Source organism: Aeribacillus sp. FSL W8-0870 (assembly GCF_037963755.1).
Classification (GTDB): Bacteria; Bacillota; Bacilli; order Bacillales; family Aeribacillaceae; genus Aeribacillus; species Aeribacillus composti.
In genome coordinates this window covers 2,330,660-2,561,345 of sequence record NZ_CP150165.1, presented here as the reverse complement: position 1 = coordinate 2,561,345, position 230,686 = coordinate 2,330,660, and the positions used below count along the sequence as shown (strand labels likewise).

226 protein-coding genes and 1 other annotated feature (2 of these 227 cut by a window edge) are annotated in these 230,686 nt (G+C 40.3%); of the genes, 216 read left to right on the top strand and 10 right to left on the bottom strand.

Annotated features, from left to right (window positions below):
- A protein-coding gene (locus tag NSU02_RS12380) for an IS1182 family transposase (protein ID WP_339192986.1) crosses the window boundary here: on the bottom strand, positions 1-457 show its 5' portion. Its footprint begins 1,364 nt before the window's first position; the window shows 457 of its 1,821 coding nt (coding positions 1-457); the start codon lies at positions 455-457; its stop codon lies beyond the left edge, outside the window.
- 167 nt (positions 458-624) lie between these two features.
- Between NSU02_RS12380 and NSU02_RS12375 the strand changes: the two genes are divergently transcribed.
- From NSU02_RS12375 to NSU02_RS12360, 4 genes are all read left to right on the top strand, one after another.
- A complete protein-coding gene (locus NSU02_RS12375) occupies positions 625-1,770 on the top strand; it encodes a class I SAM-dependent RNA methyltransferase (protein ID WP_066251860.1) in 1,146 nt (381 codons plus the stop codon).
- Between the two features lie 58 nt (positions 1,771-1,828).
- The gene (locus NSU02_RS12370; RefSeq protein WP_157728005.1) at positions 1,829-2,002 is read left to right on the top strand and encodes a hypothetical protein; all 174 of its coding nucleotides are present in this window, start codon (positions 1,829-1,831) and stop codon (positions 2,000-2,002) included.
- Positions 2,003-2,205: 203 nt separating this feature from the next.
- Complete coding sequence (locus tag NSU02_RS12365) at positions 2,206-4,116, top strand: ATP-dependent DNA helicase (RefSeq protein ID WP_339195789.1); 1,911 nt, start codon at positions 2,206-2,208, stop codon at positions 4,114-4,116.
- Between the two features lie 26 nt (positions 4,117-4,142).
- Entirely contained in the window at positions 4,143-5,666 is a 1,524-nt protein-coding gene (locus NSU02_RS12360; RefSeq protein ID WP_339192985.1) for a carboxypeptidase M32, read from the top strand.
- 159 nt (positions 5,667-5,825) lie between these two features.
- Here NSU02_RS12360 and NSU02_RS12355 read toward each other — a convergent pair whose 3' ends face one another.
- Positions 5,826-6,731, bottom strand: coding sequence for a heme A synthase (locus NSU02_RS12355; RefSeq protein WP_063388531.1), 906 nt, complete (start codon positions 6,729-6,731; stop codon positions 5,826-5,828).
- 427 nt (positions 6,732-7,158) lie between these two features.
- On the opposite strand from NSU02_RS12355, the gene cyoE reads away from it, so the two are divergent.
- The 6 genes from cyoE (at position 7,159) to ctaG (ending at position 13,148) form a co-directional block, all read left to right on the top strand.
- A complete protein-coding gene (gene cyoE / locus NSU02_RS12350) occupies positions 7,159-8,031 on the top strand; it encodes a heme o synthase (protein WP_339195788.1) in 873 nt (290 codons plus the stop codon).
- A 106-nt stretch (positions 8,032-8,137) separates the two neighbouring features.
- Entirely contained in the window at positions 8,138-9,220 is a 1,083-nt protein-coding gene (coxB, locus tag NSU02_RS12345) for a cytochrome c oxidase subunit II (RefSeq protein ID WP_339192984.1), read from the top strand.
- A 31-nt stretch (positions 9,221-9,251) separates the two neighbouring features.
- Entirely contained in the window at positions 9,252-11,120 is a 1,869-nt protein-coding gene (gene ctaD, locus NSU02_RS12340) for a cytochrome c oxidase subunit I (RefSeq protein ID WP_327856253.1), read from the top strand.
- Positions 11,120-11,743, top strand: coding sequence for a cytochrome c oxidase subunit III (ctaE, locus tag NSU02_RS12335; protein ID WP_339192983.1), 624 nt, complete (start codon positions 11,120-11,122; stop codon positions 11,741-11,743). Before ctaD ends, ctaE begins: the two co-directional genes overlap by 1 nt.
- A 2-nt stretch (positions 11,744-11,745) precedes the next feature.
- Positions 11,746-12,075, top strand: a complete 330-nt coding sequence (gene ctaF / locus NSU02_RS12330) for a cytochrome c oxidase subunit IVB (RefSeq protein WP_063388526.1) — start codon at positions 11,746-11,748, stop codon at positions 12,073-12,075.
- A 167-nt stretch (positions 12,076-12,242) separates the two neighbouring features.
- Positions 12,243-13,148: a cytochrome c oxidase assembly factor CtaG gene (gene ctaG, locus NSU02_RS12325; protein WP_186439338.1), complete on the top strand. Its 906-nt coding sequence runs from the start codon at positions 12,243-12,245 to the stop codon at positions 13,146-13,148.
- A 31-nt stretch (positions 13,149-13,179) separates the two neighbouring features.
- Here the strand turns inward: ctaG and NSU02_RS12320 are convergent, their stop codons facing one another.
- The gene (locus NSU02_RS12320; RefSeq protein WP_063388524.1) at positions 13,180-13,539 is read right to left on the bottom strand and encodes a YugN family protein; all 360 of its coding nucleotides are present in this window, start codon (positions 13,537-13,539) and stop codon (positions 13,180-13,182) included.
- A gap of 200 nt (positions 13,540-13,739) precedes the next feature.
- On the opposite strand from NSU02_RS12320, the gene NSU02_RS12315 reads away from it, so the two are divergent.
- From NSU02_RS12315 to NSU02_RS12285, 7 genes are all read left to right on the top strand, one after another.
- Positions 13,740-14,096, top strand: coding sequence for a CBS domain-containing protein (locus NSU02_RS12315; RefSeq protein ID WP_339192982.1), 357 nt, complete (start codon positions 13,740-13,742; stop codon positions 14,094-14,096).
- A gap of 136 nt (positions 14,097-14,232) precedes the next feature.
- Positions 14,233-15,264 (top strand): CAP domain-containing protein, encoded by a 1,032-nt coding sequence (locus NSU02_RS12310; RefSeq protein WP_066251847.1) that lies wholly within the window; start codon positions 14,233-14,235, stop codon positions 15,262-15,264.
- An 82-nt stretch (positions 15,265-15,346) separates the two neighbouring features.
- Positions 15,347-15,721 carry a spore coat protein YlbD gene (gene ylbD / locus NSU02_RS12305; RefSeq protein WP_063388521.1) on the top strand — a complete coding sequence of 125 codons (375 nt, stop codon included), beginning with the start codon at positions 15,347-15,349 and terminating at the stop codon, positions 15,719-15,721.
- A 5-nt stretch (positions 15,722-15,726) separates the two neighbouring features.
- Positions 15,727-15,963, top strand: coding sequence for a YlbE-like family protein (locus NSU02_RS12300; RefSeq protein WP_063388520.1), 237 nt, complete (start codon positions 15,727-15,729; stop codon positions 15,961-15,963).
- A 181-nt stretch (positions 15,964-16,144) separates the two neighbouring features.
- On the top strand, positions 16,145-16,582 hold the full coding sequence (locus NSU02_RS12295) for a hypothetical protein (protein WP_339192981.1): 438 nt from the start codon (positions 16,145-16,147) through the stop codon (positions 16,580-16,582).
- Between the two features lie 64 nt (positions 16,583-16,646).
- Positions 16,647-17,087: a YlbF family regulator gene (locus NSU02_RS12290; protein WP_339192980.1), complete on the top strand. Its 441-nt coding sequence runs from the start codon at positions 16,647-16,649 to the stop codon at positions 17,085-17,087.
- Between the two features lie 34 nt (positions 17,088-17,121).
- Complete coding sequence (locus tag NSU02_RS12285) at positions 17,122-17,394, top strand: YlbG family protein (RefSeq protein ID WP_063388517.1); 273 nt, start codon at positions 17,122-17,124, stop codon at positions 17,392-17,394.
- Between the two features lie 30 nt (positions 17,395-17,424).
- Here NSU02_RS12285 and NSU02_RS12280 read toward each other — a convergent pair whose 3' ends face one another.
- Positions 17,425-17,814 (bottom strand): methylthioribose kinase, encoded by a 390-nt coding sequence (locus NSU02_RS12280; RefSeq protein ID WP_130156241.1) that lies wholly within the window; start codon positions 17,812-17,814, stop codon positions 17,425-17,427.
- A gap of 408 nt (positions 17,815-18,222) precedes the next feature.
- Here NSU02_RS12280 and rsmD point away from each other — a divergent pair, with 408 nt between their 5' ends.
- Together rsmD and coaD are read left to right on the top strand one after the other, a co-directional pair.
- Entirely contained in the window at positions 18,223-18,774 is a 552-nt protein-coding gene (rsmD, locus tag NSU02_RS12275) for a 16S rRNA (guanine(966)-N(2))-methyltransferase RsmD (RefSeq protein ID WP_066251986.1), read from the top strand.
- Between the two features lie 21 nt (positions 18,775-18,795).
- Positions 18,796-19,290, top strand: a complete 495-nt coding sequence (gene coaD / locus NSU02_RS12270; RefSeq protein ID WP_063388514.1) for a pantetheine-phosphate adenylyltransferase — start codon at positions 18,796-18,798, stop codon at positions 19,288-19,290.
- Positions 19,291-19,330: 40 nt separating this feature from the next.
- On the opposite strand, the gene ylbJ is transcribed toward coaD, so the two are convergent.
- On the bottom strand, positions 19,331-20,551 hold the full coding sequence (gene ylbJ, locus NSU02_RS12265) for a sporulation integral membrane protein YlbJ (RefSeq protein WP_133309190.1): 1,221 nt from the start codon (positions 20,549-20,551) through the stop codon (positions 19,331-19,333).
- 153 nt (positions 20,552-20,704) lie between these two features.
- Between ylbJ and NSU02_RS12260 the strand changes: the two genes are divergently transcribed.
- Both NSU02_RS12260 and NSU02_RS12255 read left to right on the top strand, forming a co-directional pair.
- Positions 20,705-21,499, top strand: coding sequence for a patatin-like phospholipase family protein (locus tag NSU02_RS12260; RefSeq protein ID WP_063388513.1), 795 nt, complete (start codon positions 20,705-20,707; stop codon positions 21,497-21,499).
- Positions 21,489-22,511 carry a SepM family pheromone-processing serine protease gene (locus NSU02_RS12255; RefSeq protein ID WP_339192979.1) on the top strand — a complete coding sequence of 341 codons (1,023 nt, stop codon included), beginning with the start codon at positions 21,489-21,491 and terminating at the stop codon, positions 22,509-22,511. Before NSU02_RS12260 ends, NSU02_RS12255 begins: the two co-directional genes overlap by 11 nt.
- On the opposite strand, the gene NSU02_RS12250 is transcribed toward NSU02_RS12255, so the two are convergent.
- Positions 22,508-23,734: a nucleotidyltransferase gene (locus tag NSU02_RS12250; protein ID WP_066251837.1), complete on the bottom strand. Its 1,227-nt coding sequence runs from the start codon at positions 23,732-23,734 to the stop codon at positions 22,508-22,510. The genes NSU02_RS12255 and NSU02_RS12250 overlap by 4 nt on opposite strands.
- A 131-nt stretch (positions 23,735-23,865) precedes the next feature.
- Between NSU02_RS12250 and NSU02_RS12245 the strand changes: the two genes are divergently transcribed.
- The 4 genes from NSU02_RS12245 to NSU02_RS12230 all read left to right on the top strand — a co-directional run bounded on the left by NSU02_RS12245 (position 23,866) and on the right by NSU02_RS12230 (position 27,990).
- Entirely contained in the window at positions 23,866-24,390 is a 525-nt protein-coding gene (locus NSU02_RS12245) for a YceD family protein (protein WP_311067354.1), read from the top strand.
- Positions 24,391-24,418: 28 nt separating this feature from the next.
- Entirely contained in the window at positions 24,419-24,592 is a 174-nt protein-coding gene (gene rpmF / locus NSU02_RS12240; protein WP_063388509.1) for a 50S ribosomal protein L32, read from the top strand.
- Positions 24,593-25,372: 780 nt separating this feature from the next.
- Positions 25,373-25,966 (top strand): RsfA family transcriptional regulator, encoded by a 594-nt coding sequence (locus NSU02_RS12235; protein ID WP_327856260.1) that lies wholly within the window; start codon positions 25,373-25,375, stop codon positions 25,964-25,966.
- Positions 25,967-26,178: 212 nt separating this feature from the next.
- Positions 26,179-27,990, top strand: a complete 1,812-nt coding sequence (locus tag NSU02_RS12230) for an IS1182 family transposase (RefSeq protein ID WP_339192978.1) — start codon at positions 26,179-26,181, stop codon at positions 27,988-27,990.
- Here the strand turns inward: NSU02_RS12230 and NSU02_RS12225 are convergent.
- Complete coding sequence (locus NSU02_RS12225; RefSeq protein WP_063388507.1) at positions 27,968-28,447, bottom strand: N-acetyltransferase; 480 nt, start codon at positions 28,445-28,447, stop codon at positions 27,968-27,970. The two genes, NSU02_RS12230 and NSU02_RS12225, sit on opposite strands and share 23 nt — an antisense overlap.
- Positions 28,448-28,635: 188 nt before the next feature.
- On the opposite strand from NSU02_RS12225, the gene NSU02_RS12220 reads away from it, so the two are divergent.
- From NSU02_RS12220 to NSU02_RS11970, 51 genes are all read left to right on the top strand, one after another.
- Entirely contained in the window at positions 28,636-29,520 is an 885-nt protein-coding gene (locus NSU02_RS12220; RefSeq protein WP_339192977.1) for a 2-dehydropantoate 2-reductase, read from the top strand.
- The gene (locus tag NSU02_RS12215; RefSeq protein ID WP_094246096.1) at positions 29,520-29,903 is read left to right on the top strand and encodes a DUF3397 family protein; all 384 of its coding nucleotides are present in this window, start codon (positions 29,520-29,522) and stop codon (positions 29,901-29,903) included. The genes NSU02_RS12220 and NSU02_RS12215 overlap by 1 nt, the downstream gene beginning before the upstream one ends.
- Positions 29,904-29,969: 66 nt before the next feature.
- The gene (gene bshC, locus NSU02_RS12210; protein ID WP_339192976.1) at positions 29,970-31,625 is read left to right on the top strand and encodes a bacillithiol biosynthesis cysteine-adding enzyme BshC; all 1,656 of its coding nucleotides are present in this window, start codon (positions 29,970-29,972) and stop codon (positions 31,623-31,625) included.
- Between the two features lie 123 nt (positions 31,626-31,748).
- The gene (gene mraZ, locus NSU02_RS12205; protein ID WP_063388503.1) at positions 31,749-32,180 is read left to right on the top strand and encodes a division/cell wall cluster transcriptional repressor MraZ; all 432 of its coding nucleotides are present in this window, start codon (positions 31,749-31,751) and stop codon (positions 32,178-32,180) included.
- Positions 32,181-32,234: 54 nt separating this feature from the next.
- A complete protein-coding gene (rsmH, locus tag NSU02_RS12200; RefSeq protein WP_339192975.1) occupies positions 32,235-33,170 on the top strand; it encodes a 16S rRNA (cytosine(1402)-N(4))-methyltransferase RsmH in 936 nt (311 codons plus the stop codon).
- A gap of 10 nt (positions 33,171-33,180) precedes the next feature.
- The gene (gene ftsL, locus NSU02_RS12195) at positions 33,181-33,540 is read left to right on the top strand and encodes a cell division protein FtsL (RefSeq protein WP_130156250.1); all 360 of its coding nucleotides are present in this window, start codon (positions 33,181-33,183) and stop codon (positions 33,538-33,540) included.
- 5 nt (positions 33,541-33,545) lie between these two features.
- Positions 33,546-35,702, top strand: coding sequence for a penicillin-binding protein (locus NSU02_RS12190; protein WP_339192974.1), 2,157 nt, complete (start codon positions 33,546-33,548; stop codon positions 35,700-35,702).
- A gap of 141 nt (positions 35,703-35,843) precedes the next feature.
- Positions 35,844-37,781: a stage V sporulation protein D gene (locus NSU02_RS12185; protein WP_339192973.1), complete on the top strand. Its 1,938-nt coding sequence runs from the start codon at positions 35,844-35,846 to the stop codon at positions 37,779-37,781.
- A 109-nt stretch (positions 37,782-37,890) separates the two neighbouring features.
- Positions 37,891-39,369: a UDP-N-acetylmuramoyl-L-alanyl-D-glutamate--2,6-diaminopimelate ligase gene (locus NSU02_RS12180; RefSeq protein ID WP_339192972.1), complete on the top strand. Its 1,479-nt coding sequence runs from the start codon at positions 37,891-37,893 to the stop codon at positions 39,367-39,369.
- Positions 39,370-39,471: 102 nt separating this feature from the next.
- On the top strand, positions 39,472-40,446 hold the full coding sequence (mraY, locus tag NSU02_RS12175) for a phospho-N-acetylmuramoyl-pentapeptide-transferase (protein ID WP_339192971.1): 975 nt from the start codon (positions 39,472-39,474) through the stop codon (positions 40,444-40,446).
- Positions 40,447-40,461: 15 nt separating this feature from the next.
- Positions 40,462-41,802 carry a UDP-N-acetylmuramoyl-L-alanine--D-glutamate ligase gene (gene murD / locus NSU02_RS12170; protein ID WP_339195783.1) on the top strand — a complete coding sequence of 447 codons (1,341 nt, stop codon included), beginning with the start codon at positions 40,462-40,464 and terminating at the stop codon, positions 41,800-41,802.
- Between the two features lie 41 nt (positions 41,803-41,843).
- A complete protein-coding gene (gene spoVE, locus NSU02_RS12165) occupies positions 41,844-42,944 on the top strand; it encodes a stage V sporulation protein E (protein WP_339192969.1) in 1,101 nt (366 codons plus the stop codon).
- 109 nt (positions 42,945-43,053) lie between these two features.
- On the top strand, positions 43,054-44,160 hold the full coding sequence (murG, locus tag NSU02_RS12160) for an undecaprenyldiphospho-muramoylpentapeptide beta-N-acetylglucosaminyltransferase (protein WP_339192968.1): 1,107 nt from the start codon (positions 43,054-43,056) through the stop codon (positions 44,158-44,160).
- Positions 44,161-44,176: 16 nt separating this feature from the next.
- On the top strand, positions 44,177-45,088 hold the full coding sequence (gene murB / locus NSU02_RS12155; RefSeq protein ID WP_339192967.1) for a UDP-N-acetylmuramate dehydrogenase: 912 nt from the start codon (positions 44,177-44,179) through the stop codon (positions 45,086-45,088).
- 173 nt (positions 45,089-45,261) lie between these two features.
- Entirely contained in the window at positions 45,262-46,053 is a 792-nt protein-coding gene (locus NSU02_RS12150) for a cell division protein FtsQ/DivIB (protein ID WP_063388493.1), read from the top strand.
- Positions 46,040-46,747, top strand: a complete 708-nt coding sequence (locus NSU02_RS12145) for a DUF881 domain-containing protein (RefSeq protein WP_063388492.1) — start codon at positions 46,040-46,042, stop codon at positions 46,745-46,747. Before NSU02_RS12150 ends, NSU02_RS12145 begins: the two co-directional genes overlap by 14 nt.
- A 49-nt stretch (positions 46,748-46,796) precedes the next feature.
- Positions 46,797-47,519 carry a DUF881 domain-containing protein gene (locus tag NSU02_RS12140; protein WP_232515562.1) on the top strand — a complete coding sequence of 241 codons (723 nt, stop codon included), beginning with the start codon at positions 46,797-46,799 and terminating at the stop codon, positions 47,517-47,519.
- A gap of 2 nt (positions 47,520-47,521) precedes the next feature.
- Positions 47,522-47,893, top strand: a complete 372-nt coding sequence (locus tag NSU02_RS12135) for a small basic family protein (protein WP_311066249.1) — start codon at positions 47,522-47,524, stop codon at positions 47,891-47,893.
- A 129-nt stretch (positions 47,894-48,022) separates the two neighbouring features.
- On the top strand, positions 48,023-49,309 hold the full coding sequence (ftsA, locus tag NSU02_RS12130; RefSeq protein WP_327862800.1) for a cell division protein FtsA: 1,287 nt from the start codon (positions 48,023-48,025) through the stop codon (positions 49,307-49,309).
- A 41-nt stretch (positions 49,310-49,350) separates the two neighbouring features.
- Positions 49,351-50,484 (top strand): cell division protein FtsZ, encoded by a 1,134-nt coding sequence (gene ftsZ / locus NSU02_RS12125; RefSeq protein ID WP_063388489.1) that lies wholly within the window; start codon positions 49,351-49,353, stop codon positions 50,482-50,484.
- A 721-nt stretch (positions 50,485-51,205) separates the two neighbouring features.
- Positions 51,206-52,132: a sigma-E processing peptidase SpoIIGA gene (spoIIGA, locus tag NSU02_RS12120; RefSeq protein ID WP_327856266.1), complete on the top strand. Its 927-nt coding sequence runs from the start codon at positions 51,206-51,208 to the stop codon at positions 52,130-52,132.
- Between the two features lie 51 nt (positions 52,133-52,183).
- Positions 52,184-52,903, top strand: coding sequence for an RNA polymerase sporulation sigma factor SigE (sigE, locus tag NSU02_RS12115; protein WP_339192966.1), 720 nt, complete (start codon positions 52,184-52,186; stop codon positions 52,901-52,903).
- Positions 52,904-53,034: 131 nt separating this feature from the next.
- Positions 53,035-53,811 carry an RNA polymerase sporulation sigma factor SigG gene (gene sigG / locus NSU02_RS12110; protein WP_063388486.1) on the top strand — a complete coding sequence of 259 codons (777 nt, stop codon included), beginning with the start codon at positions 53,035-53,037 and terminating at the stop codon, positions 53,809-53,811.
- A 95-nt stretch (positions 53,812-53,906) separates the two neighbouring features.
- The gene (locus NSU02_RS12105; RefSeq protein WP_063388485.1) at positions 53,907-54,158 is read left to right on the top strand and encodes a YlmC/YmxH family sporulation protein; all 252 of its coding nucleotides are present in this window, start codon (positions 53,907-53,909) and stop codon (positions 54,156-54,158) included.
- An 82-nt stretch (positions 54,159-54,240) separates the two neighbouring features.
- Positions 54,241-55,068, top strand: coding sequence for a peptidoglycan editing factor PgeF (pgeF, locus tag NSU02_RS12100; RefSeq protein WP_063388484.1), 828 nt, complete (start codon positions 54,241-54,243; stop codon positions 55,066-55,068).
- Positions 55,069-55,071: 3 nt separating this feature from the next.
- On the top strand, positions 55,072-55,743 hold the full coding sequence (locus NSU02_RS12095; RefSeq protein WP_066246582.1) for a YggS family pyridoxal phosphate-dependent enzyme: 672 nt from the start codon (positions 55,072-55,074) through the stop codon (positions 55,741-55,743).
- Between the two features lie 22 nt (positions 55,744-55,765).
- The gene (locus tag NSU02_RS12090) at positions 55,766-56,227 is read left to right on the top strand and encodes a cell division protein SepF (RefSeq protein ID WP_063388482.1); all 462 of its coding nucleotides are present in this window, start codon (positions 55,766-55,768) and stop codon (positions 56,225-56,227) included.
- 9 nt (positions 56,228-56,236) lie between these two features.
- Positions 56,237-56,500: a YggT family protein gene (locus NSU02_RS12085; protein ID WP_063388481.1), complete on the top strand. Its 264-nt coding sequence runs from the start codon at positions 56,237-56,239 to the stop codon at positions 56,498-56,500.
- A gap of 78 nt (positions 56,501-56,578) precedes the next feature.
- Complete coding sequence (locus NSU02_RS12080; protein ID WP_063388480.1) at positions 56,579-57,355, top strand: RNA-binding protein; 777 nt, start codon at positions 56,579-56,581, stop codon at positions 57,353-57,355.
- Positions 57,356-57,450: 95 nt separating this feature from the next.
- Positions 57,451-57,960 carry a DivIVA domain-containing protein gene (locus NSU02_RS12075; protein ID WP_063388479.1) on the top strand — a complete coding sequence of 170 codons (510 nt, stop codon included), beginning with the start codon at positions 57,451-57,453 and terminating at the stop codon, positions 57,958-57,960.
- Positions 57,961-58,011: 51 nt separating this feature from the next.
- Positions 58,012-58,236: a binding site (T-box leader), on the top strand.
- Positions 58,237-58,288: 52 nt separating this feature from the next.
- A complete protein-coding gene (gene ileS / locus NSU02_RS12070) occupies positions 58,289-61,063 on the top strand; it encodes an isoleucine--tRNA ligase (protein WP_066246579.1) in 2,775 nt (924 codons plus the stop codon).
- Between the two features lie 301 nt (positions 61,064-61,364).
- The gene (locus NSU02_RS12065; RefSeq protein ID WP_130156256.1) at positions 61,365-61,655 is read left to right on the top strand and encodes a molecular chaperone DnaK; all 291 of its coding nucleotides are present in this window, start codon (positions 61,365-61,367) and stop codon (positions 61,653-61,655) included.
- Positions 61,656-61,749: 94 nt separating this feature from the next.
- A complete protein-coding gene (gene lspA / locus NSU02_RS12060) occupies positions 61,750-62,226 on the top strand; it encodes a signal peptidase II (protein ID WP_063388476.1) in 477 nt (158 codons plus the stop codon).
- A gap of 3 nt (positions 62,227-62,229) precedes the next feature.
- A complete protein-coding gene (locus tag NSU02_RS12055) occupies positions 62,230-63,144 on the top strand; it encodes an RluA family pseudouridine synthase (protein ID WP_130156258.1) in 915 nt (304 codons plus the stop codon).
- Between the two features lie 163 nt (positions 63,145-63,307).
- A complete protein-coding gene (gene pyrR / locus NSU02_RS12050) occupies positions 63,308-63,853 on the top strand; it encodes a bifunctional pyr operon transcriptional regulator/uracil phosphoribosyltransferase PyrR (RefSeq protein ID WP_063388474.1) in 546 nt (181 codons plus the stop codon).
- Positions 63,854-63,997: 144 nt separating this feature from the next.
- Positions 63,998-65,293 carry a solute carrier family 23 protein gene (locus NSU02_RS12045; RefSeq protein WP_063388473.1) on the top strand — a complete coding sequence of 432 codons (1,296 nt, stop codon included), beginning with the start codon at positions 63,998-64,000 and terminating at the stop codon, positions 65,291-65,293.
- 154 nt (positions 65,294-65,447) lie between these two features.
- Complete coding sequence (locus tag NSU02_RS12040; protein WP_311066243.1) at positions 65,448-66,362, top strand: aspartate carbamoyltransferase catalytic subunit; 915 nt, start codon at positions 65,448-65,450, stop codon at positions 66,360-66,362.
- A complete protein-coding gene (locus tag NSU02_RS12035; protein WP_063388472.1) occupies positions 66,346-67,623 on the top strand; it encodes a dihydroorotase in 1,278 nt (425 codons plus the stop codon). Before NSU02_RS12040 ends, NSU02_RS12035 begins: the two co-directional genes overlap by 17 nt.
- Before the next feature lies 1 nt (position 67,624).
- On the top strand, positions 67,625-68,716 hold the full coding sequence (locus NSU02_RS12030) for a carbamoyl phosphate synthase small subunit (RefSeq protein ID WP_339192965.1): 1,092 nt from the start codon (positions 67,625-67,627) through the stop codon (positions 68,714-68,716).
- Positions 68,709-71,897: a carbamoyl-phosphate synthase large subunit gene (carB, locus tag NSU02_RS12025; protein WP_066246575.1), complete on the top strand. Its 3,189-nt coding sequence runs from the start codon at positions 68,709-68,711 to the stop codon at positions 71,895-71,897. Before NSU02_RS12030 ends, carB begins: the two co-directional genes overlap by 8 nt.
- 13 nt (positions 71,898-71,910) lie before the next feature.
- Positions 71,911-72,687, top strand: a complete 777-nt coding sequence (locus NSU02_RS12020) for a dihydroorotate dehydrogenase electron transfer subunit (protein ID WP_339192964.1) — start codon at positions 71,911-71,913, stop codon at positions 72,685-72,687.
- The gene (locus NSU02_RS12015; RefSeq protein WP_063388468.1) at positions 72,681-73,616 is read left to right on the top strand and encodes a dihydroorotate dehydrogenase; all 936 of its coding nucleotides are present in this window, start codon (positions 72,681-72,683) and stop codon (positions 73,614-73,616) included. Before NSU02_RS12020 ends, NSU02_RS12015 begins: the two co-directional genes overlap by 7 nt.
- Complete coding sequence (gene pyrF / locus NSU02_RS12010) at positions 73,585-74,301, top strand: orotidine-5'-phosphate decarboxylase (RefSeq protein ID WP_339192963.1); 717 nt, start codon at positions 73,585-73,587, stop codon at positions 74,299-74,301. The genes NSU02_RS12015 and pyrF overlap by 32 nt, the downstream gene beginning before the upstream one ends.
- Positions 74,298-74,933, top strand: a complete 636-nt coding sequence (pyrE, locus tag NSU02_RS12005) for an orotate phosphoribosyltransferase (RefSeq protein WP_339192962.1) — start codon at positions 74,298-74,300, stop codon at positions 74,931-74,933. Before pyrF ends, pyrE begins: the two co-directional genes overlap by 4 nt.
- A 277-nt stretch (positions 74,934-75,210) precedes the next feature.
- A complete protein-coding gene (locus NSU02_RS12000; protein WP_063388465.1) occupies positions 75,211-75,930 on the top strand; it encodes a phosphoadenylyl-sulfate reductase in 720 nt (239 codons plus the stop codon).
- Between the two features lie 476 nt (positions 75,931-76,406).
- Entirely contained in the window at positions 76,407-77,549 is a 1,143-nt protein-coding gene (sat, locus tag NSU02_RS11995) for a sulfate adenylyltransferase (RefSeq protein WP_094246079.1), read from the top strand.
- A 12-nt stretch (positions 77,550-77,561) separates the two neighbouring features.
- Entirely contained in the window at positions 77,562-78,158 is a 597-nt protein-coding gene (cysC, locus tag NSU02_RS11990; protein ID WP_339192961.1) for an adenylyl-sulfate kinase, read from the top strand.
- Between the two features lie 23 nt (positions 78,159-78,181).
- Positions 78,182-79,807 carry a nitrite/sulfite reductase gene (locus NSU02_RS11985; RefSeq protein ID WP_339192960.1) on the top strand — a complete coding sequence of 542 codons (1,626 nt, stop codon included), beginning with the start codon at positions 78,182-78,184 and terminating at the stop codon, positions 79,805-79,807.
- Positions 79,779-80,042: a DUF3906 family protein gene (locus tag NSU02_RS11980; protein WP_335642553.1), complete on the top strand. Its 264-nt coding sequence runs from the start codon at positions 79,779-79,781 to the stop codon at positions 80,040-80,042. Before NSU02_RS11985 ends, NSU02_RS11980 begins: the two co-directional genes overlap by 29 nt.
- 14 nt (positions 80,043-80,056) lie before the next feature.
- Positions 80,057-80,836: a uroporphyrinogen-III C-methyltransferase gene (gene cobA / locus NSU02_RS11975; RefSeq protein ID WP_339192958.1), complete on the top strand. Its 780-nt coding sequence runs from the start codon at positions 80,057-80,059 to the stop codon at positions 80,834-80,836.
- Positions 80,833-81,585, top strand: coding sequence for a sirohydrochlorin chelatase (locus tag NSU02_RS11970; protein ID WP_339192957.1), 753 nt, complete (start codon positions 80,833-80,835; stop codon positions 81,583-81,585). Before cobA ends, NSU02_RS11970 begins: the two co-directional genes overlap by 4 nt.
- A gap of 174 nt (positions 81,586-81,759) precedes the next feature.
- On the opposite strand, the gene NSU02_RS11965 is transcribed toward NSU02_RS11970, so the two are convergent.
- Positions 81,760-83,466 carry an NFACT RNA binding domain-containing protein gene (locus NSU02_RS11965; protein ID WP_327856276.1) on the bottom strand — a complete coding sequence of 569 codons (1,707 nt, stop codon included), beginning with the start codon at positions 83,464-83,466 and terminating at the stop codon, positions 81,760-81,762.
- Between the two features lie 128 nt (positions 83,467-83,594).
- Between NSU02_RS11965 and NSU02_RS11960 the strand changes: the two genes are divergently transcribed.
- The 15 genes from NSU02_RS11960 (at position 83,595) to spoVM (ending at position 100,054) form a co-directional block, all read left to right on the top strand.
- Positions 83,595-86,267, top strand: coding sequence for a calcium-translocating P-type ATPase, SERCA-type (locus NSU02_RS11960; RefSeq protein WP_339195781.1), 2,673 nt, complete (start codon positions 83,595-83,597; stop codon positions 86,265-86,267).
- A gap of 94 nt (positions 86,268-86,361) precedes the next feature.
- Positions 86,362-87,237 carry a YicC/YloC family endoribonuclease gene (locus NSU02_RS11955; protein WP_339192956.1) on the top strand — a complete coding sequence of 292 codons (876 nt, stop codon included), beginning with the start codon at positions 86,362-86,364 and terminating at the stop codon, positions 87,235-87,237.
- A 22-nt stretch (positions 87,238-87,259) separates the two neighbouring features.
- Positions 87,260-87,523 carry a DUF370 domain-containing protein gene (locus NSU02_RS11950; RefSeq protein WP_063388456.1) on the top strand — a complete coding sequence of 88 codons (264 nt, stop codon included), beginning with the start codon at positions 87,260-87,262 and terminating at the stop codon, positions 87,521-87,523.
- A gap of 12 nt (positions 87,524-87,535) precedes the next feature.
- Positions 87,536-88,159, top strand: coding sequence for a guanylate kinase (gene gmk / locus NSU02_RS11945; protein WP_063388455.1), 624 nt, complete (start codon positions 87,536-87,538; stop codon positions 88,157-88,159).
- Positions 88,159-88,359, top strand: coding sequence for a DNA-directed RNA polymerase subunit omega (gene rpoZ, locus NSU02_RS11940; protein ID WP_063388646.1), 201 nt, complete (start codon positions 88,159-88,161; stop codon positions 88,357-88,359). The genes gmk and rpoZ overlap by 1 nt, the downstream gene beginning before the upstream one ends.
- A gap of 73 nt (positions 88,360-88,432) precedes the next feature.
- Entirely contained in the window at positions 88,433-89,644 is a 1,212-nt protein-coding gene (gene coaBC / locus NSU02_RS11935) for a bifunctional phosphopantothenoylcysteine decarboxylase/phosphopantothenate--cysteine ligase CoaBC (protein ID WP_066246562.1), read from the top strand.
- Between the two features lie 3 nt (positions 89,645-89,647).
- Positions 89,648-92,059 carry a primosomal protein N' gene (priA, locus tag NSU02_RS11930; RefSeq protein ID WP_339192955.1) on the top strand — a complete coding sequence of 804 codons (2,412 nt, stop codon included), beginning with the start codon at positions 89,648-89,650 and terminating at the stop codon, positions 92,057-92,059.
- A 77-nt stretch (positions 92,060-92,136) separates the two neighbouring features.
- Positions 92,137-93,072 carry a methionyl-tRNA formyltransferase gene (fmt, locus tag NSU02_RS11925; RefSeq protein WP_063388452.1) on the top strand — a complete coding sequence of 312 codons (936 nt, stop codon included), beginning with the start codon at positions 92,137-92,139 and terminating at the stop codon, positions 93,070-93,072.
- Positions 93,069-94,415, top strand: a complete 1,347-nt coding sequence (gene rsmB, locus NSU02_RS11920) for a 16S rRNA (cytosine(967)-C(5))-methyltransferase RsmB (RefSeq protein ID WP_339192954.1) — start codon at positions 93,069-93,071, stop codon at positions 94,413-94,415. Before fmt ends, rsmB begins: the two co-directional genes overlap by 4 nt.
- Complete coding sequence (rlmN, locus tag NSU02_RS11915) at positions 94,412-95,476, top strand: 23S rRNA (adenine(2503)-C(2))-methyltransferase RlmN (RefSeq protein WP_339192953.1); 1,065 nt, start codon at positions 94,412-94,414, stop codon at positions 95,474-95,476. Before rsmB ends, rlmN begins: the two co-directional genes overlap by 4 nt.
- 4 nt (positions 95,477-95,480) lie before the next feature.
- A complete protein-coding gene (locus NSU02_RS11910) occupies positions 95,481-96,239 on the top strand; it encodes a Stp1/IreP family PP2C-type Ser/Thr phosphatase (RefSeq protein ID WP_063388449.1) in 759 nt (252 codons plus the stop codon).
- Positions 96,233-98,200 carry a Stk1 family PASTA domain-containing Ser/Thr kinase gene (pknB, locus tag NSU02_RS11905; RefSeq protein WP_339192952.1) on the top strand — a complete coding sequence of 656 codons (1,968 nt, stop codon included), beginning with the start codon at positions 96,233-96,235 and terminating at the stop codon, positions 98,198-98,200. Before NSU02_RS11910 ends, pknB begins: the two co-directional genes overlap by 7 nt.
- An 18-nt stretch (positions 98,201-98,218) precedes the next feature.
- Entirely contained in the window at positions 98,219-99,103 is an 885-nt protein-coding gene (rsgA, locus tag NSU02_RS11900; protein WP_339192951.1) for a ribosome small subunit-dependent GTPase A, read from the top strand.
- Positions 99,104-99,105: 2 nt separating this feature from the next.
- On the top strand, positions 99,106-99,753 hold the full coding sequence (gene rpe, locus NSU02_RS11895) for a ribulose-phosphate 3-epimerase (protein ID WP_063388446.1): 648 nt from the start codon (positions 99,106-99,108) through the stop codon (positions 99,751-99,753).
- A 220-nt stretch (positions 99,754-99,973) separates the two neighbouring features.
- Positions 99,974-100,054, top strand: coding sequence for a stage V sporulation protein SpoVM (spoVM, locus tag NSU02_RS11890; protein ID WP_063388445.1), 81 nt, complete (start codon positions 99,974-99,976; stop codon positions 100,052-100,054).
- A 674-nt stretch (positions 100,055-100,728) separates the two neighbouring features.
- Here the strand turns inward: spoVM and rpmB are convergent.
- Positions 100,729-100,917, bottom strand: coding sequence for a 50S ribosomal protein L28 (gene rpmB, locus NSU02_RS11885; RefSeq protein ID WP_063388444.1), 189 nt, complete (start codon positions 100,915-100,917; stop codon positions 100,729-100,731).
- Between the two features lie 238 nt (positions 100,918-101,155).
- Between rpmB and NSU02_RS11880 the strand changes: the two genes are divergently transcribed.
- The 6 genes from NSU02_RS11880 (at position 101,156) to fabD (ending at position 108,016) form a co-directional block, all read left to right on the top strand.
- Positions 101,156-101,518 carry an Asp23/Gls24 family envelope stress response protein gene (locus NSU02_RS11880; protein ID WP_063388443.1) on the top strand — a complete coding sequence of 121 codons (363 nt, stop codon included), beginning with the start codon at positions 101,156-101,158 and terminating at the stop codon, positions 101,516-101,518.
- 17 nt (positions 101,519-101,535) lie between these two features.
- Entirely contained in the window at positions 101,536-103,203 is a 1,668-nt protein-coding gene (locus NSU02_RS11875) for a DAK2 domain-containing protein (RefSeq protein WP_339192950.1), read from the top strand.
- Positions 103,204-103,330: 127 nt separating this feature from the next.
- Entirely contained in the window at positions 103,331-105,376 is a 2,046-nt protein-coding gene (gene recG, locus NSU02_RS11870) for an ATP-dependent DNA helicase RecG (RefSeq protein WP_339192949.1), read from the top strand.
- Positions 105,377-105,469: 93 nt separating this feature from the next.
- Complete coding sequence (gene fapR, locus NSU02_RS11865) at positions 105,470-106,072, top strand: transcription factor FapR (RefSeq protein ID WP_063388440.1); 603 nt, start codon at positions 105,470-105,472, stop codon at positions 106,070-106,072.
- Positions 106,056-107,057, top strand: coding sequence for a phosphate acyltransferase PlsX (gene plsX, locus NSU02_RS11860; protein WP_339192948.1), 1,002 nt, complete (start codon positions 106,056-106,058; stop codon positions 107,055-107,057). The genes fapR and plsX overlap by 17 nt, the downstream gene beginning before the upstream one ends.
- Positions 107,058-107,059: 2 nt before the next feature.
- The gene (gene fabD, locus NSU02_RS11855; protein WP_339192947.1) at positions 107,060-108,016 is read left to right on the top strand and encodes an ACP S-malonyltransferase; all 957 of its coding nucleotides are present in this window, start codon (positions 107,060-107,062) and stop codon (positions 108,014-108,016) included.
- A gap of 127 nt (positions 108,017-108,143) precedes the next feature.
- Here fabD and NSU02_RS11850 read toward each other — a convergent pair whose 3' ends face one another.
- Positions 108,144-109,373 carry an IS110 family transposase gene (locus NSU02_RS11850; protein WP_027725928.1) on the bottom strand — a complete coding sequence of 410 codons (1,230 nt, stop codon included), beginning with the start codon at positions 109,371-109,373 and terminating at the stop codon, positions 108,144-108,146.
- Between the two features lie 432 nt (positions 109,374-109,805).
- Between NSU02_RS11850 and fabG the strand changes: the two genes are divergently transcribed.
- From fabG to hflX, 119 genes are all read left to right on the top strand, one after another.
- A complete protein-coding gene (gene fabG, locus NSU02_RS11845; protein ID WP_063388437.1) occupies positions 109,806-110,549 on the top strand; it encodes a 3-oxoacyl-[acyl-carrier-protein] reductase in 744 nt (247 codons plus the stop codon).
- 62 nt (positions 110,550-110,611) lie between these two features.
- The gene (locus NSU02_RS11840; protein ID WP_063388436.1) at positions 110,612-110,845 is read left to right on the top strand and encodes an acyl carrier protein; all 234 of its coding nucleotides are present in this window, start codon (positions 110,612-110,614) and stop codon (positions 110,843-110,845) included.
- A gap of 113 nt (positions 110,846-110,958) precedes the next feature.
- Complete coding sequence (gene rnc / locus NSU02_RS11835; protein ID WP_063388435.1) at positions 110,959-111,699, top strand: ribonuclease III; 741 nt, start codon at positions 110,959-110,961, stop codon at positions 111,697-111,699.
- Positions 111,700-111,785: 86 nt separating this feature from the next.
- On the top strand, positions 111,786-115,352 hold the full coding sequence (gene smc, locus NSU02_RS11830; protein ID WP_327847728.1) for a chromosome segregation protein SMC: 3,567 nt from the start codon (positions 111,786-111,788) through the stop codon (positions 115,350-115,352).
- A gap of 15 nt (positions 115,353-115,367) precedes the next feature.
- Entirely contained in the window at positions 115,368-116,351 is a 984-nt protein-coding gene (ftsY, locus tag NSU02_RS11825) for a signal recognition particle-docking protein FtsY (RefSeq protein ID WP_339192946.1), read from the top strand.
- A gap of 94 nt (positions 116,352-116,445) precedes the next feature.
- Entirely contained in the window at positions 116,446-116,778 is a 333-nt protein-coding gene (locus NSU02_RS11820) for a putative DNA-binding protein (protein WP_063388432.1), read from the top strand.
- 11 nt (positions 116,779-116,789) lie between these two features.
- Positions 116,790-118,130: a signal recognition particle protein gene (ffh, locus tag NSU02_RS11815; RefSeq protein WP_066246533.1), complete on the top strand. Its 1,341-nt coding sequence runs from the start codon at positions 116,790-116,792 to the stop codon at positions 118,128-118,130.
- Positions 118,131-118,226: 96 nt separating this feature from the next.
- Positions 118,227-118,499 carry a 30S ribosomal protein S16 gene (gene rpsP / locus NSU02_RS11810; protein WP_063388430.1) on the top strand — a complete coding sequence of 91 codons (273 nt, stop codon included), beginning with the start codon at positions 118,227-118,229 and terminating at the stop codon, positions 118,497-118,499.
- A gap of 12 nt (positions 118,500-118,511) precedes the next feature.
- Positions 118,512-118,742 (top strand): KH domain-containing protein, encoded by a 231-nt coding sequence (locus tag NSU02_RS11805; RefSeq protein WP_063388429.1) that lies wholly within the window; start codon positions 118,512-118,514, stop codon positions 118,740-118,742.
- A 184-nt stretch (positions 118,743-118,926) separates the two neighbouring features.
- Positions 118,927-119,307 carry a YlqD family protein gene (locus NSU02_RS11800; protein ID WP_063388427.1) on the top strand — a complete coding sequence of 127 codons (381 nt, stop codon included), beginning with the start codon at positions 118,927-118,929 and terminating at the stop codon, positions 119,305-119,307.
- A 10-nt stretch (positions 119,308-119,317) separates the two neighbouring features.
- Positions 119,318-119,839: a ribosome maturation factor RimM gene (rimM, locus tag NSU02_RS11795; protein WP_066246531.1), complete on the top strand. Its 522-nt coding sequence runs from the start codon at positions 119,318-119,320 to the stop codon at positions 119,837-119,839.
- Positions 119,836-120,570 carry a tRNA (guanosine(37)-N1)-methyltransferase TrmD gene (gene trmD, locus NSU02_RS11790; protein ID WP_339192945.1) on the top strand — a complete coding sequence of 245 codons (735 nt, stop codon included), beginning with the start codon at positions 119,836-119,838 and terminating at the stop codon, positions 120,568-120,570. Before rimM ends, trmD begins: the two co-directional genes overlap by 4 nt.
- Positions 120,571-120,699: 129 nt before the next feature.
- A complete protein-coding gene (rplS, locus tag NSU02_RS11785) occupies positions 120,700-121,041 on the top strand; it encodes a 50S ribosomal protein L19 (RefSeq protein WP_063388424.1) in 342 nt (113 codons plus the stop codon).
- A gap of 211 nt (positions 121,042-121,252) precedes the next feature.
- Positions 121,253-121,804, top strand: coding sequence for a signal peptidase I (gene lepB, locus NSU02_RS11780; protein WP_339192944.1), 552 nt, complete (start codon positions 121,253-121,255; stop codon positions 121,802-121,804).
- 9 nt (positions 121,805-121,813) lie between these two features.
- Positions 121,814-122,668 carry a ribosome biogenesis GTPase YlqF gene (ylqF, locus tag NSU02_RS11775; RefSeq protein ID WP_063388422.1) on the top strand — a complete coding sequence of 285 codons (855 nt, stop codon included), beginning with the start codon at positions 121,814-121,816 and terminating at the stop codon, positions 122,666-122,668.
- A 298-nt stretch (positions 122,669-122,966) separates the two neighbouring features.
- A complete protein-coding gene (locus NSU02_RS11770) occupies positions 122,967-123,728 on the top strand; it encodes a ribonuclease HII (protein ID WP_232515767.1) in 762 nt (253 codons plus the stop codon).
- 5 nt (positions 123,729-123,733) lie between these two features.
- Positions 123,734-125,221 (top strand): hypothetical protein, encoded by a 1,488-nt coding sequence (locus NSU02_RS11765; RefSeq protein ID WP_339192943.1) that lies wholly within the window; start codon positions 123,734-123,736, stop codon positions 125,219-125,221.
- Complete coding sequence (locus NSU02_RS11760; RefSeq protein WP_063388419.1) at positions 125,218-125,487, top strand: EscU/YscU/HrcU family type III secretion system export apparatus switch protein; 270 nt, start codon at positions 125,218-125,220, stop codon at positions 125,485-125,487. The genes NSU02_RS11765 and NSU02_RS11760 overlap by 4 nt, the downstream gene beginning before the upstream one ends.
- Positions 125,488-125,605: 118 nt before the next feature.
- Positions 125,606-126,766 (top strand): ADP-forming succinate--CoA ligase subunit beta, encoded by a 1,161-nt coding sequence (sucC, locus tag NSU02_RS11755; RefSeq protein ID WP_063388418.1) that lies wholly within the window; start codon positions 125,606-125,608, stop codon positions 126,764-126,766.
- 17 nt (positions 126,767-126,783) lie between these two features.
- A complete protein-coding gene (sucD, locus tag NSU02_RS11750; protein WP_066246522.1) occupies positions 126,784-127,686 on the top strand; it encodes a succinate--CoA ligase subunit alpha in 903 nt (300 codons plus the stop codon).
- The gene (dprA, locus tag NSU02_RS11745; RefSeq protein ID WP_339192942.1) at positions 127,664-128,629 is read left to right on the top strand and encodes a DNA-processing protein DprA; all 966 of its coding nucleotides are present in this window, start codon (positions 127,664-127,666) and stop codon (positions 128,627-128,629) included. Before sucD ends, dprA begins: the two co-directional genes overlap by 23 nt.
- A gap of 160 nt (positions 128,630-128,789) precedes the next feature.
- Positions 128,790-130,868, top strand: a complete 2,079-nt coding sequence (gene topA / locus NSU02_RS11740) for a type I DNA topoisomerase (RefSeq protein WP_063388416.1) — start codon at positions 128,790-128,792, stop codon at positions 130,866-130,868.
- 119 nt (positions 130,869-130,987) lie between these two features.
- The gene (trmFO, locus tag NSU02_RS11735; protein ID WP_063388415.1) at positions 130,988-132,295 is read left to right on the top strand and encodes an FADH(2)-oxidizing methylenetetrahydrofolate--tRNA-(uracil(54)-C(5))-methyltransferase TrmFO; all 1,308 of its coding nucleotides are present in this window, start codon (positions 130,988-130,990) and stop codon (positions 132,293-132,295) included.
- 63 nt (positions 132,296-132,358) lie between these two features.
- Positions 132,359-133,270 (top strand): tyrosine recombinase XerC, encoded by a 912-nt coding sequence (xerC, locus tag NSU02_RS11730; protein WP_063388414.1) that lies wholly within the window; start codon positions 132,359-132,361, stop codon positions 133,268-133,270.
- A 14-nt stretch (positions 133,271-133,284) separates the two neighbouring features.
- Positions 133,285-133,827, top strand: a complete 543-nt coding sequence (hslV, locus tag NSU02_RS11725; protein WP_082829323.1) for an ATP-dependent protease subunit HslV — start codon at positions 133,285-133,287, stop codon at positions 133,825-133,827.
- A gap of 15 nt (positions 133,828-133,842) precedes the next feature.
- Positions 133,843-135,246: an HslU--HslV peptidase ATPase subunit gene (gene hslU / locus NSU02_RS11720; protein ID WP_063388413.1), complete on the top strand. Its 1,404-nt coding sequence runs from the start codon at positions 133,843-133,845 to the stop codon at positions 135,244-135,246.
- Between the two features lie 32 nt (positions 135,247-135,278).
- Positions 135,279-136,058 (top strand): GTP-sensing pleiotropic transcriptional regulator CodY, encoded by a 780-nt coding sequence (gene codY, locus NSU02_RS11715; protein WP_066246516.1) that lies wholly within the window; start codon positions 135,279-135,281, stop codon positions 136,056-136,058.
- A gap of 348 nt (positions 136,059-136,406) precedes the next feature.
- Complete coding sequence (gene flgB, locus NSU02_RS11710; protein WP_063386658.1) at positions 136,407-136,796, top strand: flagellar basal body rod protein FlgB; 390 nt, start codon at positions 136,407-136,409, stop codon at positions 136,794-136,796.
- A complete protein-coding gene (flgC, locus tag NSU02_RS11705; RefSeq protein ID WP_066246514.1) occupies positions 136,796-137,239 on the top strand; it encodes a flagellar basal body rod protein FlgC in 444 nt (147 codons plus the stop codon). Before flgB ends, flgC begins: the two co-directional genes overlap by 1 nt.
- A 16-nt stretch (positions 137,240-137,255) precedes the next feature.
- Positions 137,256-137,552 (top strand): flagellar hook-basal body complex protein FliE, encoded by a 297-nt coding sequence (gene fliE, locus NSU02_RS11700; protein WP_063386660.1) that lies wholly within the window; start codon positions 137,256-137,258, stop codon positions 137,550-137,552.
- 46 nt (positions 137,553-137,598) lie between these two features.
- On the top strand, positions 137,599-139,203 hold the full coding sequence (fliF, locus tag NSU02_RS11695; protein WP_311066233.1) for a flagellar basal-body MS-ring/collar protein FliF: 1,605 nt from the start codon (positions 137,599-137,601) through the stop codon (positions 139,201-139,203).
- 13 nt (positions 139,204-139,216) lie between these two features.
- Positions 139,217-140,218, top strand: a complete 1,002-nt coding sequence (gene fliG / locus NSU02_RS11690) for a flagellar motor switch protein FliG (RefSeq protein WP_063386662.1) — start codon at positions 139,217-139,219, stop codon at positions 140,216-140,218.
- Entirely contained in the window at positions 140,211-140,963 is a 753-nt protein-coding gene (fliH, locus tag NSU02_RS11685) for a flagellar assembly protein FliH (RefSeq protein WP_311066232.1), read from the top strand. Before fliG ends, fliH begins: the two co-directional genes overlap by 8 nt.
- A 5-nt stretch (positions 140,964-140,968) precedes the next feature.
- Entirely contained in the window at positions 140,969-142,285 is a 1,317-nt protein-coding gene (fliI, locus tag NSU02_RS11680) for a flagellar protein export ATPase FliI (protein WP_311066231.1), read from the top strand.
- Positions 142,282-142,725: a flagellar export protein FliJ gene (gene fliJ, locus NSU02_RS11675; protein WP_063386665.1), complete on the top strand. Its 444-nt coding sequence runs from the start codon at positions 142,282-142,284 to the stop codon at positions 142,723-142,725. The genes fliI and fliJ overlap by 4 nt, the downstream gene beginning before the upstream one ends.
- Before the next feature lie 6 nt (positions 142,726-142,731).
- Complete coding sequence (locus NSU02_RS11670) at positions 142,732-143,358, top strand: hypothetical protein (RefSeq protein WP_339192941.1); 627 nt, start codon at positions 142,732-142,734, stop codon at positions 143,356-143,358.
- A gap of 43 nt (positions 143,359-143,401) precedes the next feature.
- Entirely contained in the window at positions 143,402-144,673 is a 1,272-nt protein-coding gene (locus tag NSU02_RS11665) for a flagellar hook-length control protein FliK (protein WP_311066229.1), read from the top strand.
- 9 nt (positions 144,674-144,682) lie between these two features.
- Complete coding sequence (flgD, locus tag NSU02_RS11660; RefSeq protein WP_063386668.1) at positions 144,683-145,126, top strand: flagellar hook assembly protein FlgD; 444 nt, start codon at positions 144,683-144,685, stop codon at positions 145,124-145,126.
- A 35-nt stretch (positions 145,127-145,161) separates the two neighbouring features.
- A complete protein-coding gene (locus NSU02_RS11655; protein ID WP_094246041.1) occupies positions 145,162-146,691 on the top strand; it encodes a flagellar hook-basal body complex protein in 1,530 nt (509 codons plus the stop codon).
- 25 nt (positions 146,692-146,716) lie between these two features.
- Entirely contained in the window at positions 146,717-146,935 is a 219-nt protein-coding gene (locus NSU02_RS11650; RefSeq protein ID WP_063386670.1) for a flagellar FlbD family protein, read from the top strand.
- Positions 146,928-147,356 (top strand): flagellar basal body-associated protein FliL, encoded by a 429-nt coding sequence (fliL, locus tag NSU02_RS11645; RefSeq protein WP_066246495.1) that lies wholly within the window; start codon positions 146,928-146,930, stop codon positions 147,354-147,356. Before NSU02_RS11650 ends, fliL begins: the two co-directional genes overlap by 8 nt.
- Before the next feature lie 33 nt (positions 147,357-147,389).
- Positions 147,390-148,388, top strand: coding sequence for a flagellar motor switch protein FliM (gene fliM / locus NSU02_RS11640; protein ID WP_063386672.1), 999 nt, complete (start codon positions 147,390-147,392; stop codon positions 148,386-148,388).
- Complete coding sequence (gene fliY / locus NSU02_RS11635; protein WP_339192939.1) at positions 148,381-149,460, top strand: flagellar motor switch phosphatase FliY; 1,080 nt, start codon at positions 148,381-148,383, stop codon at positions 149,458-149,460. Before fliM ends, fliY begins: the two co-directional genes overlap by 8 nt.
- A 21-nt stretch (positions 149,461-149,481) precedes the next feature.
- The gene (locus tag NSU02_RS11630) at positions 149,482-149,844 is read left to right on the top strand and encodes a response regulator (protein WP_063386674.1); all 363 of its coding nucleotides are present in this window, start codon (positions 149,482-149,484) and stop codon (positions 149,842-149,844) included.
- 12 nt (positions 149,845-149,856) lie between these two features.
- Entirely contained in the window at positions 149,857-150,498 is a 642-nt protein-coding gene (locus tag NSU02_RS11625) for a flagellar biosynthetic protein FliO (protein ID WP_339192938.1), read from the top strand.
- Entirely contained in the window at positions 150,495-151,160 is a 666-nt protein-coding gene (fliP, locus tag NSU02_RS11620; protein ID WP_063386676.1) for a flagellar type III secretion system pore protein FliP, read from the top strand. Before NSU02_RS11625 ends, fliP begins: the two co-directional genes overlap by 4 nt.
- A gap of 17 nt (positions 151,161-151,177) precedes the next feature.
- Positions 151,178-151,447, top strand: coding sequence for a flagellar biosynthesis protein FliQ (gene fliQ, locus NSU02_RS11615; RefSeq protein ID WP_063386677.1), 270 nt, complete (start codon positions 151,178-151,180; stop codon positions 151,445-151,447).
- 5 nt (positions 151,448-151,452) lie between these two features.
- On the top strand, positions 151,453-152,229 hold the full coding sequence (gene fliR, locus NSU02_RS11610; RefSeq protein WP_066246491.1) for a flagellar biosynthetic protein FliR: 777 nt from the start codon (positions 151,453-151,455) through the stop codon (positions 152,227-152,229).
- Positions 152,226-153,308 (top strand): flagellar biosynthesis protein FlhB, encoded by a 1,083-nt coding sequence (gene flhB / locus NSU02_RS11605; protein WP_063386679.1) that lies wholly within the window; start codon positions 152,226-152,228, stop codon positions 153,306-153,308. Before fliR ends, flhB begins: the two co-directional genes overlap by 4 nt.
- Positions 153,309-153,331: 23 nt before the next feature.
- Positions 153,332-155,365 (top strand): flagellar biosynthesis protein FlhA, encoded by a 2,034-nt coding sequence (gene flhA, locus NSU02_RS11600; RefSeq protein WP_339192937.1) that lies wholly within the window; start codon positions 153,332-153,334, stop codon positions 155,363-155,365.
- The gene (flhF, locus tag NSU02_RS11595; RefSeq protein WP_339192936.1) at positions 155,365-156,453 is read left to right on the top strand and encodes a flagellar biosynthesis protein FlhF; all 1,089 of its coding nucleotides are present in this window, start codon (positions 155,365-155,367) and stop codon (positions 156,451-156,453) included. Before flhA ends, flhF begins: the two co-directional genes overlap by 1 nt.
- Positions 156,454-156,459: 6 nt before the next feature.
- The gene (locus NSU02_RS11590; RefSeq protein WP_063386682.1) at positions 156,460-157,335 is read left to right on the top strand and encodes a MinD/ParA family protein; all 876 of its coding nucleotides are present in this window, start codon (positions 156,460-156,462) and stop codon (positions 157,333-157,335) included.
- 5 nt (positions 157,336-157,340) lie between these two features.
- A complete protein-coding gene (locus tag NSU02_RS11585) occupies positions 157,341-158,393 on the top strand; it encodes a chemotaxis response regulator protein-glutamate methylesterase (RefSeq protein WP_063386683.1) in 1,053 nt (350 codons plus the stop codon).
- 19 nt (positions 158,394-158,412) lie between these two features.
- Positions 158,413-160,473 carry a chemotaxis protein CheA gene (locus NSU02_RS11580; protein ID WP_130156284.1) on the top strand — a complete coding sequence of 687 codons (2,061 nt, stop codon included), beginning with the start codon at positions 158,413-158,415 and terminating at the stop codon, positions 160,471-160,473.
- A 25-nt stretch (positions 160,474-160,498) separates the two neighbouring features.
- Positions 160,499-160,972 carry a chemotaxis protein CheW gene (locus tag NSU02_RS11575; protein ID WP_063386685.1) on the top strand — a complete coding sequence of 158 codons (474 nt, stop codon included), beginning with the start codon at positions 160,499-160,501 and terminating at the stop codon, positions 160,970-160,972.
- The gene (locus NSU02_RS11570) at positions 160,956-161,582 is read left to right on the top strand and encodes a chemotaxis protein CheC (RefSeq protein ID WP_066246481.1); all 627 of its coding nucleotides are present in this window, start codon (positions 160,956-160,958) and stop codon (positions 161,580-161,582) included. The genes NSU02_RS11575 and NSU02_RS11570 overlap by 17 nt, the downstream gene beginning before the upstream one ends.
- Before the next feature lie 4 nt (positions 161,583-161,586).
- Positions 161,587-162,084: a chemotaxis protein CheD gene (locus NSU02_RS11565; RefSeq protein WP_063386687.1), complete on the top strand. Its 498-nt coding sequence runs from the start codon at positions 161,587-161,589 to the stop codon at positions 162,082-162,084.
- Between the two features lie 35 nt (positions 162,085-162,119).
- A complete protein-coding gene (locus NSU02_RS11560) occupies positions 162,120-162,890 on the top strand; it encodes a FliA/WhiG family RNA polymerase sigma factor (RefSeq protein ID WP_063386688.1) in 771 nt (256 codons plus the stop codon).
- A 28-nt stretch (positions 162,891-162,918) separates the two neighbouring features.
- Positions 162,919-163,398: a hypothetical protein gene (locus NSU02_RS11555; protein WP_327856300.1), complete on the top strand. Its 480-nt coding sequence runs from the start codon at positions 162,919-162,921 to the stop codon at positions 163,396-163,398.
- 149 nt (positions 163,399-163,547) lie between these two features.
- Positions 163,548-164,249: a 30S ribosomal protein S2 gene (gene rpsB, locus NSU02_RS11550; protein WP_063386690.1), complete on the top strand. Its 702-nt coding sequence runs from the start codon at positions 163,548-163,550 to the stop codon at positions 164,247-164,249.
- Positions 164,250-164,325: 76 nt separating this feature from the next.
- Positions 164,326-165,207: a translation elongation factor Ts gene (gene tsf / locus NSU02_RS11545; protein WP_063386691.1), complete on the top strand. Its 882-nt coding sequence runs from the start codon at positions 164,326-164,328 to the stop codon at positions 165,205-165,207.
- 109 nt (positions 165,208-165,316) lie between these two features.
- Positions 165,317-166,039, top strand: coding sequence for a UMP kinase (gene pyrH, locus NSU02_RS11540; protein WP_063386692.1), 723 nt, complete (start codon positions 165,317-165,319; stop codon positions 166,037-166,039).
- Positions 166,040-166,041: 2 nt separating this feature from the next.
- A complete protein-coding gene (gene frr / locus NSU02_RS11535; RefSeq protein WP_063386693.1) occupies positions 166,042-166,599 on the top strand; it encodes a ribosome recycling factor in 558 nt (185 codons plus the stop codon).
- A gap of 118 nt (positions 166,600-166,717) precedes the next feature.
- Positions 166,718-167,491, top strand: coding sequence for an isoprenyl transferase (locus NSU02_RS11530; protein WP_066246477.1), 774 nt, complete (start codon positions 166,718-166,720; stop codon positions 167,489-167,491).
- Between the two features lie 15 nt (positions 167,492-167,506).
- Complete coding sequence (locus NSU02_RS11525; protein WP_063386695.1) at positions 167,507-168,319, top strand: phosphatidate cytidylyltransferase; 813 nt, start codon at positions 167,507-167,509, stop codon at positions 168,317-168,319.
- Positions 168,316-169,464: a 1-deoxy-D-xylulose-5-phosphate reductoisomerase gene (gene dxr, locus NSU02_RS11520; protein WP_063386696.1), complete on the top strand. Its 1,149-nt coding sequence runs from the start codon at positions 168,316-168,318 to the stop codon at positions 169,462-169,464. Before NSU02_RS11525 ends, dxr begins: the two co-directional genes overlap by 4 nt.
- 14 nt (positions 169,465-169,478) lie before the next feature.
- Positions 169,479-170,738, top strand: a complete 1,260-nt coding sequence (rseP, locus tag NSU02_RS11515; RefSeq protein WP_063386697.1) for an RIP metalloprotease RseP — start codon at positions 169,479-169,481, stop codon at positions 170,736-170,738.
- A 35-nt stretch (positions 170,739-170,773) separates the two neighbouring features.
- Complete coding sequence (locus NSU02_RS11510; RefSeq protein ID WP_339192934.1) at positions 170,774-172,474, top strand: proline--tRNA ligase; 1,701 nt, start codon at positions 170,774-170,776, stop codon at positions 172,472-172,474.
- Positions 172,475-172,592: 118 nt separating this feature from the next.
- A complete protein-coding gene (locus NSU02_RS11505; RefSeq protein ID WP_339192933.1) occupies positions 172,593-176,918 on the top strand; it encodes a PolC-type DNA polymerase III in 4,326 nt (1,441 codons plus the stop codon).
- Positions 176,919-177,091: 173 nt separating this feature from the next.
- Entirely contained in the window at positions 177,092-177,568 is a 477-nt protein-coding gene (gene rimP / locus NSU02_RS11500) for a ribosome maturation factor RimP (RefSeq protein ID WP_063386700.1), read from the top strand.
- A gap of 23 nt (positions 177,569-177,591) precedes the next feature.
- Positions 177,592-178,713 carry a transcription termination factor NusA gene (gene nusA, locus NSU02_RS11495; protein ID WP_339192932.1) on the top strand — a complete coding sequence of 374 codons (1,122 nt, stop codon included), beginning with the start codon at positions 177,592-177,594 and terminating at the stop codon, positions 178,711-178,713.
- Between the two features lie 12 nt (positions 178,714-178,725).
- Positions 178,726-179,010 (top strand): YlxR family protein, encoded by a 285-nt coding sequence (locus NSU02_RS11490; RefSeq protein WP_063386702.1) that lies wholly within the window; start codon positions 178,726-178,728, stop codon positions 179,008-179,010.
- Entirely contained in the window at positions 179,007-179,306 is a 300-nt protein-coding gene (locus tag NSU02_RS11485; protein ID WP_063386703.1) for a YlxQ family RNA-binding protein, read from the top strand. The genes NSU02_RS11490 and NSU02_RS11485 overlap by 4 nt, the downstream gene beginning before the upstream one ends.
- 19 nt (positions 179,307-179,325) lie before the next feature.
- On the top strand, positions 179,326-181,488 hold the full coding sequence (gene infB / locus NSU02_RS11480) for a translation initiation factor IF-2 (protein ID WP_130156276.1): 2,163 nt from the start codon (positions 179,326-179,328) through the stop codon (positions 181,486-181,488).
- Positions 181,488-181,766, top strand: a complete 279-nt coding sequence (locus NSU02_RS11475) for a DUF503 family protein (RefSeq protein WP_063386705.1) — start codon at positions 181,488-181,490, stop codon at positions 181,764-181,766. The genes infB and NSU02_RS11475 overlap by 1 nt, the downstream gene beginning before the upstream one ends.
- 16 nt (positions 181,767-181,782) lie before the next feature.
- Complete coding sequence (rbfA, locus tag NSU02_RS11470) at positions 181,783-182,142, top strand: 30S ribosome-binding factor RbfA (RefSeq protein ID WP_063386706.1); 360 nt, start codon at positions 181,783-181,785, stop codon at positions 182,140-182,142.
- Positions 182,143-182,249: 107 nt separating this feature from the next.
- Positions 182,250-183,131 carry a tRNA pseudouridine(55) synthase TruB gene (truB, locus tag NSU02_RS11465; protein ID WP_339195779.1) on the top strand — a complete coding sequence of 294 codons (882 nt, stop codon included), beginning with the start codon at positions 182,250-182,252 and terminating at the stop codon, positions 183,129-183,131.
- A 21-nt stretch (positions 183,132-183,152) separates the two neighbouring features.
- Positions 183,153-184,133, top strand: a complete 981-nt coding sequence (ribF, locus tag NSU02_RS11460) for a bifunctional riboflavin kinase/FAD synthetase (protein ID WP_130156272.1) — start codon at positions 183,153-183,155, stop codon at positions 184,131-184,133.
- Between the two features lie 128 nt (positions 184,134-184,261).
- Positions 184,262-184,531, top strand: coding sequence for a 30S ribosomal protein S15 (rpsO, locus tag NSU02_RS11455; RefSeq protein ID WP_063386709.1), 270 nt, complete (start codon positions 184,262-184,264; stop codon positions 184,529-184,531).
- A gap of 163 nt (positions 184,532-184,694) precedes the next feature.
- Complete coding sequence (gene pnp / locus NSU02_RS11450; RefSeq protein ID WP_063386710.1) at positions 184,695-186,806, top strand: polyribonucleotide nucleotidyltransferase; 2,112 nt, start codon at positions 184,695-184,697, stop codon at positions 186,804-186,806.
- A gap of 102 nt (positions 186,807-186,908) precedes the next feature.
- Positions 186,909-187,865, top strand: a complete 957-nt coding sequence (locus NSU02_RS11445; protein WP_144597755.1) for a polysaccharide deacetylase family protein — start codon at positions 186,909-186,911, stop codon at positions 187,863-187,865.
- A 23-nt stretch (positions 187,866-187,888) separates the two neighbouring features.
- Positions 187,889-189,145: a pitrilysin family protein gene (locus NSU02_RS11440; RefSeq protein WP_066246458.1), complete on the top strand. Its 1,257-nt coding sequence runs from the start codon at positions 187,889-187,891 to the stop codon at positions 189,143-189,145.
- Positions 189,146-189,274: 129 nt separating this feature from the next.
- Entirely contained in the window at positions 189,275-189,535 is a 261-nt protein-coding gene (locus NSU02_RS11435) for a YlmC/YmxH family sporulation protein (protein ID WP_063386713.1), read from the top strand.
- A gap of 160 nt (positions 189,536-189,695) precedes the next feature.
- Positions 189,696-190,610, top strand: coding sequence for a dipicolinic acid synthetase subunit A (gene dpaA, locus NSU02_RS11430; RefSeq protein WP_063386714.1), 915 nt, complete (start codon positions 189,696-189,698; stop codon positions 190,608-190,610).
- A complete protein-coding gene (locus NSU02_RS11425; RefSeq protein WP_063386715.1) occupies positions 190,594-191,184 on the top strand; it encodes a dipicolinate synthase subunit B in 591 nt (196 codons plus the stop codon). The genes dpaA and NSU02_RS11425 overlap by 17 nt, the downstream gene beginning before the upstream one ends.
- Positions 191,185-191,311: 127 nt before the next feature.
- Positions 191,312-192,355, top strand: a complete 1,044-nt coding sequence (gene asd, locus NSU02_RS11420; protein ID WP_063386716.1) for an aspartate-semialdehyde dehydrogenase — start codon at positions 191,312-191,314, stop codon at positions 192,353-192,355.
- A gap of 66 nt (positions 192,356-192,421) precedes the next feature.
- On the top strand, positions 192,422-193,636 hold the full coding sequence (dapG, locus tag NSU02_RS11415; RefSeq protein WP_339192931.1) for an aspartate kinase: 1,215 nt from the start codon (positions 192,422-192,424) through the stop codon (positions 193,634-193,636).
- A gap of 22 nt (positions 193,637-193,658) precedes the next feature.
- Positions 193,659-194,534, top strand: coding sequence for a 4-hydroxy-tetrahydrodipicolinate synthase (gene dapA / locus NSU02_RS11410; RefSeq protein ID WP_094246018.1), 876 nt, complete (start codon positions 193,659-193,661; stop codon positions 194,532-194,534).
- A 187-nt stretch (positions 194,535-194,721) separates the two neighbouring features.
- Complete coding sequence (locus NSU02_RS11405; protein ID WP_063386718.1) at positions 194,722-196,377, top strand: ribonuclease J; 1,656 nt, start codon at positions 194,722-194,724, stop codon at positions 196,375-196,377.
- A 120-nt stretch (positions 196,378-196,497) separates the two neighbouring features.
- Positions 196,498-197,232: a ClpP family protease gene (locus tag NSU02_RS11400; RefSeq protein ID WP_066246454.1), complete on the top strand. Its 735-nt coding sequence runs from the start codon at positions 196,498-196,500 to the stop codon at positions 197,230-197,232.
- Positions 197,229-197,447 (top strand): YlzJ-like family protein, encoded by a 219-nt coding sequence (locus NSU02_RS11395; RefSeq protein WP_339192930.1) that lies wholly within the window; start codon positions 197,229-197,231, stop codon positions 197,445-197,447. The genes NSU02_RS11400 and NSU02_RS11395 overlap by 4 nt, the downstream gene beginning before the upstream one ends.
- A gap of 135 nt (positions 197,448-197,582) precedes the next feature.
- On the top strand, positions 197,583-199,895 hold the full coding sequence (locus NSU02_RS11390; protein ID WP_144597757.1) for a DNA translocase FtsK: 2,313 nt from the start codon (positions 197,583-197,585) through the stop codon (positions 199,893-199,895).
- A gap of 82 nt (positions 199,896-199,977) precedes the next feature.
- Positions 199,978-200,106 (top strand): YfhE family protein, encoded by a 129-nt coding sequence (locus tag NSU02_RS11385; protein WP_311066216.1) that lies wholly within the window; start codon positions 199,978-199,980, stop codon positions 200,104-200,106.
- 103 nt (positions 200,107-200,209) lie between these two features.
- Positions 200,210-200,392 (top strand): YfhD family protein, encoded by a 183-nt coding sequence (locus tag NSU02_RS11380; protein ID WP_063386722.1) that lies wholly within the window; start codon positions 200,210-200,212, stop codon positions 200,390-200,392.
- 428 nt (positions 200,393-200,820) lie between these two features.
- Entirely contained in the window at positions 200,821-202,098 is a 1,278-nt protein-coding gene (locus NSU02_RS11375) for a pitrilysin family protein (protein WP_339192928.1), read from the top strand.
- On the top strand, positions 202,095-203,384 hold the full coding sequence (locus NSU02_RS11370; protein WP_339192927.1) for a pitrilysin family protein: 1,290 nt from the start codon (positions 202,095-202,097) through the stop codon (positions 203,382-203,384). Before NSU02_RS11375 ends, NSU02_RS11370 begins: the two co-directional genes overlap by 4 nt.
- Before the next feature lie 18 nt (positions 203,385-203,402).
- Positions 203,403-204,113 (top strand): SDR family oxidoreductase, encoded by a 711-nt coding sequence (locus NSU02_RS11365; RefSeq protein ID WP_063386725.1) that lies wholly within the window; start codon positions 203,403-203,405, stop codon positions 204,111-204,113.
- 73 nt (positions 204,114-204,186) lie between these two features.
- Complete coding sequence (locus NSU02_RS11360; RefSeq protein ID WP_063386726.1) at positions 204,187-204,444, top strand: DUF3243 domain-containing protein; 258 nt, start codon at positions 204,187-204,189, stop codon at positions 204,442-204,444.
- A gap of 146 nt (positions 204,445-204,590) precedes the next feature.
- Positions 204,591-205,385, top strand: a complete 795-nt coding sequence (locus NSU02_RS11355) for a YmfK family protein (protein ID WP_066246441.1) — start codon at positions 204,591-204,593, stop codon at positions 205,383-205,385.
- Positions 205,386-205,400: 15 nt separating this feature from the next.
- On the top strand, positions 205,401-206,288 hold the full coding sequence (locus tag NSU02_RS11350) for a RodZ domain-containing protein (RefSeq protein WP_094246010.1): 888 nt from the start codon (positions 205,401-205,403) through the stop codon (positions 206,286-206,288).
- A 54-nt stretch (positions 206,289-206,342) separates the two neighbouring features.
- A complete protein-coding gene (pgsA, locus tag NSU02_RS11345) occupies positions 206,343-206,921 on the top strand; it encodes a CDP-diacylglycerol--glycerol-3-phosphate 3-phosphatidyltransferase (protein ID WP_327862729.1) in 579 nt (192 codons plus the stop codon).
- A gap of 18 nt (positions 206,922-206,939) precedes the next feature.
- On the top strand, positions 206,940-208,199 hold the full coding sequence (locus tag NSU02_RS11340) for a competence/damage-inducible protein A (RefSeq protein ID WP_339192926.1): 1,260 nt from the start codon (positions 206,940-206,942) through the stop codon (positions 208,197-208,199).
- A gap of 166 nt (positions 208,200-208,365) precedes the next feature.
- The gene (recA, locus tag NSU02_RS11335) at positions 208,366-209,376 is read left to right on the top strand and encodes a recombinase RecA (protein ID WP_063386751.1); all 1,011 of its coding nucleotides are present in this window, start codon (positions 208,366-208,368) and stop codon (positions 209,374-209,376) included.
- A 248-nt stretch (positions 209,377-209,624) separates the two neighbouring features.
- Entirely contained in the window at positions 209,625-211,184 is a 1,560-nt protein-coding gene (gene rny / locus NSU02_RS11330; RefSeq protein WP_063386730.1) for a ribonuclease Y, read from the top strand.
- A gap of 82 nt (positions 211,185-211,266) precedes the next feature.
- Positions 211,267-212,061: a TIGR00282 family metallophosphoesterase gene (locus tag NSU02_RS11325; RefSeq protein ID WP_063386731.1), complete on the top strand. Its 795-nt coding sequence runs from the start codon at positions 211,267-211,269 to the stop codon at positions 212,059-212,061.
- Positions 212,062-212,187: 126 nt separating this feature from the next.
- Positions 212,188-213,297, top strand: coding sequence for an IS4 family transposase (locus NSU02_RS11320; RefSeq protein ID WP_339192925.1), 1,110 nt, complete (start codon positions 212,188-212,190; stop codon positions 213,295-213,297).
- Between the two features lie 353 nt (positions 213,298-213,650).
- Positions 213,651-213,911, top strand: coding sequence for a stage V sporulation protein SpoVS (gene spoVS, locus NSU02_RS11315; RefSeq protein WP_003181955.1), 261 nt, complete (start codon positions 213,651-213,653; stop codon positions 213,909-213,911).
- 1,009 nt (positions 213,912-214,920) lie between these two features.
- Positions 214,921-216,678: a 2-oxoacid:acceptor oxidoreductase subunit alpha gene (locus tag NSU02_RS11310; protein WP_063386732.1), complete on the top strand. Its 1,758-nt coding sequence runs from the start codon at positions 214,921-214,923 to the stop codon at positions 216,676-216,678.
- Positions 216,679-217,545, top strand: coding sequence for a 2-oxoacid:ferredoxin oxidoreductase subunit beta (locus tag NSU02_RS11305; RefSeq protein WP_063386733.1), 867 nt, complete (start codon positions 216,679-216,681; stop codon positions 217,543-217,545).
- A gap of 203 nt (positions 217,546-217,748) precedes the next feature.
- Positions 217,749-219,281, top strand: coding sequence for a tRNA (N6-isopentenyl adenosine(37)-C2)-methylthiotransferase MiaB (gene miaB / locus NSU02_RS11300; protein ID WP_094246007.1), 1,533 nt, complete (start codon positions 217,749-217,751; stop codon positions 219,279-219,281).
- The gene (locus NSU02_RS11295; protein WP_063386735.1) at positions 219,281-219,706 is read left to right on the top strand and encodes a RicAFT regulatory complex protein RicA family protein; all 426 of its coding nucleotides are present in this window, start codon (positions 219,281-219,283) and stop codon (positions 219,704-219,706) included. The genes miaB and NSU02_RS11295 overlap by 1 nt, the downstream gene beginning before the upstream one ends.
- A 243-nt stretch (positions 219,707-219,949) precedes the next feature.
- Positions 219,950-220,504, top strand: a complete 555-nt coding sequence (gene cotE / locus NSU02_RS11290; protein ID WP_063386736.1) for an outer spore coat protein CotE — start codon at positions 219,950-219,952, stop codon at positions 220,502-220,504.
- 561 nt (positions 220,505-221,065) lie between these two features.
- Positions 221,066-223,684 (top strand): DNA mismatch repair protein MutS, encoded by a 2,619-nt coding sequence (mutS, locus tag NSU02_RS11285; RefSeq protein WP_339192924.1) that lies wholly within the window; start codon positions 221,066-221,068, stop codon positions 223,682-223,684.
- 9 nt (positions 223,685-223,693) lie between these two features.
- Positions 223,694-225,592 (top strand): DNA mismatch repair endonuclease MutL, encoded by a 1,899-nt coding sequence (gene mutL / locus NSU02_RS11280; protein WP_339192923.1) that lies wholly within the window; start codon positions 223,694-223,696, stop codon positions 225,590-225,592.
- A 226-nt stretch (positions 225,593-225,818) separates the two neighbouring features.
- Complete coding sequence (miaA, locus tag NSU02_RS11275; RefSeq protein ID WP_339192922.1) at positions 225,819-226,775, top strand: tRNA (adenosine(37)-N6)-dimethylallyltransferase MiaA; 957 nt, start codon at positions 225,819-225,821, stop codon at positions 226,773-226,775.
- Between the two features lie 30 nt (positions 226,776-226,805).
- Entirely contained in the window at positions 226,806-227,033 is a 228-nt protein-coding gene (hfq, locus tag NSU02_RS11270; RefSeq protein WP_066246428.1) for an RNA chaperone Hfq, read from the top strand.
- A 404-nt stretch (positions 227,034-227,437) separates the two neighbouring features.
- A complete protein-coding gene (locus tag NSU02_RS11265; protein WP_327848482.1) occupies positions 227,438-228,316 on the top strand; it encodes an IS982 family transposase in 879 nt (292 codons plus the stop codon).
- Between the two features lie 144 nt (positions 228,317-228,460).
- Positions 228,461-229,375, top strand: coding sequence for a stage V sporulation protein K (gene spoVK, locus NSU02_RS11260; protein WP_261308695.1), 915 nt, complete (start codon positions 228,461-228,463; stop codon positions 229,373-229,375).
- Between the two features lie 910 nt (positions 229,376-230,285).
- On the top strand, positions 230,286-230,686 hold the 5' portion of the coding sequence (hflX, locus tag NSU02_RS11255; protein ID WP_063386752.1) for a GTPase HflX. The gene runs 805 nt beyond the window's last position; the window shows 401 of its 1,206 coding nt (coding positions 1-401); it begins with the start codon at positions 230,286-230,288; the stop codon falls past the right edge of the window.

Sequence of the window (230,686 nt, the reverse complement as noted above, 5' to 3'; positions counted from 1 at the left end):
TGACTTCAAAGAGCTCATCCATGAAAGCTTTCATCCGTTCCCCTCGGAACTCATTAATGGTGCGAAAATCTGGTTGTTGCATCGCTGAAAGCCACATGGCAGGAATATTTTCTTTAACGAGTTTTTCGATTCCTCGGCAGGAATAAACCTTTTGAGAATAAGCATACAGAATGATTTTCAGCATCATTTTGGGATGATAGGAACTTCTGCCGCCGCCTTTATAATGAGAAAACAATTGTTTATCTGGTATCGCCTCCACCATTTCGTCCACGACACGTGCCACGTGATGTTCGGGTATAAGAGATTCAATATCATAAATCATTTGAACTTGACGGTTGTCATATGGTTTGAAAGTAGGGGCTAAATTTCTTTTGGCAGGAGTTTTTTCTTCTTTTCCATCTAGAGGAAGTGTCATTTGTGTGTTATAATTTTCACGAGTAATCATTTGATTGCTCATAAAAAATCGTCCTTTCTGTAATGTTGTGTGGTAACTTCATTTTACTAGAAAGGACGATTTTTTTGTGCATTTTTTTTAAAAAGTGAAAAAATGAGGGGCTCCAAAAAGTCAGTTACCCTGACTTTTTGGACAGCCCCTTTTATTTTCTGAAAAAGACAGGTGAAAAAATGAGCAAACGGTTTACATTGATTGCAACAGCTGCAATGGGAATTGAAGCGATTGTTGCATCAGAAGTGCGCAATCTAGGATATACATGCAAAGTGGAAAACGGAAAAGTAACGTTTGAAGGCGATGAACTGGCGATTTGCCGAGCGAATTTATGGCTTAGAACGGCTGATCGAGTGAAATTAAAAGTGGCTGAATTTTCGGCGACGACATTTGAAGAACTGTTTGAAAAAACGAAAGCCATTGATTGGGCGGATTTTTTGCCTGAAAACGCTCAATTTCCTGTCATCGGAAAATCGGTGAAATCAAAACTGGCAAGTGTTTCTGACTGCCAGAAAATTGTAAAAAAAGCAATAGTTGAAAAATTGAAGCAGCAGTACCGAAAAACGACCGATTGGTTAGAAGAGACAGGGGCGGTTTACAAGATTGAGATCTCTTTACATAAAGACATTGCTACACTGACCATTGATACGAGCGGAGACGGCCTCCATAAACGAGGATATCGCGCTCGAAAAGGAAATGCCCCTTTAAAAGAAACGCTCGCTGCTGCACTTATTTTGCTAACGAATTGGACTCCTGACAGACCTTTCTTTGATCCATTTTGTGGTTCAGGTACGATTCCGATTGAAGCGGCGTTAATTGGGCAAAATATCGCGCCCGGCTTCAATAGAGATTTTATTTCAGAGCAATGGGACTGGATCGGCAAGGATGTATGGAGAAGGGCAAGAGAAGAAGCAGAGGATTTAGCTAAATATGATATTCGCCTCGACTGCATCGGGACGGACATTGATCATAAAATGATTGAGATTTCAAAAGAAAATGCCATGGAGGCCGGGCTTTCGGATGTCATTACTTTTAAACAAATGCAAGTTAAAGATTTACGTACAGTGAAGGAATTTGGGGTAATAGTCGGGAATCCACCGTATGGTGAGCGACTCGGAGAACGAGAAGAAGTGGAGCAATTATATAAGGAAATGGGGAAAACATTCTCGCTGTTAGATACTTGGTCGATTTACATTTTGACAAGCAATAAAAGCTTTGAACAGTTTTACGGAAAAAAGGCGACAAAAAAACGGAAACTTTTTAACGGGTTTATCGAAACGCACTATTATCAGTATTGGGGACCTAAACCGCCCAAAAAAGCATAAATAATACCAGCTCTGCATAAATTAAAATGGATAAAATTTATACGGGGTTGGTTGATTTATGACAAAGGAAGAATATGCGATTATTTCTCGCGCATTAAAAAATACGTATACTGCATTGGTAGAAAGAGGTTCAACAGAAAAAGCGCTCAGTCAAATCTTTGAAGCGGAAGGGCAATTGAAAAAGGCTATTTTTCACGGATCTCTTTCCGTTCGAGAGAAACGGCTTCCCTGAAAATGGGAAGTTTTTTCTGTTTTTAAATGATTTCGTTTCAACCGAGTCAATCGCTTATGCTTCAAACCTTACCGCTCGCTTCCTGCAAAAGCGAGGTTGACATGATTCTAATTGAATCGCGCGCTGCCAGAAAAGATATTGACGTTATGCGTAATAAGTGAAATAATTTTACTCTATGAATAATCACGGAGGTTGGAGTCATGATGTTTCAAGGTTTACCTTTCCCGCTGACAAAAAATGAAAGTTTTTATGAAGCGTTAAACAAATGGATCGGTGATGTTCTGTATGATATTTTGCCTGAAAAAGGCTTTGAATTGCGCGACGAACAAATTTTTATGGCTTTCCAGCTTGACAGAGCTTTTAAAGAAAAGAAAGTGATGTTTGCGGAAGCGGGAGTAGGGACAGGAAAAACGATTGTTTATTTGCTTTATGCGATTGCATATGCGCGATATACCGGAAGACCTGCCGTCATTGCCTGTGCGGACGAAGCTCTAATTGAACAGCTTGTCAAAAAACAAGGGGATATAAAAAAGCTTGAAGAAGCTCTAGGTCTAAAAGTGGATGTGCGATTGGCAAAATCGATGAACCAATATTTATGTTTGGACAAGCTTGAGGATTTGCTTGGAATGGACGATGATGAGGACTTTTTTGATCTTTATGAATCTCTCCCTGAATTCGTGCATGATCAGAGCGGATTGCAATCTTACTATCATTATGGAGACCGGAAGCAATACCCGTTTTTTTTCGATGAAAAATGGGAAAAAATCAGCTGGGATCCTTTTAAAAACTGTTTGTCATGCAGCAAAAGACATCGGTGCGGCTTAATTCTTTCCCGCGATTATTATCGGAAGGCGAAGGATTTAATCGTTTGCTCCCATGATTTTTATATGGAGCATATTTGGACGAAAGAATCCCGGAAACGTGAAGGACAGCTCCCGCTTCTCCCAGAGCACAGTTGCGTCGTGTTTGATGAAGGCCATTTATTAGAATTTGCGGCTCAAAAGGCACTTACGTATCAAGTGAAAAAAGAAACACTAGCAGCATATTTAGAAAAAATTTTAAAGAACAACATTCGTGAACAACTTGCAGAAATGGTCGAAGAAGCGCTTTTAGCGAACGATCATTTTTTTCATATGCTGTTTAAAAGTGCACATCAAAAGGAAGGCTCCAATCGGTTGACAATCACGAGAACAGACGATTTGTTAGAAGCGGCCGGAAATTTGTATGAACGATTGAATCAGCTGTCTGAAGCTTTAGTTTTTGAAAGTGAACTATATACCATTGATGAATATAGCTTAAAGATTGTGGAAGAATACCTTGATCAAATGGAATTTTCTTTTCGCTTGTTTTTACAATTTGACAACACAATTACCTGGCTTGAACAAAACGGCGCGTCATCTTCTTTTGTGATCATGCCGCAAAGGATAGAAGATATTTTAAAAGAAAAAGTGTTTTCTCATAAAATACCTTATATCTTTTCATCAGCCACTTTATCGGATCAAAACGGATCGTTTGCTTATTTAGCGAATAGCCTTGGTATAAAAGATTATCTATCATTCTCCGTTTCCTCTCCTTTTGACTATGAAAAAAATATGAAAGTGTTTGTAAAAAAAGGTACGAGCGAGGAAAAATTGAACTGGACGGAATCTGTCATAAAATCAAACAAAGGGCGCACGTTAATTTTATGCAGAACGAAAGAGGAGCTGCTTTTCTTAAAAAAACATTTACCAAGCTTTTGGCATTCATGTTTATTTGAAGGAGATTATGAAATCAGCGAATTAGTGGCATGTTTTGAAAGAGATCCGGAAACCGTTTTGTGCGCTGTGCATTTATGGGAGGGGCTTGACGTTCCAGGACCGTCGCTTGAACATGTGATCATTTGGTCGCTGCCATTCCCGCCGGATGATCCTGTATTTGATGCGAAACGAAAATCCGCAACAGATCCTTTTTATGAAGTGGATCTTCCGTATATGATACTGCGGCTGAAGCAAGGGGTTGGACGCCTCCTTCGCACGAAAGATGACCATGGTACTGTAACGATTTTTATCAGCAAAGATGAGGGAGAAAATATTGTTTCGGAGGTCGTAAAAGCGTTGCCTGTCAAACCGAGCTGAAATATATTTTCAATTGGAAGAAGGGGATGATCAAAATGGGCTTAAAAGAAAAAGAACAAAAATTTTTCGATTACTTAAAGAAAATGGAAAGCTATGAAGAAGCATTAAATTTAATGTATTGGGATTTACGGACGGGTGCGCCGAAAAATGGATTGGAGCGGCGAGCTGAAACAATCGGCATTCTTTCTGAAGAGTGGTTCCAGATGTCCGTTTCAGATACTATGAAAGAGTTTCTTGATGAATTAACAGAAAAACATGTTTATGACAATCTCTCTTCGGTGACAAAGAAAGCTCTTCAGGAATGCAGAGAGGAGTATGAAAAAAACATTAAGATTCCGAAAGAGGAATATAAAGAATATGTCATTCTCCAATCAAAAAGCGAATCAGTTTGGGAAGAAGCGAAAGCAAATGCAGATTTCAATCAGTTTGCTCCTTATTTAGAAAAATTAATAGAATTCAATAAAAAGTTTATTTCCTATTGGGGCTATAAGGGACATAAATATAATACGCTCCTTCATTTGTATGAACCAGGAATAACTGTGGAGACGCTTGACAAGGTTTTTGCAGAGCTTAAAAAACATATCGTCCCATTAGTACAACAAATTGAACAATCATCAAAAAAAATCGACGTTTCGTTTTTGCACAAACCGTTTCCGAAAGAAAAACAGCGAAAGTTTTCCGAATATATTTTAAAGGAAATAGGCTACAATTTTGATGCCGGCCGCCTTGATGAAACCGTCCATCCTTTTGAAATTCGAATGAACCGGGGCGATGTTCGAATTACAACAAAGTATGATGAAACAGATTTTCGAACGGCCGTTTTCGGAACCATTCATGAAGCCGGACATGCGATTTATGAGCAAAACATAAATGAAGAACTGGAAGGAACTCCTCTTGCTGACGGCGCTTCAATGGGGATTCATGAATCTCAATCATTATTTTATGAAAATTTAATTGGGCGAAACTATCATTTCTGGAAGCGATATTACAACCAACTTAAAACGTATGCTCCAAACCAATTTACTGGGGTTTCTTTAAATGATTTTTACAGAGCGATCAATGAAGTTAAACCATCGCTGATCCGTATTGAAGCAGATGAATTGACATATTGTCTTCATATCATTGTACGCTATGAAATAGAAAAATTGCTGTTTGAAGGAAATTTGGATGTGTCTGATCTTCCAAAAGTTTGGAATGATAAATATAGCGAATATTTAGGTATTGCTCCAGATCATGATGGAAACGGGGTGCTTCAAGATGTTCATTGGGCGGGAGGAAGCTTTGGCTATTTCCCTTCATATGCTTTAGGATATATGTATGCAACGCAATTGATGCAAAAAATGGAGCAGGATCTTTCGAATGTTGAAGAACTTATTGAAAACGGAGAATTTCAGCAAATTCAAAGCTGGCTGACAAAACATGTTCATCTATATGGCAAAATGAAAAAACCGCTGGAAATATTAAAGGATGCGACTGGCGAATCGTTGAATCCGGCATATTTTATTCAGTATTTAGAAAAGAAATATAAAGACATTTACAGTCTTGATTAAAAGATTCGTTTGGAAAACTTTCCATCGTCAATCAGGGAAAAATTGTTTCGATTTTTAAAATGACATCCCACATTCTTAAAAAAAAATAAAAGATGGCGGATATCAGCTCTTTCGCCGATTTCCGCCATCATCAATTCTAAAGGCTTTAGACAGAGCCTTTTAATCATTCGAAGCTTTTGCCCGGCCTGCAAGAAGAACAAAATAGCACAACAGCCCGAACAAGCAGGAAATAAATAAAGCATGTGCCAAGGCAAGATAAAGATTTAAATCAGACAAGATCACGGATATGCCGGATAATGCTTGGAGAAGAATGAGAATGAAAGCTATAATCCAACCCCAATACATCACTTTTTGATCTTTATAATGTTTTATCGCATGAATAGTGGCAACCGCAATCCAAATAAACAGCAAGCCTGCTGCAAAGCGGTGGCCCATTTGCACCCATTCATGGACGGTTTGCGGGAACAAGCGATTTTCGCTGCAAAAAGGAATGCTTGGACAAGCTAGACTTGCGCCTTTATGCCGAACATATGCACCTGTGTAAATGACAATATAACTGTAAGTAATAATGCCATAAATATGAAATCGCATTTTTTTCCCAATGACAGCATTATCTGCGTCAAATTTTTTATCAACTTCAAAAATCAGCAGAGTAAGCAGCAAAACAGCTGCAAATGAAATGAGGGAAATTCCAAAATGAAGTGCAAGAACGGCATCGGATTGCCCCCATACGACAGCTGCAGCACCGATTAGCGCCTGCAAAACAATAAAAAAGATGGCCAGAAAACAAAGCAGCTTTGTTTCTTTTTTATGCCCGATCGCTTTCCAAGCCCAAATAACAAGACATAAAACAAGGATTCCTGCAATTCCGCTCACAAGTCGGTGTGAAAGTTCAATGATTGTTTCTAATGTCAAAGGGTCTGGAAGAACTTTTCCGTGGCAAAGCGGCCAAGACCGGCCGCATCCTTGAGATGATCCTGTTTTTGTTACGAGTGCTCCACCAATTAAAACGAATAGCATGACGATTGTTGTCACGACGCCAAGCCACTTTAATAAATAGTGCATGTCTCATTCACCTTCTAATATCTTTAATAAGTTTAAAAAGCCGAAAGAAACTCCATAATGGGTATAGAAACATCAAACTTCGAAACAAATAGTTTCTTGTAGAATCAGAAAAAGCTTGAATATTCAAAAGGAGTTTGCTAGAAATATTATGGGGAAGGCATTTTGCCGAAACGTTCGACCAACTATTATTATAATCGGAAAATATTTTATTTTTAACCGCTTCACAATTTCGACAAACTTTATTCGCGAAATGTACACAAAAAATTGACGAATTATGGTTTAATACTATATGAATGCTTTTTTGTCTCGTGTTTTTTTTATATGATAGAGGCAAACGCTAAATGGTCTCAGATAGGAGGCCGTCCCAGAGGAGGTCATTCAATTGGGTAATACAAGGGGCGAAGTTGTTTTAAACGATCGGCAAGAAATAGAAGTGGCAACTTCCGCTTGGAAAGATTTTTTATCATTAATTAAAATCGGAATCGTCAACTCCAATTTAATCACCACTTTTACCGGAATATGGTTGGCATTATATTTCAGCGGTAAAAGTTTTCTTGAAAATATAGATATTGTTGTGTTTACATTGCTTGGAACAGCAGCTATTATTGCTGGATCTTGCGCAATCAACAATTTTTATGACAGAGATATTGACCATGTAATGGAAAGAACAAGATTACGCCCAACCGTAACGGGCCGTATAAGCTCGTTTCAAGTATTGCTGCTGGGGACCGGCTTCATTTCCATTGGAACGATTTTGCTTCTAATGGTTTCTGTTTCCGCAGCCGTCATTGGTTTGTTAGGCGTGTTTTCCTACATAGTGCTATACACGATGTGGACAAAACGCCAATATACGATCAATACGGTAGTCGGCAGCATCGCTGGAGCTGTTCCGCCGCTGATTGGATGGGCTGCAGTTGATGATTTAAATATCATTGCATGGATTTTATTTCTAATCATGTTTATTTGGCAGCCGCCTCATTTCTTGGCACTTGCGATGAAGCGTTCGGAAGAATACCGTAAAGCTGGAATTCCGATGCTTCCAGTTGTTCATGGCTTTGAGGTGACGAAAAGACAAATCATTGTTTGGGTTGCCTGCTTGCTGCCCCTTCCTTTTTATTTGTTTAGCCTAGGTATTGGCTTCATCGTTTTGGCTACTGTATTGAACATTATTTGGTTGATTTTGTCATTAATTGGACTGAAAATGAAAAATGATTTAAAATGGTCTAAGTGGATGTTTATCTATTCAATTAACTATTTAACCATTTTGTTTGTGGCTATGGTTGCCTTTTCAATAATTTAACGTTCGGTAGTAATTCTTTCTAGATAAGAATTTATTCATAGAAGGAATTCTTCATTTTTTTCCTTATGAACAGGATTTAACAAAGAAAGAGGGGTTTGATTTAGCGATGAAAAAGCTGAAATGGCGTCTTTTGTTACTACTTTCAGTCATGACGCTCGTATTGTCAGGCTGCGGCGAACCGTTTATTTCCACGCTGATTCCAGCTGGAGAAGTTGCCGATGAACAATTTTCGCTCATGATGTTGAGTACGGCAATCATGGTGATTGTTGTTGCAGTCGTAACGATTATTTTTATTTATGTCTTAATGAAATTCCGCCGGAAAGGAAGCGATAAAATTCCGGTACAAGTGGAAGGAAGCCATAAGCTTGAAATCATTTGGACTGTTATTCCTATATTATTGCTGATTGTATTGGCAGTTCCGGTAGTTGCTTCCACCTTTCATTTGGCGGATACCGACCCAATGAAAAAAGCGTTGGCAGACGATAAAAATGGAGGAAAAGATCCTCTTGTTGTCAATGTAAGAGCAAGTTTGTATTGGTGGGAATTTGAATATCCTGGCTATGGAGTCATTACAAGCCAAGATTTAGTCTTGCCGACTGATGAAAAAGTTTATTTTAACTTAAAAGCATCAGATGTGAAGCACTCATTCTGGATTCCTCCAGTTGGTGGTAAAATCGATACAAACACAGATAATGAGAACCAGTTCTGGTTAAAAATTGATTCAAAACGTGCGAAGGAAGCTGGAGACATTTTTTACGGGAAATGTGCTGAACTATGCGGACCATCTCACGCGTTGATGGACTTTAAAGTGAAGGCGGTTTCCCGAGATGAATTTAATTCTTGGATTAATAAAATGAAAAATTTCAAAGCTGAAACTGTTGCTCAAACAGCGTCTGCAAAACAGGGAGAACAAGTGTTCAAAGATAAAGGCTGTATCGGCTGCCATGCAGTATCACCAGCTGATAACCGACCTGAACAAGCACGCACGGCACCTAACTTAGCTAACTTTGCTGATCGTGAACGAGTAGCCGGCATCTTGGAGCACAATGAAGAAAATATTAAAAACTGGTTGAAAGATCCTGAAAAATATAAACCTGGCAACACAATGACAGGCACATACGGTAAGTTGACTGAAGAGGAACTTCAAGCATTAACAGATTATTTACAAAGCCTATCAGTTGAAAAGTAATGCTCACTAATTATAAAAGGGAGGTTACATCGTGAGTACGTTAGCTCGGAAAAAAGGGTTCTGGCCAACGGTTTGGGACTATTTGACAACTGTTGACCATAAAAAGATTGCCATCCTTTATTTAATCGCTGGAGGACTCTTTTTTGTAATTGGTGGAATTGAAGCGCTTTTAATGCGTATTCAATTGGCCATTCCAGAAAATGACTTTGTCAGTGCAGGTACGTTTAACGAATTGATGACAATGCACGGTACAACAATGATATTTTTAGCAGCTACGCCGTTATTGTTTGCATATATGAACGCAGTTGTTCCACTCCAAATTGGGGCTCGTGACGTTGCGTTTCCGTTTTTGAATTCTTTAGGCTTTTGGTTGTTTTTCTTTGGCGGTGTTTTCTTAAATTTAAGCTGGTTTTTAGGCGGGGCACCTGATGCTGGCTGGACGGCATACGCATCAGTGGCCTTGAATTCTCCTGGACATGGAGTAGACTTTTATATACTGGGCTTGCAAATTTCCGGTATAGGAACATTGATCGCCGGGATCAACTTTATTGTTACGATTATTAATATGCGTGCTCCCGGAATGACATACATGCGGATGCCATTGTTTACATGGACTACATTTGTGTCGTCATCGCTCATTTTGTTTGCGTTTCCTCCGCTAACTGTTGGAATTGCGCTTTTAATGTTTGACCGTTTATTTGGCGGGAACTTTTTCAATCCGGCTTTAGGCGGGAATACGATCATTTATGAACATATTTTCTGGATTTTTGGGCACCCTGAAGTTTACATTTTAGTTTTGCCGGCATTCGGAATTTTTTCGGAAATTATTCCAACTTTTGCTCGGAAAAGATTGTTTGGGTATACATCAATGGTGTTTGCAACAGTATTGATCGGATTTTTAGGATTCATGGTGTGGGCGCACCACATGTTTACAACAGGTCTTGGTCCGATTGCCAATGCGATTTTTGCGGTTGCAACTATGACAATTGGTGTGCCGACAGGAATTAAAGTGTTTAACTGGCTCTTTACGATGTGGGGCGGAAGCATCCGCTTTACGACACCAATGCTTTATGCAGTCGGCTTTATTCCTTCGTTTGTTATGGGTGGTGTGACTGGAGTCATGCTCGCTGCTGCTCCAGCCGATTATCAATACCATGATACTTACTTTGTTGTTGCACACTTCCACTACGTAATCGTTGGTGGTATCGTATTTGCTATTTTGGCTGCTGCCCATTATTGGTGGCCAAAAATGTTTGGAAAAATGTTAAATGAGACGCTTGGTAAAATAACATTTGTATTATTTTTCATCGGTTTCCATTTAACGTTCTTTATCCAGCATTTCCTTGGTTTAATGGGAATGCCGCGCCGTGTGTTCACATTCTTATCAGGCCAAGGCTTTGACACTGGAAACTTGATCAGTACAATAGGTGCGGTTCTGATGGGGGTAGCAGTAGTCGTTCTCTTGATCAATGTTGTGGTTACTTCTGTGAAGGGAGAAAAAGTAGGTGCAGATCCTTGGGAAGATGGACGTTCACTAGAGTGGGCAGTTGCATCACCTCCACCTGAATACAACTTTAAACAAACTCCGCTTGTTCGCGGATTAGATCCTTTATGGATTGAAAAAATGGAGGGCAAAAAAGGCTTAACACCTGCTGAACCGCTAAGTGATATTCATATGCCGAACTCTTCAATCTTGCCGTTTTTTATTTCATTAGGCTTATTCATTGCCGCTTTCGGCCTCATGTACCACAATGACTATTCGTGGGGTGTGCCGGTTGCGATTATCGGCTTTATCATTACGTTCGGTACGATGTTTTTACGCTCGGTTATTGATGACCACGGATACCATATTCATAAAGAGGATCTTTTAAAAGATGATAATGGGGGGGTTCGGGCATAATGCAAGTAGAAGAAAAATTAACGGCTGAAACGTTTCCTGAGCAGCCAGAAAAGGCCACCCTCGAAGGGAAAAATAAGTTTATAGGTTTTTGGGTTTTCTTAGGCGGCGAAACTGTGTTGTTTGCCACGTTGTTTGCTACGTTTCTTGCGTTGAGAAATTCCACCGCTGGTGGAGCCTCAACGCAGGAGCTCTTTGATATCAAATTAGTATTTGTAGCGACAATGCTCTTATTAACAAGCAGTTTGACAAGTGTCTATGCAATTTATCATATGAAAAACTTTCAATTTGGTAAAATGCAGTTCTGGTTTGGTGTCACCGTTTTATTAGGTCTTGCATTCTTAATTTTGGAAATTTATGAATTTAACCATTATATGCATGAATATGAATTTAAGTTGACAAGCAGTGCGCTTGGTTCAGCCTTTTACACATTGGTAGGAACGCACGGTGCGCACGTTGCCTTCGGGCTTCTCTGGATCACAACGCTGATGATTCGAAATGCAAAACGCGGATTAAACTTATACAACGCTTCTAAATATTACGTCGCAAGCCTTTATTGGCACTTTATCGACGTTGTTTGGGTATTTATATTCACAGTTGTATACTTAATGGGAATGGTGGGATAACGATGGTGAGTGAAAATTCTCGTAACCCAAAAGTTGATTTAGCGTTTCGCCGCAAAAAAAATGCGGAAGAAATGAAGCACCAAGTCGTTTCATTTGCGTTAATGATCTTTTTAACGATTGTAGCTTTTATTACAGTAGGATATGATGGAATCGACGAATGGTTGAAAGTTCCATTTATTGTACTGCTTGCATGCATTCAAGTCATTTTCCAGCTGTATTATTTCATGCATATGAATCATAAAGGACATGAAGGACCACAATTTTTCATATGGTCAGGTATTTTTGTCACATTTTTGACGGTTCTTGCCTTTATGACAATTGTCTGGTGGTAAAATACTCTTTATGGAAGCAATCAGTTTTAACTGGTTGCTTCTTTTTTTAAGGCAATATAAATCTGCTTGCTGAAAGAAATGCAAATTCATAGAACGTTCATTGGAAAAAGAAAAGGAAAGCATGTATAATGAAATGGAATCGACTAGATCGATGATTGAAAGGATTGATTCAGTTGAGTTTAGATATATTTGGCTTTCGCGCTATGTGGAGTCCGCTGTTTTTTATATTTTGTGTTATTTTAATTGTACTTTACTTATTATTAACCGATTCGCTTCGTCACTATTTTAAAAATTCTGAACCGGTCAGCTTAAAGCAAAAATTAGTGTTTATATTGGCAATCGTTCTCCTTTATGTCAGCAAAGGAAGCCCGCTTGATTTGCTCGGGCACATTACATTTACAGGGCATATGGCTTCAATGGCGATTTTGTTTTTAATTGTAGCACCGCTTTTGATTATCGGAGTTCCTGAATGGTTATGGAAGGCTGTTATGGAAAAGCCGGTCATAAAACCTGTTGTAAAATTTTTCACTAAACCGATATTGGCTATGATTTTGTTTAATTTATTTTTTTCCTTGTATCACGTGCCGTTTATTTTCGATACATTAAAATCAAATTATATTTATCATGAGGCTGCTACTACTTTTATTTTCGTTTTTGCCTTTTTTATGTATTGGCCATTGATTGGAAAAAGTCCAAATTGGCATCCAATTGGGGGTCTGAAAAAAATTGCCTACATTTTAGGGAACAGCGTTTTAATCACACCAGCCTGCGGTTTAATCATTTTTGCAGGTGCGCCGCTGTTTGAAACATATTCGAATCCGGAGGCGTGGGTAAAGACTTTAAGCTTATGTGTTCCTTCTGATACGTTGGCTGGGTTGTCTTTGTCAGGCCCGCAAATGTTTAGCGGAATGCCGCTGCTTGAGGATCAGCAGCTTGGCGGCATTATTATGAAAGTGATCCAAGAGCTTGTGTACGGAACATTTTTAGCTCATGTATTTTTTGAATGGGCGAAAAAAGAAAGAGAAAAAGACGACATCGATGTGCAAAATTTGTCTCCTGAACCAAATAAATAAAAAAAACTGCAGGTTATTTGCCTGCAGTTTTTCAAACAGTTAAGCTTTCAATCGCTTCTTTTGCCCGCTTTAACAGTTTTTCGCTTGACTCAACGATGACGGCTGGAAAATGTTCATCCTCTCCATATTCGACACCATGAGGATAATAATGTTTCCCTAATATTGGAGTTAGCAATTTAATAAGTGCGTAGCGGCCTCCCACATCGCCTTCAATACAATATCCTTGTACTCTTAAATAAAAAACATCGCCTTTATGCTCAAATTTCTTGTCAAACGTCACACGGTCATAATCCCATTGGCCGGCAAGGATAAAACCTAATTCTGACAACGCATCCTTAAGGTGAGACAATTCCACCGTCAGCCCTTCCAGGCCGATTTGTTCAAATTTCATATGTATTTCCCTCCTAAGCGCTTCGAACAAAAAATTGATTTCTCTCTACTGTTTAATAATAGTATGAATAATTAAAACATGCAATGTTATATATATAGCATTTACACAATGTTCAAATAAAATTCGGTATTCAAATGGAGAGCGAATAAAGAAAATCGAAATTTCCCATAATAGATCAAAAAGCATAAGAGGTGTCCTCATTGAAAAAGGTAAAGGAAATTATGTCAACAAATTGTATTTTTTGCACACCGTTAGATAATGTGTTTGAAGCGGCTGTGAAAATGAAAGAGTCAAATGCTGATGTCGTTTTAATCGTTGAAAATGATCAATTAGCAGGAATCATAACCGATCGTGATCTTGTGACAAAAGGAATTGCAGAAAAACGTCCTGGTTCTACGAAAATTACGGATGTAATGAACGACGATGTTGTTACGATCACTCCTGATGCATCAGCAGAAGACGCAGCTGAGATGCTTGCAGCTCATCATATTCATCATTTGCCGGTTGTTGAGGATGGAAAGGTTGTTGGCATTATAACAGAACGTTGTTTTACATGATGAGAAGACAAAAACTACACCATTAAAAATGAGAGAAGTGAATTTTTCATGAAATGTTTGCAAAATTTCCCCATTTTTGATTAAAATGACTTAAAACAGAATATATAAGAAACAAAGAAAGAAGAGGGGAATTGAACTGAAAAGAGTTACAAGAATTATATTGATATTTGTAATTATTACATTAACATATATCGTATATGTCACCTTTCAAAAGGAACCAGTACTGCCTCCGGAACAGCAAAATTTTCAAGAGAAAACGGACAAAGAAATAAAAGTGGGGGAAGGAGTTATCTCATTTGTCGGAAGATCTTCCAAAGAAGTACTAAAAACTTTTGGCAAACCTGATCGGATTGATCCATCAAGATATGATTATGAATGGTGGATATACCGAGATGATTTGCAGCAATACAAGCAATTCGGTGTTTTAAACGGAAAGGTCGTTACAGTTTTTGCTATTGGAAAAGAAGTAAATGTAGATCCGTTTCAAATTGGCCAGCCGTCTACCCAAGTATTTCATATTGTCGCTCCCAATTCATTTGTCACAGCAGATATTGGTTTAAACTCATACCGGTTCGAGCTGTCGGAGGATGATCTGAATGTCAGGCCGACAGTCCGTTTGAATGATGATCTTTATGTTCAGTTGTATATGGATAAATTCACTGGAACGTTATCGAGCATTAGAGCTTTTGATGTTCAAACATTAGTAAAACAGCGTCCATATGAAGTAGTATATAGAGGCGAGCTTTTAGAGGCAGAGCCTATAACAGAGGAAGAGCAGCGGAAAATTGAATACGGGGAAGAACAACAAATTGTTGACATAACAAATGTAATTCGAACAATAAATGGTTTAAGTCCTCTTAAGCAGGAAGAAAGCACAGCGAAAGTCGCTTATTCTCACAGCAAGGAAATGAGTGAAAAAGGATATTTTTCTCATGTGTCGCCTGAGAGAGGCTCTCTTTCCGATCGTTTGACATCGGCTGGGGTTCATTTTGAAATGGCTGGTGAAAATATTGCGCATGGATATATGGATGGAATTGACGTGGTCGAAGGCTGGCTGAATAGTGAAGGACACCGAAAAACGCTTCTTGATGAACGGTTCACACATATAGGGGTAGGAGTGTATGAAAAATTTTATACGCAAAATTTTATTGCAAAGCGGGCCAAATGAAGAGGCTCGCTTTTTCATTTTATCACCAATTTTTCCGTTATCGATATATTAAATATAAGAAAAACGTTTATGAGGTGATCGTATGAAAACAAAATCGTTATCAAAACTCGAACTGTTTAAACAATTTATTAAAAAACATCCAAAATTAATAGAAGAAGTCCGCAAAGAAAAGAAAACATGGAAGGAGATTTATGAAGATTGGCAGCTTTTAGGTGAGGAAGATCCTTTGTGGAATAAATACCGATCAAACAGTATGAAAAGCCGTAAACATCAACAAGGTGATTTTCTGAAAAATATTTTACAAACTTTTCAGCATTTAGATGTGGAGACGGTAAACGAACATTTATATAAAATGAATGATGCGATTTCAACTATTCAAAATCTTTTAAAAGAGATCGAGAGCAGCCGCAAATCAGATCCGAATCATTCGCATCCTTTATCGTTTAGAAAGGATTAATAACGATGAGAAAGGACTTGTATTTATATATTCAACAAAATCCCCTTTTAAAGCAATACATTCGCGAAAAGCCATATTGGTACCGCACCTTGACTAGACATCCTGAATTTCTTGAGAAAATGGAAATTAGCATGGCAAATGACTATTATCTAACTCTGCCGCATAAAATAGAAAAATTTTCGAATTCTATTCAAATGATGTCGATGATGCTGGCGATGCTGCAAGCATTTCGCGAAAATTAACGGTTCAAATGTGTTTGTAAGAAAATAATCATTTTTCCTAATGGAATGAAAAAAACGGGTTTTTGTTTGTATTCCACACTCAGCAGCTTCCGAATTTGTGAATGACGCGTCAGCGTCTTTTTTATTTTTAAGCACATGTTTTTACATAAAGTGTTGAAAATATATGAAAAAGGAGGCATCAATGATTATGCAAATGAAATGGCTCGCAATGCTGACGCTTCTCACGATTATGGCGGCTTGTTCCCCAGAAAAACCGGTACCGGAAGGAAATAAAAAAGACAGCATCGTTCCGACAGAAATTCATGAATCCGACAGAAATGCCATTGAAACGATGAACAGCCAAATAAGAAAATTTCAAGTTCGTCATCATGTAGAAGGAAACAACGTTTATGTAGAATGCTATGTACCTGATTTTACATTTAACGGTGAACGGAACACGAAAAAAGAAGGAGAAGGTCATATCGTATTATATATTGATGGAAAGAAAAAAAGTGATATTTATTCTGCTGCATTTATTATAAAAGGATTGTCTAAAGGGCGGCACACAATCAACCTGGAATTAGTATATAATGATTCAACCAGCTATCAATTGAAAAAAGAATGGATTGTAAATATATGAGAAACGCAGGCGTTGTAAATAAGATGATGTTCGTGCTACAATCAATATTGGAGGTGTGATCTTAATGGTTACGTCAATGGAAAGCGTTCTGCTTTTAGATGAAGCGGAAGCTTTAGCAAAAATGATAACAGAATCAGAACTTGCGATCGAATATCGGCGTTCATTATATAATTTGCAAAATGATCAAGAAGCTCAAACAATCATTCAAAAATTTGTCAAAATAAAAGAGCAATACGAGGATGTCATGAGATTTGGCAAATATCATCCTGATTATAATCGAATTAAAAGCGAAATGAGGGAAATTAAAAGAGAACTTGATTTAAATGATAAAGTCGCTGCATTTAAAAAAGCGGAAAAAGAAATTCAAAAACTTCTCGATGAAATCAGCGTGTATATCGGACGAGCTGTTTCAACAGCCATTAAAGTTCCGACTGGAAACCCTTATTTTGAAATGATGCCTAGCTGTGGATGCGCATCAGGCGGAGCATGCGGCTGTTCAGCTTAAACGGGTTTAGAAGCAAAGGAAAAGGAGAATCGGGATGTTTGAAAAAAGACAGGGAATTATTGTTTGGCTGCATTCTTTAAAATATGTAAAAAGTTTGCGGAAATTTGGAAACATTCATTATGTTTCAAAAAAAATGAAATATGTAGTTCTTTATTGTGATAGAGAACAAATAGACGAAATAATGGACACCATTGCATCATTTTCTTTCGTAAAAAGGGTCGAACCTTCTTACAGGCCGCTTTTAAAAATTGAATTTGAATCAAAAGTGGATAAAGCGAAAGAATATGATTATAAAATTGGATTATAAATAGGACAGCCGAGAATTTAGGCTGTCCTACTATTGTAAAGAAGGTATGTATCGGTTCATCCGCAATATGCCGATTAAATGCTGGTAATACAATTCAACATCAGAAAATTGGTCTGAAGGCTTTACAACAAGCTCGATCAGCTCATGACCATATGTTTCGGCAGCCTGTTGAAAAAGTTCAAATCGTTTGTTCGTTTTTTTCTGCGGATTTGGGATCCCTTCCCGGCAAATATAAAGAGGCTGGAAATCACCTATCTCCGTCGGTTTTAACACAATGACGAACGAACAAACCTCTTTTCCATTTTTTACTGTATAAAGGACTAGAAAGTGCGAAATCCGGTCTTGATTTCTTTTTGCGATTTCCAATAATTCGTATATATCTGAATATCCTTCTCCTAGTTCAATAAATCGCTGGATCATTTTTATCCTTCCTCCAATGGGTATTTGGTTGCTAAATTCATAAGCTAAATGTATTGCGCTTTCGTCCGTAAATAAATGTATCATGAAAATGGAAGAATTGAAAGAATAAAAAAAAGCCTGCAGATTGGATCTGCAGGATCCTTCCTAGCTTTGAAGCCAAATCTTCAAAGCAGAAGGGAAAGGGAGAGGAGAAACCGGAGGAAGAACTTATGGGGAAACGTAAGTCTTCTCCGCGGTTGGCAACAACACCATCACAACTGATGTTGTCACTTTCATTATGGTCAATTGGCAAAAAATTATACTCGCTTCTGCAAAAAAACAGCTGTCAAATTTAATTGATGATCTTACATTTTCTATGTTAATATTATTCCGAGCCAAAAGGAATTTTGTCAAGTTGTGGTGAATGATATGAGAGTGGTTTCCGGTGCATTAAAAGGACGAGCATTAAAATCGGTTCCTGGAAAGACGACAAGACCGACGACAGATAAAGTAAAAGAAGCAATATTTAACATGATCGGACCATATTTTGAAGGGGGACTTGCTTTAGATTTGTTTGCCGGCAGCGGCAGTCTTGGAATAGAAGCTTTATCAAGAGGGATAGAATGCTCTATTTTTATTGATAAAGATATGAAAGCGATTCAAACGATTCGAGAGAATTTAGAAAATTTAAAGTTAAACGACTGTTCTGAAGTATATCGCACCAGCGCTGATCAAGCGTTAAAAGCTGTCAGCAAACGCGGGCTGAAGTTTCGGATCATATTTCTGGATCCGCCTTATAAAAAACAAAAATTAGAATCTATTCTAAAGGTAATTCATGAGCAGTCTTTATTGTCAACGGATGGTGTCGTTGTGTGCGAGCATAGCTATGAAGTAACATTGCCAGACCAAGTTTTATCACTTGCAAAAACGAAGTCTGAGAGATATGGTATAACAAGTGTATCTTTGTATCAAAATGTTTGAAGTCGGATGGGGGTATTTATTTTGGCAAGCATTGCAGTCTGTCCGGGAAGCTTTGATCCCGTTACATATGGACATTTAGACATCATAAAGCGGGGGGCAAATGTATTTGAAAAAGTGTATGTTTGCGTTTTAAACAATTCTTCAAAAAAGCCGCTATTTACTGTAGAAGAAAGATGTGAGCTGCTGAGAAAGGTAACGGGCAACTTACCAAACGTATACATTGAATCCTTTCAAGGGCTGCTCGTTGATTATGCGAGAAGCAAAAATGCGAACGCTATATTGAGAGGCCTTCGGGCTGTTTCTGATTTTGAATATGAAATGCAAATCACTTCAGTGAACAGAGTGCTGGATGAAAATATAGAAACTTTTTTTATGATGACAAACAATCAGTATTCGTTTTTAAGTTCAAGTATTGTTAAAGAAGTCGCTAAATACGGCGGAAAAGTTTCTGAGCTTGTACCGTATGAAGTGGAAGAAGCATTAAAGAAAAAATATGAGCATATGTATAAAAAATAATTTTTTGAGGTTCGGAAAATTTTGGTTTCCGAACCTTTTCTTATGTTCCACTTTTATTTCTTAAACGAAAGTAGTAAATCAAAATATACACAATGAGCGTGCAAATCGTGATAACGGGGCCGACTTTGGAAAGGAGCAGCCAATACTCCGTGAGAAAGCTTGGAGTTTTTTCAAATATAAATGCCGGTGCATAACCTTCATTCTTTGACAATAGATCGATATATAAAGGCTTGAATAAGATCAAAGCAGAGAGGCTTGAAAAAATCCCTTGCATAATGCGGGCGAAGAAAAAAGGCTTAAAGCGGATGTCTGTTTCTGCTAAAATGCTTGCCACTTGTGCTTGAACGGAGAAGCCGCTGAATGCCAATATAAAGCTTGTGATGATCACCTTATCCAGCATGGCGGCTTGTGCCTGGCTTGTAAGCTGGCTGCCTAATGTTATTTCAAACAGTCCGGAAAAAAACGGAACGGAAAGCTCAGTCGGTATATGAACAAGAATAAACAAAGACGATATGAAAGTTGCTGCTATGTCCGCCACATGAACGATGCTTAAAATTTGATTTAATACCGAAAACAAAATGATAAAGCCCCCGATGACGAGCAGCGTTTGGACAGAATTGAGAACGGCATCCCCGAGCATTTTTCCAAGAGGTTTTTCATTTTGCATTCTCATTTCGTGCATAAGCTGAAACGCTTTTTTAAATGATGGCTTCGAATGTACTGTTTCCTTTTGCGGCTTTTTTTCATCTTTTCCCCAAAATCTCATCGTTAGCCCGACGAAAACATTTCCTAAATAATGCGAAACGGCCAGCAGCAATCCGAGATTTTTATCTTGAAAAAAACCTATTGACACAGCTCCGAAAATAAATAGCGGATTTGAAGAGTTGGAAAAAGACACAAGCCTTTCCGCTTCATGTCTTGAGATCTGGTTTTCTTGTCTTAATCTTGCAGTTAATTTTGCCCCGGCGGGGAATCCGGAAGCCATCCCCATTGCCCAAACGAATCCCCCTGCTCCTGGAACTTTAAAAACGGGCCGCATAAGCGGTTCTAAAAACACGCCGATAAAACGGACCACACCGATTGATATAAGAATTTCCGAGACAATAAAAAAAGGCAGCAAGGAAGGAAAAACAATGTTCCACCACATATGTAATCCCCGCTTTGATGCCTCAAGTGAGGCGTCAGGAAAAAAAATAATCGCGCAGGTGATAAAGAAAATAACGGTTGCGTATAAAGCAGTTTTAATTTTTGCCTCTTTCAATTGTTATGCCCCCTATTGAAAACTGCACACGTATAAGCTGACATGATAGAATGAATAAGAGGTTTTCGTACAACCTATAATTCAATATACGTGAATAGGGTGGCATTTTAGACCATATGATGAATAACAAATTCATGAAAGGGGGCTCCGTTTATGCCGAAACATCCAACAATTGGTGTGGCGTTAGGTTCCGGGGGAGCTAGAGGGTTTGCTCATCTGGGTGTTTTGAAAGTGTTGAAGCAGCATGAAATACCGATTGATATGATTTCCGGTTCGAGCATGGGGGCCCTTGTAGGAAGCTTTTATGCCTCAGGCTTAACTGTTGAACAAATGTATAAATTGGCGGCAGCATTTAAACGAAAATATTTTATCGATGTGACCGTTCCAAAAATGGGGTTTATTCAAGGAGACCGCATTAAACAGTTAATTCGAATTTTTACCCGAAATCAAAATATAGAAGATTTGCCGATTCCTTTAGCGGTCGTTGCAACCGATTTAAATGAAGGGAAAAAAGTTGTTTTTCGAAAAGGTCCTGTTGCGGATGCCGTTCGGGCAAGCATTTCGATTCCGGGAATTTTTGTTCCTTTTTCTTATAACGGCTCGTTATTAGTTGACGGAGGAGTGATTGAACGGGTTCCCGTTTCAGCGGTGAAAGAAATGGGGGCTGATATCGTAATAGCGGTCGATGTATCACATGTCAAAAAAGAAGCTCGCATTCAGTCCATTTTTGATGTCATTATGCGGAGTTTAGACATTATGCAAAATGAGTTAGCGCAGCATCGAATAACATCAGATGTAGTGATCTGCCCGCGTGTTGAACATTTTCACAGCGGAGCGTTTACGAAAATTGATGAAATTATTAAACTCGGTGAAGAGGAAGCAACGAAACATATTGATGAGATCAAGAATAAGATCAACCAATGGAAGGAGACCAATCATGAAAAGTAAACGCATTATTATTTCTCTTATCATCAGCATCATTGTCGCACTCTCCGGTTCCTTCATCAAGCTCCCTTATTATATTACAAAACCGGGATTGGTCAATGATTTATCCAATATGATTCATGTTGAAAACGGATATAAGGAAGAGGGCAGCTTTTCGTTAACAACAGTCCGTTTCGGGAGAGCAACATTATTTACGTATTTATGGGCGAAAATGCAGAATGATTATGAGATTATGCCGATTCAACATGTCCGCCAAGAAGATGAATCTGATGAGGAATATATAAAACGTCAAATACATATAATGGAAGCTTCACAAAAAGCTGCGATTACCATCGCCTATAAAGAAGCCGGCAAAAAAATTACTATTCAAAATAATGGCGTTACAGTATTGGAGGTTATGAAAGAAGTACCGGCAAGGGAAAAATTAAAAGTTGGCGACCGAATCGTCGAAGCCGATGGAATGAATATAAAAACTTCAGAGCAATTCACTGATTATTTAAAAGGGAAGAAAAAAGGCGATCATATATCACTAAAAATAAACAGAGATGGAAAAATAATTGAAACATCAGTAGAACTTGTCCAAATTCCTGGTTATCCTAATAAAACGGGTCTCGGTGTTGGCGTCGTGACGGATAAAAAATTGACGACTTCACCAGGTATTACTATCAATACAAAAGATATCGGCGGTCCTTCAGCAGGTCTGATGATGGCTCTTGAAATTTACGATCAGCTGACGGAAACGGATTTAACAAAAGGATTAGAAATTGCTGGAACAGGAACGATTAATGAAAAAGGGGAGATAGGTCCGATCGGCGGCATTTCACAAAAAGTGATAGCAGCAGACCGTGCTGGGATTGATATATTTTTTGCCCCTAACGAAAACGGCAAGAGAGGCTCCGATTATGAAGAAGCGCTGAAGACACGAGACTCCATTCATTCTGATATGAAAATCATACCGGTGGATACATTTGATGATGCCGTCCATTATTTAGAAACAAGAAGGACTTCCGGTTAAGGAAGCCCGTAACGTATAGGAGGCATTGTATACTCGAGCTTCATAAACTCGGTTGCGGCAGGTTCGTTGAGGATGAGCGCATAAACATTTGTCGCTCTGAGATCCATTTCCAATACATCTGAAGAATAGGACGAAACTTTAGAAATAAGCGGCAGCTCCAACTGTTTTTTAACAGCTTGCAAATAGCTTTGCCCCCGCCCTGACATTCCGAGCAAACGAATATACGGGGCTTTTTTCGTTTTTAATATGCTCGCCATTTCTTCTTTTTTCGTATTGGTCAAAAGATAGGTGCATAATCTTTGCAATCTTGTCCATGTGTATCTCTTCGTTTTCAAGAGAGATAGAAACTGGTGGAATGATGCGGCCCTTTTAATATGGTGAACAACGCGGTGTTCCAAGCCTTCGTCCATTTCATATATTTCTTTTAATTCTGTTAAAGTTTTGGACAATATAGAATATTTTAAAAATGGAAAGTAAAGCTCCCAATCGTGAAAGGCTGAATAAGTTTGTTTATAATTCAGTAAAATGCGAAACGAACTTTCCGGAACATAATGTTTCATGGAAGACAAGTTTTGTTCATGAACAATGTTTTTTCGGATGCTTGTTGCGCTGGCAATGCTAGGGTGATGGTATGATTCATCATGGTAGCCGGCGCCAATTCTCTCGATTGTAAGAGGCTTCATCGAGCTTTTTTGTTGAACAATGGCTTTGACATATTGAAATCCTAATATATTGTTCGGTTTGCTTAAATCTAATAGCGTTTTTTCTCCGGAAGCAATTTTTTGAAAAGCAATGGAAACGGCCTTTGGATAACTGTTGCCTTTCGAAAGCGCTGTTTTCAAAAGATGAACGAAATCATCGCTTCTTTTTTCCAGCAGTTCATATGTTTCAAGAAAAGCGTCAATTTTTCCGACCTCGCTTCCGAAACATAGTGAATCACAGCCAAGTGCATCTAAAATCGACACGGCGCCGCTGGCGAAAATTTCTGCGCTTTGCGTTGAAAAGGCAAACGGAAGTTCAAAAACTAAATCTGCGCCGCCTGCTAGAGCCATTTCTGTTCTCGCCCATTTTGAGACGAGTGCCGGCTCTCCCCTTTGCAAGAAATGACCGCTCATCACTGCAATGACAATATCAGCATTTGCTTTCTTCTTTGATTCGGCTAGATGGTGTAAGTGACCATTATGAAATGGGTTATATTCTACTACAATTCCGACCGCCTTCAACTCCATCACCTTCTTTTTCAATTCATCAATATATTTGTGCAATAATGCCTATATTATAGTGTAAAGGAAAAATATTGACAAATACTTATTTGAAAGCTATAATAACCTTTGTTGTCTTGAGGTGATATATGTTGAAATGGTCTGTTCATCAATTATATAAACTGCAGAAAAAAGGCTTACAAATCAATGAAGATGTCGATCTATATGATCTTGTCCAAAATCATCCTGATTTGCGGGAGATAACTCCTGTTCATGTTCAAGGACATGCAGATATAAGCTCTATGAAAGTCATCTTTCATTTAACAATTACTGGCGAAATGACGCTTCCTTGCGCAAGAACACTTGTTGATGTTAAATATCCATTTGAAATCCGCACATCGGAAACGTTTTTGTTTAGCTCCGACGAGTATGAAACGAGTGAGCAAACACATGTTGTTCAAGGAGAAGTCATTGATTTAATGCCAATCATTCATGAGCTTGTCCTTTTAGAAATTCCGCTTCAAGTGTTTAGTGATGAAGAGGAAAACAAGCAGGAAGCAGCACCTCAAGAAGGAAAGTTTTGGAAGTTAATAAATGAGGAAGAACAACAAAACAAAATTGACCCAAGATTAGCTAGCTTAGCTAAGTTATTGGATAAGAAAGAAAATGATTCTTAAAGCATTGCTCTGTAAGGAGGTGGGAAAAATGGCAGTACCTTTTAGAAGAACATCCAAAACGAAAAAAAGATTGCGCCGTACACATTTTAAATTACAAGTTCCAGGTATGGTAGAATGTCCAAACTGCGGAGAAATGAAGCTGGCGCACCGCGTATGCAAATCTTGCGGAACATACAAAGGCAGAGAAGTAGTAAACAAATAATGAAAAGTGACCATTCCCGTGTCAAGTAGACAATTTAGCTGCGGCCTTTTCTCGATATTCAGTCGGGGAAAGGCCGTTACATTTTGTGAAAGCAAATGCGGCTTAAGATCTGCTTGAACGGCTTGATCGTTTTTGGAGCTTTCTGTATTAAAGCGCGAGAAAAAGCTTTTCAATACATACATATTTTTTCTCCTGGCACAAAGGCTTCCTTGAATCTTTGAAAATTTCTTAATCCATTCTGCAATCTGTGCATCTCTTTATTCCTAAGGCCCCATGAAGCTGCCGAGAAAACGATCCTTCCTCTAATGTTAAGCGAACGACTTCACGAATATGAGTAGAAGATTTGTCCTTTTAGCATAAATCTCCTCCAAGCTAGACTCTAAAAAATATCCTCTTTTTTGACAGCCTGCCTGCTGGCGGAATGGGAAAAGATGTGAAGAAAATGTCGAATGCCGAATTAGAACAACCGCTTCTTCCAAATTTACTAATGCATCTCTCAATTCTCCCTCGATTTTCAAAAAAAAACTTTTTAGGAAGCAGAAGAAATGTCAATGAAAGAAGCACATTCTTTTTCCTTTCAACTAAAACTGTGCTTCTATCGTTTCTATTACAGGCATATATATTATTAAAAATTGCATGAAATAGTTGAGATGAGGCAAAAAGCTCGCATCACAAAATTTAGAAAAGAGAATGGAAGCAACAATTGATTTGTTACATCTCATTCTATTTTTAAAAAATCATTTTTTAAAAAAAGTCAAATCAAAACGGAGGGATGAACAAATGGCGGTGACACGGCAAGATGCATGGACAGAGGATGAAGATCTGCTCTTGAAAGAAATTGTTTTGCAGCATATTCGCGAAGGCGGAACACAACTAAAGGCTTTTGAGATCGTTGCGGAGAAACTTTCAAGAACGGCTGCTGCATGCGGTTTTCGCTGGAATTCATATTTGCGAAAAAAATATGAAACAGACATTGAACTTGCGAAACAGGAACGTAAAAAATTTAGACAGCAAAAAGAAAAGAAAATTTCCGAAAAAAAGCTGCTTCATTATGAGGAAGCAGGTGGAAGATCGGAAATCACTATCGATGATGTGATTGCTTTTTTAAAGTCTACACAGCACCAACCGGTGAACAATCGGTTGGAAGAAGAAAATAAAAGCTTGCGTGAAAAAATCTCTTTTCTAGAACAAAAAGTAGAAGAATTTAAAAACGAAAATGAACAATTACATGAACAATTGAAGAAGATTGAAAATGAATTTTACGCTTTTATTAAAATGATGGAAAAAGTGAGGGAACGAGCAGGATTGAAAGAAGAGGCGGAGGAAGAAAAAATGAAACATAAAAAAAGACCGTTTCAGTTCGGTCAGGAATGAAAAAAGGGAGATTCTAAAAATAGATGAAACCGACAAAGCGTGTCGGTTTCATCAACTATCGACTTCTGACTTTGAAAAGGGGCTGTCCAAAAAGTCAGGGTAACTGACTTTTTGGAGCCCCTCATTTTTCACTTTTAAAAAAATGCACAAAAAAATCGTCCTTTCTAGTAAAATGAAGTTACCACACAACATTACAGAAAGGACGATTTTTTATGAGCAATCAAATGATTACTCGTGAAAATTATAACACACAAATGACACTTCCTCTAGATGGAAAAGAAGAAAAAACTCCTGCCAAAAGAAATTTAGCCCCTACTTTCAAACCATATGACAACCGTCAAGTTCAAATGATTTATGATATTGAATCTCTTATACCCGAACATCACGTGGCACGTGTCGTGGACGAAATGGTGGAGGCGATACCAGATAAACAATTGTTTTCTCATTATAAAGGCGGCGGCAGAAGTTCCTATCATCCCAAAATGATGCTGAAAATCATTCTGTATGCTTATTCTCAAAAGGTTTATTCCTGCCGAGGAATCGAAAAACTCGTTAAAGAAAATATTCCTGCCATGTGGCTTTCAGCGATGCAACAACCAGATTTTCGCACCATTAATGAGTTCCGAGGGGAACGGATGAAAGCTTTCATGGATGAGCTCTTTGAAGTCATGATTCTCAAATTGATAAAAGAACATTACATCACGATGGAAAACTACTTTTTGGATGGCACTAAGATCGAAGCCAATGCCAATAAGTATTCTTTTGTGTGGAAAAAATCCACTTTGAAATTCGAAGAGAAATTAAAAGAAAAAATCCAAGAAACACTAAAGCACATTCATGAATTAACCCAATTAGAAGCCGGAACAGGGCAAAAGGAAAGCGATCAACATACAGAGATCACCGAACAAAACCTGGAGGAAACCGCAAAAGAAATAGAAGAAAAAGTTGAAACGCTAACGGAAGAAATCGAAAAGGAGACCGATACATCCATTCGGAAAGAGAAGCGAAAAAAACGCAGTCAATTAAAGAAATCGGTGAAACAAATTCGGGAAGATTTCCTGCCCCGAATGGCAAGATACAAGGAACAAAAGGAAATGTTCGGTGACCGTAACAGCTACTCGAAAACAGACAAAGACGCAACCTTCATGCGCATGAAAGAAGACCATATGAAAAACGGTCAGCTCAAGCCCGGATACAACGTGCAAATGGGGACAGAGAATCAGTTTATCTTGTTTTATACCATTCATCAACGACCGACCGATACACGTTGCTTTATCCCACATATGGAGAAGCTAGCCTCCAGTTCATTACCGATGCCCAAAACGGTCATTGCGGATGCAGGCTATGGTAGTGAAGAAAACTATGTATATGCAGTTGGTGATGAGAAAGAGCCCCGTTTTGAGTTTCTAATTCCTTATGGGAGCTATGTAAAAGAACAAACACGTACATACAAAAAAGACATTAAAAATGCCAAAAACTGGACCTATTGTGAAGAGGATGATTGTTTTATTTGCCCGAATGGAAGGAGAGTAACGTTTAAAAAATACCAAAACAAAAAGAATCCATCTGGCTATGAACAAAGCTTCAAAATATACGAATGTGAAGATTGTACCGATTGCCCATTGAAAGCGAAATGCACAAAAGCGAAGGGAAATCGTCAAGTTCACTGGAATCCCATCTTCGAAGAAATGAAAGCAAAGGCCAAAACAGCCCTTGAATGTGAAGAGAAAGCCGCCATCTACGCTCGACGCAAAGTCGAGGCAGAAAGTGTGTTCGGTCACATCAAGGGCAATCGGTCGTTCCGCAGATTTTCTTTGCGGGGCCTCGACAAGGTACATGTTGAGTTTGGGATTGTGGCATTAGCCCACAACATACTGAAAGTAGCCGGTATCCGCCAGCTACTTTCAGATAAAAATCGAAAAAATATAAAAGCAAGTGGAGAGAAACGAATTGTTTTTCTCCACTTGCTTCATTTTAGGGACTTATCGGACAGCCCCTTTTTTAATGAGCGCCCTTTTCTTTGACAGTGACACCGTTAGGATACCAAACGAGAGGATTTTCTCCACGATCTCGTTTCATATCATACTTTACAGGGACAAAGCCCATCTTTTCCCAAAAGCCAGCCGATTTCATACGCGGATTTGTTTTTATAGGCAAGCCGAACGATTTGGCAAAATCAACTAGCGCTTTTCCATACCCTTTTCTTTGGTATTCAGGAAGCACTTCCAATTTCCATAACTCAAGATAGTCCTGTTTTGGCTCAAAATATTGATCATATTTTTTATCCACCCGATATAAACTCATCCGGGCAATTAATTTGTCTCCGTAGTAAATCCCGTAAAAGGGCGAATCGCTGTTATTTTCGATAATATTTGCTTCTAAATCCTCCAGCATGGATAATTCTTGTAAACCGTATTCTTTAAATTTTTTAAATTCCTCTAAAGTTTTATAATTGACTAATAATTTTTCCACTTTTACCATGGCGAATCTCCCCCAATTGCCGCTATAATGATAGACGCCTTTTCACTCACATTATACTAAACATAAAGAGAAAATAACATTGAAAAAATAATAAAAAAGCAAATATAATCAAATTTTTAATTATATTCAGGAAAAAGAAGAATTTTTAGTTTTTGTTTGTTATGATACATATGAGAGAGGTGGAGAACTTGAAGATCGGTGTAATTGGCGGAGGAGCTGTAGGCTTGTTAATATCGGCATACCTTAGCCGAAAACATGACATTACCCTTTATACAAAGGCGGAAGAGCAGGCAATTTCGGTAAGGACAGAAGGGATACATGTCATAGGCCCGAGCCCTTGGACTGCATATGTAAAATCACGTGCAGATGTATTATATAATGAAGAATTATTAATTATTGCTGTCAAGCAATATAGTCTGCCGTCATTATTTGGAAATCTAAAGCAATTGCCGCCGAAAAAGATTGTATTTGTTCAAAACGGCATAACTCATATCGGCAGAATGAAAGAGCTTGCCCAACATGAATTGTATATAGGTGTTGTAGAGCACGGCGCCTTAAAAAAATCCCCCAATACCGTTCACCATACTGGTATTGGGAAAATTCGCATCAGCCCGTATGACGGCGGTGGGGCTCGGGAATTTATTGATCAGTTAAATACGTCTGATCCTTTATTTTTGATACAATATGAAGAGGATTGGGAGCCGGTTGTATTGAAAAAATTGGCCGCCAATGCAGTTATTAATCCATTAACTGCCTTATTCCGAATGCCGAATGGCCACATCGTCAGCAATCCTTATGTTGCAAAGCTTGCCAAAAAGCTATTTCACGAAGTATGTGATGTTCTTGAAATAAATGATAAGGATGATTTATGGGAATATATTGAAAGTATTGCAATAAAGACAAAAAACAATCGTTCATCAATGCTGTCGGATATTGAACATCATAAAAAAACAGAAATTGATTCAATATTAGGGGATCTCATTCAAAAAGGGGAAGAAAAGGGTGCTCATACTTGTACAATGGAATTTTTGTACAATGCGATTAAAGGGTTGGAAAACCGGGAGGAACGTTGATGGGAATTGTTATAGGAATCATCGCTTTTTTTGTGACGTTTCCATTGGCCGCGTGGCTGCTGTTTTTGGTTCTTTTTCGTGTTTTATTAAAGAGTAAGAAAAAATCTTTCCTTTTGAGCGTTGATGTGGCTACTGTATTTTTTGCCGTTTCATTTTGGATCAAGCTTTCTGTTATTTGGCATCATCAATCGTTTTTATGGCTGCTTTGTTTATATTTGCTGCTTTTTTTGGCGACAGCTGGACTTCAATTCGTATTCACTGACGAGATCAAATGGATGAAAGCATTGAAAATGATGTGGAGAAGCTCTTTTTTAATATTTTTTCTGCTGTCTGAGAGCATGGCGATCATCGGGGTGTTTGTGTACATAATGAATCAAATGTGAATAAAAAAAAGCAAATTTTTTTTGTTTGAAAATATTACATGCTATACTCTTGTCGGGGTAATGATAATGAACGAAGAAAGGAAGTTAATAGATATGGAGGCGTTTGAACTCTTCCTTCCTCAATCCAATCCTTTTGTGAACAATTATATAAATCGGCGATTAGAGGTTGAAAAATATTTTGATTATGATCCATTTCAAGAAGATGTATTTCAAAAAAGATATGACGATATTTTATCAAGGACTTATAAGAGGGATGAGCTGGCGGATGTTTTAATCCAATATCATAAGCGGCTGAACGCAACAGAACAGATAATGGAGAATATTTTAAAATTAAAAAATCCGAATAGTGTCGTCGTTGTGGGCGGTCAGCAAGCTGGACTCTTAACAGGACCTTTATATACAATACATAAAATCATTTCCATATTGGCATTGGCGAAAGAGCAAGAGAAAAAGCTGAACATACCTGTTGTTCCCGTTTTTTGGATCGCGGGGGAGGATCATGACTTTGACGAAATTAATCATCTCTATGTGGCAGACAGAGGGCGTTTGAAAAAGAAAACGATCATGCAAACACAGCGAAAAAAAACAATGATATCGGAGTTATCAATTGATAAAAACGCTTGTCGCATTTGGCTGGAAGAAGTTTTTGCGGCATTTGGCGAAACGAAATATACGAAACATTTGCTTGCTTCTTTGTATCATGAGCTTGACCAATCTGCCACTTATGTTGAATTTTTTGAACGATTACTCATCTCCATGTTCGGAGATGAAGGAATTGTACTCATCAACTCTGGATCAAAAGAATTGCGGGAATTGGAAAAATCTTATTTCGAACAAATGCTCATGGCAACTGACAGCATTTATCATCAAGTCGTCAAGCAGCAGCAAATTTTAAAAGAAGAAGGATATCCATATCAAGCAATTACAATGAGAGAAAACTGCGCCAATCTGTTTTATCAAATAGAAGATGAGCGCTATTTGCTCATAGAAAAAGAGAAGAATCTGTTTTCGATCCCTGAAATCAATTGGACGTCTTCGTTGTCTGATCTTTTAGAAGAAGTCAGAATAAATCCATGGAAGTTCAGCAATAATGTAGTGACAAGACCGGTCATGCAGGAATATTTGCTTCCGACTTTGGCTTTTATCGCCGGACCAGGAGAAATTGCGTATTGGGCAGAATTAAAAGGGGTATTTCATTTATTCTCGATGAATGTGCCGCCAGTTATTCCGAGAATTCATTTGACGATTTTAGAAAGAAACATAGAGTCGGACTTGCTAGAATTGGACCTGCCGTTGGAAGAGGTTCTTACGCAGGGGGTTGAACCGTTAAAACATAGGTGGTTTAAACAAAAGGAGCCGTTTGATGTCAGCACATATGTGTCGAAAGCAAAAGTAGAGATTGAGGACATTCATCGGTCATTGCGAGAAAAAATAGAGGATTTCGACCAAAGCTTAGCGCCCGTATTGCGGAAAAACGCACAATTTATCGAACAGCAGATAGATTTTGTGGAAAGGATCGTTCAAAAAAAGATACATGCAAAATATGAAGCAGAGCTGCAAAAGTTCAGGCGTATTGAGTATTCACTGAAACCGAATAATCAATGGCAAGAAAGAGTATGGAATATTTATTACTATTTAAACAAATATGGGCCGAATTTTGTAAAAGATTTGCAGCAGTTGACATATACTTTCAATGGAAAACATAAAATTGTCAAATTATAAAACTATTTTTTGAAAAATCCTGTGTCATACAGGGTTTTTTTTTATGTCCATTAATAGTACAATAAATTTGTGGTGAAAAGTGGGGGGAAGTGGTGGAAAAGAAATGAAAGTGGGGCCAACGTGATGTTTATGGGAGAATACCAACATACGATCGATTCAAAAGGAAGATTGATCGTACCCGCAAAATTCAGGGAAGGCCTTGGCGAGAAGTTTGTTCTCACGAGAGGTCTTGATCAATGCTTGTTTGGATATCCCCTCAGCGAATGGAAAGTGATTGAAGAGAAACTGAAAGCTCTCCCATTAACAAAAAAAGATGCCCGAGCTTTTACACGATTTTTCTTTTCCGGCGCTATTGAATGTGAAATGGACAAGCAAGGACGGATTAACATTGCGGCTCCACTTCTTGCTTACGCGAAATTGGAAAAAGAATGCGTCGTCATCGGCGTTTCCAGTCGGATAGAAATTTGGAGCAAACAAAATTGGGAGCAATACGTGGCTGAACAAGAAGAATCATTTGAAGAAATTGCAGAAAACATGATTGATTTTGATATTTGATGTTCATCCTATCCATGATCAAAACTTCTTCCGTTGGAAACGAGGTGCTGGATATTGTTTGTACATAAGACAGTTTTGCTGGATGAAGCGATTGAAGGTTTACGAATAAAAGAGGACGGAATTTATGTTGATTGCACATTAGGAGGGGCAGGCCATAGCGAACAAATTGCTAAAAGGCTGACAACTGGACATTTATACGCCTTTGACCAAGATGAAGCTGCAATTGCTTTTGCGAAGGAAAAACTCAAGCCCTTCCAAGATAAAGTAACCATCATCAAAAGCAATTTTAAACATTTAAAAGAAGAGCTTTTCTCTAGGGATATTCATAAAGTAGACGGGATTTTGTTTGATTTGGGAGTATCTTCGCCTCAGCTGGACACACCGGAACGAGGCTTCAGCTATCAATATGACGCTCCTCTTGATATGAGAATGGATCAAAACCAAGAGCTTTCCGCTTTTACCATTGTCAACACCTGGCCCTATGAAAAGCTTGTAAAAATTTTTTTTCAATACGGAGAAGAAAAATTTTCAAAGCAAATTGCTCGAAAAATTGAACTTGCCCGCAAAAAAAAGACCATTCAAACAACTGGCGAGCTGACGGAAATTATAAAAGAGGCCATTCCTTCCGCCGCTAGAAGAAAAGGCGGGCATCCTGCCAAACGCATCTTTCAAGCAATTAGAATTGCCGTCAATGACGAGCTTTCCGCTTTTGAAAGCGCGGTTAGTCAGGCAATTGAACTGTTAGCTCCAGAAGGGCGGATATGTGTCATTACGTTCCATTCTTTAGAAGATCGAATTTGCAAACTGGCGTTTAGAAAAGCTGCCAGCCAAGCAGAAATTCCGCGCAACATACCGATAATTCCCAACGAAATGCTGCCAGAAATCAAAATTATAACAAAAAAACCGATCGTGCCGTCGGAAAAAGAAATTGAAGAAAATCGAAGGGCGAGATCCGCTAAACTTCGTATAGCAGAAAAGATTAAAAAATAGGAGGTTTTCTATGAGCAATTTAGCTGTCAAAATTCAAGAAAGGCGACAAGAAGAAAAGAAGCATGCAAAACAACCCCTCGTTGTTAAACGAAAAAGATCCTCCATTACATTAGGCGAGAAACTGTTATTTGTTGTTTTTTTATTTTTGATGCTGGTATGCTCCATTTGGATTATCTCAAATAGTGTGAAATTGTATCAAGCAAATATAGAAATGCAGAAAATCGAAGCTAAAATTGAAAATCAGGAAAAAATCAACAGTGATTTAAACCTTCAGGTCGATGAATTGAAAAGACCTGAAAGAATTTATAAAATTGCTAAAGACTTAGGCTTCACATTAGATCCAAGCAAAGTAAAAGGCATACAGGACTGATTGGGATGAAGAAAAGCAAAAATATGAATCGGGGAGCAGCAATATTATCCGTAATATTTGTTCTGCTCTTTTTTATCTTATTTGGGAGGTTTTTCTACATTCAAGCGACAGGAACTGTCGATGGTCAAGTGCTAGCTGTTAAGGCAAAAGAAAAATATGAAAAAAAGCGCATGCTTGAAGCCCGCCGCGGCCAAATATTGGATCAAAAAGGAAACGTGCTCGCTGAAGATACTGTTACCTATACATTAGTAGCTGTATTGGATGAAAAAATGACAACGGATCCCGACCATCCGAATCATGTTGTCGATCCTGAAGAAACGGCAGAAAAATTAGCTCCCATTCTTGGAATGAAACAGAAAGAAATAGAAGCTATTTTGAAAAAAGACAAATTTCAGGTCGAATTCGGAGAAAAAGGAAGGAACATCAGCTTTGCGAAAAAACAGCAAATTGAAAAGCTTAAATTGCCCGGCATCGGTTTTATTCGCGATACAAAACGTTTTTATCCAAACGGAAAATTTGCATCATATGTGATTGGCTACGCCAAGCAAGATGAAAAGACAGGAAAAACAACCGGGCAGCTGGGGATAGAAAAAAGCTTAGATAAATATTTGCAGGAAACAGACGGATATGTGATATATGAAAGCGACCGAAGCGGCTACAAGCTGCCGGGCAGCAAAGACAAAATTGTTACGCCGAATAACGGAGCCGACGTTTATTTAACAATTGACCAAAAAATTCAAACGTTTTTGGAAGATGCGTTAAATGAAGCTGAAAAACAATATCAGCCGACGAAAATGATCGGAATTGTCGCAGACCCAAAAACGGGGAAAATTTTAGCGATGTCTCAGCGGCCAAGCTTTGATCCAAACGAGCGTGATATTCAAAATTTTTACAATGACGCTGTTTCTTACCGTTTTGAGCCTGGTTCGACAATGAAAATTTTTACATTAGCTGCTGCGGTCAATGAAGGGGTTTATAACGGCAACGAAAAATATAAGTCCGGGATGTATAAAGTAAAAGGCGCAAGTCCTATATACGATCATAACAATGTCGGATGGGGCACCATTACGTTTGATGAAGCTGTTCAGCGGTCATCCAATGTCGGTTTCGCCATATTAGCGCATAAAAAGATTGGGCTTGAGCGGTTTTATCAATATTTAAATCGTTTTGGGTTTTTAGAGAAAACGGGTATTGATTTGCCGAACGAAGAGAACAGCAAGTTGAACTATAAATGGGAGAGAGATAAAATTTCGACTGCATTTGGACAAGCGTCAGCTTTCACACCAATCCAGCTCGTACAAGCTGCAACAGCTATTGCCAACGATGGGAAGATGATGAAGCCTTATGTCATCGATAAAATTGTAGACCCTGACACAAATCGAGTGCTAAAGAAGACGGAACCATCGGTAGAAGGCGAACCAATCACAAAAGAAACTGCTGCGAAAACGCTTGATATTTTAGAAACTGTTGTGACATCTGAACATGGAACAGGGAAACCTTTTCAAATACCGGGGTATCACATCGCCGGGAAGACTGGGACAGCTCAAATAGCCGGAGAAGGAGGGCGTTATTTAACGGGCCGGGAAAATTATGTATTTTCCTTTTTAGGGATGGCTCCAAAAGAAAATCCAGAGCTCATTGTTTACATTGCTGTTCAGCAGCCGAAGTTGAAGCCGACAGAAACAGGTGCAGCTCCTGTTTCCATGATTTTTAAATCAGTGATGAAAAATAGTCTTGAATATTTAAAAATTGAACCGACGACTGCTGCTGCGAAGGAAGAAAAAAATGTTAAAAATGAAAAAGAAGTCGGAGTTTTACTGCCTGAATATAAAGGCCAGCCGGTTCAACAAGCCGTTCAACAGCTCGAAAAACAGCAAATTCAACCAATCGTACTAGGCGGCGGGGGCACAGTCACCTCCCAATATCCAAGCTCGACCTCACAGGTGATCGATAGAGAAAAAGTTTTTCTTTTAACAGATGGTACTGTGAAAATGCCGAACATTACTGGATGGTCTTTGCGAGATGTGATGAAGCTGTGTTCCATCATGGATCTTGAGCTGAAATATGAAGGAAGCGGATATGTTAACGCACAAAATATTAAACCAGGCACTGAAATTCGAAAAGGAGATCAATTGATTATTAAGCTGAAAAAACCTAAGTAGAGGAACACCCGCTTTTGAAAAAAAAAGATCTGCGAGCTTTTCGGCAAGCGGGCGCCTGCTTCCGCTTGAAGCTTGTTCTATATTAAATGGACGAGGCATATATTTTGATAGCGAACCTACATGAGGGGAGTTATCAGATATATGCGCGTTTCAAATGTAACAGTCAGAAAACGGCTCGTTTTCGTCCTATTGGCAGGTTTTTTAATTTTTGCCGTGATTGAAGTAAGACTAGGATATGTACAATTTGTGTTAGGAGGGCAATTAACCTCTCTTGCCAAAGATTTATGGAGCCGAAATATCCCTTTTGAACCAAAGCGGGGAGAAATCGTGGACAGGAATGGGGAGAAGCTTGCGACAAATGTCAGTGCTCCGAGCGTTTTTATCATTCCCCGGCAGGTCGAAAATCCAGCAGAAACGGCACAAAAGCTTGCTTCTGTCTTAAATATGCCGACGGAAAAAGCTTATCAATATGTAACGAAAAAAGAAATGATTGTCCGTGTTCATCCAGAAGGACGGAAAATATCTGACGAAAAAGCGCAAGAAATACGCAGTTTAAATTTAAAAGGCGTTTACATTGCGGAGGATTCCAAAAGGTATTATCCGTATAAAAGACTTTTAGCGCACGTTTTAGGCTTTACAGGGATCGACAACCAAGGGCTAAGCGGGCTTGAATTATATTATGATCGGCAATTGAAAGGGCAAAAAGGATATGTTAAATTTTATTCTGATGCCAAAGGAAAAAGAATGCCAAATGAAGTGGAGGAATATATGCCTCCTGTGGACGGCTTGAATTTAAAGCTGACGATTGATGCAAAAATTCAATCGATCATTGAAAGGGAATTGGACATTGCCGAATTGAAATACAATCCGGACGGAATGATTGCCATTGCTATGAATCCGAACAACGGGGAAATTTTAGGCATGGCATCAAGACCGACATTTGATCCGACAAAATATCAACATGTCGATCCGAAAGTATATAACCGAAATTTGCCGATCTGGAGCACGTATGAACCTGGATCGACATTTAAAATTATCACGTTAGCTGCCGCTCTTGAAGAAAATAAAGTTGATCTTTATAGAGAGCATTTTCACGACCCAGGTTATGTAAAAGTTGCCGGTGCGACATTAAGATGTTGGAAAAAAGGCGGCCACGGAGATCAAACGTTTCTTGAAGTTGTTCAAAATTCATGCAACCCGGGATTTGTTGAACTTGGACAAAGGCTGGGAACATCGACTTTGTTTGAATATATTAAAAAATTTGGCTTCGGTGAAAAAACGGGGATTGATTTATCGGGTGAAGGAAGCGGCATCCTGTTTCGTCAAAGTCAAGTTGGACCTGTTGAGCTTGCAACCACAGCGTTCGGCCAAGGGGTCTCTGTAACGCCGATCCAGCAAGTGGCCGCTGTTTCAGCCGCAATCAACGGCGGTATTTTATATACGCCGAATATCGCAAAAGAATGGATCGACCCGGATACAGGAGATGTTGTATCAAGAAAGACTCCTGAGGCAAAAAGACGCGTTATTTCCGAGGAAACATCCAAACAAATTCGTGCTGCTCTTGAAAGTGTCGTTGCAAAAGGAACTGGAAGAGGAGCGTTTGTTGAGGGGTACCGGGTCGGAGGAAAAACGGGGACTGCGCAAAAAGCTGCACCCGGCGGAGGATATTTGACAAACAATCATATTGTATCGTTTATTGGATTTGCACCTGCAGACAACCCTCATATAGTTGTTTATGTCGCAGTTGACAATCCGAAGGGAACGGTGCAATTTGGCGGTGTTGTCGCCGCACCCATTGTAGGAACAGTCATAAAAGACAGTCTCCGAGAGCTCGGTGTGAAGCCTAGAACGAAGCAAATGGAAAAAAAGGAAACTTGGCTGGATGAAAAGTTCGTTACAGTGCCGGACGTTTTAGGACTCTCAAAACAGGAGCTGGCCCAGCAGCTTATAAATTTAAAACTTGATGTAAACGGCGACGGCAAGGTAGTCGTTGAACAATCGCCAAAAGCAGGCGTAAAGGTAAAAGAAGGATCTACTGTACGAATTTTATTAGGGGACGAGGCGGCAACAGACGAATAATTTTCTAAAAAAGGGCTTTTTGAAACAACTGCTTTTGAAAAGCCCTTGTCGCACATTTTAAGCTAAGATAAAATAATGGAGAATGTTTTTTTGAGAAAGGATTATCGTTATGAAATTAGATGCAATTCTCACCGCTCTACAACATTATAAACGGTATGGGAATGGAAATCCTGAGATTACTTCATTGGAAATGGATTCGCGCGCTGTGAAGGAAGGCAGCTTATTTATTTGCATCAAAGGCTTTACGGTAGACGGTCATGAGTTTGCTTTAGAAGCAGTAAAAAAAGGCGCAGCCGCTCTGTTATCAGAAAAACCGCTAAACCATCTGCCGGATAATATCCCGGTAATTGTCGTAAAGGACACGAAACGGGCAATGGCTGTTCTGGCTGATTATTTTTATGACCAGCCAACACATAAGCTTCACCTCATCGGTGTTACGGGCACGAACGGAAAAACGACTACGACCCATCTAATTGATCATATTTTTCGCAATGCCGGCTATAAAACCGGTTTAATCGGAACAATGTATACAAAAATAAATGATCAACAATACGAAGTAAAAAATACAACGCCTGACAGCTTAACCCTGCAAAAAACATTTAAAAAGATGATCGAGGAGAACGTGACCCACGCCAGTATGGAGGTTTCCTCACATGCGCTCCATATGGGACGAGTCCACGGCTGTGATTTTGATGTTGCGGTATTTACGAATCTCACCCAAGACCATTTAGACTATCACCAAACAATGGAAGAATATCGAAATGCAAAAGGATTATTGTTTGCTCAGCTCGGAAATAAATACGACCATGAACATCCAAAATTTTCTATTTTAAATGGTGATGATCCAGCCTCTGACTATTACAGACATATGACTTCTTCCCATATCGTTACATATGGAATTGAAAACGAATGTGAGATTATGGCGAAAGATTTGAAAATGAATGCAAGCGGGACTTCTTTTCTCCTCGTTACTCCTGAAGGTACATTTCCTGTACAAATGAAATTAGTCGGGAAATTCAGCGTTTATAATGTTCTTGCTGCTATTGCGGCCTCTTTAGTTTCAGGTGTTGAGATCGAAAAGATCATCGAAGCGGTCGAATCGATGGAAGGTGTGCGCGGCCGATTTGAGTTAGTAGATTGCGGACAAAATTTTTCCGTCATTATTGACTATGCTCACACACCAGACAGCTTGGACAATTTATTGAAAACGGTGAAGGAGTTTGCCAAAAAGAGAGTCATTTTAGTCGTTGGCTGCGGAGGAGACCGCGATCGAACGAAGCGTCCGCTTATGGCGAAAATTGCTGTTCAGTGGGCGGACATTCCAATTTTTACTTCCGACAACCCTAGAAATGAAGATCCGCATCAAATATTAAAAGATATGACAGCTGGTGTCGACGGGGAACCTTTTCATTCAATTGTCGATCGAGAGGAAGCCATCCAATTTGCAATCAGCAATGCAGAAGAAGGAGATGTCGTCGTCATTGCAGGAAAAGGCCATGAAACATACCAACAAATCGGGGACAAAAAATTTGACTTCGATGATCGAAAAGTGGCTATTCGCGCTATTCAATTGAAAGAGAATAAATAATCAAGCAGGAAGAGGATTTGTTATGAAATTGGAATGGTTTAACATCAATAATCATATGGATATAAAGGCAAATGTTGGTTTTGGTGGGAGGAGGAAGTATCAATGCTAGAACAAGTCGTGCTTTTTACCATCTTAATGGGCTTTTTAATCAGTGTATTACTTTCTCCCATTTTTATTCCATTTTTAAGAAGGCTGAAATTTGGCCAAAGTATTCGGGATGAAGGACCAAAATCCCACCAAAAAAAATCCGGAACTCCGACGATGGGCGGAGTCATGATTATTTTATCCATCATCATCACCACTATTGTCATGACCAATAAATTTTCGGAACCGGGGATCGAAACGTTTTTGCTGTTGTTTGTAACGATCGGTTACGGACTCCTCGGATTTTTAGACGATATGATTAAAGTGGTGTTAAAAAGAAATCTCGGGCTGACTTCAAAACAAAAATTAATCGGTCAAATCATTGTTGCGGTTATTTTTTATTTTGTTTTAAATCAATTTGAGTTCTCTACAGAAATTCGATTGCCGGGGACGGAACTTTCTTTTGATCTTGGCTGGCTCTACCCCGTTCTTATTTTGTTTATGCTTGTAGGCGGCTCAAATGCCGTCAATTTGACCGACGGTCTCGATGGATTGTTGTCCGGCTGCGCTGCAATTGCTTTCGGAGCATTTGCTGTATTGGCATGGAACAATAGTCAATATGATATCGCCATCTTTAGTGTTGCAGTGGTCGGTTCCGTATTAGGCTTTTTAGTGTTCAACGCTCACCCTGCAAAAGTGTTCATGGGAGATACTGGCTCATTGGCTTTAGGAGGAGCGATTGTCGCTGTAGCCATTTTGACAAAATTAGAAATTTTGCTTATAGTGATTGGCGGCGTGTTTGTTATTGAAACATTATCAGTCATTATTCAAGTAATTTCCTTTAAAATGACTGGAAAAAGAGTGTTTAAAATGAGCCCGCTCCATCATCACTATGAATTAAACGGATGGTCGGAATGGAAAGTCGTCGTGACATTCTGGGCGATGGGTTTGCTTTTTGCAATACTAGGAATTATCATCGAGGTGTGGTTATAATTGAAAAATGTACAAATGTATGTCGATCAAAACGTTCTCGTATTAGGTTTGGCGAAAAGCGGCTTGAGAGCCGCTAAATTATTGCATAAACTAGGTGCTCGTGTTACCGTAAACGACATGAAACCATACGAAGCAAATGATGATGTAAAAGAACTTGAAAGTTTAGGGATCAAACTTATTTTAGGAGAACATCCGGAACAATTGCTCGAGGAGCATAATATTGATATTGTTGTAAAAAATCCAGGCATTCCATACACAAACCCAATCGTACAAAAAGCAGCGAGCCAAAATATTCCCGTTATAACCGAAGTCGAGCTTGCGTATCAAATTTCTGAAGCGGAAATTATTGCGATAACTGGATCGAATGGAAAAACGACGACGACAACTTTAATATACGAAATGCTGAAGGCGGATGGAAAACAGCCGCTGCTGGCAGGAAATATCGGAAATGTAGCCTGTGAAGTTGTGCAGGAAGCGACAAAGGAACATATTGTAGTTATGGAGGTATCCTCGTTTCAGCTTTTAGGGACCATTCATTTTAAACCTTCAGTCGCAGTCTTGTTAAATATTTTTGATGCCCATCTAGACTATCATGGAACTCGCGAAAACTACATGCAAGCGAAAGGGAAAATTTTTTCAAACCAAGATGACCAATCGGTTGCGGTTATCAATTCGGATGATCAAGATGTTGTGCGTCTGTCTGAACTGTCAAACGGAAAGAAAATTTATTTTTCAACCAATAAGGAAGTATCAAATGGTGCTTATATCCAAAATGAATCCATTTGGTATGATGGTGAAAAAATTATTGATATAAAAGATATCGCTCTTGTCGGCAAGCATAACTTAGAAAATATTTTGGCCGCTATTTGTGCAGTAAAGGCGAAAAATGTTGGAAACAAAGCGATTCAAAAGGTGCTGGCATCGTTTTCAGGTGTAAAGCATCGCCTGCAATATGTCGGCGAAGTTTCAGGAAGAAAATTTTATAACGATTCGAAAGCCACGAATATTTTGGCAACAACAAAAGCGCTGGAAGCTTTTTCATCCCCTGTTGTTCTGTTGGCCGGAGGTCTTGACCGGGGAAATGAATTTTATGAATTAATCCCGTATTTCAAACATGTGAAAGCAGTCATCACCTTTGGACAAACTGCCCCAAAAATAAAGAAGGCTGCAAAGAAGGCTGGAATAGAACTGATAGAACATGTCGATAATGTGGAACAAGCAGTCTTTGCGGCGTTTCGCATATCGGACATAGGTGATGTCATTTTGCTCTCTCCGGCCTGTGCTAGCTGGGATCAATATAAAACATTCGAAGAGAGAGGAGACATTTTCATAAACGCCGTGCATAAGCTAAAATAAGGGCTCGTACCCTTAAGCTTAAAAAAGATGGGGTGTTCGGCGTGTCGACAAAAAGCAAATCTCCAGATTTCGTTTTAATTTTGATCACTATTTTGCTGCTTTCGATCGGGTTAATCATGGTATATAGCGCAAGCGCCATATGGGCAACGTATAAATTTGACGATGCATTCTTTTTTGCAAAGCGGCAGCTGCTGTTTGCCGCCTTGGGCATTGTTGCCATGTTCTTTTTTATGAATATAGACTATTGGACATGGAGAACGTGGGCAAAGGTGCTTTTAATCGTATGCTTCGTTTTGCTGATTGCCGTGTTGATTCCTGGAATTGGCGTTGTACGAAATGGCTCCAGAAGCTGGATCGGTGTCGGGGCATTTTCCATTCAGCCTTCTGAGTTTATGAAGCTAGCGATGATCGCCTTTCTGGCTAAATTTTTGTCCGAAAATCAAAAATTTGTAACAACCATTAAAAAAGGGCTTTTCCCGTCCTTAGGATTAGTCTTTTTAGCATTTGGGATCATTATGCTTCAGCCGGATTTAGGAACAGCAACGGTGATGATGGGAGCATGTGTCGTCATGATCTTTGCAGCAGGAGCGAAAATTAGCCATTTTATCGGACTGGGATTGATAGGTGCACTCGGTTTTACCGCTCTTGTGTTATCAGCTCCTTATCGTATGAAAAGGATCACTTCGTTCCTCAATCCATGGGAGGATCCGCTTGGGAGCGGGTTTCAAATTATTCAATCGCTTTATGCAATTGGCCCTGGAGGCCTTTTCGGATTAGGATTGGGTCAAAGCAGACAAAAGTTTTTTTATTTGCCCGAGCCACAAACAGATTTTATTTTTGCGATCGTTGCGGAAGAATTGGGGTTTATAGGCGGTTCTCTTGTGCTTTTATTATTCTCTCTTTTGCTTTGGCGGGGAATTTTAATCGCGTTGAACGCGCCTGATTTATTCGGCAGCTTGCTAGCTGTCGGCATTGTTGCAATGGTTGCGATTCAAGTGATGATCAATATCGGGGTTGTCACAGGATTAATGCCTGTAACGGGCATCACCCTTCCGTTTTTAAGCTATGGAGGATCGTCACTGACGTTAATGCTGATGGCAATCGGGGTGCTTTTAAATATTAGCCGATATGCAAAATATTAAGCTTTCCAATCCGGATAAATATGGAAAAAAAGGGGCTTTTCGGCTTGTTTGCTCAGCCTCTTTTAACTGTTTTATAAAAAGTTTCTAACATTTCAGGGGGGCTTTTTGAATGAACATTGTCGTAAGTGGAGGAGGAACCGGCGGTCATATTTATCCTGCGCTTGCTTTCATAAAAGAAGTGAAAAAATATGACCCTCATGCCAATTTTTTATATATTGGGACGGAAAATGGACTGGAAAAAGAGATTGTGGCACGGGAAGGGATCCCGTTTAAAGCGATTAAAATTAGCGGTTTTAAACGAAAGCTGTCGTTTGATAATGTTAAAACAGTTTATCGATTTTTCAACAGCTTCGCCATCTGCAAAAAGCTGCTAAAAGAGTTTCAGGCGGATGTTGTAATTGGGACTGGAGGATATGTTTCGGGACCAGTCGTTTATGCGGCCAACAGACTCGGAATACCGACAATCATCCACGAACAAAACAGCGTGCCTGGTTTGACTAATAAATTTTTAGCAAAATATGTTGATAAAGTCGCCATTTCTTTTGAAAGCTCCAAAAAATTTTTTCCGGAAGAAAAAGTTGTTCTAACAGGAAATCCTCGCGCGCAGGAAGTGATTGGCGGCGATCGGGCAAAAGGTAAATCATCTTTAAATTTAACAGAGAATGTAAAATCCGTGCTCATCTTTGGAGGAAGCCGCGGGGCAAGACCGATTAATGAATCTGTCCTCAGCATCCTTGACGAATTATCGAAAAAGCCGTATCAAATTGTTTATGTCACCGGTGAGGTTCATTACAAGCAAATAATGGAACAAATAGGTGATTGCGGCCGGCTGAAAAATATTATTATCAAACCGTTTATCCACCAAATGCCGGATGTGCTGGCAGCAGTTGATTTAATCGTATCAAGAGCAGGTGCTACGACTTTAGCGGAAATAACAGCGCTTGGTCTTCCAAGCATATTAATTCCAAGCCCGTATGTTACAGCCAATCATCAAGAAGCAAATGCCCGAACACTCAGTGAAAGAAACGCTGCCGTTTTATTGCTTGAACAAAATTTAACAGGGCATCGTTTGTTAACGTTGATCGATCAAATTTTACTGAATCCGGAAACGTTGAAGAGCATGAGCGAAGCTTCTTTTGAACTGGGAGTTCGTGATGCAGCCAAAAGGCTTTATCAAGTCATGAACGAACTTGCCGCTGCTAATAACAAGATTTGAAAATGGGGGGATACATGTGAAGCAGCTGTTGGAAGAGTTAATTCGAGCTGATATAGGAAAAGTGCTTGAGAATGAGCCGTTAAAAAAACATACAACGATGAAAGTCGGCGGACCGGCAGATGTGTTTGTCGAGCCAAAAAGCATTGAAGGCTTAATGAAAACAATGGAAATCATCAAAAAGCATCATGCAGATTGGCGCGTAATAGGGAGAGGATCCAATTTACTTGTTTTAGATGAAGGAATTGCCGGGGTCGTAATTAAATTAGGGAACGGCATCAGCCATTTAACCATTCAAGATGAGGAGATCACAGTGGGGGGAGGCTATTCATTAGTCAGCCTGTCAACATTGATCAGCCGAAAAGGATTGTCTGGTTTAGAATTTGCCAGCGGCATTCCCGGATCTGTAGGCGGTGCGGTCTATATGAATGCGGGTGCGCACGGCTCGGATATTTCAAATGTTCTCAAAAAGGCGCATATTTTGTTTGCAGATGGGACATTAGAATGGCTTTCCAATGAAGAAATGGAATTTTCATACCGCAGCTCCATCTTGCAAAAAAAGCGCCCGGGAATATGTTTAGAAGCGGTATTTCAATTAAAAAAAGGAGATAGAGACAGCATCGTATCGACGATGCAAAAAAATAAAGAATATCGCCGTGAAACACAACCTTGGAACCACCCTTGCGCAGGAAGCATTTTCCGAAACCCCCTTCCTCATTATGCTGGTCAGCTCATTGAAAAAGCCGGCTTAAAAGGCTACAAAATCGGAGGCGCAAAAATATCAGAGATGCACGGGAATTTTATTGTCAATGAAGACAATGCAACAGCTTCAGATGTTCTGGCCCTCATCGATTTTGTAAAAAATACGATTTACGAGCAATTCCAAATCAAAATGGAAACGGAAGTTGAAATTGTTGGAAGGAATAAATAGGAAAAAATCTTTCTCCCTTTCAGCTTGTACATTGTGTTATAATATTTCAACAAGATTTTTTTAAAACGGCATACTATTGCCGTTTTTTCACCTTTAAACATTTTTTGCTCCTTTTGGACAAGCTTATATATTAAACCTGGATTCAATGAATCTAGGATGGGGTGAACATAGACTTGGAAAAAGAAAAAATCGTTTCAATCGAGGATCGGATACCGAAGCTCAAGCAGCAGCGCAAACAAAAGGCAAATAGGAGATTTATACTATTTATTCTCACCTTCTCCTTGCTTATTTTATTAATTATTTATTTAGAAACGCCGTTAAGCAAAGTGAAAAACGTAGAAGTGAGCGGAAATGTCAATGTTCCCAGCGATGAAATCATTTCGCTTTCCGGTATCGATCAACAGACGAATTTTTGGAGTGTTAATAAAGAAAAAACGATCAAAGCCTTGAAAAAACATAAAGAAGTGAAAGGTGCGAACATAGTCAAAATTTTCCCTCACACCATTCGGATTGAAATTGAAGAAATGAAACGAGTAGCCTACGTGTCCAATGGATCATCCTTTTACCCGGTTTTGGAAAACGGGGAAACTTTAGATGGACAAAAAAGCGTAAAAGTGCCTGATGCTCCGATCTTATTCGGTTTTGACGATGCTGAATTTGCTCATCTCATGACTGAACAATTGACAAACCTTCCGCATTCCATTTCCAATTCCATTTCTGAGGTTCACTATACGCCGGAAAAAATGGATCCGTACATAATTACATTATTTATGAACAACGGCTATGAAGTGAGAGCTTCTATGAAAACTTTTGCTGAAAAAATGCGTTCATATCCAATGATTGTAAAAGAACTCAACCCGAAAGTAAAAGGGATTATCCACTTAGAAGTCGGTTCTTATTTTGAGCCTTACAGCAAGAAAGGATCACAGAAGAATAAAGGGGACAAAGCCGATGAGGAAAGCTAATGCCAGCCATGTCATGTTATTTTTTATTATGCTCGTCGTCGGTTTCTTAATTTCATATTCTTTTCAATGGACAAAAGAAAGAAAAGATTTGAATGTATCACCAGAACAGTGGGAAAAAGAATATGAAACAAGAAAGCTGCTGATCAATCAAGAAGAAACAAACCGGAAGCTCCAGGAGGAGCTTTTTCAAAAACAAAAAAAAGTTACAGAAATTGAAGAGCAATTGAAAAAAGAGAAAGAGCTTTATTATAACTTAGTTGAAGATGTTGAAAAATTGAGGATGTTTGTAGGAGAGGTAGGGGTTGTCGGCGAAGGGATTGAAGTGACGCTCGAAGACTCTTCTTATGTTCCAGAAGGGGAAAATGTGAACAATTATATTGTTCATGAAAGCCACATCTTTAAAGTTGTGAATGAATTGCTCATTTCAGGTGCGACCGCTGTAGCGATCAACGGACAAAGAATATTCCATCATTCTTATATCATCTGTAACGGCCCCGTCGTAACGGTAGATGGAAACCAATTTCCCGCTCCATTTGTTATTTCTGCCATCGGAGATGCTGAGGTATTGACGCAGGCGCTAAACATTGCAGGAGGCGTTTTGGATCAGCTTGCCTATGAAAATATTGTTGTAAAGGTGGAAAAGAAAAAAGAAATTAAAATGGGGCCCTATTTGTCAAATGAACTGGATGATTAGCGGAAACCCTAGCTAACCTAGCTCTAGAAAAAAGAAAGGTGATGGACGATTGATTAAACCAAAATGGAAATTTGCCTTTACATTTTCCATCATTACAACAATTTTTGGGTTTATGCTTGGCGTGCAATATCGATCCATAGAAGAACCGGACGAGCGTGATACGAGGGATATGTGGGAGCTCCGTGAAGATTTAAAAAGAGAACAGAAGCTTCAAGTGGAATTGTTAGAAGAAATCCGCAAATATGACCAAATGCAAAGGGAAATGGAAAAAAACGAAAGTCCTGAAAAAGCGTTGAAAGATACTTTAGAAGAGCTGAAGGCGAAAGCGGGTTTAACCGAAGTAAAAGGTGAGGGTGTCGTTCTCACAGTTGAGCCTTTGTTTGACAGCAACCTGCTCGGAAAACCTATTCAGCCGATTTCGCCAGAGCTTTTAAAGCGTCTGATCAATGAAGTGAACTCTTATGAAGCAAAAGAAATTTCAATAAACGGATACAGAGTTGTCAACACAACCGTTATCCGCGATATTAACGGAATAACGAAAATTGACGGAAACAGTCTGAACACTTACCCGATTGAAATCAAAATTTTATCAAACGACGCTGAAAAACTTTACAGTAAAATAAATGGATCTGCATTGAAAGACGATTTTGCGATTGATAATTTGAAATTGACCGTATCTGCACCGCAGAAACAGCTAATTATACCGCCTTATGAAAAATCGATCCGCATTCAAAATATGGCGCCTCTTAAAGATGAAAAGGAAGGGAATTAGTTATGTGGCTCCCGGTTATCGGAATTCTTTTAGGTATCGTCTTAGGTCTGTACAGCAACATTCAAATTCCAGATGAATATTCCAACTATTTATCAATAGCCATACTTGCTGCGCTTGATACTCTGTTCGGGGGATTCCGGGCATACTTGCAAAACTCTTATGATGAGCTTGTGTTTGTTTCCGGATTCTTTTTTAATATACTTTTAGCTGCAAGTTTAGCTTTTCTCGGCGTTCATCTTGGTGTAGACTTGTATTTAGTAGCAATGTTTGCTTTTGGAGTTCGGCTTTTCCAAAATATAGCGGTTATTCGCAGAATTTTAATCGCAAAATGGAACAGCGGCAGAAATACGAACAAAAAAAAATCCAACTTTTAAAAGGGAAAATAGATCAAGTGTTGAATTTACACATATACAAATTGAAACAAATATGTAACGTTCGTTTCATTGTATTGTTCTATTGGACGTAATAGAATAGTAGTATTGGATAAGGAGGTGCCAAAAGCATTGAACAGCAATGAAATATTTGTCAGTCTTGACATCGGTACATCCAATGTAAAAGTAATCATTGGCGAAATGATGGATGAATCGTTAAACGTTATTGGTGTTGGTAATGTGAAATCAAAAGGCTTAAAAAAAGGATCAATTGTTGATATAGATGAAACCGTTCATTCTATTAAAAAGGCTGTGGAACAAGCGGAAAGAATGATCGGCATGCCCCTCCATAAAGTTGTTGTCGGTGTGAGCGGCTCTCATGTAAAACTTCAAGATTGTCAAGGAGTAGTGGCAGTTTCAAGTGAAAACCGAGAAATTCAAAATGAAGATGTAAGGCGTGTCATTGAAGCTGCACAAGTTTTATCCATTCCCCCAGATCGGGAAATTATAGATTGCATTCCGAAGCAGTTTATTGTAGACGGTCTTGACGGGATACATGATCCAAGGGGAATGTTGGGAGTTAGGCTGGAAATGGAAGGACTGCTCATCACCGGATCAAAAACTATTCTACATAATTTACTGCGCTGCGTTGAACGTGCAGGCCTTGAAATTACGGATATTGCACTTCAGCCTCTCGCATGTGGTTCAGTTGCTTTATCCAAAGACGAAAAAAATTTAGGCGTAGCTCTTATCGATATTGGCGGGGGATCCACTACCATTGCAGTTTTTGAAAACGGAGAGTTAAAAACAACTTCCGTTCTACCGGTTGGGGGAGAACACATTACCAACGATTTATCAATTGGTCTTAGAACTTCCACAGAAAATGCTGAAAAAATTAAAATTAAACATGGACATGCCTTTTATGATCATGCATCTGAAGACGAGGTGTTTGATGTTCCGATTATAGGCAGCGATAAAATGCAAAAATTCAATCAGCTTCAAATAGCTGATATTATTGAGGCTAGAATGGAGGAAATTTTTCTTCTTGTAGCTCAAGAAATTGCAAAACTGGGCTTCAGGGAATTGCCCGGAGGTTTCGTGTTAACTGGCGGAAGTGCAAACATTCCTGGTGTGCTTGAACTTGCTCAAACTGTACTCGCCCACAATGTTCGGATTGCTAGCCCCGACTACATAGGTGTTAGAAATCCTCAATACATGACAGGTGTCGGTCTCATCCAGTTTGCCTACAAAAATGCAAAAATTCAAGGGAGACGGATTGGATCGAAGGTGGAGATGGAACAGATTAAGCAAACTGTTCCGAGTGAAGCGAATGAAGTGACTTTAAAGCAAAAAACGAAGCGTCAAAATGAAGAAAAAATGAGCAGAGTGAAGAAATTTTTTGGGTACTTTTTCGAATAAATTTCGTCAATAGAGCATTGATGGATTAGGGAGGATTTTGCATGTTGGAGTTCGATACGAATATTGACGGCTTTGCAACAATTAAAGTTATTGGAGTAGGAGGCGGCGGAAATAATGCCGTCAACCGGATGATTGAACATGGTGTGCAAGGTGTAGAGTTCATTGCTGTCAACACTGATGCACAAGCATTAAACCTTTCAAAAGCAGAAACAAAAATGCAAATTGGCGCAAAATTGACAAGGGGCCTTGGTGCAGGAGCAAATCCAGAGGTCGGAAAAAAAGCTGCTGAAGAAAACAAGGAACAAATTGAAGAAGCTGTAAAAGGTGCAGACATGGTGTTTGTAACGGCTGGAATGGGAGGAGGCACCGGAACTGGTGCAGCACCTGTCATTGCGCAAATTGCCAAAGATTTAGGAGCACTGACGGTCGGCGTTGTCACAAGGCCGTTCACGTTTGAAGGAAGAAAACGCGCTATGCAGGCGGCTGGTGGAATTGCAGCCATGAAAGAAGCCGTTGACACTCTTATTGTGATTCCGAATGACAGACTTCTTGAAATTGTTGATAAAAATACGCCGATGCTTGAAGCTTTCCGTGAAGCGGATAACGTTCTTCGTCAAGGAGTGCAAGGTATTTCTGATTTAATTGCTGTGCCGGGACTCATCAATCTAGACTTTGCGGACGTGAAAACGATTATGTCGAACAAAGGTTCTGCATTGATGGGAATCGGAGTAGCAACGGGAGAGAACAGAGCGGCTGAAGCTGCCAAAAAAGCAATCTCAAGTCCGCTTCTTGAAACTTCAATCGATGGGGCGCAAGGAGTATTGATGAACATTACCGGCGGAACAAATTTAAGCCTATATGAGGTTCAAGAAGCAGCCGATATTGTTGCATCAGCCTCGGACCAAGATGTCAACATGATCTTTGGATCTGTTATTAATGAAGATTTGAAGGATGAAATTGTTGTAACAGTGATTGCAACTGGATTTAGAGAAACTGAAATAAATCCTAGCAAGCAAGAAGCGAGACCATTTGCTCCTAATAAGAAGCCAAATGTTGCAACTAAGCGTGAAGTGAAAAAGGAAGAGCCGACTCACGACATTACGAGCCGTGCATTGCAGCAGGCAGAAGATACGCTTGACATCCCGACATTTTTAAGAAACAGAAAGCGCCGCTAAAAAAAGCATGGGTGACAATAGACGTCATCCATGCTTTTTTCTTAAAGCTCATCAAGCGGGCAAAATGGAAGGTTTTTAATATTTGCATGCGTAAAACAGTTTAAATATTGGACTGGAACATAAATATTTGCAGGATTCAGAGATTCCTTTTAGGCATGATTTGTTCAAAAATCGCATTACGGCGGAAAGAATCAAAAAATTATGTAAAAATAGATAAACAGATTTGAACGCGTTCCCGAAAATAGCAAAACGAATGAATCAAAACTTTATGAAAAAATACGACATGCCTTTTGAAAAAAATGCGGATCCTTGCTGAAAATTTAATGCCATGTATATGGTAAGTTCTAATATTTTTTGTGGAATATAAATTGCAGATATATACGCGAAAGGACCTGGCTTTTTAGCCAGGCTTTTTCCTCGTTCTGAAAAAGTATAAACATTTACACAGCTTTTTTAAGAAAAGATCTCCTGTAATTTCCCCATCGTCGCTTAACGAAAGTGTTTACAACTTCAGCAATTTAGCTTTCTTCCTCTAAAAGGCTTGTACCGTTTTTTTTTTCTTTAACCATTTTTCCATTCGACGAAAACATTAGGAATCCGTCAAAAATTGTATGCTGTACTCGCCACTATTTGACACAATTTGGAATGAATAGCGTTTATACTACCTATTAATAGCAAGTCAGAAGCCTAGAAAATTGAATGGTGGGAGAGGAAGAGGCGGTTGACCATTTATTTGGATGCTATTTGGCTGATGAATTTTTGCTTTGATATCATGCTCCTTTTTCTTACAGCAATCATCTTAAAGAGAAACATTGTATGGAAAAAAATAATGATTGCTTCGCTCATCGGCTCCGCTATTGTGATATTGCTTTTTTCGCCTTTCGCACAGCTGGCGAGCCGTCCGGAATCAAAACTAATCCTCTCATGTGTGATGGTTCTTTATGCTTTTGGCTTTAAGAAGTTTCGCTACTTTATAGAAAATTTATTGACTTTCTATTTTGTCACTTTTGCAGTTGGGGGAGGTATGCTTGGCACTTATTATTTTTTTCAAGTAGGCTTTTCATTTCAAAATAACATGATTTTAACAAATGGAAATGGCTTCGGAAATCCTGTCAGCTGGTTATTTATCGTGGTCGGCTTTCCGATTATTTGGTATTTTTCCCGCTTGCGGCTTGAACAGGTTGAAGCAAAAAAAATCCACTATGATCAAATTGTCGATGTTTCGATCACGATGATGGAGAAAAAAGTAATAGTAAAAGGATTGATTGACAGCGGCAATCAATTGTATGATCCCATCACTAAGAAGCCAGTCATGATTGCCGAAGCGGAAAAATTAATGACCGTGTTTCCTGAAAGTATGCACCAAGTCATTTCAAATCGAAATCCTATGGAGGCTGTGACAGCAATAGAACAGAAAGAATGGATCGGCAGGCTGAAAATTATTCCGTACCGCTCAGTTGGCCAGGATCTTCAGTTGTTATTAGCCGTAATAGCAGACGAAGTGGTGATTCATACAAAAGAAGAATCATTAATGCTGTCCCGCCCGCTTATTGGACTAAATCATTCGCGGCTTTCAAGCGAAGACGATTATCAATGCATTATTCATCCAAAAATGATCCAGACGGGTAAACAAAAAGATGCTTCTTAGCCTTTATTCATAGCATACTCATAAACCAATTTGTTTAGAAGGGGGAACAACATGAAAAAAATTAAGCTTTATCTCACGTATATATGGTACAAGTTTTTAACAAAATTAGGGATCAAAACAGATGAAATTTATTATATCGGCGGAAGCGAAGCGCTGCCGCCTCCGCTTTCGAAGGAAGAGGAAGAAATACTGTTAAAAAAACTTCCGAGCGGCGATAAGGCTGCCCGTTCGATTTTGATTGAACGAAATTTGCGCCTTGTCGTGTATATTGCCCGAAAATTTGAAAACACCGGCATCAATATTGAAGATTTGATCAGCATTGGGACGATCGGGCTAATTAAAGCAGTCAACACCTTTAATCCCGAAAAAAAGATCAAGCTTGCGACATATGCATCTAGATGTATAGAAAATGAAATATTAATGTATTTGCGCAGAAATAATAAAACAAGATCTGAAGTTTCTTTTGATGAACCGTTGAACATTGATTGGGATGGAAACGAACTGCTTCTTTCGGATGTTCTCGGAACAGAAGACGATATTATTACAAAGGATTTGGAGGCTAATGTTGATCGAAAGCTATTAATGCGGGCGCTGCAGCAATTAAATGAACGAGAAAAACAAATAATGGAGCTTAGGTTTGGATTGCATGGCGGAGAAGAAAAAACGCAAAAAGATGTGGCTGACATGCTCGGGATTTCTCAATCTTACATATCAAGATTGGAAAAAAGAATTCTTAAGCGTCTTCGAAAAGAATTTAATAAAATGGTGTAATTTTTGCTTGCTAGTCGCATGTATAGCGAAAAATCAACAGCGTGTCCACTCTGAAAAGCTTGTGCATATTTTTCCCCTTCAGGGAGATACTTAACTTAAGACAGCAAGAACTCCTGTAAGGGGGAAACGAAATGACAAGAAATAAAGTTGAAATTTGCGGTGTTGATACTTCGAAGCTTCCTGTTTTAAAAAATGAAGAAATGCGAGAATTATTTAAACAAATGCAAAGCGGTGATTTATCAGCCAGAGAAAAGCTTGTCAACGGAAATTTGCGACTCGTTTTAAGCGTCATCCAAAGATTTAATAACAGAGGCGAGTTTGTCGATGATCTTTTTCAAGTAGGATGTATTGGGTTGATGAAATCTATAGATAATTTTGATCTGAGCCAAAACGTAAAATTTTCTACTTATGCTGTACCGATGATCATCGGTGAAATTCGTCGATATTTGCGAGACAACAATCCGATACGTGTTTCAAGATCATTGCGTGATATTGCCTATAAAGCTTTGCAGGTGCGTGAAAAACTCATGAGCGAAACGTCACGTGAGCCGAAGGCAGAAGAAATTGCTAAAGAGCTGAATGTGCCGCATGAAGAAATCGTTTTTGCTTTAGACGCCATTCAAGATCCAGTTTCATTATTTGAACCGATTTATAACGACGGCGGTGATCCGATCTTTGTCATGGATCAGTTAAGCGACGAGCGAAACCGCGATTCCAAGTGGATTGAAGAAATTGTTCTAAAAGAGGGGATCAGACGATTGAATGATCGGGAGAAGCTGATATTGAAAAAAAGGTTTTTTCAAGGCAAAACACAAATGGAGGTAGCAGAAGAAATCGGCATTTCCCAAGCTCAAGTTTCTCGGCTTGAAAAAGCTGCCATTAAACAAATGACCAAAAATATTCAATAATCATTGGGCCACATTCTTTTGAATGTGGCCCTTTATCATCATTCAAAAAAAAACTCATATACTGATTGTAAAAATACTTGAGGGGAGAAGCCGGCATGATCCATATTTCCGATTTGCAAATAAAAGATGTTGTGAATGTCCATGACGGAAAAAAATTAGGAAGCATTGAAGACGTTGACATCGACTTAAAAACTGGTAAAATTCAAGCGATCATGATCACTAGTCAAGGGAAGGTTTTAGGTTTTTTTGGAAAAGGGGAAGAAATTGTCATTCCTTGGAGGAACATCGTAAAAATCGGAAAAGATGTTATTTTAGTAAGAGTTTCGAAAAATGTTGAAACAGAATAAGAATCGCACGAATTTTGGTTAAATGTTGGCTTAAAGATATGTTAAAATAAAAATAAGAGAATTGTCGAAGAGGAATGGTACAATGAAACATGAACCGTTTCAATTAACAGATGAATCTTTTTTCTCCATACCTGCTTGGGCGAAGCTTCATTCTCAGATTACAGCAGGTTTTACGACGAGAAAAGGAGGATTTTCCAAGAATGGTTTTGCTTCATTAAATTTAGGTCTTCATGTGAATGATGAAAAGGAAACGGTGATCAAAAATCGAAAAATCATTGGGGACAAAATTCGTTTTGATCTACCAAACTGGGTATGTGCCGATCAAGTCCATGACAAACAAATTGTCAAGGTAGTAAATAAACATAAAGGATCAGGGGTTTTTACATATCGTCAATGCATCACTCAAACGGACGGCCTATACACATCGGAAAAAAATATATTACTTTCCCTTTTTTTTGCTGATTGTGTTCCGATTTTCTTTTTTTCTCCAAAAGACTCACTGATTGGCATCGCACATGCGGGCTGGAGAGGGACTGCGAAAAATATAGCAGGTGAAATGATCGACAGTTGGGTTTTGCACGAAGGTGTGCAAGCTCAAAATATATTTGCAGCCATAGGTCCTTCAATCGGCGAATGCTGTTATGTCGTCAATGACGATGTGATCGATGCGATCAAACCTCTTTTTGACAATGAGACGACATTTTATAAACAGCTTGAGAACGGCCTTTATTCTATTCATCTTGCAGAAATCAACAAAAGATTGTTAATGAAAAAAGGAGTGCCGGAACATCAAATCCTATTGACCTCATATTGTACAAGCTGCGATCAAGATTTGTTTTTTTCCCATCGAAGAGATCAAGGGAAAACAGGACGAATGATGGGATTTATCGGTTTGAAGGAGGGATACTAAGCCTTGTCAGTGAAAGAAAATTTAGCACGAATCCAACAGGAAATCGAACAAGCATGCAAAAAATCAAATCGAAAAATAGATGATATCCAAATTATTGCAGTGACGAAATATGTAACGGTAGAACGGGCTATAGAGGCGATAAATTCAGGCATTTTACACTTAGGCGAAAACAGGGATGACGGTTTTTTATCGAAATATAACAGCATTGGGTCAAAAGCTGTCTGGCATTTCATCGGCACACTTCAAACTCGAAAAGTGAAAAATATTATAGACAAGGTCGATTATATTCATTCGTTGGATAGAATATCGCTAGCAAACGAAATTGAAAAAAGAGCAGATCGAACGATCAAATGCTTTGTGCAAGTAAATACATCTGGCGAACAGTCAAAGCATGGCGTGGCTCCTGAACAATGCATTGATTTTATTCAACAGTTGAAGGAGTATCGCCATATCGAAGTTGTCGGATTAATGACAATGGCTCCATTTACAGAAGATGAAGATGAAATCAGAAGATGCTTCCGAAGTTTAAAGCAACTGCAGGAACAAGTGAAAGCACTAAATATAGCGAATGCACCATGTACAGAGCTATCAATGGGGATGTCCAACGACTACAAAATCGCGGTTGAAGAAGGGGCTACTTATCTTCGCATCGGCTCCTCGCTAGTAGGTACATAAAACGAAACTGGAGGTAAATCAGATGAGCTTAAAGAATAAATTTAAAAGCTTTTTTGCTCTCGATGATGAAGATTATGAGATTGAAGATATGGAAGCTCCGGAAGAGAAACACCAACATGAACCGATTATGTTCAATCACAACAGCAGCGTTGAAAAAAATGCCGCTTTCGGAAAACAAAATGTTGTAAGTTTGCAAAGCGCCCAAAAATCCACTAAAGTAATATTATGTGAGCCAAGAACGTATTCAGAGGCGCAAGAAATTGCTGATCATCTGAAAAACCGCCGTTCATGCATTGTCAATTTGCAGCGGATCGGGCATGATCAGGCAAAAAGAATTGTTGATTTTTTAAGCGGCACTGTTTATGCGATTGGCGGAGACATCCAGCGTGTTGGAACAAACATATTTTTATGTACCCCAGATAACGTAGATGTCGCCGGCTCCATTTCCGATTTCATGGCAGATGATGAAAATAAAAGGTGGTAGAAATGATTGATGGGGACAATATATAACATATTAAGTTTTTTGCTCGATATTTATTCCTATGCGATTATCATTTATATTTTGATGTCTTGGTTTCCGAATGCAAGGGAAACGTCCATTGGACAATTTTTAGCGGCTATATGTGAGCCTTATTTAGAACCGTTTAGAAGAATCATTCCTCCATTAGGGATGATTGATGTATCTCCTATTGTTGCATTGATTGCCCTGCATTTTGCAGATTATGGGCTGTATGCTCTTTTTAGTATGATTTCATAAAATTCATTCGCCGATTGACATTCGAATTGTTTTGTATGCCAATCGGCTCTTTTCATATCATAATTGGAGTTGTCTCTTATGGAGAGTGTTTATCAGCATTTTCGCAAAGAAGAAAGGGAGTTCATTGACAAAGTCTTTGGATGGAAACAAATTGTGACTGAGCAATATCGGCCAAAATTGACCGATTTTTTAGATCCGCGGGAACAGAAAATCATTAAGACATTGATCGGTGAAAATCCGGATGTTCACGTGCAATTTTTCGGAGGCTATAAAAATGCTGAAAGAAAGCGTGCTTTTTTTTACCCTGACTATATTCAACCGACATTAGATGATTTTTCAATGTTCGCATTTGAAATCATGTTCCCGAAAAAATTCGTAACATTATCACATCGCGAAGTGCTTGGATCGCTTATGTCGCTCGGCTTAAAACGGAGCAAGTTCGGCGACATTATCATTCATGATGAAACGGTGCAAGTCATGGTTGCGCAAGAAATTGCCAATTTTCTGCAGCTGAACTGGAATAAAATTGGAAAGATTTCCGTTCGTTTGAAACAGATTCCATTCGAAGATGTGTTTTCTCATGAAGAAGAAATGGATATTTCTTTGATCACCGTTTCTTCGCTTCGGCTCGATGCTGTTCTAGCAAATGTTTATCACCAATCTCGGCAAAAAATAAAATCGCTTATTGAAAATAGTCTTGTCAAAGTCAATTGGAAAATTGTTGAGGATGCTCATTTTGAAATTGCGGAAGATGATGTGTTATCTGTCCGAGGATTCGGAAGAAGCAAAGTTTTGGCAATTGAAGGGAAAACAAGAAAAGATAAGTGGCGCATTAAGATCGGAATACAAAAATAATATTACAAATGGAAAGATTTTTGCCCATTCTGTCGAAAAATCGTTTATAATTGGATTAGTGTTTTGCGAAAAACATACATATGGAGGTGGAATTTGTGCCTTTAACCCCGCTGGATATTCATAACAAGGAATTTACAAAAGGCTTTCGCGGCTATGATGAAGATGAAGTAAATGAGTTTTTAGATCAAGTGATTAAAGATTATGAAATGGTCATCCGCGAAAAGAAAGAATTGGAATTAAAGGTGAAGGAATTAACCGAGAAGCTGAATCACTTTACAAATATAGAAGAAACGTTAAATAAATCGATTTTAGTTGCGCAGGAAGCTGCGGAAGATGTGAAAAGAAACGCTCAAAAGGAAGCGAAGCTGATCATTAAAGAAGCGGAAAAAAATGCTGACAGAATCATCAATGAAGCACTTGCTAAATCGCATAAAATTGCAATGGAAATCGAAGAGATGAAAAAGCAGTCAAAAGTATTCCGCACCCGTTTTCAAATGCTCATCGAAGCACAGCTTGATCTGCTAAAAAATGATGATTGGGATCACTTAATGGAATACAATGTCGAGCCAATCTTAGGAGAAGAAGCGGAAGAACCGAAAGTATAACTTGACTTTTTTGTTCGTGATTTCATATAATACGAAAATAAAACGGAATATGACAAAACAATGAGAGGGACAGTAGTCCTTTCAAGCCCTTTATGACAGCGAACCGGGGACGGTGGAAGCCCGGGTAAAGGCGAAAGGATGAACATCACCCTTGAGTCCATAGCTGAAACATGCTAGTAGGCTGTGGCGGCCAAGTCCGTTATGTTTATGAGTGGATGTGCATGATTTGTGCGCATCTAAAAGGGTGGTACCGCGAGATTCCTCCTCGTCCCTTAGGGATGAGGAGTTTTTTTATTTTAGTGAACAAATATTATGTGGAGGAATGGGAATGGATTATAAAGAGACGTTACGAATGCCGAAAACAGACTTTCCAATGAGAGGAAACCTTCCGAAAAAAGAACCTGAGATCCAGAAAAAATGGGAAGAGATGGATATTTATGAAAAAGTGCAGGAGCGCACGAAAGGACGGCCTCTTTTCATATTACATGATGGTCCGCCGTTCGCAAACGGGGATATTCATATGGGGCATGCCTTAAACAAAATTTTAAAAGACATTATTGTCCGTTATAAATCCATGAGCGGATATTGCGCACCGTATGTTCCAGGATGGGATACACACGGTCTGCCAATTGAAACAGCACTTTTGAAGAAACAAAAAATCAATCGAAAAGAGATGGATGTCGCGCAGTTTCGAAAACATTGCGAGCAATATGCATGGGAGCAAATTGAGCGGCAGCGCGTGCAATTTAAACGCCTTGGAATTCGAGGCGACTGGAAAAATCCATATGTCACCTTGAAACCAGAATATGAAGCTCAGCAAATTCGCGTCTTTGGAGAAATGGCGAAAAAGGGATATATTTATAAAGGCTTGAAGCCGGTTTATTGGTCTCCATCGAGCGAATCTGCCTTGGCAGAGGCGGAAATTGAATATTATGACAAACGCTCGCCTTCTATTTATGTTGCATTTGAAATAAAGGACGGAAAAAATGTATTAACAGATGGAGAAAAAATCGTCATTTGGACGACTACTCCGTGGACTATCCCTGCAAACTTAGGAATTGCTGTTCATCCTGATTTGGAATATTCTGTAGTGAAGGTTGGAGCTGACAAGTTTGTGATCGCATCTGCCCTGCTCGAAGAAGTGGCAAAAGAGCTGGACTGGACAGAATATGAAGTAGTGAAATCGTTTAAAGGCAAAGAGCTGGAATATGTGGTTGCGAAACACCCGTTCTATGACCGCGATTCATTAGTGATCCTTGGCGAACATGTAACGACCGACGCTGGTACAGGATGCGTCCATACAGCGCCAGGCCATGGGGAAGACGATTTTGTCGTCGGACAAAAATATAACCTAGGCGTATTATGTCCTGTCGACGAAAGAGGGTACATGACAGAAGAAGCTCCAGGGTTCGAAGGATTGTTTTATGATGACGCAAATAAAAAAATAACGGAAAAATTAGAAGAAGTAGGGGCATTGCTAAAGCTTTCATTTATTACGCACTCCTATCCACATGACTGGCGGACAAAGAAACCAACGATTTTCAGAGCAACAGCGCAATGGTTTGCGTCCATTAAAGATTTTCGAGATGAATTGCTGCAAGCAATTAAAGAAACGAAATGGATCCCTAATTGGGGAGAAATTCGCATTCATAACATGATCCGCGATCGAAGCGATTGGTGTATTTCCCGTCAGCGGGCATGGGGCGTGCCAATTCCAGTGTTTTATGGTGAAAATGGGGAGCCGATCATAACAGATGAAACGATTGAACATGTGGCAAAACTGTTCCGCGAGCACGGCTCGAACGTTTGGTTTGAACGCGAAGCAAAAGACCTGCTTCCAGAAGGATTTACACACCCTTCAAGCCCGAACGGCATTTTTACAAAAGAAACAGACATTATGGACGTTTGGTTCGATTCAGGCTCTTCTCATCAAGCAGTTTTAGTTGAACGGGAAGATTTGCAGCGTCCTGCTGATCTTTATTTAGAAGGCTCTGACCAATATCGCGGCTGGTTTAATTCATCGCTGTCTACAGCAGTTGCTGTCACCGGAAAAGCTCCATATAAAGGCGTTTTAAGCCATGGATTTGCGCTGGACGGCGAAGGACGGAAAATGAGCAAATCGTTAGGAAATGTTGTTGTTCCTGCCAAAGTGACGGAACAGTTTGGAGCAGATATTCTTCGTCTATGGGTAGCATCAGTTGATTATCAATCGGACGTTCGCGTCTCTGATGCAATCTTAAAACAAGTATCTGAAGTATATCGGAAAATTCGCAACACGTACCGTTTCTTGTTAGGAAATTTGTTTGATTTTGATCCAAATCAGCATCGTGTTTCTGTAGAAAAATTAAGAGAAGTGGATCGCTATATTCTCATTAAACTGAATAAACTAATTGCCAAAGTGCGAAAAGCATATGAAGAATATGATTTTGCATCCATCTATCATGACGTTCACAATTTCTGTACGATTGAGCTAAGCTCATTTTATCTTGATTTTGCAAAAGACATTCTGTATATTGAGGCTGCTGACAGCCATAATCGACGTTCTATCCAAACGGTTTTATATGAAGCGCTTCTTGCTCTTGTAAAGCTGATGACACCGATTTTGCCGCATACAACAGAAGAAGTATGGGGACATATTGAATCAGTCGAAGAAAAGAGCGTACAGCTTGTCGATATGCCGGAAGCTGTAGAGATTGAAGGCAGCAAAGAGATTGAAGCGAAATGGGATCAGTTTATGTCAGTTCGCGATGATGTATTAAAGGCCCTGGAAATTGCCCGAAATGAAAAAGTGATCGGCAAATCGTTAAATGCTGCTCTCATCCTTTATCCGAACGAAGAAATAAAAGAATTGTTCAATTCAATACAAGAGGACTTAAAACAGCTGTTTATTGTTTCCCAGTTAGAAATTGCCGGTGATTACAAAGATGCTCCAGAAGAAGCGCAAACATTTGATAGCATCAAAATAATTGTGAAGCAAGCGGATGGTGAGACTTGTGAAAGATGTTGGGTTGTTTCAACAGATATAGGCACTGATCAAGACCATCCGACATTGTGCAAAAGATGTGCAAGCATTGTGAAAGATCACTACAGCCATCTAGCATAGTTTTATCAGCTCCCTGTGCAAACAGGGAGTTTTTTCATTTAGCAATGCTTCCTCATAAAGAAGTGTCATAAAAAGAACGATCTTTCATTGAAATCCGTCATAGTCAATTGGAAAAGTTTTCTCGGATGCTTTTTCAAAAATGAATACTTTGCTCAAAATTGAAAGAAGAATTCAGCTTTTTAGCTTTTAAAGTGTGAATCATTTCCAAGCCGCTATTTACGTGTGTGGAAAAACTTGAATGTGATAGGAGGCAGTACGGCGGTTACAATATAAATACAAAACAGACGAGGGGGTTTTAATAATGAATCCGCTCGATCAAATCAAAGACGAATTAACGTTAATGAAGAACGAACTTAATGCGCGGCTCGCCAAAAGTCAATTGGATGACCCGATTTTTATCCGGGATGTAAAAAATGAGCTCAACGATGTTGAGCTTGCATTGGAAAAAATGGAATATGGACTTTATGGCATATGTGAAGAAACATTGCAAAAATTGCCGCTCGAACAATTGGCACAAATTCCGACAGCCAGAACGATTCATGATTTTCTCAATATGAAATCATATTTAAAAAAAACACTAGAATATCATTAAGAAGTGAAGTGAACAAGCTTCACTTTTTTGCTTGTTCCCCTTCTTTACTGTTTGTCAAAAAATGTGCTAAAATTTGATGGAAACTTGCCAGTGAGTGGAGGAACGCAGTGTGCTTAAATATTTGATTGCATTATTTGTCATCGCTCTCGACCAATGGACAAAATGGCTGATCGTAAAAAATATGGAAATTGGCGAAAGCATTGAAATTATCAACGGATTTTTATACATAACGTCTCACCGCAATAAAGGAGCGGCTTGGGGAATATTGCAAAACCAGATGGTGTTCTTTTATGTGATTACCATTATTGTTGTCGTAGCGATTATTTATTATATGCAAAAATATGCGAAACAAAATGCAATGCTGGGGGTTGCTCTCAGCTTAATGCTCGGCGGAGCGATTGGGAATTTTATTGACCGCCTTTTCCGCAAAGAGGTGGTGGACTTTATCCATACATATATTTTCGGTTATAATTTTCCAATTTTTAATATTGCCGATTCATCTTTAACAATCGGTGTTATTTTACTTTTCATATATTTTCTGTTTTTTGAAGAAAAGAAGCAAAAGGAGTAGAAAATGGAGCAATTTACTTTTGTTGTGACGGAAAAAGAGGAACATGAACGAATAGATAAATTTTTGGCCAATAAAGATGAGAATTGGTCAAGAACGTTGGTCCAAAATTGGATCAAGGACGGGGTTGTTTCAGTAAATGAAAAATCGGTGAAGGCCAATTACAAGTGCCAAATTGGTGATGTCATCACTGTATCTGTTCCAGAACCGGAAGAGCTGGATGTCAAGCCTGAGCCGATGGAGCTTGATATATACTATGAGGATGAAGATGTCATCGTTGTCAATAAACCGCGTGGGATGGTCGTCCATCCAGCGCCGGGACACACTTCAGGAACACTTGTGAACGGTCTTTTATATCATTGTAAAGATTTGTCCGGAATTAACGGAGTCCTTCGTCCGGGAATTGTTCACCGGATTGATAAAGATACTTCAGGTTTATTAATGGTTGCCAAAAATGATTACGCTCATGAATCATTAGCAAATCAATTAATGGAAAAGAGGGTTGAAAGGAGATATAAGGCGATTGTACACGGGGTAATTCCGCACGATCATGCCACAATTGATGCTCCGATCGGCAGGGATCCAAAGGATCGGCAAAAAATGACGGTAACAAAAATAAACAGTAAAGAAGCTGTCACCCATTTTCATGTGCTGGAACGATTTTCGGATTATACATATATTGAATGTCGGCTGGAAACCGGAAGAACGCATCAAATCCGCGTGCATATGAAATATATCGGTTTTCCGCTAGCCGGCGATCCAAAATATGGACCGAAAAAAACACTTCCGATTCATGGACAGGCTCTTCATGCAGGCGTACTTGGTTTTGAGCATCCAAGAACAAAAGAGTTTTTGAAGTTTGAAGCATCGCTCCCGGAAGAATTCGAAAAGATTTTGCAAATGTTAAGAAATGATCGTTGACATTTACGAGCTGCTCTGTCATAATACGTTTAGACAATACAGCATCCTTTAACTGCAGTCCCGTGAGGCTGAGAAGGAATCGTATGGCAATAGGTGAGCTATGCACAAAACCTCTCATCCTCAGGATGAGAGGTTTTTTTAACCGAAATTTGAGGTGATGAGCATGCCGGAAAAAGCGGTTGTTTTAGATGAGCAGGCGATCAGAAGGGCGCTAACTAGAATAGCCCACGAAATTATCGAACACAATAAAGGTATAGACAATTGTGTTTTGGTCGGAATCAAGACAAGGGGAATTTATCTTGCCAAACGTCTTGCAAAAAGAATAGAGGACATTGAAGGAAAAGAGATACCTGTCGGCAACCTTGACATTACTTTTTACCGGGATGATTTAACACAAAAAACAGAAAGCGGCGAACCGCTCGTTAAAGGTTCAGATATCCCGATCGATATTAACAATCGAAAAGTCATTTTAGTAGACGATGTCCTTTACACGGGAAGAACGGTACGGGCAGCGATGGATGCCATTGTTGACTACGGCAGGCCAGCGCAAATCCAGCTAGCTGTACTTGTTGACCGCGGCCATCGCGAACTGCCGATCCGAGCGGATTATGTCGGGAAAAACATACCTACTTCAAAATCAGAAAAAATTGTTGTACAGCTTTTGGAAGTAGATGAAAAAGAAAAAGTATCCATTTATGAAAATGAATAGATGTCCCTTTTAATAGCAGTCCCGTGAGGCTGCAAAGGGGTTCGAAAGGTGTATACGCTATTTGTATGCACTTTGGCAAAAACCTCTTTGTGCCTCATCGGCCAAAGAGGTTTTTTTGTGCAAATTCCATAAGGAGGAAAAAACATGAAAAGAAATATTATACTAGATGTTCATGATAAACCTGATTTTATCACATGGCTCGCCTTAAGCTTCCAACATTTATTTGCCATGTTTGGAGCAACGATTCTCGTACCGTTTTTAGTCAAAATTGATCCTTCTGTTGCTTTGATTTCCAGCGGTCTCGGCACACTCGCATTTATTTTGATAACAAAAGGAAAAGTGCCGGCATATGTCGGCTCCTCCTTTGCCTTCATCACACCGTTAATTGCGGCTAAAGCTGCCGGCGGTGTAGGAGCGGCGATGATCGGCAGCTTTTTGGCAGGCCTAGTTTACGGGGTTGTCGCGCTTATCATCAAACAGACAGGATATAAATGGATTATGAAATTACTTCCAACTGTTGTCGTCGGTCCAGTAATTATGGTAATCGGACTTGGCCTTGCATCAACAGCTGTGAGTATGGCCATGAACGATCCTAAAGGACATTACAGCTTGCTTCACTTTTCAGCAGGCCTTGTTACGCTTCTGATCACTATTATAACAATGGCATTTTTTAAAGGATTTTTTAACCTAATCCCTGTATTAATCGGAATTTTCGGCGGATATGTATACTCGCTTATAATCGGTATTGTCGACTTTCAAAAAGTGGCGGAAGCCAAATGGTTTCAGCTCCCGAACTTTATCATTCCATTTGTTGATTATACACCTCACATTACATCTGAAATCATTCTGCTGATGGTTCCAGTCGCAGTGGTGACATTATCCGAGCATATCGGTCACCAAATGCTGCTAAGCCAAGTAATCGGAAAAGATTTAATCAAAGACCCTGGACTTGCCCGTTCCATTCTCGGCGATGGAGCGGCAACCATGATTGCATCTTTTATCGGTGGACCGCCGAACACGACATATGGCGAAAATATCGGCGTATTGGCGATTACAAGGATTTACAGCGTTTATGTCATTGCCGGTGCAGCTCTATTTGCAATCTTGTTTGGCTTTATTGGAAAAATTTCCGCCTTGATCAGTTCGATTCCAACTCCAGTAATGGGAGGCGTTTCAATACTGCTCTTCGGGATCATCGCATCTTCAGGATTAAGAATGATGATTGAGCATAAAGTTGATCTGAACGAAAAAAGAAACTTAATCATCACTTCCGTCATTTTAGTAATAGGAATTGGCGAAGCGATGATTAAGTTCGGGGAAAGCTTTGAGTTACACGGAATGGCATTAGCTGCAATCATTGGCGTCATTTTAAACTTTGTGCTCCCAGGTAAAAAAGAAGAACATATTTTTGACACAAATGAAGAAGATTCAGTAGCGTAGCAATCACCTTTTAAAAAAGTCCAGAGAGGCTTTCAAGGGTGTGTGGGACAAATCATGCTTCGTCATTTGCTTACACCCTGTCATGCCTTGGCAGGGTGTTTTTTTAAAATTCAAACGTCAATCGCTTTTATTTAAAGGAAAGGGGAAGAAAGCGATGAAACATTTAGTGACAATGAGCACGCTGTCAACTGAAGAGATTATTGCCATTTTGGATGAAGCGGAACGCTTTAAAATGGGAAAACGATGGAAAGTCAGAGAACAAACATTTATCGCCAACTTGTTTTTTGAGCCGAGTACGAGGACGAGGTTTAGTTTTGAAGCTGCTGAAAAAAAACTTGGACTTGACATTTTAAATGTGGATGGAGCTTCTTCAAGCATTCAAAAAGGAGAATCGTTGTACGATACTGTAAAAACTTTAGAATCGATCGGTGTCGAGGCGGTCGTCATCCGACATCCCGAGGACCGGTATTTTGACGAGCTTATCGGCCGTGTCCAAGTATCCATATTAAATGCTGGCGATGGGTGCGGACACCATCCAACGCAATGTTTGCTCGATTTGATGACAATTCGTGAAGAGTTTGGGCGTTTTAACGGATTGACGGTTTCCATCATCGGTGACATTCGCCACAGCCGTGTAGCAAGATCTGATGCAGAAGTGCTGACAAGGCTCGGGGCAACCGTATTGTTCTCTGGACCTGAAAAATTTCGGGACGACACCAATCCATACGGTACATACGTATCGATCAATGAAGCAATCGAAATGTCAGATGTTGTGATGCTCTTAAGAATCCAGCATGAACGCCACAGCGAAAAATGGACAGCTGATCAATATTTGGAGCAGTACGGATTGACAAAGGAACGGGAAAAAATGATGAAGGACCATGCGATTATTATGCACCCTGCACCGGTCAACAGAGGAGTTGAAATCGACGGAGATTTAGTAGAGTGCAGCCGATCGCGAATTTTTAAACAGATGGAAAACGGTGTATTTGTCCGCATGGCAGTTATAAAACAGGCGATTGAAAGTAAAGCACAAGGGGGAGAGAAGAAACATGTCCATTCTATTTAAAAATGCGCAATTGTTAACAGAGGAAGGCGAATTGACAAAACGGGATGTTCTTGTGGAAAACGGAATAGTCAAACAAATATCGGAAGAGATAGCTGATGGAGCGGGAGACGTGATCGATTGCAACGGAAAGCTTCTTTCCCATGGATTCATCGATCTTCACGTTCATCTGCGTGAACCGGGTGGAGAAGCGAAAGAGACGATTGCCACCGGCACGCTGGCTGCAGCGAAGGGCGGCTTTACAACCGTTGCCTCCATGCCTAATACGAAGCCGCCTATTGATACGAAAGAAAAAATGATCAATTTACAAAAGCGAATTAAAGAAACAGCAAAGGTTCGCGTTCTTCCTTATGCAGCGATCACACTTGGGCAAAGCGGAAGCGAATTAACGGATTTTGATGCATTAAAAGAGGAAGGTGCTTTTGCCTTTACGGACGATGGCGTAGGTGTCCAGTCGGCCGGCATGATGTTTCAGGCAATGAAAAAAGCGGCGGAGAAAGGATATTCAATTGTCGCGCATTGTGAAGACAATACCCTTATCAACGGCGGATCCTTCCATGATGGAGTTTTTGCAAAAAATCACGGTATATCCGGCATTCCATCTGTATGTGAATCCGTTCAAATTGCAAGAGATGTTCTGCTGGCAGAAGCTAGCGGCTGCCATTACCACGTGTGCCATATTAGTTCAAAAGAATCCGTCAGAGCCGTCAGAGACGCCAAAAAAGCAGGCATCCGCGTGACATGCGAAGTGACCCCGCATCATCTTCTTTTATGTGATGAAGATATTCCGGAGCTTAATCCGAACTTTAAAATGAATCCGCCGCTTAGAGGCAGAGAAGACAAGAAAGCATTAATCGAAGGGCTGTTGGATGGAACAATCGATTTTATTGCTACGGATCATGCGCCTCATACGATGGAGGAGAAATCTTTAGAGGTCGATAAGGCGCCGTTTGGGATTGTCGGGTTGGAAACTGCCTTTCCTCTTTTGTACACATATTTTGTCGAACGGGGCATTTTTACATTGAAACAGCTTGTTGATTGGTTGACGGTAAAGCCTGCTAGAGCTTTTAACTTGGATATGGGGGAATTAAAAGAAGGCATTTCTGCAGATTTGACGCTCATTGATTTACAGGAAGAAAAAAGGATAGATGCCTCAACATTTGCATCAAAAGGAAAAAATACGCCGTTTAACGGCTGGCTTGCAAAAGGCTGGCCTGTTTTAACAATGGTGGACGGCAAAATCGTTTGGAAAAGGGGAGAGTAATATGAAACGGCAATTAGTGCTTGAAAACGGCGATGTTTTCATCGGCGATGGCTTTGGAAGCGATCGTGACATCATCGGAGAGGTTGTGTTCACAACCGGAATGACAGGCTATCAAGAAACACTTTCAGATCCTTCATATTGCGGACAAATCGTAACGTTTACTTATCCATTGATCGGCAATTACGGCATCAACCTCGACGATTTTGAGACGATCCGCCCGTTCGTGAACGGGATGATTGTGAAGGAAGCCTGTGAAGCACCCTCCAACTGGAGAAGTTTATATTCAATCAATGATTTTCTCATAGAAAACGATATTCCTGGCATCAGTGGAATCGATACAAGAAGGCTGACTAGAATTATCCGCAACTACGGAACGTTAAAAGGTGCAATCTGTTCAGCTGAGGCGGATCCAAAGCAAGTGGCTGAGAAATTAAGAGAAACGGAGCTGCCGCGCAATCAGGTGGAAATTGTATCGACGAAAAGACCATATCAAAGTCCAGGAAGAGGAAAAAGAGTGGTTGTTGTAGATTTTGGCATGAAGCATGGAATCTTAAGAGAATTAAACAGCCGAAATTGCGACTCGATCGTCGTTCCATATGATACATCTGCGGAGGAAATATTGCGATTGAAGCCTGACGGCGTTTTGCTTACAAACGGACCTGGAGATCCGCAAAACGTTCCAGAAGCAATTGAAATGCTGCGCGATCTTATCGGGAAAACCCCTATCTTTGGAATATGTTTAGGGCATCAGCTGCTCGCTTTAGCATGCGGTGCGAAAACAGAAAAATTAAAATTCGGCCACCGCGGCTCAAACCATCCAGTGAAGGATTTAAAAACTGGGAAAGTGTATATGACTTCCCAAAATCACGGCTATGCTGTAAGCATCGAATCCATTAGGAATACAGAGCTTGAAGTAACACATGTTGCACTGAACGACGGAACAGTTGAAGGATTGAGACATCGCGTGCATCCTGCTTTCGCTGTTCAATACCATCCGGAAGCATCGCCGGGACCTGAGGATGCCAATCCATTGTTTAATCAATTTATCGAGCTGATGGAAAAGACTGCTCAAAGGGGGAATCTCAATGCCTAAGCGGAAAGATATTCAGAAAATTTTAGTTATCGGATCAGGACCGATTATTATCGGACAAGCGGCGGAGTTTGACTATTCGGGAACACAGGCGTGCTTAGCATTGAAAGAGGAAGGATATGAGGTTGTTCTTGTCAACTCGAACCCAGCGACAATTATGACGGATACGGAAATTGCCGACAAAGTGTATATGGAGCCGCTCACTCCGAGCTTTGTTGCCAAAATCATCCGCAAGGAAAGGCCGGATGCGATCCTGCCGACTCTCGGCGGACAGACTGGACTAAACTTGGCGGTCGAGCTTCATAAAATGGGTGTTTTAGAAGAGTGCGGCGTTGAAATTTTAGGAACTAAGCTTTCAGCCATTCAAAAAGCTGAAGACCGTGAACTGTTCCGCGAGCTTATGAAGGAGCTGAATGAACCGGTGCCGGAAAGCGCCATAATTCATGAGCTTGAAGAAGCGTTTCATTTTGTGGAGCAAGTCGGCTATCCGGTGATCGTCCGGCCTGCATATACACTTGGCGGGACCGGAGGCGGCATTTGTCACGATGAGGAAGAACTGATTGAAATTGTCACAAACGGTTTAAAGCTCAGCCCTGTTCATCAATGTCTGCTCGAAAAAAGCATTGCCGGCTACAAAGAAATCGAATATGAAGTGATGCGGGACTCAAAAGACAATAAAATCGTTGTCTGCAACATGGAAAATATTGACCCCGTCGGCATTCATACAGGCGATTCGATCGTTGTGGCGCCCAGCCAAACGATTTCAGACAGAGAATACCAGCTGCTCAGAAACGTGTCATTAAAAATTATCGGAGCTCTTGGCATTGAAGGCGGATGCAATGTTCAGCTTGCTCTTGATCCGGATAGTTTTCAATATTACGTTATCGAAGTGAACCCGCGGGTTAGCCGCTCATCCGCCCTTGCATCAAAAGCGACAGGATATCCGATTGCGAAACTCGCAGCGAAAATTGCCGTCGGTTTGACGTTAGATGAAATCATCAATCCAGTGACAGGGAAAACATTTGCTTGCTTTGAACCGGCGCTTGATTATGTTGTCACGAAAATACCGCGATGGCCGTTTGATAAATTTGAATCAGCCAACCGTGTGCTTGGCACTCAAATGAAAGCAACCGGTGAAGTCATGGCGATCGGCCGCACGTTTGAAGAATCGTTGTTAAAAGCTGTTCGTTCTCTCGAAGCAAGCGTCTACCATTTAACATTGAAAGAAAACGATGTCTCAGATGAAATGATTGAAAAGCGAATCAAGAAAGCAGGGGATGAACGAATCTTTTACATCGGCGAAGCGCTGAGAAGGGGTTTTTCCGTTGAGCAAATTCATCAATGGAGCAAAATCGACCGCTTTTTCTTGAATAAGATAAACAACATTATCGAATATGAACGAGAACTGAAAAAATCTCCATTTGATGTAAATGTGTTGAGAAAAGCAAAGCAACTCGGATTTTCTGATCACTTTATCGCTTCGTTATGGAATACAGATGAATCGGAAGTTTATGAGTTTCGGAAAAAACAAGGAATTGTTCCAGTTTACAAAATGGTTGATACGTGCGCAAGCGAGTTTGAATCCGAGACGCCTTACTTTTACGGCACATATGAAGAAGAAAATGAATCGATTGTGACTGAACGAAAAAGTGTTGTCGTGTTAGGTTCAGGGCCGATTCGAATCGGGCAGGGTATTGAGTTCGATTATGCAACAGTTCACTCTGTTTGGGCGATTCGCGAAGCAGGATATGAAGCAATCATTATCAATAACAATCCAGAAACGGTGTCAACGGATTTCAGCATTTCCGACAAGCTGTATTTTGAACCGCTGACGATCGAAGATGTCATGCATATTATCGACTTGGAGAAACCGATTGGCGTTGTCGTCCAATTCGGCGGGCAAACGGCAATCAATTTGGCAGGCAAGCTGGCAAAACGAGGTGTCAAAATATTAGGAACAAGCCTGGAAAATTTAGATCGGGCGGAAGACCGCGACAAGTTCGAACAAGTGCTTGAAGCTTTGGAAATACCACAGCCTGTAGGGAAAACGGCTCTATCCGTCGCTGAAGCGGTGGAAATTGCGGAAGAAATCGGCTATCCGGTGCTTGTCCGTCCTTCCTATGTGCTTGGCGGCCGGGCGATGGAAATTGTCTACCATAAAGAAGAATTGCTCCATTATATGGAACATGCAGTAAAAATTAATCCGGAACATCCCGTTTTAATTGATCAATATTTAACCGGAATAGAAGTGGAAGTTGATGCGATTTCAGACGGTAAACATGTGCTCATTCCGGGCATTATGGAGCATATTGAGCGGGCAGGCGTGCACTCAGGGGACTCGATAGCGGTTTACCCGCCGCAAACGTTATCTGATCAGTTGAAAACAGAACTTGTTGATTATACGATTCGTTTGGCAAAAGGGCTGAATATTGTCGGACTGCTAAACATTCAATTTGTAATTGCTGACGGGCGGGTATACGTATTGGAAGTGAACCCAAGATCAAGCAGAACAGTTCCGTTTCTAAGTAAAATTACCGGAATTCCGATGGCTAAGCTTGCGACAAAGGTGATACTCGGTGCTAGCTTGCCGGAACTCGGTGTGAAAACAGGGCTTGCAAAAGAGCCGAAAGGTGTATTTGTGAAGGTGCCGGTATTTTCATTTGCGAAGTTGCGCCGTGTAGACATTACGCTTGGACCAGAAATGAAATCAACTGGGGAAGTAATCGGAAAGGATGCCACCTTTGAAAAGGCTCTTTATAAAGGCTTTGTTGCAGCCGGTACGAATATTTACGAGCACGGATCAGTGCTGCTTACGATTGCTGATAAGGACAAAAACGAGGCTTTAGAAATTGCGGGCAGATTTCGCAATATCGGCTATCAACTGCTGGCGACGGAAGGAACCGCAAAGTTTCTAGAAGAGAACGGCATAAAAGCAAAGGTTGTCAGCAAAATCGGATCACGCGGCGACAACATTTTGGATGTGATACGCAATGGAAAAGCGCAATTTGTCATCAACACGCTGACGAAAGGAAAGCAGCCTGAGCGCGACGGCTTCAGAATCAGAAGGGAATCGGTTGAAAACGGTGTGCCGTGCCTCACTTCTTTAGACACTGCAAGGGCAATTTTACGCGTGCTTGAATCGATGGCTTTTACGGTTGAAAATCTCTCCGAACATAATAGGTAAAGAAGGTGATCCAATGATCAAAGCTTGGATGGAAATCATCAGCAACAGGCCAATTGCGAAAAACATTTATAAAATGGAATTAAAAGGAGAGCTCGTTCAACGCATTACTCGTCCGGGACAATTTGTTCAAATAAAAGTGGATGACAGTTTTGATCTGTTATTAAGAAGACCGATCAGCATTGCCGAATACAATGCCGAAAAAAACACGATGACATTAATTTATCGGGCAGAAGGCGCCGGAACGAAAAGATTGTCCAGAAAAAAAGCAAGTGAGCTTGTCGATGTTTTCGGACCGCTCGGAAACGGTTTTCCGGTTGAAGAAACGAAGGAAAAAGCATTGCTTGTCGGTGGCGGCATTGGCGTTCCCCCTCTTTATGAATTGTCGAAGCAGCTTGTTCAAAATGGAGTGGAAGTTGTCCATGTATTAGGATTTTCAACAAAAGCGGCGGTGTTTTACGAACATGAGTTTAAAGAGCTGGGCGAAACGTTTGTGGCGACAGTTGACGGCACATTCGGCGCAAAAGGAACCGTTATGGATATCATCAATGAACAACGCTTCACATTTGAAACGCTCTATACATGCGGACCAACTCCAATGTTAAAAGCGATAGAAGAAGCATTTCCGCATAAAAAAGTGTTTTTGTCCCTGGAAGAAAGAATGGGCTGCGGAATCGGCGCTTGCTTTGCCTGTGTCCGCCGTACGAAAACCGATGCAAATGATTCGGGCTATAAGAAAATCTGTACCGACGGGCCTGTTTTTCGAATCGGGGAGGTGATGTTGGAATGTTAACTGTTAAGCTTCCTGGTCTTGAGTTAAAAAATCCGATCATGCCCGCATCAGGATGCTTCGGCTTTGGCCGCGAATTTGCCAAGCTGTACGATTTATCCAAGCTTGGAGCGATCATGATCAAAGCAACAACGCTTGAGCCTAGATTCGGAAATCCAACACCAAGGGTGGCGGAAACGCCGTCGGGAATGCTCAATGCCATCGGGTTGCAAAATCCCGGATTAAAAAAAGTGATGGAGGAAGAGCTTCCTTGGCTTTCTCAATTTGATGTTCCGATCATTGCGAACATTGCCGGCTCGACTGTTGAAGAATATGTGGAAGTGGCAAAAGAAATCAGTAAAGCGCCTAACGTAAAAGCACTTGAACTGAACATTTCTTGTCCGAATGTTAAACAAGGGGGGATCATGTTCGGAACAGTTCCTGAAGTAGCCGGACATTTAACAGAAGCTGTGAAAAACGTTTCTTCAGTACCGGTTTATGTCAAGCTTTCTCCAAATGTAACTGACATTGTCGCCATGGCAAAAGCGGTGGAAAAAGCGGGAGCAGACGGAATTACGATGATCAACACGCTCCTCGGCATGCGGATCGATGTGAAAACAGGCCGGTCGATTATTGCTAATGGAACAGGCGGGCTTTCTGGACCTGCTGTCAAGCCGATTGCCGTTCGTATGATCTATCAGGTTTCCCAAAGTGTAGAAATCCCGGTCATCGGCATGGGAGGAATTATGAATGTCGATGATTGCATAGAATTTTTGCAGGCAGGTGCAAAGGCAGTCGCAATTGGTACAGCGAATTTTGTCAATCCTTACGTCTGTGTTGAACTTATTGATGCGTTGCCGAATCGGCTGAAAGAATTAGGCTTTGATCATGTGAATGAATGTGTCGGAAGGAGCTGGAAAGATGAAAAATCGTCCTCTAATTCTTGCCCTTGATTTTGATACGAGAGAAAAAGCATTGCAGTTTGTGCAAATATTTGAGCAGCCTTTATTTGTTAAAGTGGGGATGGAACTTTTTTATCAAGAAGGCCCTTCTATCATCGAAGAATTACAGCGAAGCGGTCATCAAATATTTCTTGATTTGAAGCTGCATGATATACCAAATACCGTGAAACAAACGATGAAAGGACTTGCCAAGCTCGGAGTCGATTTGATCACTATTCACGCTGCGGGAGGTAGAGACATGATGGAAGCAGCGATAGAAGGGCTGGAGGCGGGAGCTCAGAGCGGAAATAAGCGTCCAGATGTTGTCGCTGTCACCCAGCTGACAAGCACTTCCAGCGAGATGCTAAAACATGAACTTCTCATTGAAAAGCCGTTGCTTGAGACGGTTTTACATTATGCGGAAAATGCAAAAAAAAGCGGGATGAGCGGTGTTGTTTGTTCTGTCCATGAAGTAAGCGAAATAAGAAAAACGTGCGGTCCATCTTTTCTGACTGTTACGCCTGGAATTCGTTTAGCAAAAGATAGAGCACAGGATCAAGTCCGCATTGCGACGCCAAAATTTGCAAAGGAACAAGGCGCATCAGCCATTGTTGTCGGCAGGACAATTACAAAGGCAGAGGATCCTGTTGCAGCCTACAATGAAGTAAAAAAAGAATGGGAGGGTAAGGTGGAATGAAAAAGGAAATCGCCAAACATTTGCTAGAAATTGAAGCAGTTACTCTCAGACCAAATGAACCGTTTACGTGGGCAAGCGGAATAAAATCGCCCATTTATTGCGACAATCGTTTGACTCTATCGTATCCGAAGCTCCGCAAAATCATTTACAAAGGACTAGTTCAACTAATCAGTGAGCATTTTTCCGATGCTGAATTAATTGCTGGAACTGCGACAGCCGGTATTCCCCATGCGGCATTAGTTGCTGAAGAGTTGGGATTGCCGATGTGTTATGTGCGCAGCACACCGAAAAAGCATGGGAAGGGAAACCAAATAGAAGGAAAAGTGAGGGAAGGACAAAAAGCGGTTGTAATCGAAGACTTGATTTCAACAGGGGCAAGCTCCTTAAAAGCTGTTGAAGCACTAAGAAATGCTGGCTGTCAAGTACTAGGTGTCGCCGCCATTTTCACCTACGGTCTTCCTCAAGGAAAGCAAAATTTTGCCAATGCTGGCATTCCTGCGATCGCATTAAGCGATTATGACACTTTAATCCAAGTGGCTTTGGAAGTGCAAATGATTTCAAAAGAGGATCTCGACCGCTTGTCATTATGGCGAAAAAATCCTGAAAACGACAGTTGGCTCGAAAAAGTTTAACCGCCTTTTCATATAATATTTAATTCCAATCAAAAAACTCGGGTTGACTTTTAGGAAAATTATGATAAAATTTGATAGCATATAGCACGTTCTTGAAAGGAACACTGTGAATCTTCTAACCTAATTTTTAAGTACAAAATGTCATTTGTACAAATGAAAGAAAAGAAGGATTATATAAAAAGCTGTCTCAATAAACCGCTGACTAGACGACTAGAGGCGGTTTTCAATCCTTTTATTGAACGCGCTCTATTCCTTTTCTAATAAGGGGGAAAGGCGAATGCTTACGTACGAAACCTGGGCGGAACCTGATCTCGTGTTTGATGAGACATCGGACACAAAAGGTGCCCTAGAGGTGTTGGAATGGGCATATTCAACATATAAAGATGATATTGTGTATTCGTGCAGCTTTGGAATTGAAGGGATTGTACTCATTGATTTAATATCGAAGGTCAATCCGACCGCACGGATTGTCTTTTTGGACACAGGGCTGCATTTTAAAGAAACCTATGATTGCATAGAAAAAGTAAAAAATCGATATCCAGATTTAAATATAGAATTAAAAAAACCAGAGATCACATTAGAAGAGCAAAAAGAGCAATATGGAGATAAGCTTTGGGAGAAAGATCCGAATCTTTGCTGTCACATCCGGAAAGTGGTTCCATTAAGGGAGACGCTTGAACCAGTAAAAGCATGGATTTCAGGATTAAGAAGAGAACAATCGCCGACAAGAAAACATGTAAACTATATTAATAAAGATGAGAAATTCCAAAAGGTGAAAATTTGCCCTCTCATCCACTGGACCTGGAAGGAAGTTTGGCGATATGTTTATAAACATGATTTGCCTTATATCGTCTTACATGATCAAGGTTATCCTTCCATTGGCTGCCAGCCTTGTACTCAGCCAGCCATTAACATGGATGATCTGCGTTCTGGAAGATGGGTCGGCCATCAAAAGCTTGAATGCGGATTACATGAGAGTACAAGTGTGACAAAATAATGGAAGCCTATAACCATTAGAGGAAGCGGTGCGGCGGCAGCGGGTGCTGCCTGTCGTACAGGAGCGGTAAAAACATATCGCTTTTTCCTCCATTCGGACTGCTGGAAATGTTCTCTGTTCAATGGTCGGTGGAGGTGAAGGTGCCTAAACCGTCTGCTTCGGCTTCATCGATAGTTGATTCAATCATTTTATCTTTGGTGTTTGTTCAATCAAAATATGAATATCACTTACAAGTGAAGTGACAGTTTGATCTACAGCAGGCCTTTTTCCGCAGATAATGCTTTATAAAAACTCGTCATAAAAAAATAAAGTTTTGAAGACTCGTTTCATGAAATGATTCTTTTTACTCGTTTTTGATGATGGCGTATCGCAACGATTTAGATTTATTTAGCGGCTAAGGCTAAAAATTTTTTCAATAAAAGCCTAGTAAATAAATATGAATATAGGAATATATGGCGTAGCAAGGAGGAGATCAAATGGGGATTGCACCGCACGGAGGAACATTAATCAATCGCTATAATCCAGAATACAATTATTCTCATATTCAAGAAGCAATTGAATTGGATAATATCGGGCTCTCTGACTTAGAGTTAATCGGTATTGGAGCATTTAGTCCATTAACGGGTTTTTTAACTAAAAAAGATTATGATAGTGTTGTCGAAAACATGCGTCTTGCCAATGGTATAGTTTGGAGCATTCCAATTACACTTCCTGTTGAAGAAGAACAAGCTGATCGCATCGACATTGGAGATGAAGTTAAGCTGACATTTAACGGAGAAGTATACGGTGTGATCAAAGTGGAAGATAAATATAAGCCGGATAAACAAAAAGAAGCGGAATATGTTTATCGGACAAAAGATGAAGAGCACCCAGGAGTTGCTAAATTGTATGAGCGTCCACCTGTCTATCTTGGCGGGGATGTCGTGTTAGTAAAGAAAACGGAAAAGCCGTTTCCAAACGAAACATTTGAACCAGCGGAATCTCGAGCCGCTTTTGAACGTTTCGGCTGGAATACAGTCGTAGGGTTTCAAACGAGAAATCCTGTTCACCGGGCGCATGAATACATTCAAAAAACAGCTCTTGAAACCGTAGACGGATTATTTCTGCAGCCGCTTGTCGGCGAAACAAAAAAGGATGATATTCCTGCGGATATTCGCATGGAAAGCTATCGAGTTCTGTTGGAAAATTACTATCCAAAAGATCGTGTTCTGTTAGGAATTTTTCCAGCCGCCATGCGCTATGCCGGACCAAGGGAAGCGATATTCCATGCTATCGTTCGAAAAAATTATGGGTGTACGCATTTCATCGTTGGAAGAGACCATGCAGGGGTTGGAAATTATTATGGAACATATGATGCGCAGAAAATCTTTTTCAACTTTACAAAAGAGGAATTAGACATTACGCCGCTGTTTTTTGAACACAGCTTTTATTGTAAAAAATGCGACGGCATGGCTTCCCATAAAACATGCCCGCATTCTGATGACGACCGTGTCATTTTATCAGGTACAAAAGTAAGGGAAAAACTTCGAAACGGTGAGCCGCTGCCAAACACTTTCAGCCGTCCGGAAGTTGTGGAAGTGCTTGTAAAAGGTCTGCGCCAAGAAGCATTGCAAAAATGAGGTGGAATTAACGTGACAAGCAAAAATATTGTATGGCATCATCATTCCGTCACAAAAGAAGAGCGGAGGAAAAAGTCGGGGCATCACAGCTTTGTTCTATGGTTTACCGGATTGTCCGGTTCCGGCAAATCAACGTTAGCCAATGCATTAAACCAAAAGCTGTTCAATGAAAATATTTCGTCTTACGTACTAGATGGAGACAACGTTCGCCATGGGTTGAACAAAGATTTAGGATTTTCGGAACAGGACCGAAAAGAAAACATTCGGCGCATTGGAGAAGTTGCAAAATTATTTGTAGACAGCGGTCAAGTTGTTTTGACAGCCTTTATTTCTCCATATAAAGAAGATCGGGAGTTAGTAAGAAATTTGCTCGATCATGATGAGTTCATTGAAATATATGTTAAATGCTCATTATCAGAATGTGAAAAACGAGATCCGAAAGGGCTGTACAAAAAAGCGAGAAACGGTGAAATAAAACATTTTACAGGTATCGACGATCCATATGAAGAGCCTGAAAATCCTGAAATCATTGTTCATTCTGAGGAATGGTCAGTAGAAGAAAGTGTTGAACATATTTTTCAATATTTAAAAAATCGAAAGTTCCTATAATTTTAAACATTGGGGGAGTTGCAATGGCACATGAAAAAGTATGGGCTAACAATGAAAATTTAAATAAGTTTGAATTAAAAAAGCTTGAAAAAGACGGATTGGATATTTTGGAAGAAATCGACACCTTTGCGAAAAACGGCTTTGCTTCCATTCCGGAAGAAGATTGGGATTTGCTCAAATGGGCGGGGCTGTATCTTCAACGGCCCAAAAAAGACGGTTATTTTATGATGCGGATCAAAGTACCGACGGGAATATTAAACTATGAACAAGTCGTTGCACTCGCAGGGATCTGCAGAGATTTTGGCCGGGATCTATTTGATATTACAACTCGTCAAGCCATCCAATTCCATTGGCTGGAAATCGAGAACATTCCGGAAATATTTAGACGCTTGGATGAAGTCGGTTTAACAACGGTAGGCGCCTGTGGCGACATCGCCCGCAACGTGATTGGAAATCCTCTTGCGGGCATTGACCCGGAGGAGCTTTTGGACACAGAGCCGATTGTGCGAGAAATTCATCAATTTTTCCATAAAAATAGAGATTTTTCCAATTTGCCAAGAAAATATAAAATTTCGATTAGTGCAAGCTACTACAATTCCGGACATGCCGAAATCAATGATTTAGCTTTCATACCAGCTACAAAAGAGATTGACGGAAAGCTTGTGAAAGGCTTTCATGTAAAGGTCGGTGGCGGACTATCATCAAAACCGCATTTGGCCCAACCATTGAACATTTTCGTAACCCCGGATAAAGTGAAGGATGTTGCCATTGCGGTCACAACCATCTTCCGTGATTACGGCTATCGTGAGAAAAGACACCGCGCCCGTCTAAAATTTTTAGTTGCTGATTGGGGTGTAGAAAAATTCCAAGAAAAACTGCTTGAACTGACAGGTCCGCTTCCGGAGAGAGGAAACGATGAAACAAAAGGCTGGAATGCAGGATATTTTTACGGCGTTCATCCGCAAAAGCAAAAAGGCTTGAATTACATCGGCTTTAATGTTCCGCTCGGAAGACTTTATTCCGAGGAAGTGCTGGAGATCGCCAGAATTTCCAAAAAATACGGAAATGGACAAATCCGAACTTGCAATACACAAAATATTGTGATTCCAAACGTTCCGGATGATCAAGTTGAAGCTTTGCTGGCAGAAGAAATTTTTCAAAAGGGCAGAATTACCATCAAGCCGAAATCATTCATTGGTTATGCCGTTTCCTGCACTGGAACGGAATTTTGCAACCTTGCGCTTGTTGAAACGAAACAGCGGATGAAAACAATTGTCGAATATTTGGATCAACAATTAGAATTGGATGTACCTGTTCGGATGCACATCACAGGCTGCCCGAATTCATGCGGTCAGCGGCAAATCGCGGACATCGGTCTGCAAGGCGTTTTGATGAGAACAAAAGATAAAAAAATGGTCGATGCCTACGAAATTCATGTTGGCGGAACGCTTCTTGATGGCGGTCGATTTAATGAAAAATTGAAAGGAAAAATTGAGGCAGAGAAGCTTCATTTAGTGTTGAAAGATTTTCTGCAATATTTCAAAGAAACGAAGCTGGCCGGCGAAACCTTTTTAGAATATTATGATCGCGTCGGCATTGAACCTTTGCAGGCGAAGCTCGATGAGATTTTGGAACCTCTCGGAGCTTAAATGGGGTGTCAGCATGTATTTGTATCGCTTTCTTGTAAAAACGAAGGAGAAGGAAATTCCAGTAATCATCGCGGCCGAAAATGATTTGAAAGCATTCGAGCAAGTAGATGTTGAGCTTGAAAAATTTTATTTAAAGGTTCTTGATATTGAAGATGTTACGTTGTACGAAAAGAAAAAAATACGAAAAAGTGCAGGGTTTGTGATTGATGAAAGCGACGTGACGCTCTGTACGTAGTGGGGGAGATCAGCGTGGGAAAAGTGTATATTGTCGGAGCAGGCCCAGGAGATCCAGAATTAATCACAATAAAAGCGATGAAGGCGATTCAGAAGGCGGATGTGATTTTATATGACAGGCTTGTCAACAAAGAGCTCCTTGCTTATGCAAAAAAAGAAGCGGATCTCATTTATTGCGGCAAATTGCCAAATTACCATACGATGCGCCAAGAGACGATCAATAAGTTTTTAGTGAAGTATGCCCAGGCAGGCAAAATCGTAACGCGGTTAAAAGGAGGCGACCCCTATCTGTTTGGCAGAGGGGGGGAGGAAGCGGAAGTATTGGTGCAAAAACGAATTCCTTTTGAAGTGATCCCCGGGGTTACGGCTGCTTCCGCCGCTTCCGCCTATGCTGGCATCCCGCTTACGCATCGCAACATCAGCGCTTCGTGTGCATTTATTACCGGACAAAGAGCAGGGGATTTGACAATTAAAGAGGAAACGATTCGTTTAATGAAAGCAGCGGACACCGTTGCCGTCTATATGGGTGTGAAAAATATTGCGGAAATCCAAGATATGATTATACGAAGCGGGAAGGATCAAAATACGCCTGTTGCCTTTATTGAATGGGCGACTACGGAAGAACAACGCACAGTAACGACAACCGTGAAGGAAATGGCGAAATCGGCAGAAGAAAATTGTATTTCCAATCCATGCATGATTATTATCGGCGAAGTCGTTCGTTTTCATGACCAGTTGAACTGGTTTGAGAAGCAGATGAGCAACATCGATTTTACAACAGGGGTTTCGTTATGAAAAAAGGGGTTCTGTATATCTTTCACGGCAGTCGGTTGCGAGATTCTAGAGAAGAGGCGATTCATTTTTTCAATGAAGTGAAGGCGAGCCTGCCATACGAGATTCAAGAAATCTCTTTCCTTGAGCTTGCAAAGCCTACCATTGAGGAAGGATTTGCATCCTGTTTCGCAAAAGGAGCTGCTCATATTGCGGTAATTCCAGTGCTGTTATTAGCTGCCGGTCATGCCAAACAAGATATACCAGCTATTCTTTCGACATTGCAGACAAATTATCCGGAAGCAATGATCTCCTATGGCATGCCTTTTGGCGTTGATGAATTGATGCTAGAGGCAGTGGAAGACAGAATTAAACGCGTTTTGAATAGACCGAAAAAGTCTAGAATGATTTTGATCGGTCGAGGAAGCCGGGATGTAGAAATGCAGCAAGATTTTTTAACGATTGGCCGCATGCTTGAAGAGCGATTGGAAGTACCGGTGACGTGCTGCTATTTAACCGCAGCTTCTCCTCTTTTTCAAGATGTTGTTCAATCCGTTCCAAAAATGACGGAAGAAGAAATAATTTTTGTGCCTTATTTATTGTTTACAGGTCTATTGTTAAAAGGAGTTCAAAAGGAAATCGAGCAATTGCAAAGAGTAACAAATAAAAAGATTATGTTAACTGATCATATCGGAAACCATTCAGCTGTTAAAGAGCTGCTTCGCGTCAGAGTTGAAGAGGCTTTGCAGCAAGAGCAGAGGATAAATATTTGAAAAAGGAAACCGTGTTATGAATGGTTTCCTTTTTCTCTGTACTGAAATGAGGCGTACATAATTTTTCATGATTAGAGCTAGTGAAGGCGACATTCCAGATGATCAACGTTGTTAATGGAGTAAGAGTTTCATAAAAGAAGCTTATAAAAGCAGAAGGAGAAGAAGAAAAAACGTCTATTGTTTTTTCAACTTCAGCACGAGCTCTTCATCAGGCGTCACATAGACCGTTTGCTGATTTTCATATATGACAAACCCAGGCTTGGCGCCATTCGGTTTTTTTACATAGCGCACTTTTGTATAATCGACAGGTACGGAGCTTGATTGGCGCGCTTTGCTGAAATAAGCTGCCAGATTCGCTGCCTCTAAAATGGTCTGTTCAGACGGATCTTTTTTCCGGATGACAACATGGGAGCCCGGTATGTCCTTTGTATGAAGCCAAATATCGTCTCTAGCAGCAACCCGGTTCGTCAAGTATTCGTTTTGCTTGTTGTTTTTGCCGACTAATATTTCAGCTCCGTCGCTGGACAGATAAGCTTCTAAAACAGGTTTAGCATTTTTTTTCTTCTGGATGTTCGCTCTTTTTTTCAAATATCCCCCTTCAATCAATTCTTCTCGAATTTCCTCTAAGTCTTTAGGAGAAGCTGTTTCAAGCTGCTGGAGAAGCCGGTCAAAATATTCGATTTCTTGTTCTGCTTTTTCGATTTGCGATTTGACAACTAAAACGGAATTTTTGGCTTTTTGATATTTTTGAAAATAACTTTGGGCGTTTTCAGAAGGAGTTTTCAAAGGATCAAGCGGAATTTTGATCTTTTGCCCATCCTCGTCATAATAGTTGATAACTTCGACTTCTTTATCCCCTTTTTTCACTGCATGCATGTTCGCTGTCAATAGTTCGCCGTAAAGCTGTAGCGTATTTGCTTTTTCAGCCTCTTTGAGCGTGTGTTTTAGCTTTTGGATTTTCGTTTCATTCTTTTTTCGTTCGTTGATGATGAAGCGTTCTAAATCCTGCCCTTGCTGCTTCACTCGATCGCGTTCCGCTTTTGAGTAAAAATATCGGTCTAGCAATTCGCTTATGGTAGAAAATGTTTTCCTTTCTCCTTTTACGTGCTCTAAAGGCAAAATATAAAAATATTCTTTATTTAAAGTTTTTGTCATTTGCGGAACAATGCTTCCACTTTTTATTTGATTTAAAACGGACATAAGCGTTCTGGCAACAGATTCCTTATTGGCGATTCCAGAGCGGTAGACGATTTCTTTTGCCAACAGAGGCGAGATGCCAGCAAATTGGTCGACAATTTGTTTTTCAAATTTTCCTGAAAACAGATCAATTTTTTTCAAAACCGTTTCTTCTGAAGCATGAAAAGGATTCAATTTGCCTTGGTCTGGAGGAAAAACATATGCGTGTCCGGGCAAAACAGAGCGATGGCGATTGACTGCAGCTGATACATGTTTGATGCTGTCAATGATCATCTTCTTTTCTTGATCGACTAAGATGATGTTGCTATGTTTTCCCATGATCTCGACAAATAATTGTTTCCTGGTGATATCCCCTAATTCATTGCGGGATCTCATTTGCAGCATGACGATTCGATCAAGTCCGACCTGGCTGATTTCCTCAATGATGCTTCCTTCCAAATGCTTTCTTAAAACCATACAGAACATCGGCGGTTCTTGCGGATTATCATAGTGAGAGGCTGTAAGATGAATGCGCGCAAAATTGGGATGATTGGATATAAGCAGACGATAATTTTTACCTTTCTGACGAATTTGCAAGATAAGATCGTGCTTAGAAGGCTGATGAATTTTTGTGATTTTTCCGCCTTCAAGCTCTTGTTTCAATTCTCTTTGAACACAATATGTAAAAATGCCGTCAAAAGACATATTTGCTCACCCTTTTTCCATGAAGTCCAAGAAAAAACTTACTAAATTATAACATGTTTTAGGACAAGGCTGAATATGTTGTTCTTAGAGCGTGTATCAAAAGGTGAAAAGGGGTGAAACAGAAATTCATGAAATGGCATGAATTGACAGAACAAGAAGTAATTCAATCATTGAATGTCGATATAAAAAAAGGATTATCAGCAAAAGAAGCAGAAAACCGCAGAAAAAAATTAGGATACAATGAGCTTGCAGAAGGAAAACGGCAATCAAATCTTTTGTTATTTTTCGGCCAGTTTAAAGATTTCATGGTTCTTGTTTTAATTGCGGCAACCGTCATTTCCGGCCTTTTAGGAGAGTATATTGATGCAGTTGCCATTATTGCGATTGTGATTTTGAACGGAGTTCTTGGATTTATTCAAGAGAAAAAGGCAGAGAAGTCTCTTGCTGCATTAAAAGAACTGTCAAGCCCGCAGACTACTGTATTGCGCAGCGGGAAGTGGGCGAAGATCCCTTCGAGAGAAATTGTCGTAGGGGACTGCATTAAATTTAAAAGCGGCGATCGAATCGGAGCTGATGTGCGTCTCATTCAGGTATCAAGCCTTGAAGTCGAGGAGTCGGCACTAACTGGCGAATCCGTCCCTGTTGGAAAACATACACGCCCATTAAAAGGGAATCAAGGATCCGTTGGCGATATGCAAAATATGGCCTTTATGGGCACGCTTGTAACAAGAGGAAGTGGAGTCGGCGTTGTCGTGGCTACAGGCATGAAAACGGCAATGGGGCAAATTGCAGATTTGCTGCAAACCCAGGAGCAGCAATTGACACCGATGCAGAGAAAATTAGAAGAGCTGGGCAAAGTTTTAATTGTTGTAGCTCTTCTCTTGACGGTATTAGTAGCAGGAATCGGAGTCATGCAAGGACATGCTGTTTATGAAATGTTTTTGGCGGGGGTCTCGCTGGCAGTGGCGGCGATTCCTGAAGGCTTGCCGGCGATTGTTACGGTTGCATTGGCATTGGGCGTCCAGCGGATGATCAAGAAAAATTCAATTGTCCGAAAGCTTCCAGCTGTTGAAACACTCGGATGTGCAACCGTCATTTGTTCAGATAAAACAGGAACAATGACTCAAAACCAAATGACTGTGACAGACATTTGGATAAGCAATAAATCATGGAAGGTAACAGGTGCAGGCTATCAGCCTGCTGGGGAGTTTTTTGAAAACGGAAAAAAAATTGATCCGGCTGCTCATAAACCGTTGAAGCAAATGTTAATGTTTGGAATGCTTGCTTCAACATCTGATATTATTGAAACAAATGGAGAATATTCCCTTGATGGCGACCCGACGGAAGGCGCGTTGATCGTGGCTGGCATGAAAGCGGGGCTATCAAAATCAAAATTATTGAAGCAATTTCATATTATGCGAGAATTTCCTTTTGACTCCGACCGAAAAATGATGTCCGTCATTGTTCAAGACAAAGACGGAAAATGCTTTGCAGTTGCAAAAGGAGCTCCAGATGTTATATTAGAACGTTCGACACATGTTCTTTGGCACGATAGAAAAGAACGTTTAACGGAGCAGCGAAAAAATGACATTCAAAAGGCGATTTTTCATCAGGCAAACGAAGCATTAAGAACGATAGCAGTTGCATACAAACCGCTTCATACAGGATCTCTACCCCAAGCTGAAGCGGAATCTTCTCTTATTTTCATTGGCATACAAGGAATGATTGACCCGCCAAGACCAGAAGTGAAACAAGCGGTGAAGGAATGCGGTGAAGCAGGCATTAAAACTGTCATGATAACAGGCGATCATGTTATTACCGCACAAGCTATCGCAAAAGAACTAGAAATATTGCCGCCTAACGGTAAAGTAATGGACGGATCATCTTTGTCCAAGCTCACGATTGAAGAATTGGAAGAAGTAGTTGATGATATTTACGTATTTGCCAGAGTTTCTCCGGAGCATAAATTGAAAATTGTGAAAGCATTGCAAAACAAAGGACATATCGTTGCAATGACTGGAGACGGCGTAAATGATGCCCCGGCAATCAAAGCGGCAGACATAGGCATTTCGATGGGAATGAGCGGCACCGATGTGGCAAAAGAAGCTTCCTCTCTTATTCTCGTTGATGATAACTTTGCCACCATTAAAGCAGCGATTCAAGAAGGGCGCAATATTTATGACAATATCAGGAAATTTATTCGCTATTTATTAGCATCAAATGTAGGAGAGATACTAGTTATGTTATTTGCCATGATTTTAGCATTGCCACTGCCGCTTGTTCCGATTCAAATTTTGTGGGTGAACCTTGTAACAGATGGCCTGCCGGCTATGGCGCTTGGCCTTGATCCCGCAGAAGAAGATGTGTTAAAAAGAAAGCCTCGCGATCCGAAAGAAGGGATTTTTTCGAGAGGGCTTGGCTGGAAAATTTTATCTCGCGGTTTTTTAATCGGGCTGTCCACACTACTTGTCTTTTACTTCATTTATGAACGGAATACAGAACAGCTTGCCTACGCGCAAACAGCTGCTTTTGCAACACTTGTTTTGTCGCAATTGATTTTAGTGTTTGATTCAAGAACGGAAAGAACGATTTTTGACCGGAATCCTTTTAACAACATTTATTTGCTGCTGGCAGTCTTTTCATCCATAATCTTAATGCTTGTTGTCATTTATTATGAGCCGCTTCAACCGATTTTCCATACAACGCCTATCATGGCTCGAGATTGGCTGTTTATTTTCGTCATGTCCGCTCTGCCGACATTTTTGCTGGCAGGATCAATTTTAACAAGAAAAAAACGATAAGTTATGTTATAATTTTTTCAGGTGATAGATGCTATTCTATGACCTTTCTTTTTTTCTTTTGTTTTGAAGGCGACGAAAGAACGGATGTGGTACAATGGTATTAAGCATGACGGGATTTGGCCGCTCGGTAAAAACGGTGCAGCAGATGCAAATAACAGTTGAGATGAGATCGGTCAATCACCGGTTTTGTGAAATCAGCGTGCGGATGCCTAAAAATTTTTTTTCGCTTGAAGAAAAAATAAAGAAAGCCGTACAATCTTATATAAATCGAGGACGTGTGGAATTGTACATCACGGTCAGCGGAGAGGGTCTTTTTTCCAGAACCCTAAACGTTGACTGGTCCCTTGCCGCTCAATACATAGACGCTTTGAACGAAATGAAACGCCGTTTTCATATAGATGATTCCATTCGTTTCATGCACCTTTTGCATGATGAACATATTTTTGAAATTCAAGAGGTTGCGAATGAAAATGAAGAGCTTGAATGTATGATGTTAGAAGCTGTTCATGAAGCGGCCAATCAACTTCTGGAAATGCGGGCTGCAGAAGGAAGCAAGCTAAAAGAAGACTTGCTTGAGCATTTGGAAGCGTTAGAGCAAATCATAGAACATATTCAATCAAGAGCCAGTATTGTCGCAAGCAACTACAGAGATAAATTGCAAAAGCGTTTATCCGAGTTTATAACAGGGAATATTGATGAGAATAGAATATTGTTGGAAGTGGCAATTTTCGCTGACAAATCGGATATTACGGAAGAATTGACAAGATTAGAAAGCCATTTGAGCCAGTTTCGAAAAACGATCGAAAAAGATGAACCGATAGGGCGGAAGCTTGATTTTATCGTACAAGAGATGAGCCGGGAAGCCAATACGATCGGAGCTAAAGGGAATGATTCGGCCATTTCTGCTTTCGTTGTGGAATTGAAAACTGTTATTGAAAAATTAAAAGAGCAAGTTCAAAATATTGAATAAAGGCTTTTTAGGGGGAAAAATCATGGGAATTAAATTAATTAATATTGGCTTTGGCAACATCGTTTCAGCAAGCCGCATCATTTCCATTGTAAGCCCCGAATCGGCTCCGATAAAGCGGATGATTCAAGATGCAAGAGAACGAGGAATGCTTATTGATGCGACATATGGAAGAAGGACGAGAGCAGTTGTTATAATGGATTCTGACCATATTATATTGTCTGCCGTCCAACCGGAAACAGTTGCTCAAAGGCTTTCCAATAAAGATGAGCTGTCTGATGAAGGGTAGGGTAAAATTGAAATGCAATTAAAGAAAAAAGGTTTGTTAATTGTTTTGTCTGGACCGTCCGGAGTGGGAAAAGGCACTGTTCGCAAAGCGTTGTTTGCACAAAAAGACGTCAATTTTCAATATTCGATCTCAGTGACGACGAGAACCCCACGGGAGGGTGAGAAGGACGGTGTAGATTATTTTTTTAAAACACGCGAACAATTTGAACAGATGATTAAGGAAAACAAACTGCTTGAATGGGCAGAATATGTTGGGAATTATTACGGTACACCCGTTGAATATGTAGAGAAAACACTTGCAGAAGGAAAAGATGTTTTTCTAGAAATTGAAGTTCAAGGGGCTCTTCAAGTTAAAAAGGCATTTCCTGACGGGTTGTTTATATTTTTACTCCCGCCTAGCCTGGAAGAACTGAAAAATCGAATTGTCACGAGAGGAACAGAGTCAGCTGACTTGATCAATAATCGGATGAAAAAAGCAAAAGAAGAAATTGACATGATGGATTATTATGACTATGTTGTTGTTAATGATGAAGTGAATCTTGCCTGTGAAAAAATTAAAGCGATTGTGACTGCTGAACATTGCAGAAGGGAAAGAGTTGCACAAATGTACAAAAAATTTTTGGAGGTTGAGTCTTGATGCTTTATCCATCAATTGATTCCCTATTAAACCGTATCAATTCAAAATATACACTAGTAACTGTAGCAGCAAAAAGAGCGCGGCAAATGCAGCAAAACAATGACCAGCAATTGGAAAACACGGTATCTGTAAAATATGTCGGAAAAGCGCTGGAAGAAATTGATGCAGGGCTGCTTAATTATGAAAAGATTGAGAAATAATAGCTGCTGTCATAACAACCTACTTGATAGGTTGTTATTTTTTTAAAAAGCTGAGAAATAGGAGGAGAACAAAGTGGCACGTCCGAGACGTATTTTATTGTGTGTAACGGGAGGAATAGCGGTTTTCAAGGCTGCAGCTTTGACGAGCAAGCTGACACAGGCGGGTTTTGATGTGAAAGTGATCATGACAGAATCTGCTACGAAATTCGTCACCCCTTTGACGTTTCAAGTACTATCAAGAAATGAAGTGTTTTTAGATACTTTTGATGAAAAAGATGCGAAAGTGATTGCACATATCGATTTAGCCGACTGGGCTGATTTAGTGCTCGTAGCTCCAGCAACTGCCAATATCATTGGGAAACTTGCCTCAGGGATTGCCGATGATATGGTGACAACGACACTGCTGGCGACAACTGCACCGGTTTGGATTGCTCCTGCAATGAATGTACATATGTATGACCATCCGGCTGTAAAACGCAACATTGAAACGCTTTATCGGGACGGCTATCAGTTTATTGAACCGCAAGAAGGACATCTTGCATGCGGTTACGTTGGCAAAGGCCGCCTGGAAGAGCCGGACAAAATCGTTGAACTCATTCAAAATCATTTTTCCGATCAAACGAAGGTACCTTCCGTCTTGAATCAGAAAACAATTATCATTACTGCGGGGCCGACAAGGGAAAAAATAGATCCTGTCCGGTTTTTCTCCAACCATTCAAGCGGAAAAATGGGCTATGCGATCGCCGAGCAGGCGAAGGAGCTTGGAGCGAGCGTAATTTTAATTTCCGGTCCGACTTCTCTTGCGCCGCCGGCCGGGGTGACATTTGTGCCAGTTGAAAGTGCTGAAGAGATGTATCATGAAGTGATGAACCATTTTGACAAAGCCGACATTGTGATTAAATCTGCCGCAGTTTCTGATTATCGGCCGAAACAAACATTTGATCAAAAAATGAAAAAAAAGGACGGCTCATTAGTCATTGAATTGGAACGTACGGAAGACATTTTAAAAAGACTCGGCGAGAAGAAAGGAACAAAATTGCTGGTAGGATTTGCGGCGGAAACGGAAAATGTTGAACAATATGCGCTGCATAAGCTGAATGAAAAGAACTTGGATTTAATTGTCGCCAACAATGTAAATGAACCAGGAGCAGGATTTCAAAAGGATACAAATATAGTGACGATTTTTCATAGAAACGGAGAAAAGAAGGCGTATCCGCTTATGTCTAAAAAAGAAGTGGCAAATGCAATTTTAAGAGAAATTGAAAAGCTTTTGAAAGGTGAATAGATAATGCGGTATGCAAGCGTTGTTGTGGATGTCCCGGCAAAAGGCACGGACAAGCTATTTGACTACGAAATTCCAAATAAATTCGCTGGCGTAATCCAGCCTGGCATGAGGGTCATCGTTCCTTTCGGCTCCCGCAAGCTTACTGGATTTGTCGTTCAGTTAAAAAATGAAACAGATATTGACAGTGTGAAACTGATCCATTCGCTTTTTGATCCGGAACCGGTATTAAATCATGAACTGTTAGAGCTTGGCGCATGGCTTAGTGAAACGACTCTTTGCTATAAAATCACCGCTTTTCAGGCAATGCTTCCGGCTGCGATGAAAACGAGGTACATAAAAGAAATCAAGCCATCGAGCTCCGCTCAATTGGAGGATTTGCCTGAAGAGATCAGGACTGCTTTCGAAAAAGGAGGGCCGCTTTCATGGGAGGATTTACCTTCATCGCTTGTCGCCGTCGTTCAAAAGGAAATTCGTAATGGGAATTTGCAAATCGATTATCGTGTCGAACAAAAGCAAAAAAAACGGCTTGTGAAATATGTAAAGCCTCTTTTGCCGGTTCGTGAGCTTGAAGAACAGCTTCAGCATTTGCCAGCTCGCGCCCATAAACAGAAAGAGGTTATTCAATTTTTTATTGATCATCCTAATCCGATTTTATTAACGGAGTTGACGAACAGCATACAAGGAGCTTCAATTGCCGTCAAAGCGTTAATTAAAAAAGGTATTTTGACAGAGGAGCAAGTAGAAATTTACAGAGATCCTTATGAGCATAAACAGTTTCCGAGAACGAAGCCTTTACCGTTAACTGACGAACAAAAACGTGCAATGGAGCCGATTTTAGACAAGCTGAATCGACACGAGCACGAAGTATTTTTAATGTATGGGGTCACGGGAAGCGGCAAAACGGAAATTTATTTGCAAGCGATCGAGAAGGTATTGAATGAAGGAAAAGAAGCGATCGTGCTAGTACCTGAAATATCGTTGACTCCTCAAATGGTTCAGCGGTTTAAAAGCAGATTTGGCAGCCAGGTTGCTGTTCTTCATAGCGGGTTGTCCAGCGGGGAAAAGTTCGATGAATGGCGGAAAATTTACCGGAAAGAAGCGAAGCTTGTCGTCGGGGCGAGATCAGCAATTTTTGCCCCGTTTCAAAATATCGGCATCATTATTATTGATGAAGAGCATGAAACTAGCTATAAACAGGAGGAAAGTCCTCGGTATCATGCAAGGGACGTTGCCATTTACAGAGGGAAATATCATCAATGTCCAGTCATTTTAGGAAGCGCCACTCCGACGCTTGAATCATTTGCGAGAGCACAAAAAGGCGTTTATACGTTGTTAACTTTAAAAGAACGCGTCAACCGCCGTCCTCTGCCGGAAGTCCATATTGTCGACATGCGGGAGGAGCTGAGAAACGGCAACCGATCGATGTTTTCAAGAACGTTGTTTGAAAAGCTGACAGATCGCTTGAAGAAAGGAGAGCAATCTGTACTTTTATTAAACAAGCGCGGCTATTCTTCCTTCGTCATGTGCAGAAATTGCGGACATGTCATAGGATGTCCTCATTGCGATATTTCCCTTACTTATCATCGGCATGGGGAAAAGCTAAAATGCCACTATTGCCAATTCGAAACAGCCATGCCGTCTCGATGCCCAGAATGTGGAAGCGAGCATATTCGCTTTTTCGGAACAGGAACTCAGCGTATCGAGGAAGAGCTCAACAGGCTTATCCCGGAAGCGCGTGTCATACGGATGGATGTCGACACGACCAGCCGTAAAGGAATGCATGAAAAGCTTTTAAACGCATTCGGCGAAAAAAAAGCAGACATCCTGCTTGGAACACAAATGATTGCAAAAGGATTGGACTTCCCTGATGTCACATTGGTCGGAGTGCTTTCGGCTGACACGATGCTCCATCTTCCTGATTTCCGGTCTGGAGAAAAAACGTTTCAATTATTAACGCAAGTAAGCGGAAGAGCAGGCCGGCATGAGCTTCCGGGGGAAGTGGTGATTCAAACTTATACGCCTGAGCATTACTCCATTCAATTGGCAAGCTTGCATGATTTTGAAACATTTTATCGACAGGAAATGAAAATGAGAAAATCTTTTGCCTATCCGCCCTATTATTTTCTCATTCTCATTACCGTTTCCCATCCAAATGCGATAAAAGCAGCTGAAGTAACGGAGAAAATTGGACAATATTTAAAGCTTCATTTATCAAATGAGGCGCAGATCCTCGGTCCTGTCAGTTCGCCAATACCGAAGATGAAAGATAGATATCGATTTCAATGCATGATAAAATACAAACGGGAAAAAAACTTGTATAAAACACTGAAATTATTGTTCGAGCATTATGAAGAGGACATGTCGCAAACGGATTTAAAATTGATGATTGATCTAAATCCGTATACCATTCTATAAATTGGTTATGTAAATTGTTAGCATCATATCTAGTTTTTAGATGTCGATGAGTTGGAAACAATAGAAGGGAGATATGTATGGCGAAAATTATATTTATGGGCACGCCTGACTTTGCTGTACCAGTGCTAAATCGAATCGTAAAAGACGGTCATGACGTTTGTGCAGTTGTCACACAGCCAGACCGCCCGAAAGGAAGAAAAAAACAATTGACGCCTCCGCCTGTAAAAGTGGCTGCAGAACAACATAACATTCCAGTGTTTCAACCTGAAAAAATCCGTCACAAAGAAGAAATAGAAAAAATTTTGGCGTTAAAACCCGACTTAATTGTAACGGCTGCTTTTGGTCAAATTTTGCCAAAAGAGATTTTGGACGCACCGAAATATGGCTGTATAAATGTACATGCTTCTCTTTTGCCTGAGCTGCGAGGCGGAGCACCCATTCATTATGCCATCATGCAAGGCAAAAAGAAGACGGGAGTTACGATCATGTATATGGTGGAAAAACTGGATGCCGGAGATATTTTAACACAAGTCGAAGTTCCAATTGATGAAAGGGATACGGTTGCTACATTGCACGACAAATTGAGCGAAGCAGGCGCCAATCTTTTGTCACAAACGATACCGAAAATTTTAGAAAACAGTATAACTCCAATTCCGCAAGATGAAACGAAAGCCACATTTGCCTGGAATATTCAAAGGGAACAGGAAAAAATCGATTGGACGAAAAGCGGTGAAGAGGTGTACAACCACATTCGCGGGTTAAATCCTTGGCCAGTTGCCTACACGGTTTTGAACGGAAAGACGATTAAAATTTGGTGGGGAGAAAAAGTGAAGAAAGAACACCAAGCAGAGCCTGGAACAATTGTTTCCGTCGACAAGGACGGTTTCGTTGTTGCAACAGGAAATGACGTTTCCATTAAAATTATTGAGCTTCAGCCGTCCGGAAAGAAAAAAATGAGCTGCGAGCAATTTTTAAGAGGAACGCAAATTGAAATAGGGATGACATTCGAATGAAAAAACGAAATGCAAGAGAACTAGCAATGGATTTACTAGTGGCCATCGAAGAAAAACAAGCATACAGCAACCTGCTGCTAAATACATGGATTGATAAATATAAATTGGAGCAAAAAGATGCTGCTTTATTGACAGAGCTTGTCTACGGAACCATCCAGCGGAAGCTGACTCTTGATTACTATTTATCGCATTTTCTAGAGAAAAAGAAAAAAATTAGCAATTGGGTGATCCAGCTTTTAAGAATATCGCTTTATCAAATGGTGTATTTAGATCGGATTCCTGACCGCGCGGTTCTTTATGAGGCAGTGGAAATCGCCAAAAAGAGAGGACATAAAGGGATTGCGGCTCTAGTAAACGGTGTTTTGCGAAATATACAACGAAAAGGCCTCCCTACCATTAAAGACATACAAGATCCGATTGAGCGTACAGCGGTAAAGACAAGCGCTCCGAAATGGCTTGTCGAACGGCTTGCGAGTCAATACGGGTTTGAGACTGCGGAAAATATATTATCATCGCAGCTTTTGCATGCTAAACAGACAGCTAGAGTGAACAAGCTGAAAACGACAGTTCCTCAGGCGATCGCTGCTTTGGAAAAAGAAGGAATAAAGGCGGTGAAGGGAAAGCTGGTTGATGAGGCCATCGAAGCTGTAAAAGGAAATTTAGCGAATACGAGCCTCTATCAAAAAGGTTGGTTCACCATTCAAGATGAAAGCTCGATGCTCGTCTCGCTAGCTTTACATGTAAAAGAAGGAGAGCAAATTTTGGATGCATGTGCAGCTCCGGGAGGGAAGTCAACTCATATTGCAGAGCTTTTGAATAATACGGGTAAAGTCGTCTCCCTAGATTTGCACGAGCATAAAATCCAGCTCATCGAAAAACAAGCATCAAGGCTTGGGCTCTTGAATGTAAACGCAAAAGTGCTGGACAGCCGCAACGCCTCGGAGCATTTTCCGCCAAACAGCTTCGACAAAATTTTAGTGGATGCACCGTGCAGCGGATTCGGTGTCATAAGAAAAAAACCGGAAATAAAATATACGAAAACAGAAGAAGATATTCTTTCTTTAACATCAGTGCAAAAAAAGATATTAGCTTCCGTAGCTGATTTGGTGAAGCCTGGAGGTTTGCTTGTTTATAGCACTTGCACAATAGATAAACAAGAAAATGAGGAGATGATAAAATATTTTTTAAAGGAGCATGATGACTTTCAATTGGATAAGACGTTAAAAGATCGAATGCCGGAAAAAGTTCGACAATACGTCGAAAACGGCTTTGTGCAAATTTTGCCGCAATATTTCAATACCGACGGATTTTTTATCGCGGCTTTGAGAAGGAAGGTACAATGATGGACAAGATGCAAGTAAAACCATCTATTTATTCGTTAAAATATTCCGATTTAAAAGAATGGCTTGAACAACAAGGAGAAAAAGGCTTTCGAGCAGCACAAATTTTTGATTGGCTGTATAAAAAACGCGCTGCCTCTTTCGATAAAATGACCAATTTGCCAAAGTCATTGAAGGAAGCATTGGCGGAGCATTTCGATTTGACAACATTGAAAACAATTGTTAAGCAAACGTCAAAAGACGGCACGATGAAATTTTTGTTTGAGCTCCATGACGGCTATTCCATTGAAACGGTGTTAATGAGGCATAATTACGGAAACTCAGTATGTGTGACAACACAAGTTGGCTGCCGAATCGGGTGCACCTTTTGCGCTTCCACATTAGGTGGATTAAAACGAAATTTATCTGCGGGGGAAATTGTAGCTCAAGTCATAAAAGTGCAGCAAATTTTAGATGAAATCGGCGAACGAGTCAGCCATGTCGTCATAATGGGGATTGGAGAGCCTTTTGACAACTATGAAGAAATGATGTCATTTTTAAAAATCATCAACGACGAAAAAGGATTGAACATTGGCGCCCGCCACATTACTGTTTCAACTAGCGGAATTACCCCTAAAATTTATCAATTTGCTGACGAAAATTTACAAATCAATTTAGCTATTTCCCTCCATGCACCGAATACAGAACTGCGCACAAAGCTAATGCCGATCAATAAAGCTTTTAAGCTTCCTGATTTAATGAAGGCAGTCAAATACTATATTGACAAAACAGGGCGGCGAATTTCATTTGAATACGGACTGTTTGGAGGCGTAAATGATCAAGTGGAGCACGCACTCGAGCTTGCTGAGCTAATAAAAGATTTAAAATGCCACGTGAATTTAATTCCAGTCAACTATGTTCCGGAGCGGAATTATGTTCGCACGAGCAAAAATCAAATTTTTCGATTTGAACGGACATTAAAGGAACAAGGGATTAATGTCACGATCCGAAGAGAACATGGACACGATATTGATGCAGCTTGCGGACAGTTAAGGGCAAAAGAGCGAAAAATAGAGACGAGGTGAATAAATGAAAACCGCTGTTTTTACTGACAAAGGGAAGGTCAGAACCCATAATGAAGACGCCGCAAGTGCCATTCTTAACCGACACGGGCAAATTTTAGCTGTCGTAGCTGACGGAATGGGTGGCCACCTCGCAGGCGATGTCGCAAGCAGAATGACGATCGAGCATTTTGAAAAAAGCTGGAACGAAGCGGAAAAAATGGAACATCCCGAGCAGGCGGAGCGCTGGATAAACGATCATATTGCCGAAGTCAACGAAGAACTTTTGACATATGCGAATGAACATAAGGAATGTAAAGGAATGGGCACGACGTTTGTCGGCGCCATCTGTACTGAAAGCTTTGCTACAATCGCCCACATTGGCGACAGCCGATGCTATTTGTTAAATAAAGCCGGTTTTGCTCAAATTACCGATGATCATTCATTAGTGAATGAGCTTGTGAAATCGGGACAAATTTCAAAAGAGGATGCGAAAGAGCATCCGCGAAAAAACATTTTATTGAAGGCTCTCGGCACAGAACAATCTGTCGATGCAGATATTAAAACAGTCGGCCTAGAAGTAAACGATTATTTGCTTCTTTGTTCTGACGGTTTATCGAATAAAGTGCAGGAACATGAAATGGAATCAATTTTATCATCCGACCAATCACTGGAAGAAAAAGCGAAGGAATTAATACGGCTAGCAAATGAAAACGGCGGCGATGACAATATTTCTGTCATTATTTATAAACATGTCATCGGCCACGAGAGTGATGGAACATGCTGATCGGCAAGCGGATTAGCGGCCGTTACAAAATTTTGAAAGTGATTGGCGGAGGAGGAATGGCAAACGTTTATTTAGCAAGAGACATTATTTTAGAACGCGACGTTGCCATTAAAATTTTACGATTAGATTTTTCAGATGATGATGAGTTTATACGAAGATTTAGGAGAGAGGCACAATCGGCAACAAGCCTTGCCCATCCGAATATCGTCAGCATTTACGATGTCGGCGAAGAAGATAACATTTACTACATCGTGATGGAGTATGTGGAAGGCAAGACGTTAAAGCAGTACATCCAGCAAAATGCACCTTTGCATCCTAGAGAAGCATTAAATTTAATGGAGCAAATCGTATCAGCCATTGCTCACGCACACGAAAATCAAATTGTCCATAGAGATATAAAGCCGCACAATATACTTATTGACAACCTCGGGAACATTAAAGTGACCGATTTTGGGATTGCTATGGCTCTGACATCAACAACCATTACCCACACTAATTCCGTGCTGGGCTCTGTACATTATTTGTCGCCTGAACAAGCGAGAGGTCAGATTGCAACAAAAAAATCTGACATTTATTCGCTCGGCATCGTCCTGTATGAAATGCTGACAGGCAGGCTCCCTTTTGACGGGGAATCGGCCGTATCAATCGCTTTAAAGCATTTGCAATCAGAAGCTCCGTCTCCAAAGAGATGGAACCCTGAGATCCCCCAAAGCGTCGAAAATATTATTTTAAAGGCGATGGCGAAAGACCCTCTTCACCGTTATTCCTCTGCGGAAGAAATGGGAGAAGATATTCGCACTGCCTTTAATACAGACAGATTAGATGAAAAGAAATTTGAAATACCTGATAACGACGAAAAAACGATCACCCATCCGATTGTTTTACATGATATACCTGAAACTGGGGAACAAACAATCATTCATCATGCAAAGGATCGGCAGCCGTCGGGATTAGAAAAGGAACAAAAGCATGAAAATATTGTAAGCCCTAAGAAAAAAAGAAAATGGCTGAAAATGTTATGGATGGCGACAGCTGTAGTCATCATAGCCATCATTTTAGCACTTCTCGTTCTTCCTAAACTAATCCTTCCAAAAGATGTAGAAGTGCCTGATGTGAGAGGGAAAACATATGAGGAAGCTGTCAACCAATTGCTGAAGGAAGGATTTGATGTCAAAGACACGATTTTGTTGGAAAACGATGAAATTGAAGAAGGATATGTCATAAGGACAGAACCAGAAGCAGGAGAAATGGTAGAAGAAGGTTCTTCTATTATCATTTATGAAAGTGCAGGCAAGAAAAAGGTAACGCTTGATAATTATATCGGGAAGGATATCGAGAGGGTAAGGCAGCTCCTTGAAGTAAAAGGATTTTCCAACATTACAGTATTGGAAGAATATAGCGGTGAAGAGGAAGGAACTGTCATTGACCAATCTCCGAGTGAGGGAGCAGAGCTCATTCCTGATGAAGATGAAATTACATTAACCGTGAGCAAAGGACCGAGAAAAATCACGCTTGCAGATTTAACGGGATACACAGAAGAAGCTGTTAAGGACTATGTGGAAAAAGAAGGTTTATCTTTTTCAAAGAAAGAAGAACATTCCGATGAAGTTCCTGCCGGTCAAGTGATTTCCCAATCACCGAGCGTAGGAAAAAAAGTGCTTCCGGGTGAAAAAATAGAAGTGGTTATTTCCTTAGGTCCGGAAGAAAAGCCGGACAAAAAAGTCGTCCGTGAAGTAGAGATCCCGTTTGATCCCGAAATTCACGGCGAAGAAGCGGAAGTGGGTATTTATATCAATGATGCTGAGCATTCTATCGGTGAACCTTATGAAACATTTAAAATATCAAAGCCTACCAAAAAGAAAATTGAGCTGACGATTCAACCTGGTCAATCCGCTTATTATCAAGTTTTGCTGAATAATGAAGTGGTGAAAACTGAAACAGTTCCTTATCCTGAAAATTAATGAAAAAGGAGGTCATGTATGCCAAAAGGCAAAATTGTTAAAGCGTTAAGCGGATTTTATTACGTATTGGCTGAAAATAAGCTTTATCAATGCAGGGGAAGAGGGGTGTTTCGAAAAAATAAAATTTCCCCTCTAGTAGGAGATGAAGTTATTTTTCAGGCGGAAAATGAAAAAGAAGGCTACATTCTAGAAATTTTGCATAGAAAGAATGAATTGATCCGTCCGCCCATTTCAAACATTGATCAAGGGATCTTAGTTTTTTCCGCTGTAAGTCCAGATTTTAGTGCCAAGCTGCTGGATCGCTTTTTGGTGTTAATGGAAGCCAAAAACATTCGCCCGATCATTTGTATTACAAAAATGGACTTAATTGCAGATCATGTAATAGATGAAAAGATTCGTCAGTTTGCCAAAGATTATGAAAAAATTGTCTATCCTGTCTTTTTGATGACTACAAAAGAGCCTGAAACAGTTAAACAGGTCATTCCTTATTTAAAAGACAGCATTTCAGTGATTGCCGGGCAATCTGGAGTTGGCAAATCCTCCATGTTGAACTGCCTGGATCACCGTTTGCAATTGAAGACAGGAGAAATTTCCGATCATTTGGGGAGAGGAAAGCATACAACGAGACATGTAGAGCTCATTTCATTGGGAGGGGGACTAGTCGCCGATACGCCCGGATTTAGTTCGCTGGAGTTTACGGGTATAGAAGCTGATGACTTGCCGAATTGCTTTCCAGAGATAAAAGAATTTAGCATTCAATGTAAATTTCGAGGCTGTCTTCATCAGAAGGAGCCAAAATGCGCCGTTAAAGAAGCGGTTGAAAATGGCGATATTTCCTCCTACAGGTACGAACATTATCTTCAGTTTTTAGAAGAGATAAAAGAAAGAAAGCCGAGGTATTGAACATGGTTAAAATTGCACCTTCGATTTTATCCGCAGATTTTTCTAGGTTGGCAGAAGAAATTATTGATGTGGAAAAAGGAGGAGCGGATTACATTCATGTTGACGTGATGGACGGCCACTTTGTGCCGAATATTACGATTGGTCCACTCATTGTGCAAGCGATCCGCCCAGTGACCAAGCTGCCGCTTGATGTTCATTTAATGATTGAACAGCCTGATCGTTATATTCCTGCTTTTGTTGAAGCAGGAGCCGACTTGTTGTCCGTTCATGCGGAAGCCTGCCCGCATCTTCATCGAACGATCCATTTAATCAAATCGAATGGAGTGAAAGCAGGTGTTGTTTTAAATCCACATACTCCTGTATCGATGATCGAGCATGTAATAGAAGATGTTGATCTCGTGCTTTTGATGACGGTTAACCCTGGATTTGGCGGACAAGCGTTTATTCCATCAGTCATCAAAAAAATTCAGCAAGTTTCCAGCATCTTGAAAGAAAGAAATTTGCAAGTTGAGATCGAAGTGGACGGCGGCATCAACGCTGAAACAGCCAAATTGTGTGTGGAAGCTGGAGCAAATGTGCTTGTGGCAGGATCAGCCATTTATAATGAAAAAGATCGCAAACAAGCGATCAAATCTATAAGAGGAATGTGAAAGAACCGTTTATATGCGGTTCTTTTCACATTTAAAGGAAAAAATTTTTCATTTTTATGTTGATTCATCAATAGATGTCATGTACTTTTTTATTTTTTTCATGCATAAAGATATTGTAAGAAAAGTTGATGAAGACGTTCTAATTAGTATCTAAAATACGGATGATGAATATGCTACTTATAGACGTTTTTTAGATTTCTCATGGGGAGGGTAAATATAAATGAGATTTTATACAATTAAGCTTCCGAGGTTTTTAGGAGGAATTATACGGGCAATGCTCGGTTCATTTAAGAAAGATTAAAGAAGCACCTATCAAGGTGCTTTCTGCTTGTAGACAAAGCCGAATGGTGTGAACTCTACAAGCTTTTTTTATACCAAATTATATTGTGGGGATTTACCATCTGTTAGAATGTTCGGCTTCAACTGGAAAAAATAATAGAGGACCCCGATTAAGTGCATGTTGCCTTCGTTTTTAGCAAACTGTCAACAAATACAGTAAATGGCAGGGATTTTTGTCTTCAATATTAAAAAGCTGCCTCATTTTTCTTCCATCTTTTTTGTGTAAAAAAGAATTTTTTTAAATTTAAAGTAGACTTTATGCGGTTGATTTTGTGTATGCCGAAAGGAACACGGATCGCGCTGAAGAAAGGCAAACTGTTTAAGAAAGTGGAATGTATTCCGATCGTTAATATGTAGTAAATACCTATGTAGTTTTTTTAGCAGTTTGAAAAAATTTCATGTTAAAGTGGATTTTAAAGTTGCAGGATTCGCCTAAAAAGAAGAATGTGCTTGAAGAAATGTGACATTGGGAGTGCTTCAAAAGGTGAATAAAGAGTATTGAAACAAAACGGGCAGAAGTTTGTTAAAGCGCCGATTTTTTAAACGCTTATTTTCGAAATACTTTTGATCAGAAGATATCGGGATTCGCCGATTTCTTCTGATCATAATCCAACCTCTTGTCGTCTAACTTTTGTTTTATACACGCTCAACTTTTCCAGATTTAAGAGCACGTGCAGAAACGTATACACGTTTTGGCTTTCCATTCACAAGAATTCGCACTTTTTGAAGGTTCGCTCCCCATTTGCGTCTTGAAGCGTTCATAGCGTGAGAGCGCGTATTGCCAAAGCTTGTTTTTTTGCCAGTAATCACACATTTACGAGCCATTTCTATACCTCCTAACTTGCAAGGAAATTGCTATTTTGACAATGTTTCAAGATACTATAATAATGTAACATACACCCTTGATCATTGCAATATAAATTCACCTCACTTTCAAGAATTTACGCTTGACATCATCATGTATTAATGCTCTTATTATGTAGGGAGCCATGACATTTCTTTAAATCCAAATCATCATATAGTAAAATGTTTGTAATGAACGTATGCTAAAGGAGGAACTCGAATGTCCATCGAATTAAAAACGAAATATGGCCAGATCGAAATTTCGAATGATGTAGTCGCACAAGTTGCCGGCGGTGCAGCTGTTGATTGTTACGGAATTGTCGGAATGGCTTCCAAAAATCAAATTAAAGACGGACTCTCAGAAATTTTACGGCGAGAAAATTTCAGCCGTGGAGTGATCGTCCGCCAAGAACAAGAGAGCGTTCATATTGATATGTATATTATTGTCAGCTATGGAACAAAAATATCAGAAGTTGCTCATAATGTTCAAACAAAAGTGAAATATACATTAAATCAAATTCTTGGATTATCTGTCGATTCCATTAACATATATGTGCAAGGGGTTCGTGTTACGAATCCGTAGAGAAGGAGGAAACATTTGTGGCCAATACTTTGCTTGATGGGAAGCGCTTTGCGGAAATGGTGATTCAAGGAGCGAATCATCTATCTAATAATGCGAAAGTGGTGGATGCGTTAAACGTTTTTCCTGTTCCGGATGGGGATACGGGAACAAACATGAATTTATCCATCACAGCTGGAGCGAAAGAAGTACAAAAACATGTTTCATCAAATATCGGTTCTGTAGCTGGAGCATTTGCAAAAGGTCTGTTAATGGGCGCGCGTGGAAATTCTGGGGTTATTTTATCCCAGCTTTTTCGTGGGTTTGCAAAAGCGGTTGAAGGAAAAGAATCGATCAATGCGGATGAATTTGCTAAAGCTTTTCAAGCAGGTGTTGATACTGCCTATAAAGCTGTTATGAAGCCTGTTGAAGGGACCATTTTAACGGTTGCAAAAGATGCTGCGAAAAAAGCTGTTAAAACAGCTAAATCAACCGATGATCTGACAATTGTTATGGAAGAAGTGGTAAAAGAAGCAAAGGAGTCATTAAAGAGAACGCCTGAGCTTCTGCCTGTCCTAAAAGAAGTGGGCGTTGTGGACAGCGGTGGACAAGGACTTGTATTTATTTACGAGGGATTTTTGGCAGAATTAAAGGGAGAGAAAATTTCCGAATCCCCTAAGCTTCCTTCGATGGACAAACTGGTAAGTGCAGAGCATCATAAAAATGCACAAAGTCATATTAATACAGAAGATATTAAATATGGATATTGTACAGAATTTATGGTTCGGTTTGAAAAAGAAAAAGAGCCGTTTTCTGAAAAGAAATTTCGCGAAGATTTATCCCGGTTCGGAGATTCGCTTTTAGTAATTGCCGATGATGAACTTGTCAAAGTACATATCCATTCTGAACAACCTGGCGAGGTATTGACATACGGGCAGCGCTACGGCAGCTTATTGAATATGAAAATTGAAAACATGCGCGAGCAGCATAGTACAATTGTCAATAATCAAACGGAAAATGTATTATCTACTGAACCGGCGGCACCCAAAAATGAAAAGTACGGAATTATCGCGGTTGCCATGGGCTCGGGAATTTCCGATCTTTTTACATCAATTGGTGCAACAAAAATTATTGAAGGCGGCCAGACGATGAATCCAAGTACTGAAGATTTTGTAAAGGCTGTCGAACAGTTGAACGCAGAGAATATTATTATTTTGCCGAACAATTCCAATATCATTATGGCAGCCAATCAAGCAGCACAAATAACTGATAAAAATATAAGAGTCATTGAAACGAAAAGCGTTCCTCAAGGATTATCCGCCCTGCTGGCTTTCAATCCTGAACTCGGTTTAGAGGAAAACGTAAAGGCGATGGAGGAAGCAAGCAGGAATGTGAAAACAGGACAAGTCACATATGCTGTAAGGGATACAAGTATTGAAGGACTTGCGATAGAAAAAGGAGACTTCATGGGGATTTACGAGAAAACCATCGTCGCAAAAGATAAAAGCAAGCTTGAAGCTGCCAAAAAGTTGTTGGATCAAATGATCGATGAAGAGGATGAAATATTGACGATTCTCCAAGGAGAAGATGCATCCGAAAACGAAGTAGACCAATTAGTCCAACATGTTGAAAATCATTATAAACATATCGAAATTGAGGTTCATAATGGAAATCAGCCATTATATTCTTATATTTTTTCAGTTGAGTAGAGCAGGAGGGCTTCGGCCTTCCTCTTTTTATTTCACGGTTTAAGTATTTTTGGTAAACTAAATATCGATATTTCAAACGGTTTTAAAGGAGGTTTCCCGCGGCTAAGTTCAAAGCTGCAAACAGAACATGAACCAATTGCTACAACCGGTCACAGCGGTTAAAGGGGTAGGAGAACAAACAGAACGTTTGCTGCATGATATGGGAATACATACTGTTTCTGATTTGCTTTATTATTTTCCTAATCGCTATGAAGACAACCGTTTAAAGGATCTTGCTGAAGTGAAGCATAAAGAAAGAGTGACAGTCGAAGGAAAGGTTTACAGCGAGCCATTGCTGACCTATTACGGAAAGAAGCGGTCACGTCTTTCCTTTCGCATGCTTGTCGGCCGTTATGTTGTCACTGCAGTATGTTTTAATAGACCATATTACAAACAGAAGCTTGCCATCAATCAGGTTGTTACCGTCTCTGGCATTTGGGACCGCAATCGGCAAACTGTCAATGTTCAACAGATTCATTTTGGGCCTCATAAGCAAAATCAAGAAGTAGAACCCGTTTATTCAGTCCGCGGAAAGCTGACTGTTTCAGAGCTAAAACGGATTATCAGGACCGCCATCCAGTCGTATTCCAGTTTTATTCCAGAAAATTTGCCGGAAATGCTCAGGAAGCGATATAAATTGCCGATGAAAGAAGAAGCGGTAAGAGCCATGCACCTTCCCAAAAATGCTGATGAACTGAAACAAGCAAGAAGAAGATTTGTTTATGAAGAATTTTTATTATTTCAATTGAAAATGCAGGCGATTAAACATTTTCGCAGGTCTTCCTCAAGAGGAATTTCTCATCATTTTGATCGAAAAGAATTGCAATCCTTTATCGACACGCTTCCTTTTTCATTAACAAACGCACAAAAGCGTGTCGTTTCGGAAATTTTATCCGATATGTCTTCACCCTACAGGATGAACCGCCTTCTTCAAGGAGATGTTGGATCAGGGAAAACCGCAGTTGCTGCCATTGTGATGTATGCCGCTGTGTTAAGCGGCTATCAAGCGGCATTGATGGTTCCAACGGAAATTTTAGCTGAGCAGCATGCGAAATCATTGTCAAATCTTTTTTCGCATACGTCTGTCCGCATCGCTTTATTAACAAGCTCAATCAAAGGGAAAAAACGAAAAGAACTGCTTCTTCAGTTGAAATCTGGGGACATTAACATGATCATAGGGACGCATTCCCTTATTCAGGAGGAAGTGAATTTTTGCCGTTTAGGGCTTGTGATTACGGATGAACAGCATCGGTTCGGCGTCAATCAGCGAAGAATATTGCGGGAAAAAGGAGAATTCCCAGATGTGTTATTTATGACGGCAACTCCTATTCCAAGAACTCTTGCTATAACTGCATTTGGCGAAATGGATGTTTCCATCATTGATGAAATGCCTTCCGGAAGAAAGAAGGTAAAAACATATTGGGTTCGGCCGGAAATGTTAACCCGAATTCTAATATTTATTGAAAAAGAAGTGAAAAAGGGCCATCAAGCGTATGTGATTTGTCCGTTAATTGAAGAATCGGAAAATTTGGATGTTGAAAATGCTGTGACAGTGCACAGTCAATTAACTCAATTTTATCAGGGCAGAATTCAAATCGGCCTTTTGCATGGGCGCATGTCACAAGAAGAGAAAAATCAGGTGATGATGGATTTTAGCGAAAATAAAGTGCAAGTTCTTGTCTCCACGACAGTAGTGGAAGTGGGCGTAAACGTACCGAATGCCACGGTCATGTTAGTTTACGATGCGGAGCGGTTTGGTCTTGCCCAGCTCCATCAGCTGAGAGGAAGAGTTGGCCGGGGAAACTTGCAATCCTATTGCATACTGCTTTCAGATCCGAAATCAGAAATAGGAAAAGAAAGAATGAGAATTATGACGGAAACAGATGACGGCTTCCGTTTAGCTGAAAAAGATTTGGAGCTTAGAGGTCCAGGAGATTTTTTCGGCAAAAAACAAAGCGGCATACCAGAGTTTAAAATCGCCGACATGGTCCATGATTACAGAGCGCTTGAAACTGCGAGATCTGACGCTGCCCAACTGATTCAGTCTGATGCTTTTTGGAAGGATGAACAATTTGCGCCGCTCCGCGATGATTTAGAGGCTTCCGGAGTGTTGAGCGGAGGGAAGCTGGATTAGCCAAAAAAAAGAATTCATTGTTGCAAACTTATTTCTTTGATTATATACTTGTTATTAGTACCTAGTCTTAATACTAGTCGGACGGTGTAAAAAATGAGACGCAGTAAAAAGGAAAGACAGCGTTTATTGTTGGAAACAATTCAAGAAACGCCTTTTATTACAGATGAAGAATTAGCTGAAAAATTTGGTGTCAGCGTCCAAACCATCCGTTTGGACAGACTAGAACTGTCGATCCCGGAATTAAGAGAACGAATCAAGCATGTCGCTGAACGAAAACTTGAAGATGAAGTCAAATCCCTTCCGATTGATGAAGTGATCGGTGAAATTATTGATCTTGAGCTCGATAAATCAGCTATTTCGATTTTTGATGTTAAAAAAGAGCATGTTTTTAGCCGAAATCAAATTGCACGCGGCCATCATCTATTTGCACAAGCGAACTCTCTTGCCGTCGCTTGCATTGATGATGAATTGGCATTAACGGCTAAAGCGACAATCCGTTTCACACGGCAAGTAAAAGAAAATGAGCGCGTTGTCGCAAAAGCAAAAGTCACTCGCATTGACCGAGATAAAGGCCGCACGTTTGTTGAAGTAAACAGCTATGTCGGCAACGAACTCGTTTTTTCAGGTGAATTTGAAATGTTCAGATCTGCGAATCAATCTAAAAAGGAAGGGGCAAAACATGAAGATAGCCATTGATGCAATGGGGGGAGACAACGCGCCTCAAGCGGTTGTAAAAGGAGCATTAAGAGCGCTTGATGAATTTTCTGATTTGGAAATTGAATTAATCGGAAATGAGTCGCTGATCACTCCATTGTTAGAAGGTAGACATACAAACATTTCTATTTTTCATACAGAAGAAAAAATTGAAAATGACGACGAACCTGTTCGGGCTGTGCGCAGAAAAAAAAATGCGTCGATGGTCATTATGGCTGAAAGAGTTCGCGACAAAAAGGCGGATGCCTGCATTTCAGCTGGGAATACAGGCGCGCTTATGACTGCCGGTCTGTTTATTATCGGCCGTATAAACGGCATCGACCGGCCGGCGCTGGCACCAACACTGCCGACCCTTGATGGAAAAGGCTTTGTGATGCTCGATGTCGGCGCTAATGCAGATGCGAAAATGGAACATCTGCAGCAGTATGCAATCATGGGCTCCGTTTATGCAGAAAAGGTGAGAGGGATCAAATCTCCGAGAGTTGGCTTGCTCAACATTGGAACGGAGGAAAAAAAGGGGAACGAATTAGCTAAACAGGCTTTTCAACTTCTGTCTCAATCGCCGATCAACTTTGTCGGCAATGTAGAAGCGCGCGACCTGCTGAAAGGAGCGGCTGATGTTGTAGTAACGGACGGTTTTTCAGGAAACATTGCTTTGAAAGCCATTGAAGGCACAGCACTTTCGGTATTTGCCATGATGAAAGAGGCGTTGACAAGCTCTTTTACAGCGAAAATTGCTGCAGCTGTTTTGAAGCCGAAATTAAAAGGACTAAAGAAAAAAATGGATTATTCAGAGCATGGCGGGGCTTGCTTATTCGGGCTGAAAGCACCGGTGATCAAAGCCCACGGTTCATCCGATGAGCTGGCTATTTTTCATGCTATTCGCCAGGCTCGGGAAATAGTGGCGAACTCCGTATCTTCAACGATAGAAGAAACGATTCAGAACATGCAATTGAAAGGGGATTGACAATGGGGAAAACTGCTCTTCTGTTTCCGGGACAAGGCTCTCAGCAAGTCGGTATGGGAAAAGATTTTTTTGATCAAGTTCCCATTTCCAAGGAAATTTTTCAAAAAGCAAATGAACGTTTAGACTTTGATTTAACTTCTATTATTTTCAACGGTCCGCAAGAAGAATTGACGTTAACATACAATGCACAGCCTGCACTGCTGACGACAAGCGCTGCGATTTTTGAAGCATTGAAACAGTATGAAGTCGTTTTTGATTATGTTGCCGGACACAGCCTGGGTGAATATACAGCATTAGTGGCGGCAAACGTCATGACAGTTGAAGATGCTGTCTATGTTGTAAGAAAGCGCGGTGAACTGATGGAAAAAGCGGTTCCTGCAGGAGAAGGATCCATGGCTGCCGTTTTAGGTATGGTGCAGGAAGAACTTGAAAACATAACAAAACAAATCTCGAATGAAGGCACACTAGTACAACTGGCAAATTTAAATTGTCCCGGGCAAATCGTTATTTCTGGAACAAAAGAAGGAATACAAAGAGCTGGGGAGCTTGCTAAAGAAAAGGGCGCCAAGCGGGTAATCCCGCTGGAAGTAAGCGGTCCATTTCATTCTGAATTGATGAAGCCGGCTGCCAGCGAGCTGTCCAAAGTGCTTGATGAAGTGACCATTCAAGATGCATCCGTTCCTGTCATCGCAAACGTGACTGCTGCTCCTGTTCAAAATAAAGATGAAATCAAGAGCCTTTTGATTGAACAGCTTTATTCTCCTGTTCGATGGGAAGAAAGTGTACGGTCGATGATTCAAGCAGGGGTGACAACGTTTATTGAAATCGGTGCTGGAAAAGTTCTGACAGGTCTTGTCAAAAAGGTGGATCGCAGCGTTAAAACATACAATATTTTTGATTTGTCATCATTAGAAGCAGTTGTTCATGACATAAAGTCCTGCGGTAATATGTCAAGGTGAAAAATCATAGAAATTGGAAATTCCCTTGTCCGATGATCCGAAAAAAGGCAATACTGAAGAAACCCAGTATTGGTACATGTAATAAACTGGGTCTAAAGGTTGATATTGGTATACCAGATCGATCCTCTTATCGATCTTCCCCCTTTCTTGGCGTGTAGATTTGACCGTTGCGTAGCAGCGCATCGATCACACGCACGAGTTTTCTAGCGGTGAGGACGAGGGCTCGTTTATGTTGGTGTTTGGGCACTTCCTCATACTTCTTCCGGTAGTACGCACGAAACGTCGCATCATGCCGTTGCACCGAGTTGGCAGCCTCCACTAGGTAGTAACGGAGATAGCGATTGCCGGAACGAATGAGGGAGGTGTCCTCGGCTTGAAAACGGCCCGATTGGTGCTTGGACCATGTCAAGCCGGCATATTTTGCCAAGGCGGCCTGGTTGTGAAACCGCTCGATTTGCCCGATTTCGGCCAGGATGCCTGCGGTATAAACCGGTCCGATGCCTGGGATGGTTTGCAGTGTGTTCGGAATGCCTTCAAGATGGCGGGTAATGGCTTTATCGAGCTCTTTGAGCTGCGATTGCAGGCTGCGGATTGATTGAATCGACAGCCCTAACAGCAAGTCGATGGAATCCTCGACACACTTGGACAACCGATACGACGAACGGGCCGCCTTTTGAATCGACTTGGCGATGCATTCCGGATCGGCAAAGCGATTGCGCCCTTTTTGGCGCAGGAAGTCGGCCAACTGCTTGACATCCATTTGGCAGATGTCATCGAGGCTCCACGACTCAAGCAGCAGTTCGAGAATGGCATGTCCGAAGATCGAACTGTCCACCTCTTGGGTAAAGGAACTGCATTTGTAAAACAAGTGCTGGAGAAAATACTGTTTCTCACGGGTTAACTGGTGGACGAGATGATATCGCATGCGTGTCAGTCGCTGAAGCGCGAGAAACTGCTCCTTGAGGACAGCCGTCATCTTCAGACGGCCGAAGCGAAGCCGATCCGCAATGATCCAAGCATCGATGTCATCCGTTTTCTCCAAGTCGACATAGGCTTCTTTAAACTTGCGAATGAGCTTTGGATTGATCGTAAACACCTTGACGTTCCAAGCCTGCAAGGCCTCCTGCTGGTGGAAAAACATAGCTGGATGCCAACTGTAGACCGAGGTGGCTTCCATCCCGATCAGAATTTCGGTTGGCTTTCGCTTGTTAGCCCACAGGAGGATTTGATCCCGAAGGAAGGTGGCGCCCAGAAGATGATTATCCACTTTGAAGCGTGCGCACGTATTTCCTTCATGATCCATAATGCAGGTGGCTAAGTCGCGTGAGCTCACGTCGATCCCGACGTAGAGTTTCATGAGATCACCTCCTATTGTTGTAGGATCGAGGGGTAGGACTCTTCGGGATGCCCCCGGATCGCGCCTGTTGACCAGTCACCCTCGCATATGAGAACTCACGTTGGACCATGGGCTGCCCTGGAAGCTGCTCCTTCCAGCATGGGGAAAACCAACGGGAACAGCCTGCGGGTTAGACGTCCAAACAGGGGCCGAGGAGACAGACTTTACAAGTAGTCAAAGCTACAGGAGTGAGAAGAGTATCCCCGATGATCCTAAGACCATTATCCAGGAACATTGCGAAAAGTCCAACCCCGGTACGCTGAACCCTTTGTGGGAGGGGCGCGCCCCTCCCACAAAGGCAACCACCCAAGATATGCGATTGTCAAGGAGCGTATCGGACTGGAAATTCGATAAAAAAACTTTCTGAAACTTAGTATACGAGGAGGTATGATTATGCTTTCAGGGAAAACGGCTCTTGTAACGGGAGGAAGCCGCGGAATCGGCCGAGCGATTGCTATTGATCTTGCCAAAAATGGCGCGGATGTTGCTGTAAATTATTCTGGTAATGAGGAAAAAGCCAATGAAGTGGTTAAAGAAATTGAATCCTTAGGACGGAAAGCTTTTGCCATTCGCGCTAATGTTGCAAATGCTGATGAAGTAAACAGCATGGTCAATGAAGTAATCGAACGATTCGGCCGTCTCGACATTCTTGTAAATAATGCCGGAATCACGAAAGATAATTTGCTTATGCGAATGAAAGAATCAGAATGGGACGACGTGATCAACATAAATTTAAAAGGCGTTTTCAATTGTACAAAAGCGGTCACAAGACAAATGATGAAGCAGCGTTCCGGCAGGATCATCAACATCGCATCGATCGTCGGTATAGCTGGTAATGCTGGCCAGGCAAACTATGTAGCGGCTAAAGCCGGGATTATCGGACTGACGAAGACGACTGCGAAGGAGCTGGCGGGCCGAAATATTACAGTAAATGCTGTAGCGCCAGGTTTTATTTCAACCGATATGACGGATCAGCTCCCTGAACAAATAAGAAATGAAATGCTCAAACAAATTCCGCTCGGACGTTTCGGCGAGCCGAATGATATTGCCAATATGGTAACATTCATTGCTTCTGATAAAAGCTCCTATATGACAGGGCAAACACTTTGTCTCGACGGCGGAATGGTCATGTATTAATTTTGAATTCGTTGTAGTAATATGAAGACAAATCTTCTATAATACTGGAGGGAGGTGAAAGTATGGCAGATGTATTGGAGCGTGTTACGAAGATCATCGTCGACCGTCTCGGAGTTGATGAATCTGAAGTAAAGCTTGAATCCTCTTTTAAAGACGATCTCGGCGCTGATTCCCTAGACGTTGTTGAACTTGTTATGGAATTAGAAGATGAGTTCGGCATGGAAATTTCCGACGAAGAAGCGGAACAAATTGTGACTGTAGGGGATGCAGTTAATTACATACAGAGCAAACTATAATTGCATGTTTTTAAAAAGTCCCGTATCTTTGCGGGGCTTTCTCCCTTTTCATCCCTTTTTTTGTTAACATAAAGTAGAGGTTGTTTCATTTGTTTAGAAAATGGAGGTAACGTATGCCTAACAAAACAAATTTAAAAAAAAATTTTTTTAAAAAAATAGAAAAGTTTCGTGATTTCCAAGCAAAAATCGGCATTACGTTCACGAATGAAAAGCTCTTATTTCAGGCTTTTACACATTCATCCTATGTGAATGAGCATCGCAAAAAACCGTATGAAGACAATGAACGGCTGGAATATTTAGGTGATGCAGTATTGGAGCTGACGGTTTCGGAGTACTTGTATAAAAAATATCCGACAATGTCTGAAGGCAATTTAACAAAGCTGAGAGCTGCCATTGTTTGCGAGCCATCGCTTGTTACTTTTGCCAACGAGCTTTCTTTTGGCGAACTCGTTTTGCTCGGAAAAGGAGAGGAAATGACTGGGGGGCGCGGTCGTCCAGCTCTTTTAGCTGATGTCTTTGAGGCATTTATCGGCGCTTTGTATTTGGATCAAGGTCTTGAGTCAGTCACTTCTTTTTTAAATAAGGTCGTTTTCCCGAAAATCGACGAAGGTGCTTTTTCTCATGTGATGGATTTTAAAAGCAGATTGCAAGAGCTTATTCAACGTGACGGAAAAGGTGTTTTGGATTATAAAATTTTGGAAGAAAAAGGCCCCGCTCATAATAAAGAATTTGTTGCAACCGTATCTTTAAACGGAGAGGTGATCGGTTCAGGAGTGGGCCGTTCCAAAAAAGAAGCAGAACAGCATGCAGCTGAACAAGGATTGCAAAAATTAGGCGAATTCCCCCAAAAATAAACGGGGGATTTTTTATTGATATTGCTCCGATCATTTTTTGTTATGGTAAAATAGGAAAGACTTATTTGGAATGAAAGGGGATCACCATGTTCCTCAAACGTTTAGATATCGTAGGATTTAAATCTTTTGCAGATCGGATCAGCGTTGATTTTGCTGGCGGTGTTACCGCTGTTGTCGGCCCAAATGGGAGCGGAAAATCGAATATAACAGAAGCTATTCGATGGGTTCTTGGGGAGCAATCAGCAAAATCATTAAGAGGATCCAAAATGGAGGATATTATTTTTGCTGGAAGCGATACTCGCAAACGTTTAAATATGGCGGAAGTCACTTTAACTCTTGATAACGGCGATCAGTTTTTGCCGATCGATTATCATGAGGTAAGTGTGACAAGAAGAGTTTACCGCTCTGGAGAAAGTGAATTTTTTATAAACAAGCAATCTTGCCGCTTGAAAGATATTATCGACCTATTCATGGATTCCGGGCTCGGAAAAGAAGCGTTTTCAATTATCAGCCAAGGAAAGGTTGAAGAAATTTTAAGCGCGAAACCGGAAGATCGGCGGACAATTTTTGAAGAAGCGGCTGGTGTGCTAAAATATAAAACCCGAAAAAAGAAAGCTGAAATAAAACTTGCTGAAACTGAAGAAAATTTAAATAGAGTTCAAGACATTTTATATGAACTGAATGCGCAAATTGAGCCCCTTAAAATGCAGGCATCAATTGCAAAGGATTATTTGGATAAAAAGGAAGAACTGAAGCAGCATGAGGTCGCTCTTCTCGCGCATGAAATCGAAGAGCTTCATGATAGATGGGAAGCATTGAAACGTTCGGTCGAAGAAAATCGCGATCGCGAACTAGAGCTGACATCGCAAATACAAAAAAAAGAAGCGAATCTGGAAGAAATGCGGGATCAAATCAGTGCATTAGATGAATCAATCAATGATTTGCAGCAAGTTCTTCTTTTGGCAAGCGAAGAACTGGAGAAGCTTGAAGGGAAAAAAGAAGTTTTAAAAGAAAGAAAAAAACATGCGGCGCAAAACGAACAGCAGTTGAAAGAGCAAATCGCTGAGCTGACTGAACAAATAAATCAATTATTAAAAGAAAAAGAAGAGCAAAAAAGCGTCTATGAAACATGCGAAAAAGAAGTAAAAGAACTAAAATCCTTCCTGCAAAAAAAAGAAAACGAGCTGCTAAGCCTGGATGGAAACATCGAGGAAAAGCTTGAGCAGCTAAAAAGTGACTATTTTGAAAAATTAAATGAACTGGCAAGCGCTCGAAATGAAATCAATTATATTGAGGAGCAGCTAAGCTTGCGAAAAGTCAAAGCAGACCGCTTAGACGAGGCAAACGAAAAATATATTTCCGAAAGAAAAGAGCTGAAAAAAGAGAAAGGGAAAATAGAAGCACAGCTTTCTAAAATCGGAAAAACATTGCAAAATCAGCTTTCCTCTTATCATACAGGCTTAAAAACGTTGGAAAGCCTAAAACAACAATATGAAAAGAAGGAATCGCTGCTTTATCAAGCATATCAATATTTACAAAAAGCAAAATCAAAAAAAGAAATGCTAGAGGCGATGCAGGAGGATTATACCGGTTTCTTCCAGGGTGTCCGCGAAGTTTTAAAAGCAAAAAACAAGCTAAAAGGCATACATGGTGCTGCTATCGAGCTGTTGACAACGAAACATGAATATGAAACAGCCATTGAAATTGCTCTTGGCGCGGCAAGCCAGCATATAGTCGTTGACGATGAAGAATCGGCAAGACAGGCGATTGCGTTTTTGAAGAAAAATGCATTCGGCAGAGCGACGTTCCTTCCTTTATCTGTCATCAAAGGCCGCTCAATCCCGAAATATCAGCTTTCGATTGCAGAAAGCCATCCTGATTTTATCGGGATAGCGTCTCAACTCGTGGAATATGAATCAGCATATAAGCCGATCATAGAAAATCTGTTAGGAAACGTTATTATTGCAAAAACGTTGGAAGGGGCAAATGCGATTGCCAAACAAATTCAGTACTCGCACCGAATTGTTACGCTTGAAGGCGATGTAGTCAATCCAGGCGGATCGATGACAGGAGGAGCGGTGAAGCAGAAATCACCTTCTTTCCTTACCAAAAACCGAGAGCTTGAGTCGATTCGCGACAAAATTGCGGAAATGGAAGAAAAGACAGCTTCGCTCGAAAAAGAAGTAAAAAATCTGAAGCAATCGATTGCCAAAAAAGAGAAAGAGCTTGATGATCTGCGGGAAGAAGGATCTTCTTTGCGAATGGAAGAGCAAGCTTTGAAGGGCAGCTTGAGGGAAATTGAATTAAAAGAGCGAAATATTAATGATCATTTGAAGCTTTACGATGCTGAAAAAATCGCCTATGTAGAAGAACAGGAGAAGTTAGATGAAAGAAAAACAAAATTGCTGTCCTCCATCGAACAAATGGAAGGACAAATACAACAGCTAGATTCAGAGATTCGTCAGCTGGCCGAGAAGAAGGAGAAACAGCAAAAATCAAAGGAAGAATGGATGCAGGAAATAACAGAGCTCAAAATTATTCTTGCAGGAAAAGAGGAATCCTTTAAAAATAGTAAGGAACAATTAGCACGCCTTGAAAAAGAATATCATCTGGCGATTCAAAAAAAGAAAGAGGCGGAAAAAGATTTACAACTATTATTGGATGAAATCGACCGCGATCACTCCGGTGAAATCCAATTGGAAGAAATAAAAAAGGAGAAGCTTGAGGACAAAAATAAAACAATTGAATTGATCGCATCCCGCAGACGCCAGCGAATGAGCATGCAAGAAGAGCTGGAACGAGAAGAAAAAGAATGGAAAGAGCTGAAGCGCGCTCATAAACAACTGACGGACGTTCTAAAAGATGAAGAAGTGAAATTAAACAGGCTGGATGTGGAGCTTGATCAGCTCTTGAATTATTTGCAAAATGAGTATAAGCTAACTTTTGAAGCAGCAAAGGCCCGCTTTCCTTTACAGATGGAGAAAGAAGAGGCGAAGAAAAAAGTAAAGCTGATTAAACTGGCATTAGAAGAGCTTGGAACCGTAAACTTAGGGGCAATTGATGAGTACGAGCGGGTGCGTGAACGGCATGAGTTTTTAACAGAACAGAGGGACGATTTATTGAATGCAAAAGAAACTCTTTTTAAAGTCATCGCCGAAATGGATGAAGAAATGAAAAAGCAGTTTTCCCAAATGTTTGCCAAAATACGTTCTCAATTCGATATCGTTTTTAAAGAACTGTTCGGAGGCGGAAAAGCGGATTTAATTTTGACAAATCCCGACGATCTGTTAAACACCGGAGTGGACATTATTGCTCAGCCTCCAGGGAAAAAACTGCAATATTTAAGCCTGCTGTCCGGAGGCGAACGCGCTTTGACTGCAATTGCCCTTCTATTTTCCATATTAAAGGTACGTCCTGTTCCGTTTTGTGTTCTCGATGAAGTAGAGGCGGCATTGGATGAAGCAAACGTTCAAAGATTTTCTAAATTTTTGAAGCGTTTCAGTGAGAATACTCAATTTATTGTCATCACCCACCGGAAAGGGACGATGGAAGAAGCGGATGCTTTATATGGTGTGACAATGCAAGAATCGGGAGTGTCAAAAGTTGTATCCGTCCGCTTGGAAGATACAGTTAGATATGTGAAATCGTCGTGAAAGGAAGAAAAATAAATGAGTTTTTTTAAGAAATTAAAAGAAAAAATTTCAAAGCAGAAGGATTCAGTAACGGCAAAATTTAAAGAAGGGCTTGAAAAAACGAGAAGCTCTTTTACAGAAAGCTTAAATGAACTTGTTTCGCGCTATCGAAAGGTTGATGAAGAATTTTTCGAGGAATTAGAGGAAATTTTGATTACTGCCGATGTCGGCGTTCAAACGGTCATGGACTTGATCGATGAATTGAAAATGGAAGTGAAAAGGCGAAACATTCAAGAACCGAAGGAAGTGCGCGCTGCCATTTCCGAAAAGCTTGTTGAATTTTACCAAGGAGAAGACGGCGCTCCTACCGATTTAAACATTGAAGACGGCCGGTTAAACATCGTATTGTTTGTTGGCGTCAATGGTGTTGGAAAAACGACGACGATCGGAAAGCTTGCACATCGATTAAAAGAAGAAGGAAAATCTGTCCTTCTTGCTGCCGGCGACACGTTCCGAGCAGGCGCCATCGAACAGCTGGAAGTTTGGGGGGATCGGGTTGGCGTAGATGTGATTAAACAATCGGCAGGCTCTGATCCTGCTGCCGTCGTGTATGACGCCATTCAGGCCGCTCGCTCTCGAAAAGTAGACGTCTTATTATGTGATACTGCTGGACGGCTTCAAAATAAGATGAATTTAATGAAAGAGCTTGAGAAAGTAAAGCGGGTTATCGAACGGGAAATTCCAGGTGCTCCGCATGAAGTGCTGCTTGTCCTTGATGCGACAACCGGACAAAATGCAATGAGCCAGGCAAGACAGTTTTCGGAGGCGACAAATGTCACTGGAATTGCCTTGACAAAATTGGATGGCACTGCGAAGGGAGGAATTGTTCTAGCCATTCGAAATGAGCTGAACATTCCTGTAAAACTGGTGGGGCTTGGCGAAAAAATGGACGATCTTGAGAAATTTGATGCAGAGAAATATGTTTATGGGCTGTTTGCCGATTTAGTAGATGAAGCGTAACGTAATTGTGTTAAGAAAAAAACTTGACATCTACAGTTAGAATCGATACACTAAAAACATGTAAAGGCAATTCACTTAACAACAGGGGGTGTTGATGTTGCTTGAAAAAACAACGAGGATGAATTATTTATTTGATTTTTATCAGTCGTTGTTGACGCCAAAGCAAAAAAGCTACATGTCTCTGTACTACTTGGATGATTACTCCCTAGGTGAAATTGCTGAAGAATACAACGTCAGCCGCCAGGCAGTGTACGACAACATAAAACGGACGGAAATGATGCTGGAGGAATACGAGCAGAAGCTTCAGCTGTTCAAGAAATTTCAAGAGCGTAAAAAAATAATTGAAAAGCTGAAAGGTCTGCCTTTCCAATCGGAAATGAAGGAAGAATTTGACCGACTACTTCATCTTTTGGAAAAACTGGATTAGGAGGAGCCGCCATGGCTTTTGAGGGATTAGCCAACCGACTGCAAAACACGATGGCTAAAATCCGCGGCAAAGGAAAGGTTTCTGAAGCGGATGTCAAAGAAATGATGAGGGAAGTTCGTCTTGCTCTTTTGGAAGCGGACGTCAACTATAAAGTCGTCAAAGACTTTATTAAGAAAGTCAGCGAAAGGGCTGTTGGCCAGGAAGTCATGAAAAGCTTGACACCAGGCCAGCAAGTTATCAAAGTAGTGAAAGAAGAGCTGACCGAGCTGATGGGCGGCGAGCAGAGCAAAATTGCCGTAAGCAAACGGCCGCCGACGGTGATTTTGATGGCGGGCCTTCAAGGTGCAGGGAAAACGACTACGACTGGAAAGCTTGCCAACTACTTGCGAAAAAAACATAACCGAAACCCGCTTCTTGTTGCAGCTGATATTTATCGTCCTGCAGCCATTAAACAATTAGAAACATTAGGAAAGCAGCTTGGCATGCCTGTATTTTCACTCGGCGACAAGGTAAGCCCTGTTGAAATAGCCAAACAGGCGCTGGAATATGCCAAAAATGAGCATCATGATTATGTTCTCATTGATACAGCCGGACGCTTGCATATCGATGAAAATCTGATGGATGAATTAAAGCAGGTGAAGGAAGCTGCAAATCCTGATGAGATTTTTCTCGTTGTCGATGCCATGACTGGACAAGATGCCGTCAATGTGGCAAAAAGCTTTCATGATGAGCTTGGCATTACCGGTGTTATTTTGACAAAGCTTGATGGGGATACACGTGGCGGTGCTGCGCTTTCCATTCGTGCGGCAACAGGTGCTCCGATTAAATTTGCCGGGATGGGCGAAAAGCTGGATGCGCTCGAACCGTTTCATCCCGAACGAATGGCATCGCGTATATTAGGAATGGGAGATGTCTTGACCCTGATCGAAAAGGCTCAAGAGAACGTCGATCAGGAGAAAGCGAAGCAGCTGGAAGAAAAAATGAGGACGATGTCTTTTACTTTCGATGATTTTTTAGAGCAGCTTGAACAAGTAAGAAACATGGGTCCTCTTGATGAGTTGATTTCCATGCTGCCTGGTGCAGGGAAAATGAAAGGCTTGAAAAACATTCAAGTTGATGAAAAGCAGCTAAGCCACGTTGAAGCGATCATCCGCTCCATGACAAAAGAAGAAAAAGAGAAGCCGGAAATTATTAATGCAAGCAGAAGAAAACGGATTGCTAAAGGGAGCGGTACTTCTGTCCAGGAAGTAAACAGGCTTTTAAAGCAGTTTGAAGAAATGAAAAAAATGATGAAGCAAATGACTTCAATGACAAAAGGCAAGCGAAAAGGATTTAAATTTCCTTTTATGTAATAAAAATTTATTCTGTTAAGAAAAAACACTTTACAAACTTTTTGATCATTGATAATATTCTATTTTGTTGAAAATATTTCGGAGGTGTAAAAAAATATGGCAGTTAAAATTCGTTTAAAACGCATGGGTGCAAAAAAATCTCCATTTTATCGCATTGTTGTAGCTGATTCCCGTTCTCCTAGAGATGGACGTTTCATTGAAACGATCGGTACGTACAATCCAGTAAAGGATCCTGCTGAAGTGAAAATTGACGAAGAATTGGCTCTTAAGTGGCTTCAAAACGGTGCAAAACCGTCTGACACTGTTCGTAACCTGTTTTCGAAACAAGGGATTATGGAAAAATTCCACAATGCGAAATATAGTAAATAATGTGTGATTATTATGGAACAGTTAATAACAACAATTGCCAAAGCTATTGTTGATCATCCGGATGAAGTCAAGGTGAACAGAGAGGAGAAAAAAGGTGAAATTGTATATACTCTTTCTGTTCACCAAGACGATATTGGCAAAGTGATTGGAAAACAAGGCCGTATTGCAAAAGCGATCAGGACGGTCGTTTATGCAGCGGCTAGCGGCAAATCAATGAGAGTAACGCTTAAAATTAATGATTAAAAGGTGAGGGGATTGCTCCTCGCCTTTTTTACAAAAGAAGAAAAGCTGATTTCGCAGGATCAAAAAATCACATTTGAAATTGCGACGATTCCAGACCTCCCTCTTCTGGCCAGAAGGGAAAAGCCGGGAGGGATCTTCCATGAATATACTCCTCGGAGCAATTTTATGACTGGAGGAGAGAGGAATGAAAATCATTTATCCGATCACAGTAAAGCAAATATTGACGGAAAACAGCAAGGAAAAACTGATTCATAAATGGCAGGCAAAAAAAGAAGAAATGAAACGGGAATGCGATCAATTATATTTTCAGCTGAAAAAAGCTGAAAAAACAACAAAAAACCAGTCCATCATTTCCCAGTACCATCAGGAAATCAACAAAAGAAAGGAAAAAATGAAGTTGATGGAATTTAAGCTTCAGCAAATCGATATGCTCCCTCTAGGCAGCGAATTAAAAGAACGGGAAGTGAACGCAGTAATCGAAGTAAAAGAAGGCGACAACTGGGATCAATTGCTGAATGAAAAAACGATTGTGATCGAAGATGGAGTAGTAAAAGAGATTCGCTAGAGGTGATCATATGGCCGAAAAATGGTTTCAAGTCGGAAAAATTGTCAATACGCACGGAATTCGCGGCGAAGTGCGCGTCGTTTCCGTAACTGATTTTCCTGATGAGCGATATAAACGCGGAAACCGTTTATACATTTTTCAAAAAGACAAAGAGCCTGTTGAAGTTATTGTCAAATCTCATCGAATTCATAAGAATTTTGATTTATTGTCTTTTGAAGGGTATGATTCGATCAATGAGGTTGAGCCGTTTAAAGGCTCAGACATAAAGGTTCCAGAAAGCCAGCTTGGCAGCCTGGATGAAGGAGAATATTATTTTCATGAAATCATCGGATGCTCCGTGTATACCGAAGACGGCGATGAACTGGGGATCATAAATGAAATTTTAACGCCCGGTGCCAACGATGTGTGGGTTGTCAAACGAAAAGGCAAAAAAGATTTGTTGATTCCATATATCGAGGATGTTGTGAAACATATTGATGTGAAAGAGAAGCGAGTCATCATTTTTCCTATGGAAGGGTTATTGGACAAATGATTATCGATGTACTGACTTTATTTCCTGATATGTTCGCTGGAGTTTTTAACCAATCGATTTTAAAAAAAGCTCAGGAGAAGGATGCTGTTTCGATTAACGTTATTAATTTTCGAGACTATTCAACAGACAAGCATCAGTCGGTCGATGATTATCCGTACGGTGGCGGTGCCGGCATGGTATTAAAGCCGGAGCCGATCTTTCATTCTGTTGAGGCTGTAAAAGAAAAGAGAAACGCACAGCATTCGAAAGTCATACTTGTTTGTCCGCAAGGAGAACGCTTTACCCAAAAAAAAGCAGAGCAGCTGGCTCAAGCAGATCATCTAATATTTATTTGCGGCCATTATGAAGGCTACGACGAAAGAATCCGTTTTCTTGTGACAGACGAAATTTCAATTGGAGACTTTGTCCTGACAGGCGGCGAGCTTGCCGCGATGGTCATCATTGACTGTGTTGTGCGTCTTCTACCAGGTGTTCTCGGAAATGAAGAATCGCACCAAAATGATTCTTTTTCAACGGGACTGCTTGAACATCCGCATTACACCCGCCCTGCTGAATTCAGGGGGATGAAGGTGCCTGATGTGTTATTGTCAGGCCATCACGAAAAAATAGCCGAATGGCGGGAAAAAGAATCGCTCCGAAGAACGTGGGAGCGCAGACCTGACTTATTGGACGGCTATTCTTTAACGGAAAAGCAAAAAAAATGGCTGGAAGAAATAAAAAAGGCGAAATGAATGCTTGCAAATGGTTTGTTTCCTATGATAAGATACGTTTTGTGACATAGACAGCCGGTCTTGTCTTTTTAAAACGATGTTCCGCTGCAAGCATCTTGTATGAGCATCTGTTGGAAGGAGATGATTGCGATGCAAAAATTAATTGAAGAAATTACGAAAGAACAACTTCGCACAGATTTGCCTGAATTTAGACCTGGGGATACCGTCCGTGTTCACGTGAAGGTTGTTGAAGGCTCCCGTGAACGGATTCAGGTTTTTGAAGGAGTTGTAATTAAACGCCGCGGCGGCGGTATTAGCGAAACATTTACTGTTCGTAAAGTTTCTTACGGCGTAGGTGTTGAACGTACATTCCCGCTGCACACTCCAAGAATTGCGAAAATCGAAGTTGTTCGCCGAGGCAAAGTGCGTCGTGCAAAACTTTACTATTTGCGCAATCTACATGGTAAAGCAGCTCGCATTAAAGAAAGATAAACATTCGAACATAAAAAGGGCTTGTATTCAATACAGGCCCTTTTGTCATGTGAGCAGTCATTCACTTATGAATTCATTTAATATTTTTGGAAAAAATTATTTAGCGAAAGCATAATCTGTTTAAAAATAGGTGGACATGTTCTTTTGTTAAGCCAATAATTGTATTAAAATAAATAAAAAACCATTTTAAAAACATAAAGGTGTGAAAGAAATGTCACGTAAAAAAAATGAATTTTTTGAGTGGATGAAAGCTCTAGGTGTCGCCGTCTTGTTGGCGGTCGTCATTCGGACGTTTTTCTTTGCTCCGATTGTCGTTGATGGAGTTTCCATGAGGCCGACATTACAAGACCAGGACCGAATGATCGTGAATAAAATCGGAACGAAGCTTGGTGAAATAAAACGCTTTGACATTGTCGTCTTTCATGCAACGGAAGAGAAAGACTACATTAAGCGTGTCATCGGTTTGCCTGGCGATCATATAGAATATAAAGATGACACCCTCTACATTAACGGCAAGAAGTATGAAGAGCCATACTTGGAAAAATATAAACAAAACGGCGTGGATGGCCCTTTAACAGAACCATTTAAACTTGAAGACATTATTGGAAGATCAACTGTGCCTGAAGGCGAATTGTTTGTTATGGGTGATAATAGAAGATACAGCAAAGACTCGCGGCATATAGGGACCATTCCGATTGAATCAGTTATGGGGAAAACTAATTTTGTTTATTGGCCGCTTTCTGAATTTGGAGTTGTAAAGTAGGTGAAGTAGATGACGATTCAATGGTTTCCAGGGCATATGGCAAAAGCGAGACGGCAAGTTGTTGAAAAATTGAAACTGATAGATATTGTCTATGAGCTTGTCGATGCCCGAATCCCTCAGTCATCGAGAAATCCGATGATTGATGACATTATTGCCAATAAAAAAAGAATTTTAATTTTAAATAAAAAGGATATGGCAGACGAAAGCATTACGAAAGAATGGATTCAGTACTACAAAGAACAGGGCATTGCATCAATAGCCATCGACTCGCAAACAGGATCAGGACTAAAACAAATCGTGCAGCTTTCAAAAGAACTGCTCGAAAAAGAACGTGAAAAAATGAAAGCAAAAGGGGTAAAACCAAGGGCGATCCGCGCATTAATTGTTGGAATTCCGAATGTCGGCAAATCAACGCTGATCAATCGCCTTGCAGGAAGAAACATTGCCAAAACCGGCGATCGTCCAGGCATAACGAAACAGCAAAGCTGGATCAAGACAGGAAAAGAATTGGAGCTGCTCGATACCCCAGGCATTCTTTGGCCGAAATTTGAAGATGAAGAAGTCGGGCTGAAGCTGGCTGCGACAGGCGCCATTAAGGATGAGATTTTAAATTTGCAGGATGTAGCAGCTTATGCGATGCGATACTTGATCAAGCATTATCCAGATCGTTTAATGGATCGCTATCAAATCGACAATCTATCAAATGAAAATGAAATCGTCGACTTATTTGATCATATTGGAAAAAAAAGAGGCTGTTTATCAGCTGGCGGCCTGATAGACTATGACAAGACGGCGGAAGTGTTCATAAGGGATGTTCGGACATTGAAGCTGGGGAAAATAAGTTTTGACCGGCCAAATGAATAAAGGCACGCATTCCGCGTGTCTATATTTTATTTTTAACAAAACTCGTTCACTTGAGAGAAGCGGTGCAATCGGCGCTTAACCGGTTAATCGGTTTTCCTTTCTTGACGGGTAAAGAGCTTCCAAAGAAGCTTTCGAGAAATAGTAAAAAAGTCTTGAAAGTCATTTGAGCATGTGAAAAATAGACGCTTAATCAAATTGCAGCCGAGGAAGCCGTTCATGTACAAACTATTCGAACGAAATTTACAAATGCAAATATTAAGGGAGAGGTTGAAGAAAGTTGAATTTAACGGCGAAGGAAATTGAAGAAAAGCTCAGTGCCATCCATGATATAAACGACCCTTTTTTTCTTGCCTGCCAAAAAGATGAGCGGAAAACCGTCCAAAAATTAGTAAAAAAATGGCTGAAGCAATATGAAAAAGAGCAGCAATTGAGACAGCAGTTTCAAAACATGTGCAAATACGAAAGAGAATTGAAAGAAAAGGGATTTCGAATGCTGGCAGGCATTGATGAAGTGGGAAGAGGGTGTCTTGCAGGTCCGGTCGTTGCTGCTTGCGTGATTTTGCCTGATGAATTTTATTTGCCGGGGCTGACGGACTCGAAAAAAATTTCGAAGCAAAAACGGGAAGAGTTTTTTCAATACATAATGGATCTGGCAGTAGATGTCGGGATTGGGTTTGTGTCGGCAAAAGAAATTGATGAACTAAACATTTACAATGCGACAAAAAAAGCAATGCTTTTAGCCATTGATCAATTAAAGCAGGGAAAGCCGGATCATTTATTGATTGATGCTCTTGAATTACCAATTAATATTCCGCAGCTTTCCATCATTAAGGGTGATGAAAAAAGCATTACGATTGCAGCAAGCTCCTGCGTCGCAAAAGTTGTGAGAGACAGGTACATGGAAGAGCTGGGAAAGCAATTTCCGGAATACGGCTTTGAACGTCATGTGGGCTACGGTACAAAGCAGCATTTGGAAGCGATCGAGAAGCACGGTGTGACGGAGCATCATCGGAAAAGCTTTGCTCCGGTACAAGATGCGTTAAACTTTTTTAACGGGTGATAAGAATGAATGAAATATCTGCTCTTCTTAGGAAGATAAGTCTTCAATCTCTTTTTGATCCCGCGGCCAAAACATTTCAAGATCAAGAGATTGTGAAAGGAAAAGTGTTGAAAATTTATCCTAATTCTCATGCATTGCTTGCAATTGGAAAAATGAAATTAACCGCTGCTGTTGAGGCGGATATTCAAGCAATGAAAACTTATTGGTTTCAGACTGAAGTAACGGAAAGCGGAATCAGACTGAAGCTTTTGTTTCCGGAAAAAGATGAAGGTCATACAGGCCGAGCTATTCTTGAACATTTCCGCCTGCCTGCTGACAATATGGCCTCGCAGCTTATTGATTTGCTGCTGGAAAATGAAATTCCTTTTTCCAAAAAAGACTTGGCTCTTGCCATCAACATTTTGCAGTCCTTTAAGGGAAAAGCTCCTCGTGAAAGTTTATTTCAGGCGCTTCTCATCGCTTTTGAAAAAAAACTGCCAATTGCGGAGCATGTCATCCGTCCTTTGCTGGCTGTTCAAGATGAGAAGAAGCTGTCTCAGCTCCTTTTTCAATTAGACGAAATGTTAAACAATAGCGGAAGAGCCGAGGACATGAAAGATCTAAACCGAAACCTGTTTCAGCTTACAAACCTTCGTTTTCTATATAAAGCCGAAGAAGTGAACCAAATATTGCGAGAAAGAAATGACACCTTTTCCAAGCAATTGTTGAATAAGCTTGAATTTTGGATGAAAGAAAATCCGCTAGCCATTAAGCAGCTTATACTGAATGAAAACAGTGAGCAAGCATCGCTTCAACCATTCACAAAAGACAAGGCGGACGGAAGTAGAATTGGACAAATGCTGAACGCGGAAGAAAAAAATACGCTGAAAGCAATGTTTCAGCAAAGCATCCACAACGTTTCCGCTCAAGAAGTGAAACAATTGTTAAAAACAGCGATAGCCAAAATCGGCTTATTTGAACATGCTGAAAGCAGTAGCGGTCAGAGTGAATGGCCATTAAAGACGCTGCTTATAAAATATTTGCAAAATATGGAACATTCAAGTTTAAGAGGGGCGATGGAGCGCGCTTTAGATTACATAAACGGACAGCATTTTATGCGGGAACAAAAAGGACCTGTTGAACAATTTTTTATTCATGTCCCCATTCAGTTAGGAGAGCAATGGACGGATATTACAATCCAAATCAACGGAAAAAAAGACGAAACAGAAAAAATAAATCCTAATTTTTGCCGAATCGTTTTTTCATTGTATTTAAAAGAAATAAAAGAAACAGTAGTGGACGTATTCATTCAAAATCGCGCTGTAAAAGTTACGATTTACAACGACATTCTTGAAGAAAGCGATATTGTTCAGCATTTGGGAAGCCTTCAGGAAAATTTAAAACAAATCAATTATGTTTTAACAGGAGTTTCTATCCAAAAGGGAAAAACGGATGAACAAACTCAAAAGGTCATTTCCGGACAACCTTACCAGAAGGTGGACATCAAAATATGAAAAAAGAAACAAAAGATTTAAAAGCTGTTGCCCTCAGCTATAACGATGAAAAGGACGCCGCGCCAAAAGTATCGGCAAAAGGTAAAGGGTATGTCGCTGAAAAAATCATTGAAAAAGCTAGAGAAAACAATGTTCCGATTCAAGAAGATCCCTCGCTTATTGAACTTTTGTCAGAAGTGGAAATAAATGAGCAAATTCCCGAGGAGCTTTATGAAGTGGTAGCTGAGCTTTTAAGCTTTATATACCGCTTAGACCAGCAAAGATGAAATAAACGACGTCTTTTTATAAAGAATGGTAGACAATGATGAAACATTTTTATACAATGAAAGCGCAGTCTAAAATTGCCTCGAAAAGGCTAAGATACATAAGTTAGGAGGATGGGATATGAATATCCATGAGTACCAGGGGAAAGAAATCCTCAGAAAATACGGCGTCACGGTACCGAACGGCAAAGTTGCGTTTTCCGTTGAGGAAGCGGTTGAAGCGGCAAAAGAGCTGGGTACTGACGTAGTGGTAGTCAAAGCGCAAATTCATGCTGGCGGCCGCGGGAAAGCTGGCGGAGTAAAAGTAGCGAAAAGTTTAGAAGAGGTTCGCGAGTATGCTAGTGAATTGTTAGGAAAAACGCTCGTTACACATCAAACAGGACCAGAAGGAAAAGAAGTCAAACGTCTTTTAATTGAAGAAGGCTGTGACATTAAAAAAGAATATTATGTTGGTTTTGTTGTTGATCGCGCAACCTCCCGCGTTGTTTTGATGGCGTCTGAAGAAGGCGGCACCGAAATTGAAGAAGTGGCAGCGAAAACACCGGAAAAAATCTTCAAAGAATATATTGATCCGGCAGTAGGACTTCAACCTTTCCAAGCTCGCCGAATCGCATTTAACATTAACATTCCGAAAGAATTAGTCGGACAAGCTGTTAAATTTATGTTGGGACTTTATCAAGTATTTGTCGAAAAGGATTGCTCCATTGCGGAAATTAACCCGCTTGTCGTTACAGGCGACGGAAAGGTTATGGCTTTGGATGCCAAACTAAACTTTGACTCCAATGCATTATACCGTCAAAAAGATGTGTTGGAATATCGTGATTTAGATGAGGAAAATCCGAAAGAAATTGAAGCTTCAAAATATGATTTAAGCTACATAGCTCTTGATGGCAATATCGGGTGCATGGTAAACGGAGCAGGTCTTGCCATGGCAACGATGGATATTATTAAATATTACGGCGGTGAACCAGCAAACTTCCTAGATGTCGGCGGCGGCGCAACGGCAGAAAAGGTTACGGAAGCGTTTAAAATTATTTTGTCGGATGAAAACGTAAAAGGGATTTTCGTCAATATCTTTGGAGGCATTATGAAATGCGATGTCATCGCACAAGGTGTCGTTGAGGCGACAAAACAAGTTGGCTTGACGATCCCGCTAGTCGTTCGTCTTGAGGGAACGAATGTTGAGCTTGGTAAAAAAATACTAGAAGAGTCAGGCCTAAATATTACATCTGCAGAGTCTATGGCAGACGGGGCGCAAAAAATCGTTTCATTAGTGAAATAGGAAAGCGAGGGAGAAGAATGAGCGTATTTATTAATAAAGATACAAAAGTAATCGTTCAGGGGATTACTGGATCTACTGCATTATTCCATACGAAACAAATGCTTGAATACGGAACGAAGATTGTCGGCGGGACATCCCCAGGCAAAGGCGGTCAGGAAGTCGAAGGAGTTCCGGTTTTCAACACGGTTGAAGAAGCGGTGAAACAAACCGGTGCCAATGCTTCCGTTATTTATGTCCCAGCTCCTTTTGCAGCGGATGCCATTATGGAAGCGGTTGATGCGGAGCTTGACCTAGTCATCTGTATTACAGAACATATCCCGGTTTTAGACATGGTCAAAGTAAAAAGATACATGGAAGGAAAGAAAACTCGATTAATCGGACCGAACTGCCCGGGAGTCATCACACCTGGCGAATGTAAAATCGGCATTATGCCAGGATATATCCACACTAAGGGACATGTCGGAGTCGTTTCCCGTTCAGGTACTTTGACATATGAAGCGGTTCATCAGCTTTCGCAAGCAGGCATTGGTCAGTCAACGGCTGTTGGAATTGGCGGGGACCCTGTAAACGGCACAAACTTCATTGATGTGCTAAAAGCATTTAACGAAGATCCGGAAACATATGCCGTCATTATGATTGGTGAAATAGGGGGTACAGCGGAAGAAGAAGCAGCTGAATGGATTAAAGCAAACATGACAAAACCAGTCGTAGGATTTATCGGCGGACAAACAGCACCTCCAGGAAAACGCATGGGACATGCGGGCGCAATTATTTCCGGAGGTAAAGGAACAGCAGCGGAAAAAATTAAGAAAATGAATGAATGTGGTATTAAAGTCGCAGATACTCCTTCCGTCATTGGTGAGACGTTAATCTCAGTTTTAAAAGAAAAAGGTTTATATGAAAAATGTAAAACTCATTAAAACAAAAGGAGTAGCCTCAAGGCTATTCCTTCTTTATAGAATTGAGGTGAGGGCTATTAATCCTAGAAATTTATTAATAAAACTCGCTCATTGCAAAGGTGCGGCAAAGAGAAGAATCGTTCAGCTTTTTGAACAGGAAGGCATGTATGAAGAAGCTCTGCATCTAACGCCTCAAACATTAGCCACCCGTCTGTTTATTCCTCCTAAAAACTATTCAACGTTTATAGAAGATTACCAATCCATTTCAACGGAGAGCCTGCTAAACTATTATAAAAACAGGAATATCCACCTGATTACAATCATTGATTCCCATTATCCAACGTATTTAAAGCATATTTTTGATCCGCCTCCCGTTTTATTTTGCCAAGGGGATATTAGTCTATTAAAAAATATCCGAAATTTAAGCGTTGTCGGAACCCGTCATGCAACGAAATATGGCTGCGACCTTGTTCAATATTTTGTTACGCATTTGGCGAAGCAAAAATTTACGATAATCAGCGGGCTTGCCCTCGGTATTGATGCGAAAGCCCATTGGACGGCCATTGAGGAGAATTCGAAAACAATTGCCGTAATCGCTGGTGGATTTGATCATATTTATCCGAAGGAAAACATGGAGCTGGCTAAAATCATCCAAAAGGAGCATCTTCTCCTCTCTGAGCATCCTCCATATAAAAGACCGGAAAAATGGATGTTTCCAATGCGAAATAGAATTATTAGCGGATTAAGCTTAGGAACCTTTGTTGCTCAAGCTTCCAAACGAAGCGGTTCTCTTATCACTGCCCAGCATGCTTTGGAACAAGGGAGAATCGTTTTTTCACCCCCGGTGCCATTATTTGATCCATTATTTCAAGGGAATATACAATTGTTAAAGGAAGGGGCAGCGCTTGCCCTGTCACCTGATGAGATTATAGAAGAATTAAAGCCGATGTATGAAGAAAAATAATTTTTTTGCGTCTAAAGGCGGAAGCTGATGAATACTGTTTGACAAAATGCATTGGAATATTTAATAATAGTGAAGATTATTTTAACAGTTGAATGATCAACAATCATTTTCATAAACTGATGCATAAAAAGAGAGAAAACCTCTTAAGGAGGAAAAATGAATGTCGGACTACTTAGTCATTGTGGAGTCGCCAGCAAAGGCGAAAACAATTGAAAAGTATTTAGGAAAAAAATATACCGTGAAGGCTTCAATGGGCCATGTTCGGGACTTGCCTAAAAGTCAAATGGGAGTTGACATAGAGCACAATTTTCAACCAAAATACATCACGATAAGAGGGAAAGGGCCGGTTCTGAAAGAGCTCAAGAACGCTGCTAAAAAGGCGAAAAAAGTTTTTCTTGCAGCCGACCCGGACAGAGAGGGAGAGGCGATTGCGTGGCATTTAGCGCAAAGCTTAGATATTGATATCCAATCCGATTGCCGCGTTGTGTTCAATGAAATTACAAAAGATGCGATCAAAGATTCTTTTAAATCGCCAAGAGCTATTAACATGGATTTAGTTGATGCCCAGCAGGCAAGAAGGGTATTAGACAGGCTGGTCGGCTACAATATCAGCCCGATCCTTTGGAAAAAGGTAAAGAAGGGTTTAAGTGCCGGGAGAGTTCAATCTGTTGCAGTCCGTCTAATTATCGATCGTGAAAATGAAATTAAACATTTCAAGCCTGAGGAATATTGGACGATTAACGGAGACTTTCTTAAAGGAACGGAGTCGTTTGAAGCTGCTTTTTGGGGTGTTGAAGGCAAAAAAAAGGATTTGAAAACAGAAGAAGATGTAAAACAGGTGCTCCAAAAAGTTATTGGAAATGAGTTTACTGTAACGAAAGTAACAAAAAAAGAACGGAGAAGAAATCCTGCACCTCCATTTACTACTTCCTCTTTACAGCAGGAAGCTGCAAGGAAACTCAATTTCCGTGCGAAGAAAACGATGATGGTAGCACAACAGCTGTATGAAGGAATAGACCTCGGCAAGGAAGGCACTGTCGGATTGATTACTTATATGCGTACCGATTCCACGCGAATTTCAGACACAGCGAAATCGGAGGCAATCAGTTATATTGAAAAGATGTTTGGCAGTGAATATGCGCAAGCCAAAACGAGAGGAAGTCAGAAATCAGGCAATGTTCAGGATGCTCACGAAGCGATACGGCCGACCAGCGCTTTTCGAAATCCGGATGGAATAAAAGACTTTTTAACAAAAGACCAATATAAATTATACAAACTGATTTGGGAACGATTTATCGCGAGCCAAATGTCGCCGGCTGTCATGGATACGATGAGCGTTGATTTGGAGAACAATGGTGTTATGTTCCGTGCAAACGGTTCAAAAATCAAATTCCATGGTTTTATGAAAGTATATGTAGAAGGGACGGACGATCAAGAAGAAGATAAAAGCAATCGTCTTTTGCCTGATCTTCAGGAAGGGGATAAAATCTTTTCAAAAGATTTAAAACCGGAGCAGCACTTTACACAGCCGCCTCCAAGGTATACGGAAGCGAGGCTTGTCAAAACGCTGGAGGAATTAGGCATAGGACGTCCTTCTACATATGCACCGACGCTCGATACCATTCAAAGAAGAGGGTATGTTGCGCTTGAAAACAAACGATTTGTCCCAACAGAACTTGGCCAAATTGTCCACGAGCTGATGATGGAATTTTTCCCTGAAATTTTGGATGTGGAATTTACTGCGAAAATGGAGCATGATTTAGATGATATTGAAGAAGGAAAAGTAAATTGGGTAAAAATTATTGATGAATTTTATCATGATTTTTCAAAGAATGTTAAAAAAGCCGAAAATGAAATGGAAAAGGTAGAAATAAAAGATGAATATGCCGGTGTAAAGTGTGAAAAATGCGGAAGCGAAATGGTTTACAAAATGGGAAGGTACGGAAAATTTTTGGCTTGCTCCAATTTTCCAGACTGCCGCAATACAAAACCGATTTTAAAAGAAATCGGTTTGAAATGTCCGAAATGCCATGAGGGAAATATTGTGGAGAGAAAGTCGAAGAGACGCCGCGTATTTTATGGATGTGACCGTTACCCAGAGTGCGATTTTATTTCTTGGGAAAAGCCGGTTGAAAGAAAATGTCCGAAATGTGGAGAAATTTTGGTAGAAAAACGTTTGAAAAAAGGTGTTCAAGTGCAATGTTCTTCTTGCGACTATAAAGAAGAACCGCAGCGTTAACAAATATCTTCTCTTTGGTGAGCAATGTAAAGCTCACCTTCTTCATGGAGATATTTCGGCAGCTTTTTCACGAAAACACAACAAGAAGAGAGCTTTTATAAAGACGGAGGAGTGCTAAAATGAACAATCAAGTTGTCAACGTTATCGGTGCTGGGCTAGCTGGAAGCGAAGCGGCATGGCAAATTGCCAAAAGAGGAATTCAAGTTCGCTTGTACGAAATGCGTCCAAAAAAGCAAACTCCAGCCCATCATACGGATAAATTTGCTGAACTGGTCTGCTCTAATTCGTTGAGAGCCAATTCTTTGACAAATGCAGTCGGAGTATTGAAAGAAGAAATGAGAATGTGTGACTCCGTAATTATTTCGGCTGCTGATCAATGTTCCGTTCCGGCTGGGGGTGCACTTGCCGTTGATCGCCACGAATTTGCGGATATCGTCACTAAACGGGTGAAAGAACATCCCAATATTACCGTCTTTCACGAAGAAGTGACGGACATTCCAGAAGGGCCGACGGTAATAGCGACAGGACCTTTAACTTCAGAAGCATTATCGGAAGCATTAAAAAAGCTTACTGGCGAGGAATATTTATATTTTTACGACGCAGCCGCACCGATAATTGAAAAAGACAGCATTGATATGGAAAAAGTATATTTGAAATCAAGATACGACAAAGGGGAGGCTGCATATTTAAACTGTCCGATGACAGAGGAAGAGTTCGAGCGCTTTTATGAGGCATTAATCAGCGCGGAAACTGTTCCTCTAAAAGAATTTGAGAAAGAAATCTTTTTTGAAGGATGCATGCCGATTGAAGTCATGGCAAAGAGAGGAAAGAAAACGCTTCTTTTCGGACCGATGAAGCCTGTCGGCTTGGAGCATCCCGAAACAGGAAAGCGTCCTTTTGCCGTCGTCCAGCTGCGGCAGGATAATGCGGCAGGGACTTTGTATAATATCGTCGGCTTCCAAACTCATCTAAAATGGGGTCCGCAAAAGGAAATCATTCAGATGATTCCGGGGCTTGAAAAGGCGGAAATTGTCAGATATGGAGTGATGCATCGAAATACGTTTATCAATTCCCCGAAACTGCTTAGACCAACTTATCAATATAAAGGGCGCGAGGATTTGTTTTTCGCCGGACAAATGACTGGCGTAGAAGGCTATGTTGAGTCAGCTGCTTCCGGATTAATAGCAGGCATTAATGCGGCATGCCTCGTTTTGGGAAAGGAATTGATTGAATTTCCTGATGAAACAGCAATGGGAAGCATGGCAAAGTATATTACAACGGCAGATCCGAATAATTTTCAGCCGATGAATGCGAATTTTGGTCTTTTTAAACCGCTTGACACCCACATTAAAGTGAAAAAAGAAAGAAATGAACAATTGGCAAAAAGAGCACTTCAAACTATTCAAAAAATTTCGAAAAAATTATAAAATGGATTGAAAGGGCTACTGCAAATGTGATACGATTTAGTAGCCCTTTGTGAGGTGCTAAGAGTGGAAAATGTTAAGAATTATTTAAATTTATTCATTGAATATTTACAAATTGAAAAAAATTATTCACAATATACAATTGTGAATTATCTGCATGACTTGAATGATTTTTTTTCTTTTATGGAAAAAGAAGGGTTAGAAAGGTTGGATGACGTTCAATATTCAGATATACGTATTTTTTTGACGGATTTAAGCAAAAAGTATTCCAAAACATCCATTTCCCGTAAAATTTCAAGCATTAGAACTTTTTATCATTTTCTTTTGCGGGAAAAATATGTAACGGACAATCCTTTTTCTTTAGTGTCACTTCCGAAGCAAAAAAAAGCGATCCCTAGATTTTTATTTGATGAGGAGCTGGAAATGCTGTTTTCCATTTCCGACCTGAATGATCCGCTCGGGCAGCGGAATCAATTGATTTTGGAATTTTTATATGGAACAGGAATCCGTGTAAGCGAATTATGCCAAATTCGCCTTGAAGACCTGGATTTTTCCATTGAGACCATTTTAGTAAATGGAAAAGGAAACAAACAGCGCTATGTGCCTTTCGGAAGCTATGCACGTCAGGCAGCGGAACGATATATCCATGATGGCAGAAGCAAGCTGATGAAAAATCAGTCCGGACAGGATCATCGCTTTTTGTTTGTAAACCATCGGGGAAAGCCTTTAACAGCAAGGGGAGTTCGGTATATATTAAAACAGCTGATAGATGCTTCAGCAAAAAATCTGCATCTTCATCCGCATATGTTTAGGCATACTTTTGCGACTCACCTCTTAAATGCTGGAGCTGACTTAAGAAGTGTTCAAGAACTTTTGGGCCATGTTCATTTATCATCAACGCAAATTTATACCCATGTGTCAAAAGACCATTTGAAAAATGTTTATATGGCCTACCATCCACGGGCAAAAGATTCTTAAAGGGAGGCTTGCAATTGTCAACATTTCATGCGACAACGATTTTTGCCATTCGCCATAAAGGACAATGCGCGATGGCAGGTGATGGACAAGTAACACTTGGCAATCAAGTTGTGATGAAGCATACAGCACGAAAGGTCCGAAAAATTTATAATGGAAAAGTGCTTGCTGGATTTGCGGGATCTGTTGCTGATGCGTTTACGCTGTTTGAAAAGTTTGAAGGCAGCCTGGAAGAGTATAACGGCAATTTGGCAAGAGCGGCTGTGGAAATGGCAAAAGAGTGGCGAAGCGACAAAGTATTAAGACAATTAGAAGCAATGTTAATTGTGATGGATGCCCAAAAGCTTCTGCTCCTTTCTGGGACGGGTGAAGTAATCGAACCGGATGATGGCATTTTAGCTATCGGCTCAGGGGGAAATTATGCCCTTGCTGCAGGACGTGCATTGAAACAATATGCCGGTGAACAAATGTCTGCCAAAGAAATCGCTAAATCCGCTCTAGAAATAGCAGCAAATATTTGCGTTTTTACGAACAATAACATTATCGTTGAGGAACTTTAGAAAGGAGGGAGGCGAATGAAAAAAATGCAATTATCTCCGAAACAAATTGTTGAACGATTAGACCAATACATAGTCGGTCAGGAAGAAGCGAAAAAAGCGGTTGCTGTTGCGTTAAGAAATCGATACCGGAGAAGCTTATTGGATGAAAAAATTCGCGATGAAGTGGTTCCGAAAAACATTTTAATGATTGGTCCGACTGGGGTTGGAAAAACTGAAATTGCTAGGAGAATTGCAAAGCTCGTCGGCGCGCCCTTTGTAAAGGTTGAGGCAACAAAATTTACAGAAGTAGGGTATGTCGGGCGAGATGTGGAATCGATGGTCCGCGATTTAGTGGAAACTTCCGTCCGGCTTGTGAAGGAAGAAAAAATGCAGGAAGTAAGAGCACAAGCGGAAGAAAACGCCAATCGCAGGCTGATCGAGCTCCTCGTTCCGAGTAAGAAAAAACAGGCTGCTTACAAAAATCCTTTAGAAATGCTTTTCGGAGGAAATCAACAAACAAATTCGTTCGAAACGCAGGGAGAAAATGAACAGGATCTAAAGGAGAAGCGGAGAGAAATCGCCCGCAAATTAGCAGCAGGCGAACTGGAAGACCATTTTGTTACGGTTGAAATTGAGGAACAGCAGCCCTCTATGTTCGATCTCCTGCAAGGGACAGGGATGGAGCAGATGGGCTTTAATATGCAGGATGCTTTGAACAGTCTTCTTCCAAAAAGGAAGAAAAAAAGAAAGCTTACTGTGAAAAACGCCCGAAAGGTTTTGACGAATGAAGAAGCAGCAAAACTGATTGATATGGACGAAGTGACACAGCTTGCCATTGAACGCGCGGAACAATCAGGCATCATTTTTATCGATGAAATCGACAAAATCGCCAAAAACGGCCACAACAGTTCTGGTGCTGATGTTTCCCGCGAAGGTGTGCAAAGAGATATACTTCCAATCGTGGAAGGATCTGCAGTTGTAACAAAATATGGCACCGTAAAAACCGACCATATACTCTTTATTGCAGCTGGTGCTTTTCACATGGCGAAGCCATCGGATTTAATCCCTGAATTGCAAGGGCGTTTTCCGATTCGCGTGGAATTGAAAAAGCTAACGGCAGATGATTTTGTCCGAATTTTAATTGAACCGGATAATGCTTTATTAAAACAATATGAAGCATTATTGGAGACGGAAGGTATAAAATTAGAATTTTCTGACGAAGCTATTCGTAAAATTGCTGAAATTGCTTACCAAGTGAACCAAGATACAGATAATATTGGGGCAAGAAGGCTTCATACCATTTTAGAAAAACTGCTGGAAGACTTGTTGTTTGAAGCGCCGGATATAAATTTAGAAAAGGTTGTGATTACACCGAACTATGTGGAAGAAAAATTAAATAAAATTGTTCAAAACAAAGATTTAAGTCAATTTATTTTATAAAAAGATGAAATTTTTTAGGAGGATTTGAGATCATGGAGTTATTAGAAAAAACAAGAAAAATTAATGCGATGCTGCAAAAGGCGGCAGGAAAACCTGTTAATTTTAAAGAAATGGCGGAAACATTAAGTGAAGTCATTGAGGCAAATATTTTTGTGCTCAGCCGCCGAGGAAAAGTATTAGGCTTCGGCTTGAACAAGCAAATAGATAATGACCGCATGAAAAAAATGCTGGAGGAAAGAAAATTTCCTGAAGAGTATACGAAAAGTTTATTTAATATTACCGAAACGTCACCAAATTTAGATGTATATAGCGAATATACTGCATTTCCTGTTGAGAACCGCGAGCTCTTTAAAAACGGATATACGACCATTGTACCGATCATCGGAGGCGGAGACCGCTTAGGAACCCTTATATTATCTAGACTGGGAACCCAATTTAATGATGATGACCTAATATTGGCTGAATACGGGGCAACTGTTGTTGGAATGGAGATTTTAAGAGAAAAAGCCGAGGAAATTGAAGAGGAAGCGAGAAGCAAAGCGGTTGTCCAAATGGCAATCAGCTCTTTATCATACAGCGAACTCGAAGCGATCGAACACATTTTTGAAGAATTAAGCGGCACAGAGGGATTGCTAGTTGCAAGCAAAATTGCTGACCGCGTCGGCATTACCAGATCTGTGATCGTCAATGCGCTTCGCAAGTTAGAAAGCGCTGGAGTCATTGAATCTCGTTCTCTTGGTATGAAAGGCACATATATTAAAGTGTTAAACAACAAATTTTTAGTTGAACTAGAAAAATTAAAAAACCATTAAAAGAAAGCTGCTCTAAAGGTTTGTTTATCAAACCTTTTGAAGCAGCTTTTTATAAATGTTTTCTACAAATTTCTTCTTGAAAATCGGCTGATTTGTCTAATTTCAAAAAGTTCTAACCTCCTACTCATCCCTCTGAAAAAGCTGCAGAATCAAATTCCAATGTTAAAAAAGTGATAGTCATTTAGAACTAGAAAAAAAATAATCGCAATGTACGACGATTTTTTACAAATTATACATAGACTTTAAGCTGTTTCTTTTTTAAAATAATATTTATAAATTAGCAAAATTCGACATTTTTACTTCTTATTTCTTTTGCAATACAAGATCATCATACTTTTGGAGGGAGCAATGAAAATATTTTCTAATTCAATAGCCAATTTGGAGCAGGCAATTCGAATTTCTTCCTTAAACGGAAAAGTTATAGCCAATAATATTGCAAATGTGGACACTCCAGGGTATAAAGCGAAAACAGTTAATTTTAAAAACGTTTTGGATCAACAAATAAAACTGGATGCATATCGGACCAATCCGCGTCATCTTCCATTTGTGGGCAGCGAAAGCACATCGATTGTGGAAACGAGGACAAACAGTGCTTATCAGCATAATGGGAATAATGTCGACATTGATCAAGAAATGGCAAAGCTTGCGGAAAATCAAATTTTCTACAATGCATTGATTGACAGATTGAATGGCAAATTTAATTCATTAAAAACAGTAATAAAAGGTGGTCGTACATAATGGGGATTTTTCAGTCTTTAAACATTTCCGCATCAGCTTTAACAGCTCAGCGGCTGAGAATGGATGTCATTTCATCGAATATGGCAAACATGGAGACGACTAGAGCTGAATATGTGGACGGGCAATGGCAGCCTTACCGCCGGAAAATGGTTGTAACAGCAGAGGATACAAAACCTTTCTCAGCTTTTCTGAATCAAGAGCTGAACGGCGTTGGAAACGGCGTGAGAGTTCAAGCCATTGTTGAGGACGAGACGCCTTTTAAAATCGTTTATGATCCCGACCATCCTGATGCAGACGAAAATGGCTATGTTTCTTTGCCAAATGTAGATCCTTTAAAAGAAATGGTCGACTTGATCAGCAGCACGCGCTCATATGAAGCAAATGTTACAAGCTTTAATGCATCGAAAAACATGCTGCTGAAAGCATTGGAAATAGGGAAATAGAATAGGAGTGATGTAAATGATTGAGCAAATTTCTTTTCCGACTCAATCGATTCAGCTTGAAAACCGAGCACAAAGTACGGAAAATTCTGGGAAATCATCCTTTTCAGATATGTTGAAAAAATCGCTGGAAGCTGTCAATGAAGCTCAATTAAATTCCGATCGGCTGACAAATGCTCTTGCAGCAGGACAAAATGTAGAGCTTCATGATGTCATGATCGCAGCACAAAAAGCGAGCATTTTACTTGAAGCAACTGTTGAATTCAGGAATAAAGTCATTGAAGCTTATCAAGAAGTGATGAGAATGCAAATATAATTAGTCTATTTAGAAATGGAATGTCATTATCGGGGGATCAGAAAGAATGAATCAAAAACTACTGCAAATAAAGGATACAATTTTGTCATTTTGGAGGCAAAGGACAAAATGGCAAAAAGCCCTCATCATCGGAGGCGCATCGCTCATCATCATTGCCATTATCGTTTCGTCAATAGTTTTGTCAAAACCGAAAATGATACCGCTATATACGAATTTATCATTGGAAGAAGCTGGCCGAATCAAAGAAACCCTCGATAACAAAGGGATTCAATCGGAAATAGCCGATAACGGAACAACTATTAAAGTGCCAGAAAGCGAAGCAAATGCACTGAAAGTGGAACTTGCTGCTGAAGGTATTCCTGAAAGCGGAAATATCGATTATTCGTATTTTGGACAAAATATCGGTTTTGGCATGACAGATAATGAATTTGATGTATTAAAATTAAAAGCTACACAAACAGAACTGGCCAATTTAATTAAAGAAATCGAAGGCGTAAAAAACGCTAAAGTGATGGTCAATTTACCTAAAGAAACGGTATTCGTCGGCGAGGACGCAGGAGAAGCATCAGCTTCCATTGTTTTAAATTTGGAGCCGGGTTACAAGCTTGATCAATCGCAAGTGAACGCACTCTATCACCTTGTTTCCAAGAGCGTGCCGAATTTACCGGTTGAAAACATTGTTATAATGGACCAAAATTTTGATTATTATGATTTGAAACAAGAGGATACACCTGGCACTAATTTTGCTTCCCAGCTTGAAATCAAATCGGAAATTGAAAAAAATATTCAACGGCAAGTTCAAAGAATGCTGGGTACGATGATGGGCCAAGACAAAGTGGTTGTCAACGTATCAGCTGATATTGATTTTACCCAGGAAAAGCGGGAAGAAAACTTAGTGGAGCCAGTTGATGAAGAGAACAATGAAGGAATTGCCATCAGTGCAGAACGGATTACGGAAACATACACAGGTACTGGGGCGCAAGCTGCCGGCGTTGCTGGAACAGGTCAAACAGATGTCCCGAATACATATCAACAGGCTGCCGGTGCAAACGGAGAAGGAGAATATGAAAAAATTGAAGACCGAATCAATTATGAGGTAAACCGGATCAAACGGGAAATTGTTGAAAGTCCATATAAAATTAGAGATCTGGGCATTCAAGTCATGGTTGAGCCCCCGAATCCGGAAAATCCAAATTCGTTGCCGCAGCAGAGTGTAGATGATATTGAACAAATTTTATCAACAATTGTTCGGACAAGCATCTATGAAGATCCGGAGGCCGAGCCGTTAACGGATCAAGACATTGAAGATAAAATTGTAGTTTCTGTTCAGCCGTTTTCAGGCAAAATAAATGCGGATGATTTGGAGGAGCCATCATCATTCCCAATTTGGGGCTATGTGTTAATTGGAGCAGGCATTCTGCTTCTTGGATTGTTATTCCTATGGTGGTGGAAAAGACGGAGAGACGAAGAAGATGAATATGAAGATGATGAATTTGACGAAATAGAAGAAGTGGTACCGCAGCCTGTGCAAGAAGAAGAATCTGTCGAGCAAACGAAAGCAAATGAGCAGCGTAGGAAGCTTGAGGAGCTTGCCAAAGAGAAGCCTGACGAATTCGCTAAACTATTGCGCACTTGGCTCTATGAAGACTAGGGGGAAATGACATATGAAAAAGTTAAACGGTAGGCAAAAGGCTGCTATTTTATTGATCTCCTTAGGTCCGGAAGCTTCTGCTTCCGTTTATAAACACCTCACGGAAGAAGAAATTGAAAAGCTTACATTAGAAATATCGAGTGTACGGAAAGTGGATTCGCAAAAAAAAGAAGAAGTGATCGAAGAGTTTCATCAAATCGCCCTTGCGCAAGATTATATTGCCCAAGGGGGGATCCAATATGCGAAAGAGGTGCTTGAGAAAGCATTAGGAGGGGAAAAGGCAAGTGAAATAATCAGAAGGCTGACATCTTCTCTTCAAGTACGGCCGTTTGATTTTGTTAGAAAAGCAGATCCGGCTCAAATTTTAAACTTTATACAAAACGAGCATCCGCAAACGATCGCTTTAGTTTTGTCTTATCTGGATGCCAAGCAGTCGGGACAAATTTTATCGAGCTTGCCTCAGGAAGTTCAAGCGGATATTGCAAGAAGAATCGCCATTATGGACCGCACATCCCCTGAAGTAATTAATGAAGTTGAACAAGTTTTAGAGAAGAAACTTTCTTCTACTGTAACGGAAGATTTCACAGAAACGGGTGGAATCGAAACAGTAGTGGAAGTGTTAAACGGTGTCGACCGCTCGACAGAACGAACGATACTGGAAGCACTAGAAGTGCAGGACCCCGAGCTTGCCGAAGAAATCAAAAAGCGGATGTTTGTATTTGAAGATATTGTTACCTTGGATAACCGCGCCATTCAGCGCGTCATTCGCGAAGTGGATAATAATGATCTCATGTTGGCGTTAAAGGTTGCGTCGGATGAAGTGAAAGAAATTGTCTTTAAAAATATGTCAACTAGAATGGCGGAAACATTCAAGGAGGAAATGAATTACATGGGTCCTGTTCGGCTTCGTGATGTAGAAGAAGCGCAATCAAGAATTGTTGAAGTGATAAGAAGATTAGAGGATGCTGGCGAAATTGTGATCGCTCGAGGACAAGGAGATGAAATCATTGTCTAGAGTCATAAAATCCGGCCATGCTTGGTCATTGCACAAGCCGCACAAATTGACGATCAGAACGATCCAAATTCAGGAAGAGTTCGCCGCTTCCGATCAAAAAGAGAACACACAGCGCTCACAGTTCCTTGAGGCAGCCCATTTGGAAGCAGAGAAAATTTTAGAAAAAGCTGAAGAAGAAAAAACGCGATTGCTTAAGGAGATCGAAAAAGAAAGGGAAGCTTGGCAGGAAGAAAAGGCGCGCCTAATAGAAGAAGCAAGAAAAGAAGGGTATCAAGACGGTTTTGAAAAAGGGAAAAAAGATGGACTTCAAGAGTATGAAAATGTGATTGAATCTGCCAGACAGGTAGTCCAGCTTTCCAAAAAAGATTATGAGAAAAAAATAGAAGCTTCCGAGGAAACCATTATTGAAATTGCTGTAAAAGTAGCGGAAAAAATTATTGCAGCCAACCTAAAGCGAGAGCCTGAACTGTTTACTGGATTGGTTCGCGAAGTGATTTGTGAAGTAAAGGAATATCCAGAAGTCAAAATATACGTTCACCCTGACAAATATGAATTTATGCTTGAACAAAAAGAAGAATTAATGGAACTATTTACAACCAAAACAGAGCTCTATATTTTTCCAGATGTAAATTTGCCCGAAAACGGAATTTGTGTGGAATCGCCATTTGGAAAAATTGATGCGAGCATTGATACACAGCTGGAGCAATTAAAAAGCAAGCTGTTAAATCTTGTCAGGGAGGATTGAAGCGATTGAAACTAGCTCAATTGATCGACCATATAGATCGGCTGGACTCTTATAAGAGATATGGAAAAGTGAAAAAAGTAGTCGGACTCATGATTGAATCACGCGGACCTGAATGCTCCATCGGTGATGTTTGCTATGTACATGTAGGGAAAAATGAAAAAACGCTGGCAGAAGTTGTCGGATTCAAAGAAGAAAATATTCTATTAATGCCGTTTACAAAGGTCAACCAAATTGCACCTGGCTGTGTCGTGGAAGCAACAGGCTCGCCCCTGAAAATAAAGTCGGGAATCAGCCTGATCGGAAAAGTATTAGATGCATTTGGCCATCCTATGGATGGATCCAATCTTCCAAAAGGTTTAACGACTATTCTGTCTGAAAATGAGCCGCCGAACCCGTTAACCCGGCCGCCGATCATCCAAAAAATTGAAGTGGGTGTGAAAGCAATTGACGGTTTTTTAACGATTGGGAAAGGTCAGCGGGTAGGTATTTTTGCAGGAAGCGGCGTTGGAAAAAGTACTTTGCTCGGAATGATCGCAAGAAGCTCAGGAGCAGATATAAATGTGATTGCCTTAATAGGTGAAAGGGGAAGAGAAGTTCGAGAATTTATTGAGAGAGATTTAGGCGAAGAAGGGCTAAAGCGGACGATTATTGTGGCGGCAACCTCCGATCAGCCGGCTTTAATGAGAATTAAAGCTGCCTATTCTGCAACGGCGATTGCAGAATATTTTCGAGATAAAGGATATAATGTCATGTTTATGATGGATTCAGTCACGAGAGTAGCGATTGCGCAAAGGGAAATTGGACTGGCTGTTGGGGAACCGCCGACGACAAAAGGATACACCCCTTCAGTGTTCGCCATGCTTCCTCGACTTTTAGAAAGAACAGGAAATAATGAAAAGGGTTCGATCACAGCCATTTATACTGTCTTAGTTGATGGCGATGATATGAACGAACCGATAGCGGATACTGTGAGAGGAATTTTGGACGGGCACATTGTGCTCGATCGCGAGTTGGCGAATAGAGGACATTTTCCTGCAATTAATATTTTAAAAAGCGTCAGCCGCCTTATGAACCATATTGTCGAACCGGCGCATCTGGAAGCTGCGAACAAACTGAAAGCATTGTACTCTACATATACCGAGTCAGAAGATTTAATTAAGATCGGCGCATATAAAAGAGGCTCTTCAAAAGAAATGGATCAAGCAATGGATTATTATCCGAAAATAAACGGATTTCTTCAGCAGCATATGAATGAAAAAATAACATTTGAGGAAAGCGTACAGCAATTAATTTCGCTACTTGAAGAAGGTGACAAGACATGACATACCATTTCCGCTATCAAAAAATATTGGATGTAAAGGAAAATGAGAAACGAAAATCATCAAAAGAATATGAAGATTCCGTTGAAAATTTTAAAAAAGTTGCAACAAAGCTGTACACATTTTTAAAGCAAAAAGAGGAGTTCGTAAAGCTTCAAGAAGAAAAATTGAACAAAGGGATGTCCGTTCAAGAAATTAAGCAGTATCAACAGTTTGTTCAAAATTTGGAAAAAACAATTGAGCATTACCAGCAGCTTGTCATTTATTCTCGTAATGCGATGAATGAAAAACAGTCGATTTTGATGCAAAAACATATAGAAGTAAAGCAATATGAAAAAATAAAAGAAAAAGATTACAAGAAATTTATGGAGCTAAGGAAACGAGAAGAAGGAAAAATGATGGATGAAATATCAATCATTACATATTCGTTTCATAGAAATTAGGTGGAAATGATGGCGAAAAAAGAAAAGAAACGAGGCGGTTTAAAAACTTTCTTGACCATATTTTTATCACTTTTTAGTCTTGGGCTTGTCGCCGTAATCGTCATGTTTTTTCTCGGCATTCTGCCGGCCCAAAATATTCCGATTATTTCGGACTTAGCGCAAGGAGGTCAGAAGCAAGAAAATCTTGAAAGGCTGAACGAGCAGCTGGAAAAAGAGCAAGAAGAGCTCAAGCAAAAGATTGAAGAGCAGGAAAGCACAATCAATCAGCTGCAAGAACAGCTGAAAAGCAAGGATGAAGAAATACAAGAGCTGACACAGCAAATCAACTCATTGGAAAACGCAGCTCAAACCAATCCGCAAAAAAATCAACAACAAGCCGTTGATATTGCGAAAGTATATGGAGAAATGTCAAGTAAAAAAGCAGCTGCCATCATTACAGAGCTTTCTGATGATGAAGCAATCAGCATACTATCATCTTTAAAAAAAGCCGTGCTTGCTAGAATTTTAGAAAAAATGACTCCCCAAGACGCTGCCAAATATACGAAGTTGTTATCCGAGCAATCAGCAGCTCAATCTGAACAACCAGCAGCCGAATCTGTACCATCAGCAACTGAAGAGGCAGCTGCTCAATAAATAACTTACATGACATTCTGATCATATTACAGGAGGTGAACAAATGGATGCCATTAAATTGCAGTTTTTCCAATTGAACACGCGAAACATACAATCAACAAACGGAGAAGAAAAAAAGGAAGAGTCAACTTTTCAAACGTTTTTTGATCAGCTTGTGAACATGAAGCCAGCCGATCAGGTGAAAGGAAATGAACCGCAAAAATTTGAAATCGAAACAACTATCTTAGAAGAGTTGAAAAATGCGATCAAAAATTGGCTCTCTCTTGACATTTTGTACGATCAGGAAACAGACGCTCAAGACAAACAGGAGAGAGAAGACAGCAGTTTATCTTCTGTCAGCCAACCTTCTTCTGAAAAGTTGGAATTGACATTTGCGAGCAATATGGAACTGAATGTTGATCATACGGAGCAAAGTCCGGAAAAAACTGTACTTTTTCAGCAAATCACTGCTATTTTAGCTTATTTACAACGAAATGAGCCGAGCGAGTTTATTCGAATGCTCGAAGTTTTTGAAACCATTACTAGAAAGTATGGCGATCTAGGCAGCACGATGCTTCAAAATATTTTAACAGCTGTTCGGATTGGACAATATGAGAATCACAGTGCTACCATAGCTGACATATTGCCTAATGATCTAGAAACATCAGAGCCGCTTCATTTTATACAACAAATGGACACGAATAAGAAACCATTTGTGCAGCGTGAGGAAATATTGGCAAGAACACATCCTCTAATGGAGTTTGTTCAACAAGAGAGCCGTGCTGAACAAAAAAGTGTTGGAAATTTCCTAACGGGCCAAACGAAGGATACGTTTGAGTTGACTCTTACATCATACATAAACAAATTTGGCTCAGAAAATCCGGCTTCGCAAATTGATTCTGAACTGAGTATAGACGTCCAAGAGGAATTTTTTCAAAAGTTAAAAGACGTAATAAAAACAAGTCGATTTGGCCAGCTTCCCAATGGCGCACAAAAATTGACGATACGACTCACTCCGGAGCATTTAGGGACCATTACCATTCAATTAATAAAAGATGGCGACCAAATGAGCGCCAAAATTAAGACATCGACTCAATCAGCGAAAGAATTGTTAGAGCATAGTATTCAGCAGTTAAAGCATTCGCTGCCGAATGTAACATTGCAAATTGACCGCTTTGATATTTTTGACGAAGAGCATTATTTCTTTCAAGAAAAAAGAGGACGTGGCAATTCGCAGCAACATAACGGGGAAGATCAAGAAAAGCATCAAAATGAACAGCAGAACGACCAAACTTTTATGGAAAAATTAAAAGAGTATGTAAATGCCATTATATAGGAGGTTCTTATGAGCGGAATTTCCATCGACAGCTATTTGTTATCGACCTATACAGAAAACAAAGCAAGGGAAGCTAAGTCAACTCTTGGAAAAGATGATTTTTTGAAGTTATTGATTACCCAATTGCAATATCAGGATCCGCTAAATCCAATGGAAGATAAAGAGTTTATTGCCCAAATGGCGAATTTCTCAACATTGGAACAAATAACAAACATGAATAAATCGCTTGAAGCCTTTTTAAAATCGGATGCACTCATCAAATATTCGCAGCTCATCGGCAAATCGGTAGAATACTCAAAAGAAGGTGAGCAAAAGCAGAGCATTGTCAAAAGCGTGCGGATGAATGGAGATACAGTCATCATTGCGCTTGCCAACGGCGATGAAGTGGAAAGCTCAAGTATTACGAAAGTATCCGAAGCTGGAGAAAACGATTCATCTGATCAGGAAGGATAATAATATTAACATTTTAAAGAAAGGGAGAGGTTCATATGTTGCGTTCCATGTATTCTGGTATTAGCGGAATGAAAAATTTCCAATTAAAATTGGATGTCATTGGCAACAATATCGCGAATGTCAACACGTACGGCTTCAAAAAAGGACGTGTCACTTTTAAAGAATTAGTCAACCAGCAAATTTCAGGCGCTAGCGCCGCTGTAAATGGACGAGGAGGTATAAATCCAGCACAGGTAGGATTGGGTGCGGCAATCGGAACAATCGACACTGTTCATACATCTGGACCAACTCAATCAACGGGAAGACTTCTTGATGTAGCGATCAGCGGAGACGGTTTTTTTCCTGTCGGAGTGATTACCGATTTAACGAGAGTCAACATTGATTACGCAGGGCAATTTGGAGACAATAAAATTTTGGGTGCCATTGATAGAGCAATTGATTTAGCATACACCCGCGCTGGAAACTTTTATTTGGATGCAAACGGATATTTAGTAACTGGCGAAGGGCTTTACTTAATTGGCGAAACAGGTGAAAAAATTCCTCCGACAGATCAAGGAATTCAAAAAGCAAATGCAGCGCTTCAGCAAATCACGTCTTTCAATACACCTTATAAAAATATGTATGAATCGTTGAGAGACATTTCAAAAAGAGCGAATGCATTGATGGAAGCTTATGAAGCATATAATGATGCGGTGGAAATATGGGAAAAAGACGGACGACAAAACCCATCACCTTTATACACCTCTATGCAAAATGCACGTAATGCTTTAATTGATATATGGACAGAGTTTAATGCAGCCATTACAAACCCAACGTCAGGGTTTGGGAATATTCGAAACCAGTTTGAAACGGCAATCGGACAATTAAATAATTCTATTAATAATTTTAACAATACACCGCCATATACTGACGTCATTACAACAATCACGAATCCGATTCTGCCGATTACAGCGGGGGATTATCCGCAAAATCCGTCAACAGCTATCCCGTTAGGTTCAAGTGCTGACACGAATACGCTTGATTTAATGACGAAGTTGATCGGGACAATTGAGAATTATAAAGTTGCCCTTAACAATGTTGGGCAAGCAGTCATTAAATACGAAGATATTGCCGAAAGTTTAAAAGAGGCGCAATGGACGGATTCGTTGAGCGGAGAAGCCGGTCTCATCCAAATTCCGCTTTCGGCTAAAAGCTTTAGCATCGGGCCTGATGGAAAGGTTACGTTTATTGATCGAAACGGTCAGTTAAAAGTCGCTGGACAAATCCGGCTTGCGAACTTTCCAAATCCAGAAGGATTAGAAAAAATCGGAAGCAATCTTTTTAGAGAAACGCCTAACTCTGGTTCTATCGACAAAAATGGCAATGGGCTGCAGCTTAACGAACTTTCCGTTCCAGGAGAGGATGGAGCAGGCTCATTGATTAATAGTTCACTAGAAATGTCCAATGTGGACTTGGCGGAAGAATTTACGGAAATGATTGTGGCACAAAGAGGTTTTCAATCAAATACGAAAATCATCACAACTTCTGACGAAATTTTGCAGGAGCTCCTTGGCTTAAAACGTTAATAGGAAGAACGGGGGAGCTTGAAACGTGATCAAATTAACAAAACTGAATGGCGAAGCTTTTTATCTGAATGTGTTGTTAATCGAACGGATTGAATCGTTTCCTGATACGACTATTACGTTAATATCCGGCAAAAAATATATAGTAAAAGATTCACAGACGGAAGTAGTAACAAAAATCAATGAGCTTTATAAACAATTTGGTTTTGGGAAAGCTTTCTATTTCGGGGGACAAGAAAATGAGTAAAAAATTTATAACTGCATTATTAATCGTCATTTCAACCGTTGGAATTGCTGCACTGACTACGTTTGTCGTCATGGAATTTTTTACGAAGGATCCGGTAGAAGCGAAAAACCGCTCCATCGACGAGGTGGTGGAATCGTCATTTGATGTTCCTGAAATTACGACAAACTTAAAAAGTAAAAATATTGTAAGACTTTCTTTCAAAATTGAAGCATCTGACAAAAAAGCGAGAGAAGAATTAGAAAAGAGAGAATTTCAAATAAAAGATATTATTATAACCGAACTGGCAAATATGGAAGCAAAAGATTTGGAAGGGCAAGCTGGAATGGACCGCTTTAAAGATACGATTAAAAAGAAGGTCGATGCGCTTTTACAAGAAGGAGAAGTGAAACAAGTGTACACGACTTCCTTTATCCTTCAATAGACAAAAAAGGGATAAGGAGGTGATGTTCTCATTATGTCAAATGAAATTTTATCGCAAAGTGAAATTGATGCGCTATTATCTGCATTAACGACCGGTGAAATGAATGTTGATGAATTAAAGAAAGAAGAAGAAGCAAAGAAAATAAAAGTTTACGATTTTAAACGTGCTCTTCGTTTTTCAAAAGATCAAATTCGCAGCATTACTCGAGTGCATGAAAATTTCGCAAGGCTTTTAACGACGTATTTTGCTGCGCAATTGCGGACATATGTCCAAATAACCGTCACGTCTGTAGACCAGCTGCCCTATGAAGAGTTTGTCCGTTCCATTCCGAAAATGACGGTTTTAAATGTTTTTGAACTTGGGACACTTGATGGAAGAATTATTATGGAAGTGAACCCAAATATTGCGTACGCAATGATGGATCGGTTAATGGGCGGTTTCGGGGCTTCCATGAATAAGATTGAACAATTAACAGAAATTGAAATGAAAATTATTGCATCCATTTTCGAAAAAACTTTGGAGCACTACCGTGAAGCTTGGAGTACCATTTTGGACATTGAGCCTTGCATGCAGGAATTTGAGGTAAATCCGCAATTTTTGCAAATGGTATCTCCAAATGACACAGTTGTTGTTATTTCCCTTAATACACAAGTGGGAGAAGCGAGCGGAATGATAAACCTTTGTATTCCCCATGTTGTGTTGGAACCAATTATTCCAAAGCTTTCCGTCCATTATTGGATGCAATCAGAAAGGAAAGCCCAAAACTCTGTGGAAACGGAAGTAATCAAAAACCGGATAAAGCTTGCAGAAGTTCCGGTGGTTGCGGAATTAGGGACGTCCGTTGTGACAGTTCAAGAGTTTCTTGAAATGCGAGTGGGGGATATGATCCGTCTTGATCAATCGACCAGCGACCCGTTGGTGATTAAAGTAGGTGACGTCCCTAAATTTTTTGGACAGCCTGGCAAAAAGAACAAGAAGCTGGCCGTTCAAATATTAGGCCACATAGAGAGAGGTGACGAAGCTGATGACTGATAACATGTTGTCACAAGAGGAAATCGATTCTCTATTAAAAGGGGGAAATCAAGAATCAACTGAAACTGACAATCTATTGAATGATATTGAAAAAGATACGATTGGGGAGATAGGAAATATTTCTTTTGGCAGTTCTGCTACCGCTTTATCATCCTTGCTTAATCAAAAAGTAGAAATCACTACTCCGAGCGTGTCAATTATTAATAAGCAAGAACTGGCAAAGGAGTTTCCACATCCATACGTAGCAATAGAAGTAGTTTTTACAGAAGGGCTGTCCGGCAGCAATCTGCTTGTAATTAAACAAAGCGATGCTGCTGTCATTGCTGATTTAATGATTGGCGGGGATGGTTCCAACCCGGATGAATTGGGGGAAATTCAATTAAGTGCTGTCCAGGAAGCGATGAATCAAATGATGGGATCTGCTTCCACATCAATGTCAACCGTTTTAAATAAAAAAATAGATATTTCACCGCCTCGCCTCGAATTATTGAATGTTAAAGAAGGGGAAGGAACCGATGCTATTCCTGATGACGAACTGCTTGTGAAGGTATCCTTCCGATTAACTGTCGGCAATTTAATTGATTCGAATATTATGCAGCTCTTACCCCTTGATTTTGCTAAACAGCTCGTTGTTGAATTAATGAATAAAGCGGGCAAAGAGGCATCAAATAACGTGCAAACAGAACCTGAAGAAGTGCGAGAAAATCAACAGCTGCATATAGAAAAAAGCGAGAAGGAAAAAGCTCAGCCTGTTGAAGTTAAACCTGTTGAATTTGCGACGTTTGATGAACAAACGAATCAATCTGTAGACACGCACAATTTGGAGCTGCTGCTCGACATTCCTTTAAATGTAACGGTTGAGCTTGGAAGAACAAAAAGATCCATCAAACAAATTTTGGAATTGTCTAAAGGATCCATTATCGAGCTTGATAAGCTGGCCGGGGAGCCAGTCGACATATTCATAAACAGCAAAAAGGTAGCAAAAGGTGAAGTAGTTGTCATCGACGAAAATTTCGGTGTTCGCGTAACGGATATCATGAGTCAAGCAGATCGGATAATGAATCTAAAATAGTTGATAGGAGTGAGGAGCAAAATGTCAAAAAGGATTTTAGTCGTTGATGATGCAGCATTTATGAGAATGATGATCAAAGATATATTGACAAAAAATGGATATGAAGTAGTAGGAGAGGCTGCAGATGGTGCGCAGGCAGTCGAAAAATTTAAAGAATTGCAGCCTGATTTAGTCACGATGGATATTACAATGCCTGAAATGGATGGCATCACTGCTTTAAAGGAAATCCGCAAAATCAATCCAAATGCAAAAGTTGTCATGTGTTCAGCGATGGGACAGCAGGCAATGGTAATCGATGCTATTCAAGCTGGTGCCAAAGATTTTATTGTGAAACCTTTTCAGGCCGATCGTGTACTGGAAGCTATTCAAAAGACATTGGGATAAGGAGCATTTGCATTGAAACGACGTATTACATATTTGTGCTGTTTATGGCTGTTGTTTTTTTATGTTCCAACAAACGCCGATTTCGTGCATGCAGCCGCGAAAAATCCCACCGTTGAGGAATATTTAAAACAGCAGACATCCGATCAACAGGATGAAAAAAAAGAAGAGAAAGCGACGAACGAATTGGTTGAAGATGGTGGCAACAGCACCTCCTTATCAGTTTTCGATGTTTTGAAAATGATTTTTACACTTATTTTTGTTTTAGGTCTCTTAATCTTTTTATTAAAATTTTTAAACAAAAAAATAAAGCTTCCGCAAGAAACTAAATACTTACAAAATCTCGGCGGCATTTCCTTAGGACAAAACAAGTCCATCCAGCTGGTGAAAGTGGGGAATCGCATTCTAATCGTTGGCGTCGGGGATACGATTGAACTATTACAAGAAATTAATGATGAAGAGGAATATAAGAAAATTATCGACATGCAGAAAGAGCCCGGCAACAATGCTTTTGAACAAAATATGATGCGCTTCATTCTAAATAATCATAAACAAAAGGGTAGCGAGAAGACTTCCTTCAAAAAAGAGCTGGAATCACTATTAAAAGAAAGACGTGAACAGATGCAGCGTCTTCGGCAGAAAGGATCAAAAAAATGAGTGAGTTCTTTAGCTATTTTAATCAAAATGATCCGGAAAATGTTGCGACGACTGTGAAGCTTTTGCTTCTGCTCACCGTTTTGTCAATTGCACCAGGGATATTGATTTTAATGACTTGCTTTACGCGCATCGTCATCGTGTTATCGTTTGTGCGAACTTCGCTTGCTACCCAGCAAATGCCGCCCAACCAAGTGCTCATCGGCCTTGCACTTTTTTTAACCTTTTTTATAATGGGACCGACTTTTCAAGAAATACATGAAAAAGCTTTGAATCCTTTGTTCAACAATGAAATAACCATTGAGGAAGCGTATGAACAGGCGGAAAAGCCGATAAAGGAATTTATGAGCAAACATACGAGACAAAAAGATTTAGCTTTGTTTTTGAATTACGCCAATATTGAAAATCCTGAGACGATTGACGATATTCCGCTCGTGGCTTTAGTGCCTGCATTTGCCATCAGCGAATTAAAAACAGCGTTTCAAATAGGTTTTATGATCTTTATTCCTTTTTTAATCATTGACATGGTTGTATCTAGTGTCCTCATGTCAATGGGAATGATGATGCTTCCTCCTGTCATGATATCATTGCCTTTTAAAATATTGCTGTTTGTGCTCGTGGACGGCTGGTACTTAGTTGTCAAATCATTGCTGCAAAGTTTTTAAAATAAGTAGGTGAGCCAATGAGTACCGAAATGATCCTTTCCATAGCAGAAAAAGCGGTTTATACAACTTTAATGATCAGTGGGCCACTTCTTTTAATATCGCTTGTTGTCGGCTTAATTGTCAGCATCTTTCAAGCAACGACACAAATACAGGAACAGACATTGGCGTTCATACCAAAAATTGTGGCTGTTTTGGTCGGATTGATTATTTTTGGCCCATGGATGCTATCTGTCATTTTGTCGTATACACATAATATTTTCAGCAATCTCAATCAATTTGTTGGATGAGTTGAATGATGATGCTGGAGTATTATCCGCTTTTTTTGCTTGTGTTTACAAGAATAACAGCTTTTATTGCAACACTTCCATTATTTTCATATCGGAATATTCCGATGCGGTTTAAAATTGGCATGTCTTTTTTCCTTTCCCTTATCATCGTCATGACGATCGATGAGGGAAAGGTTGACTTAGATGCGAATTTCTACCCGCTGATAATAAAAGAAGTTTTAATCGGACTATTCATTGGTCTGATCGCATATATCATCATGTCAGCTGTCCACATTGCAGGAAGCTTAATCGATTTTCAAATGGGGTTTATCATCGCGAATATTATTGATCCGCAGACAGGAGTTCAAACGCCGTTAATTGGACAATTTCTTTATTCTTTTGCCCTATTGCTCATGCTGAGCCTAAACGGGCACCATATGCTGATTAACGGGATTGTATACAGTTTTCAAGTAATCCCTCCGGATCAATATTTTATTCCGATTTCTGATGGAGCTGTTGCCGAACAAGTTTTGAAGGCGTTCAGCAAAATGTTTCTCGTAGCATTTCAAATGGCGCTTCCGATAGTCGCTTCGCTCTTTTTAGTTGACCTTGCTCTAGGGATTGTTGCCCGGACAGTTCCGCAAATGAATGTATTTGTCATTGGGTTTGCCATTAAAATTGGCGTCAGCTTTCTGATGATGGTGCTCGTTTTAGGCATTATATTTATGCTGATTCAGGGGCTTTTCCAATACATGTTCGATGTGATGAGAACCTTAATGAATTTATTAGGTGATGGCGCATGAATTATTTACCGTTAGATTTGCAATATTTTGCCGGAGAAAAAACGGAAAAAGCGACTCCGAGAAAGCGGCAGGATGTCAGGAAAAAAGGGCAGGTTGCCAAGAGTCCCGATTTGAACACAGCCATCACCATGTTTTTAGTTTTTCTGTCATTGCTGTTTTTCGGGAAAACGGTGATTGATAATATTTTAAACATGTTCCATTCTACTTTTGAAGATTATTTGTTGACGGATATCACAGAAGAAAATGTGCATTCAATCTTTAATAAATATGTATTGGAAGGCGCTCAAATTACCGCTCCATTCATGATAGCAGCCTTCGTTGCTGGAGTTTTCAGTAATTATATTCAAGTTGGATTTCTTTTTACAACTGAACCGTTGAAAATGAAATTAAATAAACTGAATCCGATTGAAGGATTTAAACGCATATATTCCATTCGGGCAATTGTCGAGCTTTTGAAATCGATCTTAAAAGTTTTCTTTATCGGCGGGGTAACCTTTGCGTATATTTATTTCAATTGGCAGGAGATTTTGCGACTTCCGCAAATGCCGCTTGAACGAGCTTTTGCTTCAATTTCAAAGCTGGCGGTGCAGATAGGACTATATGCTTCAGGTGCGCTTTTGTTCATCGCATTGCTAGATTACTTGTATCAAAGATGGGATTTCGAAAAAAACATTCGCATGTCTAAGCAGGAAGTAAAAGATGAGTACAAAAAAATGGAAGGCGACCCGTTAATTAGATCGAGAATTAAACAGAAACAAAGGGAAATGGCGATGAGAAGGATGATGCAGGAAATTCCGAAAGCTGATGTCGTCATTACGAACCCTACTCATTATGCAGTTGCCTTAAAGTATGATGAAAAGGAACACGATGCACCTGTCGTAGTTGCAAAAGGAACAGATTTTGTCGCGCAAAAGATCAAGCAAATTGCCAAAGCCCATGAAATCATAACAGTCGAAAACAGGCAGCTCGCTCGTTCCTTGTATGACCAAGTGGAAATTGGCGAGATGATTCCTGAACAATTTTTTAAGGCTGTGGCTGAAATTTTAGCTTATGTTTATCGTCAAAAACAAAAAGTGTAACAATTTTGCTAGGAGGAAGTATCATGTCAGCAAGAGATTTATCGGTTATAGTAGCTGTCATTTTAATTGTTGCCATGCTTATCATCCCGCTGCCTTCATGGCTGCTGAGCATATTGATTATCATTAATATATCTCTTGCCTTGCTCGTCCTCCTTACATCCATGAACATTGAAAAGCCTTTACAATTTTCAATCTTTCCTTCTCTTTTGCTTTTGTTAACGTTATATCGACTCGGCTTAAACGTTTCCACAACGCGTTCGATTTTAGCTAATGGAGAAGCGGGAACAGTCGTGGAAACGTTTGGAACTTTTGTTGTCGGTGGAAATATCCTTGTTGGTTTTGTCGTATTTATCATTTTAGTTATTATTCAATTTGTTGTCATTACAAAAGGATCTGAACGGGTAGCAGAAGTGGCAGCCCGCTTTACGCTTGATGCCATGCCCGGTAAGCAGATGAGTATTGATGCAGACTTGAATGCGGGAATCATCTCGGAAGACGAGGCAAAAAAACGGAGAGAAACGATTGCAAGAGAAGCAGATTTTTATGGCGCAATGGACGGAGCAAGCAAATTTGTCAAAGGAGATGCGATTGCTGGTGTCATAATTGTGCTGATCAATATTATTTTCGGAATTATCATCGGCATGATCCAGCAGGGGCTTTCTTTTCAAGAAGCTGTTTCAAAATTCACGCTTCTTACAGTTGGAGATGGATTAGTCAGCCAAATTCCAGCTTTATTAATCTCAACGGCAACAGGGATTGTTGTCACGAGAGCTGCTTCTGACGGAAATTTAGGACAAGACATTACGAACCAGCTTTTAGCATTTCCAAAGCTGCTGTATGTTACCGCAGGAATCATCTTTATTTTAGGTATTGTTACTCCGATTGGTCCGATCATAACAACTCCGATCGCTCTCATGTTTGCTTTCTTAGCATTTGCGATGAATCGTACGAAGAAACAAATTGAAAAAGACGAAGAGATTGTTGAAGAAGAAGTGGAAATGAACGAAGCGAAAAGTCCGGAGCAAGTGATGAATCTTTTATCGATGGATCCAATTGAATTTGAATTCGGATATGGTTTAATTCCTCTTGCTGATAGCGGACAAGGGGGAGACCTGTTGGATCGGATCGTAATGATCAGAAGGCAGCTTGCCGTAGAATTGGGCCTTGTCATTCCTGTCGTCCGAATACGGGATAATATCCAATTAAAGCCGAATGAATACAGATTAAAAATTAAAGGAAACGAAGCGGCGAAAGGTGAAATTATGCTCGATCATTATTTGGCGATGGCGCCAGGAATGGATAATGATTCGATTGAAGGGATTGACACAATTGAGCCTTCGTTTGGACTTCCTGCAAAATGGATCAGCGAACATTTAAAAGAACAAGCTGAATTAGCAGGATATACGGTCGTCGATCCTCCTAGCGTTGTTTCTACTCACATTACGGAAACGATCCGGAGGCATGCTCATGAATTGCTTGGACGACACGAAACAAAACAGCTTGTCGATCATTTAAAAGAAACATACCCGATATTAGTGGAAGAAGTTACGCCGAATCCACTTTCTATAGGAGATATTCAAAAAGTTTTGGCGAAACTGCTTAAAGAAAAAATTTCTATTCGAAATTTGCCGGTTATTTTTGAAACATTAGCTGACTATGCCAAATTTACAACAGATCCGGAAATTTTAGCTGAATATGTAAGACAGTCGCTGGCAAAACAAATTACAAGCCAGTATGCAAAAGAAGGGGAGACATTGAAAGTCATTACTCTCTCAGCTCAAGTAGAAAAAGCCATTGCCGATGGCGTGCAGCAAACGGAACGAGGAACCTTTTTGTCATTGGAGCCGCATGTATCACAAAGGATTGTCGAAGCCATTGCAAAAAATGTGGAACAGCTGGCAATGGAAGAGCAAACGCCAATCTTGCTCTGCTCGCCTTCTGTTAGAATGTATGCACGGCAGCTGATCGAGCGATATTTGCCTGATGTACCCGTATTGTCATACAACGAACTTGAATCAAACATTGAAGTACAAAGTGTCGGAGTGGTGAATATTTAATGAAGATTAAAAAATTCAAAGCCCATACTATGCAAGAGGCGATGAAGACGATTCGCAGCCAACTCGGTCAAAATGCTGTCATCCTCAATTCGAAAGTCGTCTATACTGGTGGATTTCTAGGAATGTTTAAGAAAAAAATGATTGAAGTGGTGGCGGGCATTGACGAAGAAGATGAAATGATCAGCGGGTTCCAAAAAGAAAAAATAGAACATCAAACGGGCCAGCAATTAGAGATGGCTCCTGTACTGAATGAAATAAAAAAACTGAAGGATCTCGTTCAATCCATGTCCGTAAACAGTACTGTTATTCATCCTGACCTAAAAGAGATCGAACAAAAAATTGATTCGTTAGGTTTGCTGCAGCCGATTAAACAAGATGTGATCGCATCTATACTGGAAACGTATTTGATCCATCAAAAAAAGCTGACAAACGAACAGCTGGAATTTCAATTGAAGAAAGAGTTAAAAAAGAGGATTTCGGACATTCCTTTTCACGGCATTACTTTTTCAAAAAAATTTGTGAATGTTGTAGGACCAACCGGTGTTGGAAAAACGACGACATTGGCAAAGCTTGCCGCAATCTGCAAAATAAATTACAAGAAAAAAATCGGATTTCTTACGACGGACACTTATCGAATTGCTGCGATCGATCAATTAAAAACATATGCCGAAATTTTAAATGCCCCGCTTGAAGTTTGTTATAACTCATTTGATTTTCAGGAGGGGAAAAAGAAGCTGAATGACTGCGACATCGTTTTTATTGACACGGCGGGCCGGAACTTCCTTGAACAGCAATATGTGCAAGATTTAAGCGAAACCATTGACTTTCAGGATGAAATGGAAACATTTTTAGTATTTTCTTTAACTTCAAAATTTGAAGATATGGAAAAAGTTTATAACCAATTTTCTCATTTGCCGATTCATCAATTTATTTTTACTAAACATGACGAAACCTCCTCTTATGGAGCTATGTATAACATCGTCTACAAAACAAAGATTGGTGCCGGATATATGACTGACGGTCAAGATGTTCCAGACGACATTCATAAGCTGGATCATGAAACTTTTATTCAATATTTAATGGGGTAGCAGGATATGGATCAAGCAGAACAACTCAGAAGGATTATTCAGCAAAACAAATATGCGGTGATAAAAGACTCTCCGCCTAACCGTCATGCAAAAACAGTGGCTGTGATTAGCGGAAAAGGGGGAGTCGGCAAATCGAATTTCGTTTTAAATTTCGCTTTAAACTTGATCAAAAAACGAAACGACCGTGTACTGCTGGTAGATTGCGATATTGGGATGGCAAACATCGATCTTTTGCTTGGACAGCAGTATCAAGAAAGATCAATTGTCGATTTGCTGAAAAACCGCATTGGAATTGAACAAATTATCAAAAAAGGTCCTTTAAATTTGCAGTATTTGTCAGGAGGAATGAGCCTTTCCAATATTGTCACAATCGATGAAGCAGAGTTTCAATTTTTTCTTTACGAGCTTGAAAGAATAATAGAGAAATACGACACCATCTTATTTGATATGGGGGCAGGAATTTCGAAAGACAGCTTGAAATTTTTGCTTGCAGTGGACGAAATTATCGTCATTACGACGCCTGAACCGACATCGATTATGGACGCCTACAGTGCGATAAAGCTCATTCACCAGTTCGATCAAGAAAAGGTGATGAAAGTAGTTGTCAATCGATTCAAGAAAAACATTGAAGCGAAAGAAACATGGGAAAAAATTAGAACCACTGCAGAGCGTTTTTTACATAAAACAATTGATTTGCTCGGCAGTTTGCCGGAGGATGATCATGTGCAGAAATCAGTCATGGAACAAATTCCGTTTATTTTGCGTTTTCCGAATGCTCCTATATCGAAAGCACTAGAAAATATAACAGAGATGTACTTAAATGGTAAAATAAAAAGAAAAGGATTTATTCATTCTCTTAGATCTTTGTTTTCAAGTAGGTGATGTTTTTGAGTCGTGTAAAGGTTTTGGTTATTGATGATTCGGCATTTATGAGAAAGTTGATTTCCGATTTGCTTTTAGAGAGTCCTTCCATTGATGTGATTGGCACAGCTAAAAATGGAAAAGAAGGAATTGAAAAGATCGCAGAGCTTGATCCTGATGTTGTGACGTTAGATATTGAAATGCCGGTTTTAAACGGGCTTGATACTTTGCAGATTATCATGGACAAGTTTCCAAGGCCAGTCATTATGCTTTCAAGTTCGACGAAAGAAGGAGCCGAAAACACGATAAAATCTTTAGCTTTCGGGGCGTTTGATTTTATCCCGAAACCTTCCGGCTCCATATCTCTTGACATATTTAAAGTGAAAGAAGAATTAATTGCAAAAGTTCTAGCAGCAAAACGGGCAAAAGAAAAAGTTCAGATGTTAAAAAAAGAGATCGACACATTTCCTCGAAAGGAGATGATGAAAGAAAAGAGCCATCGACAGCGAAAAAAATCTTTAATTGCCATTGGAACTTCTACTGGCGGACCGAGCACCCTTCAAAAAATCGTTCCATGCTTCCCGAAAAACCTGAATTCGCCGATTTTCATCGTACAGCATATGCCGCCAGGATTTACAAAATCGTTGGCTGAACGATTAAATGAAATGTCAAACATCGAAGTAAAAGAAGGCGAGCATCAAGAAATCGTCAGAAATGGGGTAGCATACATAGCGCCTGGAGGCAGCCATATGAAAGTAATAGAAAAACAAGGGAATTTATTCATTGAACTGGATCAATCGGAAAAAAAGAGAGGGCACAGACCTTCAGTAGATGTACTGTTTGAATCTTTATCGAATTTAAAATATTATCAAACGATTGCTTGTATTTTAACGGGAATGGGTTCTGACGGGACAAAAGGCTTGAAAGCATTAAAAGAAAGGACAGATGCGACAGGGATCGCACAGTCCGAAAAAACCTCCATTATATTTGGGATGCCAAAATCCGCCATCCAAGCGAATGTGGTTGATTACGTGGAAGATTTAATGGAAATTCCGTATTTAATTCAAAAGCTGATCTAAATCCAAGGAGTGTGCTGCCATGGAAATGAATCAATATTTGGACATTTTTATTGAAGAAAGTAAAGAACATTTGCAGTCGTGCAACGAAAAGCTTTTGGAGCTTGAACAAAATCCGGATGATTTAGGAATTGTGAACGAAATTTTTCGCTCCGCCCATACATTAAAAGGAATGGGCGCAACGATGGGGTTTGAAGATTTAGCCGATTTAACACATAAAATAGAAAATGTGTTTGACGCCATTCGCAATCAAAAATTAGAAGTAACGCCTGAAATTATGGATGTCCTTTTTGAAGCATTAGAGAATTTGGAGGAAATTGTTTTATCGATTGCGGATGGAGGAGACGGCAAAAAAGATGTTTCGGCCATTGTGAAAAAACTGCAAGCGATTGAAAGCGGAGAACAAATTGAAGATGAGACAGATGAAAATGAAACATCAAGAGAACAAGTGCAGGATGTGAAAAAACTGAAGTTTGATGAATATGACAGGACGGTCATTCTTCAATCAATTGAACAAGGATTTCAAGTATACGAAATCAACATTCGGCTTCGAGAAGACTGCATCTTAAAAGCAGCGAGAGCATTTATGGTTTTTGAATTGCTTGAGAAGCACGGGGAAGTGGTCAAATCATCGCCTTCTGTTGATTTACTCGAAGAAGAAAAGTTTGACAACAATTTTTCGGTTGCCTACATTACGAAGGAAGATAAGGACTTTATCCGGAACAGCCTATTGAAAATTTCAGAGGTTGAAGAAGTACTAGTTGAAAAAGTGAATGTAGAAAAGCCAAGTACTGAAAGAGTACAGCAGTCTGTTTCCAGCATACAATCTAATGCCAGCCAACAAACTGCTGCTAGCAAACAAACTACTGTTTCCAGCAAGCAAAGCCGTCAGCAGAAGGACAGCTCGAAAGACACTAGCCAAAAACAGAAGAAAAACCAGCAAAAGACGATCCGCGTCAACATTGAGCGCCTCGATATTTTAATGAACTTGTTTGAAGAATTAGTCATCGACAAAGGGCGTTTAGAGCAAATATCAAAAGAATTAAATCACTCGGAGCTGAAAGAAACGGTTGAGAAAATGTCCAGAGTTTCAGCTGATTTGCAAAACATTATTTTAAATATGCGCATGATTCCAATCGAAACCGTTTTTAACCGCTTCCCGAGAATGGTGAGAAATCTCGCCCGCGATTTAAATAAAAAAATCAATTTAGTTGTCACTGGCGCTGAAACCGAATTGGATCGGACCGTCATTGATGAAATTGGCGATCCGCTTGTGCATCTAATCCGAAATGCGATCGACCATGGGATTGAAACGCCTGAAACCCGTCTGAAATATGGCAAAAAAGAAGAAGGAACGCTGCGGCTCAGCGCATATCACAGCGGAAATCATGTCTTTATCGAAATCGAAGACGACGGTGCAGGAATCAATCAGAAAAAGGTATTGCAAAAAGCTATTGAGCGGGGAATCGTTACAAAAGAGGCAAGCGAAACATTAACGGAAAAACAAATTCATGAACTCATTTTCGCATCAGGCTTTTCAACGGCTGAAAAAATTTCAGATGTCTCTGGACGGGGTGTAGGGCTTGATGTAGTGAAAAATACAATCGAATCGCTCGGAGGAAGCATCACCATCGAGTCGGAAGAAGGAAAAGGATCTTTATTCTCGATCCAGCTCCCGCTGACATTAACGATTATTTCCGCCATGCTCATTGAAGTTGGAAATGAAAAATACGGTATTCCGATTTCGTCTATCATTGAATCCCTTGTTATTAAAAAAGAAGATATTTTACAGACACATCAAAACAAGGTGATTGATTATCGCGGAAAAATTGTACCTCTAGTGTTTTTAAAAGAAATTTTTGAAGTGGACGCCGAGGATGACCAAGATTATGTTTCAATCGTCGTTGTCAAAAAAGGAGATAAAATGGCTGGTTTAGTTGTCGATTCCTTCATCGGTCAGCAAGAGATTGTTTTGAAATCGTTAGGACAATATTTGACAAATGTATTCGCCATCTCAGGTGCCACAATTTTAGGAGACGGTCAAGTTGCATTGATCGTTGATTGTAATGCATTAATCCAGTAATGCTTGATGGAAGGGGAAGATGAGAATGGCAAATAGTGTATTTAATGAACAGAAGGTCATAGTTTTTCAGCTGCAAGACAAAGAATACGGGGTTTTTGTACAAAATGTGAAATCGATTGAAAAAGTTGACCATATCACCCGCGTTCCGAAAACAGCTGACTATATAAAAGGAGTCATCAATTTGCGCGGTGTTGTCACTCCGATCATAGATTTAAGAAAAAGATTGAATATGCCGGAAAAAGAAATAACGGATCAGACGAGAGTGATTATAGCTGTTCAAAATGAAATGGAAGTTGGATTGATTGTTGATTCTGCCAATGATGTCGTCGATATATCTGAAGACAGTATTGAACCTGCTCCAAGCGTCATCGAACAAGTAGAAACCGAGTTTATAAAAGGAATTACAAAATTGGATAAACGGCTGATTATGCTCCTTGACCTTGAAAAAGTGCTGAGCAAAGAAAATCAGAGGGTAATAGAGCATGAGCAAGTTGTTTGATTTATCAAACAAAAGGATCGATATATTAAAGGAAATTGCCAATATCGGAGCGGGAAATGCCGCAACGAGTCTGTCCCAGCTTCTTAATAAAAAAATTGAAATGAAAGTTCCGAACGTTTATGTCGCCTCTTTTAACGATGTGATGGATTTAGCAGGCGGTGCGGAAACAGAGGTTACGGCTGTATACATCCGCATTCAAGAGGATATAACTGGATCGATGTTTTTCATTTTGCCGATCCCGCAGGCTAAAAAATATGCAAAAGCATTAATGAATGATTATGTTCTTCAGGATGCTTCAACTATGAAAGAAATGGAATGCTCTGTTTTGCAGGAGCTCGGCAACATCCTGATTGGATCCTATTTATCTGTTTTATCGAACATGACCAATTTGATGGTTAATCCGTCCGTTCCTGCCATCCAATGTGATATGTTCGGCGCGATTATCAGTCATGCTCTGATCGAGCTTTCGCTTGAAAGTGATGAAGCACTTGTCATCGATGCTGTTATAAAAGAAGAAGGGCATCAAGATTCCGAATTAATAAGAGGGCATATTTTCTTTCTGCCCGACTCACAGTCATATAAAAAAATTTTTGACATATTAGAGGTTTAGTGAAATGGGGCATTTTGAAAATGTTGTAAAAGTCGGTATTTCGGAAATGAATGTTGTGAAAGCTCCGTGGAAAATTCGAACAACTGGATTAGGATCTTGCGTCGGACTCGTCATCTATGATGATGTAAATAAATTGGCAGGACTTGCTCATATAATGCTGCCTGATTCTTCGCTTTCAAACAAGGAGCCTTTAAATTGTGCAAAATATGCGGATACGGCTGTAACAGAATTAATTCGTCTTTTAAAAAACTATGGAGGAAACATCATGTTTTTTAAAGCGAAAATAGCTGGAGGAGCTGAAATGTTTCCGCATCGGCCATCTTCCAAAATCATGCGAATAGGTCCGAGAAATGTTGAAGCGGTCAAACAGCATTTGTTGAGCAGTAATATCCCTATCGTTAGCGAAGATGTTGGCGGTAAAAATGGAAGAACCATTGAATTTGATACGAATTCATTCATTTTGACGATTCGCACCGTCAATCTTGGAGTGAAGCAAATATAGCCGGAGATTGACATTTTAGAAGGAGGAAAAAGGCAATGGTCCAATCGATGACACTGAATGATGAAAGGGTGTACTGGGACAAGTGGTTTCGTCACCGTGATCAAGATGCGGGCAACATGCTCGTCAAAAAATATATGCCGCTTGTCCGCTATCATGTCAGTCGTATTTCAGTGGGTCTTCCAAAAAATGTCGATAAAGATGATTTAATAAGTTTTGGATTGATGGGATTATATGATGCACTGGAAAAATTTGACCCTACACGGGATTTAAAATTCGATACGTATGCATCCTTCCGCATACGCGGAGCCATTCTTGACGGGCTAAGGAAAGAAGATTGGCTTCCAAGAAGTTTTCGGGAAAAAGCAAAAAAAGTGGAAGCAGCCATTGAGCGGTTGGAGCAAAAATATCATCGCAATGTGACGCCTAATGAAGTTGCAGAAGAGTTGGGTATGACACCCGAAGAAGTCGTTCATGTCGTCAATGAAAACTTTTTTGCCAATGTCTTGTCAATTGATGAACAATTGCATGACCAAGAAGAAGGGGAACAGATGAACATTGTCCTTAAGGATGATAAAACATTAACTCCGGAAGAGCATCTGTTAAAAGAGGAATTATTTGAGCATTTAACAAAATTGATCTCACAATTAAACGATAAGGAGCAGCTCGTATTAAGCTTGTTTTATAAAGAAGAGCTGACATTAACAGAGATAGGAAACGTGCTGAATTTGTCCACTTCGAGAATTTCGCAAATTCATTCGAAAGCATTATATAAATTAAAAGGAACGCTCGTTAAGCTTTTATCTTAAAAAGAATACAATTAAATGAGGTTGAAACATGGCGGTATTTCTTTTACTGAGCTTTGTTTTGCACATCGTTTCGTTTTACTTTATCATTCTCCTTTATACACGCTATCAAAATGTAAAAAAAATAGAAGAAAAGCAGGAACAATTATTAAAAGAAGCAGAAGATTCGCTCGCAATGTTTTTATTGGAATTAAAAGAAGAAAACAAACAATTTCTTGAACAGCTCGAGCAAAACAGCGCCAAGCCCGGTTCTTTTGATCTCGAAAAATTAGTTACGCAGCTGGAAGACAAGGTGGAAGTGAGCACAATCCAGAAAGACACGAGCGCGGATGCAGAGCCTATCGACAAGGATGCAGAGCTTATAGAAGAGCCTAAAGATAAAAGAAAAAATTTGCATAAACAAGTATTCCAATTATTAGAGAAAGGATATACTATAGACGAAATCGCACAAACATTACATGTCGGCAAAACAGAAATTGAACTCGTCATGAAATTTCAACAAAACGATTGAATTCTTTCTTGATTGCCAAACTTCCATATGTTATATTTGTTTTTGGTGCTAATACACACGTCTGTTGATTTAAGCATCGGTGCTGTTTTGTGCAGTCATGCTTAAAAATGAAGCGGGCGGAGGATGAAAAACCATTAGGAGGAATGAAAATGTCAGTTATTTCAATGAAACAATTATTAGAAGCTGGTGTTCATTTCGGTCATCAAACACGCCGTTGGAATCCGAAAATGAAACGCTATATTTTCACTGAACGGAACGGAATTTACATCATTGACCTTCAAAAAACAGTAAAAAAAGTTGAGGAAGCGTATCAATTTGCAAGAGAGTTAGCTGCAAATGGAGGCAACATTTTATTCGTTGGTACGAAGAAGCAGGCGCAGGAATCTGTTAAAGAAGAAGCAGAACGCGCAGGAATGTTTTACGTCAATCAGCGCTGGCTGGGAGGAACATTAACGAACTTTGCTACAATTCAAAAACGAATTGCTCGTTTAAAAGAAATTGAAAAAATGCAAGAAGACGGCACATTTGATGTATTGCCGAAAAAAGAAGTAGTTCGTTTGAAAAAAGAATTGGAACGCCTTGAGAAATTTTTAGGCGGCATTAAGGAAATGAAACAGCTGCCTGATGCTGTTTATATTATCGATCCTCGCAAAGAGCGCATCGCTGTATCGGAAGCTCGCAAATTAAATATTCCGATTATCGGCATCGTTGACACAAACTGCGATCCGGATGAGATCGATTATGTAATCCCTGCAAATGATGATGCAATCCGCGCCGTCAAATTGTTAACTTCCAAAATAGCAGATGCTGTTTTAGAAGGCAAACAAGGCGAAGAAACTACAACTGCCTAAATGACAAAAGGTGATAAGAGGGGATTTTAGCCTTTTATCACCTTTTTTAAGCATACGAATTGAAGGAGGAACTTTTATGGCAATTACTGCTCAAATGGTAAAAGAGCTTCGGGAAAAAACCGGTGCAGGCATGATGGACTGCAAAAAGGCATTGACTGAAACAAATGGTGATATGGACAAAGCAATAGATTATCTTCGTGAAAAAGGCATAGCGAAAGCTGCGAAAAAAGCTGACCGAATCGCTGCAGAAGGCTTGACATTAATCAAAACTGACGGCAATACAGCTGTTATTTTGGAAGTGAATTCCGAAACAGACTTCGTTGCAAAAAATGATTCTTTTAAACAATTAATTGAAGATTTGGCTAAACACTTGCTGGCAAGCAAACCAGCTGATTTAAAAGACGCATTGGCTTCCAAAATGGAAAACGGTTCAACAGTGGAAGAATACATCCATGCTGCTATTGCTAAAATTGGCGAAAACATTACATTACGCCGTTTTGAAGTTGTCGAGAAAAATGATCAAGATGTCTTCGGCGCTTACTTGCACATGGGCGGACGCATTGCAGTATTAACGGTGCTTGAAGGCACAAATGATGAATCTGCTGCAAAAGATGTAGCAATGCATATCGCAGCGGTTAATCCGCGTTATATTTCTCGTGAAGATGTTCCTCAGGCTGAAGTGGAGCACGAACGCGAAGTTCTTAAAAAACAAGCTCTTCAAGAAGGAAAACCTGCAAACATTGTAGAAAAAATGGTTGAAGGCCGCCTCGGCAAATTTTTTGAGGAAATTTGCCTTTTAGAGCAAAATTTTGTAAAAAATCCTGATCAAAAAGTACGCGATTTCGTCAAAGCACAAAACGCAAACGTAAAAGCGTTTGTTCGCTATGAAGTTGGAGAAGGAATTGAAAAGCGTCAAGAAAATTTTGCTGAAGAAGTTATGAATCAAATTAAGAAATAAAAGTCATGAAAATGTTAAGAAGGGAACACAAGCGAGTGTTCCCTCTTTTTGAAAACCCTTTGTTTCAACTTTTCTATATATAGCGTCAAGAAATAGCTTGGAGGTTAATATGAGTACGCCAAAATATCATCGTATCGTGCTGAAATTAAGTGGAGAGGCGCTTGCTGGAGCTCAAGGCTTTGGAATTAATCCTTCCGTCATACAGTCAATTGCCAGACAAGTAAAGGAAATTGCTGAAATGGGTGTAGAAGTCGCAGTAGTTGTTGGCGGCGGAAACATTTGGAGAGGCAAAATCGGCAGCGAGATGGGGATGGATCGGGCAACAGCAGACTATATGGGAATGCTGGCGACTGTTATGAATTCTTTAGCTTTACAAGATAGTTTGGAAGGACTCGGCATTCCTACCCGAGTGCAAACTTCAATTGAAATGCGACAAGTCGCAGAACCGTACATAAGAAGAAAAGCCATTCGCCATTTGGAGAAGAAAAGAGTAGTCATTTTCGCAGCAGGAACAGGAAATCCTTATTTCTCAACAGACACAACGGCTGCGTTAAGAGCCGCTGAAATCGAAGCAGATGTCATTTTAATGGCGAAAAATAATGTAGATGGTGTATATAGCGCAGATCCAAAAAAAGACGCCTCAGCGGTAAAATATGATGAGTTATCTTATTTAGATTTATTAAAAGACGGGTTGGCTGTCATGGATTCAACAGCTTCTTCATTATGCATGGACAATAATATTCCTTTAATTGTTTTCTCGATTATGGAAGAAGGCAACATTAAACGTGCTGTTTTAGGAGAAAATATTGGAACAATTGTAAGGGGGAAATAAACATGTCTAAACAAGTTCTTTCACAAGCGAAAGAAAAAATGGAAAAAGCTTTATCAGCTTTCAAACGTGAATTAGCAGGTGTTCGTGCAGGCCGGGCAAACGCGTCTTTGCTTGATAAAATTCAGGTCGACTATTACGGAGTTCCAACTCCTGTAAATCAATTGGCATCGATTTCCACGCCAGAAGCACGTTTGCTTGTTGTTCAGCCTTATGACAAATCGACAATCGGTGAGGTTGAAAAAGCGATTTTAAAATCTGATCTTGGATTAACGCCGACATCGGACGGATCCGTCATCCGCATTGCCATTCCTCCATTGACGGAAGAGCGAAGAAAAGAACTGACAAAAGTAGTTCGTAAATATTCAGAGGATGCAAAAGTCGCTGTTCGAAACATTCGCAGAGATGCAAATGATGAATTAAAAAAATTAGAAAAAGCGGGCGACATTACAGAAGATGAACTGCGCGGTTTTCAAGATGATGTACAAAAACTGACGGACGAATACATCAAAAAAATTGATTCCGCAACAAAAGAAAAAGAAAAAGAAATCATGGAAGTTTAAATAAAATGAATGTACAATAGAAATGTGCTAAAAACCCTCTTTTCTCACAGGGGGTTTTTTTGTTCAAGAGGATTTGCTACATTTGTTAATGTCATATTATTCTCGGTGGAGGATTCTTATGTTTAATTTTCCTTATAAAAAAAAGAGCAGCAAAGGTTCCAAAAATTTGGTGGCGAAAGAAAGCATTTTAGTAAATGAAATACCGGAACACGTGGCCATCATCATGGACGGAAACGGAAGATGGGCGAAAAAAAGATCGCTGCCTAGGATGGCCGGCCATCGGGAAGGAATGAAAGTAGTTAAAAAAATTACGAAATTAGCGAGCGATATCGGCATCAAAGTTTTGACCTTATATGCGTTTTCAACAGAAAATTGGAAAAGGCCAAAAGATGAGGTTAATTATTTAATGCGCCTTCCGGTCGAATTTTTATCGACTTTTTTGCCGGAATTAATACAGGAAAACGTGCAAGTTCGGGTTATCGGCGATCAATCTATGCTCCCCGATTATACGGTAAATGCTGTGAAGAAAGCTGTGAATGAAACGAAGCAAAACACCGGGCTGATTTTAAATTTTGCGTTGAACTATGGCAGCAGAACAGAAATTGTTGAAGCAGTAAAAAAAATATTAAGAGACCGCGAAGATGGAAAACTACATATAGATGACATAGATGAACAATTGTTTTCCAACTATTTAATGACGAAAAAGCTCAAAGATCCTGACCTGTTAATTCGGACAAGCGGAGAAATTCGGCTAAGCAACTTTATGCTCTGGCAGCTGGCTTATACTGAATTTTGGTTTACGGATGTGCTCTGGCCGGATTTTAATGAACACCATTTTTTGGAGGCAATCCGCGAATATCAGCAGAGAATCCGCAGATTCGGCGGCGTATAGAAGGAGCTAAAAAAAATGAAAACACGAATCATTACAGCAATTTGTGCTTTAGCCTTATTTGTACCAATTGTCATTATTGGCGGACTTCCGCTGACAATAGCTATTTATGTGCTCGCATCAGTTGGATTGTTTGAATTATTTAGAATGAAACGATTTCATTTATTTTCATTTCCAGTTTTGTTCAGCTTTATCCTTTTATGGATTTTAATTTTCCCAAACCGTTATATTGATTTGCTTCATCAAATACATATAAGTAAAACTGGCTTTCTTTTTTTTGGCGCGATCCTGTTATTGATCTATACAGTGTTTTCAAAAAACCAATTTTCTTTTGATGACGTTGGATTTGCGCTCATTGCGATCATATATGTGGGAGTCGGATTTTATTTTTTTATTGAAATGAGAGTGTTAGGTCTAGACAAGCTTTTGTTTGCTCTGCTAACGATTTGGGCGACTGATTCAGGCGCTTACTTTATCGGCCGAGCCTTCGGAAAGAAAAAACTATCAGCTGAAATCAGCCCTAATAAAACAGTCGAAGGATTTTTCGGAGGGATTTTCTCGGCAATTTTGGTTGGATTAATTTTCCACTATTTTGCAAATTTTTTACCGACATATGTTCAAACCGTTTTTGTGTCCGTCATTGTTTCTATTGTTGGACAAATGGGGGATTTAGTACAGTCCGCTTTTAAACGCCATTACGGCACAAAGGATTCCGGAACGATTTTTCCAGGCCACGGGGGAGTTCTTGACCGTTTTGACAGCTTGATTTTTATTATGCCGATTTTATATTTCTTCATCCAATTGATCAGTAGACAAGGGGTGACAATGTGAAAAAAATTATTTTGCTGGGTGCGACAGGATCTATTGGGCAGCAAACTCTCGATGTGATTCGAGCAAATCCGGATTCATTCAGGCTAGTTGCGATGTCATTTGGAGAAAATATCGAACTTGGATTGAAGGCTGTTCATGAATTTAAACCAGAGCTTGTTGCTGTCAAAAATCGTGAAATTTATGATCAAATTCGTTTGAACATCCCTTCTAACTGTCAGCTTACATACGGACATGACGGGCTGTGTGAAACGGCTGCTTATCATAAAGGCGAGATAGTAGTGAATGCGGTCATTGGGAGCGTCGGGCTTATTCCAACATTAAAAGCGATCGAAGCGAAAAAAACGGTCGCTTTAGCGAATAAGGAAACACTTGTTACAGCTGGACAAATTGTGACCGACTATGCTCGAAAACACAATGTGCAAATTCTTCCTGTGGACAGTGAACATTCCGCAATTTTTCAATGCTTGAACGGGGAAAAAAAGGAAAGCGTCGAACGGCTTATTTTAACGGCTTCAGGAGGAAGCTTTCGGGATAAATCGCGAAATGAATTAAAGCATGTTACAGTTAAGGAAGCGTTAAACCATCCGAACTGGTCAATGGGCGCAAAAATAACGATCGATTCTGCGACGATGATGAACAAAGGGCTTGAAGTCATTGAAGCACATTGGCTGTTTTCTGTTTCATACGACCAAATTGATGTGCTGCTGCATAAAGAAAGCGTCATTCACTCGATGGTCGAATTTCATGATGGCAGCATCATAGCGCAGCTTGGAACTCCTGATATGAAAATACCGATTCAATATGCGCTTACATATCCAAATAGAATTCCTTCTTATGAAAGCGAAAGATTGGATTTAACAAAATATGGACAGCTTCATTTTGAAAAAATTGATTTTGATCGATACCGTTGCTTAAAATTTGCTTTTGATTCGGGTAAAATAGGAGGTACAATGCCTGCTGTTTTAAACGCAGCGAACGAAGTGGCAGTCAATGCTTTTTTGGAAGATAAAATTCCGTTTTTAAAGATAGAAGAACTTGTGGAAAGGGCATTAGAAGAACATGCTCCGCTTTTCAATCCGACCTTGGAGGATATACAAGAAGCGGATGGAAGGACAAGACAGTTTGTTCAATCTTTAATTAATTAGAGGTGGTAAAATAAGTGAACACGGTGATCGCATTTGTCGTTATTTTTGGCGTATTGGTGTTTTTCCACGAATTAGGGCACTTAGTTATGGCGAAAAGGGCAGGCATTTTATGCCGTGAATTTGCAATCGGCTTCGGGCCGAAAATTTTGTCGTTTAAACGAAAAGAAACGGTCTATACGATCAGGCTTTTGCCTATCGGCGGCTTCGTGCGCATGGCGGGGGAAGACCCGGAGATGATTGAGGTCAAACCTGGCTATCAGGTTGGACTATTGTTTAATCAGAAAGGACAAGTTGAAAAAATTATTTTAAACAGAAAAGAAAAGTATCCTAATGCAAAAGTGATTGAAGTTGAACAAGCAGATTTGGAACATGGAATGTTTATCACAGGCTATGAAGATGGAGAAGACAGCGGTCTAAAAAGGTTTGAAGTAAGCGAAACATCCTTTTATGTAGTTGACGGTGAAGAAATTCAAATTGCACCTTATAACAGGCAATTTGCTTCAAAAACGCTCGTTCAAAGAACGCTCGCCATTGCTGCCGGACCTTTTATGAATTTTCTATTAGGGTTTTTAGTTTTGTTTTACCTCGGCTTAAGCCAAGGAGTGCCCGTGAATGAACCGGTTTTAGGAGAAATCGTCCCTGACAGCGCGGCTGAACAAGCAGGATTACGGGAAGGCGATGTTGTAAAAGAAATAGAAGGAACGCCGATGAATTCGTGGAAAGATGTCGTTGAAATGATCAGAGCAAATCCGGAGAATGAGCTTCTTTTTTCAATTGAACGTTCCGGAGAAGAATTGGAAATGACGGTAACGCCGGATTCTGTGAAATCCGAAAACAAAACGATCGGCCAAATAGGAGTTTATTCCCCGGTTGAAAAAACATTTTTCGGTTCTTTGAAATATGGCTTAGTTGAGACCTATACATGGTCGAAAGAAATAATATTTGCGGTTGGGAAGCTGATAACCGGACAATTTTCAATTGATATGCTCTCTGGACCTGTCGGCATATATGATATGACAGGAAAAGTTGCAGAAACAGGCTTGACAAGCCTATTGAGCTGGACGGCTCTCTTAAGCATTAACCTTGGCATTATGAACTTGCTTCCAATTCCAGCTCTAGATGGAGGACGCTTATTGTTTTTTGCCATTGAAGCGGTCCGGGGAAAACCGATTGATCGACAAAAAGAAGGGATCGTCCACTTTATCGGATTTGCACTTCTAATGCTGTTAATGCTCGTTGTGACATGGAATGACATCCAAAAGTTTTTCCTTTAAAAAATAATATAGAAATCAAATTCGAGGTGCTTTAAATGAAACAGAGTCAGTCATTTATACCCACAATGAGAGAAAATCCAGCAGATGCGGAAGTTAAAAGCCACCAGCTGCTGTTGCGTGCCGGATACATTCGGCAGACAGCTAGCGGTGTTTATTCGTATCTGCCTCTTGCTCATAGAGTGTTAACCAAAATTGAAAATATTATCAGAGAGGAAATGAACCGGATCGGAGCGGTGGAGCTGCTAATGCCGGCTTTGCAGCAAGCAGAACTTTGGCAGGAGTCTGGCCGCTGGTATTCATACGGATCAGAATTAATGAGATTGAAAGACCGTCATGAGCGTGATTTTGCTTTAGGTCCGACTCATGAAGAAGTTATAACAAGTTTGGTAAAAGATGAGATCAAATCTTATAAACGTCTGCCGCTCACCCTTTATCAAATTCAAACGAAGTTCCGGGATGAAAAGCGTCCGCGGTTCGGTCTTTTGCGGGGACGAGAGTTCATTATGAAAGATGCTTACTCTTTTCATGCTACACAGGAAAGCTTAGATGAAGTGTACGAACAGGTACGAGAAGCATACAGCCGCATCTTTACTCGATGTGGGTTGAACTTTCGCGCAGTCATCGCTGATTCGGGAGCAATGGGCGGTAAAGATACTCATGAATTTATGGTGCTTTCGGAAATCGGAGAAGATACGATCGCATATTCTGATTCGTCCGATTATGCAGCAAATATTGAAATGGCTCCGGTAGTTGCATCTTATGAAAAGGTTGACGAACCGCTCATAGAGCTTGAAAAAAAAGAAACGCCAAACAAAAAATCCATTGAAGAAGTGGCGCAGTTTTTCCAAGTTCCGAAGGAAAAATTAATAAAATCCGTTTTATTTAAAGTAGATGAAAAGTTCGTTCTTGTTCTTGTCCGCGGTGATCATGAGGTCAATGACGTGAAACTGAAAAACCTTTATCAGGCATCAGTTGTTGAACTTGCTTCAGCTGAAGAAACAGAGCAGGTAATGGGAGTTTCACCCGGATTTTTAGGACCGATCGGCGCATCCGACAAAGTGGAAATTGTCGCAGATTATGCAGTTCAAGCAGTCGTAAATGGAATATGCGGGGCAAATGAAAACGATTTGCACTATATCGGAGTAAACCCTGATCGGGATTTTACCGTTACCAAGTATGAAGATATAAGATTTATTCAGGAAGGGGACCCTTCGCCGGACGGAAAGGGACGGATCAAGTTCGCGAAAGGCATTGAAGTCGGCCACGTCTTTAAGCTTGGCACAAGATACAGTGAAGCGATGAAGGCAGAATTTTTAGATGAAAAGGGAAAAACAAACCCTATCATCATGGGATGCTATGGTATCGGTGTTTCACGCTTACTGTCTGCGGTGGTCGAGCAATTTCATGATGAAAATGGAATTATTTGGCCTAATAAATTAGCTCCGTTTGAAGTCCACCTTATTCCGGTTAATATGAAAAACGAAGAACAAGTCAAGGTTGCAGAGGAAATTTATCACGATTTGCAGGCGAAAGGATACGAAGTCCTTTATGATGATCGTGCTGAACGGGCGGGTGTGAAATTTGCTGACAGTGATTTAATTGGCATTCCTGTCAGAATAACGGTCGGAAAAAGAGCTGGTGAAGGGATTGTAGAAGTGAAAGAAAGAAAAAGCGGAAATAGTATAGAAGTTTCTGTTGATCAGCTAAAAGAGCAGCTTGCCAAACTTCTCCGCTAATGAAGCTGGATGCCGCAGATGAAGCTGGCATAGGTAAAGAGTAGGGGGTCTTGCCTTTATGATAATTTGTCAAACGGGTCAAGCCCCCTATTAACTTTTTGGGAAAGAGGGGAAACCAATGGATGATAAAGACTTGCAGCAGCAAAAAGAACGGTTTCAGATTTTGCTGAAACAGCTTGAAATGACGGATGATCAAATCTACCCTTATTTCCAAAACGGAGCGATCTTAAAATTAACAGTTCATAAAAAATCTAAATTATGGGATTTCTCTTTTCGGCTTGAAAACATTCTTCCATTTCGTATCCTGCAATTGTTTGATAGAAGATTGAACAAAACATTTTCTCATTTAGCCAATGTTGCGTTTCACATTACAACTGTGAAACAAGAATATGATGAACAGCTCGTTCAAGACTACTGGGAGTTTTGCCTCCAAGAAATGGAGGGGGTTTCTCCGCCGATATTATCACTGTTAAAAGAACAAATGCCGAAGCTGGAAAAGCAAAAATTAATGATTCGCACGAGAAATGAGACGGAAAATGAAACGATCAAGAAAAAATACGGCCCCATCATCCAGCAGGCGTACGAGAAGTACGGCTTTCCAAAGCTGACTATCGACACGGTGATCGATGCATCTAACGAAGAATGGGAAAAATTTTTGGAGCAGAAGCAAAAAGAAGACGAAGAGCGGATTTTACAAGCAATGATGGAAATGAAGCAAAATGGAAAGGAAAATCAAACACAGGAGCCTAAAAAGCAGGAAGGTCCTCTTATTATCGGATACAAAATAAAAGATGACGAAGAAATTCGCACTCTTGATAACATTTTTGATGAAGAGCGGAGAGTCGTCATTCAAGGATATGTTTTTGAGGCGGAAACAAAGGAATTAAAAAGCGGAAGAACGTTATGCACGTTTAAAATTACCGATTATACCAATTCCATTTTAGTCAAAATGTTCGGCCGCGATAAAGAAGATAATGCATTGCTTGCATCGATCAAAAAAGGAATGTGGTTGAAAGTTCGCGGAAGCATTCAAAACGATACATTTGTTCGTGATCTTGTCATGATTGCCAATGACATTAATGAAATCAACCCGAAAAAACGGCTCGATACCGCACCTGAAGGAGAGAAAAGGGTGGAATTGCACCTTCATTCGCAGATGAGCCAAATGGATGCCGTCACATCGATCACAGATCTTGTTGAACAAGCTAAAATGTGGGGCCATGAAGCGATTGCATTGACAGATCACGCAGTTGTCCAATCTTTTCCAGAGGCATATGCTGCAAGCAAAAAGTTTGGCGTTAAAATGATTTACGGTCTTGAAGCCAATATTGTTGATGACGGTGTACCGATTGCTTATAACGAATCGCACAGACTTTTAAGCGAAGATACCTTTGTTGTGTTTGACGTTGAAACAACAGGGCTTTCGGCTGTATACGACACGATCATTGAACTTGCAGCGGTGAAAATAAAAAACGGGGAAATTATCGACCGATTTGAATCGTTTGCTAACCCTCACCATCCGCTTTCAGCAACAACGATAGAACTGACGGGAATTACCGATGATATGGTTCAAAATGCTCCCGACGTCGATGAAGTATTGTACAAATTTAAAGAATGGGCTGCCGACAGCATTTTAGTTGCCCACAATGCAAGCTTTGACATGGGCTTTATTAATGCAGGCTACAAAAAATATTTGCAGGTTAAAAAGGCGGACAACCCTGTCATTGATACTCTTGAACTTGCAAGATATTTATATCCTAATTTAAAAAACCACCGCCTGAATACATTGTGCAAAAAGTTTGATATAGAGCTTGTACAGCATCATAGAGCCATTTATGATGCGGAAGCAACCGGCTATTTGCTTGTAAAATTGCTGCAAGAGGTAAATGAACGAGGAATTCTTTATCATGATGAGCTGAATGAGCGGACTGGGGATTCAAAAGCGTATGAGCGGGCAAGACCGTTTCATGCGACGCTTCTTGTGCAAAATGAAACAGGGCTGAAAAATTTATTTAAGCTTGTATCTCTTTCCCATGTTCAATATTTTTATCGCGTTCCGCGCATTCCCCGTTCTGTATTGTTAAAGCATAGGGAAGGCATTTTAATTGGTTCAGGCTGCGACAAGGGAGAAATTTTCGAAGCAATGATGCAAAAAGGTCCGGAAGAAGTTGAAGAGATGGCTTCATTTTATGATTTTCTCGAAGTGCATCCGCCGGAAGTATATTACCCTCTAATTGAGACGGAGCAGGTTCGACATGAACAAGCGATCAAAGAAATCATTGCAAACATAGTCAAACTAGGGGAAAAGCTGTCGATTCCGGTTGTGGCAACAGGCAATGTCCATTATTTAAACAAGGAAGATAAAATTTACCGGAAAATCTTAATTTCTTCGCAAGGGGGAGCGAATCCTTTAAACCGCCATACATTGCCTGATGTGCATTTCCGTACAACAAATGAAATGCTGGATGCTTTTCGTTTTTTAGGCGATGAAAAAGCGAAAGAAATTGTTGTGACAAACAGCCAGTACATCGCCTCTCTCATAGGTGATGTAAAACCGATTAAAGATGATCTGTATACACCGAAAATAGACGGTGCCGAAGAAGAAATTCGGGAAATGAGCTACAATCGTGCCAAAGAAATTTACGGAGACCCATTGCCGGAAATCGTTCAAGCAAGGCTTGAAAAAGAGTTGAAAAGCATTATCGGCCACGGATTTGCCGTCATTTATTTGATATCTCACAAACTAGTAAAAAAATCTTTGGATGACGGGTACTTGGTCGGTTCAAGGGGATCAGTCGGCTCATCCTTTGTTGCCACGATGACGGAAATTACTGAGGTGAACCCTCTTCCGCCTCATTACGTTTGTCCAAAATGCAAGCATTCCGAATTTTTCAATGACGGCTCTGTAGGATCCGGATACGATCTTCCTGATAAAAATTGTCCTCAATGCGGAGCACCATATAAAAAGGACGGGCATGACATACCGTTTGAAACGTTTCTAGGATTTAAAGGAGACAAGGTGCCTGATATTGATTTGAATTTTTCAGGTGAATATCAGCCGAGAGCACACAATTATACGAAAGTGCTGTTTGGTGAAGATAAAGTGTACCGTGCAGGAACAATTGGCACCGTTGCCGAAAAGACAGCTTTCGGATTTGTCCGCGGCTACATGAACGATCATAATCTGCATTTCCGCAGTGCAGAAGTCGATCGGCTTGTGAAAGGATGTACGGGGGTCAAGCGGACGACAGGACAGCATCCCGGAGGAATCATCGTTGTTCCCGATTATATGGATATATATGATTTTACTCCAATTCAATATCCGGCAGATGATACAAGCGCTGATTGGAAAACGACACATTTTGATTTCCACTCCATTCACGATAACTTATTAAAGCTTGATATACTAGGGCACGATGATCCGACGGTCATCAGAATGCTTCAAGATTTAAGCGGAATCGATCCGAAGACCATTCCAACAGATGATCCGGAAGTAATGAAAATCTTTTCCTCAACCGAATCACTTGGCGTGACAGAGGAGCAGATTGGCTGTAAAACGGGCACTCTAGGGATTCCAGAGTTCGGCACGCGATTTGTCCGCCAAATGTTGGAGGAAACAAGACCGACGACATTTTCAGAGCTTGTCCAAATATCAGGATTGTCCCATGGGACAGATGTTTGGCTAGGAAACGCACAAGAACTGATTCAAAGCGGCACATGTACATTAAGTGAGGTCATTGGCTGCCGCGACGATATTATGGTTTATTTAATCTATCAAGGATTGGAGCCGTCGTTAGCCTTTAAAATTATGGAGTCGGTTCGGAAAGGAAAAGGCTTGATTCCCGAATGGGAAGAAGAGATGAAAAAGAACGACGTTCCAGACTGGTATATTGAATCTTGCAAAAAAATCAAATATATGTTTCCAAAAGCTCACGCGACAGCTTATGTATTAATGGCTGTGCGGATTGCATATTTTAAAGTGCATTTTCCTCTGCTATTCTATGCAACTTATTTTACAGTCAGAGCGGACGATTTTGACATCGAAACGATGATCAAAGGAAGCACCGCAATCAGAGCGAAAATTGAAGAGATCAGTGCAAAAGGGCTCGATGCTTCTCCAAAAGAGAAGAGCTTGCTGACCGTATTGGAGATGGCACTTGAAATGACGGAGCGTGGATTTTCATTCCAAAAAGTAGATTTATACCGCTCTCAAGCCAAAGAATTCATTATTGACGGCGACAGCCTGATACCACCGTTTAATTCGATACCAGGGCTTGGTACGAACGCGGCCATCAATATTGTCAAAGCGAGAGAAGAAGGAGAATTTTTATCCAAAGAGGATCTGCAGGAGCGGACAAAAATTTCAAAAACGATTATGGAATATCTTGAAAATCATGGCTGTTTGGCATCGCTGCCTGAGCAAAATCAGCTCTCCCTTTTCTGATTTGCGATTCAATTTGCAAACCTGATTAGGTTATGTTATATTCATTTATGGAAATGCTAAAAAAAGCCTAACGAAAGAGTGGGGAAAAAACCCACTCTTTCCTATTGGAACTAGTTTTTTATGACGATTAAATAGATGTCCCTTTCTGAAACGCTGAAATTAAGGAGGAAAATATGAGCCAATCTATAACAGATCTCGTCAAAGAACTAGCATCGCCAATTCTTGAAAATTTACAACTGGAACTAGTAGATATTGAATATGTAAAAGAGGGAAAAAATTGGTATTTACGGCTTTTTATTGATTCTGAAGATGGTGTCGATATTGAAGAGTGCGGTATGGTAAGCGAACGTCTGAGCGAAAAGCTGGATGAAATCGATCCGATTCCTCACAACTATTTCTTGGAGGTATCTTCTCCAGGCGCTGAACGCCCTTTAAAAACAAAGGCCGATTTTGAAAAGGCTGTCGGGAAAAATGTCGCACTTAAAACTTACGAGCCGATCAACGGGGAAAAACATTTTGAAGGGGTTTTAACGGATTTTGACGGCGAGATTGCCACACTCGAAATAAGAGTGAAAACAAAAACTAAACAAGTGGAAATTCCTTGGGGAAAAATTGCAAAAGCTAGACTTGCCGTTTCATTTAATATTTAAGTGATGAGGAGGAACATCATTTTATGAACAGCCAACTTTTAGATGCCTTGACAGTATTAGAAAAAGAAAAAGGCATTAGTAAAGATGTTATTATAGATGCGATTGAAGCTGCCCTCATTTCTGCATACAAACGCAACTTTAACCAAGCGCAAAACGTGCGTGTCGATATTAATCGCGAAACAGGTACGATGCAGGTGTTTGCGAGAAAAGAAGTGGTGGAAGAAGTAATGGATCCCCGTTTGGAAATTTCCATCCATGATGCGATGAACATCAATCCCCAATATGAAATCGGCGATGTCGTTGAAATTGAAGTGACACCGAAAGAATTTGGACGAATAGCTGCACAAACTGCGAAACAAGTCGTTACGCAGCGAGTTCGTGAAGCCGAAAGAGGAGTCATTTATTCGGAATTTATTGATCGTGAAGAAGATATCATGACCGGAATCGTCCAAAGAACTGATCCCAAATATATATACGTAAGTCTAGGGAAAATAGAGGCTCTCCTCCCACAATCGGAACAGATGCCGAATGAAAAATACGAACCTCATGACCGAATTAAAGTATTCATTACAAAAGTAGAAAAAACAACAAAAGGACCACAAATTTTTGTTTCCAGAACACACCCGGGGCTGTTGAAGCGTTTATTCGAATTGGAGGTTCCGGAAATATATGACGGGACAGTGGAAATTAAATCAGTCGCCCGGGAGGCAGGTGACAGATCAAAGATTTCGGTTCATTCCGACAATCCGGAAGTTGACCCGGTCGGATCATGCGTTGGACCAAAAGGCCAGCGTGTTCAAGCAATTGTAAACGAGTTGAATGGCGAAAAAATTGATATCGTTCGCTGGTCTAAAAATCCTGTTGAATTTGTTGCAAATGCTTTAAGTCCTTCAAAAGTTTTGGACGTTATTGTCGATGAAGAGGAAAAAGCTACAACCGTCATCGTTCCTGATTATCAATTATCCCTTGCGATTGGCAAAAGAGGGCAAAACGCTCGCCTCGCTGCCAAATTAACCGGATGGAAAATTGATATTAAAAGCGAATCGGAAGCGAGAGAGCTGAACATCTATCCTCGCGAAGAGCATGATAGTTTATTCCAATTTGACAATACGGATGATGAACACGGAGAAGAACAAGACGAATAGAGGTGGTTACCAGTGGCAAAGCAAAAGAAAATTCCGATGAGAAAATGTGTGGCGACTGGCGAAATGAGACCCAAAAAGGAGCTTGTTCGAATCGTTCGTTCGAAAGAAGGAGAAGTTTCGGTTGATTTAACAGGAAAGAAAAATGGACGCGGTGCTTATATCACTCTTGATAAAGACTGCATTTTAAAGGCGAAAAAGAAAAATGTGCTATCCGTCCATTTAGATGCGCCTGTTCCGGAATCTATATATGATGAATTAATTCAGCTAGCTGAGAAGGAGAAACCTTCATTGCCATGAATGGACAATGGAAATCTTTATTAGGCCTTGCCTATCGGGCAAGAAAAGTGATTTCAGGAGAAGAACTTGTTTTGAAAGAGGTTCGAAATAAGCGTGCAAAACTCGTTTTATTGGCAGACGATGCTTCTTCTAACACGAAGAAAAAAATTACGGATAAATGTTCGTTTTATAAAGTTCCACTCGTGATTGCCCCAAACCGATACGAACTTGGGCAATCGATCGGAAAGGAAGAAAGAGTAGTTGTTGCCGTGACGGAAGAAGGTTTTGCCAAGAAGTTGAAGCTTCTACTTGAATAACTACTTTGGGGGTGAACGTATGGGTAAAATGCGAGTATATGAATATGCAAAACAACAAAATATAACGAGCAAAGAAGTAATCCATACATTAAAAGAAATGAATATAAATGTTGCAAACCACATGTCAATGATCGACAGCAATACAATTGAAAAACTCAATGGACGATATCAAAAGGAACAACCTAAGAAAAACGTTCAAAAAGATCATCAACCAAAACAAAAGGCAGAAAAGCATGCAGCATATGATGACATTCCATTTGATGACGATGAGGATATCGTATTGAACAAGAAAAAATCAGGCAAAAAACCTTCTCCAAAACGCGAGGAACGTAAACAAAACGTTCCGATTCAACAAACGAAACATAAAAACAAAAAAAATGGAAAGAAAAACAAAAAAGCGGTTCAAAATGAAGCTCCAAGCAAAAAAGAATTGCCGTCCAAAATTACGTATCAAGGCTCTTTAACAGTCGCTGAGCTTGCCAACAAACTCCATAAAGAACCGTCAGAGATCATTAAGAAGCTCATGATGCTCGGCGTCATGGCAACAATCAACCAAGAGCTGGAGAAGGACATTATCGAACTGATCGCTTCTGAATACGGCGTTGAAGTGGAAGAAGAAATTGTTTTCGATGAAACAGAATTTGAAAAGTATGAAATCGAAGACAAGGAAGAAGATCTTGTCAGCCGTCCTCCTGTTGTGACAATTATGGGGCACGTTGACCATGGGAAAACGACTCTTTTAGATTCCATTCGAAAAACAAAAGTGGCTGAAGGCGAAGCTGGAGGCATTACGCAGCATATCGGCGCTTACCAGGTTGAAGTGGAAGGGAAAAAGATCACATTTTTAGATACACCTGGCCATGCAGCGTTTACAACAATGAGAGCCCGCGGTGCTCAATTAACAGATATTACTGTTTTAGTCGTTGCTGCAGATGATGGTGTTATGCCGCAGACAGTTGAGGCAATTAACCATGCAAAAGCTGCGAATGTGCCGATTATTGTAGCGGTCAACAAAATGGATAAGCCGACGGCAAATCCTGACCGTGTGATGCAGGAATTAACGGAACATGGCCTTGTACCGGAAGATTGGGGCGGCGACACGATATTTGTGCCAATTTCGGCATTAAAAGGTGACGGAATTCCTGAACTATTGGAAATGATCTTGCTCGTTGCGGAAATGGAAGAGTTAAAAGCGAATCCGAATCGTCTTGCAACCGGTACGGTTGTTGAAGCAAAGCTTGATAAAGGCAGAGGTTCAGTTGCAACATTGCTTGTTCAAAACGGAACGCTTCGTGTCGGTGATCCAATTGTTGTCGGAAACACATATGGACGGGTGCGTGCGATGGTGAATGATGTCGGAAAACGTGTAAAAGAAGCTTTACCGTCCACTCCGGTTGAAATCACCGGCCTTCATGAAGTTCCATTAGCCGGCGACAGATTTATGGTATTTGAAGATGAGAAAAAAGCGCGTCAAATCGGTGAAGCCCGTGCGAAAAAACAGCTGGAAGAGCAGCGCAGCGAAAAGACAAAGCTAAGCCTTGATGATTTATTTGAACAAATTAAGCAAAATGACATGAAAGAAATTAATTTAATCGTCAAAGCAGATGTGCAAGGTTCCGTTGAAGCTCTTTCATCAGCTCTTCAAAAAATCGATGTTGAAGGAGTAAAAGTAAAAATTATTCACACCGGTGTCGGTGCCATTACGGAATATGACATCATGCTTGCCTCTGCTTCCAACGCTATTGTGATCGGCTTTAATGTTCGCCCGGATGTGAATGCGAAGAGAACAGCGGAAGCGGAAAACGTCGACATTCGCCTTCACCGCATCATTTATAAAGTGATCGAAGAAATCGAAGCGGCTATGAAAGGTATGCTTGATCCTGAATACGAAGAAAAAGTGATCGGTACCCTTGAAGTGCGGCAAACATTCAAAGTTTCTAAAATCGGTACAATTGCCGGCTGCTACGTCACAGATGGTTCTGTTACACGCGACAGCGGCGTTCGCTTAATTCGGGACGGAGTCGTGATTTTTGAAGGAGAAATTGACACTTTAAAACGTTTTAAAGATGATGTAAAAGAAGTTGCTCAAGGATATGAGTGCGGACTTACGATTAAAAACTTTAACGATATTAAAGAAGGCGACACGATTGAAGCGTTCATCATGGAGGAAGTTAAAAAATAATGCTCGGAATGGTATCATGTGAATGCATGATTTTTGAAGCTTCTTCTTTAAAAGAAAAACGTGCAGTAGTGCAACGAATTATAAAAAGACTGCAAAACAAATTTAATGTCAGTGTTGCAGAAATCGGCTTTCAGGATGCATGGCAGCGGACCGAAATCGGCATTGCCTGCCTTGCATCGAGCCGCGCCATCGCGGAAAAAGAACTGAACCAGGCATTGAAGTTGATCGATTCTTTTCCTGAAATTGAACGAACCATTACAACATTTGACTGGTTTTAGCAAATGAGGTGATGAAATGAGCCTAAGAGCAAACAGAGTAGCTGAACAGATGAAAAAAGAGCTAAGCGATATTATTGGCAGAAAAATTAAAGACCCGAGAATTGGATTTGTAACTGTAACGGACGTTCGCTTAACAGGGGATTTGCAAATCGCTAAAGTATATATTTCTGTATTGGGAAATGAGGAACAGAAGGAAAACACGATGAAAGCGCTGGCGAAAGCCAAAGGATTTATCCGCTCTGAAATCGGGTCGCGGATTCGGCTGCGGAAAACTCCGGAAATTCATTTTGAATTTGACGAGACAATTGATTATGGCAATCGAATCGAATCATTAATCCATGAATTGAAAAAAGAAGAAAGAGATCATGAAAGCTGAGGCATCCCGTTTCACAATTGTGTAACGGGTTCTTTTTTCATGATTGCAGCTGGCAAAAGGAAGGTGTGACTGTGGACGGCGTTCTTCTCTTACATAAACCTAGAGGAATGACTTCAAATGATTGTGTCCAAAAAGTGCGCAAATTGTTTCGAACGAAAAAAGCGGGGCATACTGGTACATTAGATCCGGATGTCTCAGGCGTGCTCCCTATTTGCATCGGCAAGGCAACAAAAATTTCGTCATATTTAATGGCTGAGAATAAGGAATACATTGCTGAAGTAACATTAGGAGCTGCCACTGAAACAGAGGATGCTTCTGGAAGCATTATTGCTGAAAAAGAAGTAAAGCTCCCGCCATCAAAAGAGGAAATTGAACGAGTGCTGGAAAGCTTTCGCGGAGAAATTGAACAAATTCCGCCAATGTATTCTGCTGTAAAAGTGAATGGAAAAAAATTATACGAATACGCGCGTGAAGGGAAAGTAGTCGAAAGGCCGAAAAGAAGGGTTGTCATTCATGCCATGCACCTTTTAAGCGATATAAAACAACATGACAAAACGGCTTCCTTTTCCATTCAAGTCTCTTGCTCAAAAGGGACATATATTCGAACTCTCGCGGTCATGATCGGAGAAAAATTAGGGTATCCTGCTCACATGTCTGAATTGGTGCGAATAAGATCCGGCCGTTTTCATTTACATGACTGCGTCACGTTTTCAGCGATCGAGCAATGTTTAAAAACGGGAGATTTGCCAAACGGTTTTCTTACCATAGAGGAAGCATTAAATCAATTGCCGAAAATTAAAATAAATGATACATTAGCAAAGAAAGTAAAAAACGGAGCGATGTTGGAAATGAACGAGGATTTCCAGCATATTGGACAAAATGATGTTGTAGCAATATGGAATAATCGAGAAATTATTGCCATATATAAAAAGCATTCAGAAAAAAACAATGTGCTTAAACCCGTCAAGGTGTTAAAAACGAATGAATAGGTAAGAAAAGGGGAACTTTCGGTGAAAATGATAAAAATAACACATCCACACCATTTGGCAAAACAAAATGTGCCGAAATCGGTAATGGCGCTCGGATTTTTTGATGGAGTCCATAAAGGGCATCAAAAAGTCATTCAAACAGCTAAACAGAAGGCTGAAGAATTAAATGTTGAATGTGCGGTGATGACATTTGATCCGCACCCATCCATCGTCTTAAAAAAAAATATTCAACAAATAGAATATATTACTCCTTTACAAGAGAAACTGAAGTTTATTGAAGATCTTGGAATTGATCGATTGTATTTAGTCGAATTTACAGAAAGCTTTAGCTTGCTTCAGCCTCAACAATTTGTCGATCAATATATTATCGGATTAAATGCTATTCACGTTGTGGCCGGTTTTGATTTTACATTCGGTCGGTTTGGAAAAGGGACAATGGAAACTTTGCCTTTCTATTCAAGAGGAGCCTTTACGCATACGACGGTTGAAAAGCTGACAGACGGTGAAAGAAAAATCAGCTCTTCCCTCGTTCGAAACGCGATTAAAAATGGTGATGTTTCTTATGCATGCTCTCTTCTAGGGCGGCCTCATCAAGTATCCGGAAAGGTAATCCATGGAGAAAAGCGAGGGCGGACTATCGGCTTTCCAACCGCAAATATTGAACTAAGCGAATCCTACATTACTCCTCCGACAGGGGTATATGCGGTCAAAATCAGCATGAATGGGAAGGAATATGCGGGCATATGCAATATCGGTTATAAGCCGACATTTCATGAAAAAAGACCGGACAAGCCGAGCATAGAAGTTCATATTTTTGATTTTCATGAAGAAATTTATGATATAGATGTGACCGTAAAATGGTTCAAACGAATACGAAGTGAACAAAAGTTTTCTGGTGTGGAAGAATTAATTGCCCAAATCAAACGGGACATCAAGGAAGCTAAAGATTTTTTTCAGCGGCTGACAGAATCGGATAAAATCACGGCTGAAAAAAATTTTTAATGGAACCTCCTTGCTTTTTCTTGGGAAAAATAGTATTCTTATTCTTGTAACTTTTAACCGCTGCGTGGCAACGCGAGTCACCGACGCTTGCTAGGTAGCCGGGGATTATATTTAGGAGGTGGACAAGGATGGCTTTAACGCAAGAACGGAAAAATGAAGTGATTGAGCAATTTAAAACACATGAATCAGATACTGGTTCTCCTGAAGTGCAAATTGCTATCCTAACTGAAAAAATCAACATTTTAAATGAGCATTTGCGCGTTCACAAAAAAGACCACCATTCACGCAGAGGTCTTTTGAAAATGGTTGGGAAACGCCGTAATTTGTTGACGTATTTGCGCAATAAAGATGTTGCACGGTACCGTCAACTCATCAATAAACTCGGTTTGCGTCGTTAAGTTGTATGGAAGCGGGAGATTTCCCGCTTTTTTACTGTATTCAAAAAAGTTTATGACAGATTACATAAAAACGATATAGATTGAAAAGTTTAAAAATAACATTTTTGTACAATCTTATGTGCGAAGATAGACTTTGTCAATGAAAGAGGGGTTCAAAACAAGTATGGATCAAGAGAAACATGTTTTTTCCATAGATTGGTCCGGACGGAAGCTGACTGTTGAAATCGGCCAGCTGGCGAAGCAAGCGAACGGCGCCGTTTTAGTCCGCTATGGAGATACGGTCGTTTTATGTACGGCAACCGCTTCGAAGGAAGCAAAAGGAGTGGATTTCTTTCCCCTAACAGTCAATTATGAAGAAAGGCTTTATGCTGTCGGTAAAATCCCGGGAGGGTTTATTAAACGAGAGGGTAGACCGAGTGAAAAAGCTATTTTAGCGAGCCGTTTAATCGATAGACCGATTCGCCCGCTGTTTCCAGAAGGGTTTCGCAATGAGGTTCAAGTAGTCAGCATGGTGATGAGCGTCGACCAAGATTGTTCTTCCGAAATGGCGGCTATGTTTGGATCTTCGCTCGCGCTGTCAATATCGGACATTCCGTTTGAAGGTCCGATTGCCGGTGTCACGGTCGGCCGCCTTGATGACCAGTTTATCATTAATCCAACTGTCGAACAGCTTGAGAAAAGCGATATCCATTTAATCGTAGCCGGCACGAAAGATGCCATCAATATGGTGGAAGCAGGAGCCAATGAAGTGCCTGAAGAAACGATTTTAGAAGCAATCATGTTTGGCCATGAAGAAATCAAACGTTTGATTGCATTCCAAGAAGAGATTGTAGAAAAAATCGGAAAAGAAAAAATGGAAGTCGAATTATATAAAATCGATGAGGAGCTTGAAAAAAGAGTTCGTGAAATGGCTCTTGCCGACTTATTGCAAGCTATCCAAGTGCCTGAAAAACACGCCCGCGAAGATGCTATTAATGAAGTGAAAGAGAAAACTGTCGCAATATTTGAGGAAGAAGAAGCAGATGAAGAAACGATTAAGCAAGTAAAAGAAATTTTGCACAAGCTCGTGAAAGAGGAAGTGCGCCGTCTCATTACAGAAGAAAAAGTGAGACCTGACGGACGAAAAATTGACGAAATCCGTCCATTATCGTCTTCCGTCGGAATTTTGCCGCGCACGCACGGTTCAGGTCTTTTCACCCGCGGCCAAACACAAGCCCTGTCTATTTGTACGCTCGGAGCTTTAGGAGACGTACAAATACTTGACGGACTCGGCGTGGAAGAATCAAAGCGGTTCATGCATCACTACAACTTCCCGCCATTTAGTGTCGGGGAAACCGGTCCGATGAGGGGTCCTGGCAGACGGGAAATTGGTCATGGAGCGTTGGGAGAAAGAGCGCTTGAGCCAGTCATACCTTCCGAGCGCGATTTTCCGTACACAATTCGTCTCGTTTCAGAAGTGCTTGAATCAAACGGTTCAACTTCACAAGCGAGCATTTGTGCAAGCACCTTAGCGATGATGGATGCCGGCGTGCCGATTAAGTCGCCTGTTGCTGGAATTGCAATGGGACTTGTAAAATCTGGTGACAACTATACGGTTTTAACAGATATTCAAGGTATGGAAGATGCGCTTGGTGATATGGACTTTAAAGTCGCTGGTACAGAAAAAGGCGTCACCGCGCTGCAAATGGACATTAAAATTAAAGGCTTGTCCCGTGAAATTTTAGAAGAAGCGTTAAAACAAGCTCGCAAAGGCCGCCTTGAAATTTTGAAATCGATGCTGGCGACAATCTCTGAACCGAGAAAGCAATTATCGCCATATGCTCCAAAAATTTTAACCATGGTCATCAATCCGGATAAAATTCGTGACGTGATTGGACCTAGCGGAAAACAAATTAACAAAATCATTGAAGAAACAGGAGTAAAAATCGATATTGAACAAGATGGCACAATCTACATTTCTTCCGTAGACGAAGGAATGAATAAAAAAGCGAAGAAAATTATTGAAGATATTGTAAGAGAAATTGAAGTCGGACAAATGTATTTAGGAAAAGTTAAACGGATCGAGAAATTCGGCGCATTCGTGGAACTGTTTAACGGAAAAGATGGTCTTGTCCACATTTCTGAGCTTGCAGAAGAGCGGGTAGGAAAAGTGGAGGATGTTGTGTCAGTCGGTGATGAAATTTTAGTCAAAGTGATGGAAATCGATAAACAAGGTCGTGTCAATTTATCAAGAAAGGCCGTTTTAAGGGACCAAAAAGAGCAGCAAAAGTCTTGACCGGAGCCAGGGAAAACCCGGCTTCTTTTCCATTTTTGCGGTTGGCAGTTCTATCTTGTCCCCTTTTTTCATAGTTTTATAAGTGAAAAAGGGGATGTTGCGATGAAGCGAAAAAAAGGGAAAATAGCCATTTTTATATTGATCATACTTTTTTCTTATGTCATATTGGATAATCGTTATACATTGATCTTTCTTCAGCAATTAAAAGCAAAGCATGAATTGGCTGTATCTGGCGAAAATTCGTTGTATCAAGAAATCGTTGCCAAAGCAAAAGAGTATGAAATTCCTCCGGAAAATGCTGAAATACATAGAGTTTGGAAAAAAACGCCCGGTTATAATGGGCGATCAGTCGACATTGACGCATCGTATAAAAGAATGAAGAAAAAGGGTTCTTTTGATCCGAAGCTTCTTGTATTCAAGCAAATTCCACCTTCTGTTCATTTAAGCGATTTGCCGAACGAAGCGATCTACCGTGGACACCCGGATAAGCCAATGGTATCCTTTTTAATAAATGTTGCATGGGGAAATGAGTATCTTCCTAAAATGTTGGCCGTGCTAAAAAAGCACCATGTCAAAGCGACGTTTTTTTTAGAAGGAAGATGGGTAAAAGAAAATCCTGAACTGGCTAAAATGATTGTAGAAAGCGGCCATGAAATTGGAAATCATTCATACTCGCATCCAGATATGGCCCGCCTGCCGTCTGCAAGAATTAGACAAGAGATGGAAGAGACGAACAAAATCATCAAAGCGACGACAGGAAAAAACGTGAAATGGTTTGCGCCTCCAAGCGGCAGCTTTCGCAAGGAGGTTGTAGATATAGCGGCAGATATGAACATGGAAACAATCATGTGGTCTGTTGACACGATTGATTGGCAAAAGCCGCGGCCTGAAACGTTAATCAATCGAGTGATGTCAAAAATTCATAACGGCGCCATGATCTTAATGCATCCGACGTCATCGACCGCAGAGAGTCTAGATTCATTAATTAAAAAGATTAAAGAAAAAAATCTTTCCATCGGTTCACTTTCTAGTCTGCTGGATGAAAAACGTCTTGACTGATTGGAAGAACAGGGGGTTACAATTTGATCAAGAAATATACATGCCAAAATGGTGTTAGAATCATTTTAGAATCCATTCCGACTGTTCGCTCCGTTGCTATCGGAGTTTGGATTGGCACAGGTTCTAGAAACGAGACGAAAGAAACAAACGGCATTTCTCATTTTTTAGAGCATATGTTTTTTAAAGGAACAGAAAAAAGAACAGCTAGAGAAATTGCAGAAGCTTTTGACAAAATTGGCGGTCAGGTGAATGCCTTCACCTCAAAAGAATACACCTGCTATTATGCAAAAGTGCTCGATGAGCATGCAAATTATGCACTTGAAGTGCTGGCTGATATGTTTTTCAACTCAGTATTTGAAGAAGAAGAATTAAACAAAGAACGAAATGTTGTTTTAGAAGAGATCAAAATGTATGAAGATACTCCAGACGATATTGTGCACGATTTGTTAAGCCAGGCTGCGTTTGGCGATCATCCGCTTGGCTATCCGATTTTAGGCACAGAAAAAACTTTATCTAGTTTTACCGGCGATGCGTTGAAAAGCTATATGGAAAAATACTATACTCCTGACAATATCGTCATTTCAGTAGCTGGAAACGTTCAAGAAAGCTTTATTCAAGAGGTTGAGAAATGGTTCGGCAATTTTAAGTCGTCTCATAAAAAAGAAAAATATAAGGAACCGGTTTTTTTGGACCAAAAAATCGCCAAGAAAAAAGAGACGGAGCAAGCGCATCTCTGCATTGGGTTTAAAGGGTTGAGAGTCGGTCATGACGACATTTACAGCTTAATTGTGTTAAACAATATTTTGGGCGGGAGCATGTCAAGCCGCTTGTTCCAAGAGGTGAGGGAAGAAAAAGGGCTTGCTTATTCTATTTTCTCTTACCACACTTCATATGAAGACAGCGGAGTGCTCACAATTTACGGTGGGACTGGAAGAAACCAGCTGAATATTTTATTTGAAACGATTTTTCAAACAATTGAAAAATTGAAAAAAAGCGGTATTACTGAAAAAGAATTAATGCATTCAAAAGAACAAATTAAAGGGAATCTAATGCTTAGTCTTGAAAGTACAAATGCAAGAATGAGCAGAAACGGCAAAAATGAGCTGCTCTTAGGCAAACATCGATCTTTGGATGAAATTATCGAAACGGTTAACCGTGTTGATATCATGAGCGTCAATGAACTTATTCAACATATTTTTACAGATGAATATGCTGTATCTTTAATTAGTCCGGAAGAGAATCTTTCTTCTGCAATTCCAGAATTAAAATGCCTGCTATGATGGATTGGCGGGCATTTTTTATTTGCCAAAAACGTATACATGTATGGAAAGCTATGTTCATCAGTTTCGAATCAATCTCTGCCTGTGAATATGTTCGTATATTTATAATGAAAGAGGGGAGCCAATACTATGCGTTTATCCGAGTTAAGCGGAAAAGAAATCGTCGATGTAAAACGAGCGGAACGTCTAGGCGTGCTCGGTCAAACAGACTTTGAAATCAATGCGGAAACCGGACAAATCACGGCGCTTATTATTCCTTCTTTAAAGTGGTTCGGTTTAAGGAAACAAGGGCATGATATTCGAGTACCGTGGGAGCATATCAAAAAAATTGGTCAAGATATGATCATTATTGACGTACCGGAAAATTCCTTAAATAAAATTGATGACTAATGAAGATCCGCCGGCTAAAGAAGCCGGCTTTTATTATTTTTTGGCAATTTTTCGATGCGATTCACCTATCGGCTGCCGCCTACATAATATGCTTAAAACAGGGAGCTAATTATGGTTTTCGAAACTGAACTGAATTGCCATAAAGAAGGTGAAAAAAAGGATGTTAACTGGCTTAAACGTTGCTGTAATTGGCGGTGACGCCCGGCAGCTAGAGGTGATCCGAAGTCTATCAGAGCACGATGCCAATCTATTTTTAATCGGATTTGATCAGCTTGAACATGGGTATACAGGATCAGTGAAAATAAACAGCCATAATATTAGTCTGGAAGGAATGGATGCAGTAATATTGCCTGTTTCAGGAACCGGAAGCGAAGGACAGGTCGAAGCAGTTTTTTCCGCTGAAGAAGTCGTACTGACAAGAGAAATGGTGGCCTCCACTCCTGAGCATTGCATCTTTTATTCTGGGATACGCACAAAATATTTAGAAGAGTTAATGGAAAAAGAAAAACGAAAGCTTGTACCGATACTGGACCGTGATGATGTAGCGATATATAATTCCATTCCGACAGTAGAAGGGACCATAATGCTCGTTATTCAACATACTGATTTTACCATTCATGGTTCCAACATTGCCGTTATCGGATTTGGACGGACAGGAATGAGCGTTGCCCGCACTTTTGCAGCATTAGGAGCTAATGTGAAGGTAGGCGCTCGCAAACAGAAAGATTTGGCCAGGATCACGGAAATGGGAATGAAGCCGTTTCATTTGAGTGAACTGAAGGACGAATTGTCGTCGATCGATATTTGCATTAATACAGTTCCAGCGTTGGTATTGTCTTCTGATGTTTTGGCAGCTATGCCTATCCACGCTCTTATTATCGATTTAGCATCAAAGCCGGGAGGAACCGATTTCCACTATGCTGAAAAAAGAGGTATGAAAGCCATTTTAGCACCTGGTCTTCCAGGAATTGTCGCACCGAGGACAGCAGGCCAAATTTTGGCGAATGCGTTGACAATCCTTTTAACTGAACAGCATCAGCTTGAAAGGAGTATGGATAATGGAAGTGAAAGGTAAGCGGATCGGATTTGGTTTAACAGGCTCTCATTGTACTTATGATGCGGTATTTCCGCAAATTCAAAAGCTCGTTGAAAAAGGAGCAAACGTTTTGCCAATTGTCACCTCGACCGTAAAGACGACAACAACTAGATTCGGGGAAGGAGAAGAATGGGTCAAAAGAATTGAAGAAGCGACTGGAAATCAAGTAATTGATTCGATCGTGGATGCCGAGCCTTTAGGTCCGAAAATTCCTCTTGATTGCATGGTCATTGCGCCGATGACCGGCAATTCGATGAGCAAACTGGCGAATGCCTTGACGGACTCTCCTGTATTGATGGCTGCAAAAGCGACTATGAGAAACCATCGCCCCGTTGTACTAGCCATTTCTACAAACGATGCTCTCGGGTTAAATGGCGTAAATTTAATGAAGCTAATGGCGGCAAAAAATATTTTCTTTGTTCCGTTCGGCCAAGATGCACCCCATCAAAAACCGAATTCAATGGTGGCGAATATGGATCGGTTAGTGGAAACAGTTGAACATGCGCTTGAACATAGACAGCTTCAGCCGGTTATTATTGAACATAAAAAATAATCAAACAAATAAAACGCTTTCATGAAAAATCGCTCATCACTTTTTTTGGCTACTGTGATACAATTAAACGTAATACGAATACATGATTATTCGACTCTGATGCATTTTGGAAGGAGATAGATAGAAAATGGCTCAAAAAGGTTTTCATGTAGCAGTTGTCGGAGCAACTGGAGCAGTAGGAACACGAATGATCGAAACATTGGAAAAAAGAAATTTTCCTGTGGAAACTTTAACGTTGTTATCATCCGAACGATCTGCAGGAAAGACAGCTACATTTAAAGGAAAACCAATCACAGTACAAAAAGCGGAACCGGAGAGCTTTGAAGGGGTTGATATCGCTCTTTTCAGCGCTGGAGGAAGCGTGTCGAAGCAGCTTGCACCGGAAGCAGCCAAAAGAGGCGCGGTCGTGATCGACAATACGAGCGCATTTAGAATGGATGAAAACGTTCCTCTCGTAGTACCGGAAGTGAACGAAGAGGATATAAAATGGCATAACGGTATTATTGCCAATCCGAATTGTTCGACGATCCAAATGGTTGTTGCATTGCAGCCGATCCGTAAGGCGTTCGGGCTGAAAAAAGTCATTGTTTCCACTTATCAAGCAGTATCAGGTGCGGGGGCACAAGCGATTCAGGAATTGAAAGAACAGTCTAAAGCGATTTTAGAAGGAAAGCCGTTTGTACCTGAAATTTTACCTGTTAAAAGTGACGAAAAACATTATCAAATTGCGTTTAATGCAATTCCGCAAATTGATAAGTTCCAGGAAAATGGATTTACATTTGAAGAAATGAAAATGATCAATGAAACAAAAAAAATTATGCATATGAAGGATCTGGAAGTTGCAGCGACCTGCGTCCGCTTGCCGGTCGTCATCGGGCATTCAGAATCAGTCTACATTGAAATCGACAGGGACGATGTTACTGTAAATGATATTCGCAATGTATTAAGAGATGCGCCTGGCGTTACGCTTGAAGATGATCCGGCAAATCAAATTTATCCAATGCCTGCTTTTGCAGAAGGCAAATACGATACATTTGTAGGCCGAATTCGCAAAGACTTAGATCGGCCAAACGGCTTCCACCTTTGGGTTGTATCCGACAATTTATTAAAAGGGGCAGCATTAAACTCTGTACAAATTGCCGAAAGTTTAATTAAACTGAAACTAGTATAAGGTGAAAAGAAGAGAGTTGAAGCCATCAGCTCTCTTCTGTTTAGTTATTTTATAGAGGTGAACATCATGAGCATTGTTGTTCAAAAGTTTGGAGGAACGTCTGTCCGTGATGAACAAGGCAGAAGACATGCGTACGAACATATAAAGGAAGCCTTGTCTGAGAAAAAAAAAGTGGTCGTCGTCGTATCAGCGATGGGGAGAAAAGGAGATCCGTACGCAACAGATACGCTGATCAGCCTTGTGGAAGGCGGGATCGACACCATTTCCAAACGTGAACAGGATATGTTGCTGTCCTGCGGAGAAATCATCTCTTCTGTCGTATTTACTAGCATGCTAAAAGGGAAAGGAATAAAAGCGGCAGCTTTAAGCGGAGCGCAGGCAGGTTTTTTGACGACAAATGAACATACAAATGCTAAAATATTAGAATTGAAATGTGATCGCCTGCTCGGGCTTCTAGAAACAAATGATGTCGTTGTTGTCGCAGGCTTTCAAGGAGCACAAGCAAATGGAGATGTGACGACAATTGGGCGCGGCGGCAGTGACACTTCAGCAACAGCACTTGGAGCAGTTTTAAAAGCAGAATATGTAGACATTTTTACAGATGTGGAAGGAGTTATGACAGCGGATCCTCGTATTGTTAAGGATGCAAAGCCCCTTTCATTTGTGACGTATACGGAAATTTGCAATTTGGCCTATCAAGGAGCAAAGGTGATTCATCCGCGTGCGGTTGAAATCGCTATGCAAGCCAAAATCCCGATTCGCATTCGTTCCACTTATTCTAAATCGAAAGGAACGATCATCACTTCTCACCATCAGGACAAACTAGGTGCGGACATAAAAGAACGTTTAATTACTGGAATTGCTCATGTTTCCGATGTCACGCAAATTAAAGTAGATGCAAAAGAAGGGAATTTCCGTTTTCATCAAGAAATTTTTAAAGCGATGGCTACAAGCGGAATTAGCGTCGATTTCTTTAATATTACTCCTAAGAGTGTCATATATACTGTTCATGGGGATGTAACGGATCTTGCTGTTGGAATTTTGAAAGAGATCGGATATGATCCGATGATCACGCGGCATTGTGCAAAAGTCTCAATTGTAGGAGCAGGCATTCAAGGAGTTCCTGGAGTCGCTTCCAAAATCGTTGCTGCTTTATCGGAGGAAGGGATACAAATTTTGCAATCGGCAGACAGCCATACAACAATTTGGGTGCTTGTGAAGGAAAGTGAAATGATTCAAGCAGTTAATGCACTTCATAAAGCGTTTGATCTTGGAAAATAATCGATAAAGGTGTGAGGAACAAGTGGGTATGTTTGGAAGAATTTCAACTGCAATGGTTACCCCGTTTGACAATAACGGGAATATTGATTTTCAAAAAACGGAAAAATTAGTAGAATATTTAATCCATCATGGAACAGATTCAATTGTTGTGGCTGGAACAACGGGTGAATCTCCAACTTTAACAACGGAAGAAAAGCTCGCTTTATTTAAACATGTCGTTTCTGTTGTCAATAAAAGAGTTCCAGTGATTGCAGGGACAGGTACAAACAATACAAGAGCTTCCATAGAACTGACAAAAAAGGCGGAACAAACCGGCGTCGATGCGATTATGCTTGTCACTCCATACTACAACAAACCGAATCAGGAAGGGATTTATCAGCACTTTAAAGCGATAGCAGAAAGCACGCACCTTCCTGTGATGCTTTACAATGTGCCTGGCAGAACATCGTCCTCGATCGCGCCTGAAACGGTTATTCGTCTATCGGAAATTGACAATATCGTTGCGATTAAAGAAGCTAGCGGAGATCTTGATAATATGGCCAAAATTATCGAGAAAACGCCAGATAATTTTGCTTTATACACTGGGGACGACAGCTTAACGCTGCCGACATTATCAATAGGCGGTGATGGCGTTATATCTGTAGCCTCCCATGTTGTAGGAGATGAAATGCAAGAAATGATTCAAGCCTTTTTGTCAGGTGATGTGAAAAAAGCCGGAAGCCTTCATCGAAGACTTCTCCCATTAATGAAAGAACTGTTTAAGGCGCCAAACCCTGTTCCAGTGAAAGCAGCGCTGCAAATAAAAGGTCTGGATGTTGGTCCGGTGCGCTTGCCGTTAGTTCCGTTAACAACAGATGAGCGAACATCATTAGCCGCTGTGATCCATGAATTAGGCTGATCATCGTGATTAGCCTTTTTTTATTTTAAAAATTCCACTCTGCCCCATTCAAAACAGCTGAGTCTAGCGGCTTAATTTTTCGGATAAGTGTGTCTGATATAAATTAACTTGTATTCCATTTCTTTCATCAGGTATAATATTGCTAAGTGCTTTGGACGGGGATATTTAGGGAGGATCACTAACACTTATGAAAAAAGCTGAAAAAATTCAACTTATTGCTTTAGGAGGGGTTGGGGAAGTCGGAAAAAACCTGTACATCGTCGAAATCGACTCGGATATTTTTATTGTGGATGCCGGCTTGAAATATCCTGAAAACGAGATGCTCGGAATTGATGTGGTGATACCGGATATTACATATTTGCTTGAACGTAAAGATAGGGTTCGGGCCATCTTCTTAACAAATGGCAGATTGGATCGGATCGGTGCGATTTTCTACATTTTAAAACATATCAATGCGCCAGTTTACGGAACGAAATGGACAATTGCCTTGACAAAAGAAAGAATGAAGCAATATTCTGTTACCGCTGATTTTCGCGAAGTGAATATGCGCAAGCCTGTACATTTTCCTCAAGTGACGGTTTCTTTTTTTCGCACATTCTCAAATATTCCTGATTCTATGGGAGTTTGTTTCCATACGTCAATGGGAGCGATCGTGCATACAGGCGATTTTAAATTAGAGCAATCCTCGATCGGAAGTCATTTTCTTGATTTTGGTAAAATGGCGGAAATCGGTAATAGCGGAGTTCTTTGTTTGCTTTCCGACAGTATCAATGCAGAAAGACCCGGCTTTTCTGGTTCCGAAGCTCTTGCCGGAGAAATGATCAACGATGTTATGTATAATTCGCCTGGAAGAGTTGTTGTATCTGTAGCAGAGACGAATATTTACCGAATTCAGCAAATTTTCAATGCCGCAGTTGAGACTGGAAGAAAAATAGCAATTATAGGGAAATCGTTTGCCAAAATTATTGAGCTTGCAAGACAATTACGGTATTTAAAGGCTGACGATGATTTGTTTATTCCGGTGTCGCATTTAAAAAAGCTTGAAAAACAAAACTCTGTTCTACTATGTGCAAGCGATTCATTCGATCCGCTTGCGGAAATTTCAAAAATGGCAAAAGGCATTCACAAGCAACATCATATAACTTCCGATGATACGGTTTTAATTGCTCAGACCCCAACACCCGGACAAGAACTTATTTATTCGAAAACGATTGATTTGCTGTTTCGAGCAGGAGCCAATGTTGTTTCGATTGATAAAAAAGCGTTTTTTTCTGGTCATGGCTGCCAAGAAGAGCTGAAGCTTATGCTACATTTAATGAAACCAAAATACTTTATTCCCGTTCATGGTGAATTTAAAATGCAAATAGCGCATGCTAAAATTGCGCAATCGATCGGAATACGCGAAGAAAACATTTTTTTGCTCGATCAAGGAGATGTGGTTGAATTCACCCCTAAATCTGCCAAAACGGTTACAAAAGTACCTTCTGGAAATGTACTAATTGACGGGCTTGGTGTAGGAGATGTTGGAAATATCGTGCTAAGAGACCGGCGTTTGTTATCTCAGGACGGCATTTTAATTGTTGTTGTTACGTTAAACAAAGAGATGAAAAAAATTGTCGCTGGTCCTGAAATTATATCAAGAGGGTTTGTGTATGTTCGTGAGTCTGAAAGTTTAATTTCCAAAGCTACGAAAATGGTGCATGACACACTGTCGTCTTGTATGGAAGATGTTTCAATGGATTGGTCAACAATGAAACAAAACATTCGCGACGTCTTGAATCAATTTTTATATGAGCAAACGAAGCGCCGCCCGATGATTTTGCCAATTATTATGGAGGTTTAGACAAAAAGCAGGCCGACGAAGCCTGCTTTTTTCACATTTTTAAAACGGTTTCCTGGCCGCATGAAAAAATGGATTCCGTTCATACTAACATCATAACGGTAAGAAGAAAGGATGATTGGGATGAACGGAAATGCTGATCAACCGACTGTTCAGCCAGTGGAAAAGGGAAGCGAAAATGTAGTTGACAAAATTCAGCAGTTAGGACAAACAAACATTCCGCAAATGGATCAGGAAACAAACATTCATTGTTTGACCATTATCGGTCAAATTGAAGGACATATACAGCTCCCTGCTCAAAATAAAACAACGAAATATGAACATATCATTCCGCAAATTGTGGCGATCGAACAAAATATGAAAATAGAAGGGCTGCTCGTCATTTTAAATACTGTCGGCGGCGATGTTGAAGCAGGACTTGCGATCGCTGAAATGCTTGCTTCGCTTACGAAACCGACTGTATCCATCGTTCTTGGCGGCGGACATTCTATCGGTGTGCCCATCGCTGTGTCATGCGATTATTCATTTATTGCGGAAACGGCTACGATGACGATTCACCCGATAAGGTTAACCGGTTTGGTCATTGGTGTTCCGCAAACGTTTGAATATCTTGATAAAATGCAGGAGCGGGTTATTAGTTTTGTAACAAAGCATTCCAATATTACAGAAGATAAATTTAAAGAGCTGATGTTTTCAAAAGGAAATTTAACAAGGGATATTGGAACAAATGTTATCGGTCAAGATGCGGTTAAGTACGGTTTGATCGATGAAATAGGCGGTGTAGGAAGCGCGATGAAAAAATTGAACGAGCTTATTTTGGAAAGAAAGAATGGAAAAGGAGGGGACATCCTTCAATGATTTTATACACGACTGTTCCTGAAGAGCTCATTTTTCCATCAGATCAAGAAGCTTTTCAAAAAAGGCACATTGTTGAGATGAACGGCATTTCATTATTAATAGAAGAAACGGGAGAAAATCAATGCCAAATCGTCAGAGTGCTTTCAACCAATCCAAACCATTATTTATTGGAATCTGTTTTCCCCGGTCAAAAAGTACCTTTTTTTCGAAGCTAACATTCCTTTTAAAGACAACATCGTTGCTAGCATACCTAAATTCAAGTTTGTATGATATAATATGGACACAAACAGTCGTTCGCAGCCAAATAGTGGCTGCGTTCTTGTTTTACATAATACATAGGTGGGATTAAAGTGGCAAAAGTGAAAAGGAAACGAAAAAAGAGAAAAACGGATTGGCAAAATAAACTAAAATTTGAAATAGCGGGACTTCTGCTATTATCATTGTCGATAATCGCTTTAAGCGAATTTGGATTTGCTGGCAAAGCGCTTGTCGCCTTTTTTCGGTTCTTCGCTGGAGAATGGTTTATTATCTTTTTGCTAGGATTATTATGGTTTTCCATATATATATTTTGGAAAAAGACATTCCCTCATTTTTTAACGAGAAGATGGCTCGGGATCTATCTTATAGTTGGCTCAATTTTAATTCTCAGCCATATGAAGCTGTTTGAAAATTTGTCAAAGGGAGGAGTTTTTGCTTCTCCAAGCGTTATATTGAATACTTGGGAGATGTATTTAAAGGAATTAAACGGGGAGGCAAGCGCTCAAGATCTTGGAGGAGGAATGATCGGCGCCGTTTTTTTTGCTGCATCATACTATTTATTTTCTTCAGGGGGCACCCGAATTATTTCCATTGTCTTGATCATAATTGGTTGCATCTTAATTTCCGGAAAATCACTCGGAAACAGCCTCTCCAAAATTGTTGAGTCCATCGGCCGGATTTTCAAAAAACAATTTTTTGCCTTTGTGGATGATATGAAGAACTTATTTTCCTTAGTAAAAAAACAAAAGAAAAAGCAAAAGAAGCATCGCTCCAATAAGGTTCAGGCTGAAGACGATCAAGAACAAGAAGATGAACATTTAGAAGAAAATACATCTGAACCGATTATTTCCAGTTTTACAGACCATCCAGAAATCGTGACAAATGATAAAAAAGAGCCCGAAAATAATTTAAAGCAGGAACAAATTACGCTTGAAGAAAAGGATGAGCCGATCGCCTTTCAGGAGATAGAAAACAAAGATTATAAATTGCCTCCGATTGATTTGCTGTCTCTTCCAAAATACAGCGGTCAGCATGCCGATAAGCGGAATATTTACGATAATGCGAGAAAACTAGAGCGCACTTTCCAAAGCTTTGGAGTGAAGGCAAAGGTTACCCAAGTACATTTAGGGCCTGCTGTAACAAAATATGAAGTGTACCCGGATGTCGGGGTGAAGGTAAGCAAAATTGTCAGTTTAAGCGATGACCTGGCGCTGGCTTTAGCAGCAAAAGATATTCGGATTGAAGCGCCGATTCCGGGAAAGTCTGCAATTGGAATTGAGGTGCCGAATTCAGAAATTGCGATGGTGTCATTGCGCGAGGTGCTGGAATCCAAAATGAACGATCGCCCTGATTCCAAGCTGCTGATCGGTTTAGGACGTGATATAACTGGAGAAGCGGTGCTGGCTGAACTGAACAAAATGCCGCATCTGCTTGTCGCAGGTGCAACAGGCAGCGGAAAAAGCGTCTGCATTAACGGGATTATTACAAGCATTTTGATGAGGGCGAAGCCTCATGAAGTGAAAATGATGATGATCGATCCAAAAATGGTCGAATTAAGTGTTTACAATGGGATTCCGCATCTATTGGCTCCTGTTGTGACAAATCCGAAAAAAGCGTCGCTCGCATTGCAAAAAGTAGTAAATGAAATGGAAAGAAGATACGAGCTTTTTTCACATACTGGAACGCGCAATATTGAAGGATATAATGAAATGATCAGAAGGCAAAATTCGCTTTCAAAAGAGAAGCAGCCTGAGCTTCCTTTTATTGTCGTCATCGTGGATGAGCTCGCTGATTTAATGATGGTGGCTTCTTCTGATGTAGAAGATTCGATTACACGCTTGTCACAAATGGCCCGTGCTGCTGGCATTCATTTAATTATTGCGACTCAACGTCCGTCTGTTGATGTAATTACAGGAGTCATAAAAGCCAATATTCCATCGAGAATTGCCTTTAGTGTGTCCTCCCAAACCGATTCACGCACTATTTTGGATATGGGGGGAGCTGAGAAGCTGCTCGGAAGAGGAGATATGCTGTTTTTGCCAGTCGGATCATCAAAGCCGATTCGTGTTCAAGGAGCGTTTTTATCAGATGAAGAAGTGGAAAAAGTCGTGAATTACGTCATTTCACAACAAAAGGCGCAATATCAAGAAGAAATGATTCCGAACGAAGATTCCGAGGATCATGGAGATGTTGATGATGAATTATATAATGAAGCGGTTCAACTAGTTGTGGACATGCAAAGTGCAAGTGTATCCATGCTGCAAAGAAGATTTAGAATTGGCTACTCAAGAGCTGCGAGATTAATTGACGCCATGGAAGAGAGAGGGGTAGTCGGACCTTATGAGGGAAGCAAGCCGCGCCAAGTGTTGATTTCTAAAGAAGAGCTGGAGGAACGTTTGTCATAAAAATTTTCGTGTTTTTCATGCAAAAATATTTTAATAACGGGCATACTAAAACTACATTTACTAGAAAGTGAGAGATCGATGGATGGCAAAAGATGCGAAACGTAAAAAAGCAAAAAGCAGTTTGAGCAGCGCCCAAGAAGTCACTTATTCGAGAGCGTTTAAAATGGCTGACAGAGCGGGAGGCTTTTCAGAAAAACATGAAAGCCATTAAAGCATAAAAATGCCAATTATAAAATGCTCCGAACATGTCACCCTAATGGATAGGACATGTTGTGAAAGCAACTGTCTACACCCTCTTTGCGGAGGTGCGCAAAATGGGAAGAGCACATAAGCAAAAAGCGCGTGATAAAAACAAAGCTAAGCTGCCGCAAGTGCCAAAAAATTTGAAGTCAGACGGCAAAAGTATTGAATTTTCAAGAGAGCTTGCCGACAAGGACGATCTTCAAGCATTGGCTCGCTCTGCTGCAGCGGACAAAAGGCAACAGAAAAGAACATAAAGGTTGTTTCAAAAGCTGTGCCTGAAAAATAATGATGAAAGACAACAGAATTCATTTTCTGTTGTCTTTTTAAGTATATGGTATTTTTTTGCTTAAAATTGAACAATAAACTGCAACACACAAAAAAGTATTGGGCAACGATCAATAGTGTGTTTTCTCCGAGAATCTGCTAAAGACTTTTTAATTCCTGCATCTTATCGTATAGTATACCCCTATTTATAGATGTCATAAGTTAGCTGATCTGGCTAGAGACATCCTTGCTTTTTGTTAAATAATTAACAGTAATATAATTATGTAAACTTTAAATAATAATTCATTACGGTGTGATTTCCTTCAATATCCTATGATTGATATAATTACTAATAACGTGTTTTTTCATGATTGGAAACAATAACATATAGAAAGCTTTCAGGCTTAGGAGGGATAGAATGGGTTTTTTACAAGAGCAAGTAAGCGAAATAAACGGGATTCAGCTGCATACCGTTTCATCAAATGCTTTTAAAACAAATTCACTCATTTTAAGGTTAAAGGCGCCGCTATCGGAAAAGGATGTAACCATTCGAGCTTTGCTTCCCCATGTTTTGCAAAGAGGTACAGCATCCTACCCATCCACAACTGAATTAAGGAAATATTTGGATGATTTGTACGGTGCAACACTGCAAGTCGATTTAGCCAAAAAGGGAGAAAACCATATCATTACGTTCCGGATGGAAATCCCGAATGAAAAATTTTTAAAAGATAAGACACCTTTACTGGAAAAAGGGATCGAATTGTTGTCCGAAGTACTTCTTTCGCCTCCTCTGCAAGAAGGGGTGTTCAATCAAAGCATTATCGAACAAGAAAAGCGGACATTAAAACAGCGCATTCAAGCGGTTTATGACGATAAAATGCGTTATGCGAATTTACGTTTAATCCAAGAAATGTGCAAAACTGAGCCGTACCGTCTGCATGTCAACGGAGAGAAAGAGCATATCGATCAAATTTCTCCTCAACAGCTGACAGATTATTATACAAACATGCTGCAGCATGATGAAGTCGATTTATTTGTGATCGGGGATATTGAAAACGAACAAGTGGCTGATATTGTCAGGAAATATTTCCGTTTAACAAAATCCAATCAACAAGCTAGGGCTGAAAGTGTTGAAAAAAAAATTGAGAAGGTTAACGAAGTTATCGAAGAACAAGACATTACCCAAGGGAAATTGAACATCGGGTACCGCACGCACACAACATATAGTGATCATGATTATTACGCATTGCAAGTGTTTAACGGCATTTTTGGGGGATTTCCGCATTCGAAGCTGTTTCTAAACGTTCGCGAAAGGAACAGTCTTGCTTATTATGCTTCCTCGAGAGTTGAAAGCCATAAAGGCTTGTTAATGGTGATGTCAGGAATTGAAATGAAGAACTACGAACGTGCTCTTACGATTATTCATGAACAAATGGAAGCGATGAAAAAAGGAGATTTTACAGATAAAGAATTGGAACAAACGAAAGCGGTGATCAAAAATCAGTTGCTGGAAACAATCGATACCCCTTACGGAATGACGGAAGTGCTGTACCACAATGTTGTTGCGAAAACAAACCGAACTATTGAAGAATGGATCGAAGGGGTAGAAAAGGTCCAAAAAGACGAAATCGTCCAGCTTGCTGAAAAAATTCAACTGGATACGGTTTATTTTTTGAAAGGGGGCGGATCTTTATGATAAAAGAAATTACATTCGATCAACTGAAAGAAACGTATTATTATAAGAAAATGGAAAATGGATTAGATGTTTATGTCCTTCCAAAACAAGGGATTCATAAAACGTATGCGACATTCACCACTAAATACGGTTCTATTGACAATAAATTCGTTCCAATTGGAAAAGAGGAAATCGTTCACGTCCCGGACGGCATTGCTCACTTTTTGGAACATAAGCTTTTTGAAAAAAAGGATGGGGACGTATTTCAACAGTTTAGTGAACAAGGGGCATCGGCCAATGCATTTACATCCTTCACGAGAACGGCATATCTTTTTTCCAGCACGGCAAATGTTGAAAAAAATTTAGAAACGTTAGTAGATTTTGTCCAAAGTCCTTATTTTACTGACCAATCCGTTGAAAAAGAAAAAGGCATTATTGGTCAAGAAATCAACATGTACCAAGACAATCCTGATTGGCGGCTTTATTTTGGCCTCATCCAAAACATGTATGAAAGCCATCCAGTACGGATTGACATTGCCGGCACAATTGATTCGATAAATCAAATTACAAAAGAGCAGCTTTATGAATGCTACGAAACGTTTTACCATCCCAGCAACATGCTCCTGTTTGTGATCGGGCCTGTTCAACCGGAAAAAATTATCAAGCAAGTGGAAGAGAATCAGGCAAAAAAAGATTTTAAAAAGCCAACCAATATTGTTCGTGAACAAGTACATGAAAGAGATGAAGTGTTTAAAACGAGTGAAAAAATTTATATGAATGTCAAGTCGTCGAAATGCTTAGTTGGCTTAAAGGCAAAACATCCTTTCCGAAAAGGGGAAGAGCTGCTTACGCATGAGCTTTCCATGAATTTAATTTTAGAAATGCTTTTTGGCAAAAGCTCAAAGCTTTATTTGGAATTGTATGAAAAAGGGCTCATTGATGATACGTTCAGCTTCGATTATACAGAGGAGTACAGCTTCGGTTTTGCTATGGTCGGCGGCGATACCGACCGGCCGGATGAGCTGAGTGAATATATAAAAGGAGCTCTTATGAAAAGCAAGCAATCGTTATTTACCGATGAGCAGCTGGAGGCCGCCAAAAAGAAAAAAATCGGCTCTTTTTTAAGGGCTTTTAATTCTCCTGAATTTATCGCCAATCAATTTACCCGGTATCAATTTAACGAAATGAATCTGTTCGATGTTGTGCAAGCTTTAGAAAATGTAAACATGGACACGATTGAAGCAGTTTTAAAAGAAGCGATTGATGAAGATTATTTAACAGTTTTCCAAGTTTTGCCGAAATCATAATATTGCGGAGGGGAAATCTTGAAAACAGCGTTAGTAACTGGAGCCAGCGGAGGAATCGGAAAAGCGGTTGTAGAAAAATTGGCTCAGGAAGGATATCAAATTTATGCTCAATACTTTCGAAACATTGAACCGTTAAAAGAAGCAATGGAGTTATATGATCAGATCATTCCAGTTTATGCGGATTTGTCATCGGAAAGCGGGACGGAACAATTACTTGAAAACATTCCAACTTCTATAGATGCTCTTATTTTTGCTAACGGTATTTCCCACTACGGACTGATTCAAGATGTTTTGATGGAAGATTATCAAAAAATTATACAGCTTCATCTCACGTCGCCTTTTTTTATTACTCAAAAAGTAGTCAGTGGAATGATAAGAAAACAAAAAGGAAGCATTCTTTTCATCTCCTCTATATGGGGGCAGACAGGAGCCAGCTGTGAAGCTTTATATTCCATGGCAAAAGGGGGGCAAATTTCCTTTGTGAAAGCACTAGCGAAGGAATTAGCGCCTTCCAATATTCGCGTCAACGCCGTTGCGCCAGGCATGATCGATACAAGTATGAATGATCGATTCTCTCCTGAAGAATTGGAAGATATTAAAAACAGCATCCCCCTTGAAAGAAATGGAAAGCCTGAAGAAGTCGCGAATGTTGTTTTATTCCTTATTAGCGAGCAAGCTTCCTACATTACAGGTCAGGTGATTGCTGTCAATGGAGGATGGTACTGCTGATTCCCTCTCCCGTATAAAAACTGCATGATCAAGGGAAAATAAAAATTGATTAAACGATAAAGGAGGGGAACATATGTCAGTATTGGAAAATTGGAATCAATGGAAAGATTTTTTGGCGGATCGCCTCCAGCAAGCAGAAAGCGGCGGATTGTCCCAAGAGGTTATTTCCAATTTAGCGTATGAAATCGGTGATTATTTAGCAAAGCAAGTGGAGCCGAAAAACCCTGAAGAAAAAATTCTTCACGATCTGTGGAGTGTCGCTTCAAAAGAGGAGCAACATGCAATCGCCAACATGATGGTGAAACTGGTTCAAAATGACAGCGTTCATTAGGATGTTGTTCATTTATTACTGTCAAGTTAGGGCACTTGGTGAAATGACCAAGATGCCCTTTATTTTTTCCTTGCAATTATCCTTTCTTCTTTATCTAAAATGATTTATTATAAATTTATAGGTGTGTTATTTGGGGGTCTTTGAAGGTGGAAAAAACTGAATGGTATTTAGAATATAAAATTCAAAAAAACCGGCCGGGGCTGCTGGGAGATGTTTCGTCTTTGCTCGGTATGCTGAACATTAATATCGTTACGATTAACGGCGTTGATGATATGCGCCGCGGGATGCTTCTGCGCTGCGAAACGATTGAACAAATTAAAAGGCTTGAATCTATTCTGAATACGATGGACAACATAACAGTGACAAAATTGCGGCAGCCTAAACTGAGAGATCGTCTTGCTGTCCGTCATGGATTTTATATTCAACGGGATGCAGATGATAAAAAGACGTTCCGTTTTGTTCGCGATGAACTTGGTATTCTTGTGGATTTTATGGCCGAGCTCTTTAAACAAGACGGTCATAAATTAATCGGCATACGCGGAATGCCGCGTGTCGGAAAAACAGAATCGATCGTAGCGGCGAGCGTCTGTGCGAATAAAAGATGGCTTTTTCTCTCTTCAACCATGCTGAAGCAAACTGTCCGGGAAAGGCTGATTGCTGATGAATACCGGACAGATAACGTGTTTATTTTAGATGGAATCGTCACGATGAAAAGAGGCTCTGAACAGCATTTGCAATTAGTTCGGGAAGTGATGCAGCTTCCGGCAACGAAAGTCGTGGAGCATCCAGATATTTTCGTTCAGAGCTCCGAATATACTTTGGATGATTTCGACTACATTATTGAACTTAGACATCACCCTGATGAAGAAATTACGTATGACGTTGTAGAAAATAATCATCAGCCGTTTGGCCACTCAATTTATAATGGATTTGATTTTTAGAAAGGTGGGTACGTTTTGAGCGAGTTAGGTAACCATCTGAGACAAGCTAGGCTGGAAAAAAACATTTCACTCGATGACTTGCAGGAAATAACTAAAATTCAAAAGCGCTATTTAATCGGCATTGAGGAAGGAAACTACTCGATCATGCCGGGGAATTTTTATGTGCGTGCGTTTATTAAACAATACGCGGAAGCGGTTGACCTTGATCCGGATGTTTTATTTGAACAGTATAAAAATGAAATACCAAGTACATATGATGAGATACCTGAGAAATTGTCCCGCGTTCAAACGCATAAAGAGCTTCCAAAGCCGGCTTCCAAATTTTTAGAGCTGTTGCCGAAGCTTGCCGTCATCGCTGTTATTATTTTGGTGGCGATTATCGTTTGGGTGCTTTCCCAGCGTGGAAGCACAGATGAAGGCGTTCAGACGGAGGACGATACAAAATCCGTCAAAATAGAAACCTCTGGCGTGGAGCCTGAGAAAAAAGAGCAAAATAATATTGTCGATGAAAAAGACCGTTCGGTTGAAGAAACAGAACAAGAGGAGAAAAAAGATGAGAACGCCGAAAATGAAACGAAGCAAACATTGACGGTAAAAGAAGTAAGAGGGAAAGAAACCGTATATGAATTGTCCAATGCGGACAAATTGGTGATCGATATTTCAACCAATGGGAATTCGTGGATAGAAGTGAAGAACGGAAAAGGAAAATCGTTTTTTGCAGGAATGATGCGACAAAATGAGCAGAAAACGGTTGATGTAACAGCGGAAGAAGAAGCAAAAATCGTTGTAGGCGATGCTCGATTTACGACCATTCAAGTGAATGGAGAAGCCGTTTCTTATGAAACGGACCCGAATAAAATGGTTCGGCAGGATATTATCATTTTAAATAACAAGAATGAATAAGTCATCGTATGAGATGGCTTATTCTTTCTTACTTTATGCTAGTGGAGGTACAAAATGAATTTGCCAAATCGAATTACTGTATCAAGAATTATGCTAATTCCAATATTTATGATTGTGATGCTTGGCGATTTTAACTGGGGAAATTGGTCGGTCGGTGAAGTAGTTATTCCTGTCAATCATGTCGTTGGCGCCCTCATTTTTATTTTAGCTTCGACGACCGATTGGATTGATGGATATTATGCACGCAAGCTTGGACTTGTGACAAATTTAGGAAAGTTTTTAGATCCTCTTGCCGATAAATTGCTCGTTTCTTCTGCTCTCATCATATTGGTGGAAATAGGTGCTGCTCCGTCTTGGATTGTCATTCTGATCATCAGCCGTGAATTTGCCGTAACCGGATTGCGTTTAGTTCTGGCTGGGGAAGGAGAAGTCGTAGCAGCTAACATGCTCGGCAAAATAAAAACATGGACGCAGATTGTGGCTATTTCCGCTTTGCTTTTACATAATATACCTTTTGAATGGATTTCGTTTCCATTTGCAGACATTGCTTTGTGGGTTGCGCTCTTTTTTACCATTTTATCTGGATGGGACTATTTCATGAAAAATAAACACGCGTTTGTCAATTCGAAATAACCATGTGGAGGAAAATGTATGAATGTAAATGCTGAAATTATTGCTGTCGGTTCAGAACTGTTGCTTGGACAGATCGCCAACACAAACGCCCAATTTATATCAAGAAAGCTTGCCGAAATAGGTGTTAATGTTTTTTATCATACGGTCGTTGGAGACAATGCTGAGAGGCTAGAGCATGCGATCGAAACGGCAAAAAAACGGTCGAATTGCATCATTTTTACCGGCGGGCTCGGCCCGACAAAAGATGATTTGACGAAAGAAACGATTGCACGTATTTTGAATAAACGTCTCGTGATCGACGAGGCGGCGATGAAAAACATTGAGGATTTTTTTAAACGGACGAAACGGACAATGTCGGAAAACAATCGGAAACAAGCATTAGTTTTGGAAGGTTCTACTGTTTTGCCAAATCATTACGGAATGGCGCCAGGAATGGCGTTAGAGGCGAACGGAATTATATATTTGCTCATGCCGGGTGTTCCGAAAGAAATGAAGCCGATGTTTATCAACTACGGTGTGCCGTTTTTGCAATATCATTACGGGTTAAAAGAAAAAATCATCTCGCGTGTGCTTCGTTTCTTTGGCATCGGCGAATCTCAGCTTGAAACAGATATAGAGGATCTGATTGATCAGCAAACAAATCCGACCATCGCGCCGCTGGCAAAAGACGGCGAAGTAACATTGCGCCTGACAGCAAAACATGAAGATGAGTCGACTGCGCTGAAGCTGATTGACGAAACAGAAAAAAAGATTTTAAGCCGTGTTGGCCGATATTTTTATGGACACGGTGAAACTTCGATCCAAGAGCAGCTTATGAAGCTTCTAAAAGAAAAGCAATATACTATTTCGGCTGCAGAAAGTTTGACGGGCGGTCTTTTTTCCGAACAGCTGACCCATTTTCCAGGCGCTTCGAATATTGTGCTTGGAGGAATTGTCTGCTATACAAACGAAGTGAAGCAGCATGTTCTTGGCGTGTCGGAAGAAACGTTGAAAACAAAAGGAGCCGTTAGCTCTGAATGTGCGAAAGAAATGGCGGAAAATATAAAAAAATTGACCGGCAGCAATATCGGCATCAGCTTTACGGGAGTGGCAGGACCTGATCCTTCTGAAGGAAAAGAAGTTGGGACTGTCTATATCGGTATTCAAATCGACGATCGGCCGACGGCAGTCTTTGAGCTTCATCTTTCCGGTACTCGGGAAGGGATCAGGCACAGAACGGCAAATTATGGCTGCTACTATGTAATGAATGTAATAAAGGAAATGGAAAACCGGTTATGAGTGTCTTCATCCGGTTTTTTAATTTTTATATAATGAAAATTAAAAAACGAATAAATGTTCCCTTTTTTCTTGGCAAACAGGAAAAAACACGGTATATTTATTTTGAAGCTATCAATTTTTTAAGGAGGAAATTGTATTGAATCATGATCGTCAAGCTGCCTTGGAAATGGCGTTAAAACAGATTGAAAAACAATTCGGAAAAGGTTCGATAATGAAGCTTGGAGAACAGGCTGAGCGAAAAGTTTCAACAGTTCCAAGCGGATCGCTGGCATTGGATGCAGCTCTTGGCGTCGGCGGATATCCTCGAGGTCGGATTATTGAAATATATGGACCGGAAAGCTCCGGTAAAACGACAGTGGCCCTTCATGCCATTGCTGAAGTTCAAGCTCTAGGCGGGCAAGCAGCGTTCATCGATGCGGAACATGCGCTCGACCCTGTCTATGCGCAAAATTTAGGTGTTAATATTGATGAACTGCTTTTGTCGCAGCCCGATACCGGCGAGCAGGCTCTTGAGATTGCAGAAGCTCTCGTTCGCAGCGGTGCAGTCGACATCATTGTCATTGACTCGGTCGCAGCACTCGTCCCAAAAGCGGAAATTGAAGGCGAAATGGGCGATGCGCATGTCGGATTGCAGGCGCGTCTTATGTCACAAGCGCTTCGGAAGCTTTCAGGAGCCATTAGCAAGTCGAAAACCATTGCGATTTTTATTAATCAAATAAGGGAAAAAGTGGGCGTCATGTTCGGAAATCCCGAGACAACTCCAGGGGGACGCGCGCTGAAATTTTACTCATCTGTCCGCCTTGAAGTGCGCAGAGCTGAACAGCTGAAACAAGGAAATGATATGGTAGGAAACAAAACGAAAATTAAAGTTGTCAAAAACAAAGTAGCGCCTCCTTTTAGAACGGCAGAAGTTGATATCATGTACGGGGAAGGGATTTCAAAAGAAGGAGAAATCATCGACCTGGGAACGGAATTGGATATTATACAAAAAAGCGGTTCGTGGTATTCTTACCAAGAGGAGCGTTTAGGACAGGGAAGAGAAAATGCAAAGCAATTTTTGCGCGAAAATCCGGATATTCGCGATGCCATTCAGCAAGAAATTCGCAAGGCATATGGCCTTGAAACGAATGAACCTGTGCAAGAGGGGCAGGAAACGTTCGAGCTTTTGGATGAATAATGTACGCACATCTTAGCGTAAGGCTGGCGGAGTAGCCGGTCTTATTTTTTTGATCAAAAAAAGCCCCATCCTTTGTTCGACAAGATGAAAACTTGACAAGGGTTATTCCCACATTTAAAATGGATATGTATATTTTTTCATTTTTGCAATATATTTAACATATTTTTTTGGAAAATGTTATTGGGAGAGTAAATGTGTAATGCCGACACTTTCTTTGTGACAAGTTCATAGCAAGAGGAGGTGAAAGAATGGAACTCATTGAAATCATCTCCATTTTGCTTGGCCTAATCGTCGGTGCAGTTGTTGGTTATTTTGTTCGAAAATCCATTGCTGAAGCGAAAATAGCGGGTGCAAAAAACGCCGCGGAACAAATTCTTGAAGATGCTAAGCGTGAAGCTGAAGCAACGAAAAAAGAAGCGCTTCTGGAAGCAAAGGATGAAATTCATAAGCTTCGTTTGGAAGTAGAAAAAGAAATTCGCGAAAGAAGAAATGAACTTCAAAAACAAGAAAACCGTTTAATGCAAAAAGAGGAGAATCTCGATCGAAAAGATGAATCATTAGATAAGCGTGAGGCGATGCTAGATAAAAAAGAAGATTCTCTAAATGAAAGACAACAGCATATTGAAGAGATGGAAAGCAAAGTGGAAAAGATGGTGCAAGAAGGACAAATAGAGCTTGAACGCATTTCGGGTTTATCGCGTGAAGAGGCGAAACAAATCATCCTTGAACGAGTGGAAAAGGAACTTTCTCATGATATTGCTGTAATGGTGAAAGAAGCAGAAACAAAGGCGAAAGAAGAAGCAGACAAAAAAGCAAAGGCAATTCTTTCCCTTGCTATACAGCGCTGTGCAGCAGATCATGTGGCTGAAACGACCGTTTCTGTTGTGAATTTGCCAAATGACGAAATGAAAGGGAGAATTATCGGCAGAGAAGGAAGAAATATCCGCACTCTTGAAACGTTGACAGGGATCGACCTCATCATCGACGATACACCGGAAGCGGTTATTTTATCAGGATTTGATCCGATTCGCCGTGAAACAGCAAGAATTGCGCTTGACAAGCTTGTTCAAGACGGGCGCATTCATCCAGCGCGAATTGAAGAAATGGTGGAAAAATCGCGGCGGGAAGTGGACGAGCATATTAGGGAAATCGGAGAACAAACGACATTTGAAGTTGGCGTTCACGGTCTTCATCCGGATTTGATCAAAATTTTAGGCAGATTGAAATTTCGAACGAGCTATGGCCAGAACGTGCTGAAGCATTCAATAGAGGTTGCCTTTTTAACCGGATTGATGGCTGCCGAATTAGGTGAGGATCAAATCCTTGCAAGACGTGCAGGGCTTCTGCACGACATCGGAAAAGCCATTGACCACGAAGTAGAAGGAAGCCATGTTGAAATCGGCGTGGAGCTGGCAACGAAGTATAAAGAACACCCGGTTGTCATCAACAGCATTGCTTCCCATCATGGGGATGAAGAACCGACATCGGTAATTGCGGTTTTAGTTGCAGCGGCTGATGCTTTATCGGCAGCACGGCCGGGTGCCCGCAGTGAAACGCTTGAAAATTATATTCGCAGGCTTGAAAAATTGGAGGAAATTTCCGAGTCGTTTGAAGGTGTGGAAAAATCGTACGCCATTCAAGCAGGCCGCGAAGTTCGCATCATGGTAAAACCGGATGCAATAGATGATTTAGAAGCTCATCGATTAGCAAGAGATATTCGCAAGCGGATCGAAGAAGAGCTTGACTACCCTGGACATATTAAAGTGACCGTCATTAGGGAAACTCGTGCGGTTGAATATGCCAAATAAAGTGGTACATGAAAATGTGCCGCTTTATTTTTTTTTCAATTTATGCAAAACTATATAATAAACATTTAGAAAGGAATTCATCATGAAAGTTTTATTTGTAGGCGATGTGGTAGGAGCAAAAGGGAGAGAAATGGTTGAACAATATTTGCCGAAGCTGAAGAAAAAATATAATCCTGAAGTAACAATTGTCAATGGTGAAAATTCTGCACATGGCAAAGGAATAACTATGAAAATTTACCAGAAGCTTCTTTCATTGGGAGTTCAGGCAGTGACAATGGGCAACCATACTTGGGATAAAAAAGAAATTTTTGAATTTATCGATGAAGCAAAAGCGTTGGTTCGACCGGCTAACTTTCCTGAAGGCACACCAGGAAAAGGAATCGTGTACGTGGAAGCGGATGGAAAAGAGCTTGCGGTCATAAACCTCCAGGGAAGAACATTTTTGCCGGCAATCGATTGCCCTTTTCGGAAAGCGGATGAATTGATTCAAGAAGCGAAGAAAAGAACTCCATATATTTTTGTTGATTTTCATGCGGAAGCAACGAGCGAAAAACAAGCGATGGGCTGGTATTTGGATGGGAAAGTTTCTGCAGTGGTTGGCACTCATACACACGTTCAAACTGCCGATGAAAGAATTTTAGATAAAGGAACGGCATTTATTACCGATGTCGGGATGACAGGACCATATGACGGTATTTTAGGAGTTGACAGGGAAGCAGTATTAAAAAAATTTTTAACGAATCTCCCTGTTCGGTTTGAAATCAATGAAGGCAGAGGACAATTGAATGCCGTATTAGTGGAAATTGAGGAAGGAACCGGCAAAGCGAAATCGATCAAACGAATATTAATCAATGATGATCACGTTTATTTTGAATAAATTAAATCACTAGCGTTGCATTAATTTAATTCGAAAATTCCGAATTGAAAAAAGTCCATAAAAAAATCCTTTATAATGGATGGTACAGGTGGTCCCTGTCCAAATCCAATATAAAGGATGAAGCCTATGGACAAGGATACACTATTTTCTTCATTTGGTAAATGGGTCACTCCTCTCAATTCTGTTAAATTTACACAAAGAATTGAAGAGATGAAACAAGATAAATATACGAAAAAATTAACCACAAAAGCGTATTTACTTTTGTTTTTGCATGCTCAACTTCAACAACGAGAAGGACTGCGCGCCATCGCCGATGATGCGTTACTGGATGATTTTCAGCGAGAATTAGGATTGACATCTATTAGTGCTTCACAACTTTCTCGAAAACATCGCAAAGTAAAACCCGAATTGCTCGCAGAAATCTTTCTGGATTTAGTGAATCAAATCCGCCAGATGTCCACGAATTCCTCCAGTCAGGTGAGTGGCTTAAAAATCGTGGATTCTACGACCATTTCACTGAATCTGAAAAAATATCAATGGGCTACGTTTCGCAAAACGAAGTCGGGAATTAAGGTTCATTTACGACTGGTGTTTGTCAATGAAGATACGGTTTATCCGGAAAAAATGGTCATGACCCCAGCAGGGAACAATGATCGAACACAAATGGAACAACTGATCGACGAAACAGATGCCATGTACGTGTTTGATCGTGGTTATGTAGACTACGAAAAGTTCGATTATTACTGTGATAAAGGCCTCTTTTTCGCCTCCCGTCTGAAAAAGAATGCCTATGTTCGATTTCTTGAATCGTTCTCTGTCCCATCCAATTCCTCTATTTTATCTGATTCGATGGTGGTCATTGGGACACCACAAAAACGAACGGAAAATGTCTTTCGATTAATCGAAACATTCGATTCGGACGGGAATCGAATTCGAATCATTACGAACCGATTCGACCTAGATCCAGAAGAACTTGGTGATATCTATCGTTCTCGATGGGCCATTGAACTATTTTTTAAGTGGATTAAGCAACGTTTAACACTCAAACATCTTTATGGAACGAGTCCAGAAGCTGTAGAAAATCAGGTTTACTTAGCTCTGATTTCTTACTGTTTACTCATTCTTATTCAACTTGAAATGAAATCGAAACATTCTCTCACCCAGATTTATCGTTGGCTTCGCGTTTTTCTTTGGAAACCAAGTACCGTGTGGGTGGAACGAATTCAACGGGAATGAGTTGAAAAAAGTCGGCGAAGCGCAGTAGCCATGTAACAATAAAACAAATACATTTATTACCAAATGGATAGTGATCACCTTTAGTTGGTTACTGCCTTGTTTTTCGTTTATCATAAAATATTTTATTCAGAAAATTCTGCATAAAATGTTTTTATTTTTTATGCAACGCTACTGAAATTAAATAAAAAAAATTAAAAATAAGCAGGAATACTGCTAAACTTTAGGGAATATAGTAACTATGGGATGGAACCAATTGTTCAAGAGGTGATGGGTCTTTTGAACAATGCATCTAACAGCATTTGTTCCAATAAATTTTCACGAACCATTGTAAAAAATGAAGGGGGAACTAGGAAATGGAAATATTAAAAGTTTCAGCAAAATCTAATCCGAATTCTGTCGCCGGAGCGCTAGCAGGGGTGCTGAGGGAGCGTGGAGCCGCCGAAATTCAAGCGATTGGAGCTGGAGCATTGAATCAAGCTGTAAAAGCGGTAGCGATAGCAAGAGGATTTGTAGCTCCGAGCGGTGTTGACTTAATTTGTATTCCGGCATTTACAGATATTCAAATAGACGGTGAAGAACGAACAGCCATTAAATTGATTGTTGAGCCGAGATAACATGTTTAAATAAATTAGCTAAACAGTCTGCACTCCTTTTCGGTTGCAGACTGTTTTTTGCTTGTGCGCCCGGCATGGGTGTAATCTATAGGGTGAAAGTCCCGAGCTGCGAAGGCAGAAGTAGCAGTTAGCTTAACGCAAGGGTGTCCGTGGTGACGCGGAATCTGAAGGAAGCGAGCGGCAAACTTCCGGTCTGAGGAACACGAACTTCATATGAGGCTAGGTATCACTGGGTGAGTTTGCAAGACAAAACAAAGCCCTTTCTGCCGAAGGTGATACAGAGTAAATGAAGCAGATGGATGGAAGGAAAGATTACACTCTTACCCGGGGAGGTCTGGCTGGCACGCCAAGTAACCTTGGTAACCTATCTAGTGATAGATAGCTGAACAGTCAGAAGTCAGCAGAGGTCATAGTATTAGTTGGTCTAGAACAACTAAGAAGGACCGAACAATTAAGAGAGAATAGCCCTTGGCATTCAGTGAGTCATGATGAACACAGAAAACGTAGTACCTCACTTGAGGGAGGAAGCGGTGAATCCCGTGGGAGATCTCTTGGAGGGTGGAGTGACCACTGGCATAAAGAGAACAGCTATTCACGGAAGTTATAAAGACTTGCGTCAATTATCTTAATTGAACCGCCGTATACGGAACCGTACGTACGGTGGTGTGAGAGGACGGGAGTTAATCGCTCCCTCCTACTCGATAAAATGTTGATAATATTTATCGGTTTTATTATAATTTCATTATACAGAAGTAGAGAATGGTGAATATTTAAAATTTTTTGTCATTACAAGCATTTAAACTTGTAATTTTGATTATTTAGGGATAAAATTGAAATCGTTTAGGATTATCCCAAAAATTTTAAGGTATGGTGGTTTTGCTGCCAGAACAAGGTTATTATTGCTAAAAATAGCATAATTCATCATCATAGACTTTTCGGCAGGGCAGTGGGCCTCTAAAATACCGGAAATGATAAAGATATTTTAGATCCAAAGGAGTGTAACATAGAAATGGTAAACCAACTCTCATGGAAAGTCGGTGGGCAGCAAGGAGAAGGAATCGAAAGTACAGGAGAAGTCTTTGCAATTACGCTCAACCGGCTTGGTTATTACCTATATGGATACCGCCACTTTTCTTCACGAATTAAAGGGGGACATACAAACAATAAAATTCGTGTCAGCACGAAGAAAGTTCGAACGATAAGCGATGATTTAGATATTCTTGTTGCTTTTGACCAAGAAACGATCGATTTTAATTTTCACGAATTGCGGGACGGCGGAGTTATTCTTGCCGATGCAAAGTTTGGACCGAAAATCCCTGAAGGAAGCAATGTTTCCTTATATTCAGTACCTTTTACGGAAATCGCTTCAGAGCTGGGAACATCTTTAATGAAGAACATGGTTGCAATCGGTGCAACAAGCGCAATTTTGAATCTTGACCCGTCATTATTTCAGGAAGTTGTACAAGACACTTACGGAAGAAAAGGCGAACAAGTCGTCTTAAACAACATGGAGGCGATTAGAAAAGGCGCCCAATATTTAAAAGAAGAATTAGGGTTTGACCGTTCAGATCTTTATTTGGAAAAAGCTGATGGTCAAAAGCGGATGTTCATGATTGGAAACGACGCCATCGCTCTAGGTGCGATTGCCGCTGGTGCACGCTTTATGGCTGCCTATCCGATTACTCCCGCTTCGGAAATTATGGAATATTTGATTAAAAAGCTTCCAGATTTAGGAGGAGCTGTCATTCAGACGGAAGACGAAATCGCTGCAGCCACAATGGCGATTGGAGCCAACTATGCTGGCGCTAGGGCATTTACTTCCTCTGCTGGTCCTGGTTTATCATTAATGATGGAATCGATCGGTCTGTCAGGCATGACGGAAACTCCGCTAGTCATAGTTGATACACAGCGCGGTGGTCCGAGCACTGGACTTCCAACTAAGCAGGAGCAATCGGATTTAATGGCTATGATTTACGGAACACATGGAGAGATACCAAAAATTGTTATTGCACCGAGTACGGTGGAAGAAGCATTTTATGATACGGTTGAGGCGTTTAACTTAGCGGAAGAGTACCAATGCCCTGTGATTGTACTTTCTGATTTGCAGCTTTCTCTTGGTAAGCAAACGGTTGAACCTCTTTCCTATGAATCTATCCAAATTCGGCGCGGAAAACTATTAAATGAAGAATTAGTTCCGGAAGCAGGCAATCAAGGGTATTTCAAACGCTATGAAATAACAGAAGACGGTATATCGCCGCGAGTGATTCCTGGAATGAAAAACGGCATCCACCATGTGACAGGTGTTGAGCACGATGAAACCGGAAAACCTTCGGAAGCTGCCGCAAACAGAAAGGCGCAAATGGAAAAACGGCTTCGCAAATTAGAACAAATAGAGTTCAACAATAAAGTTCATAAAAATGACAAGCATGAAGAGCCGGATATTTTGTTCATCGGCTACATTTCGACAAGAGGGGCCATTGAGGAAGCGATGGAACGTCTAGAAGAAGACGGAGTGAAAGTGAACCATGCGCACATCCGTCTCATTCATCCATTCCCGAAAGAGGAAATTCGCCCGCTCATTGAAAAGGCTAAACAAGTCATCGTTGTGGAGCATAATGCAACAGGACAATTAGCAAATCTTATAAAAATGAATGTCGGATTTGCTGACAAAATTCAATCTCTATTAAAATATGACGGAAACCCGTTCCTGCCGAATGAAATTTATACGCAAAGCAAGGAGTTCACAAAACAAGGAGTGTTGTTCTAAATGGCCACTTTTAAAGATTTTCGCAACAATGTCAAACCGAATTGGTGTCCGGGTTGCGGCGATTTCTCGGTTCAAGCAGCTATACAGAGGGCAGCGGCTAATGTCGGTTTGGAACCGCATCAGCTTGCAGTCATTTCCGGAATTGGATGCTCAGGAAGGATTTCAGGTTATATATATTCTTACGGCTTCCATGGAATTCACGGTCGTGCGCTTCCGATCGCACAAGGTGTAAAAATGGCGAACCAAGATTTAACGGTCATAGCAGCTGGCGGTGACGGCGATGGGTTTGCTATTGGTACGGCGCATACCATTCATTCGATGAGAAGAAATATCGACATTACGTATATTGTGATGGACAACCAAATTTACGGGTTAACAAAAGGACAAACGTCCCCAAGAAGTGATGTCGGTTTTAAAACAAAAAGCACCCCGCAAGGTTCAATTGAATCTCCGCTGTCCGTAATGGAATTGGCGTTAACAGCAGGTGCTACGTTTGTTGCGCAAAGCTTTTCGACAGATTTAAAAGATTTAACTTCCTTGATCGAACAAGCAATTCAGCATAAAGGCTTTTCCTTTATCAACGTGTTCAGTCCTTGCGTTACTTATAACAAAGTGAACACATACGACTGGTTTAAAGAGAATTTAACAAAGCTGAAAGATATTGAAGGATATGATCCTTCTGACAAAAAACTTGCGATGCAAACGTTAATGGAATATAACGGTCTTGTAACAGGTCTTATTTATCAAAATAAAGAACAAAAACCATATGAAGAGCTTGTTCCAGGATTCGGCGAAGTGCCGCTTGCAAAAGCTGAACTGAAACTTAGCAAAGAGAAATTTGACGAATTAGTAGCAGAGTTTATGTAGGAGAGGGGTTCCCCTCTCTCTTTTTTTGATTTCAATTGTTAAAGGAAGAAATCTACTTTTTGCTTATTTCTAGAAATCTTGTATCGAAAATTTTTAAAAAAAGTGTCTTTATTATAAAATAATGGTGCAATATTGTGTTCTGCCACTTAACACGATATACTATAAAACAGTGTACACTTTTAAACATGAAGGAGTAATGCGCCATGAATGAAAAACAACGATTAGCAACCACGTTTGTGAATCCTTCGGACAAAAAATCCGAGAAGGATTACAGTAAGTATTTCGAGCGTGTTTACATTCCGCCTTCTTTAAAAGATGCGAAAAAGCGCGGAAAAGAAGAAGTGAAATACCATAAAGATTTTGTCATTCCTGAACATTTAAAAGGAATGGGAGAAGGCAGAAAGTTTTATATTCGCACATACGGATGTCAAATGAATGAACATGATACGGAAGTGATGGCCGGTATTTTTATGCAGCTCGGATATAAGCCGACTGACAGCACAGAAGATGCTGATGTTATTTTGTTAAACACATGTGCGATCAGGGAAAACGCTGAAAACAAAGTATTTGGGGAAATTGGGCATTTGAAGCCGCTCAAAATGGAAAAGCCGGATCTTATCTTAGGTGTTTGCGGCTGCATGTCCCAAGAAGAATCTGTTGTCAACAAAATTTTAAAGCAGTACCAATATGTTGATTTAATTTTTGGAACACACAACATTCACCGCCTTCCGCATTTGTTGAATGAAGCGTACATGTCGAAGGAAATGGTCGTGGAGGTTTGGTCAAAAGAAGGCGATGTGATTGAAAACCTTCCGAAAGTCCGGAAAGGAAATATTAAAGCTTGGGTCAATATTATGTACGGCTGCGACAAATTTTGCACATATTGCATTGTTCCGTACACTCGAGGCAAAGAACGGAGCCGCAGACCGGAGGATATTATTCAAGAAGTTCGCCACCTTGCAGCGCAAGGGTATAAAGAAATCACGTTACTTGGTCAAAACGTAAATGCCTACGGGAAAGATTTTGACGATATCAAATACGGCCTAGGCGATTTAATGGACGAGCTTCGAAAAATCGATATCGCCAGAATTCGTTTTACCACAAGTCACCCGAAAGATTTTGACGACCGTTTAATTGAAGTTTTGGCCAAAGGCGGCAACCTTGTCGATCATATCCATCTTCCGGTGCAGTCAGGCAGCTCGGAAATATTGAAATTGATGGCACGCAAATATACGCGCGAACAGTATTTAGAATTAGTGCAAAAAATTAAAAAGGCGATTCCAAACGTTTCGTTAACGACTGATATCATTGTCGGCTTTCCAAATGAGACGGATGAGCAGTTTGAAGAAACACTCTCCCTCTATCGCGAAGTCGGCTTTGACAGTGCCTATACGTTCATTTATTCGCCTCGGGAAGGAACGCCTGCTGCTAAAATGAAAGATAATGTCCCGATGGAAGTGAAAAAAGAACGGCTGCAGCGATTAAATGCATTAGTCAACGAAATTTCCGCCCAAAAAATGAAAGAATATGAAGGCAAAGTCGTTGAGGTATTAGTTGAAGGCGAGAGCAAAAACAATCCTGACATTTTGGCAGGGTATACGAGAAAAAATAAACTAGTTAACTTTAAAGGTCCGAAATCGGCGATTGGTCAGCTTGTAAAAGTAAAAATTACAAAAGCCAAAACCTGGACTCTTGATGGAGAAATGGTGGAAGAGCAAATTGGGGTGACATTGTAATGGCGTATACGAAAGACGATATTTTAGAAAAGGCAAAAGAACTGGCGCAAATGATAGCCGAAACAGAGCAAGTTGACTTCTTTAAAAAAGCGGAAGAACAAATTAACGAAAATCAAAAAGTTCGGGAAATGATTGCCAGCATTAAAAGCCTGCAAAAACAAGCCGTCAATTTTCAGCATTTCGGAAAGCATGAAGCTCTCAAACAAGTGGAGGAGAAAATTGACAGCCTGTATGAAGAATTAGATCAAATTCCGATCGTCCAGCAATTTAAAGAATCGCAAATTGAAGTTAACGATCTTCTTCAATTAGTAGCGAATACAATTTCAAACCATGTGACAAATGAAATTATTCGCTCAACTGGAGGCAATCTTTTAACGGGTGAAACAGGCGCCCAAATTCGGAATAAACATGGATCTTGCCATTAATCGTATTAAGGTTTTTTAGGCTATTTTTGAAAAAATAAAAACCGTTTGAGCTTATGAACAATCGGTATTTCTATGATTTCGGCCAACCCTCCCTCATTTTGTTTAAAGACGCGTCAGCGTCTTTTTTAATTTTTGGTACATATTTTCTGGCTCATGCATAGAATGAACTAGAAGGATTTATGAAAATATCGAGCTTGTCCTAGCGAAAATCTTTTTACGATCGTTTTGAGGAGGGTTTGGCAAATGGCAGAATATAGGGAAATCATAACGAAAGCGGTAGTAGCAAAAGGTCGAAAGTTTACTCAAGCAACACATACGATTAGTCCTGAGAAGAAACCAGCAAGTATTTTGGGTGGTTGGATTATTAACCATAAATATGATGCGCAAAAACGGGGGAAAACAGTTGAAATCGAGGGAACATATGATATTAACGTTTGGTATTCATTTGATGAAAATACGAAAACAGAAGTAGTTACAGAGCGTGTCAAGTATACAGATGTGTTAAAATTACGATATAAAGATGACAACTATTTAGATGACGAGAACGAAGTGGTTGCCCGTGTTTTGCAGCAGCCGAATTGTCTGGAAGTCACCATTTCTCCAAACGGCGAAAACATTGTGGTTCAAGTAGAAAGAGAATTTTTAGCAGAGGTCATCGGAGAAACGAAAGTGGTCGTCTCCGTCCATCCTAACAACTTGTCTGAATCCGATGAGGAATGGGATGATTGGGAAGAGGATTTAGAGGATGAAATAGAAGATTTGACGCCAGAGCTTTTAGAAGGTGAACCAGAAGAATAATGAAAAACTAGGAGGGCTGCTTCCTAGTTTTTTATGTCAAAGATTTGATGGAAAAAACTAATTTGCGATAATCGCGCACTGGTTTCCTTGTTTTTTAGTCAAATGTTTGACGGAATAAATAATCTGCGAATAATCGTGCCCTTGCTTCCTGTTTTTTATGTCAAAGATTTGACGGGAAAAACTAATTTTGCGATAATCGCTCGCTGGGTTCCTTGTTTTTTCGGCAAATGTTTGACGGAATAAACAATCTACGAATAATCGTGCCCTTGCTTCCTAGTTTTTTATGTCAAAGGTTTAACGGAAAAAACTAATTTGCGATAACCGCGCACCTGCTTCTTAATTTTTTATGTCAAAAGTTTAAAGGAATAAACAAATCCGCCATTAATCATGAACATTTATGTCAAAGGTTGACGCAATAAACAAATTAGCGAATAATCATGTTCGTGCTTTTTAGTTTTATTGTTTTGTCATAGGTTATTTGAGCGAATAAGTTTTTTTCGGAATAAAGAGTTTGTGCTATAATAAAAGATGTTAACTTTTACATACAGTCGGGGGATGAACATGGCACAATACACGCCAATGATACAGCAATATTTAAACATCAAGGCAGACTATCAGGATGCCTTTTTATTTTTTCGTTTAGGCGATTTTTATGAAATGTTTTTTGAGGATGCCATCAAGGCTTCTCAAGAATTGGAAATTACGTTAACAAGCCGTGATGGCGGGGGCGAGGAAAGAATCCCGATGTGCGGGGTGCCGTATCACTCAGCCTCAAGCTACATCGAACAGCTCATTGAAAAGGGCTATAAGGTGGCGATTTGTGAACAAACAGAAGATGCGAAACAAGCAAAAGGTGTTGTGAAGCGGGAAGTCGTTCAGCTCATTACACCAGGGACATTAATGGAAGGAAAAGGGCTAGGCGAGAAAGACAACCAATATATTGCTTCCGTTACGGTCTTTGAAGCGCTTTTCGGCCTAGCTTTGACAGATATTACGACAGGGGAATCATATGTCACCCTTCTCTCCACAATGGAGGACTGCTTGGGCGAGCTTTATTCCCGCCAAGTGAAAGAGATTGTAGTGGCAGATGATTTTCCTGAGAAACTGAAAAAAATGATATTAGAAAGACAGCCTGTGACATTTTCGATTGAAAAAGACGCAGCTTATCTTGAAAAATTAGACAGCATTGCAGGACATTTGCAAGATCAGCGGCTGAAAATAACGTTTGCAAGGCTATACAACTATTTAGAACGGACGCAAAAACGGACGCTTGAGCATTTGCAAAAGGTGGAGTTTTATCAATTAAATCAATATTTAAAAATTGATATGTACTCGAAAAGAAATTTGGAGCTGACCGAGACGATTCGGTCGAAAGGAAAAAAAGGCTCCCTTCTTTGGCTGTTAGATGAGACGAAAACAGCTATGGGTGCGCGTCTGCTGAAGCAATGGATTGACCGTCCGCTTATTGACAAAAAAGAAATTGAAAAGCGGCAAAATATCGTTGGAATGTTGATCGACCGCTATATCGAAAGAGAAGAACTAAGGGAATTGCTGAAGGAAGTATACGACTTAGAAAGACTGTCGGGAAAAATTGCGTTCGGAAATGCAAATGCAAGAGATCTGATTCAATTGAAAAAGTCGCTTGAAAAAATTCCTGAGATCCGCTCAATCGTTGCTTCGTTAGGAATTGCTGATTCGGAGCAAATAAAAAAAGAAATTGATCCTTGTGAAAGCTTGAAGGAGTTGCTTCAAAAAGCGATCATCGAAAACCCGCCGATTTCAGTCAAAGAGGGGAACATCATTAAGGACGGATTTAACGAAGAATTGGATCGCTACAGAGATGCAGCGAGAAACGGAAAAACGTGGATAGCAGAGCTGGAAAAGAGAGAAAGAGAGCTGACAGGAATTAAATCGCTTAAAATCGGCTACAACAAAGTGTTTGGATATTATATTGAAGTAACGAAAGCGAATCTTCATCTTTTGGATGAAGGAAGATATGAACGGAAACAGACGCTGGCCAATGCCGAACGTTATGTGACACCAGAGCTGAAAGAGAAAGAAGCGTTGATTTTAGAAGCGGAAGAAAAAATCGTTGATCTTGAGTATGAATTGTTCGTGCAAATTCGCGACGAAGTAAAGCAATATATTCCTAGATTGCAGCTCTTGGCTAAAAAGATTGCCGAGCTTGACTGCCTGCAATGCTTTGCTGTAATCAGCGAAGAACGACATTATACGAAACCGTCCTTTTCCGACTCCGAGCTTTACATAAAAGACGGTCGTCATCCAGTCGTAGAAAAAGTGATGGAATCCGAAAACTATGTTCCGAATGATTGCTGGATGAAAGAAGGAAGGAACATTCTTTTAATCACCGGTCCAAACATGTCAGGAAAAAGTACGTACATGCGGCAAATTGCTTTAACGGCTGTTTTGGCGCAAATCGGCTGCTTTGTCCCTGCCAGCGAAGCGGTTCTGCCGATCTTTGACCAAATTTTTACTAGAATTGGAGCGGCTGACGATTTAGTATCAGGGCAAAGTACGTTTATGGTGGAAATGCTGGAAGCCAAAAATGCGATTGTACATGCCACGAATCAAAGCTTGATCTTATTTGACGAAATCGGGCGCGGGACATCGACATATGACGGCATGGCGCTTGCTCAAGCGATAATCGAATACATTCACGACCACATCGGAGCCAAAACATTGTTCTCGACCCATTATCACGAATTAACTGTGCTCGGAGATGAATTGCAAAATGTGCAGAACGTCCATGTTAAGGCAATAGAGGAAAACGGAAAGGTTGTTTTTCTCCATAAAGTGGATGAAGGGGCGGCTGATCAAAGCTACGGAATTCATGTTGCTGAGCTTGCGGAACTTCCTGAAATTCTTATCCAAAGGGCAAAAGAAATATTGAGCAAACTGGAAGGAGACAATCAGAAAGAGAAACATACACCATCCGTCATCGAGCATTCGGTGGAACCGAGCATCGAGTATTCTGCGGAGCCAAGCCAGCTTTCTTTATTCGGCGATGAAATAGCAGAGAAGAAAAAAGAGCCGGCAGGGAAAAAGCTTTCATCAAAGGAAAAAGAGGTGCTCTCCATCATTTCTTCCTTAGATCTATTGGATATGACGCCTCTTGAAGCATTAAACACACTGTATGACATCCAAAAGAAATTGAAATAGGTGATGATGATGGGAAAAATCATCCTTATGGATGCTAGTTTATCCAACAAAATTGCCGCTGGGGAAGTCGTGGAGCGGCCGGCTTCTGTTGTGAAAGAACTAGTCGAAAATGCGATTGATGCAAACAGCACAGTGATAGAAATTGAGGCGGAAGAAGGCGGTTTGAGCAAAATTCGCGTCGTGGACAATGGGGACGGAATGGAGCCAGATGATTGCGAAAAGGCGTTTAAGCGGCATGCAACAAGCAAAATTAAAGATGAAGCGGATTTATTCCGCATCCGAACTCTCGGCTTCCGGGGCGAAGCGCTGCCTTCGATTGCCGCCGTTTCTCATCTGGAAATGAAAACTAGCACTGGGGATAAACCCGGGACGAAAATTACTTTAATCGGCGGGAAGGTAACAGCAAAAGAGACAGCATCAAGTCGAAAAGGAACGGACATTACGGTCACGAACCTGTTTTTCAATACGCCGGCGCGATTGAAGTATATGAAAAGCTTGAATACGGAGCTTGGGAGAATAACCGACATAGTCAATCGTCTTGCGCTGAGCTATCCAAACATATCGTTTAAATTTACGCATAACGGCCGACGGCTTCTATATACGAACGGCAAAGGAGATGTACGGCAAGTTCTTGCAGCGATTTACGGGGTTCCCATTGCGAAAAAAATGTTTCCAGTCCATTTCCGTTCGCTTGATTTTGACATACGCGGCTATTTATCGTTGCCGGAAGTGACAAGAGCATCCAAAAACTATATTTCTACGATGATCAACGGGAGATTTATTAAAAATCATTCCATTACGAAGGCGGTGGAAGAAGGGTACCATACGCTCCTGCCTATAGGGCGTTTTCCGGTCGTCTATCTTCATATTGAAATGGATCCGATCTTAGTGGACGTAAATGTTCATCCTGCCAAACTGGAGGTCAGAATCAGCAAAGAAGCGGAATTATTTGAAGTCATCGCAAAAGGCATCCAGGATGCATTTAAGAAAAAAGAGCTTATCCCAACCTCTGATACAGTCAAAAAGAAAAAAGAGCACCCGGTAAACGTGCAGCAGGAGATCCAATTTGAACATCTGATCAAAGAGGAAAAACAGGATCCAGAATGGACGTTTCAACCAAAAACGGCTGACAATCAATGGAACGAAGATGATTTGTATGCGATTGATCATAGAGGAGCGGATGAAGAACAGCAACAATCCTTTTCCTCTGAAAAAATAGCTGAACCTCCAGTTGTCGATGGAGAAGCTGAAGTACAAGAGTATTTGCCAAATAACAACGAAGAACATGAAGAGAAGGTTTCGGACAATAGTACGTTGGATGAAAGCCGAGTTCCTCCAATGTATCCAATTGGACAGATGCACGGCACTTACATTTTGGCGCAAAATGAAAAAGGATTATATATAATCGATCAGCATGCTGCCCAAGAAAGAATCAAATATGAATATTTTCGCGAAAAAGTTGGGGAAGTGGCGAGCGAAGTGCAGGAAATGCTTGTTCCCCTTACACTGAGCTTTTCCTCTGATGAAGTCATGGTGATCGAAGAGCATAAAGAAGAGCTGGCTGAGGTCGGAGTGTTTTTGGAGAATTTTGGACCGAACACCTATATCATTCGATCTCATCCAACATGGTTCCCGCAAGGTGAAGAAAAAGAAATTATTGAAGAGCTGATCCAGCAGGTGCTTAATGAAAAAAAGACGGATATCCACAAGCTTAGAGAAGATGCAGCCATCATGATGAGCTGCAAAGGATCAATTAAAGCGAATCAATATTTAAACAATGAAGAAATATTCGCGTTGATAGAATCGCTAAGAAAAGCGTCAGATCCATTTACTTGCCCTCATGGCCGGCCGATCATCATTCATTTTTCCACCTATGAGCTCGAAAAAATGTTTAAGAGGGTTATGTAATAGTTTTCTGCTGCATGTAAAAGATCGTTGTCAAGTTATGAGGTAAATGGAGATAAGGGCAATGATTGGACAAAAGTTGTTTTTTTCGGATTAGAGCAGTATAAAGAGAATATGAAATCAATTGAAAAGAGTATACTCTATGATGAAAAAGGGTATAATACATTGGTGTTTTCTTAAAAATCATGATACGATGAAACAGTGAGTATTTTTTGAAAGTGTGGTCAATATGGAAGAAGAAAAGGATAGACTTGTTGTTTTAATTGGCCCAACTGCTGTCGGAAAGACGAAACTAAGCATTGAATTAGCCAAAAAATTAAACGGCGAAATTATCAGCGGCGATTCCATGCAGATTTATAAAGGAATGGATATCGGAACAGCAAAGATAAAAGAGCATGAAATGGAAGGAATCCCCCATCATTTAATTGATTTAAAGAATCCCTCGGAAGAATTCTCCGTTGCCGAGTTTCAAGAGCTTGCGAGAAAAGCAATTGCCTCGATAACAAAGCGCGGAAAAATGCCGATGATTGTTGGGGGAACAGGCTTGTACATTCAAGCGGTTCTATATGATGATTACCAATTTTCCGATATTCAATCTGACCCTGAAATAAGAAAAGAACTGGAAAATTTTTTGCATGAGCATGGGAATTTAGCATTACACGAGCGTTTACAGGAAATCGACCCTGACAGTGCGGAACGAATTCATCCAAACAATGCTAGGAGAGTCATCCGTGCTTTAGAAATTTTCTATAAAACAGGAAAAAAAATGAGCGAGCATATAAAGACGCATGAAGCAAATGAGCGCTATCATACCGCCATTATCGGCCTTACGATGGACCGCGATGTATTGTATCAACGCATTGATAAAAGAGTTGACGAAATGATTGAGGAAGGTTTGATTGAAGAAGCAAAATCGCTGTATGATTCTGGAGTTCGCGGTGTACAATCTGCGCAGGCGATTGGATATAAAGAATTATACGATTTTTTTGATGGCAAGGCTTCTCTTGCAGAAGCAATTGAAACGTTGAAAAAAAACACAAGAAGATATGCGAAAAGGCAACTAACATGGTTTCGAAACAAAATGAATGTCAAATGGTTTGATATGACTCCGCCTGTCTCGATGGAAGAAAAAGTTAGTGAAATTTTTCATTATATAGCAGGAAAGCTTCTTTCTGAGAAGAAATAATAAATATAGAGGATATGAGGAGGACGAATGATGAAGCAACCGATAAACATTCAAGATCAAGTGTTAAATCAGTTACGAAAAGATGGCACTTACGTGACCGTGTTTTTATTAAACGGTTTCCAAATTAGAGGACAAGTAAAAGCATTTGATAATTTTACGGTCCTCATCGAATCAGAGGGCAAACAGCAGCTCATTTACAAGCATGCGATCTCAACATTTGCACCGCAAAGAAATGTACAAATTGACATTGAAGCATGACGAAAAAACCGGAGATGATCTCCGGTTTTTTCATGAGAAGGAAGGGTTTCGTGGCAGCGGTTCCGATATGTCAGGTATTTTTCTATCTTCAATCCATGTTTTCCTAATTATCGGCTAAACGCAGATAATTTGAATGGTCGTTATTTTTGCCCTTCGCTAATATTTAACTGACCTGTCCTAGAATCTGTACTTGTCCAGGCCGCAAGCCACCCAGGCTTCAGAAAAATACTGCTTAGTTTTTATTAAGACATAGATGAAAAGAAGGTTTGTACTACTTGGCTTTCAGCATAAATATTAATAATAACCCGTGGTGCTAGATAAAATCTCGAGACATAAAAACAGCCCTTGCATGAGGATCTCCTTTAAAATGAAAGTGCGAACAAACATTCAAAAGGAGAAGTTCCATGCAAGAGCACTTTCATTTTACAATAAACCAAGCAAAAATTCAAAAGCAATATACCGCGATCTTATTCGTTGTATCAGCACAACTGTCTTGTATTCAGATGTATTTGCAACGTCGAAATCGTCATTTGTTGAAGCAAGAGGATGAGGTTATCATCGCCATTCACGTTCTTGGAAAATTGCTGGGTTTTACTTCGGAACGGGCTTGGCATCGATTTGTCATTGGAAACCTGTTCACCAAGGAAAAGTTCCTAGAGCGCTCTCGATACAACCGTCGATGCCGTTCTTTGCGTTGGGCGATCAAATGGATTCGTCACCAACTCGCCAAACGTGGACAACATCACGCTTATGCGGTAGTGGACAGCTTACCCATTGAACTCTGCCACCACGCACGAATGTATCGCGTCAAACGATTTCAAGGAATCGCAGATATTGGGTATTGTGCATCCAAAAAGATGGTTTACTATGGGTTTAAGCTTCATCTTCAGATTACCGACCAAGCGCTTCCGATGGGATATGTCCTGACCGAGGCATCCTGCCACGATCGGACAGCTGCGGAAACAGTGATGACTCAACTTCCTCATCCGTATACACTTGGCGACAAAGGATATGTGAGCCAAGCCCTGCAAAAGAAGCTGTACGATGAATACAAGATCGCTTTTTGGACGCCTGCCCGAAAAAATCAACGTGTGGTGCAATCAAAAGAATGGAAACAATGGATGAAACGAAAACGCAAAATCGTCGAAACCGCGTTCTCGGTTTTAGTGGATTCATTTCGGATCACGAAAATTCGCGCCAATTCGATCTCTGGATTTGAAACGGCGCTTGATGCCATTTTATTGGCCTATTCGCTCGTTGTTCTTGGGCTAGTTGAGCGTTGACGCTCAACTAGCACCATGGGTTAATAATAACAACCTTTTTCCATGACATGTTCCTTTAAACAAAGTAGATGTAATTTAGAAGATAAATATAAAAATGAGGTGAAGCCTGTGGAGCGAGCGGTCACCTTCAAAAATAACGGCCAAATGAATATTGTCTTAGGACAAAGCAAAACTGAACTTGAAGGTAAAAAGGAAAAAATCGCGACATATGATCTTTCCATTTCCAAAGCGGCTGTCGAACACAGTGTATTAAAAGAGATTGAACAGGAGATGGGCGCATTAGTTGGAATGGAAGAAGTGAAAAGATTATTAAAGGAAATATATGCATGGATTTTTGTGAATAAAAAAAGAGAAGAACAGGGGTTAAAAACCGGAAGGCAAGCGCTTCATATGCTGTTTAAAGGGAATCCCGGAACGGGAAAAACAACGATCGCGCGATTGATTGGAAAGCTTTTTTTCCAAATGAATGTTTTATCGAAAGGGCACTTAATTGAAGCGGAGCGGGCTGATTTAGTAGGTGAATATATCGGCCATACAGCACAAAAAACGCGCGATTTGATCAAAAAATCACTTGGTGGAATTCTTTTTATTGATGAAGCATACAGTTTAGCCCGCGGAGGAGAAAAAGATTTCGGAAAAGAAGCAATTGACACCCTTGTCAAACATATGGAAGACAGACAGCATGATTTTGTGTTAATTTTAGCCGGATATCCAAGGGAAATGGATCGTTTTTTATCTTTAAATCCCGGACTCGAATCCCGTTTTCCGATCGTAGTTGATTTCCCGGACTATTCAGTCGATGAGCTGATGGAAATAGCAAAATTAATGATGAAGGACAAAGAGTATCGATTTAGCCATGAAGCTGAATGCAAATTGAAAGAGCATTTGCTAAAAGTGAAATATGCGACTCACCCAACGAACTTTTCAAATGGAAGATATGTTCGCAACATTATCGAAAAATCTATACGGGCACAGGCAATGAGGCTCCTGCTTTCTGATAAGTTTGGCAAGGAAGATTTGCTTCTTGTAAAAGAAGAAGATTTAATATTAAACGTATAAGCAGCCCCTAGGCTGCTTTACTTGATTATTGAAAAAAATTGATTGATAAATCTTTATTTAAATGGGCTTTGAAGAAAGCTCCTGTTTCATTGCTGCACATAATTTACACAAATTCGTTTATTTTTCTCACATAGTTTAGAAAAGAATGACGGCAGCCATTTTAATTGGCTGAAACGATTAGAATTTGATACTCTTAACGTTGACTCAATAAGTTTTTCTAGTGTTGAAGTGCGTTGATGATTTAAGTTTGATAATCTTTATTTTGACTCATACGTTTCTGTTTTTAAAGCATACTGAAGATGATTTAGTTGTGTCCTAACATTGAACTTAGCAACGTTTCTAGTCTTGAAGTGCGCTAAGGATGATTGGAGTTTGTATCCTAATTTTGAACTTAGAAACGTTTCTAGTGTTGAAGTGTGCTGAAGCTGATTTGAATTTGAACTCAGTACGTTTTGTTTTGAAATGTGCTGAAGATGAATTGAGTTTGATCATCCTACCTTTGAACTTAATAATGTTTCTAAAGTTGAAATGTGCTAAATGATCCTACCTTTGAACAGAGTACGTTATTGTCTTGAAGTGCGCTAAAGAATGATTGGAGTTTGTATCCTAATTTTGAACTTAGAAACGTTTCTAGTGTTGAAGTGTGCTGAAGATGATTTGAATTTGAACTCTGTACGTTTTGTTTTGAAATGTGCTGAAGATGAATTGAGTTTGATCATCTTACTTTTGAATTCAATACGTTTCTTTTGTCTTAAAGTGCACTAAAGATGATTTAATTTTGATAACCTTACCATTGAACCGTTTATCGAAGGTTTAATTCATAACGCATAGCTTATAAATTTGCAGCATAATTGGAGGAAGAAGACGAGTGGAAGAGAAAGAACAGGTGATTCTCGTTGGCGTCAAGTTCATGGAAACCGATGAAGAACAGTTTTTTTATTTAATGGAAGAGCTGAAATCGCTCACGGCTGCTGCGGGCGGCCAAGTCGCAGCTGTTTGCACACAAAATCGACTGAGGGCCGAACCATCTACATATATTGGAAAAGGAAAAGTTGATGAGATTAAACAGCTTATCGAAACGACAGAGGCAAATACCGTTATTTTCAATAATGAGCTGTCGCCCAGCCAGCTGCGAAATTTAGCTCGTCTGTTAGAGGTAAAAGTGATCGATCGGACTCAGCTAATTTTGGATATTTTTTCAAAAAGGGCGAAGTCAAGAGAAGGGAAACTTCAAGTTGAGCTGGCACAGCTTGAATATTTGCTGCCGAGACTTTCGGGACATGGATTGAATCTATCTCGGCAAGGAGGAGG

What these genes read in the sequence shown, in the direction of transcription:
- NSU02_RS12375 (WP_066251860.1), top strand. Translation starts at nt 625, where the DNA reads ATGAGCAAACGGTTTACATTGATTGCAACAGCTGCAATGGGAATTGAA.
- NSU02_RS12370 (WP_157728005.1), top strand. Translation starts at nt 1,829, where the DNA reads ATGACAAAGGAAGAATATGCGATTATTTCTCGCGCATTAAAAAATACG.
- NSU02_RS12365 (WP_339195789.1), top strand. Translation starts at nt 2,206, where the DNA reads ATGTTTCAAGGTTTACCTTTCCCGCTGACAAAAAATGAAAGTTTTTAT.
- NSU02_RS12360 (WP_339192985.1), top strand. Translation starts at nt 4,143, where the DNA reads ATGATCAAAATGGGCTTAAAAGAAAAAGAACAAAAATTTTTCGATTAC.
- NSU02_RS12355 (WP_063388531.1), bottom strand. Translation starts at nt 6,731, where the DNA reads ATGCACTATTTATTAAAGTGGCTTGGCGTCGTGACAACAATCGTCATG.
- coxB (WP_339192984.1), top strand. Translation starts at nt 8,138, where the DNA reads ATGAAAAAGCTGAAATGGCGTCTTTTGTTACTACTTTCAGTCATGACG.
- ctaE (WP_339192983.1), top strand. Translation starts at nt 11,120, where the DNA reads ATGCAAGTAGAAGAAAAATTAACGGCTGAAACGTTTCCTGAGCAGCCA.
- ctaF (WP_063388526.1), top strand. Translation starts at nt 11,746, where the DNA reads ATGGTGAGTGAAAATTCTCGTAACCCAAAAGTTGATTTAGCGTTTCGC.
- NSU02_RS12320 (WP_063388524.1), bottom strand. Translation starts at nt 13,539, where the DNA reads ATGAAATTTGAACAAATCGGCCTGGAAGGGCTGACGGTGGAATTGTCT.
- ylbD (WP_063388521.1), top strand. Translation starts at nt 15,347, where the DNA reads ATGAAAACAAAATCGTTATCAAAACTCGAACTGTTTAAACAATTTATT.
- NSU02_RS12300 (WP_063388520.1), top strand. Translation starts at nt 15,727, where the DNA reads ATGAGAAAGGACTTGTATTTATATATTCAACAAAATCCCCTTTTAAAG.
- NSU02_RS12295 (WP_339192981.1), top strand. Translation starts at nt 16,145, where the DNA reads ATGATTATGCAAATGAAATGGCTCGCAATGCTGACGCTTCTCACGATT.
- NSU02_RS12290 (WP_339192980.1), top strand. Translation starts at nt 16,647, where the DNA reads ATGGTTACGTCAATGGAAAGCGTTCTGCTTTTAGATGAAGCGGAAGCT.
- NSU02_RS12285 (WP_063388517.1), top strand. Translation starts at nt 17,122, where the DNA reads ATGTTTGAAAAAAGACAGGGAATTATTGTTTGGCTGCATTCTTTAAAA.
- NSU02_RS12280 (WP_130156241.1), bottom strand. Translation starts at nt 17,814, where the DNA reads ATGATCCAGCGATTTATTGAACTAGGAGAAGGATATTCAGATATATAC.
- rsmD (WP_066251986.1), top strand. Translation starts at nt 18,223, where the DNA reads ATGAGAGTGGTTTCCGGTGCATTAAAAGGACGAGCATTAAAATCGGTT.
- NSU02_RS12260 (WP_063388513.1), top strand. Translation starts at nt 20,705, where the DNA reads ATGCCGAAACATCCAACAATTGGTGTGGCGTTAGGTTCCGGGGGAGCT.
- NSU02_RS12255 (WP_339192979.1), top strand. Translation starts at nt 21,489, where the DNA reads ATGAAAAGTAAACGCATTATTATTTCTCTTATCATCAGCATCATTGTC.
- rpmF (WP_063388509.1), top strand. Translation starts at nt 24,419, where the DNA reads ATGGCAGTACCTTTTAGAAGAACATCCAAAACGAAAAAAAGATTGCGC.
- NSU02_RS12235 (WP_327856260.1), top strand. Translation starts at nt 25,373, where the DNA reads ATGGCGGTGACACGGCAAGATGCATGGACAGAGGATGAAGATCTGCTC.
- NSU02_RS12230 (WP_339192978.1), top strand. Translation starts at nt 26,179, where the DNA reads ATGAGCAATCAAATGATTACTCGTGAAAATTATAACACACAAATGACA.
- NSU02_RS12225 (WP_063388507.1), bottom strand. Translation starts at nt 28,447, where the DNA reads ATGGTAAAAGTGGAAAAATTATTAGTCAATTATAAAACTTTAGAGGAA.
- NSU02_RS12215 (WP_094246096.1), top strand. Translation starts at nt 29,520, where the DNA reads ATGGGAATTGTTATAGGAATCATCGCTTTTTTTGTGACGTTTCCATTG.
- bshC (WP_339192976.1), top strand. Translation starts at nt 29,970, where the DNA reads ATGAACGAAGAAAGGAAGTTAATAGATATGGAGGCGTTTGAACTCTTC.
- mraZ (WP_063388503.1), top strand. Translation starts at nt 31,749, where the DNA reads ATGTTTATGGGAGAATACCAACATACGATCGATTCAAAAGGAAGATTG.
- ftsL (WP_130156250.1), top strand. Translation starts at nt 33,181, where the DNA reads ATGAGCAATTTAGCTGTCAAAATTCAAGAAAGGCGACAAGAAGAAAAG.
- NSU02_RS12190 (WP_339192974.1), top strand. Translation starts at nt 33,546, where the DNA reads ATGAAGAAAAGCAAAAATATGAATCGGGGAGCAGCAATATTATCCGTA.
- NSU02_RS12185 (WP_339192973.1), top strand. Translation starts at nt 35,844, where the DNA reads ATGCGCGTTTCAAATGTAACAGTCAGAAAACGGCTCGTTTTCGTCCTA.
- NSU02_RS12180 (WP_339192972.1), top strand. Translation starts at nt 37,891, where the DNA reads ATGAAATTAGATGCAATTCTCACCGCTCTACAACATTATAAACGGTAT.
- mraY (WP_339192971.1), top strand. Translation starts at nt 39,472, where the DNA reads ATGCTAGAACAAGTCGTGCTTTTTACCATCTTAATGGGCTTTTTAATC.
- murD (WP_339195783.1), top strand. Translation starts at nt 40,462, where the DNA reads ATGTATGTCGATCAAAACGTTCTCGTATTAGGTTTGGCGAAAAGCGGC.
- murG (WP_339192968.1), top strand. Translation starts at nt 43,054, where the DNA reads ATGAACATTGTCGTAAGTGGAGGAGGAACCGGCGGTCATATTTATCCT.
- NSU02_RS12145 (WP_063388492.1), top strand. Translation starts at nt 46,040, where the DNA reads ATGAGGAAAGCTAATGCCAGCCATGTCATGTTATTTTTTATTATGCTC.
- NSU02_RS12135 (WP_311066249.1), top strand. Translation starts at nt 47,522, where the DNA reads ATGTGGCTCCCGGTTATCGGAATTCTTTTAGGTATCGTCTTAGGTCTG.
- ftsZ (WP_063388489.1), top strand. Translation starts at nt 49,351, where the DNA reads ATGTTGGAGTTCGATACGAATATTGACGGCTTTGCAACAATTAAAGTT.
- sigE (WP_339192966.1), top strand. Translation starts at nt 52,184, where the DNA reads ATGAAAAAAATTAAGCTTTATCTCACGTATATATGGTACAAGTTTTTA.
- sigG (WP_063388486.1), top strand. Translation starts at nt 53,035, where the DNA reads ATGACAAGAAATAAAGTTGAAATTTGCGGTGTTGATACTTCGAAGCTT.
- NSU02_RS12105 (WP_063388485.1), top strand. Translation starts at nt 53,907, where the DNA reads ATGATCCATATTTCCGATTTGCAAATAAAAGATGTTGTGAATGTCCAT.
- pgeF (WP_063388484.1), top strand. Translation starts at nt 54,241, where the DNA reads ATGAAACATGAACCGTTTCAATTAACAGATGAATCTTTTTTCTCCATA.
- NSU02_RS12090 (WP_063388482.1), top strand. Translation starts at nt 55,766, where the DNA reads ATGAGCTTAAAGAATAAATTTAAAAGCTTTTTTGCTCTCGATGATGAA.
- NSU02_RS12085 (WP_063388481.1), top strand. Translation starts at nt 56,237, where the DNA reads ATGGGGACAATATATAACATATTAAGTTTTTTGCTCGATATTTATTCC.
- NSU02_RS12080 (WP_063388480.1), top strand. Translation starts at nt 56,579, where the DNA reads ATGGAGAGTGTTTATCAGCATTTTCGCAAAGAAGAAAGGGAGTTCATT.
- ileS (WP_066246579.1), top strand. Translation starts at nt 58,289, where the DNA reads ATGGATTATAAAGAGACGTTACGAATGCCGAAAACAGACTTTCCAATG.
- NSU02_RS12065 (WP_130156256.1), top strand. Translation starts at nt 61,365, where the DNA reads ATGAATCCGCTCGATCAAATCAAAGACGAATTAACGTTAATGAAGAAC.
- NSU02_RS12055 (WP_130156258.1), top strand. Translation starts at nt 62,230, where the DNA reads ATGGAGCAATTTACTTTTGTTGTGACGGAAAAAGAGGAACATGAACGA.
- pyrR (WP_063388474.1), top strand. Translation starts at nt 63,308, where the DNA reads ATGCCGGAAAAAGCGGTTGTTTTAGATGAGCAGGCGATCAGAAGGGCG.
- NSU02_RS12045 (WP_063388473.1), top strand. Translation starts at nt 63,998, where the DNA reads ATGAAAAGAAATATTATACTAGATGTTCATGATAAACCTGATTTTATC.
- NSU02_RS12040 (WP_311066243.1), top strand. Translation starts at nt 65,448, where the DNA reads ATGAAACATTTAGTGACAATGAGCACGCTGTCAACTGAAGAGATTATT.
- NSU02_RS12035 (WP_063388472.1), top strand. Translation starts at nt 66,346, where the DNA reads ATGTCCATTCTATTTAAAAATGCGCAATTGTTAACAGAGGAAGGCGAA.
- NSU02_RS12030 (WP_339192965.1), top strand. Translation starts at nt 67,625, where the DNA reads ATGAAACGGCAATTAGTGCTTGAAAACGGCGATGTTTTCATCGGCGAT.
- carB (WP_066246575.1), top strand. Translation starts at nt 68,709, where the DNA reads ATGCCTAAGCGGAAAGATATTCAGAAAATTTTAGTTATCGGATCAGGA.
- NSU02_RS12020 (WP_339192964.1), top strand. Translation starts at nt 71,911, where the DNA reads ATGATCAAAGCTTGGATGGAAATCATCAGCAACAGGCCAATTGCGAAA.
- NSU02_RS12015 (WP_063388468.1), top strand. Translation starts at nt 72,681, where the DNA reads ATGTTAACTGTTAAGCTTCCTGGTCTTGAGTTAAAAAATCCGATCATG.
- pyrF (WP_339192963.1), top strand. Translation starts at nt 73,585, where the DNA reads ATGAAAAATCGTCCTCTAATTCTTGCCCTTGATTTTGATACGAGAGAA.
- pyrE (WP_339192962.1), top strand. Translation starts at nt 74,298, where the DNA reads ATGAAAAAGGAAATCGCCAAACATTTGCTAGAAATTGAAGCAGTTACT.
- NSU02_RS12000 (WP_063388465.1), top strand. Translation starts at nt 75,211, where the DNA reads ATGCTTACGTACGAAACCTGGGCGGAACCTGATCTCGTGTTTGATGAG.
- sat (WP_094246079.1), top strand. Translation starts at nt 76,407, where the DNA reads ATGGGGATTGCACCGCACGGAGGAACATTAATCAATCGCTATAATCCA.
- NSU02_RS11985 (WP_339192960.1), top strand. Translation starts at nt 78,182, where the DNA reads ATGGCACATGAAAAAGTATGGGCTAACAATGAAAATTTAAATAAGTTT.
- NSU02_RS11980 (WP_335642553.1), top strand. Translation starts at nt 79,779, where the DNA reads ATGAGATTTTGGAACCTCTCGGAGCTTAAATGGGGTGTCAGCATGTAT.
- NSU02_RS11970 (WP_339192957.1), top strand. Translation starts at nt 80,833, where the DNA reads ATGAAAAAAGGGGTTCTGTATATCTTTCACGGCAGTCGGTTGCGAGAT.
- NSU02_RS11965 (WP_327856276.1), bottom strand. Translation starts at nt 83,466, where the DNA reads ATGTCTTTTGACGGCATTTTTACATATTGTGTTCAAAGAGAATTGAAA.
- NSU02_RS11960 (WP_339195781.1), top strand. Translation starts at nt 83,595, where the DNA reads ATGAAATGGCATGAATTGACAGAACAAGAAGTAATTCAATCATTGAAT.
- NSU02_RS11955 (WP_339192956.1), top strand. Translation starts at nt 86,362, where the DNA reads ATGGTATTAAGCATGACGGGATTTGGCCGCTCGGTAAAAACGGTGCAG.
- NSU02_RS11950 (WP_063388456.1), top strand. Translation starts at nt 87,260, where the DNA reads ATGGGAATTAAATTAATTAATATTGGCTTTGGCAACATCGTTTCAGCA.
- gmk (WP_063388455.1), top strand. Translation starts at nt 87,536, where the DNA reads ATGCAATTAAAGAAAAAAGGTTTGTTAATTGTTTTGTCTGGACCGTCC.
- rpoZ (WP_063388646.1), top strand. Translation starts at nt 88,159, where the DNA reads ATGCTTTATCCATCAATTGATTCCCTATTAAACCGTATCAATTCAAAA.
- priA (WP_339192955.1), top strand. Translation starts at nt 89,648, where the DNA reads ATGCGGTATGCAAGCGTTGTTGTGGATGTCCCGGCAAAAGGCACGGAC.
- fmt (WP_063388452.1), top strand. Translation starts at nt 92,137, where the DNA reads ATGGCGAAAATTATATTTATGGGCACGCCTGACTTTGCTGTACCAGTG.
- rsmB (WP_339192954.1), top strand. Translation starts at nt 93,069, where the DNA reads ATGAAAAAACGAAATGCAAGAGAACTAGCAATGGATTTACTAGTGGCC.
- rlmN (WP_339192953.1), top strand. Translation starts at nt 94,412, where the DNA reads ATGATGGACAAGATGCAAGTAAAACCATCTATTTATTCGTTAAAATAT.
- NSU02_RS11910 (WP_063388449.1), top strand. Translation starts at nt 95,481, where the DNA reads ATGAAAACCGCTGTTTTTACTGACAAAGGGAAGGTCAGAACCCATAAT.
- pknB (WP_339192952.1), top strand. Translation starts at nt 96,233, where the DNA reads ATGCTGATCGGCAAGCGGATTAGCGGCCGTTACAAAATTTTGAAAGTG.
- rsgA (WP_339192951.1), top strand. Translation starts at nt 98,219, where the DNA reads ATGCCAAAAGGCAAAATTGTTAAAGCGTTAAGCGGATTTTATTACGTA.
- rpe (WP_063388446.1), top strand. Translation starts at nt 99,106, where the DNA reads ATGGTTAAAATTGCACCTTCGATTTTATCCGCAGATTTTTCTAGGTTG.
- spoVM (WP_063388445.1), top strand. Translation starts at nt 99,974, where the DNA reads ATGAGATTTTATACAATTAAGCTTCCGAGGTTTTTAGGAGGAATTATA.
- rpmB (WP_063388444.1), bottom strand. Translation starts at nt 100,917, where the DNA reads ATGGCTCGTAAATGTGTGATTACTGGCAAAAAAACAAGCTTTGGCAAT.
- NSU02_RS11880 (WP_063388443.1), top strand. Translation starts at nt 101,156, where the DNA reads ATGTCCATCGAATTAAAAACGAAATATGGCCAGATCGAAATTTCGAAT.
- recG (WP_339192949.1), top strand. Translation starts at nt 103,331, where the DNA reads ATGAACCAATTGCTACAACCGGTCACAGCGGTTAAAGGGGTAGGAGAA.
- fapR (WP_063388440.1), top strand. Translation starts at nt 105,470, where the DNA reads ATGAGACGCAGTAAAAAGGAAAGACAGCGTTTATTGTTGGAAACAATT.
- plsX (WP_339192948.1), top strand. Translation starts at nt 106,056, where the DNA reads ATGAAGATAGCCATTGATGCAATGGGGGGAGACAACGCGCCTCAAGCG.
- fabD (WP_339192947.1), top strand. Translation starts at nt 107,060, where the DNA reads ATGGGGAAAACTGCTCTTCTGTTTCCGGGACAAGGCTCTCAGCAAGTC.
- NSU02_RS11850 (WP_027725928.1), bottom strand. Translation starts at nt 109,373, where the DNA reads ATGAAACTCTACGTCGGGATCGACGTGAGCTCACGCGACTTAGCCACC.
- fabG (WP_063388437.1), top strand. Translation starts at nt 109,806, where the DNA reads ATGCTTTCAGGGAAAACGGCTCTTGTAACGGGAGGAAGCCGCGGAATC.
- NSU02_RS11840 (WP_063388436.1), top strand. Translation starts at nt 110,612, where the DNA reads ATGGCAGATGTATTGGAGCGTGTTACGAAGATCATCGTCGACCGTCTC.
- rnc (WP_063388435.1), top strand. Translation starts at nt 110,959, where the DNA reads ATGCCTAACAAAACAAATTTAAAAAAAAATTTTTTTAAAAAAATAGAA.
- smc (WP_327847728.1), top strand. Translation starts at nt 111,786, where the DNA reads ATGTTCCTCAAACGTTTAGATATCGTAGGATTTAAATCTTTTGCAGAT.
- ftsY (WP_339192946.1), top strand. Translation starts at nt 115,368, where the DNA reads ATGAGTTTTTTTAAGAAATTAAAAGAAAAAATTTCAAAGCAGAAGGAT.
- NSU02_RS11820 (WP_063388432.1), top strand. Translation starts at nt 116,446, where the DNA reads ATGTTGCTTGAAAAAACAACGAGGATGAATTATTTATTTGATTTTTAT.
- ffh (WP_066246533.1), top strand. Translation starts at nt 116,790, where the DNA reads ATGGCTTTTGAGGGATTAGCCAACCGACTGCAAAACACGATGGCTAAA.
- rpsP (WP_063388430.1), top strand. Translation starts at nt 118,227, where the DNA reads ATGGCAGTTAAAATTCGTTTAAAACGCATGGGTGCAAAAAAATCTCCA.
- NSU02_RS11805 (WP_063388429.1), top strand. Translation starts at nt 118,512, where the DNA reads ATGGAACAGTTAATAACAACAATTGCCAAAGCTATTGTTGATCATCCG.
- NSU02_RS11800 (WP_063388427.1), top strand. Translation starts at nt 118,927, where the DNA reads ATGAAAATCATTTATCCGATCACAGTAAAGCAAATATTGACGGAAAAC.
- rimM (WP_066246531.1), top strand. Translation starts at nt 119,318, where the DNA reads ATGGCCGAAAAATGGTTTCAAGTCGGAAAAATTGTCAATACGCACGGA.
- trmD (WP_339192945.1), top strand. Translation starts at nt 119,836, where the DNA reads ATGATTATCGATGTACTGACTTTATTTCCTGATATGTTCGCTGGAGTT.
- rplS (WP_063388424.1), top strand. Translation starts at nt 120,700, where the DNA reads ATGCAAAAATTAATTGAAGAAATTACGAAAGAACAACTTCGCACAGAT.
- lepB (WP_339192944.1), top strand. Translation starts at nt 121,253, where the DNA reads ATGTCACGTAAAAAAAATGAATTTTTTGAGTGGATGAAAGCTCTAGGT.
- ylqF (WP_063388422.1), top strand. Translation starts at nt 121,814, where the DNA reads ATGACGATTCAATGGTTTCCAGGGCATATGGCAAAAGCGAGACGGCAA.
- NSU02_RS11765 (WP_339192943.1), top strand. Translation starts at nt 123,734, where the DNA reads ATGAATGAAATATCTGCTCTTCTTAGGAAGATAAGTCTTCAATCTCTT.
- NSU02_RS11760 (WP_063388419.1), top strand. Translation starts at nt 125,218, where the DNA reads ATGAAAAAAGAAACAAAAGATTTAAAAGCTGTTGCCCTCAGCTATAAC.
- sucC (WP_063388418.1), top strand. Translation starts at nt 125,606, where the DNA reads ATGAATATCCATGAGTACCAGGGGAAAGAAATCCTCAGAAAATACGGC.
- sucD (WP_066246522.1), top strand. Translation starts at nt 126,784, where the DNA reads ATGAGCGTATTTATTAATAAAGATACAAAAGTAATCGTTCAGGGGATT.
- dprA (WP_339192942.1), top strand. Translation starts at nt 127,664, where the DNA reads ATGAAAAATGTAAAACTCATTAAAACAAAAGGAGTAGCCTCAAGGCTA.
- topA (WP_063388416.1), top strand. Translation starts at nt 128,790, where the DNA reads ATGTCGGACTACTTAGTCATTGTGGAGTCGCCAGCAAAGGCGAAAACA.
- trmFO (WP_063388415.1), top strand. Translation starts at nt 130,988, where the DNA reads ATGAACAATCAAGTTGTCAACGTTATCGGTGCTGGGCTAGCTGGAAGC.
- hslU (WP_063388413.1), top strand. Translation starts at nt 133,843, where the DNA reads ATGAAAAAAATGCAATTATCTCCGAAACAAATTGTTGAACGATTAGAC.
- codY (WP_066246516.1), top strand. Translation starts at nt 135,279, where the DNA reads ATGGAGTTATTAGAAAAAACAAGAAAAATTAATGCGATGCTGCAAAAG.
- flgB (WP_063386658.1), top strand. Translation starts at nt 136,407, where the DNA reads ATGAAAATATTTTCTAATTCAATAGCCAATTTGGAGCAGGCAATTCGA.
- flgC (WP_066246514.1), top strand. Translation starts at nt 136,796, where the DNA reads ATGGGGATTTTTCAGTCTTTAAACATTTCCGCATCAGCTTTAACAGCT.
- fliE (WP_063386660.1), top strand. Translation starts at nt 137,256, where the DNA reads ATGATTGAGCAAATTTCTTTTCCGACTCAATCGATTCAGCTTGAAAAC.
- fliF (WP_311066233.1), top strand. Translation starts at nt 137,599, where the DNA reads ATGAATCAAAAACTACTGCAAATAAAGGATACAATTTTGTCATTTTGG.
- fliG (WP_063386662.1), top strand. Translation starts at nt 139,217, where the DNA reads ATGAAAAAGTTAAACGGTAGGCAAAAGGCTGCTATTTTATTGATCTCC.
- fliJ (WP_063386665.1), top strand. Translation starts at nt 142,282, where the DNA reads ATGACATACCATTTCCGCTATCAAAAAATATTGGATGTAAAGGAAAAT.
- NSU02_RS11670 (WP_339192941.1), top strand. Translation starts at nt 142,732, where the DNA reads ATGATGGCGAAAAAAGAAAAGAAACGAGGCGGTTTAAAAACTTTCTTG.
- NSU02_RS11665 (WP_311066229.1), top strand. Translation starts at nt 143,402, where the DNA reads ATGGATGCCATTAAATTGCAGTTTTTCCAATTGAACACGCGAAACATA.
- flgD (WP_063386668.1), top strand. Translation starts at nt 144,683, where the DNA reads ATGAGCGGAATTTCCATCGACAGCTATTTGTTATCGACCTATACAGAA.
- NSU02_RS11655 (WP_094246041.1), top strand. Translation starts at nt 145,162, where the DNA reads ATGTTGCGTTCCATGTATTCTGGTATTAGCGGAATGAAAAATTTCCAA.
- fliL (WP_066246495.1), top strand. Translation starts at nt 146,928, where the DNA reads ATGAGTAAAAAATTTATAACTGCATTATTAATCGTCATTTCAACCGTT.
- fliM (WP_063386672.1), top strand. Translation starts at nt 147,390, where the DNA reads ATGTCAAATGAAATTTTATCGCAAAGTGAAATTGATGCGCTATTATCT.
- fliY (WP_339192939.1), top strand. Translation starts at nt 148,381, where the DNA reads ATGACTGATAACATGTTGTCACAAGAGGAAATCGATTCTCTATTAAAA.
- NSU02_RS11630 (WP_063386674.1), top strand. Translation starts at nt 149,482, where the DNA reads ATGTCAAAAAGGATTTTAGTCGTTGATGATGCAGCATTTATGAGAATG.
- fliP (WP_063386676.1), top strand. Translation starts at nt 150,495, where the DNA reads ATGAGTGAGTTCTTTAGCTATTTTAATCAAAATGATCCGGAAAATGTT.
- fliQ (WP_063386677.1), top strand. Translation starts at nt 151,178, where the DNA reads ATGAGTACCGAAATGATCCTTTCCATAGCAGAAAAAGCGGTTTATACA.
- fliR (WP_066246491.1), top strand. Translation starts at nt 151,453, where the DNA reads ATGATGATGCTGGAGTATTATCCGCTTTTTTTGCTTGTGTTTACAAGA.
- flhB (WP_063386679.1), top strand. Translation starts at nt 152,226, where the DNA reads ATGAATTATTTACCGTTAGATTTGCAATATTTTGCCGGAGAAAAAACG.
- flhA (WP_339192937.1), top strand. Translation starts at nt 153,332, where the DNA reads ATGTCAGCAAGAGATTTATCGGTTATAGTAGCTGTCATTTTAATTGTT.
- flhF (WP_339192936.1), top strand. Translation starts at nt 155,365, where the DNA reads ATGAAGATTAAAAAATTCAAAGCCCATACTATGCAAGAGGCGATGAAG.
- NSU02_RS11590 (WP_063386682.1), top strand. Translation starts at nt 156,460, where the DNA reads ATGGATCAAGCAGAACAACTCAGAAGGATTATTCAGCAAAACAAATAT.
- NSU02_RS11580 (WP_130156284.1), top strand. Translation starts at nt 158,413, where the DNA reads ATGGAAATGAATCAATATTTGGACATTTTTATTGAAGAAAGTAAAGAA.
- NSU02_RS11575 (WP_063386685.1), top strand. Translation starts at nt 160,499, where the DNA reads ATGGCAAATAGTGTATTTAATGAACAGAAGGTCATAGTTTTTCAGCTG.
- NSU02_RS11570 (WP_066246481.1), top strand. Translation starts at nt 160,956, where the DNA reads ATGAGCAAGTTGTTTGATTTATCAAACAAAAGGATCGATATATTAAAG.
- NSU02_RS11565 (WP_063386687.1), top strand. Translation starts at nt 161,587, where the DNA reads ATGGGGCATTTTGAAAATGTTGTAAAAGTCGGTATTTCGGAAATGAAT.
- NSU02_RS11560 (WP_063386688.1), top strand. Translation starts at nt 162,120, where the DNA reads ATGGTCCAATCGATGACACTGAATGATGAAAGGGTGTACTGGGACAAG.
- NSU02_RS11555 (WP_327856300.1), top strand. Translation starts at nt 162,919, where the DNA reads ATGGCGGTATTTCTTTTACTGAGCTTTGTTTTGCACATCGTTTCGTTT.
- rpsB (WP_063386690.1), top strand. Translation starts at nt 163,548, where the DNA reads ATGTCAGTTATTTCAATGAAACAATTATTAGAAGCTGGTGTTCATTTC.
- tsf (WP_063386691.1), top strand. Translation starts at nt 164,326, where the DNA reads ATGGCAATTACTGCTCAAATGGTAAAAGAGCTTCGGGAAAAAACCGGT.
- pyrH (WP_063386692.1), top strand. Translation starts at nt 165,317, where the DNA reads ATGAGTACGCCAAAATATCATCGTATCGTGCTGAAATTAAGTGGAGAG.
- frr (WP_063386693.1), top strand. Translation starts at nt 166,042, where the DNA reads ATGTCTAAACAAGTTCTTTCACAAGCGAAAGAAAAAATGGAAAAAGCT.
- NSU02_RS11530 (WP_066246477.1), top strand. Translation starts at nt 166,718, where the DNA reads ATGTTTAATTTTCCTTATAAAAAAAAGAGCAGCAAAGGTTCCAAAAAT.
- NSU02_RS11525 (WP_063386695.1), top strand. Translation starts at nt 167,507, where the DNA reads ATGAAAACACGAATCATTACAGCAATTTGTGCTTTAGCCTTATTTGTA.
- NSU02_RS11510 (WP_339192934.1), top strand. Translation starts at nt 170,774, where the DNA reads ATGAAACAGAGTCAGTCATTTATACCCACAATGAGAGAAAATCCAGCA.
- NSU02_RS11505 (WP_339192933.1), top strand. Translation starts at nt 172,593, where the DNA reads ATGGATGATAAAGACTTGCAGCAGCAAAAAGAACGGTTTCAGATTTTG.
- rimP (WP_063386700.1), top strand. Translation starts at nt 177,092, where the DNA reads ATGAGCCAATCTATAACAGATCTCGTCAAAGAACTAGCATCGCCAATT.
- nusA (WP_339192932.1), top strand. Translation starts at nt 177,592, where the DNA reads ATGAACAGCCAACTTTTAGATGCCTTGACAGTATTAGAAAAAGAAAAA.
- NSU02_RS11485 (WP_063386703.1), top strand. Translation starts at nt 179,007, where the DNA reads ATGAATGGACAATGGAAATCTTTATTAGGCCTTGCCTATCGGGCAAGA.
- infB (WP_130156276.1), top strand. Translation starts at nt 179,326, where the DNA reads ATGGGTAAAATGCGAGTATATGAATATGCAAAACAACAAAATATAACG.
- NSU02_RS11475 (WP_063386705.1), top strand. Translation starts at nt 181,488, where the DNA reads ATGCTCGGAATGGTATCATGTGAATGCATGATTTTTGAAGCTTCTTCT.
- rbfA (WP_063386706.1), top strand. Translation starts at nt 181,783, where the DNA reads ATGAGCCTAAGAGCAAACAGAGTAGCTGAACAGATGAAAAAAGAGCTA.
- truB (WP_339195779.1), top strand. Translation starts at nt 182,250, where the DNA reads ATGACTTCAAATGATTGTGTCCAAAAAGTGCGCAAATTGTTTCGAACG.
- rpsO (WP_063386709.1), top strand. Translation starts at nt 184,262, where the DNA reads ATGGCTTTAACGCAAGAACGGAAAAATGAAGTGATTGAGCAATTTAAA.
- pnp (WP_063386710.1), top strand. Translation starts at nt 184,695, where the DNA reads ATGGATCAAGAGAAACATGTTTTTTCCATAGATTGGTCCGGACGGAAG.
- NSU02_RS11445 (WP_144597755.1), top strand. Translation starts at nt 186,909, where the DNA reads ATGAAGCGAAAAAAAGGGAAAATAGCCATTTTTATATTGATCATACTT.
- NSU02_RS11435 (WP_063386713.1), top strand. Translation starts at nt 189,275, where the DNA reads ATGCGTTTATCCGAGTTAAGCGGAAAAGAAATCGTCGATGTAAAACGA.
- dpaA (WP_063386714.1), top strand. Translation starts at nt 189,696, where the DNA reads ATGTTAACTGGCTTAAACGTTGCTGTAATTGGCGGTGACGCCCGGCAG.
- NSU02_RS11425 (WP_063386715.1), top strand. Translation starts at nt 190,594, where the DNA reads ATGGAAGTGAAAGGTAAGCGGATCGGATTTGGTTTAACAGGCTCTCAT.
- asd (WP_063386716.1), top strand. Translation starts at nt 191,312, where the DNA reads ATGGCTCAAAAAGGTTTTCATGTAGCAGTTGTCGGAGCAACTGGAGCA.
- dapG (WP_339192931.1), top strand. Translation starts at nt 192,422, where the DNA reads ATGAGCATTGTTGTTCAAAAGTTTGGAGGAACGTCTGTCCGTGATGAA.
- NSU02_RS11405 (WP_063386718.1), top strand. Translation starts at nt 194,722, where the DNA reads ATGAAAAAAGCTGAAAAAATTCAACTTATTGCTTTAGGAGGGGTTGGG.
- NSU02_RS11400 (WP_066246454.1), top strand. Translation starts at nt 196,498, where the DNA reads ATGAACGGAAATGCTGATCAACCGACTGTTCAGCCAGTGGAAAAGGGA.
- NSU02_RS11395 (WP_339192930.1), top strand. Translation starts at nt 197,229, where the DNA reads ATGATTTTATACACGACTGTTCCTGAAGAGCTCATTTTTCCATCAGAT.
- NSU02_RS11385 (WP_311066216.1), top strand. Translation starts at nt 199,978, where the DNA reads ATGGCAAAAGATGCGAAACGTAAAAAAGCAAAAAGCAGTTTGAGCAGC.
- NSU02_RS11380 (WP_063386722.1), top strand. Translation starts at nt 200,210, where the DNA reads ATGGGAAGAGCACATAAGCAAAAAGCGCGTGATAAAAACAAAGCTAAG.
- NSU02_RS11375 (WP_339192928.1), top strand. Translation starts at nt 200,821, where the DNA reads ATGGGTTTTTTACAAGAGCAAGTAAGCGAAATAAACGGGATTCAGCTG.
- NSU02_RS11370 (WP_339192927.1), top strand. Translation starts at nt 202,095, where the DNA reads ATGATAAAAGAAATTACATTCGATCAACTGAAAGAAACGTATTATTAT.
- NSU02_RS11360 (WP_063386726.1), top strand. Translation starts at nt 204,187, where the DNA reads ATGTCAGTATTGGAAAATTGGAATCAATGGAAAGATTTTTTGGCGGAT.
- pgsA (WP_327862729.1), top strand. Translation starts at nt 206,343, where the DNA reads ATGAATTTGCCAAATCGAATTACTGTATCAAGAATTATGCTAATTCCA.
- NSU02_RS11340 (WP_339192926.1), top strand. Translation starts at nt 206,940, where the DNA reads ATGAATGTAAATGCTGAAATTATTGCTGTCGGTTCAGAACTGTTGCTT.
- recA (WP_063386751.1), top strand. Translation starts at nt 208,366, where the DNA reads ATGGCGTTAAAACAGATTGAAAAACAATTCGGAAAAGGTTCGATAATG.
- rny (WP_063386730.1), top strand. Translation starts at nt 209,625, where the DNA reads ATGGAACTCATTGAAATCATCTCCATTTTGCTTGGCCTAATCGTCGGT.
- NSU02_RS11325 (WP_063386731.1), top strand. Translation starts at nt 211,267, where the DNA reads ATGAAAGTTTTATTTGTAGGCGATGTGGTAGGAGCAAAAGGGAGAGAA.
- NSU02_RS11320 (WP_339192925.1), top strand. Translation starts at nt 212,188, where the DNA reads ATGGACAAGGATACACTATTTTCTTCATTTGGTAAATGGGTCACTCCT.
- spoVS (WP_003181955.1), top strand. Translation starts at nt 213,651, where the DNA reads ATGGAAATATTAAAAGTTTCAGCAAAATCTAATCCGAATTCTGTCGCC.
- NSU02_RS11310 (WP_063386732.1), top strand. Translation starts at nt 214,921, where the DNA reads ATGGTAAACCAACTCTCATGGAAAGTCGGTGGGCAGCAAGGAGAAGGA.
- NSU02_RS11305 (WP_063386733.1), top strand. Translation starts at nt 216,679, where the DNA reads ATGGCCACTTTTAAAGATTTTCGCAACAATGTCAAACCGAATTGGTGT.
- miaB (WP_094246007.1), top strand. Translation starts at nt 217,749, where the DNA reads ATGAATGAAAAACAACGATTAGCAACCACGTTTGTGAATCCTTCGGAC.
- NSU02_RS11295 (WP_063386735.1), top strand. Translation starts at nt 219,281, where the DNA reads ATGGCGTATACGAAAGACGATATTTTAGAAAAGGCAAAAGAACTGGCG.
- cotE (WP_063386736.1), top strand. Translation starts at nt 219,950, where the DNA reads ATGGCAGAATATAGGGAAATCATAACGAAAGCGGTAGTAGCAAAAGGT.
- mutS (WP_339192924.1), top strand. Translation starts at nt 221,066, where the DNA reads ATGGCACAATACACGCCAATGATACAGCAATATTTAAACATCAAGGCA.
- mutL (WP_339192923.1), top strand. Translation starts at nt 223,694, where the DNA reads ATGGGAAAAATCATCCTTATGGATGCTAGTTTATCCAACAAAATTGCC.
- miaA (WP_339192922.1), top strand. Translation starts at nt 225,819, where the DNA reads ATGGAAGAAGAAAAGGATAGACTTGTTGTTTTAATTGGCCCAACTGCT.
- hfq (WP_066246428.1), top strand. Translation starts at nt 226,806, where the DNA reads ATGAAGCAACCGATAAACATTCAAGATCAAGTGTTAAATCAGTTACGA.
- NSU02_RS11265 (WP_327848482.1), top strand. Translation starts at nt 227,438, where the DNA reads ATGCAAGAGCACTTTCATTTTACAATAAACCAAGCAAAAATTCAAAAG.
- spoVK (WP_261308695.1), top strand. Translation starts at nt 228,461, where the DNA reads ATGAATATTGTCTTAGGACAAAGCAAAACTGAACTTGAAGGTAAAAAG.